Source organism: Polyangiaceae bacterium (genome assembly GCA_015075635.1).
Classification (GTDB): domain Bacteria; phylum Myxococcota_A; class Polyangia; order Polyangiales; family Polyangiaceae; genus JADJKB01.
The window spans coordinates 1,257,389-1,483,269 of record JABTUA010000003.1; the positions used below are offsets into that span (position 1 = coordinate 1,257,389).

At 69.9% G+C, this 225,881-nt stretch carries 205 protein-coding genes and 2 pseudogenes (1 of these 207 cut by a window edge); 112 read left to right on the forward strand and 95 right to left on the reverse strand.

Annotated features, from left to right (window positions below):
* The first annotated feature begins 757 nt into the window (after positions 1–757).
* Positions 758–1,801 (forward strand): metallophosphoesterase, encoded by a 1,044-nt coding sequence (locus tag HS104_36210; protein MBE7485399.1) that lies wholly within the window; start codon positions 758–760, stop codon positions 1,799–1,801.
* A gap of 135 nt (positions 1,802–1,936) precedes the next feature.
* Here the strand turns inward: HS104_36210 and HS104_36215 are convergent, their stop codons facing one another.
* Positions 1,937–2,782: an SUMF1/EgtB/PvdO family nonheme iron enzyme gene (locus HS104_36215; protein MBE7485400.1), complete on the reverse strand. Its 846-nt coding sequence runs from the start codon at positions 2,780–2,782 to the stop codon at positions 1,937–1,939.
* 1 nt (position 2,783) lies between these two features.
* Positions 2,784–4,055 carry a hypothetical protein gene (locus HS104_36220; protein ID MBE7485401.1) on the reverse strand — a complete coding sequence of 424 codons (1,272 nt, stop codon included), beginning with the start codon at positions 4,053–4,055 and terminating at the stop codon, positions 2,784–2,786.
* Positions 4,056–4,179: 124 nt separating this feature from the next.
* On the opposite strand from HS104_36220, the gene HS104_36225 reads away from it, so the two are divergent.
* Positions 4,180–4,494, forward strand: a complete 315-nt coding sequence (locus HS104_36225) for a hypothetical protein (protein ID MBE7485402.1) — start codon at positions 4,180–4,182, stop codon at positions 4,492–4,494.
* Here the strand turns inward: HS104_36225 and HS104_36230 are convergent.
* Positions 4,466–5,317, reverse strand: coding sequence for a hypothetical protein (locus HS104_36230; protein ID MBE7485403.1), 852 nt, complete (start codon positions 5,315–5,317; stop codon positions 4,466–4,468). The genes HS104_36225 and HS104_36230 overlap by 29 nt on opposite strands.
* A 10-nt stretch (positions 5,318–5,327) precedes the next feature.
* Entirely contained in the window at positions 5,328–6,536 is a 1,209-nt protein-coding gene (locus tag HS104_36235; GenBank protein MBE7485404.1) for an acetyl-CoA C-acyltransferase, read from the reverse strand.
* 93 nt (positions 6,537–6,629) lie between these two features.
* On the opposite strand from HS104_36235, the gene HS104_36240 reads away from it, so the two are divergent.
* Positions 6,630–7,991, forward strand: a complete 1,362-nt coding sequence (locus HS104_36240) for a hypothetical protein (GenBank protein MBE7485405.1) — start codon at positions 6,630–6,632, stop codon at positions 7,989–7,991.
* Positions 7,992–7,995: 4 nt separating this feature from the next.
* Here HS104_36240 and HS104_36245 read toward each other — a convergent pair whose 3' ends face one another.
* Entirely contained in the window at positions 7,996–9,042 is a 1,047-nt protein-coding gene (locus HS104_36245; protein MBE7485406.1) for an aldo/keto reductase, read from the reverse strand.
* A 125-nt stretch (positions 9,043–9,167) separates the two neighbouring features.
* On the opposite strand from HS104_36245, the gene HS104_36250 reads away from it, so the two are divergent.
* From HS104_36250 to HS104_36265, 4 genes are all read left to right on the forward strand, one after another.
* Positions 9,168–11,153 (forward strand): PilZ domain-containing protein, encoded by a 1,986-nt coding sequence (locus HS104_36250; GenBank protein ID MBE7485407.1) that lies wholly within the window; start codon positions 9,168–9,170, stop codon positions 11,151–11,153.
* Positions 11,154–11,235: 82 nt separating this feature from the next.
* Positions 11,236–12,813 carry an FAD-dependent oxidoreductase gene (locus tag HS104_36255; protein ID MBE7485408.1) on the forward strand — a complete coding sequence of 526 codons (1,578 nt, stop codon included), beginning with the start codon at positions 11,236–11,238 and terminating at the stop codon, positions 12,811–12,813.
* Between the two features lie 54 nt (positions 12,814–12,867).
* Positions 12,868–14,169, forward strand: a complete 1,302-nt coding sequence (locus tag HS104_36260; protein MBE7485409.1) for a radical SAM protein — start codon at positions 12,868–12,870, stop codon at positions 14,167–14,169.
* Positions 14,166–14,642, forward strand: coding sequence for a hypothetical protein (locus HS104_36265; GenBank protein ID MBE7485410.1), 477 nt, complete (start codon positions 14,166–14,168; stop codon positions 14,640–14,642). The genes HS104_36260 and HS104_36265 overlap by 4 nt, the downstream gene beginning before the upstream one ends.
* Here HS104_36265 and HS104_36270 read toward each other — a convergent pair whose 3' ends face one another.
* Genes HS104_36270 through HS104_36280 form a run of 3 tightly spaced genes read right to left on the reverse strand, consistent with a single transcriptional unit; the run spans position 14,643 to position 16,838 of the window.
* Complete coding sequence (locus HS104_36270; GenBank protein ID MBE7485411.1) at positions 14,643–15,206, reverse strand: hypothetical protein; 564 nt, start codon at positions 15,204–15,206, stop codon at positions 14,643–14,645.
* Between the two features lie 2 nt (positions 15,207–15,208).
* Positions 15,209–16,090, reverse strand: coding sequence for a 3-hydroxyacyl-CoA dehydrogenase family protein (locus tag HS104_36275; GenBank protein ID MBE7485412.1), 882 nt, complete (start codon positions 16,088–16,090; stop codon positions 15,209–15,211).
* Between the two features lie 7 nt (positions 16,091–16,097).
* On the reverse strand, positions 16,098–16,838 hold the full coding sequence (locus HS104_36280; GenBank protein MBE7485413.1) for a hypothetical protein: 741 nt from the start codon (positions 16,836–16,838) through the stop codon (positions 16,098–16,100).
* 277 nt (positions 16,839–17,115) lie between these two features.
* Between HS104_36280 and HS104_36285 the strand changes: the two genes are divergently transcribed.
* The 4 genes from HS104_36285 to HS104_36300 all read left to right on the forward strand — a co-directional run bounded on the left by HS104_36285 (position 17,116) and on the right by HS104_36300 (position 20,892).
* Complete coding sequence (locus HS104_36285; GenBank protein MBE7485414.1) at positions 17,116–18,441, forward strand: hypothetical protein; 1,326 nt, start codon at positions 17,116–17,118, stop codon at positions 18,439–18,441.
* Positions 18,442–18,456: 15 nt separating this feature from the next.
* The gene (locus HS104_36290) at positions 18,457–19,479 is read left to right on the forward strand and encodes a WD40 repeat domain-containing protein (GenBank protein ID MBE7485415.1); all 1,023 of its coding nucleotides are present in this window, start codon (positions 18,457–18,459) and stop codon (positions 19,477–19,479) included.
* A 4-nt stretch (positions 19,480–19,483) separates the two neighbouring features.
* The gene (locus tag HS104_36295; GenBank protein ID MBE7485416.1) at positions 19,484–19,939 is read left to right on the forward strand and encodes a peroxiredoxin; all 456 of its coding nucleotides are present in this window, start codon (positions 19,484–19,486) and stop codon (positions 19,937–19,939) included.
* 95 nt (positions 19,940–20,034) lie between these two features.
* Complete coding sequence (locus HS104_36300) at positions 20,035–20,892, forward strand: hypothetical protein (GenBank protein MBE7485417.1); 858 nt, start codon at positions 20,035–20,037, stop codon at positions 20,890–20,892.
* Positions 20,893–20,903: 11 nt separating this feature from the next.
* On the opposite strand, the gene HS104_36305 is transcribed toward HS104_36300, so the two are convergent.
* A complete protein-coding gene (locus HS104_36305) occupies positions 20,904–21,899 on the reverse strand; it encodes an endo alpha-1,4 polygalactosaminidase (GenBank protein ID MBE7485418.1) in 996 nt (331 codons plus the stop codon).
* A gap of 29 nt (positions 21,900–21,928) precedes the next feature.
* On the opposite strand from HS104_36305, the gene HS104_36310 reads away from it, so the two are divergent.
* Positions 21,929–22,978: a hypothetical protein gene (locus HS104_36310; GenBank protein ID MBE7485419.1), complete on the forward strand. Its 1,050-nt coding sequence runs from the start codon at positions 21,929–21,931 to the stop codon at positions 22,976–22,978.
* Positions 22,979–23,015: 37 nt separating this feature from the next.
* Positions 23,016–23,996, forward strand: a complete 981-nt coding sequence (locus HS104_36315; protein MBE7485420.1) for a hypothetical protein — start codon at positions 23,016–23,018, stop codon at positions 23,994–23,996.
* A 1-nt stretch (position 23,997) separates the two neighbouring features.
* On the opposite strand, the gene HS104_36320 is transcribed toward HS104_36315, so the two are convergent.
* Positions 23,998–25,044, reverse strand: coding sequence for a hypothetical protein (locus tag HS104_36320; protein MBE7485421.1), 1,047 nt, complete (start codon positions 25,042–25,044; stop codon positions 23,998–24,000).
* Positions 25,045–25,088: 44 nt separating this feature from the next.
* Positions 25,089–26,405 carry a M18 family aminopeptidase gene (locus tag HS104_36325; protein ID MBE7485422.1) on the reverse strand — a complete coding sequence of 439 codons (1,317 nt, stop codon included), beginning with the start codon at positions 26,403–26,405 and terminating at the stop codon, positions 25,089–25,091.
* Positions 26,406–26,456: 51 nt separating this feature from the next.
* Here HS104_36325 and HS104_36330 point away from each other — a divergent pair, with 51 nt between their 5' ends.
* From HS104_36330 to HS104_36355, 6 genes are read left to right on the forward strand one after another with little or no spacing between them, the layout of a single operon-like run.
* Positions 26,457–27,536, forward strand: coding sequence for a hypothetical protein (locus HS104_36330; GenBank protein MBE7485423.1), 1,080 nt, complete (start codon positions 26,457–26,459; stop codon positions 27,534–27,536).
* A 1-nt stretch (position 27,537) separates the two neighbouring features.
* Positions 27,538–29,265: a HAMP domain-containing protein gene (locus tag HS104_36335; protein MBE7485424.1), complete on the forward strand. Its 1,728-nt coding sequence runs from the start codon at positions 27,538–27,540 to the stop codon at positions 29,263–29,265.
* Complete coding sequence (locus HS104_36340) at positions 29,246–29,806, forward strand: TlpA family protein disulfide reductase (protein MBE7485425.1); 561 nt, start codon at positions 29,246–29,248, stop codon at positions 29,804–29,806. The genes HS104_36335 and HS104_36340 overlap by 20 nt, the downstream gene beginning before the upstream one ends.
* A gap of 41 nt (positions 29,807–29,847) precedes the next feature.
* Complete coding sequence (locus tag HS104_36345) at positions 29,848–30,240, forward strand: DUF962 domain-containing protein (GenBank protein MBE7485426.1); 393 nt, start codon at positions 29,848–29,850, stop codon at positions 30,238–30,240.
* Positions 30,241–30,295: 55 nt separating this feature from the next.
* The gene (locus tag HS104_36350) at positions 30,296–30,565 is read left to right on the forward strand and encodes an oxidative damage protection protein (protein ID MBE7485427.1); all 270 of its coding nucleotides are present in this window, start codon (positions 30,296–30,298) and stop codon (positions 30,563–30,565) included.
* A 3-nt stretch (positions 30,566–30,568) separates the two neighbouring features.
* Positions 30,569–31,531, forward strand: a complete 963-nt coding sequence (locus HS104_36355; GenBank protein ID MBE7485428.1) for a hypothetical protein — start codon at positions 30,569–30,571, stop codon at positions 31,529–31,531.
* Here HS104_36355 and HS104_36360 read toward each other — a convergent pair whose 3' ends face one another.
* Complete coding sequence (locus HS104_36360; GenBank protein MBE7485429.1) at positions 31,532–31,855, reverse strand: TerB family tellurite resistance protein; 324 nt, start codon at positions 31,853–31,855, stop codon at positions 31,532–31,534.
* Positions 31,856–32,003: 148 nt separating this feature from the next.
* Here HS104_36360 and HS104_36365 point away from each other — a divergent pair, with 148 nt between their 5' ends.
* Positions 32,004–32,543: a transglycosylase SLT domain-containing protein gene (locus tag HS104_36365; GenBank protein ID MBE7485430.1), complete on the forward strand. Its 540-nt coding sequence runs from the start codon at positions 32,004–32,006 to the stop codon at positions 32,541–32,543.
* A gap of 6 nt (positions 32,544–32,549) precedes the next feature.
* Here the strand turns inward: HS104_36365 and HS104_36370 are convergent, their stop codons facing one another.
* A complete protein-coding gene (locus HS104_36370; protein MBE7485431.1) occupies positions 32,550–34,208 on the reverse strand; it encodes a PEGA domain-containing protein in 1,659 nt (552 codons plus the stop codon).
* 241 nt (positions 34,209–34,449) lie between these two features.
* On the opposite strand from HS104_36370, the gene HS104_36375 reads away from it, so the two are divergent.
* A complete protein-coding gene (locus tag HS104_36375) occupies positions 34,450–35,418 on the forward strand; it encodes a hypothetical protein (GenBank protein ID MBE7485432.1) in 969 nt (322 codons plus the stop codon).
* A gap of 4 nt (positions 35,419–35,422) precedes the next feature.
* Here the strand turns inward: HS104_36375 and HS104_36380 are convergent, their stop codons facing one another.
* Positions 35,423–36,511 carry a hypothetical protein gene (locus HS104_36380; GenBank protein MBE7485433.1) on the reverse strand — a complete coding sequence of 363 codons (1,089 nt, stop codon included), beginning with the start codon at positions 36,509–36,511 and terminating at the stop codon, positions 35,423–35,425.
* Between HS104_36380 and HS104_36385 the strand changes: the two genes are divergently transcribed.
* The gene (locus HS104_36385; protein ID MBE7485434.1) at positions 36,510–36,824 is read left to right on the forward strand and encodes a SlyX family protein; all 315 of its coding nucleotides are present in this window, start codon (positions 36,510–36,512) and stop codon (positions 36,822–36,824) included. The genes HS104_36380 and HS104_36385 overlap by 2 nt on opposite strands.
* A 223-nt stretch (positions 36,825–37,047) precedes the next feature.
* Here HS104_36385 and HS104_36390 read toward each other — a convergent pair whose 3' ends face one another.
* The 5 genes from HS104_36390 to HS104_36410 form a co-directional block, all read right to left on the reverse strand.
* Positions 37,048–38,298, reverse strand: coding sequence for a hypothetical protein (locus tag HS104_36390; protein ID MBE7485435.1), 1,251 nt, complete (start codon positions 38,296–38,298; stop codon positions 37,048–37,050).
* Positions 38,295–39,980 (reverse strand): hypothetical protein, encoded by a 1,686-nt coding sequence (locus tag HS104_36395; protein ID MBE7485436.1) that lies wholly within the window; start codon positions 39,978–39,980, stop codon positions 38,295–38,297. The genes HS104_36390 and HS104_36395 overlap by 4 nt, the downstream gene beginning before the upstream one ends.
* Positions 39,981–40,083: 103 nt before the next feature.
* A complete protein-coding gene (locus tag HS104_36400) occupies positions 40,084–41,073 on the reverse strand; it encodes an NAD-dependent epimerase/dehydratase family protein (GenBank protein ID MBE7485437.1) in 990 nt (329 codons plus the stop codon).
* Positions 41,074–41,080: 7 nt separating this feature from the next.
* A complete protein-coding gene (locus HS104_36405) occupies positions 41,081–42,022 on the reverse strand; it encodes a hypothetical protein (protein ID MBE7485438.1) in 942 nt (313 codons plus the stop codon).
* Positions 42,023–42,216: 194 nt separating this feature from the next.
* On the reverse strand, positions 42,217–43,881 hold the full coding sequence (locus HS104_36410) for a serine/threonine protein kinase (GenBank protein MBE7485439.1): 1,665 nt from the start codon (positions 43,879–43,881) through the stop codon (positions 42,217–42,219).
* 50 nt (positions 43,882–43,931) lie between these two features.
* Between HS104_36410 and HS104_36415 the strand changes: the two genes are divergently transcribed.
* On the forward strand, positions 43,932–45,281 hold the full coding sequence (locus HS104_36415) for a M20/M25/M40 family metallo-hydrolase (GenBank protein ID MBE7485440.1): 1,350 nt from the start codon (positions 43,932–43,934) through the stop codon (positions 45,279–45,281).
* A gap of 1 nt (position 45,282) precedes the next feature.
* Entirely contained in the window at positions 45,283–45,945 is a 663-nt protein-coding gene (locus HS104_36420; protein MBE7485441.1) for a class I SAM-dependent methyltransferase, read from the forward strand.
* Between the two features lie 2 nt (positions 45,946–45,947).
* Here HS104_36420 and HS104_36425 read toward each other — a convergent pair whose 3' ends face one another.
* Both HS104_36425 and serB read right to left on the reverse strand, forming a co-directional pair.
* The gene (locus HS104_36425; protein MBE7485442.1) at positions 45,948–46,694 is read right to left on the reverse strand and encodes a hypothetical protein; all 747 of its coding nucleotides are present in this window, start codon (positions 46,692–46,694) and stop codon (positions 45,948–45,950) included.
* A 12-nt stretch (positions 46,695–46,706) separates the two neighbouring features.
* A complete protein-coding gene (gene serB / locus HS104_36430; GenBank protein ID MBE7485443.1) occupies positions 46,707–47,921 on the reverse strand; it encodes a phosphoserine phosphatase SerB in 1,215 nt (404 codons plus the stop codon).
* A 102-nt stretch (positions 47,922–48,023) separates the two neighbouring features.
* Between serB and HS104_36435 the strand changes: the two genes are divergently transcribed.
* Positions 48,024–48,437: a hypothetical protein gene (locus HS104_36435; protein MBE7485444.1), complete on the forward strand. Its 414-nt coding sequence runs from the start codon at positions 48,024–48,026 to the stop codon at positions 48,435–48,437.
* Positions 48,438–48,440: 3 nt separating this feature from the next.
* On the opposite strand, the gene HS104_36440 is transcribed toward HS104_36435, so the two are convergent.
* Entirely contained in the window at positions 48,441–49,637 is a 1,197-nt protein-coding gene (locus HS104_36440; GenBank protein ID MBE7485445.1) for a hypothetical protein, read from the reverse strand.
* Positions 49,638–49,771: 134 nt separating this feature from the next.
* Here HS104_36440 and HS104_36445 point away from each other — a divergent pair, with 134 nt between their 5' ends.
* Both HS104_36445 and HS104_36450 read left to right on the forward strand, forming a co-directional pair.
* A complete protein-coding gene (locus HS104_36445) occupies positions 49,772–50,497 on the forward strand; it encodes a hypothetical protein (protein MBE7485446.1) in 726 nt (241 codons plus the stop codon).
* Entirely contained in the window at positions 50,494–50,838 is a 345-nt protein-coding gene (locus HS104_36450; GenBank protein ID MBE7485447.1) for a hypothetical protein, read from the forward strand. The genes HS104_36445 and HS104_36450 overlap by 4 nt, the downstream gene beginning before the upstream one ends.
* A 20-nt stretch (positions 50,839–50,858) precedes the next feature.
* On the opposite strand, the gene HS104_36455 is transcribed toward HS104_36450, so the two are convergent.
* Entirely contained in the window at positions 50,859–52,739 is a 1,881-nt protein-coding gene (locus HS104_36455) for a 2-hydroxyglutaryl-CoA dehydratase (GenBank protein MBE7485448.1), read from the reverse strand.
* A 28-nt stretch (positions 52,740–52,767) separates the two neighbouring features.
* Positions 52,768–56,397 (reverse strand): CoA activase, encoded by a 3,630-nt coding sequence (locus tag HS104_36460; protein MBE7485449.1) that lies wholly within the window; start codon positions 56,395–56,397, stop codon positions 52,768–52,770.
* Between the two features lie 283 nt (positions 56,398–56,680).
* Between HS104_36460 and HS104_36465 the strand changes: the two genes are divergently transcribed.
* The 3 genes from HS104_36465 to HS104_36475 are packed head-to-tail and all read left to right on the forward strand — an operon-like array spanning position 56,681 to position 58,745.
* Complete coding sequence (locus tag HS104_36465; protein ID MBE7485450.1) at positions 56,681–57,493, forward strand: hypothetical protein; 813 nt, start codon at positions 56,681–56,683, stop codon at positions 57,491–57,493.
* Positions 57,494–57,500: 7 nt separating this feature from the next.
* On the forward strand, positions 57,501–58,190 hold the full coding sequence (locus HS104_36470) for a TetR/AcrR family transcriptional regulator (GenBank protein ID MBE7485451.1): 690 nt from the start codon (positions 57,501–57,503) through the stop codon (positions 58,188–58,190).
* Positions 58,191–58,745, forward strand: a complete 555-nt coding sequence (locus tag HS104_36475; protein MBE7485452.1) for a hypothetical protein — start codon at positions 58,191–58,193, stop codon at positions 58,743–58,745. It begins immediately after the preceding gene.
* Between the two features lies 1 nt (position 58,746).
* On the opposite strand, the gene HS104_36480 is transcribed toward HS104_36475, so the two are convergent.
* The 5 genes from HS104_36480 to HS104_36500 form a co-directional block, all read right to left on the reverse strand.
* Positions 58,747–60,129 (reverse strand): cellulase family glycosylhydrolase, encoded by a 1,383-nt coding sequence (locus HS104_36480; GenBank protein ID MBE7485453.1) that lies wholly within the window; start codon positions 60,127–60,129, stop codon positions 58,747–58,749.
* 406 nt (positions 60,130–60,535) lie between these two features.
* Complete coding sequence (locus HS104_36485; protein MBE7485454.1) at positions 60,536–60,754, reverse strand: hypothetical protein; 219 nt, start codon at positions 60,752–60,754, stop codon at positions 60,536–60,538.
* Positions 60,755–60,884: 130 nt separating this feature from the next.
* Entirely contained in the window at positions 60,885–61,826 is a 942-nt protein-coding gene (locus HS104_36490) for a hypothetical protein (GenBank protein MBE7485455.1), read from the reverse strand.
* Positions 61,827–62,002: 176 nt separating this feature from the next.
* Complete coding sequence (locus HS104_36495; protein MBE7485456.1) at positions 62,003–62,149, reverse strand: hypothetical protein; 147 nt, start codon at positions 62,147–62,149, stop codon at positions 62,003–62,005.
* A gap of 101 nt (positions 62,150–62,250) precedes the next feature.
* The gene (locus HS104_36500; protein ID MBE7485457.1) at positions 62,251–62,751 is read right to left on the reverse strand and encodes an acetyltransferase; all 501 of its coding nucleotides are present in this window, start codon (positions 62,749–62,751) and stop codon (positions 62,251–62,253) included.
* 139 nt (positions 62,752–62,890) lie between these two features.
* On the opposite strand from HS104_36500, the gene HS104_36505 reads away from it, so the two are divergent.
* From HS104_36505 to HS104_36515, 3 genes are all read left to right on the forward strand, one after another.
* A complete protein-coding gene (locus tag HS104_36505; protein MBE7485458.1) occupies positions 62,891–63,382 on the forward strand; it encodes a hypothetical protein in 492 nt (163 codons plus the stop codon).
* 114 nt (positions 63,383–63,496) lie between these two features.
* Positions 63,497–64,486: a magnesium transporter CorA family protein gene (locus HS104_36510; protein ID MBE7485459.1), complete on the forward strand. Its 990-nt coding sequence runs from the start codon at positions 63,497–63,499 to the stop codon at positions 64,484–64,486.
* A gap of 64 nt (positions 64,487–64,550) precedes the next feature.
* Entirely contained in the window at positions 64,551–66,296 is a 1,746-nt protein-coding gene (locus HS104_36515; GenBank protein MBE7485460.1) for a hypothetical protein, read from the forward strand.
* A gap of 9 nt (positions 66,297–66,305) precedes the next feature.
* On the opposite strand, the gene HS104_36520 is transcribed toward HS104_36515, so the two are convergent.
* A complete protein-coding gene (locus HS104_36520) occupies positions 66,306–66,632 on the reverse strand; it encodes a type II toxin-antitoxin system PemK/MazF family toxin (GenBank protein ID MBE7485461.1) in 327 nt (108 codons plus the stop codon).
* On the reverse strand, positions 66,617–66,859 hold the full coding sequence (locus HS104_36525; protein ID MBE7485462.1) for a ribbon-helix-helix protein, CopG family: 243 nt from the start codon (positions 66,857–66,859) through the stop codon (positions 66,617–66,619). Before HS104_36525 ends, HS104_36520 begins: the two co-directional genes overlap by 16 nt.
* Positions 66,860–66,989: 130 nt before the next feature.
* Here HS104_36525 and HS104_36530 point away from each other — a divergent pair, with 130 nt between their 5' ends.
* The 7 genes from HS104_36530 to fadJ all read left to right on the forward strand — a co-directional run bounded on the left by HS104_36530 (position 66,990) and on the right by fadJ (position 77,537).
* Positions 66,990–69,779 (forward strand): 2-oxoglutarate dehydrogenase E1 component, encoded by a 2,790-nt coding sequence (locus HS104_36530; protein ID MBE7485463.1) that lies wholly within the window; start codon positions 66,990–66,992, stop codon positions 69,777–69,779.
* A gap of 20 nt (positions 69,780–69,799) precedes the next feature.
* A complete protein-coding gene (gene odhB / locus HS104_36535) occupies positions 69,800–71,056 on the forward strand; it encodes a 2-oxoglutarate dehydrogenase complex dihydrolipoyllysine-residue succinyltransferase (GenBank protein ID MBE7485464.1) in 1,257 nt (418 codons plus the stop codon).
* A gap of 1 nt (position 71,057) precedes the next feature.
* Positions 71,058–72,449, forward strand: coding sequence for a dihydrolipoyl dehydrogenase (gene lpdA / locus HS104_36540; GenBank protein MBE7485465.1), 1,392 nt, complete (start codon positions 71,058–71,060; stop codon positions 72,447–72,449).
* A gap of 192 nt (positions 72,450–72,641) precedes the next feature.
* On the forward strand, positions 72,642–73,130 hold the full coding sequence (locus HS104_36545) for an LEA type 2 family protein (GenBank protein ID MBE7485466.1): 489 nt from the start codon (positions 72,642–72,644) through the stop codon (positions 73,128–73,130).
* 259 nt (positions 73,131–73,389) lie between these two features.
* Positions 73,390–73,896, forward strand: a complete 507-nt coding sequence (locus HS104_36550; GenBank protein MBE7485467.1) for a hypothetical protein — start codon at positions 73,390–73,392, stop codon at positions 73,894–73,896.
* 81 nt (positions 73,897–73,977) lie between these two features.
* Positions 73,978–75,273 (forward strand): acetyl-CoA C-acyltransferase FadI, encoded by a 1,296-nt coding sequence (gene fadI / locus HS104_36555; GenBank protein MBE7485468.1) that lies wholly within the window; start codon positions 73,978–73,980, stop codon positions 75,271–75,273.
* Positions 75,273–77,537, forward strand: coding sequence for a fatty acid oxidation complex subunit alpha FadJ (fadJ, locus tag HS104_36560; GenBank protein ID MBE7485469.1), 2,265 nt, complete (start codon positions 75,273–75,275; stop codon positions 77,535–77,537). The genes fadI and fadJ overlap by 1 nt, the downstream gene beginning before the upstream one ends.
* Before the next feature lie 224 nt (positions 77,538–77,761).
* On the opposite strand, the gene HS104_36565 is transcribed toward fadJ, so the two are convergent.
* The 5 genes from HS104_36565 to HS104_36585 all read right to left on the reverse strand — a co-directional run bounded on the left by HS104_36565 (position 77,762) and on the right by HS104_36585 (position 86,345).
* Positions 77,762–78,451: a hypothetical protein gene (locus HS104_36565; GenBank protein MBE7485470.1), complete on the reverse strand. Its 690-nt coding sequence runs from the start codon at positions 78,449–78,451 to the stop codon at positions 77,762–77,764.
* A gap of 158 nt (positions 78,452–78,609) precedes the next feature.
* Positions 78,610–83,823: a hypothetical protein gene (locus HS104_36570; protein ID MBE7485471.1), complete on the reverse strand. Its 5,214-nt coding sequence runs from the start codon at positions 83,821–83,823 to the stop codon at positions 78,610–78,612.
* A gap of 476 nt (positions 83,824–84,299) precedes the next feature.
* On the reverse strand, positions 84,300–84,797 hold the full coding sequence (locus tag HS104_36575; protein MBE7485472.1) for a DUF3368 domain-containing protein: 498 nt from the start codon (positions 84,795–84,797) through the stop codon (positions 84,300–84,302).
* On the reverse strand, positions 84,787–85,044 hold the full coding sequence (locus HS104_36580) for a UPF0175 family protein (GenBank protein MBE7485473.1): 258 nt from the start codon (positions 85,042–85,044) through the stop codon (positions 84,787–84,789). The genes HS104_36575 and HS104_36580 overlap by 11 nt, the downstream gene beginning before the upstream one ends.
* 581 nt (positions 85,045–85,625) lie before the next feature.
* Positions 85,626–86,345 carry a hypothetical protein gene (locus HS104_36585; GenBank protein MBE7485474.1) on the reverse strand — a complete coding sequence of 240 codons (720 nt, stop codon included), beginning with the start codon at positions 86,343–86,345 and terminating at the stop codon, positions 85,626–85,628.
* A gap of 270 nt (positions 86,346–86,615) precedes the next feature.
* Here HS104_36585 and HS104_36590 point away from each other — a divergent pair.
* The 6 genes and pseudogenes from HS104_36590 (at position 86,616) to HS104_36615 (ending at position 94,453) form a co-directional block, all read left to right on the forward strand.
* Positions 86,616–87,760 (forward strand): annotated as a pseudogene (locus HS104_36590) (acyl-CoA dehydrogenase family protein).
* Positions 87,761–87,999: 239 nt separating this feature from the next.
* Positions 88,000–88,524 carry a winged helix-turn-helix transcriptional regulator gene (locus tag HS104_36595; protein ID MBE7485475.1) on the forward strand — a complete coding sequence of 175 codons (525 nt, stop codon included), beginning with the start codon at positions 88,000–88,002 and terminating at the stop codon, positions 88,522–88,524.
* Positions 88,521–89,870 (forward strand): serpin family protein, encoded by a 1,350-nt coding sequence (locus HS104_36600; protein ID MBE7485476.1) that lies wholly within the window; start codon positions 88,521–88,523, stop codon positions 89,868–89,870. The genes HS104_36595 and HS104_36600 overlap by 4 nt, the downstream gene beginning before the upstream one ends.
* A gap of 151 nt (positions 89,871–90,021) precedes the next feature.
* On the forward strand, positions 90,022–91,377 hold the full coding sequence (locus tag HS104_36605) for a serpin family protein (GenBank protein ID MBE7485477.1): 1,356 nt from the start codon (positions 90,022–90,024) through the stop codon (positions 91,375–91,377).
* 98 nt (positions 91,378–91,475) lie between these two features.
* Positions 91,476–93,014 (forward strand): trypsin-like serine protease, encoded by a 1,539-nt coding sequence (locus tag HS104_36610; protein ID MBE7485478.1) that lies wholly within the window; start codon positions 91,476–91,478, stop codon positions 93,012–93,014.
* Positions 92,966–94,453, forward strand: a complete 1,488-nt coding sequence (locus HS104_36615; protein ID MBE7485479.1) for an FG-GAP repeat protein — start codon at positions 92,966–92,968, stop codon at positions 94,451–94,453. The genes HS104_36610 and HS104_36615 overlap by 49 nt, the downstream gene beginning before the upstream one ends.
* 8 nt (positions 94,454–94,461) lie before the next feature.
* Here the strand turns inward: HS104_36615 and HS104_36620 are convergent, their stop codons facing one another.
* Positions 94,462–94,815: a hypothetical protein gene (locus HS104_36620; protein ID MBE7485480.1), complete on the reverse strand. Its 354-nt coding sequence runs from the start codon at positions 94,813–94,815 to the stop codon at positions 94,462–94,464.
* 160 nt (positions 94,816–94,975) lie between these two features.
* On the opposite strand from HS104_36620, the gene HS104_36625 reads away from it, so the two are divergent.
* The gene (locus HS104_36625; GenBank protein MBE7485481.1) at positions 94,976–95,560 is read left to right on the forward strand and encodes a hypothetical protein; all 585 of its coding nucleotides are present in this window, start codon (positions 94,976–94,978) and stop codon (positions 95,558–95,560) included.
* Between the two features lies 1 nt (position 95,561).
* On the opposite strand, the gene HS104_36630 is transcribed toward HS104_36625, so the two are convergent.
* Positions 95,562–96,707, reverse strand: coding sequence for a hypothetical protein (locus HS104_36630; protein ID MBE7485482.1), 1,146 nt, complete (start codon positions 96,705–96,707; stop codon positions 95,562–95,564).
* A 58-nt stretch (positions 96,708–96,765) separates the two neighbouring features.
* On the opposite strand from HS104_36630, the gene HS104_36635 reads away from it, so the two are divergent.
* Positions 96,766–97,737: a polysaccharide deacetylase family protein gene (locus tag HS104_36635; GenBank protein ID MBE7485483.1), complete on the forward strand. Its 972-nt coding sequence runs from the start codon at positions 96,766–96,768 to the stop codon at positions 97,735–97,737.
* A 211-nt stretch (positions 97,738–97,948) separates the two neighbouring features.
* Positions 97,949–98,848: a hypothetical protein gene (locus HS104_36640; GenBank protein ID MBE7485484.1), complete on the forward strand. Its 900-nt coding sequence runs from the start codon at positions 97,949–97,951 to the stop codon at positions 98,846–98,848.
* Positions 98,849–98,911: 63 nt separating this feature from the next.
* Here the strand turns inward: HS104_36640 and HS104_36645 are convergent, their stop codons facing one another.
* The 4 genes from HS104_36645 to HS104_36660 form a co-directional block, all read right to left on the reverse strand.
* Positions 98,912–99,634, reverse strand: coding sequence for a DUF1962 domain-containing protein (locus tag HS104_36645; protein ID MBE7485485.1), 723 nt, complete (start codon positions 99,632–99,634; stop codon positions 98,912–98,914).
* Between the two features lie 34 nt (positions 99,635–99,668).
* Positions 99,669–100,010, reverse strand: coding sequence for a hypothetical protein (locus tag HS104_36650; GenBank protein ID MBE7485486.1), 342 nt, complete (start codon positions 100,008–100,010; stop codon positions 99,669–99,671).
* A gap of 145 nt (positions 100,011–100,155) precedes the next feature.
* On the reverse strand, positions 100,156–101,178 hold the full coding sequence (locus tag HS104_36655) for an NAD(P)-dependent alcohol dehydrogenase (GenBank protein ID MBE7485487.1): 1,023 nt from the start codon (positions 101,176–101,178) through the stop codon (positions 100,156–100,158).
* A gap of 334 nt (positions 101,179–101,512) precedes the next feature.
* Positions 101,513–101,686, reverse strand: a complete 174-nt coding sequence (locus HS104_36660) for a hypothetical protein (GenBank protein MBE7485488.1) — start codon at positions 101,684–101,686, stop codon at positions 101,513–101,515.
* Positions 101,687–102,054: 368 nt separating this feature from the next.
* Between HS104_36660 and HS104_36665 the strand changes: the two genes are divergently transcribed.
* The gene (locus tag HS104_36665) at positions 102,055–103,440 is read left to right on the forward strand and encodes a PHP domain-containing protein (protein ID MBE7485489.1); all 1,386 of its coding nucleotides are present in this window, start codon (positions 102,055–102,057) and stop codon (positions 103,438–103,440) included.
* On the opposite strand, the gene HS104_36670 is transcribed toward HS104_36665, so the two are convergent.
* Together HS104_36670 and HS104_36675 are read right to left on the reverse strand one after the other, a co-directional pair.
* Positions 103,410–105,788 carry a hypothetical protein gene (locus tag HS104_36670; protein ID MBE7485490.1) on the reverse strand — a complete coding sequence of 793 codons (2,379 nt, stop codon included), beginning with the start codon at positions 105,786–105,788 and terminating at the stop codon, positions 103,410–103,412. The genes HS104_36665 and HS104_36670 overlap by 31 nt on opposite strands.
* A gap of 392 nt (positions 105,789–106,180) precedes the next feature.
* On the reverse strand, positions 106,181–106,603 hold the full coding sequence (locus tag HS104_36675; GenBank protein ID MBE7485491.1) for a hypothetical protein: 423 nt from the start codon (positions 106,601–106,603) through the stop codon (positions 106,181–106,183).
* A gap of 116 nt (positions 106,604–106,719) precedes the next feature.
* Here HS104_36675 and HS104_36680 point away from each other — a divergent pair, with 116 nt between their 5' ends.
* From HS104_36680 to HS104_36690, 3 genes are all read left to right on the forward strand, one after another.
* Positions 106,720–109,149 carry a trypsin-like peptidase domain-containing protein gene (locus HS104_36680; protein ID MBE7485492.1) on the forward strand — a complete coding sequence of 810 codons (2,430 nt, stop codon included), beginning with the start codon at positions 106,720–106,722 and terminating at the stop codon, positions 109,147–109,149.
* A 174-nt stretch (positions 109,150–109,323) separates the two neighbouring features.
* Positions 109,324–109,509: a hypothetical protein gene (locus HS104_36685; protein ID MBE7485493.1), complete on the forward strand. Its 186-nt coding sequence runs from the start codon at positions 109,324–109,326 to the stop codon at positions 109,507–109,509.
* Between the two features lie 866 nt (positions 109,510–110,375).
* Positions 110,376–110,678 (forward strand): hypothetical protein, encoded by a 303-nt coding sequence (locus tag HS104_36690; protein MBE7485494.1) that lies wholly within the window; start codon positions 110,376–110,378, stop codon positions 110,676–110,678.
* Between the two features lie 136 nt (positions 110,679–110,814).
* Here the strand turns inward: HS104_36690 and HS104_36695 are convergent, their stop codons facing one another.
* Entirely contained in the window at positions 110,815–111,093 is a 279-nt protein-coding gene (locus HS104_36695; protein ID MBE7485495.1) for a hypothetical protein, read from the reverse strand.
* 127 nt (positions 111,094–111,220) lie between these two features.
* Between HS104_36695 and HS104_36700 the strand changes: the two genes are divergently transcribed.
* From HS104_36700 to HS104_36735, 8 genes are all read left to right on the forward strand, one after another.
* Positions 111,221–111,805: a hypothetical protein gene (locus HS104_36700; GenBank protein MBE7485496.1), complete on the forward strand. Its 585-nt coding sequence runs from the start codon at positions 111,221–111,223 to the stop codon at positions 111,803–111,805.
* Positions 111,802–113,379 (forward strand): GMC family oxidoreductase, encoded by a 1,578-nt coding sequence (locus HS104_36705; GenBank protein ID MBE7485497.1) that lies wholly within the window; start codon positions 111,802–111,804, stop codon positions 113,377–113,379. Before HS104_36700 ends, HS104_36705 begins: the two co-directional genes overlap by 4 nt.
* Positions 113,376–113,699: a hypothetical protein gene (locus tag HS104_36710; GenBank protein ID MBE7485498.1), complete on the forward strand. Its 324-nt coding sequence runs from the start codon at positions 113,376–113,378 to the stop codon at positions 113,697–113,699. The genes HS104_36705 and HS104_36710 overlap by 4 nt, the downstream gene beginning before the upstream one ends.
* A 38-nt stretch (positions 113,700–113,737) precedes the next feature.
* On the forward strand, positions 113,738–115,396 hold the full coding sequence (pgi, locus tag HS104_36715) for a glucose-6-phosphate isomerase (GenBank protein ID MBE7485499.1): 1,659 nt from the start codon (positions 113,738–113,740) through the stop codon (positions 115,394–115,396).
* 28 nt (positions 115,397–115,424) lie between these two features.
* Positions 115,425–116,834 carry a serine/threonine protein kinase gene (locus HS104_36720; GenBank protein ID MBE7485500.1) on the forward strand — a complete coding sequence of 470 codons (1,410 nt, stop codon included), beginning with the start codon at positions 115,425–115,427 and terminating at the stop codon, positions 116,832–116,834.
* Between the two features lie 54 nt (positions 116,835–116,888).
* On the forward strand, positions 116,889–118,373 hold the full coding sequence (locus HS104_36725) for a PEGA domain-containing protein (GenBank protein MBE7485501.1): 1,485 nt from the start codon (positions 116,889–116,891) through the stop codon (positions 118,371–118,373).
* 60 nt (positions 118,374–118,433) lie between these two features.
* Positions 118,434–118,808, forward strand: coding sequence for a hypothetical protein (locus HS104_36730; protein ID MBE7485502.1), 375 nt, complete (start codon positions 118,434–118,436; stop codon positions 118,806–118,808).
* Positions 118,809–119,025: 217 nt separating this feature from the next.
* Entirely contained in the window at positions 119,026–119,493 is a 468-nt protein-coding gene (locus HS104_36735; GenBank protein ID MBE7485503.1) for a YbhB/YbcL family Raf kinase inhibitor-like protein, read from the forward strand.
* 1 nt (position 119,494) lies between these two features.
* Here HS104_36735 and HS104_36740 read toward each other — a convergent pair whose 3' ends face one another.
* A complete protein-coding gene (locus tag HS104_36740; GenBank protein MBE7485504.1) occupies positions 119,495–120,880 on the reverse strand; it encodes an aldehyde dehydrogenase family protein in 1,386 nt (461 codons plus the stop codon).
* A gap of 46 nt (positions 120,881–120,926) precedes the next feature.
* Here HS104_36740 and HS104_36745 point away from each other — a divergent pair, with 46 nt between their 5' ends.
* The gene (locus HS104_36745; protein MBE7485505.1) at positions 120,927–121,403 is read left to right on the forward strand and encodes a hypothetical protein; all 477 of its coding nucleotides are present in this window, start codon (positions 120,927–120,929) and stop codon (positions 121,401–121,403) included.
* On the opposite strand, the gene HS104_36750 is transcribed toward HS104_36745, so the two are convergent.
* On the reverse strand, positions 121,400–122,134 hold the full coding sequence (locus HS104_36750) for a creatininase family protein (GenBank protein ID MBE7485506.1): 735 nt from the start codon (positions 122,132–122,134) through the stop codon (positions 121,400–121,402). The two genes, HS104_36745 and HS104_36750, sit on opposite strands and share 4 nt — an antisense overlap.
* On the reverse strand, positions 122,131–122,922 hold the full coding sequence (locus tag HS104_36755; protein ID MBE7485507.1) for an alpha/beta fold hydrolase: 792 nt from the start codon (positions 122,920–122,922) through the stop codon (positions 122,131–122,133). The genes HS104_36750 and HS104_36755 overlap by 4 nt, the downstream gene beginning before the upstream one ends.
* A gap of 77 nt (positions 122,923–122,999) precedes the next feature.
* Between HS104_36755 and HS104_36760 the strand changes: the two genes are divergently transcribed.
* From HS104_36760 to HS104_36780, 5 genes are read left to right on the forward strand one after another with little or no spacing between them, the layout of a single operon-like run.
* Positions 123,000–124,547, forward strand: coding sequence for a benzoate-CoA ligase family protein (locus HS104_36760; GenBank protein MBE7485508.1), 1,548 nt, complete (start codon positions 123,000–123,002; stop codon positions 124,545–124,547).
* Positions 124,548–124,550: 3 nt separating this feature from the next.
* Positions 124,551–124,910, forward strand: a complete 360-nt coding sequence (locus HS104_36765) for a VOC family protein (GenBank protein ID MBE7485509.1) — start codon at positions 124,551–124,553, stop codon at positions 124,908–124,910.
* Positions 124,910–125,314, forward strand: a complete 405-nt coding sequence (locus HS104_36770; protein ID MBE7485510.1) for a hypothetical protein — start codon at positions 124,910–124,912, stop codon at positions 125,312–125,314. Before HS104_36765 ends, HS104_36770 begins: the two co-directional genes overlap by 1 nt.
* A gap of 14 nt (positions 125,315–125,328) precedes the next feature.
* Positions 125,329–127,776, forward strand: coding sequence for a hypothetical protein (locus tag HS104_36775; GenBank protein MBE7485511.1), 2,448 nt, complete (start codon positions 125,329–125,331; stop codon positions 127,774–127,776).
* 3 nt (positions 127,777–127,779) lie between these two features.
* On the forward strand, positions 127,780–128,595 hold the full coding sequence (locus tag HS104_36780; protein MBE7485512.1) for an enoyl-CoA hydratase/isomerase family protein: 816 nt from the start codon (positions 127,780–127,782) through the stop codon (positions 128,593–128,595).
* 5 nt (positions 128,596–128,600) lie between these two features.
* Here HS104_36780 and HS104_36785 read toward each other — a convergent pair whose 3' ends face one another.
* Complete coding sequence (locus HS104_36785; protein ID MBE7485513.1) at positions 128,601–128,966, reverse strand: FHA domain-containing protein; 366 nt, start codon at positions 128,964–128,966, stop codon at positions 128,601–128,603.
* A 144-nt stretch (positions 128,967–129,110) separates the two neighbouring features.
* On the opposite strand from HS104_36785, the gene HS104_36790 reads away from it, so the two are divergent.
* Entirely contained in the window at positions 129,111–129,590 is a 480-nt protein-coding gene (locus tag HS104_36790) for a VOC family protein (GenBank protein ID MBE7485514.1), read from the forward strand.
* 263 nt (positions 129,591–129,853) lie between these two features.
* Here the strand turns inward: HS104_36790 and HS104_36795 are convergent, their stop codons facing one another.
* Positions 129,854–130,807, reverse strand: coding sequence for a sigma-70 family RNA polymerase sigma factor (locus HS104_36795; protein MBE7485515.1), 954 nt, complete (start codon positions 130,805–130,807; stop codon positions 129,854–129,856).
* A gap of 94 nt (positions 130,808–130,901) precedes the next feature.
* On the opposite strand from HS104_36795, the gene HS104_36800 reads away from it, so the two are divergent.
* Together HS104_36800 and HS104_36805 are read left to right on the forward strand one after the other, a co-directional pair.
* On the forward strand, positions 130,902–132,158 hold the full coding sequence (locus HS104_36800) for a class I SAM-dependent RNA methyltransferase (protein ID MBE7485516.1): 1,257 nt from the start codon (positions 130,902–130,904) through the stop codon (positions 132,156–132,158).
* Positions 132,159–132,199: 41 nt separating this feature from the next.
* A complete protein-coding gene (locus HS104_36805; GenBank protein ID MBE7485517.1) occupies positions 132,200–133,867 on the forward strand; it encodes an MFS transporter in 1,668 nt (555 codons plus the stop codon).
* Here the strand turns inward: HS104_36805 and HS104_36810 are convergent.
* From HS104_36810 to HS104_36835, 6 genes are all read right to left on the reverse strand, one after another.
* Positions 133,854–134,453 (reverse strand): MarR family transcriptional regulator, encoded by a 600-nt coding sequence (locus HS104_36810; GenBank protein MBE7485518.1) that lies wholly within the window; start codon positions 134,451–134,453, stop codon positions 133,854–133,856. The two genes, HS104_36805 and HS104_36810, sit on opposite strands and share 14 nt — an antisense overlap.
* The gene (locus tag HS104_36815; GenBank protein MBE7485519.1) at positions 134,450–135,433 is read right to left on the reverse strand and encodes a polyprenyl synthetase family protein; all 984 of its coding nucleotides are present in this window, start codon (positions 135,431–135,433) and stop codon (positions 134,450–134,452) included. The genes HS104_36810 and HS104_36815 overlap by 4 nt, the downstream gene beginning before the upstream one ends.
* Positions 135,434–135,514: 81 nt before the next feature.
* Complete coding sequence (locus HS104_36820; protein ID MBE7485520.1) at positions 135,515–135,985, reverse strand: periplasmic heavy metal sensor; 471 nt, start codon at positions 135,983–135,985, stop codon at positions 135,515–135,517.
* Entirely contained in the window at positions 135,985–136,458 is a 474-nt protein-coding gene (locus HS104_36825; protein ID MBE7485521.1) for a hypothetical protein, read from the reverse strand. The genes HS104_36820 and HS104_36825 overlap by 1 nt, the downstream gene beginning before the upstream one ends.
* Positions 136,455–137,015 carry a sigma-70 family RNA polymerase sigma factor gene (locus HS104_36830; protein ID MBE7485522.1) on the reverse strand — a complete coding sequence of 187 codons (561 nt, stop codon included), beginning with the start codon at positions 137,013–137,015 and terminating at the stop codon, positions 136,455–136,457. The genes HS104_36825 and HS104_36830 overlap by 4 nt, the downstream gene beginning before the upstream one ends.
* 142 nt (positions 137,016–137,157) lie before the next feature.
* A complete protein-coding gene (locus HS104_36835; GenBank protein ID MBE7485523.1) occupies positions 137,158–137,973 on the reverse strand; it encodes a crotonase/enoyl-CoA hydratase family protein in 816 nt (271 codons plus the stop codon).
* A gap of 5 nt (positions 137,974–137,978) precedes the next feature.
* On the opposite strand from HS104_36835, the gene HS104_36840 reads away from it, so the two are divergent.
* Positions 137,979–139,244 carry an NAD(P)-binding protein gene (locus tag HS104_36840; GenBank protein ID MBE7485524.1) on the forward strand — a complete coding sequence of 422 codons (1,266 nt, stop codon included), beginning with the start codon at positions 137,979–137,981 and terminating at the stop codon, positions 139,242–139,244.
* Here HS104_36840 and HS104_36845 read toward each other — a convergent pair.
* Positions 139,225–139,821 (reverse strand): alpha/beta hydrolase, encoded by a 597-nt coding sequence (locus tag HS104_36845; protein MBE7485525.1) that lies wholly within the window; start codon positions 139,819–139,821, stop codon positions 139,225–139,227. The genes HS104_36840 and HS104_36845 overlap by 20 nt on opposite strands.
* A 78-nt stretch (positions 139,822–139,899) precedes the next feature.
* On the opposite strand from HS104_36845, the gene HS104_36850 reads away from it, so the two are divergent.
* From HS104_36850 to HS104_36860, 3 genes are read left to right on the forward strand one after another with little or no spacing between them, the layout of a single operon-like run.
* Positions 139,900–141,309, forward strand: a complete 1,410-nt coding sequence (locus tag HS104_36850; protein ID MBE7485526.1) for an MATE family efflux transporter — start codon at positions 139,900–139,902, stop codon at positions 141,307–141,309.
* An 8-nt stretch (positions 141,310–141,317) separates the two neighbouring features.
* Positions 141,318–141,851 carry a CoA pyrophosphatase gene (locus HS104_36855; protein MBE7485527.1) on the forward strand — a complete coding sequence of 178 codons (534 nt, stop codon included), beginning with the start codon at positions 141,318–141,320 and terminating at the stop codon, positions 141,849–141,851.
* Positions 141,852–141,864: 13 nt separating this feature from the next.
* On the forward strand, positions 141,865–143,325 hold the full coding sequence (locus HS104_36860; protein ID MBE7485528.1) for an amidase: 1,461 nt from the start codon (positions 141,865–141,867) through the stop codon (positions 143,323–143,325).
* A gap of 52 nt (positions 143,326–143,377) precedes the next feature.
* Here the strand turns inward: HS104_36860 and HS104_36865 are convergent, their stop codons facing one another.
* Together HS104_36865 and HS104_36870 are read right to left on the reverse strand one after the other, a co-directional pair.
* The gene (locus HS104_36865) at positions 143,378–144,169 is read right to left on the reverse strand and encodes a methyltransferase domain-containing protein (GenBank protein MBE7485529.1); all 792 of its coding nucleotides are present in this window, start codon (positions 144,167–144,169) and stop codon (positions 143,378–143,380) included.
* A 179-nt stretch (positions 144,170–144,348) separates the two neighbouring features.
* Positions 144,349–145,131, reverse strand: a complete 783-nt coding sequence (locus tag HS104_36870) for an alpha/beta fold hydrolase (protein ID MBE7485530.1) — start codon at positions 145,129–145,131, stop codon at positions 144,349–144,351.
* A gap of 56 nt (positions 145,132–145,187) precedes the next feature.
* Here HS104_36870 and HS104_36875 point away from each other — a divergent pair, with 56 nt between their 5' ends.
* The 3 genes from HS104_36875 to HS104_36885 all read left to right on the forward strand — a co-directional run bounded on the left by HS104_36875 (position 145,188) and on the right by HS104_36885 (position 148,743).
* Positions 145,188–146,396 carry a phosphatidylinositol transfer protein gene (locus tag HS104_36875; GenBank protein ID MBE7485531.1) on the forward strand — a complete coding sequence of 403 codons (1,209 nt, stop codon included), beginning with the start codon at positions 145,188–145,190 and terminating at the stop codon, positions 146,394–146,396.
* A gap of 49 nt (positions 146,397–146,445) precedes the next feature.
* Positions 146,446–147,558 carry a site-2 protease family protein gene (locus HS104_36880; protein MBE7485532.1) on the forward strand — a complete coding sequence of 371 codons (1,113 nt, stop codon included), beginning with the start codon at positions 146,446–146,448 and terminating at the stop codon, positions 147,556–147,558.
* 183 nt (positions 147,559–147,741) lie between these two features.
* Positions 147,742–148,743: a hypothetical protein gene (locus tag HS104_36885; protein MBE7485533.1), complete on the forward strand. Its 1,002-nt coding sequence runs from the start codon at positions 147,742–147,744 to the stop codon at positions 148,741–148,743.
* Here HS104_36885 and HS104_36890 read toward each other — a convergent pair whose 3' ends face one another.
* The gene (locus HS104_36890) at positions 148,744–149,343 is read right to left on the reverse strand and encodes a hypothetical protein (GenBank protein MBE7485534.1); all 600 of its coding nucleotides are present in this window, start codon (positions 149,341–149,343) and stop codon (positions 148,744–148,746) included.
* A 57-nt stretch (positions 149,344–149,400) separates the two neighbouring features.
* On the opposite strand from HS104_36890, the pseudogene HS104_36895 reads away from it, so the two are divergent.
* From HS104_36895 to HS104_36910, 4 genes and pseudogenes are all read left to right on the forward strand, one after another.
* Positions 149,401–149,538, forward strand: a pseudogene (locus HS104_36895) (spore surface glycoprotein BclB).
* A 289-nt stretch (positions 149,539–149,827) separates the two neighbouring features.
* A complete protein-coding gene (locus tag HS104_36900; protein ID MBE7485535.1) occupies positions 149,828–150,295 on the forward strand; it encodes a nuclear transport factor 2 family protein in 468 nt (155 codons plus the stop codon).
* A gap of 65 nt (positions 150,296–150,360) precedes the next feature.
* Positions 150,361–151,917: an MFS transporter gene (locus tag HS104_36905; protein MBE7485536.1), complete on the forward strand. Its 1,557-nt coding sequence runs from the start codon at positions 150,361–150,363 to the stop codon at positions 151,915–151,917.
* Positions 151,890–152,750, forward strand: coding sequence for a metallophosphoesterase (locus tag HS104_36910; protein ID MBE7485537.1), 861 nt, complete (start codon positions 151,890–151,892; stop codon positions 152,748–152,750). The genes HS104_36905 and HS104_36910 overlap by 28 nt, the downstream gene beginning before the upstream one ends.
* A gap of 197 nt (positions 152,751–152,947) precedes the next feature.
* On the opposite strand, the gene HS104_36915 is transcribed toward HS104_36910, so the two are convergent.
* Positions 152,948–153,640, reverse strand: a complete 693-nt coding sequence (locus tag HS104_36915; protein ID MBE7485538.1) for a hypothetical protein — start codon at positions 153,638–153,640, stop codon at positions 152,948–152,950.
* Positions 153,641–153,769: 129 nt separating this feature from the next.
* On the opposite strand from HS104_36915, the gene HS104_36920 reads away from it, so the two are divergent.
* The gene (locus tag HS104_36920) at positions 153,770–154,375 is read left to right on the forward strand and encodes a tRNA-(ms[2]io[6]A)-hydroxylase (protein ID MBE7485539.1); all 606 of its coding nucleotides are present in this window, start codon (positions 153,770–153,772) and stop codon (positions 154,373–154,375) included.
* A gap of 2 nt (positions 154,376–154,377) precedes the next feature.
* On the opposite strand, the gene HS104_36925 is transcribed toward HS104_36920, so the two are convergent.
* The 9 genes from HS104_36925 to HS104_36965 form a co-directional block, all read right to left on the reverse strand.
* Complete coding sequence (locus tag HS104_36925; protein MBE7485540.1) at positions 154,378–155,049, reverse strand: matrixin family metalloprotease; 672 nt, start codon at positions 155,047–155,049, stop codon at positions 154,378–154,380.
* Positions 155,046–156,002, reverse strand: a complete 957-nt coding sequence (gene gluQRS / locus HS104_36930; GenBank protein MBE7485541.1) for a tRNA glutamyl-Q(34) synthetase GluQRS — start codon at positions 156,000–156,002, stop codon at positions 155,046–155,048. Before gluQRS ends, HS104_36925 begins: the two co-directional genes overlap by 4 nt.
* 45 nt (positions 156,003–156,047) lie before the next feature.
* The gene (locus HS104_36935) at positions 156,048–156,305 is read right to left on the reverse strand and encodes a hypothetical protein (protein ID MBE7485542.1); all 258 of its coding nucleotides are present in this window, start codon (positions 156,303–156,305) and stop codon (positions 156,048–156,050) included.
* 36 nt (positions 156,306–156,341) lie between these two features.
* A complete protein-coding gene (locus HS104_36940) occupies positions 156,342–156,899 on the reverse strand; it encodes a hypothetical protein (protein MBE7485543.1) in 558 nt (185 codons plus the stop codon).
* Complete coding sequence (locus HS104_36945; protein ID MBE7485544.1) at positions 156,896–157,462, reverse strand: hypothetical protein; 567 nt, start codon at positions 157,460–157,462, stop codon at positions 156,896–156,898. The genes HS104_36940 and HS104_36945 overlap by 4 nt, the downstream gene beginning before the upstream one ends.
* A gap of 157 nt (positions 157,463–157,619) precedes the next feature.
* The gene (locus tag HS104_36950; GenBank protein ID MBE7485545.1) at positions 157,620–158,819 is read right to left on the reverse strand and encodes a lipid-transfer protein; all 1,200 of its coding nucleotides are present in this window, start codon (positions 158,817–158,819) and stop codon (positions 157,620–157,622) included.
* A 112-nt stretch (positions 158,820–158,931) separates the two neighbouring features.
* Positions 158,932–160,296, reverse strand: a complete 1,365-nt coding sequence (locus tag HS104_36955; GenBank protein ID MBE7485546.1) for a C40 family peptidase — start codon at positions 160,294–160,296, stop codon at positions 158,932–158,934.
* Positions 160,293–161,288, reverse strand: a complete 996-nt coding sequence (locus HS104_36960; protein ID MBE7485547.1) for a hypothetical protein — start codon at positions 161,286–161,288, stop codon at positions 160,293–160,295. Before HS104_36960 ends, HS104_36955 begins: the two co-directional genes overlap by 4 nt.
* Positions 161,289–161,394: 106 nt before the next feature.
* Entirely contained in the window at positions 161,395–162,240 is an 846-nt protein-coding gene (locus HS104_36965) for a class I SAM-dependent methyltransferase (GenBank protein ID MBE7485548.1), read from the reverse strand.
* A gap of 98 nt (positions 162,241–162,338) precedes the next feature.
* Between HS104_36965 and HS104_36970 the strand changes: the two genes are divergently transcribed.
* Positions 162,339–163,694 carry a hypothetical protein gene (locus HS104_36970; protein ID MBE7485549.1) on the forward strand — a complete coding sequence of 452 codons (1,356 nt, stop codon included), beginning with the start codon at positions 162,339–162,341 and terminating at the stop codon, positions 163,692–163,694.
* A gap of 53 nt (positions 163,695–163,747) precedes the next feature.
* Positions 163,748–165,079 (forward strand): hypothetical protein, encoded by a 1,332-nt coding sequence (locus HS104_36975; GenBank protein ID MBE7485550.1) that lies wholly within the window; start codon positions 163,748–163,750, stop codon positions 165,077–165,079.
* Between the two features lie 6 nt (positions 165,080–165,085).
* Here HS104_36975 and HS104_36980 read toward each other — a convergent pair whose 3' ends face one another.
* Both HS104_36980 and HS104_36985 read right to left on the reverse strand, forming a co-directional pair.
* Entirely contained in the window at positions 165,086–167,029 is a 1,944-nt protein-coding gene (locus HS104_36980; GenBank protein ID MBE7485551.1) for a long-chain fatty acid--CoA ligase, read from the reverse strand.
* Positions 167,030–167,068: 39 nt separating this feature from the next.
* Complete coding sequence (locus HS104_36985; GenBank protein ID MBE7485552.1) at positions 167,069–168,277, reverse strand: hypothetical protein; 1,209 nt, start codon at positions 168,275–168,277, stop codon at positions 167,069–167,071.
* Positions 168,278–168,417: 140 nt separating this feature from the next.
* Between HS104_36985 and HS104_36990 the strand changes: the two genes are divergently transcribed.
* From HS104_36990 to HS104_37010, 5 genes are all read left to right on the forward strand, one after another.
* Entirely contained in the window at positions 168,418–169,251 is an 834-nt protein-coding gene (locus HS104_36990; GenBank protein MBE7485553.1) for a hypothetical protein, read from the forward strand.
* Positions 169,252–169,605 carry a hypothetical protein gene (locus HS104_36995; protein ID MBE7485554.1) on the forward strand — a complete coding sequence of 118 codons (354 nt, stop codon included), beginning with the start codon at positions 169,252–169,254 and terminating at the stop codon, positions 169,603–169,605.
* Positions 169,606–169,630: 25 nt separating this feature from the next.
* On the forward strand, positions 169,631–170,224 hold the full coding sequence (locus tag HS104_37000) for a hypothetical protein (protein ID MBE7485555.1): 594 nt from the start codon (positions 169,631–169,633) through the stop codon (positions 170,222–170,224).
* A gap of 14 nt (positions 170,225–170,238) precedes the next feature.
* The gene (locus HS104_37005; GenBank protein MBE7485556.1) at positions 170,239–170,793 is read left to right on the forward strand and encodes an inorganic diphosphatase; all 555 of its coding nucleotides are present in this window, start codon (positions 170,239–170,241) and stop codon (positions 170,791–170,793) included.
* Between the two features lie 224 nt (positions 170,794–171,017).
* The gene (locus HS104_37010) at positions 171,018–171,314 is read left to right on the forward strand and encodes a hypothetical protein (protein MBE7485557.1); all 297 of its coding nucleotides are present in this window, start codon (positions 171,018–171,020) and stop codon (positions 171,312–171,314) included.
* Between the two features lie 35 nt (positions 171,315–171,349).
* Here HS104_37010 and HS104_37015 read toward each other — a convergent pair whose 3' ends face one another.
* The 7 genes from HS104_37015 to HS104_37045 all read right to left on the reverse strand — a co-directional run bounded on the left by HS104_37015 (position 171,350) and on the right by HS104_37045 (position 179,001).
* Positions 171,350–172,855, reverse strand: coding sequence for a xylulose kinase (locus tag HS104_37015; protein ID MBE7485558.1), 1,506 nt, complete (start codon positions 172,853–172,855; stop codon positions 171,350–171,352).
* A gap of 2 nt (positions 172,856–172,857) precedes the next feature.
* Complete coding sequence (locus HS104_37020; GenBank protein MBE7485559.1) at positions 172,858–173,904, reverse strand: glycerol-3-phosphate dehydrogenase; 1,047 nt, start codon at positions 173,902–173,904, stop codon at positions 172,858–172,860.
* A gap of 86 nt (positions 173,905–173,990) precedes the next feature.
* The gene (locus tag HS104_37025; GenBank protein MBE7485560.1) at positions 173,991–175,169 is read right to left on the reverse strand and encodes a hypothetical protein; all 1,179 of its coding nucleotides are present in this window, start codon (positions 175,167–175,169) and stop codon (positions 173,991–173,993) included.
* Positions 175,170–175,300: 131 nt separating this feature from the next.
* Positions 175,301–175,867, reverse strand: coding sequence for a hypothetical protein (locus HS104_37030; GenBank protein ID MBE7485561.1), 567 nt, complete (start codon positions 175,865–175,867; stop codon positions 175,301–175,303).
* A 24-nt stretch (positions 175,868–175,891) separates the two neighbouring features.
* Positions 175,892–176,653 (reverse strand): sel1 repeat family protein, encoded by a 762-nt coding sequence (locus HS104_37035; GenBank protein MBE7485562.1) that lies wholly within the window; start codon positions 176,651–176,653, stop codon positions 175,892–175,894.
* A 40-nt stretch (positions 176,654–176,693) separates the two neighbouring features.
* Entirely contained in the window at positions 176,694–178,451 is a 1,758-nt protein-coding gene (locus tag HS104_37040; GenBank protein ID MBE7485563.1) for a right-handed parallel beta-helix repeat-containing protein, read from the reverse strand.
* 67 nt (positions 178,452–178,518) lie between these two features.
* Positions 178,519–179,001 (reverse strand): tetratricopeptide repeat protein, encoded by a 483-nt coding sequence (locus HS104_37045; protein ID MBE7485564.1) that lies wholly within the window; start codon positions 178,999–179,001, stop codon positions 178,519–178,521.
* A 77-nt stretch (positions 179,002–179,078) separates the two neighbouring features.
* Between HS104_37045 and HS104_37050 the strand changes: the two genes are divergently transcribed.
* Positions 179,079–179,609 carry a hypothetical protein gene (locus HS104_37050; GenBank protein ID MBE7485565.1) on the forward strand — a complete coding sequence of 177 codons (531 nt, stop codon included), beginning with the start codon at positions 179,079–179,081 and terminating at the stop codon, positions 179,607–179,609.
* 12 nt (positions 179,610–179,621) lie between these two features.
* Here HS104_37050 and HS104_37055 read toward each other — a convergent pair whose 3' ends face one another.
* Entirely contained in the window at positions 179,622–181,352 is a 1,731-nt protein-coding gene (locus tag HS104_37055; protein ID MBE7485566.1) for an NAD-dependent malic enzyme, read from the reverse strand.
* Between the two features lie 125 nt (positions 181,353–181,477).
* On the opposite strand from HS104_37055, the gene HS104_37060 reads away from it, so the two are divergent.
* From HS104_37060 to HS104_37070, 3 genes are all read left to right on the forward strand, one after another.
* Positions 181,478–183,580, forward strand: a complete 2,103-nt coding sequence (locus HS104_37060) for a hypothetical protein (GenBank protein MBE7485567.1) — start codon at positions 181,478–181,480, stop codon at positions 183,578–183,580.
* 122 nt (positions 183,581–183,702) lie between these two features.
* Positions 183,703–184,062, forward strand: coding sequence for a DUF333 domain-containing protein (locus HS104_37065; protein ID MBE7485568.1), 360 nt, complete (start codon positions 183,703–183,705; stop codon positions 184,060–184,062).
* Between the two features lie 23 nt (positions 184,063–184,085).
* Positions 184,086–185,219 (forward strand): C1 family peptidase, encoded by a 1,134-nt coding sequence (locus HS104_37070; GenBank protein MBE7485569.1) that lies wholly within the window; start codon positions 184,086–184,088, stop codon positions 185,217–185,219.
* A gap of 3 nt (positions 185,220–185,222) precedes the next feature.
* Here the strand turns inward: HS104_37070 and HS104_37075 are convergent, their stop codons facing one another.
* Positions 185,223–185,783 carry a hypothetical protein gene (locus HS104_37075; protein MBE7485570.1) on the reverse strand — a complete coding sequence of 187 codons (561 nt, stop codon included), beginning with the start codon at positions 185,781–185,783 and terminating at the stop codon, positions 185,223–185,225.
* A complete protein-coding gene (locus HS104_37080) occupies positions 185,783–188,152 on the reverse strand; it encodes a TonB-dependent receptor (protein ID MBE7485571.1) in 2,370 nt (789 codons plus the stop codon). Before HS104_37080 ends, HS104_37075 begins: the two co-directional genes overlap by 1 nt.
* 50 nt (positions 188,153–188,202) lie before the next feature.
* On the opposite strand from HS104_37080, the gene HS104_37085 reads away from it, so the two are divergent.
* A complete protein-coding gene (locus tag HS104_37085) occupies positions 188,203–189,384 on the forward strand; it encodes a PEGA domain-containing protein (protein MBE7485572.1) in 1,182 nt (393 codons plus the stop codon).
* On the opposite strand, the gene HS104_37090 is transcribed toward HS104_37085, so the two are convergent.
* Both HS104_37090 and HS104_37095 read right to left on the reverse strand, forming a co-directional pair.
* On the reverse strand, positions 189,381–191,780 hold the full coding sequence (locus HS104_37090) for a PQQ-binding-like beta-propeller repeat protein (GenBank protein ID MBE7485573.1): 2,400 nt from the start codon (positions 191,778–191,780) through the stop codon (positions 189,381–189,383). The genes HS104_37085 and HS104_37090 overlap by 4 nt on opposite strands.
* Before the next feature lie 42 nt (positions 191,781–191,822).
* The gene (locus HS104_37095; GenBank protein MBE7485574.1) at positions 191,823–193,232 is read right to left on the reverse strand and encodes a hypothetical protein; all 1,410 of its coding nucleotides are present in this window, start codon (positions 193,230–193,232) and stop codon (positions 191,823–191,825) included.
* A gap of 59 nt (positions 193,233–193,291) precedes the next feature.
* Between HS104_37095 and greB the strand changes: the two genes are divergently transcribed.
* Positions 193,292–193,759, forward strand: a complete 468-nt coding sequence (greB, locus tag HS104_37100; protein ID MBE7485575.1) for a transcription elongation factor GreB — start codon at positions 193,292–193,294, stop codon at positions 193,757–193,759.
* A gap of 20 nt (positions 193,760–193,779) precedes the next feature.
* Here greB and HS104_37105 read toward each other — a convergent pair whose 3' ends face one another.
* The gene (locus HS104_37105; protein MBE7485576.1) at positions 193,780–194,328 is read right to left on the reverse strand and encodes a Uma2 family endonuclease; all 549 of its coding nucleotides are present in this window, start codon (positions 194,326–194,328) and stop codon (positions 193,780–193,782) included.
* A 247-nt stretch (positions 194,329–194,575) separates the two neighbouring features.
* Here HS104_37105 and HS104_37110 point away from each other — a divergent pair, with 247 nt between their 5' ends.
* The 3 genes from HS104_37110 (at position 194,576) to HS104_37120 (ending at position 198,702) form a co-directional block, all read left to right on the forward strand.
* On the forward strand, positions 194,576–195,484 hold the full coding sequence (locus HS104_37110; GenBank protein MBE7485577.1) for an SDR family oxidoreductase: 909 nt from the start codon (positions 194,576–194,578) through the stop codon (positions 195,482–195,484).
* Between the two features lie 1,081 nt (positions 195,485–196,565).
* A complete protein-coding gene (locus HS104_37115; protein ID MBE7485578.1) occupies positions 196,566–197,585 on the forward strand; it encodes a hypothetical protein in 1,020 nt (339 codons plus the stop codon).
* Positions 197,586–198,333: 748 nt separating this feature from the next.
* Entirely contained in the window at positions 198,334–198,702 is a 369-nt protein-coding gene (locus HS104_37120) for a type II toxin-antitoxin system VapC family toxin (protein ID MBE7485579.1), read from the forward strand.
* Between the two features lie 83 nt (positions 198,703–198,785).
* Here HS104_37120 and HS104_37125 read toward each other — a convergent pair whose 3' ends face one another.
* The 3 genes from HS104_37125 to HS104_37135 form a co-directional block, all read right to left on the reverse strand.
* The gene (locus HS104_37125) at positions 198,786–199,739 is read right to left on the reverse strand and encodes a hypothetical protein (protein ID MBE7485580.1); all 954 of its coding nucleotides are present in this window, start codon (positions 199,737–199,739) and stop codon (positions 198,786–198,788) included.
* A gap of 20 nt (positions 199,740–199,759) precedes the next feature.
* Positions 199,760–201,529, reverse strand: coding sequence for a DUF2330 domain-containing protein (locus HS104_37130; GenBank protein MBE7485581.1), 1,770 nt, complete (start codon positions 201,527–201,529; stop codon positions 199,760–199,762).
* Positions 201,530–201,604: 75 nt separating this feature from the next.
* Complete coding sequence (locus HS104_37135; GenBank protein ID MBE7485582.1) at positions 201,605–202,426, reverse strand: NAD(P)-dependent oxidoreductase; 822 nt, start codon at positions 202,424–202,426, stop codon at positions 201,605–201,607.
* A 58-nt stretch (positions 202,427–202,484) separates the two neighbouring features.
* Here HS104_37135 and HS104_37140 point away from each other — a divergent pair, with 58 nt between their 5' ends.
* Entirely contained in the window at positions 202,485–204,755 is a 2,271-nt protein-coding gene (locus tag HS104_37140) for a S46 family peptidase (GenBank protein MBE7485583.1), read from the forward strand.
* Between the two features lie 122 nt (positions 204,756–204,877).
* On the opposite strand, the gene HS104_37145 is transcribed toward HS104_37140, so the two are convergent.
* Positions 204,878–205,297 (reverse strand): hypothetical protein, encoded by a 420-nt coding sequence (locus tag HS104_37145; GenBank protein MBE7485584.1) that lies wholly within the window; start codon positions 205,295–205,297, stop codon positions 204,878–204,880.
* A gap of 219 nt (positions 205,298–205,516) precedes the next feature.
* Complete coding sequence (locus tag HS104_37150) at positions 205,517–206,020, reverse strand: hypothetical protein (protein ID MBE7485585.1); 504 nt, start codon at positions 206,018–206,020, stop codon at positions 205,517–205,519.
* Positions 206,021–206,282: 262 nt separating this feature from the next.
* On the opposite strand from HS104_37150, the gene HS104_37155 reads away from it, so the two are divergent.
* From HS104_37155 to HS104_37165, 3 genes are all read left to right on the forward strand, one after another.
* On the forward strand, positions 206,283–206,765 hold the full coding sequence (locus HS104_37155) for a low molecular weight phosphotyrosine protein phosphatase (GenBank protein MBE7485586.1): 483 nt from the start codon (positions 206,283–206,285) through the stop codon (positions 206,763–206,765).
* Entirely contained in the window at positions 206,765–207,610 is an 846-nt protein-coding gene (locus HS104_37160; GenBank protein MBE7485587.1) for a fructosamine kinase family protein, read from the forward strand. Before HS104_37155 ends, HS104_37160 begins: the two co-directional genes overlap by 1 nt.
* A 105-nt stretch (positions 207,611–207,715) precedes the next feature.
* Complete coding sequence (locus HS104_37165; GenBank protein MBE7485588.1) at positions 207,716–208,399, forward strand: hypothetical protein; 684 nt, start codon at positions 207,716–207,718, stop codon at positions 208,397–208,399.
* Positions 208,400–208,409: 10 nt separating this feature from the next.
* Here the strand turns inward: HS104_37165 and HS104_37170 are convergent, their stop codons facing one another.
* The 3 genes from HS104_37170 to HS104_37180 all read right to left on the reverse strand — a co-directional run bounded on the left by HS104_37170 (position 208,410) and on the right by HS104_37180 (position 212,445).
* A complete protein-coding gene (locus HS104_37170; protein ID MBE7485589.1) occupies positions 208,410–209,336 on the reverse strand; it encodes a HEAT repeat domain-containing protein in 927 nt (308 codons plus the stop codon).
* Between the two features lie 5 nt (positions 209,337–209,341).
* Entirely contained in the window at positions 209,342–211,561 is a 2,220-nt protein-coding gene (locus HS104_37175) for a protein-arginine deiminase (protein MBE7485590.1), read from the reverse strand.
* Positions 211,562–211,755: 194 nt separating this feature from the next.
* Entirely contained in the window at positions 211,756–212,445 is a 690-nt protein-coding gene (locus HS104_37180; protein ID MBE7485591.1) for a hypothetical protein, read from the reverse strand.
* A gap of 151 nt (positions 212,446–212,596) precedes the next feature.
* Here HS104_37180 and HS104_37185 point away from each other — a divergent pair, with 151 nt between their 5' ends.
* Genes HS104_37185 through HS104_37200 form a run of 4 tightly spaced genes read left to right on the forward strand, consistent with a single transcriptional unit; the run spans position 212,597 to position 216,368 of the window.
* The gene (locus HS104_37185) at positions 212,597–213,946 is read left to right on the forward strand and encodes an outer membrane protein transport protein (protein MBE7485592.1); all 1,350 of its coding nucleotides are present in this window, start codon (positions 212,597–212,599) and stop codon (positions 213,944–213,946) included.
* 14 nt (positions 213,947–213,960) lie between these two features.
* Positions 213,961–214,686: a hypothetical protein gene (locus HS104_37190; GenBank protein ID MBE7485593.1), complete on the forward strand. Its 726-nt coding sequence runs from the start codon at positions 213,961–213,963 to the stop codon at positions 214,684–214,686.
* Between the two features lie 56 nt (positions 214,687–214,742).
* Positions 214,743–215,711 (forward strand): deoxyhypusine synthase family protein, encoded by a 969-nt coding sequence (locus tag HS104_37195; protein ID MBE7485594.1) that lies wholly within the window; start codon positions 214,743–214,745, stop codon positions 215,709–215,711.
* 21 nt (positions 215,712–215,732) lie between these two features.
* Positions 215,733–216,368, forward strand: a complete 636-nt coding sequence (locus tag HS104_37200; GenBank protein MBE7485595.1) for a hypothetical protein — start codon at positions 215,733–215,735, stop codon at positions 216,366–216,368.
* A 34-nt stretch (positions 216,369–216,402) separates the two neighbouring features.
* Here the strand turns inward: HS104_37200 and HS104_37205 are convergent, their stop codons facing one another.
* Together HS104_37205 and HS104_37210 are read right to left on the reverse strand one after the other, a co-directional pair.
* Positions 216,403–218,031 (reverse strand): right-handed parallel beta-helix repeat-containing protein, encoded by a 1,629-nt coding sequence (locus tag HS104_37205; protein ID MBE7485596.1) that lies wholly within the window; start codon positions 218,029–218,031, stop codon positions 216,403–216,405.
* A 40-nt stretch (positions 218,032–218,071) separates the two neighbouring features.
* On the reverse strand, positions 218,072–219,187 hold the full coding sequence (locus HS104_37210) for an HRDC domain-containing protein (GenBank protein MBE7485597.1): 1,116 nt from the start codon (positions 219,185–219,187) through the stop codon (positions 218,072–218,074).
* Positions 219,188–219,251: 64 nt separating this feature from the next.
* Between HS104_37210 and HS104_37215 the strand changes: the two genes are divergently transcribed.
* From HS104_37215 to HS104_37240, 6 genes are all read left to right on the forward strand, one after another.
* Entirely contained in the window at positions 219,252–219,986 is a 735-nt protein-coding gene (locus HS104_37215) for a hypothetical protein (protein MBE7485598.1), read from the forward strand.
* A gap of 60 nt (positions 219,987–220,046) precedes the next feature.
* Positions 220,047–220,715, forward strand: a complete 669-nt coding sequence (locus HS104_37220; GenBank protein MBE7485599.1) for an HAD family hydrolase — start codon at positions 220,047–220,049, stop codon at positions 220,713–220,715.
* Positions 220,712–222,292 carry a DUF2088 domain-containing protein gene (locus HS104_37225; protein ID MBE7485600.1) on the forward strand — a complete coding sequence of 527 codons (1,581 nt, stop codon included), beginning with the start codon at positions 220,712–220,714 and terminating at the stop codon, positions 222,290–222,292. Before HS104_37220 ends, HS104_37225 begins: the two co-directional genes overlap by 4 nt.
* An 85-nt stretch (positions 222,293–222,377) precedes the next feature.
* Positions 222,378–223,895: a DUF1800 domain-containing protein gene (locus HS104_37230; GenBank protein MBE7485601.1), complete on the forward strand. Its 1,518-nt coding sequence runs from the start codon at positions 222,378–222,380 to the stop codon at positions 223,893–223,895.
* Between the two features lie 8 nt (positions 223,896–223,903).
* A complete protein-coding gene (locus HS104_37235; GenBank protein MBE7485602.1) occupies positions 223,904–225,112 on the forward strand; it encodes a DUF1501 domain-containing protein in 1,209 nt (402 codons plus the stop codon).
* Between the two features lie 164 nt (positions 225,113–225,276).
* On the forward strand, positions 225,277–225,881 hold the 5' portion of the coding sequence (locus HS104_37240; protein MBE7485603.1) for a hypothetical protein. Its footprint extends 463 nt past the window's final position; the window shows 605 of its 1,068 coding nt (coding positions 1–605); it begins with the start codon at positions 225,277–225,279; its stop codon lies off the right edge, out of view.

Here is a 225,881-nt window from a genome sequence, read left to right on the forward strand (position 1 = left end):
CGGCGCTCACGGACCAACGACGTGCAAGGGTTCTGGCGGCGGCGGCTCGGGCGGAAACGGCAGCCTATCCTCGTGCAACTCGGACTCGCAGTGCCCCACCGGCCAAGGCTGCGACACCGAGGGCGGACAGCTTTCGCCGGGGTACTGCACGCCCCTCTGCGACAGCGACGCTCAGTGCCCTTCTGGATTTGCGTGTCCGGGGTTGGTCCCGGGTCAACCCGGAGAGTGCGACGAGGTCGGATCCCACTCCGGCCGTGGCATCTGCGATCAATACGATGGTGTGAATGGTCCGACGACGTGCGCCGGGAGCAGTGGCGGCTCCGGCGGCGGCGGGGGTGGCCTTCCTCCCGGACCGGTCAGCTCGGCCTGCCAGAGCTGTGGCCTCTCCAGCTGTTCGGCCGAGGTCAGTGCCTGCTCCAGCGACTCGACGTGCCAGAGTTGCGTGTTCGTCGATGTCAGCGGTTCTGGGTGTCCGACCAACCCGGCCGTCCAGGCGTTGCTCGCCTGTGCGTGCAGCAAGTGCGCCTCCGCGTGTGCTGCTTACTGCGGAGAGCAGTAGTTACTCGGTGCCTGAGCGCCGGCACTCGACCGCGTCGTGGCGCGTGGCGTGGTCATGCGTGCGCGGCTGGCGCAACGTACAACTGGAGGACGAGGTCCGGCGCGCGGTCCGTCGCCGGGTCGCCGACATTTCGGGCGCTCGGCCGGTGGTGGAGGTCCTGCTGCTCCGGCGGGAGCGTTGAGCTAGGCTGCGCGGACGATGTTTCGCGCCTCCCTGCTCGCGTTCGCGCTGGCCATCTCGGCCTGCAACTCCGATCCGCCCCGGGAGCCCAAGAGCAGCCCGGCGTCCCCCGCGAGCCCCGCGACGCAACGTGACGACAGCTCGTTTCGCCACCCGGCGGCGGAGCGGGTGGTGGCGATCGGGGATCTGCACGGCGATCTCGCGGCGACGAAGAAAGCGCTGGTCCTGGCTGGCGCCATCGACGAGAAGGACGAGTGGGTCGGGGGCAAGCTGGTGGTGGTGCAAACCGGCGATCTGCTCGATCGCGGCGACGACGAGCCGGACATCCTGGATCTGCTCGCCAGGGTGCAGGAGCGCGCGCGCAAGGCAGGCGGCGCGCTTCACGTCTTGAACGGCAACCACGAGGTGATGAACGTCGCCGGGGACTTCCGCTACGTCACCGCCGACGGTTTCCGCGACTACAAGGACGCGCCCCTGGTGGGACAGCGCGGCAAGCAAGCGGTGCTCCTGCCGGAGGAGCAGCGCGGACGCGCCGCGGCGTTCCTGCCGGGCGGAGAGGTCGCGAAGAAGCTGGCGGAGCGCCCGGTGGTAGTCGTGGTCGGCGACACGGTGTTCGCTCACGGCGGCGTCCTGCCCGGGCACGTCCGTTACGGCATCGGCAAGCTCAACGACGAGACGCGACGCTGGATGTCGGGTGAGACCCAGCGACCGCCGGAGATCCTGGTGGGTGACACGGCCCCGATCTGGACCCGGGAGTACTCCGACGGCGAGCCGTCTTCGCGGGCGTGTAGCGCGCTCGAGACGGTGCTCGGGGACCTCGGCGTCCGGCGCATGGTGGTCGGCCACACGGTGCAGAAGAACGGCGTCAGCAGCGCGTGCGGCGACAAGGTGTGGCGCATCGACGTCGGTATGGCCAGGCACTACGGCGGGCGGGCCGCGGTGCTGGAGATCCGCGGGCAGAGCGTGCGCGCGCTGGGTGACGGCGCCGGGCCGGCCACCGCCCCGACTCCGAGCGGGTCGGCCGCGCCGGCGGTCAGCGCGTCGGGCGCCCGAGGGCGATGAGCAAGGCTGACTTCCTTGCGACGAGCGCTTTGCGCTGCACGCGGCCTGGCGAGGCCCTGTCCCACGCCGATGCGTCGGCGACACGAATTGACGGACGTGCTGGTCTCTTCCGGGGCGCCCCCCCTCGCGTGGCGTTCACTCCAGCGCGGTCGCGTCTGCACAGCAACGGAATCCCACGTCGTCGTCGGTGTTGGACCTGCCCATGTGGTCGTCGCTTTGGCAGCGCGTGAACTCCTGCGAGGAGCCGACGCCGCCCCCACGGAGCCGGCAGCTCACACCCGGGCCTTCTGCATCCGTCTTGCAGGAGTCTTCCCACTCCCGGACGTTGCCGCTCATGTCGTGCAGACCGGCGTAGCCGCCCTCGCAGCCGCCCCACCCCGCCATCCAGACCTTCTTGGTGGGCATGGGGTACTCGGCGGTCATGCAAGGCCACTCCTGGAAGGTCTTCCCGTAAGGGTAGGACTGCTGGCCGCCTCTGCTGCACGCGAAGTACCACTCGCTCGAAGCAGCGCTCGCGAACTTGTCATAGGGGGCAGTCCCGCCCCCGATGGCGCCGCACAGCCGCTTGCCCGCCCACTCGCAGTAGGCGCGGGCGTCGCACCAATCGACCCACCGGCGCGGGTACAGCGAGCGCGGGGTCGAGGTGAGCTCCTCGTAAGTCGTGTTCCACGAGCACGTCCCGGTCTGCGGCGGCGGCGACGTGTCGAGGAAGTCGGCGTAGTTGTGCTCCGTGACCTCGGTGGAGTCGATGCAGTACCAGCCCGTGGGGGTCTCGATGGCCACCATCTCCGGACCTGGCCCCGAGGGACAGAAGACCGGCAGCCCCGCGTCCCCGGCGCCGCCCCCCGTGCCGCCGCCGCCGCTGCCCGCCGCGCCGGCCGCGCCGCCGGATCCGCCTGCCACGACGATGATCGTCTCGGTCCGACCCGAGCAGGCCACGCTCGTGGAGAGCCCCAGGACGACCAACAAGAGACGGCGCATCTCAGCCTCCTCCATCCAGGTAGGCGTCGCGATACTGGAGCGCCCACTCCCTCGCCTCGGCGCACTCGGACGCCTTGTCCTGGAGCTCCGGGCTCAGCGAGCCGACCTTCCCGCACATCAGGAAGTCGTCGGCGGCACACGATGCGTCCGAGCGGTGGCCGAGCGAGAGGATGTGCCCGAGCTCATGGGCGAGCACCAGGTGCTTCCGGGTCTTCAGGTTCTCGAGGCCGACGACGACGAAGCCGGCCTCGCTACAGCCCGAGTCCTCCGGATCGCACGCGACATCGACCAGCGGTTCGATGTCGTTGCACACCGCCGGCTGGACCGTCCAGTTGAAGATCACGCGCGGCAGGTCGCTCCGGACGCCAGGCAGGTCCACGGCCTTCTTGTCGAGCTGAAACATGCGGTTCTGGATGCCCGGGAACTTGTCGCAAATCGGCACTTCGGCTCGGCCGTCGGGTCGATAGAGCTCGAAGAGCTCCTTGCTCACGCGGAGCTCGTGGAAGGACACGAGCCGGAACTGGATGCCGCAGACGTCGAAGATGTCGTCGGGCAGGAGGAAGGTGCTGCCGGCCCTGCGCGCGGTTTGCCCCGTTTGCAATGTGCTCCTGTGGGTCCACTGCGCCTGGATCTGGTTGAGTATTCCGCCGGGGCGTGTGAACCGCTGGCGCTCGGCCCGCCATCGATCGTCCCACAAGACGCCCTGCTCTTCGGCACCGAACGTCGCGCGCATGATCGCCTCGTACTCCGGCTTCGGGTACTCCGGCAGGATCAGGATGGCCTGGATGGGCACGATCAAAACGTTGGACGCGACGCGGAACCTGGTGACGTTCGACGCCAGGACGGTGCTCGAGTTGGCGCGCACCTTCGAGACCCTGACCGTAGAGGTGAAGTAACCGAACCTGGCGCCGTGCAGCTCCCAGGGCATCTGCACCGGATCCGGGCCCGGAGTCCATTGCCCGTCCGAGGTCGGCCAGGTGTGCAGGAGCTGTTGCCCCGTGGAGCTCGACGGGCTGAGAGCATCGTTCCCGGCGGCGATGACGTAGAGCAACGGAGCGCCAGTTACGTTCACCTCAGTGTCGAAGGAAGTATACGCCCACTTCGCGCTGTCGACGCGCTTCGCGGATTCGGCGAAGGGTTGTTCGACCAGCAAGACGTCCTCCGTCAGGACCGGGTTGTCATGCTGCACCTCGATGCAGTTGCAGCTCGGGTTCTCGTCGGTCTGGTTGTCAGCCGCGACGGTCTCCGAAGGCTGGCAACCGCACGCGACCATCACAAACGCAAGTGCAACCCCCCCCCTGCAATGTTCGTGCTTGCATGAAGAACTCCTCCCTGCCCCGAGGCTACGCGAGGCTGAGAGGACCATCAACCGGGCCGAAGATGGAACGGCGATTTGGGTGCAGGAGTACTCCGACGGCGAGCCGTCTTCGCGGGCGTGTAGCGCGCTCGAGACGGTGCTCGGGGACCTCGGCGTCCGGCGCATGGTGGTCGGCCACACGGTGCAGAAAAACGGCGTCAGCAGCGCGTGCGGCGACAAGGTGTGGCGCATCGACGTCGGTATGGCCCGGCACTACGGCGGGCGGGCCGCGGTGCTGGAGATCCGCGGGCAGAGCGTGCGCGCGCTGGGTGACGGCGCCGGGCCGGCCACCGCCCCGACTCCGAGCGGGTCGGCCGCGCCGGCGGTCAGCGCGTCGGGCGCGCCAAGGCGATGAGCAAGGCTTCTTGCACGCCGTCGGGCGCGGGCTCCCCGTCGGCGAGCATGCGCAGCATGATCTGACGGCCCTGGCCCGACACGATGGCCACGCGCAGCGCGCGCATCGGCTCGAGCGCGGTCTGCGGGCTCCCGACCGTGGTCGGCGGGCCTTGCCCGCTGGGGATCGAGGGCGCCATCAGCTCCTCCGCGGTCATCACCACGGTGTGCTCCGGCGCCTCCCGGCTCGGCGGAGGCGCGGGGCGGACGTTGGTCAGCGTCCGGTCGAGCCCGTCGCTCATCACGCTGGGCGGGCGCGGGCGGTCGGCGGGCACCTTGAGGACCTCCGGAGTGGGGACGTCGGTGATGGAGTCCGCGGCGGCGCGCTCCGCCGCGAGCTCCGGGGGATCGGTCTGACAGGCTTCGAGCAGCGCCGAGTCCGGCGCAACGTGCGAGGTCAGCTCGTCCGGCGGGATGCGATACGGCGCGGTCTGGAGCATGTTCTTGTTTGGCCGCGAGGCGGCTGCGGCGAGCTGGATCTTCTCCGGCGCGAGCGGCTGCGTCGTCGACGCGGGGCTGGGCACCGCCACCGGAGGGCGGCTCGCGCGGCGGGGCGGCAGCGGGCGGTGCTCGAGCTCCGAGAGCACTCGCCCGAGGGCGTAGGCGCGATCGTGCCGGCCCTCGTTGGTCGCGGTCTGCATCGCGGTGTGCAGCCACTTCAGCGTCTGCTCGCGACTGCCCCGGATCCACATCGCCACGGCGGTCTCGAGCGCCCAGCGCACGTCCGCCGAGTCGTCGGGCTGCGGCTCGACCGTCGCCTCGAAGAAGTCGCGGTCGCTGCTCATCCCGAGATCATTACACCCGTTCGAACAGCGTGGCGATGCCCTGTCCCACGCCGATGCACAGGGAGGCGAGCCCGAGCTTGGCCTTCTCGTCCGCCTTCATGACGCCGAGCAGCGTGGCCACGATGCGCGCCCCGGAGGCGCCGATGGGATGGCCGAGCGCGATGGCTCCGCCCCGGACGTTGACGCGTGCGGGGTCGAGATCGAGCCCCCGGAGGCAGGCCAGGCTCTGGGCCGCGAAGGCCTCGTTCAGCTCGACGACGTCCAGGTTGGGGACGCGCAGGCCGACCCGAGAGAGCAGCTTCTTGGTCGCCGGGATCGGGCCTTCGCCCATGTAGCTCGGATCCACGCCGGCCGTCGCCGAGCCCGCCCAGCGCGCCAGCGGCGTGAGGCCCAGCTCCTTCACCACGGCCTCGGACGCGAGCAGCACCGCCGCCGAGCCGTCGTTGAGCGGAGACGAGTTGCCGGCCGTGACCGAGCCGCCCTCGCGGAACGCCGCCGGCAGCTTGGCGAGCGCCGCGAGCGAGCTGTCGGGGCGCACGCACTCGTCTCGCTCGAACACCACGGACGCGCCCTTCTTCTGCGGGATCTCCAGCGGCGCGAGCTCGCCGGCGAATGCGTTCGCCTCCCATGCGGCCGCGGCCTTCTGGTGCGAGGCGAGGGCGAACTGATCCTGCTCCTCTCGGGTGATGCCGTACTTCTTGGCGACGTTCTCCGCGGTCTCGCCCATGCCGATGAGCTCGAAGCGCTGCTTCATGCGCGGGTTCGGGTAGCGCCAGCCGAGCGTGGTGTCGTAGAGCGCCGGCGGCGTGCGCGGGAACGCCTCCTCGGGTTTGGGCATGGAGTAAGGCGCGCGGGTCATGCTCTCCACGCCGCCGCCGATGGCGACCTCGACCTCGCCCAGCGCGATCATGCGCGCGGCGTCGTTGATGGCCTCGAGGCCCGAGCCGCACAGGCGGTTCACAGTCACCGCCGGGACGTCGTAGGGCAGGTTCGCCAGCAGCGCCGCCATGCGCGCCACGTTGCGGTTGTCCTCTCCGGCCTGGTTGGTCGCGCCGAACACCACCTGATCGAGGCGCTCGCACAGCGCCGGCTGGCGCTTCACCAGCGCGGCCACGACGTGCGCGGCCAGATCGTCGGAGCGAACGGACGCGAGCGCGCCCTTGAACCGGCCGATGGGACTGCGGACCGCGTCGACCACGAACACCGCGGGGGTAGCCATGGCGGGACTCTAGGGCATTTTCCCGGTACAGTCGCCGCCATGCCGACCCCGCCGCCCTGGGACGTGTGGCCGTACCATCGGCCTGGCTCCGCCGTGACCTTTCCGCGCGACGAAGGCTGGCACCGGCTGCTCCCGGGCCGCGTCGCGAACCCCGCGCTCTCCGAGATGGAATGGGTGTACCTGAACGCTCACGTCGAGGAGCAGGGGGGTGCGGGCCGGCGCTTCAGCGTGTTCGTCGCTTATTTCACCCAGGGGCTGCGCTTCATGGTGGTGCGCGCGTTCGACGCGACGGACCGCTTCGTCGCGGACTGGACCGGAACCGCCTGGGGCATCCTGCGTGCCTCGCCGGACGTGTTGGACCTCTCGTTCAAGCACGGCGGAGGGACCGACGCCTGGGCCACGCGGCGCGACGCGAGCGGCGCCTTCGTGCCGTTTTCGTCGGATCTCGACGCGGTGGACGACGCCGGTCACTTCTCGGTGAAGCTAGGAATCGTGAACCGGAAGCGGCCTTACGAGGCGGGCGGCAAGGGGTACCTGCCGTTCGGCCGGCGCGGCGCGTTCTACTACTACTCGCTCACTCGCCTCGACGTCCAAGGCACGCTCGAGCTCGACAAGCCCGGCGGCGGCCGCGAGACCGTCGCGGTCAAGGGCGTCGGCTGGTACGACCACCAGTGGGGACCGTTCTACGTCACGCCCATCCGCAACCGGAACCTGGAGCAGTACGAGTGGATGAGCATCCAGCTCGACTCCGGCGACGAGCTGTTGCTCACCACGGTCTGGGAGTCGAACGGCTCGACGCCGAGCTTGCCCGCCTACGGTGGCGCCGGATTGATTCGCGCCAACGGCACCTTCGACAAGCTGGTCGGCGCCGAGCGCTGGAAGCGCACGAAGTTCTGGCGCTCTCCGGAGCAGCACGCCGTGTACTCGGCGGGCTGGACCTTCGACGCGCCGGAGTGGGGCGCGTCCCTCGAGATCGCCCCGCGTTACCACGATCAGCTCACGCCGCTGGTGGACGCTCCGCCGCCAAACCTGCTCGGCGCCATGAGTCGGCTGTTCGAGGGTTGGGCGAACTGGCTGGGCGAGTTCTGGGAGGGGACGTGTCGCGTCACGGGGACCTTCGCCGGCCAGCCGGCGACTGGCACCGCGTTCGCGGAGCTGGTGAAGCGCTACGAGGATCCCGAGTTCCACATCCGCCTGGCGCGCAACGATCCCGACCTCACGGTGCTCGAGTGGCGGGTGGAGAACCCGGACGAGCAGGTGCCGCTGACCTTCCGCTTCTTCCTGGAGCGCGAGGACGGCACGCCCCTGGTCGATCAGGACGGGCTCGACATCCCCGTGATGATCCTCGACGACCCGACCCTCCCCAAGAACGAGCCGCTGATCGCGCGCGTGGTCGCGAAGAGCCTGGACGGCGCGCTCTCGGGGATGGCCTCGGCGGACGTGCGCCTGCGCTGAGGCTTCAGCCCTTCGCGGCGCGGCCGTCGAGCCGCGTGCGCGTCTCGCCACGCACCAGATCTCGGACGTAGCTCGTGGCCAGGAAGTCGTGAGGGAAGCCCAGCTCGATGCGGCTCACCTCGTCCAGCCGAGCGAGCTCCTCGCCGCTCAGCGAGACCTCGCTCGCGCCGAGCGAGTCGACGAGCTGCTCGACCTTGCGCGCCCCGACGATGGGCAGGAAGCGATAACCCTGGGCGCGCACCCAGGCCAGCGCCACCTGCGTGGAGGTCGTGCCCAGCCGGTCCGCCACCTCGTCTACGGCCCGCGCGATGGCGAGCGGCCGGTCGCCGAGACGTCCGCGCTGCTCGTTGCCTTGCCTGCGGAGCGAGTCGTTCTCCACGCCGGAGCGCGTGTACTTGCCGGTCAGGACCCCCGCACCGAGCGGTCCCCAGGCCAGGACGCTCAGGTCGAAGGCCTCGGCCATCGGCAACAGGTCGCGCTCCGGCGCGCGCTGGAGCAGGCTGTACTCGATCTGCAAGCCGACGAAGGCGGTGAGCCCGCGCAGCTCCGCCAGCACGTTGGACGCGGAGACCACCCAGGCGGGCGCGTCGCTCACCCCCACGTAGAGCACCTTGCCGGAGCGCACCAGATCGTCGAGGGCGCGCATGGTCTCCTGGTAGGGCGTGTAGTCGTCCCAGGCGTGGACCCAGAGCAGATCGACGAAGTCGGTGCCGAGGCGCCGCAGGCTGGCCTCCACCGAGTGCACGAGGTTCTTCCGATGATTGCCTGCGGCGTTGGGATCCGCCGGGTCCATCGAGAGCGTGTACTTCGTGGCGACCACCATGCGGTTGCGCTTGCCGGCCAGCCAGCGCCCGACGATCTCCTCGGTCTGACCGCCGTGGTACTTGTTGGCCGTGTCCAGGAAGTTGCCGCCGACCTCGGCGTAGGCGTCGAGCACGCGGTGACTGGTCGCCTCGTCCGCGCCGAAGCCCCATGCGTCTCCGAAGCTCATGGTGCCCAGGCAGATCTCGGAGACCTTGAGCCCCGACTTTCCGAGCAGGCGATAACGCAGCATGGTGGTCCTCCTCCGTGAGCCCCCTTCGTGGGGGCGGCGACGGCCCGCGTCAACCGTGGAAACAGGCCGAATCACGCGGCGGTTGCGCGGGCGCCGGACCTTCCGCCATCCTGTTCGGGGCAATGGACACGCTGCTGGTCCTGGCGCAGCTCTCGGCTGACGAGGAGCGAGTCCTCGCCGCCATCGCGGCGACCAGCAAGCTGGAGCTGGTGACCTGCTCCAAGGTCGAGTCCGCCATCGGTTGGCTGGACAGCCGGAGGCCCCGGGTCCTGGTGTTCAAGGCCGACCTGGTCGGCGCCGAGCGCTTCTGTCAGACCGTGCGCTCGAAGCCGGAGCTCGCCAGCACGCCGCTCATCGCGCTGGTCTCGGACCTCTCGGATCCGTTCATCGAGAAGCTCTACGCCATGGGGGTGGACGACGCGATCCCGGATCGCTTCGGTCCCGGCTTCGTCACCCGCCTGCGCCGGCTGCCGGATCGCATCGCTCAGCCGCCCAAGCGCGGCGTCGCCGTGGTGGCGGAGCCGGACCGCGACCGCTGCAACGTGGTGGGGCGCGTCCTGGGCAACGCCGGCTACCAGGTCAAGAACGCCCTCGACGCGATGTCGCTCGCCTATTACGTGCAGCAGCACAAGCCGCGGCTGGTGGTGAGCAGCGTCGAGATCGGGCCGCCGCGGGAGCTGATCCGCGAAGCGCGCCGGCGGGGCTACGCCGCGCCGTGGATCGTGACGGCACGCCGGCGCGATCTGCCGCGCTACGCCGAGGCGCTCGGCGGGCTCGAGCGCGTCTCCGTCGTCGCAGCGACCAGCTGGCCCGAGGTGGTGCTCTACGCGGCCAACGAGCTGACCCGCGCCGAGGAAGAGCCCGCGCGCTCGGAGAAGCGCCACCTGTATGCGACGACGGTGCTGTTCCGCTCGGCGGGAGACGAGTCCGACGAGCTGGGCTTCAGCTACAACGTCAGCCCGCGCGGGATCTTCGTGCGGACGCTGGCGCCGCCCGAAGGCGAGCGCGTTTGGCTCGAGCTGCGCCCGCCGAAGAGCCGCCAGCGCGTCCGGCTCGAAGGGCGGGTGACCTGGCGCCGGCCCTACGTGCCCACCGCCGCGGCGACGGGTCCGCCGGGCTTTGGCGTGCAGATCTCGGGGGGGCTCTCCGACGGCGTCGCCCAGTGGAGCGAACAGGTGCGGGCCTTTTCGGCGTCCGCCCAAGCGTCCCGCCTCTCGGTGCGGAGGCTGCACACGGCGCGTCTGAGCGACGCCCGCACCAGCGGCGAGTACATGCTGATCGAGGTGCCTTCGGAGTCGGGGGTGCCGGTCCTGTCCGCGGTCGGGGAGCGGCGCAGCGTGCCGCCGACCGCGGAGGCCATCGACGACGAGTGGGAGCGCCTGACGGACGGCACGGGGAGCGCTCCGCCCGACGCGAACGAGGAGGCCTCGGTCGTCGACGAAGCGTCCGCGCTGGCGGCGCCCCCGCTGCCCGACTTCGGTGACGACGTCGCCGAAGCGCTGCCCGACTTCAGCGACGATACCGACGACGAGCCCGAAGCAGCGGAGCCGCAGCGTGGGGAGGGCTCCACTGCGCCAGCGTCGCTGCCCACCGTGCGTCCGCGCCAGACGGGCCTGCGCTCGGTGCTCGGGCCGATGGCCATTGGCCTGACCGCCGGGGCGCTGGCCGCCGGCGTCTACTTCGCGCTGTCGGGGCCGGCACCCGAGCGTGCGCCTCGGCCGGCGGTCGCTCGGGTGGCTCCGGCGCCGTCGGTGCCGCGTGTCGAAGCGCCTCCGCCTTCCGTGGCGGCGCCCCAGCCACCCGTCGAAGCGCGGAGCGCGTCATCGAGCTCCGCGGTGCCACCCGCGCCGAGCGCCGCCGAGCCCGCGCCACCCGACGTCAGCGGGCTGAACTGGGACCAGGGCTATTTGACGGTGCGCTCCGACGGCGACGAAGACGTGTACGCCACGGGTTTCCGCATCGGACGCACCAACCAGCACAACCTGTCGAAGTGCGGGCTGCGCTGGGTACGGCTCGGTCGCGGCGATCCGCCGCGCTGGGTCTCGCCCGGAAGGACCGTGGACGTGAAGTGTCGCGCCGTCACGCTGATCGACCTGGCCGCCGAGTGACTCGCCCGAGGTTGACCCGCGCGCGTCGAACCGGGAACATCCGCCCGTGGCGCAGCGCAGAGTATTGATACTGGGTGGTGGTTTGTCGGCGCTCTCGGCCGGTGTGCACCTGTTGCAGGAAGGCGGGGCCGCAGCGTTCGACGTGACCGTGCTCTGCATGGAGCATCGCCTGGGGGGCAAGGCCGCCAGCTGGCGCCTGCCCGACAACCGCTACATGGAGGTCGGGTTCCACGGCGTGTTCGGCTACTACCGCGAGCTCCAGACGCTGCTCGCCCGCGCGGGCCATCCGGTGACCGACCCGCGCTGGTTCACCTCGAACGAAGGCGTCCACCTGATGTACGAGGCCGGCGCGCGCGCGGTGAACCGCCTCGACATCCCAGCCGGCCCCCTCGACGTGGGAGCGTTCTTCAACAGCGGGTTCGTCGGCTACCAGGGGATGAGCTTCCCGGAGAAGCTTGCAGCCGCGCGCTGGATGGCGAAGACGGGAGCCAAGCTGTTGCTCGGCACGGTCGCGCCGGAGCTCGACGAGCACTCGTTCACGGCCCACTGCGTCGGGACCGGCCTGGACATCGAGCTGACCCGGAAGAGCTGGTTCAAGTACGTGCTCGATCTGGCCTTCAACTTCCCGGCGGAGGGCTCGGCCTACGTGGGTATGTACGGCTTCCAGCGGCTGATGGGACCGGAGAGCTCGCTCGTCTACTACCTGAACGGCCCGCTCAGCGAGGTCATCGTCGCGCCCATCGCGCGGCTCTTCGTCTCCCTCGGCGGCAAGATCGAGTTCTGCACCAAGGCCACGCGCATCGAGCTCGACCCGAGCAGCCGAGAGGTCACCGAGATCGGGACGAAGCCCATGGCGGCGGTGCAGCCGCTGGCGGGCGCCGTCGATCACGTGCTGCCCATCGCCATGGCCGGCAGCTACTCCCTGGAGGAGAACCCGTATCCGGTCGGCGATCCCGCGCCGGCGTCCACGGGCAGCGAGCGCGTGTGGCGGCGAGGCACCGACTTCGATCAGGTGATCTCGGCGCTGCCGGTGGACAGCCTGCGCACGCTGCTCTCGACCACTTCGGATTTCGACCAGGCGGTCCTGGGAGTGCCCCAGCTCCGGGCGCTCTGGGCGTTGCGCAGCGTCGCGTCGCTCTCGCTCAGGCTCTGGCTGCCGCAGAAGGTGATGCCCTCGGACTACGCGACGGTGGTGATGGGGACGCCGCAACCGTGCGCGACGCTGATCGACTACACGAATCGCGTGAGTGAGCTGGCCAATGGCACCTGGGGCTCGGTGATCGAGCTCGAGGGGCAGGAGGGGCTGCACGCCGGCCTCTCGGACCAGGCCATCGTGCGCGAGTGCCTCGAGAACCTGGCCGGACTACCGTTCGTCGATCGGACCAAGCTCGACGTGGACCAGGTGCTCGCTCAGACGAACGGCAACAAGTGGCTGTTCCGCCGCAACACGGCCCAGCACATGCGCTACCTGCTGATGGATCCCGGACACTGGAAGTACCGGCCGCGTCAGGACGCGCGGCCGTACGCGAACCTCACGCTCACCGGCGACTGGGTGAACGGCACGCAGCCGACGGCCAGCATGGAGGCCGCGGTGCGCACCGGCCGGGTCGCGGCGACGCTGCTCCGGGCGGACGCGGGGCTGCCGGCGCCGGTGGCCTGATTCACGATTTCTCCATCCTCGCAATGACATCCGTCAACTGATACGCTCCACGAGATGATCGGCCGGGGTCCCGACCCGCTCTCGGCGGAGGAGCGAGCCAAGGAGCTGCTCAAGCCACGGCCGCGCAGCCTGCCCATCGCGCCGTACGCGCCGACCGCGCTGCGGCGCCTGCCGCTGGCGGACAGCGCGCGGGACGTCGATCGGGCCTGGCGTCCCATCTACGCGGTCTGGGAGATCACACTGGCCTGCGATCTGGCGTGCCGCCACTGCGGCTCGCGCGCCGGCCACGCGCGACGCGAGGAGCTCAGCACGGCCGAGTGCCTCGACCTGGTGCGCCAGATGGCCCGGCTAGGCGTGAAGGAAGTCACCGTGATCGGCGGCGAGGCGTACCTGCGCGACGACTGGCTGGAGATCATCGCGGAGATCCGCGCCACCGGGATGACCGCGACCATGACCACCGGGGGACGCGGCATCACCCCGGAGCGGGCGCAGGCGGCAGCGAAGGCCGGCCTCCAGAGCGCGAGCGTCTCCATCGACGGCTGCGAGGTCACGCACGACCGGCTGCGCGGCGTCCCGGGCTCCCATCGTGCGGCCCACGAAGCGCTGAAGAACCTGCGCCAGGCGGGCGTGAAAGTGTCGGCCAACACGCAGATCAACCGGCTCAGCATGCCGGACATGCCAGACGTGCTCGAGACCATCGCCAAGGCCGGCGCGCACAGCTGGCAGATCCAGCTCACCGTCCCGATGGGACGGGCCGCCGACGAGCCGGACGTGTTGCTCGAGCCCTACCACCTGCTCGAGCTGTTCCCGATGCTCGCGAGCTTGAAGCAGCGCTGCGACGAGCTCGGCGTGCGGCTCTGGCCCGGCAACAACGTGGGCTACTTCGGGCCGTACGAGACGGTGTTCCGCGGCACCATGCCCCGCGGGCACCTGGCCTCCTGCGGCGCCGGGCGTTCCACGCTCGGCATCGAGGCCGACGGCGCCATCAAGGGCTGTCCGTCGCTGCCCACCGATGCCTGGACCGGCGGCAACATCCGCGACGCCTCGCTCCAGGACATCTGGGAGCGCGCCGAGCCGCTGCGCTACACGCGCGACCGCACGGTGGCGGATCTCTGGGGGTTCTGCCAGAGCTGCTACTACGCCGACGAGTGCCGGGCCGGCTGCACCTGGACCTCGTTCACGTTCTTCCGCAAGGCGGGCAACAACCCCTATTGCCACCACCGGGCGCTGGAGCTCCAGCGCCAGGGAAAGCGCGAGCGATTGGTGCAGCGGGATCCCGCGCCTGGGGAACCGTTCGACTACGGCGGGTTCGAGCTGATCGTCGAGGACGATCCGAATGGAGGAGACCGAGCATGAGCCATCTAATCCCTTGTCCCGAGTGCCAGCGCCACGTGCGCGTGCACGAGAACGCCTGCCCGTTCTGTCGTGCTTCGCTCGACCTCGGGTCCACGCCAGAACCGGCGTTGCCGACGCGCCGGCTCGGGCGCTCGGCGCTGTTCGCCTTCGGCGCGACCTTGGCGGCGAGCTTGGCGGCGACGGCCTGCGGCGGCGAGAGCGACGACGGTGGCAGCGGCGGCTCCGGCGGCAGCACGGGTGGCTCCGGCGGCTCCGCGACGGGCGGCAGCTCCGGCACCGGTGGCTCGGCAGGTGGCAGCGGCGGCAACGCCGGCAGCGGCGGAGCAGCGGGCAGCGCGGGCAGCGGCAGCGGCGGCTTCGCCGGCGCCGCCCCGCTCTACGGCATGCCCGCGGACGCCGGTGACGACGGCGCGAACACCGGCGGGGGCGGTGGCGGACAGCCGCTCTACGGAGCGCCGCCGCCTCCGCCTTGATCAGCGCTTGATCCAGCCCACCCGGAAGCGCCAGCGCGTCGGTCCGACGCGATCCCAGCTCGTACGGTAGGGCGTGCGCCCCAGCATCGCGATGATGGTGTCGCTCCAGCCCGTGATGAGATCCGGGATCCCCGGCGGCAGGTCTGGGTCGTCGAGCTCGCCGATCAGGTGATCGGGGTGCTCCTCGACCACCGTGAACGTGCCCACGGTCGTCTGCCGTGACCACACGCTGGCGGCGCGATTGAAGACCAGCGCCGGCGTCGCGAACTTGAGGAACACCCGGTAGATGACGTGGATCTGGTAGCGCGCGGCCATGCTGCCCAGATCCCTGAGCTCTTCCTCCGAGCTCTTGGTCGCCGCGCAGAACGCCTGCATCAGCTCGTGCAGGTTGCGGCGCGGGTACCACGAGCTGGCGTAGATGTCGCCGCGGTAGAACTCTCGCCCCTCCGGCGTCATGCCGTCCTCCACGCGGCGCCACAGCTCGCTTCGGTCACGCTGGAGCGGGGCGACGTAGGAGAGGAGGGTGTAGCCCTTGACCTCCCCGGGGTGCGCGCTCGTCGGCATCGTCACTCTGCGGGTACGGGTCCGGCGTCCGTCCAGCGGTAGAACCCGAGCCCGACCTTCTTGCCGACGCGCCCAGCGCGCACCATCTGACGCAAGATCGCCGGCGGCCGGAACTGCTCGCCCAGCTCCGAGTGCAGGTGCTCGAGGATCGCCAGGCGCACGTCGAGCCCTACCAGATCGGTGAGCTTCAGCGGTCCCATCGGGTGGCGGTAGCCGAGCTCCATCGCTCGGTCGATGTCCTGGGCGCTGGCGACGCCCGCCTCGAGCATGCGCATCGCCTCTGCTCCCAGGACCACGCCGAGCCGGCTGGTGGCGAAGCCGGGGAAGTCGCGCACCACGATGGGCTCCTTGCCGAGCTGCTGGGCGAGCCCCAGCGCTCGCTCGACCGAGGCCTCGCTGGTGCCGAGCCCGCGCACGATCTCGAGCAGCGGCATCACCGGGGGCGGGTTGAAGAAGTGCAGGCCGATGGTGCGCTCCGGCACTGCGCAGCGCTGGCCCAGCTCGGTGATCGAGAGGCTCGAGGTGTTCGAGCCGAGCAGGGCATGGCCCGGCGCGAGCTCCCGGACCTCGGTGAAGAGCTTCACCTTGAGGTCCATCGACTCCGGCGCCGCCTCGACCACCACGTCGGCGTCGCGACAGGCTCGGCCGAGGTCGATCGAGCTCGAGAGCCGCCCCAGGCAAGCGCTCTGTTCGGCCTCGGTCAGCTTGCCTTTGGCCACCAGCTTGCCGAGTTGGGCCGTCACGTCGGCGACGGCTCGCTCGAGCTGGGTCGAGGACACGTCGTAGAGCCGGGCCTCGAGCCCGCGCTGCACCGCGAGCTGCGCGATGCCGCGGCCCATGGTGCCGGTCCCCAAGACGGCGATGCTCCGGATCGGTTCGGTCATGGCTTCTCTATACGGCGTAGGCGCGTCCAGCGATGTCGTCGTCGCAGGTCACGCACTTCTTCGGCACGTGCTCGCGATGGTAGACCTGCGCGCAGGTCGGGCAGAGCCGGGCGTCGCGCTCGAACGAGATGGGCTTGTCGCTGGCGGCGCAGTGACGTCCGGCGATCTGGAGGTTCTCGACCGCGACGCTCTCGCCGTCGCTCTCCTTGGGCTCGGGGAGCGCCTCGGCGTCGCTGCCCTTGACGTCCATGACGTCGGGGATGCGGAGCACGCCCTCCTTGAGGATCCACGCCGCAGCGTGGGGGTGGCTTCCGAGCGGCACGGCCAGCGTCACGTCGTCGGTCTCGAGCAGGAGCTTTCCGCGTTCGATACGGATGCGCGTGAGATCGCACCAGGCTACGCGCAAGAGCTCCGTGCCACGCTCCAGGGCGACGCCGGCGGCGCCGACGCGGATCGGATCGCCTCCCACGTCGCTGAACCAGAGCGCTGCCCCGAGGGTGAGCGCGCCGCCCGCGACCAGGTACTGCGCCCACGGCAAGGCGGGCTCGCGAATCCACTGCCCGTAGACGCCGGCGCCCAGGGCCAGCGCGCCGGCCATGCCCCCCAGGCCGGAGTAGAGCGAGCTCTGGGTCTGCGAGGGCTGGAAGCGGCGCTCCTTGCGCGGCTCGCGCGCCTTGTCGCGCTTCGGGCCTTTCTTCTTGTCTCTCTTCTTCTCGGCCATCTGCTTGGGGCGCGCAGCGTAATTCATGCGCGGCGGATGCGTAAGATCCGGAGTTGCCAGTTGTCGGGCCGGGGCCAAAACTAGGGGGGTCTTGTCCTCCGCCATCGTCCCGCTGCTGCTTTTCGTCGCGTATTTCGCGATTCAGATCTGGCTCCTGCCCCGGCTGGGCGTGTCCACCTGAATGGTGCCCGACCCGCGTCGGTCGACGCGGAAGCAGAAGACTCGCGACTGTGGGCCCTAATCACGCTCTGCGTGTAGCCTCGACGCGAGGCCTCCGCAGCGGGGTCGTCGCGGAGTCGAAGTAGTGCGTGGAAGTCGGCTGGTCCTGTTTTCGCTGCCGCTGATCACGGTCTTCGTGATCGCCTTCGCGCTGTTCGTGGTCGGTGCACCCCGGCCCTACGTCGGGGCTCGCGTGTACGGCGGACCGACCGAGGGCGCCTCGCGCCTGTCCTTGCGGCTGGCGCTGGTCGAGCGCTTCGTCGAGATCGAAGGGCCCGCACGGACCGGCGAGGTCAGCGTCGAGGCGCTGCTCGCCGATGGACGCAGGGCGAGCGCTCGCGCCACGCCGGACGAGATGGGCGTGGCCAGCGTCACGCTCGACGCGGGAGCGCCGATCCGCGGACCGGTGACCCTGACCGTCACCGGCCGGGACGGCCTGTTGGCCCATGGGAGCGTGTCGCTCTCAGGCGCCGACTGGGCCGCGCGCGCAGTGGAGCGCGGCGGCTTCTTCGCCGGGCAGAAGAGCGGCGCGCTCGGGATCCGCGTCGCGCCGGCGCGTGGAGCGATCGCCGTGCCCTTCCCGGAGGCGCTCGTGATCGAGGTCAGGGGGCCGGCCGGTGCGGAGCGCGGCGCAGAGGTCGTGGTCGAGGCGGACGGCGCCGACGTGACCCAAGCGCCGCGGCCCACCGACGCGAGCGGCCGCACCAGCGTCACGTTGGCGCCACGCACCCACCTGGTCTCCCTCACCGTGAAGGCCTCGAACGCCGCCGGCGCAGCCGGGGACTTCACCGGGTTCGTCCCCGTCACCGCGGGTGCGCTGCGAGCCACGCTCCAAGAGGGGCAGCTCCGGGTGGAGTCGCCGATCGAGCGTGACGTCGCGTACTACTCGCTCATCAGCGAGACCGAGCGACTGAGCGGAGGCGCCGTGGCCCTGAGCCCGGATCAGCGCGGTGCCTCGGTGGGCTTGGTCGCGCTCCCACCGCTGCCGCCGGGGCGGCTCTGGGCCGTGGTCTCCGGCGAGCCGGAGCTGGACACGGCGTCCACGGTGGGCTGGCCCATCGGTGCGCCGAGCCCGCTCGATGCCGAGCCCCCCCGGGCGCGCGCGGTGCCCGACCGCCTGCACCTGGACGGCCTGCGCCTGGGCTTCGCCAAGGACGCCGAGCGCCGGCAGAAGGCGCGCTACCTCGCGCTCGGGTTCACGCTGCTCGCGGGCTTGCTCGCGGCCGCCTTGCTGGTCCGGGAAGGCCGGCGCTCCGCCCGCGAGCTGGACGCGCACCTGCGTGAGGCCGGGGCCGACGCGGAAGAGCGCACCGAGCTCGCGCCATCCCGCTGGCTCGGCGTCGCGGTCGCGATCTTGTGCGTCGGCATGGGGTTCGCGGTGGTCCTGCTCGTCGCCATGTATCGGATTTGATAGCCTGCGCCCACGTTGCGCACCCTGGTTGCCCTGCTCCTGTCCTCCGCGTTGGCAGCCTGCGCCGCGGGCGGTGCCTCGCCGGCCTCGGCCGCCCCCGGCAAGAAGGCCGCGGCGAAGGCCGCTCCGCCGGGCCGCCCCGCGCGCCCAGCGAGCATCGGCGCCGCCAACGCCGACCGCGTGAAGAAGGCCTGGGAGGTCGCCGCCGGCGGCTTCGGCCGCGCCGTCGCGGTCAGCACGCGACTCGGCAAGATAGCCTCTGCCAACAAGGAGGGCGTCGAGCTGTTCGAGCTCGGCACCGGCAGGTCGCTGGGGAAGGTGCAGCGCTGTCGCGACGTGGTGCGCGGTGGGCTCGCGTTCCACGGCGCCGATCTGGTGATCGTGTGCGAGAAGTCCGTCGTGCTGATCGACGCCGCGAAGCGCACGTCGAGACCGGACCCGGCGGTCCACGCCTCGCGCGTCACCGCCGCCGCTCTCGTGGGCTCGCGTCTGGTGCTGGGCCACTACGACGGCGTGATCCGCATCTACGGGCTCGACGGCTCCGCCGGCGCCGAGGTCCGCGTGCCCGGCCCGCCCATCGACGTGAAGAGCCTGGCCCTGACCCGCGACGGCTCGCGGCTCGCGGTGGCCTGGGTGCAGGGCTCCGTGTGGTGGTGGGAGATCACCAAGCCCGACGCGCCCCACGACCTGGTGCGCAACGACGGGGAGTCGGACGCGCTCGCCTTCAGCGACGACGGCGCGCTCCTGGCGGAGGAGGGCGCCCCGAACACCACCACCCTGTGGGAGCTCGGCGCGACCTCGACCGCCAAGGCGAAGCTCAAGAACGGCAACTGGGTGAAGCGCATCTTGTTCACCCGCGACGGGAAGTGGCTGGTGCGGGCCGGCTCCGACGGCCTCGAGCTCGCCGAGATCTCCGGTCCCAAACGCATCGCCCTGGACACCCGAGACCCGGTGGAGGACGCCGCCCTCGACGAGAGCGGCTCGGTGCTCGCCGCCGTCGATCGCCAGGGCCGACTCACGGCCTGGATGGTGCGTTGAGCCCATGACCCTCGCAGCCGGTGAGCCAGCTCCTGACTTCACCCTGGACGATCACCTGGGACGTGCCTGGCGGCTCGCCGACGCGCTGGCTCGGGGCCCGATCGTGCTCTTCTTCTACCCGAAGGACGACACCCCGGTGTGCACCGTCGAGGTCTGCGCCTTTCGCGACCAACACGAGGTGTTCCTCGGTCGCGGCGCCCAGGTGGTCGGCGTGAGCTCCGACGGGGTGGCCTCTCACAAGAGCTTCGCCGGTCGACACGACCTGCCGTACACCCTGCTCGCGGACCCAGGTGGGCGGGTCCGTGCGCTGTATGGGGTCAAGAAGACCCTGGGTTTCTTCGATGGCCGGGTCACTTTCGTCATCAACCGGAACGGCCGGGTCGCCCACGTTCACACCTCGGCCCTGAACGCCAAGAGCCACGTGGTCGCTGCCCTCGCCGCGCTCGAGCGGCTGGGCTGAGGCCTGGCAGATCTTCGGCGCCGCTCGCGCGTCCAAGGGGGAGCGAGGGCGCCATGGACCCAGCGGCCCCGGACCCAGAGCAGGAGAAGAAAGCCATGACTCGCCGACAGTTGCGCATCGTCGTCGCCGCGCTGGCCACCGTCACCTTGCTGCTCGGGGTCGCCGCCGCCGGCGCCCGCAGCCCCCACTGGCGCCGGCCACCGCCGCCCCGAGTCCCCGCGTTTTCGCTCTCGTTGGAGGACGGGGCCGGTCGCTCCCTGAGCACCTTCAACCACCAGGGGGCGACCTGGGTCCTGGGGGAGGAGGGCGAGCGCTACGTAGTCGTGGTCCGCAATCCCACCTCCGAGCGAGTCGAGGCCGTGGTCAGCGTGGACGGGCGTGACGTGCTGAGCGGCCAGAGCGCCGATTTCCGCCGCCACCGCGGCTACATCGTGCCGGCCTTCGGCAGCGTCCGCATCGAAGGCTTCCGCCAGAGCCTCGACGAGGTGGCGACGTTCCGCTTCACCGATCCCGGTAACAGCTACTCGTCGCGCATGGGCACGCCGCAAAACGTGGGCGTGATCGGCGTGGCCTTCTTCCGCGAGCGCGTGCGCGAGCAAGCCTTCGCGGTTCCCGAGGACGAGGGGCGCTTCGAGCGGCGCCGCCCCGCACCACCGCGCAAGAGCGCGGCCCCGAGCGCGGGCTCGGCCGGGCGCTCGCGCGACCGAGCTGCGGAGAGCGACAGCAACATCGGAACCGAATACGGTGAGTCGCGCACGAGCCGCGTCGTCCAGGTGTCTTTCGAGCGCGCGTCTTCGACTCCGGCCCGCGTCCTGACCCTTCGCTACGACGACGCGGACGGCCTCGAGGCCCGCGGCATCGACGTGTTCCGGCGCTTCCGCCCCACGCGTCCGACGCCGCGCCCGTTCCCGCAGCCGTTCGCGCAGGGCGGCTTCGCGCCGCCGCCGCCTTGATCGAGTTGCTCCTACGGACAGGTCAAGCGCCAGGCGTCCAGGTCCCAGGTCTTGATCAGCGTCGAGAAGCCCGTGATGCTGCTCTGCCCGCACACCGCGCTCTTCTTGGCGGCTCCCTGGCTCGACTGATCCACGTACTCGACGTGGAACACGGCCTTCTGGGCCTGGATGAACGGCGCGAGCAGCGCGCACTCCTTGTAGGAGAGGCACTCCTCGTTCAGCGCCCAGTCGAAGTGCGAGAGGAGCTCGGGCACCAGCTCGAGCGCGTTCTTCAGGCCCGCCGACAGGCCCCGGGCGTGGGCTTCGGCGGCCAGGAACTGGTTGTAGTCGAGCTGGTCCGCCTCGGTGAGGGGGAAGCCGGAGTCGTTCGCGTAGCCGTCCACGTTGTCCGGCTCGACGCCGTCGCACTTCTTCTGCACCGCCAGGTCCAGGCGCTTCTTCATCACGCTGCGCACGTTCGCCGAGCGCACGTCGAGCCAGTTCTCCCCGGGCCAGCCGGCGAGCCCTTTGCCGTAGTCGCTGGCAGCGAACGCGCCCGCGTCTGGTCGCCAGTCCTCGCGGCTGCCGGCGCTGAAGTAGCAGATCACGACGCGCCCCTTGGCGCGGAGCGCGTCGATCACGGTTTGGTTGGCCTCGAACAAGTCGATGTCGAACATCGCGGCGTCCACCGAGGTGTCGATGCTGCCCGTGAGCTGCCACTGCCAGGTCGTGCCGGGCTTCGGCTGCCAGACGCTGGTCGCGCCACCGCCGCCGCCGGCGCCGCCGCTCGGGCCGCCACCGCCGCCCGCGCTCCCGCCGCTTCCACCGGCTCCGCCGCCGTTCGTCGTTCCGCCGCTCGAACCGCCGCCGCTCTGAGCGCCGCCGCTGCTCTGCCCGCCGGCGCCGCCCGAGCCGGCACCGCCGCTCTGGGCGCCGCCACCCCCGCTGCTCCCGCCGCCGGCGTCCGACTCGCCGCACGAGAGGGCCGCGAGGCCGAGAAGAACCGCCATCCACGCCGCGTGCCGCATTCGGAGATTCTACCGTATGCTCTCGGGTCATGGGACTCGATGGCGCGCTCGCCCGCTACCTCAGCGTCGCGCGCGCCGAGCCCTTCGACCAGGAGGCCGCGAAGAGCGCGGCTTCGGAGCTGCTCTCGGCGGCCGCGAGCGCTTCGCCCGCCCAGAGCGGAGAGGCGCTGTCGGCCTTGGCCGCCGACGTCGCGCGGGACGCGGAGTCTCTGGTGCTCAGCGCCGTGATGGCCGGCGCGCTGATCGAGCGTGGCGCTCCTGGTGAAGCGCTGGAAAGAGTGCTGTTCCCCCGCCTGCAGACCTGGCTGGCCGAGAGCGTGGTCCTGCTCGACGCGCTCCTGGCCGAGCACCCACTAGCTGCCGGTGAACAGTCGGTCGACGACGAGCTGGACGAGAACGAGTGGGTCGGGACCCGCCTGAGCGAGGAGCGGCCTTGGGCCCTGATCGGCGACACCTACCTGCCGGCCGTCGCGCTGCTCGGCGCGAGCCCAAAGGCCCGCCGCGGCGAGCGCGCCCTGCTGCCGGCGCTGCGTCGCCTCGAGCCTTACCACCCCGGGGCGTCGTGGCTGCGGCAGATGCTCGACGTCCTAGACGACGAGCCGCTCGTCGTCATCGACGTGGCCGCGCGCAGGGGCTCTGAGGGCAGCATGAGCGGCGTGGCCAGCAACTTCGAGCTGTTCGTGCTGATCGCGGACGCAGCAGCCGGCGAGCTCGGCCTGCCGCGACCACCGGAAGCCGCGGTGCGCTGTCTCTCGGGGCAGGGTGCGCAGGACTCCGGCATCGTGGTCGAGGCGGCGTTCAACGCCTACGCCTACTCGGCGCTCGGCGCGGCCTGCAAGCTGCCCGACGCGAGCGACTACGGCGGTTCCGCGCACTGGATCTGGGGCGAGGGGGAGCCCTGGGAGATCCCTGCGCTCGAAGGCACGCGCGTGGTGCTGATCGGGCCGCCCTCCTACGCCCGGCTGGTCCCCGCGCAGCGGACCTTCGCGTCGCTCCGAGCGCGGCTCGACCTGAGGCCCATGGCTCGCGACGAAGTGGACGCATGGATCGCGCGCATCGTGCGGGCAAACGCCAACTAGGGTCCCCACTCGGGCAGCACTGGCGTATTCTCCAGGGATGGCGGGCGGTGAGCGCGGGCAGCTCGTCTTTCTCGACGTGGCCGAGCGGGCGCTGGTCGCCGACGCGCTGAGCCTCCTCGCCTCGATCGATCCAGCGGAGGCCGAGCTCCTGCGCCAGAACCTCGAGCGCCTGGCGCGAGCCGCCGAGCTGGTGGAGCAGAGCCCGTCGATCCCCCGCTCGTGGGAGTCGCGCCGCCTCACCTCACACTCTGGCGAGACGCTGCTCGATCTGCTGTGCGAGGTGCCCGAGTGGGACCTGGACCTTCACTTGCCGGTCCGCGTGATCTTCGGGCGCGCCTACCTGGTGGCGAAGATCAACTTCCTGAAGGGCGTCTGCTACGGCCTGGAGGCCGTGGCGGCGCCGGCGGAGCTGCGTGAGCGCGCGGAGGTCGAGCTGGGGCAGTCGATCTACTCCAAGCTCGGGGAGGAGCTCTTCACCTCCATCGTGACCGACGCCGGAGGCGACCGTCGCGTCAAGGTGGCGGCGGGGCGAGCGTTGTTGCGCGTCTGGGAGGATCGCCTGTCCACCGAGATCGACGACTTCGCGCCGGTCTTGGAGTCGGTCTGGGCGGCGCGGAACAAGATCCGCCCCGTGCTCGGGACGACCCTGGGGACCCACGAGTTCTTCCGCTTGCTCCACGAGTGCCGCGACACGCGCTTCCTGGAGTACTTCGAGGGCGACGTGCCGGAGGAGCAGCTCCAGGCCTTCGAGGAGTTCCTGTTCGGCCTCTCCTTCGAGCAGCTCGGGGAGGTGCGCGAGAGGATGCAGACCGAGAACGCCAGCACCATCTCCCACGAGCAGGCGCGGGCTGGCCTGCCGCCGTCGTGGCTGCCTCGCGCCACGGGACCGCAGGCGCTCTACACCAGCTACAAGAAGCGCAAGGTGAAGGCGCAGTACCGCGTGCTCACTCTGGCGCCGGGTCCCAAGCGGACCGCAGAGGAGTTCGTGATGACCGCGTTCTTGTCGCGGGAGGGCTGAGTCAAGGCTCGCAGCAGACGGTGACGGGCGAGCTCGGCGCGACGCTGCCGGACTTCTGTCCCCCGGTCGCAGAGCACCCTCCCTGGAGGTTCCAGTCCGAGTAGCGCGCGGCCCTGACCCCGGTCGCCGCCGTGCAGCCCGCGCTCGGCGCGGGCGACGCCGTCGGTCCGTCGTTGCAGCTGACGACCTGGTGAACGTCTGCCTTTCCGCCGACGCAACTCACGGACGGGAGCCCGCAGGTGCACGCGGAGCAAGCGCGAGTGTCCGCGAAATTCTCGTGGACCAGCCTCTTGCTCGAGTAGGGGCCGGCAGGGCAGCTCGAGTCTCCGCTGGCATAGACGCACCAGCGCGCGGTGGTGCCGGCCTTGGGCAGGCAAGACTCGGTCGGATCCGTGCAGATGCCCTGGGGCGCTGCCGTACAGCCCACGGTCTTCTCGGCCCACGCGGGCGACTCCGGGGTGATCGACCCGCCGCTCGGCGTGCACGACGTCCCGAGCTTCAGGCTCGGCGCCGAGACGGCGACGTAGTTGTACGCGGCGCCGAAGTCGACGCAGGTGTCGGAGACCTTCTTGGTGTTCGCCGTAGTCTGGCAACCCGCCGATGCGTACATGCTCACGCTCACCTCGCACTTCACCGAGCTCGTGTTGCACTTGCAGCCTTCGCAAGTGTGCCCGGTACCGGTGAGCCCTGAGTAGGCCACGAACGCCTGCGTGCCGAGCGGGCTCGCGCACGACACTGCTCCGGCCGGACCCGAGTGGGCCACGACCGGACCCTTCCAGCCGGCCGGCGCTGCCTTGCACTCGTGGGTGCTGGAGTCACAGAGCTCCGAGCCGGCGTCGCCCGCTTGGCCTCCCGTGCCGCCGAGACCACCCGAACCCGCGTCCCCTCCCGCGCCGCCGGCGCCGCCGGCGCCCGAGCCGCCTCCCGAGCCTGAAGCTGCGCCGCTTCCGGCCTGTCCCCCGGTACCGGGACCGTCGTTGGTCGTCGACGAAGAACAGCCGAGCGCCGCGAGGCACGAGGCCAGGACCAGGAGTGAGCCGACACGCATGACTCCGAGTCTAGATCGGGGTCAGTGGCGCGGCGAGCCGCCCTTCAGGCGCTCGGCTTCGGCAGCACGGCGCGCTGGAAGATCTGAGTCAGCGCGCGGATCATCGGCTCGACGTCGGCGGTCGCCGCCATCTCGCGGCAAGAGTGCATGCTGAGCATCGGGTTGCCCACGTCCACGGTGCGGATGCCCATGGCGGCGGCGGAAATGGGCCCGATGGTGCTGCCGCAAGGCATGTCGTTGCGGGAGACGAAGCGCTGCGGCGTGGTGCCCGCCTCGCGGCAGGCCAGCTCGAACACCGCGGCGCTCGGGCCGTCAGTGGCGTAGGACTGGTTCGCGTTCACCTTGATCACCGGGCCCTTGCCCAGCTTCGGCGCGTGCTGCTTGTCGTGCTTGTCGGCGTAGTTCGGGTGCACGGCGTGGGCCATGTCGGCGCTGACCAAGAGCGAGCGGGCGAAGGCGCGGCTGGTCGCGTCGCGACCCGCGTCGCGGTACGAGCCGGCGATGCGGTCGAGCACGCTCGACAGGAAGCGGCTCTTGGCGCCGGCCGCGCTCTGGCTGCCGACCTCTTCGTGATCGTACAGGGCGATCACGCGCGTGACGGCGCCGGCAGAGCCGGCGGCCAACAGCGCGGTGGTGGCCGCGTGGCACGACGCCAGGTTGTCCAGGCGGGGGGCGAACACGAGCTCCTCGCGCTCGCCGCCGAGCCGCGCGGGCGTCAAATCGTACAAGCACAGGTCGAAGCCGACGATCTCGGCGGCGTCCACGGAGAGCGCCTCGGCGAGCAGCGCGCCGAGACCGCGCTTTTCGTCCTTGTCGCCCAGGCCCAGGAGCGGCACGAGGTGGTTCTGCGCGTTCAGCTGCGGTCCGGCGGAGTTGACGTCCCGGTTCAGGTGAATCGCGACGTTGGGGATGCGGCAGAGCGCGCGGTCGAAGCGCACGAGCCGCGTCTCTCCGCTCTGGAGTGTCAAGCGGCCCGCCAGCGACAGATCGCGATCGAGCCAGGTGTGCCAGATCACGCCGCCGTACACCTCGACCCCGAGCTGCCGGTAGCCGTTCGTCGAGACGTCGGGAACGGGCTTGACCCGCAAGTTGGGCGAGTCGGTGTGAGCGCCGACCAGCGCGAACCCGGCGTGCGAGGGCGGCTCACTGCCTGCGACGAACGCGACCAGCGTGCCGCCGCCGCGCACCACGTAGTGCTTGCCACCCGGGTCGATTTGCCAGGCTTCCCGCTCGTCGAGCTCCGAAAAGCCCCCGTCGCGCAGCCGGCGCGCGACCTCTTCCACGGCGTGGTAGGGCGTGGGACAAGCGTCGATGAACGCCATCAGGTCGCGGGCTCGGTTCTGTTCGGCGGTCTCCGACATGCTGCGACTATACAGCCAATTTCCCAGGGGGCCCGGCTATACTCCCGGGCCGTGCTCGCGCGTGACATCCGCCTCGAAGGCTTCACCACCGACGACTGGGTGCGGCTCGCGGAGGTGTTTCGCTCGGCGCGTCCGAGCGCCGAGCTCGATGATCCGGCGGAGCGCGGCGAGGAGCCGTCCGGGAGCGCCGAGGCCGCCGCGGCGCGGGCCAGCGCGGGCGGCCGCCGTCGCGGCGGCGTCATCGCCGTCAGCGCCGGCGGCAAGCTGAAGAAGCTCGTCGGTACCGAGCTCGGTCGCCTGGACCTCGCCGCGGAGCCGTGGCCGGAACCGCTCGACGCGCTGGCCGAGCGCTACGGCTGTCGCTGGGCCGCGCAGATCGAGCGCGGAGCCCTCGACGACCTGATGGAGCGGTTCGCCGGGCGCCTGCGCCGCGACCACGACGCGCTCGGCCAGATGCTGCTCTTCGTCAACGTGCTGCGCGAGCTCGAGACCGAAGGGCGCCTGGCCGTGTGGCCCTGGAAGATCAATGCCTGGCCGATGCCTCACGAGGGGGTGCTGCTCAGAGCGTTCGACGCCCTGTGCCCGGACGGAAAGTCGATGATGCTCGGCGTGTTCCGTCAGGGGGAGCTCTACACGTGTCTCGTTGCGCGGCGCAAAGGCGCGGGCTTCGACCTGATCCTGGGGCCGGATCGGCTGCGCTCGGAGATGGGCCTCGTGGCAGGGGACTTCCGCCGCGACTACCGCCACCTGTCACGCGCGGCGGAGCAAGCGGCAGGTCCCATCGCGCTCGGCTGCTTCGGTGAGCTCGACACGCTGCGCGCGCTCGTGGACAAGCCCGTTCCCGGGGCCTGGGCGGCCGCCGTCGCCGCTCGCGACGTGATCCTGGCTCCGGCGGTGCCGGCCGTGGCGCTGCCGCTGGGGATCGACGTCGGGCGTGCGGCCATCGTCGCGGTGCGTGGTTTCGCGGAGCGCATGGGGGCCGGGGCCTGGCTCAGCGCGGACGGACCGCTGGGGCCGACGCTGTCGCGAGTTCGCGAGATGGCGCACACTCCGAAGGACGTTCGACAGCTGCTCGGGTTCGACCCCATCGAGCTCTTGCGCAGGCTATTTTCTCGCGGGGGCGCGGAGTAGCGTGGCTCGGAGCGGGCGCATCCGTCGCCGCCTATCGCTGGCCATCGGCCTGACCGCGCTCATCCCCATGCTCGGCGCGATCTGGATGGCGCGCAGCATGGTGCGTCAGACCGCTTCGCGCTTCTACCTGCCGGAGATCGGCACGCGGCTCGACCAGTCCCTGGGGCTCTACCAGGAGCTGGCGCGTTCAGTGAAGGCCTCGATGCGAAACGCCGCCGCCGCCATCGCGGCCGGCGCTGCCCTGCGCAAAGCGACCGCCGCAGGCGAGGCCGACGCCACCAAGGACGAGCTCTCGAAGGAGCTCGGGAAGTACCCAGGGCTGGTCTCGCTGAGCGTGTACTCGGCGGACGGCAAGCTCTTGGCCAGCGTCGATCGCGGGACGCCGCTCGACCCGGTCAAGGAGAACCGGCTCGAGGTCACGCGTTACCTCGGCGAGGAGGCCCCCCCGCCCGACACCGGGAACGAGCAGTACGACCCCGAGGAACCGCCGGAGAACGACGCGGCCGCTCCCGAAGAGCCCGACGCACCCCGCGCGGCGAAGCTCGTGGCGGTGTTCGCGGCGGACAAGGCCCGCTTCGAGGAGCTGGAGGGCATGAGCCAGTTCGTCGACACCTACAAACAAATCGAGCAGCGGCGCGAGATCGACGAAGAGAGCTACGTGTACTCGTTCGCGGCGCTGCTCGGGATCACCATCATCGCGGCGTTCGGCGTCGGAACCCTGCTCGCGCGAGGGGTTTCTTCCCGCATCGGCGGGCTTGCCGCCGCCACCAAGCGGGTCGGTGCGGGCGATCTGGCCATCCGCGTGCCGGAGACCGGGAGCGACGAGATCGCCGATCTGGCCCGGGCCTTCAATCGCATGCTGGGCGAGGTCGAGGCCAGCCGTGCGCGCATCGAGTACCTGCAACGCATCGGCGCCTGGCAAGAGATGGCGCGACGCCTGGCGCACGAGATCAAGAACCCGCTCACGCCGATCCAGCTCGCGGTGCAGGAGGTACACCGTCGCTACGAGGGCGAAGACGACAAATACAGGAAGCTGCTCGACACCACCCGGGAGGTCGTCGAGGACGAAGTCGGGACGTTGCGTCGCCTGGTCGGCGAGTTCTCGAGCTTCGCTCGGCTGCCCCAGGCCCAGCTCGAGAAGGCGGACCTGGCGGAGTTCCTGCGCGAGCAGCGCGAGCGCATCAGCGTGGTGGACGACGAGGGGATGCTGGATTCCGAGGCGCCTCTCGCGCACGGGGCCGTGCTCCCGCGCGGGGTCGAGCTCGAGTTCGAGCTGCCGGAGGGCGTCGCCGAGGCTCACATCGATCGGCAGATGCTCCGGCGCGCGCTGCTCAATCTGATCCGCAACGCCGGCCAGGCCATCGCGGGAGCAGGTCGGGGCGAGGGACGCGTGCTGGTCCGGCTGGAACGGAAGGGCGAGCAGTGGTCGATCGACGTGGACGACGACGGGCCGGGGATCCCGGCGGAAATGCGCCAGAGCGTCTTCGATCCGTATTTCACCACGAAGACCGAGGGCACGGGCCTCGGCCTGGCCATCGTGAAGAAGATCATCATGGAGCACGGCGGCAGCATCGCCGCGGAGTCGAGCTCGTTCGGGGGCGCCCGGATGCGCGTGACCTTGCCGGTTGCGGGTACCTCGGCCGCGCACGCGGCGCTCGAGGCACGACAGTGGCAAGGGCCGCCGTCCTCGGCTAGACCGAAGCCGGACAGTGAGCCCCGAGCGAAATAGCGAGGACGCGAGCCCCCGGCGGGCGTGGCTCACGCTCGCGCTGGTCATCGCGGTCAGCCTCATCTTCGGGCTGGTCGTCTTGCCGCGCCTCCCCGGCGGCAAGGCGAACGCGTTCGAGGGACAGCCGGCGCCGGACTTCGAGCTCGAGGTCATCTCGGGAGGCGACGCCGGGAACCGGCTGCGCCTGACCCATCTGGCCGGCAAGGCCGTCGTCCTCGACTTCTGGGCCAGCTGGTGCGGACCGTGCCGGCAGCAGGCGCCCATCATCGAGGAGCTCGCGCGCACCGCCGGCGCGGACGTGGCGGTCGTCGGCGTGAACACGAGCGACGAGCGTGACAGCGCGCTCGCCTTCGTGAAGTCCGCGTCCCTGAGCTACGCCATGGTGTTCGACGAGGGTACCCGGGTGGCTCAGGCCTACGGTGTGCGAAACCTCCCCACCATGGTCGTGGTCGACAAGAGCGGGAAGATCGTCGCAGTTCGCAACCGGGTCGTGCGGGGCGAGGAGCTTCGGAGGCTGGTGGACGACGCCCTGCGACGCTGACCCTGGCGCGCAGCTTGGTCCTTTGGCACGCTACCGGGGTCATGAGCGAACGCATCGAGTCCTTCGAGGAGTTCTGGCCCTTCTACGTGCGGCAGCACTCCAAGCGGCTGACGCGACAAATGCACTTCGTCGGCACCACGGTCGCCGTCGGCTGCGCCGCACTGGGCCTCTTGAGCCGAAGGCGCTGGCTCTTGTTGGCAGCGCCGGTCGTGGGTTACGGCCCGGCCTGGCTCTCGCACTTCCTGGTCGAGAAGAACCGTCCGGCGACCTTCAGCTACCCGACCTGGAGCCTGGCGGCCGATTTCATCATGTGGGGCAAGATGCTCGCCGGAACGATGGACGACGAGGTGGCGGCGGTGCTCGAGGTGGAGCGTGCCCGGGCGGCGGAGGTGAACGTGCGCACGAACATGGCCACCGACGGCACGCTCAACTGAGTCTGGACGCTCCTTTACCGTTGACGAACCGGCAGCGCCGTCGCACAAAGCCGAGATGGCTCGCATGGTGCAGTGCGTGAAGCTCGGCCGCGAAGCGGAGGGTCTCGAGAAGCCTCCGTTCAAAGGGGAGCTCGGGCAGAAGGTCTTCGATACCGTGTCCAAGGAAGCTTGGCGCATGTGGCTCGAGCACTCGAAGATGATCATCAACGAGTTTCGGCTCGACCTCACCAGCGAGCAGGGGCAACGGGTGTGGATGACGGAGCTCGAGCGCTTCTTCTACGGCGAAGGCTCGGCGCTGCCGCCCGAGTTCAAGCCCCATGGCTGAGCGATGAGCCCGCTGTTCCGGGGCGCGGCCCTCTGCCTCCTGGCAGCGGCGTGCGCGTCGAAGCCGCCGCCGCCGCCCGTCATCGAGACTCAGGAGGCACAGGTCGGGCCCAAGAAGAGCGCGAGCGAGACACCGGACGAGACCAGACCGACGCCCGCGGTGGCGCAGTCACCCGGTGGCCCAGCGCCGGCGCCGACGCCGCTCGCCGGCGCCGAGACCGGTCCGAGCGCCGCGCCACAGGTGAAGCTGCTCGAGCCGGGAGCCGAGCCGCGCCGGGCGCTGCGCCACAGCTTCGGCAAGGGCAAGCAGCTCCTCGGCATGAAGGCCAAGACCCGCGTCAAGGGCGCGAACCTGCCGCTGCCGACCATCTCCTTGAGCGCGCCCATGGAGGCGCAGATCGTCGAAGTGAACAAGGCCGGCGAAGCCCGTTTCAAGTTCCAGGCCGGTCCGTTCAAGAGCGGCACCGGCGCGGGCGGCGGCGTGGCCGGCGCGCTCGGCAGCCTGATGGGCGGCGGCGGCGGTGCGCCCGAGAAGATCGCCGGCTGGGGCTGGCTCACCAACCGCGGCGTGATGAAGGAGTTCCACGTTGAGGAAGGCGCCACGGACGGCGACGCTCCCGTCGAGACCGGCGACCCCTTCCCCGAAGAAGCCGTGGGCGTCGGGGCCAGCTGGGAGGTCACCAGCGTGGTGCAGGAAAAGGATGGCCCGGTGCAGCAGGTCAGCGTCTACGAGCTGACGAAGCTCGACAAGAAGGCGGCCCACACCAAGTTGACCCGGACGCAGACTCCGGTCGGGCAGGGCGACGGCGCAGCGGTCGCGAAGAGCAGCGGCGAGCTGGTGTTCCGCTTCGGCGAGGTGTACCCGACCGGGCGGTTGGAGATGACCCGCAACATGAGCCTGGCGCTGCCGGGGCTGGAGGGCTCGTCGATTCAGCTCGCTTCCGAGGTCGTGATCTCGAAGCGCTGATCACACCAGCAGCTGCTCGAGCAACTCCAGGTTCTCGCGCTCGGCTTCGTCGATCTCGCCGTCCACGGCGATCATCTGCTTGGCGGTGTCCAAGAAGATCTTCTTGTGCGCCCGGGGGATCTTGTTCGGATCGACCTCCTCGGCGCGCGGCGGCTTCTTCAGCCACTGCTCGACCTGCTTCTTCTCGTCGGCGTCGAGCTCGAGCTTGCCGACCAGCTTTCGCACCATCGCCCGCTCGCTGTCCTTCACTTCCAGATCTGCCCAAGCGAAGGCGCAGACGAACTTGAGGAGGAGAAGGCGCTCTTCCTTCTTCAACTTCTGCATGGCGCCGAGGGTAGTAGCCCCCTCGCGGGCCGGCGAGGGGAATTCTCCGACCCGTAACGGCCGGCATTCGCACTCGATTTCGGCGGCCAGCGGCCGCGGGATTTGCCGAGGCTCGGGGGCGTCTGCTACCGAATCGGTCCGCCGCGCCATGCTCCGCCCGCTCGCCATCATCGTTTCGGCCATCTTGCTCTCGCGCCCGGAGCTCGCGCGGGACGAGGCGGAGCGCTTCGCGAAGATCGTGCAAGACGAGGCGAAGACCCGCGGCTTCGACCCGCTCACCATGGTGGCCATCGTCCACAGCGAGAGCGGCTGGCACCCCGACGTCATCGCGCCGAATCGTGAGGACTACGGGCTCGGGCAAATCCGCGCGCGCTTCGTGGGCGCGTGCAAGAACGACGCGGATCCGCGCGACGACCCGAGCCCCGAGTGCCGCGCCGTGAAGCAGTCGCTGCTCGACGCCGAGACGAACCTACGCACCATGGGGCAGCTCATCAGCGACAACAGGAAGCTGTGCCTGGACAAGGCCAAGAGCGCGGCCTTGCCCCGTTGGCTCGCGAGCTACCAGGGTCTGAATTTCCCGAAGCAGAAGCGCTGGTGCGTGCCCGGAGAGAAGACCTGGCGCGTGATCAAGTACCGCGAGCGGCTGCTGCGCGAGGCCGGCAAGCCGAAGCCGCCGGCCAAGCGCTGAAGAGCATCAGAAGCGAACGGCGACCGTCGCGGTCCCGCCGGCCTTGACCGTGGTGCCCGACGCCTTGCGGCCGTGCTCGGGGTGGATGAACACCACCGAGTGCGGTCCGGCGCTGACCTTGAGCCCGACCAGCGGCGTGGAGCCCACCGGGCGGCCGTCGAGCACGACGCTCGCCACCGGGATCGAGTTGATGTTCAGCGTCCCGCCGCCCGTCGCCTCTTCGGCGATGGCCTTCTTGGCGTCCAGCTTCGCCTCGGCCTTGGTCGCCTCGGGCTTCTTCGCGTCCTTCTTCTCGGGCGCGCGCGCGCGGCTCTCGCTGGCGGGAGCGGGCGCCGCCGCCTGCACCGGCGCCAGGTCGTCCAGCGACGTGGCCTTCGCCTCGGCCTTCTGCTCGGGGGCCGGCGCGCTCGCGGCGTTGGCGGGCACCAGGTCGATGTGCAGCGCGGCTTCGGCGCCGCGCTCGACGGCGACGGCGCGCGCCGCGGTCGCCGCGAAGCCGGGGGCGTCGGCGCTCACGAAGTGCGTCCCCGCGCCGAGGTTGGTGAGCCGGCAGGGAGCGCTCTCGCACTTGACCACACCGTCGACGAACACGCGCAAGCCGTCGATCTTCGCCCCTCCGGGACCCGAGGCCGTGACGGCGACGCTGCCGGTGCCGGCCGAGCCGAGGCCCAGCGCGGAGCTGCCCTTGACCGCGGCGAAGCCGAGCGCGCCGAACACGCCGAGCGACGCCACGGCCGCTACGGCCCAGAGGCCCGCGCGGCTCTTCTTCGCTGGTGCGACCGCAGGCGGAGGCACGCTCGCGGCGGTGGGCATCAAGCTGTGCGCGCGGCTCGCGGGGACGGTCTCCTGGGGAGCGACCGGACGTGACGCCGGCGGCGGCGCGCTCGGCGGCACGTACGCGCGGACGGGACCCGAGCCCGCGGCCAGGCTGGCAGCCGCCGATGCACGAGACGCCCTGGAGCTGACGGGCGCATGCACGACGGGCTGCTCTTCTTCATCCGTGTACACGGGAGGGAGCGCGGGCGCGCTCTCCATCTCCATGGGCTTGCTCGGCGGCGCGACGTTGCGCAGCGAGGGCGGAGGGAGCGGCACCGGCGGGAGCTTCGTGGCGCTCGGGGTCGAGGGCTTTGCCGCGACGGGCGCGGAGTGCTTGCCAGAGCTCGGCGCGGAGGGCAGCGGCGGGAGCTTCGCTGCGCTCGGCGGCGGCGCGGCGCGCCGGCTCGGCGGAGGCGTCGGGAGCGCGGGACGCGGCGCCGAGAGCGCCGGGCGCGACGTGACCGGCGCGAGCATCGGCGACTGCATGGCGACGGTCGGTCCCTCGTCCACGTAGTCGTCGTCCACCGGGCGGATGGGCTCGAGCGGTGCCGGCGAGGCCTCCGGCGAAGTCGCGAGTAGCTCCTCGACGTCGAGCTCCTCCGGCGGCGCGACGTGCGCGCCGCGCGCGCTGGGCGGCGGCGGCTTCACGCTCGGCGGTGGCTTTCGCAAGCTGGGCGGAGGGGGAACCACACGCGCCGACGGCGGCGCACCTTTGAGCAGGCTGGCCGCCGCTGTCGCCGGTGCCATGAAGCGCGGCGCCGGCAGTGCCGTGTCGGACTTCTTCAGGTCCGGAAAAAGAACGTCGAGGCTCGGTTTCTCGTTCGAAGGTGACGAATTGAGGTCGGCCATGTGCTCCCTTTCGCCCGACCGGCTGTCCGGAACGGCGGCGAGACAATACACGCTGACCCCGATGGACGCACGAAGGATCCCGCAATGGATGCGCGGTTTTGGCAGGCGGTGTTGCAGCCGGCCGGTAAGGTTCCAGTGACACGCTGTGCGGAGTGCGACCTGGGATTACATCGGTCCACATGCAGCGCCGGCGTTCGAGCTCACGCCGCGGCGCTATCCTGTGCGCAGAGGAACGTCGCCGATGGATCTCCGCGTGATGCTCGAGAAGTGTGAACGTGAACAATGGCGCGTGGGTGATCTCGATTGGAACAAGCAGCCGCGCGAGATGAGTCGCGCGGACGAGATCGCCATCGTGCAGTACTTCACCGACATGGCCGGCATCGAGCGCTTGGCCGGCGCGCTCTTCGCTCAGCAGATGAAGAACGCGGACGACGAGGTGCTCCGGCGCATCTTCGCGACCTTCGTCAAGGACGAGGTGCGGCACGCGCACGCCGCGCAGATGCTCGCCGACTTCTACGACGTGCACCACTACAAGACCTACGAGCCCAACCCCGCGCTGGTCAGGTTCACTCCGCACTTCGTGAACGCGGTCCGTCACCTCTCACCCGAGATCGCGAACGCCTACATCACCGGCGGCGAGCTGGTGCTCGACGTGGCCCTCTTGCGCTCGATCAACGACTACGTCGGCGACGAGATGAGCGCGAGCGCCATGGAGCTCATCAACCGCGACGAGTCGCGACACATCGCGATGGATTTTCGAATGACCGAGTACTACTCGTCGCCGGAGTATCGCGAGAAGCTGAAGAACCGGCCACGGCAGCCGCTCGGCCAGCGCGTCAAGGGCGCCTGGGCGCTCGCCGGCGTCATGTATCACGCGGCTCCGTTCTTCAAGAGCGTGTTCTTCGAGCCCATGAGCCTGACGGATCCCAGCGGACGCCGCATCCGCGAGGCGTTCAAGCGCATGCAGATCCTCGGCACCAAGCCCGGGGTGGCGGAGCACCCCTTCACCCGCTTCATGCAGGCGCTCCAGGACCTGTACAACGATCACCCGGTGGCGCGGCTGGTCTTCGGGCGGCTGATCGAGCGCATCGTCGGCATCGACCGCTCCCTCTTGGCGCGGCTCTACACCGAGAGCGACCGAAAGCGCGCCGCGAGGATGAGCTTCGACGAGCTGGCCGAGGACGCGCTCTCCGCGAAGTACGCGGCTTGAAGGCCTACTGGCAGGCGTTGACCTTGCAGGTCCCGCTGACGCAGCTCTCGCTGTAGCAGACCTGGCTGCCGCCGCAGGGGCCGCCGTTCTTTTGCAGCGCCACGCAGGTGCCGCCGTCGCAGCGGCTGTAAGGAGCGCAGTGGTCGCTGTCGAGCACCTTCACGCAGGGCTGCCCGGGACCGGGCAGCGCCTTGCACGTGCCGTCGAGCGCGGCGCCGTCGCAGTACTCGCCGATCGGGCACATGCTCGGGACGGCCAGGCGCTTGCAAGCCGCACCGGAGCCGACTCGCGCCGCGCACTTGCCGGAGGCGGGGGGCGGGGCGTCGTAGACGCACGACAGATCCGTCGCGCAGAGCGTCCCGTCCTGGAACGCGCAGGTGTCGCCGGCCTTGCCGGCGAACACTTCGGTGAGCGCCTTGCAGGTGCCGGCCTGCTTGGCGGCGTCGTCGTCGCCGACGCAGAACAGCGTGGGCCCGCACTCCGGCTGGACGCCGCCGCCGCAGGGCTCACCCACCGCGCCGGGCTTGACGCAAGCCTGGGTGGCGTCGCCGCACACCAGGCCGTCCTGGCAGTCGTCGTCCTGCTTGCAGGCCCCGCCGGCCGCCAAGCGCTCGGTGCACTTGCCGGGACAGGCGCCGTCGAGCTTGCAGAACGCCGTGCCCTTGCAGTCGAGGTCGTAGCTGCAGTCCTCGCCCACGGCTGCGCTGCCTTCTGCCGCCGCGTCGCAGTTGTCGCTCAGACGATTCGCGAGCTCCGCGCAGCTCCGGGCCGCGATGTCCTCGAGGCACTTGGCCGCCATGGCGCCGTCGTATTTGACCTTGCCGGAGGCGACCGCCGCCGCGAGCTGGCCGATCTCGGCGTTCTTGACCCGCTCCTCGCTGATCTTCAGGCAGTCCTCGCCGTTCGTGAAGAACTGGAACAGGTCGCCGAAGCACTTCTGGTAGAGCGCACACTGCGCCTTGGCCACCTCCGCGGGGAGCTCGTCGATGCTCACCGTCTTGGCACCACCTCCGCCGTCGTCGCTCGAACCGCCACAGGCGGCGAACAGGAAGCCTGGAAGAACGAGCAGAGCCGAGAGCGAAGCTTTGCGCATGACCGAAATCCACCTCCGGGCGGGAGCGAGCCCGCACGAGAACGAGTGTAGCGCCCGAGCCCTCTCGGGTACACTTCGGGGCGTGGCAAACCCTTCGTCAACAGGCCAGGTGGAAGCCCGGGTCGTCGAGCTCGAGGTGCGGTACACCCACCAGGACCGCGCGCTCGCGGAGCTGAGCGACGTCGTGTACCGGCAGCAGCAGGTCATCGACCAGCTCGAGCGCAGGCTGAAGCTCCTGGAGAAGCGCCTGGTCGAGGTGGGTGAAGCGCCGGCGCCGCGGGATCCGAAGGACGAGGTGCCGCCGCATTATTGAGGGCGCGCACCGTCTCGGATCAGACTCGGGTTTCGCTCTTTCGCGCCCCGTGTTTGCCGCCGCGACCTGCCTCCGTCGAGGTTGTTGTCGAGACGCACTCGGGGAGCGTCAGGCCAAAATTCCTACCTGACGGGGAAAGTGCGCCGGCCTCGCCGGTGTTCTCGTGGGTCTTGGTCTCAGTGGCGGATCGCGATCTGCTCGTGCCAAGACAGCGAAAGTCGAGTCAGAGCTCGAGCAGCCAGCCCTGGTCGGTGCCGGGCTCGTCGTACGACTGCGGCTCGGGCACGCCTCCCCAGAGCAGCGCCCGCTTCCCGTCGCCGAACGCCGTGAACGTCGCCTGGCTCCGGGCGGGCGGAGCGCATTCGTCCGTCGGCAGAGGGCCCCAGGTGTCGGTGGCGAGGTCGTAGACGCCTCCCGTGGCGACGGAGGACACCTTCTCCCTCCCGCCCCAGACGACGAGCTTCGTGCCGAGCACCGCGGCGTAGTGTGAGTACCGCGGCGAAGGAGCGTCGGCGGTGGTCATGGACTTCCAGGTGCCGGTGACGGTGGAGTACCGGGCGCCGTCCGCGCGAGCGCCGGTGTCGTCGTAGCCGCCCCAGGCGATGAACTCGCTCGTGGAGGCCGACCAGGTCAGGCTGGCGCCTTCGCGAGCCGAAGGGGCACCTGTGGAAGGCATCTCCCACCAGTCGGCCAAGACCGGATCATAACCGTAGCCCGGAATCGCCCCCGCGCCGAAGCCGAACGCCGCGGGTCCGACATCAGTCCCGCCGCGTGCCAGCGCTCTGGGTTCGGAGAGCGACGTCGGAAGAGGCGCTTTCCCCGCGACTCCGATCCAACTTCCGGTCGCGGGGTCGAACAGCGCAGCGTCTGACAGAGTTCCTCCGAGATCGGGATTCAGTCCGCCCCACACCAACCAGCGGCCACCGGCTGCGCCCGACAGCGCGTAGTACCTGGGTGGAAGCAGTGCACCAGGATTGGGAAGCGCCGACCACACGTCTGTCTCGAGGTTCAGCGACGCCCCGTCATTGACTGGTGGCGCCGCGTACGCACCACCACCAAAGACCAAGAGTCGGTTACCGAGAACATCGACCGCGTGTGCACCACGTGGGGACGGTGCCCCAGCCGCCGGCAACGCGATTGACGTTCCATTCGAGAACACGCGCCAGCCGCCCTCAGGGAATTCGCCTGGCTCGGCGCCTGCACCACCCCAGATGAGGATCTGGTCGGTCCAACGGGCCGCGCCGTGGCCTTGACGGTAGCTTCCACCCGCAGGAACGGCCAAGCGCGTCCAGTGTTTGCCGGCACACTCGATAGCTGGTGTGCCCGAAGTACCGCCCGAGCCGACGCCTCCGGTTGCACCCGACCCGCCGTCTCCGCCGGCAGCGCCACCGCTGCCGCCCGCAGGATCGCGAGCGGTCTGCCCGCAGCCGACGGCCGCCAGGAAGGCCAGCGCCGCTGTCACCTCGAGCTTCACCGTGATCGCCTCGAGCAAAGCGACTTGTCGACCTCGACGGCTTCGGGCGTGTTGTCGCACTTCAGCCGCGACATGAGCTGGCGCTGGGCGTCGATCTCGCAGCACACCTGGTCGCACCAGTCCTCCAGGATCACGTCGGGCTCCGGGCAGCCGCCGAGCGGACGAAACCGCGCATCGGGAGGGGACTGCTGGATCTGACAGCACACGGTGCACTTCTGATCCGGCAGGATGTCTCCGCCGCCCAGCAAGCAGACGCCAGCCTGCTCCCAAGACTTCTCGCTCCCGTTCTGACAGCACGAGTATTCCATGGAGACCGGACCTGGATCTTCCCCGTAGATGTAGGTTGGAGCGTACGGGTTCTGCGCGCTGATCCGGCCGATCGCGCGGTTGAAGGTCCAGAAACGGGCGGCGAAGTCGCGCGCTGCTGCCCTCGCGGTCGAGCACTGAAATGCGTCGAGGCCGTGGTCGTTTGCTGGAGCTGGGCGCATCAGGTTTCCTGGGGCGCTACTGTGCCCCGATCCCAGCAGGACATGCCCGAGCTCGTGGGCGACGAGGTTGCTGGGCGGTGAGGCGTCCGCTCGGTCGATCTCGAAGGTCGCCGAACCCACTACCCAGTTGCCCCAGAAGTTCGAGCAGGCGAGATAGCCGAACTCGGCGAACACGGGGCTGAGGTCGGTGACCAGCAATTTCCTTCCGTGCTGGCCAACGGCACCTTCAATCAGGTTGTTTCGCTCGCTGTCGGCGTCATAGAAATGCCGTGCGCCCGCGTAGCAGTACTGCTCGAACTGCTTCGGCGCGTCGAACATGAACGCCGCCACGACCTGGAACTGGATGCCGCACTGGGTCCAGACGTCGTCCGGGGGATCGTAGTATGCAGTCGGGTCCTCCGACTCGAACTTCGTCCATGGCCACATGGTCGGCTCTGGAAACCAGAAGCTCGATTCGCCCCAGTCGGCGGGCCAGTTCGTGGTCCGCGAACCCTGGAATGGAATGAAGTCGAACAGCGCCGCGGCGCGCGTTCGGAAGTCCTGCCACTGCGGGTCGCCGGCGGCGGGGTAGTTCTTGCGCCACGCGATGACGACGACGGGGACCACCAGAACATCGTCGGCGAGCTTGAACCAAGTGGATGGTCCGCTCGGACCACTGTACGCGAGCGTGGCGGCGTACAGGCCGCCCGGCACCAGGTTGCCGCTGCGCATGGCCCACTTCAGCCAGCCTGCCTCATCGGGGGTCTGGTACCCGCCGTAGCCATGGAGCGAGTCACCGCGGATCGGCGTCTGCCAGTCGTCGATGCTGTTCCACGACGGCTCCGCGAACTCGAACGTTCGGAGGTGGCCGCCGGCGAAAGGGGAGCTCGAGTAGACGTGCGAATACGTTCCAGCCGCGAACATCCAGCGGCCCGGCGGCGCGGAGTACCAGCCTTCGAACCATGGGTTGTCGCGGTTGACGACGATCGGACTGCTGAGAGTCCCACTCCCCCAACTCGAGATGTGCTCGGTCTTCACGCCGACCTGACCATCGTTCCAGCCGCCCAGGCAAAGCGCGGCTGCCAGGATGCCAAGTTTCAAACCAACGTCGCTGCTAACTAGGGTGCTGCGTGCTGCGTGCTGCGTGCTGCGTGCTGCGTGCTGCGTGCTGCGTGCTGCGTGGGCATGAGCCGACCTCCCCGTTGGTGCGATCAACCGTATCGCGCTGGAGCCGCGAGCGTCAAGGCGTCGGCGGACGACTTCGTCGTTGAAGTGCGCGCCTGTGCCACATGACGTTTGGTTACATTCTCTCGGTGCATCAACCGAGCAACCCGCGCTCTCGGAAATACGCGATCGCGTCCGTCAGCGTCTCGCGGAGCGGACGGTAGGTGGCGCCGAGCTCACGCTCCGAGCGCTTGGCCGAGAAGAAGCAGGGGCGCGTGCTGTACTCGAAGAAGCTCCGCGTCAGGAGCGGCTCCTTGCCGGTGCGGCGCGCCGCCACCTCCATCGCCTTCACGACGCCGCGGGCCAGGCCGGAGGGGATCTTCACGTAGCGGCGCGAACGCCCGACCGCGTCGTCCACGGCCTGCATGAACTCCAGCGCGGTGAGGTTGTGCGCGGTGGCGACGTAGCGCTGCCCGGCGCGCCCCTTCTCCGCGGCGAGCACGTGTACCTCCGCGGCGTCGCGCACGTCCACGTAGCTGGCGCCGGCGTCCATGTAGACCGGCGGGCCACCTTGCAGCGTGTTGATGATGAGCTTGCCGCTCGGGGTCGGCGTGATGTCGCCGGGGCCCAGCACCACGCCCGGGCACACGACCCGCACGTCGAGGCCCCAGCGCGCGAAATCTTCGGCGAGCTCCCGGCTGTGGTACTTCGAGCGGCTGTAGGGGAAGTCGAGGTCCCAGGCCTCGTACGTCGTGGTCTCGTCGGCCAGGCCACCGACGGGCGGTCGGCCGAGCGACACGATGCTGGCGGTGTAGATCACGCGGGCGACCCCCGCGCGTCGCGCGGCCTCCAGCATGTTGAAGGTGCCGCTCATGTTGACCCGGTACATGTCGGAGGGGTCCGGCGCCCAGGCTTTGTAGATGGCGGCGGCGTGGAACACCGTGTCCTGTCCCGCCACCGCCCGCTCGCAGGCCTCGCGGTCCAGCACGTTGCCTCGCACCACCTCGACGTCGAGCCCGCGGAGGTTGTCGGTGGGCTCGTTGCCGAGGGCGAGCACGCGCACGCGCACGCCTCGCGCGCTGAGCGCGCGCACGATGGAGCTGCCGAGGAAGCCGCAGCCTCCGGTGACCAAAACCGATTTCATCGGGACCTCAGAAACGCCAGGTGCCGTCCACGCCGCCCGGCCGCACGCCCACCGACCAGGTGGCGCTCTCCTTCGTCGTCTTTTCGCCAGAGAGGATCAAGTAGATCCCGACGCCGCCGGCCACCGCCGCCACACCGAAGGCGACGTTGGCCAGGGTGCGATTCTGGATGGCCCGGTCGCGCGCGTCGGCGTCGGTCTTGCCCGAGTCGTCGAAGTCGCTCTTGGACGAGAGCGTCTGGATGCCGAAATAGGTGCCGGCGCCCGCGGCGACCACGCCGGCCCCGAGCGCGACCCAGCCCCAGGTGCAGGTGGAGCAGCCGGTCGGCTTGGGTGCCGGGGTGTCCTTCGCGGGCGCAGCCGCCGGAGCGGGGGCCTCCCCGACGGGCTTCAGCTCGGCAGCGGCGCTCCCCGCCGCCAGATCCGAGCCCTCGACTTCTACCGTCGTGGTGCTGCCCGCTTTGAGCACCACGGCCTGCTCGGAAGCGGTGCCGTCGCGGCGCTTGATCGCGAGCTTGTGCGAGCCCGGCGCGAGGTGGAAGCGCGTCGGGACCGGCGCGTCCACCACGTGCGCCACGCTGACCGTGGCGCCGATGGGCTTCTCGACGAAGACGTAGCCGAGCATGGGCTTGAGCACGGCCAGGCGCGCGCGGGCCGCTTTCGCTCGGCCGTCGTCCAGGCCCTCCGCGTTCAGCGCGCTCTCGAACGCGTCCGCTGCCCGCGCGGGCTCGTTGGCCTTCTCCCAGGCGAGCGCGGCGTTGTACTTGGTCGCCGGGTGCGGCTTGACCCGATAGGCCTCTTCGAACGCCGCGGCCGCGCCGGCGTAGTCCTTCTTCTCGAACGCGGAGCGAGCCTTCGCGTCCAGGTCGGCAGCCTCGTCGGCCCGCGCCGTCGCGGCCCCGAGCAGAGGTACGAGCGCGAGCACGGCGCACAGGGAGAGGGTGCGGGTCATTCCTCTCCTCAGTTGCCAATCAGCGTGACGCTGTCTCTGTGCGCAAGAGCGCCTGGCGGGCCAGTGCGCGAGCGAAGCGAGCCCGCGACGAGCGAAGCGAATCGCGTCGGGGGTCCGGGGGCTTGCCCCCGGCGGACGACCCTTGGAAGTGCCCGGAGGGGCAGGACTACGGTGGGGGTGGGTGGGCGGGACATCTAATAGGGCGTTGGCGCGAGCCCGGGGAGCTCCGCGGGCTTGTTCGAGTCTCTCACGACTTTGCCCGGGGGTGCAGCCGGGGCCGCTTTCTTGGGTTCCGCGAAGCTCAGGGTGGCGGTGCTCGCGTCCTTTGCGATCTTGGCGCTGGCCTTCCGCTGGTCTTCCGCCAAGGCCTCGAGCTCCAGGCCGTCGCCCCGCTCCGCGCTCCCGAGCACGAGCTTCACTCCGCGCGCTGGTGTGTCGATCGGGATGCTCTTGCCGTTGACCTTCAAGCTCTTGATGGCGGCGTTGGCCTCGATGCTCAGCGGAGTAGCCGTGGCGGCGGCGGGGGCAGGGGCGGGAGCGGGCTCCGCCTGCGGCGTCGCTGCGCTCGCGGGTGCCGTCGCCGCCATGGCGGGAGGTTCGCTCGGGGAAGGCTGCCGCTTTCCGAGCTGCCACGACACCACGCCGATGGCGACAGCCGCGGCGAGGCCGCCGAGCGCGAGCAGCGCTCGAGCGGCGGTGCGAGCCCGGGGTGGCTCCGCCGCCGGTTCGACCTGGCTCGCGCGCAGGCTCGAGGCCGAGATGGCGCTGGTGGTCTCTTCGGCAGCGGCGCGGGCCGTGCCGACGCTGGGCGTGCCCGTGTCCGCTGCCGCCCGAGCCGCAGCGGCGCCCAGCTTGGCCAGGCTGCTCCGGAGCTTGATCACCCGGCTCACCTGCTCGCGCCGCGCCTCGATCTTGGTGCTGGCGGTCGCTTGGACGAACTCGCCGACCTCGTTCGGGTCGGCCAGCCCGCCCACGGTCTTCCACGCCTCGACGACGCGCCTGCGCAGCTCGGCGGCGCTCGGAATGCGCGCCTCGACGTCCATGGTCAAAGCGTCCGCGACCAGCTGATCGAGCTCCTTCGGGAGGTCCGGCCGGACGCTCCCGACGCGCGGCGGCGGCTCGTTCACGATCTTGAGCAGGGTCGCGACCTGATCCTGCTCCCGGTACAGGCGCTGCCCCGCCAGGACCTCCCAGAGCACCACGCCGGCGGCCCAGACGTCGCAGCGCCGATCGACCTTCTTCCCCAGGGCCTGCTCCGGCGCCATGTAGGCCACCTTGCCCTTGATGATGCCGGAGCTCGTGACGTTGACCCGTCCGGCGGCCTTGGCCACGCCGAAGTCGGTCAGGCGGCTGACGCCGTCCGCGCCGACCAGGATGTTCTGCGGGCTGAAGTCGCGGTGCACTAGCTCGAGCAGCTCGCCGTCGTCGTTCCTGAGCTCGTGAGCGGCGTGCAAGCCTGCAAGTGCGTCGACCAGGATGCGCCCCGCGATGGGCAGGGGCAGCATCCCGCCACCCGCGCGCACCGCGCGGTGCAGACCGCTGAGCGTGTCCCCCTCCACGTACTCCATCACCAGGAACACGCCCTGCGGTCCGTCGCCGACCTCGACCACCGGCACCACGTTCGGGTGGCGGATGCGCACGGCGAGCTTCGCCTCCTCCACCATCGACACGGTGGTCTCTCGGCCCTCCGCCTGCATGAACGGATGCATCAGCTTCAGCGCCACCTCGCGGTGGACGTCCCCGACCACCGCGACGCGCGCCAGGTAGACCGTCGCCATGCCCCCGGTGCCGATGGGGAGCAGCAGCTCGTAACGACCCACGCGCTCCGGGAAGGACGGCGCAGAGTCGTCAGCGGTCATGGGACGGTCACAGAGTACCACGATTTAGTCTAGTATCTCGGCCCCCAAACATGTCCGCGATCGATCACGAAAAAGTCGCCGGCGAGGCGCTCGAGCTGTTCAAGGCGCTGCTCCGCATCGACACCACCAACCCGCCCGGCAACGAGCGACCCGCGGCGGACCTGCTCGCGCGCTTGTTCGAGCGCGAGGGCATCGAGTTCTCCGTGCTCGAGAGCGAGCCCACCCGCGCCAGCATCGTCGCGCGCCTGCGCGGCAGCGGCGAAGCCGGGCCGCTGCTCTTGAACGGGCACCTGGACGTGGTCCCTGCGGATCCCGAGCACTGGAGCCACCCGCCGTTCGAGGCGGTCGAGGCCGACGGCTGCGTGTGGGGCCGCGGCGCCATCGACATGAAGAACATGGTCGCCATGAGCGCGATGACGCTGGTGGCGCTCAAGCGCTCCGGCGCTCCGCTCCGCCGCGACGTGATCTTCGCTGGCGTGGCCGACGAAGAGGCCGGCTCCAACAAGGGCGCGCTCTTCTTGGTGCAGCAGCACCCCGAGCTGGTGCGGGCCGAGTTCGTCCTCAACGAGGTCGGCGGCCACACGCTGCACATGGGCTCGTCGCGCTTCTACCCGGTGCAGGTGTCGGAGAAAGGCATCTGCTGGTTCGAGCTGGTGGCGAGCGGCGATCCCGGCCACGGCTCGATGCCGCACCCGAACAACGCCGTGGTCAAGCTCAGCCGGGCCATCGCGGCGCTCGGCACGACCCGCCTGCCGCAGCGCGTGACTCCGGTGGTCGAGACCTTCCTGCGCACCCTCGCCCGCGGCGCGCCCTTCCCGCAGAAGAAGCTCCTGCCGCTGATGCTCGAGCCGCGCCTCGCCGGCTTCCTGCTCGACACCCTGGAGCGGCAGAACCCGGACCAGGCCCGCGGCATCAACGCCATGCTGCGCAACACCGTCTCGCCCACCATCCTGCGGGCGGGGCGCAAGGTGAACGTGATTCCGTCGGAGGCCCGGGCGGAGCTCGACGGGCGCGTCGTGCCCGGCACCAGCGTCGGTGAGTTCTTGGCGGAGGTGCAGGAGGTCATCGGGCGCGACCTTCGCCTGAACGTCCTCGAGCAGCACGACGGCACGGTCTTCGAGACCCACACGCCGCTCTACGACGCCATCGTGAAGGCGGTCGGGCGCCACGACCCGGGCGGCACCGTGGTGCCGTACATGATCCCGGGCTTCACCGACTCGTTCGCCTACGCGCGCCTCGGCGCCACCTGCTACGGGTTTTCCCCGGTGCGCCTGCCGCCGGATCTGAACTTCACGCGCATGTACCACGGTCACGACGAGCGCATCCCGGTGGACGGCTTCACCTGGGGCTTCGGCGTGCTCTCGGAGCTGGTGCGCGACTTCTGTCTCGAGGAGGGCTGACGTGTCGAACAAGACCCTGGCCGTGACCGATCGCATCCACGACTACCTGCTCCGAACCACGGTGCGCGAGCCGGCCGTTCTGGCAGAGCTCCGCGAAGAGACGATGCGCCTGCCCATGGCGCGCATGCAGATCGCGCCGGAGCAAGGCCAGCTCATGGGTCTCTTGGTCGAGCTCTGCTCGGCGAAGCGCGCCATCGAGGTCGGCGTCTTCACCGGCTACAGCGCCATCGCGGTGGCCCTGGCCCTGCCCGACGACGGACGCCTGATCGCCTGCGACGTGAACGAGGAGTGGACCAGCATCGCGCGGCGCTACTTCGGCCGCGCCGGCGTCGAGCACAAGATCGAGCTCCGTCTCCGGCCCGCGCTCGAGACCCTGGACGAGCTGCTCGCGCGCGGGCAGGCCGGCACCTTCGACTTCGCCTTCATCGACGCCGACAAGGAGAACTACGCGGAGTACTACGAGCGCTGCCTGAGCTTGCTCCGGGTAGGCGGTCTCGTCGCGGTGGACAACGCGCTCTGGAGCGGCGACGTCGCAGATCCCGAGAAGGACGACGCCGAGACGCAGGCCATCCGCGCGCTGAACCAGAAGGTGGCGGCCGACCCGCGCGTGACGATGAGCCTCCTGCCCATCGGGGACGGGCTGCTCTTGGCAAGGAAGAGGTAGGCTCAGCTCGCCTTCAGCTCGCTCGGCATCGCCCAGTCGATGAGCTCGAAGTACTGCAAGCGCTGGGCGTCGCTCACGTCTTTCCAGGCCGCGCCCAAGAACTCGTGGAAGAGCTGCACGGCGAGGGCGCCCGCGCCGTGGCCCTCGGGCGCGCCGGGACGCTCGCTCTCCCAGCTGGCCTGATCGCAGGCGCTCTGGCGGAGCTCCGACGCGCGAGCCTGCCCGAGCCCCACGAAGCGGTAGGCCACGGCGCCGGCGGCCTGAGCGGGCACGCGGGCCGCGTCGCGCGGCGCGGCGACGGCGTCGAGGGTGAGCACCGCGCTCGAGGCGGCGTAGTGCGCGCCGAGCGCCGCGAAGCGCACGACCACCGCGTCCGCGTGGGCGTCGATGGGGGTGGCTTGGCGCGGCTCGAATTCGAGCGACTGCCGCACGGCGTCCGCGGTGGCGCGCTCCAGCGGTAAGAGCGCGGAGAACAGCTCGGCGCGGGCTTTCGCCACTGCCGCCGCGTCCGCGCGACCGAGCACGTAGGCGTCGAGCGTCGCGAGCGCGTGCAACACGGGAGCGCGGGCAGAGGGCGGCGCGCACACGCCGATGGCGTGGGCGCTCACGCTGGCACACAGGTGGAGCAGGCCCTTGTGGGCGGCGCTGCCGGGCGGGGCGCGCCCGAGCGCGCGCTCGAAGGCCGGCGGCGCCACGCCGGTGAGCTGATCCGAAGGCAGGACCAGCGGGAGCGCGCGGAGCTTCGCCATGCGTCTGTCGGCTCACTCCACGCCGCGCAGGTCGCGCGCGTGAAAGCCCATCAGGAACAGCAGCGTGTCCAGCCGCTCGTGGTGGTTCAGGCTCATGTCCGCCACCTCTTGCAGCTTGGGCTTGGCGCGGAACGCGATGCCCAGGCCGGCCGCCTTGAGCATCAGCATGTCGTTGGCGCCGTCGCCGATGGCGACCGTCTGCTCGAGCCGACAGCCGTACACCTTGGACATGTCGCGCAGCACCTGGCACTTGCGCTCGCCGTCCACGATGGAGCCCTGCACGCGCCCGGTGAGCACGCCGTTTTGCACTTCGAGCTCGTTGGAGAAGGCGAAATCGAGGCCGAAGCGCTGCTTGAGCGGCTCGACGAAGAAGTCGAAGCCGCCGCTCACCAGCCCCACGCGGAAGCCCAGGCTCTTGAGGATGCGCACGAAGCGCTCGGCGCCGGGCGTGAGCTCGAAGCGCGAGGCCAGCTCCCGGGCGCGGTCCATGCTCAGGCCCTCGAGCAGCTTCACGCGCTCGGCGAGCGCGCTCTTGAAGTCGAGCTCGCCGCGCATGGCGCGGGCGGTGATGGCCGCCACCTGCTCCTTGACCCCGACCAGGCCCGCGAGCTCGTCGATGAACTCGCCCTTCACGAAGGTGGAGTCCACGTCCATGACGACCATCCGCTTGCTTTTCCGGTAGATGTCGTCGCGCTGCACCGCCAGGTCGATGCCCAGCGAGGCGCCGAGCTCCAGGAACGCGCCCCGGAGCTCCGCCAGCTCCTCGTGTTTGAGCTGGGGACCCGGCGGCAGGTCCGCCAGGAGCTCGAGCCCGTCCAGATCGTCGTCGCTGAGCGAGCGGATCTCGAGGATGTTCATGCCGCGCGCGGCCATGCTCCGGGTGATGCTCGCGACCGCCTTGCCGTCCGCCAGCTGGCCCAGCACCGTCACGCACAGGCCGCTCGGGGCCAGCGCCTCGCGGGCGGTCGTGCTGGGCTCGAACTTGGTGACCTCGAGCCGGAGACCGGCCTCGGAGGCGAAGAACAAGATCTCGCGCAGCGCTGCGGAGCCCGGCGGTGTCTCCACGATCGCCGACAGCGTCAGGTAGCCGTGGAGCACGCTCTGCCCGATGTCCACGAGCACGGCGTTCTCCTTGGCGACGATCTCCGCGATGCGGGCCGTCACACCCGGACGGTCGGGGCCTGCGACGTGGAACACGATGCGGTCGTTCGGGTGCTTCTGGGGCATGGTCTGGCGCGGCAGGTGATAGGACTTCCGCTGCCGGTTGGCAAACGCCTGGCTTGACCCTGCGGCGCCGCTGCTCGAAAGTCCTGCGCGAAGGGTTCTCCCATGCGCACGACCTGTCTGGCCTCAGTGGTTCTGTTCTCGGCGCTCCTCGCCTGCAAGAAGGACCCGCCGCCGCCGCCGCAGGCCACGGCGGAAGCGCCGCCGCCGCCGCCCGCGGCGGAGGCTCCGCCGGAGGAGAAGATCGCCGACTTCAAGGGGACCTACGTCTCCAACTGGGGCAAGGCGAAGTGCACACAGGTGAAGCGCAACGTGAACTGCCTGTACGCGGGCAAGAGCGGCTCGATGGACTGCAAGGTCATCGGCGAGAAGGACCTGGAGTGCGAGTGGGAGGAGCCGGGCGCCAGCGGCAAGGCGAAGCTCGCCAAGAAGGACGACGGCAAGATCTCCGGGACCTGGGGCAACGGCTCGAGCGCGACCAACGGCGGGGCGTGGGTGTTCAAGCCGGTGGCGGAATGAGAGTCACGGCTTCGGCACTTTCCTGAGCTCGCCGGTGCTGGTCGCGAACACGACGTCGTAAGGCGCGTCCGCCAGGGCCGACGGGCCCGACTCCTGCGGTGCGATCTGCGTCACCACGCCGCCGCCGGCCGCGACCACGAACACGCCGCCGCCGTCGTAGCCTTGGCTCTCGTCGCCACGGGCGGCCCAGGCGATGTGGGGGCTCGACTTGAAACGGATCAGCGGGCCGATGCTCTTGAACCCGGAGGCGAGCTGCTTCTCCGCGCTGCCTGCGCCGTCGCAGCTCGCGCCCGAGAGCGCGCGCGACCAGACGCTGCCTTCGCCGCGGGTGAAGTAGAAGTTGGCCGCGTCCGCCGCCAGGCCCATCGCGTCGGTGACGGGCGTCAGGAGCGCGCTCGCGCGGGTGCCGCCGCCGGTCGGCATCACCCAGATCGCCCCACCCGTGATCCAGTAGACGCAGGCCCCGCTGGCCACGACGGCGCCGCCGGTCTCGGCGTCCGTGTTGGTACCGTTGAAAAGCGGGGTGCCGGTCTGCACGCCGGAGGCGAGCCCGAAGCGCGCGAGGCCCACGCTGTGGGTGGCGTCCGTGTCGAAGGTCACGTAGGCGAAGCCGTCGGTGGCCGCGTAGAGGCCGCGGGCGCCCAGCAGCGACTGACTCGGGATGGTGATTTCTTCCTTGGCGCCGCCGGCCTTGGTCGTGCGTACCAGGCTGGCCGAGTCTCCGGTGTTGCGACCGCCGACGACGAACAAGAACGAGGAGGTCGACGGCGCGACGATCGCCCGCGGCTTCTCCAGGACCGGTGGCAAGGTCTCCGGCGTGCCGCCGGCGACGCTCACGCGGATCAGCGGCGCGTCCGCCGAGTCGGCGCGAGAGTGGTAGACGTCCGTCTCGTCCACGCCGAGCACCAGCGGCGGTGTCCCCGACCAGAGCTTCTGGACCGGGAACTTCACCGGGTCGTAGGCGACGTAGCCGGCGCTTCCTCCGCTGCCGCCGCTTCCTCCTCCGCCGCCTGCGCCGCCGCTTGCGCCGGTTCCGCCGCCTGCGCCGCCGCTGCCGCCGCCGCCACCGCTGCCCGCGGCCCCGCCGCTGCCGCCCGTCTGATCGATGCGGGACTCGTCCAGCGTCTTCAGGCAGGCCGTTGCCAGCAGGGAGCACGCGGCGAGACAGGCTCCAAGGCGAGCTCGAGCACCGGCCGACATGCTGCCGTCACCATAGCACCCGAGCTCGACGCGGGTCGAGGGGGACCACGAGGCGACAGCGAGCCCGCTGCGGCCGCGGTTGACGAGCGGTCCGTCTTGCACCCGATGAGGCGGAGTGAAACGATCCGAGGACGGTGCCCGGACAGTTTCGCGACCGACTCCTGCGCACGTTGCGTGCCCTTCAGCCCGTCCTGGATCAGCCAGGGGTGCTGGTGATCGGCTCCGAAGTGCCGAACCTGCTGGAGCAGGACGCGGCGTCTACGCTGGTCGTCTCCGAGGACGTGGACATCGGCGTCCCCGTTGCCAGTCACGCCAACGTGAAGGCTGCGCTGGCGAGCGTGCGCGACTTCGAACCGTCCCGGGACGAACCTTCGGTCTGGGTGCCTCGGAGCCAGGATCTGATCGAGATCAATTTCGTGGGGATGAACCCCGAGGGCGACATCGAGCAACCCGCCTTCGTGCTGGAGGACGACACGCTCCCGCTCTTGGTTTTCGGCTACCTGAGCTTCCTGCGTCACGGCCGGACGCTCGAAGTGGACGGCGTTCGGATCCCATTGCCGCGACCGGCGGGGCTGATGCTGGAGAAGCTCGTGACGGAGCGGACGGGAGAGAAGGGCGACCGCGACCTCTTGGTCGTGTTGGGGCTCTTGCTCACTGCGGGCGCCGAGGACCTGGACGAGCTGGCGACGGCCGCCTCGCGCCTGTCCAAGGAGCTGCGACAGGCCGTCCTCTCGAACCTCACGGTCCTCTCCCTGATGTCCCCTCACGCCGACATGCCGGATCCAACCCTCCACCGCCGGCGCGTCGCGGAGATCCTCTCGCGACTCGAAGAACCGTCGAACGGCGGTGCTCCGAGATGAGCGCAGCGCTTCACGAGCGCGCGGCGCGTGTCCGCGCACGGGTGGCGGTCCGGCGCTGGGAGCTGCGCCAGCAGTCCCACGCGAAGGGGGTCTGGTACAGGCTCCGGCGACTGCTGGCCGGCAGCGCCCGAGTGTTCAGCGTCTCGGATGCGGACATGCAGGTGCTCCTGGCCCGACACGCAGAGCCTCACCCCGCGGGTCTGGAGCTTCACCCCGAGCGCATCATCGTCGCGGTCACATTGGAGGAGTCGAGCGCACTGCCCAGCGCTCGGGAACATCGCGTCGCGCTGTCCGCGGAGTTGTTGGCGGCCCGCAACTGGGTGATCGTGCCTTTCGAGTAGCGGAGCCCCGCGAGCCTGACTCAACCCGCGGCGGCCGCGATCGACGAGCCCGAATCGGACTTCAGGCCGAACGCCACCTCGATGAGCCGAGCCTTGGCCTTGGCCATGGTCTCGTCCAGCGCGGCGGGTCCGTTGTCGCGGGCGATCTCGCCGAGCTCGGCGACCGCACGCACGGACAGCGACGCCGCCTTGGGCAGCGCGGACACGCCTCGGCCGAGGCCCTTGGCCACGCCCCGCGCCCCCGCGTCGAGTCTCCGCGCGGCGCGGCGCCAGAGCGGAGTGCTCTTCAAGTAGGCCGCCTCGTGCACCAGATCCGTCGCGGTGCACGCGCCGGCGTGGGGCGAGCGGTGCAGCGCGGCGCTCAGGCGCGGGCGCGCGGCCAAAAAGGCGCGGAGCCCGTCGCCGTCGAGGCCGTTCGCAGCGAGCGCGGCGGCGACCTCCGCCTCCGCCGCCTGGCGCGCCTTGAACAGGTACATCTGCACGCGCGAGTAGAAGTTCACGGCGCCGTCGCCGCTGGTCTCCACGGCGCAGTAAATGGTGCCGGGGTAGCGCTCGGTGATCAGCGACTGCACGCCGTCGCTGACGCTGCCGGAAGGCATGCAGCCGAAGGGCTTCACGCTGAGGGTCATGGTCGCCTTCTGCTTGACCACGTTCAAGATCAGCTTGCCGACCTCCATGTGGCCCTCACCGCCGCGCAGGTCGTTGTTGTAGTGAGGCATGGCCGCGTCCGCGACCTCGTTCATGTTCGGCAGGTGGTAGTCGTGGAGACCGCCGCACCACGCATAGGTGTGGAACACCAGGCGGAGCGCCTTGTCGGCGGCCCAGAGGCTCACCTTGCGCTTCGCGGCGCCGTATTCGCCCAGGCCGCTGAGGCCGAAGCGCCCGCCGTCCTCGGCGCGCAGCTCGGCGCGGTTCTCCGTGTCCCAGGTGACCTCCCAGATGTTGTAGAGCAGCCAGGCGGTGACCAGCTGGATGTCCACCTCGGCGCCTTCGCCCTCCAGGAAGCGCTGGAGCTGGTAGTTGCCGTCGCCCTCGGTCGTCATGGCCCAGAACTCGCCGATGATGGCCACGCGGGGCTTCACCCGGGTGCGGTCCACGGCCACCTGACCGAGGATCTGCCGCGAGCGGTAGAGCGCCCGGAGGATGCTCGTGCCGTTCGACAGCGCGTCGTAGCAGATGCGCTTCGACTGCTCGAGCGCGCGGTCCGTGGCGCCCGCCTCGAGCTCGTAGGGGCGGATGCGGTAGCCGACTGCGTTGAGCACGTCACCGGCGAGCAGCGCCTTGATCAGCGCCAGGAAGAACTTCGGGTTCAGCTCCAGACCGCTCTCCTCGCCGGTGGCCTGCGAGAGCCCGCCCTGCTGCTGGAACAGCATCACGCGGAAGCCCTCGAAGCCCGCGTCGCGGAGCGCCTTCCTGTACTCGGTCACGTACATGCCGAAACGGCAGGGGCCGCAGGCGCCCGCAGTGACGAACACGTAGCGGTCGATGATCTCCCGGGCGCTCATGCCCTTGTCGTCGCGCAGGTGGACCAGGAACTTCACCAGGTTCCCCACCGTGAAATAGGTCGGATTGCACTGGCCGCGGTTGCCGAACTCCTTGCCGTAGCGGAGCGCCTCGTTGTCCGGGGCGTCGAGGGCCAGCACCGAGTAGCCGACGTGCTTCAGCGCGCCTTCCACGAAGAAGTCGTGCGCCATGGTCAGGCCGCCGACCAGGAGCGTGACCTTGCCGCGCTCGCTCTTCTTGAAGCTCAGGTTCGCCATGTCCTCGACCCAGCGCTCGCGGTCTTCGAGGCCGAGCCGGGCGCGCTCTTCGGACTCGAAGCGCGCGAGCTCTGCGTCCAGGTCGAGGTCGGCGAGGGGGAGGCGCTTCTTGGGAGGATCGAAGGATACGGACTGGGTCATGCTGTTCTCCGGCTTCTGGTGCGGTGGCTCATTCGGCGGGGATGGCGGTGGGGGCGTTCTGGACCGGCACCACCCGACCGTCTTGCTTCTTGCCGAGGCGGACGACGTTCTTGGGCAGCTCCACGGGCAAGGGCGGCGCCTCGTACGCGCGGAGCTTCGCCCCTAGCTCCTCGATCTGGTCGTTCAAGGACGGATCCGTGCGCTTCAGGGCGTCGAGCTGGCGGCGCTTGAGCTCGAGCAGCTCCAGGCGCTTCCTGTCGATGGCGACCTCGAGCTCCCGGCGCTTGCTGGACAAGTCTTCCAGCCGCTCCTGCTGCAAGCGCAGCGAGTGGGCGTAGGTCTTGACGCGGATCTTGATGCTGCCGCCGGGCTTGTTGGCGTCCAGGTCGTGCAGCGCTGCCGCCGGGGTCTTGGCGGTCTGCAAGATGGTGTCGATGAGGCCGTAGGTCGGCGCGTCGTGGCCGCACTTGAAGCTCGAGAGATCGAGCACCGCGACGTTCGGGTGGCGCGCGGCGAAGGTCGCCGCCCAGACCTTCTGGGTGCTGTTGGCCGAGTAGTTCTCGGGCCAGACGTGGCCGAGCTCGAGCGGGTGCTTCATGCGGCCGTCGTTCAGATCCTTCTCGAAGAAGCGACCCAGCCACTTCGGGTCCTTGGGGATCGAGCGGATGCTCAGGATCGGGTAGCCGAGCACCTGGAACTCTTCCGGGATGCCGTGGTTCAGGCCGGGGTCGGAGTGATAGGGCCGGTTGATCACCAGGATGGCGATGCGGTCCTCGTGCTCGACGGTCTCGAGGATGGCGAGGCCCTTGTCCTGGAGGTCGTCCTCGAACGCCTGGAGCGCCTTCCAGCCTTCGCGGGCGGCGTGATCGCTCTCGTCCTCCGTCAGGCCCAGGCACGGTCCCCAGGTCTCGAACATCCGCTTGGCGAGCAAGGTCGGCTCGGTGAACGAGAGCGCCGGGTCCAGGTACTCGATGCCGCGCTGCGCGAAGAAATCGACCTCCTTGGTGAAGGCCGCCTTCATCACGTCCGGCGTGCCGGCCACGATGGGGCACGAGGCGTTGTCCATCGTGTCCTTCACGAAGTTCGGCACGTGCGTGAGGATGGGGAAGAAGATGTGCGTCAGCGGCTTGTCCCGCTCCGGCTCGTGCTTGCGGAAGAGCAGGTTGTGGACGTGCGCCTGCACCACCTTGCTGGGGAAGCAGGGATCCACGGAGCCGTATTTCCCGCCCTCGACCCACATCTCCTCGTTGGTCGGCTCGCTGAACACCACGTTCTGCTTGGGCACGCCCAGCGCCTCGAAGTAGGTGCGGAAGAACGGGGCGGTGGAGTACATGTTGAGCACGCGCGGCATGCCGATGCGCGCGCGCTTGCGCGCCTCCCAGGCCTCGCGGCTGGAGCGCTGGAACGGGCGCGTGAAGGTCTCGCGCTTCACGCGCAGGAGGCCGCGCTTGACGCGCACGTCCTCGAGCGGTGAGCCCGCCTCGGGCATCGGCTCCGGCTCGTAGAAGTGCTGGAACGCGCGCCGCGCCTCGTACTCCACCAGGTTGGGGAAGGCGGCGGCGATCTTCTTGCGCTCGGCGACCAGCGAGAGCATCGCCTCCTTGCTCTCGACGGTGCCCTTCTCGCAAGAAAAGCCGGAGATGTAGCGCGCGGTCGAGCCGTCCGGGCGCTTGGCGTCGATGAAGGTGCGCTTGCACTCGTTGGCGCAGAAGTGACACACCGTCTCTTCGTCGTTCTTGGTGGTGTAGTCCAGGGCGAGCAGGCCCTCCACGCCGATGAAGCGCGAGGTGCCGCTGCGCTTGAAGCGGCGCAGGGTCTCCATCGCGGCGCCGATGGCACCGGCCTCACCGGTATGGGGGTGGACGTACACCTCGGCGTCCGGGACGCGCTGCTTGATGTAGTCGACCTGCGCCTTTACGGCCGCCATGTTGTACTGCGTGCCGCCCTGGAGCACGAACTTGCGCCCCAGGGACGCCAGCCGCGGGATCTGCACCACGTATTGCCAGACGTTCTTCGGCAGCACCTGGGCGAGGCCCGCGAGCAGCTCCTCCTTCTGGAAGCCCTCCTTCTGGAAGTTCACCCGATCGGTGTCCAGGAACACCGCGCAGCCGTAGGAGAACTTCGGCGCGAGCTCCGCCTTGAAGGCGTTCTCCGCGTAGGCCGTGACCGGCAGGCCGAACTGATCGGCCATGGCCTGGAGCAGCATGCCGTTGCCGGCGCTGCAGCTGTTCGAGAGCTTGAAGTTCTGGATGTCGCCGTTCTTCATGAACAGGACCTTGATGTCCTGCCCGCCGATGTCGCAGATCACGTCCACGTCACCGAAGTAGTGGACCGCGCTCATCATGTGCGCGACGGTCTCGACGACGTTCACGTCCGCCAACACGCACTCGTCGAGCACGTCGGCGGCGTAACCGGTGGCGCCGAAGCCCAGGCAGTCGAGCTTGGCGCCTTGCCCCTCGATCTGCTCCTTCAGGTTCTGGACCAGCTCCTTGGCGTCCTTGATCGGGTTGCCCTTGGAGAGCTGATAGGCCTTGGCCAGGATGGTCCCGTCCTCGTCCACCAGCACGGCCTTGCTGCTGGTCGAGCCGCCGTCCAGGCCAATCACGGCGCGCACGACCTGCCCCGGCTCGAGGCGTGCGGGCTCGAACTTCGGCACGCGGTAGGTCTCGACGAACTCGCTGGTCTCCTGCTCGCCCGCGGAGAGCGGGGGCCCAGCCTGCTCGCCCAGGCGCGCGCGGCGGCCGTGGGTGATGAAGTCGCGCAGCGCCTCGACGCCGGCGAAGCGGCCCGCGTCGCCCCCTTCGCTCATGCCGTAGGCCGCGGCGCCGAAGGCGGCGTAGAGGTCGCTCTTCTCGGGGACGAAGATCTGCTCCTCGATGGGCACGTCCTTCGGGTAGTCGTAGCCGCGGTCGCGCCAGGTCTCCGGGATGCGCTTCTGCCAGCACTCCTTCAGGAAGGGCAGGTAGGTGTTCGGTCCACCGAGCAAGAGCACGCGACCCTTCAGCGTGTTGCCCCGGGTCAAGACCGACAGGTTCTGGAGCACGATGGCGTCCGCCAGGGAGTTCAGCACCTCGTCCTTGGGGATGCCGGCCTTCACCAGGTTGACGATGTCCGTCTCGGCGAACACGCCGCACTTGGCCGCGACGTGGTGCAGCTTGCTGTCGTCGAAGTGCAGCGAAGTGGCGAAGCCCGGCTCGGCCCCGACTTTGATCATGCACTTGTCGATGGTGGCGCCGGTGCCGCTGGCGCACTTGTCGTTCATGGAGGCGAGAGCGGTCTTCTGCCCGCTGTTCTTGTCCTCCTTGAACATGATGATCTTGGCGTCTTGTCCGCCGAGCTCGATGACGCTGAGCACGTCGGGGTGCTTGCGCTCCACGGCCAGCGTCACCGCGTTGACCTCCTGAACGAACTTCCCGCCGGTGGGCGGAGCCAGGGGTCCCGCGCCGGAGCCGGTCAGGAAGATGCGCCAGCGGTCCGCCGGTTGATCGGGGAACGCCGCCAGGATGGCCTCGAGCAACTCGAGCACCTTCTCGGGCTGCTTGGTGTGGTGGCGTTGATAGTCGTGCCAGAGGATGTCGAGCGTGTCGGGGTGCAGGACCACCGCCTTGACGGTGGTGGAGCCGACGTCCATGCCGATGACCAGTTCGTGCACGTTCATGTTTCGCTTTCCGGAGAAGCCATGCGTCGCGAAATTCCAGCCCCCGGCTGACTGACGCTGGCGTCAGTGTACGGATCGGGACCGGTTGGGCAAGACCCGAAGACCCGGGCTGCGCCGTCTCGGAACGCAACACCGGCCAAAGCCCTGAGAATGCGCTGGACTTCAGCTCAGGCCTCCGGGCCGGCCGGGACCCGACGTCCCCAACCGGAACCTGACGGCGGTGTCACTGCCTGCGCGCGAGGAAGGCGCGGAGGCGGCCCGGGGCCGCGTAGACTCGGCGGGTATGCGACTCGCTCGCGCTGCCCTCCTGGCGCCGCTCCTGCTGCTCGCGGCTTGCGGCGACGACGACCCGACGTCCCAGGAGGAGTTCGCGTCGCGTTACGCCGATCTGATCTGTCCGCGCCTATCACCCTGCTGCCAGGCCACGGGCCAGCAGAACGACGTCAGCGCGTGCAAGCGCTTCATCAAGCTGCTCTCGGGGACGTCCAGTGGCACCAAGTTCAACCAGGAGGCCGCCGACGCCTGCCTCGCCGCGCTGGCCGACTGGAGCTGCGCCGAGCAAGAGCCCGATGTTTGCGACAACGTGCTCTCGGGGACCGTCGCTCCCGGCGGGAGCTGCGACTCCAACACCGACTGCGCGGCGCCGGTGCAGGGCGGCGTCACTTGCCACCTCGACTACGCGAGCGGGAGCCCGAAGGGCACCTGCAAGGTCGAGCCCATCCCCGCCGCGGGTCAGCCGTGCGGTGCGGAGTCGAGCACCGCCACCGAGCACTTCGTGTGCGATCAGGATCCCGCCTTCTTCTGCGACTCGGGCACTTGCAAGGCGAAGGCCGCGGTGGGACAGGCGTGCGAGGGCTATGGCGCCTGCGTCCCGGACGCTTACTGCGACACCAGCGGCACTTGCGTCGGGCTCTCCAAGGTGGGCGAGAGCTGCGGAGTCGGGTGCGTCGAGGGCGCCTACTGCGGCCCCGACGGCTGCACGAAGAAGAAGGCCATGGGGGAGCCCTGCCAGAGCTGGGACGAGTGCCAGGGCAGCTGCGACACCGAGAGCGGCAAGTGCCGGCCCACCTCGACCATCTGCTTCAACGCCGACTGAAACGACCATGGCCCGCGCACGAGAGAAGAAACGCGACTCCGCCGCGGTCCGCGGGCGTGGCAAGCACCGGACGGCGGCCTCCAAGGCCGAGCGCCGCTCGCACATCCTGGCCGCGGCCCGCGACGTGTTCGCGAAGCGCGGCTACCACCAGGCCACCATCGACGACATCGTCGCCGAGACCGGGGTCGCCCGCGGCACCTTCTACCTGTACTTCGAGGACAAGCGCGCGGTGTTCTCGGATCTGATGGACCGCTTCTTCACCGCGCTGACCATGGCCATCAACCGCATCGACGTCGCGCCCTCGGCGGCGCCCGTCGCCGAGCAGGCCCGCGCCAACATCCGCGCCATCATCGGCATGTGCCTGTCCGACCGAGCGATGACCAAGATCCTGCTCTCCGACGCGCACGGCGTCGATCCCGCGTTCGACCGCAAGCTCGCCACCTTCTACGACGCGGTCGTGCAGCTCTTGACCGACAGCCTGCGCGACGGCCAGAAGCTCGGCATCGTGGCCGACGGCGAGCCTCGTGTCATGGCGTACCTGACCATCGGCGCGCTCAAGGAGCTGCTCTACCAGGCGGTCACGCTGGGGCTCGCCGAAGAGAGCGCGGAGGTCCTGACCTCGCAGATCTTCGACTTCGTGAGCCAGGGGTACCTGCGGGTCCATCCAAGGGAGCCCCGCGGGCGGAAGGCGCGCTGAGTGCCCGCCCTCATCTCCGCTCGCCACCTGGTGGATCGGCTGCGCCATCCCGCGGCGCGCGCGGATCAACTGCGCGAGCTCAGGCTGCGGCTCGAGCGCCAGCGGAGCGCGCCCGACGCGAGCCGCGAGGAGCGCGCGCTGGCAGAAGAGCTGCGCGAGCTGCGCGAGCGGCTGACTCGCGCGGTGGGCCGCGTTCGCTCGTGCAGCGGCTGCGCGGTCGGGCACCCCGAGCCCTTCGGTCACTGGGCGGGCGGCCACTGCTGCGGGGGTCGCACCGAAGAGATCTTCAGCGACGCCGAGCTCGCGGCGCTCGCCCTCGCGGGCACCACGCCGGGACGCCTGACACCGCCCCACGCCGAGGTCGCCGGCTGCGTCTTCCGGGGACCGAGCGGCTGCTCACTCACGGTGCGCGACCGGCCGAACGTGTGCGTGAGCCACATCTGCCGCGAGCTCCTGGCCGAGCTCGCCGAGCGCGAGGACCGGCGCGAGATCGCCGCCCTGAAAGCGGAGCTCGTGCGCACGTTCGAGCGCTTCGCCAGGTTGCGCGGGGGCTGACTCACGGCTTGGGCGCGAGCTGCACCAGCGCCGGATCGCCTTTTGGCGGAGCCGTGATGCTGAGCAGGCCCGCGCTCTGTTCCGTCGAACAACCGTCGCAAGTGACCACGACGCCGGCGGGGTAGACGCGGGTCGGAACGCTGACGAGCGTGGGCGCCTTCACGGCAGCGTCGGCGTGCCAGGACAGCGTGAACACGCGGGTCACCGCATCGAAGTCCCAAGACAGCGGATCGCCGGCGACGAAGACCGGCGCGGGGCGGATCAGCACGTCCTCCAAGACCGGCTTCGGGCTCTGGTCGTCGTTCAGCATGCCGTAGCCGCCGCTGTTGGCGTCGTACGCCCAGTAGACGCTCGCGGCGGCGACGGCAGCGAACCCGTCGTAGCTCGCGTCCATGTACTCGGTGATGCCCGGCGAGCTGCTGGTGCCGCCGTATTCGCCGATCCAGAGCGCGGCGTCGAGCGCGCGGGCCTCCTCCGCCAGCGACTCGATGTTCTTGATCAGCGCGGCGCGCGCGGCCGGATCGAAGCCGTTCCCCTGCTCGGCGGCCGCGTTGTACGAGTGTGGCGCGTAGACCACGCCGGCGAACGGGAACGGCGTGAGCCCGGTGGGACTGCCGAGGTTGCGGCTCGCGCCGGGCTCGAGGAAAGCGAGCCAGCCCGGCGCGACCTCGCGCACTGCGGGCACGAGCTTCTCGTAGAAGGGCTGGAGCTTGGTCTCCTCGAAGGCGGCCATGGTCGAGCTGCCCCAGTGCGGCTCGTTCATCGGGTCGAAGCCGACCACGGCGTCGTTGTCGGCGAGCCGCGCGGCCACCCGCCGCCAGGCCTCGATGTAGTGTTCCTGGAGCTCGTCGGAGGCGTAGAAGCCGTCCACGCAGGCCTGTACCGCGGGATCGAGGTAGTTGAAGAACCACTGCGCGGCCGGCGTGAAGGCCTGGTAGTTGGCCTCGTCGCAGGTCCAGCGCGGGGCGCCGTCGCCCCCGCCTTTCGCGAAGCCCTCGCCGTAGACGTCCTGGTGCATGTCGAGCACGACGGAGAGCCCGGCATCCCGCGCCCAGCCGACCCGCAGCGCGAGCTCGTCGAGGTAGGCCTCGTCGTACTGGCCCTTTTCTGGCTCGACCCCGGCCCACAGGACGAGGAAGCGGATGCTGCTCATGCCCCAGTGCTCGCGCAGCGCGACGTAGTCCGCCGGCTGATGGAAGCTGAAGTAGGGCGACGCCTTGTGTCCGCCGGCCAGGTTCGCTCCGCGCAAGATGGCCCGGCGGCCGTCCGGCGCGCGCACGAAGCCGTCCTTCACGCGCCAGCCCCGCGCGGGCTCCTCGGCGGGCGGATCGCTGCCGCAACCGGTGAGCGCGAGTGCCGCCAAGAGGAGCGCGGTGCGAGGCATCGTTCGCGCATTGTGACGCGCTGTGAGCCGAGTCGTCGAGGGCTGATTCACCAGCACCCGGTTGCGGCGGCACTACCGCGAGCGTGGGATAACATCGCGGACCGCCGTCGCCGGTCAGCACCTGCGTCGTCGCGGAAACCGTCGAGGCCACCGAGCCGGAGGCCACCGACGGCGGTCCAGCGTGGCGTCACCTCTACCGCTGGTACACGAACCCAGAGCGCAGCATCTGGATGTTCGCCGGCATCGATTCTCGACGTTGCTCCAGGGTCGGCCTACCCGCATCGATTCACGCCGAGCGGCATGACCTTTCCGACCGATGGCTGCTGGGAGATCCTCGCGAAGGCCGGCGAGCGCGAGCTGCGCTTCGTCCGCGCCTCGCGGCGACGCGGGGTGAGGGCGGGCCCCGCTAGGGGCACAGCCGGCGTCCGAAGATCCCTTCGCCGGGGCTCGGCTCCGTCGGCTTCGGGCAGGGTTTGTTCGCCGGGGGCTCGTTCGGCTGGTGCGGCTTGGGCTTCGCCGGCCGCGGCTCCGCGGGCTTGCCCTTGTCGGCTGCGCGCGCGGCGTTCGGCGCGAAGCTCACGCTACCCAGCGCCATCAGGACCAGAACCAAGAGAACACGCTTCACGATCGACCTCCTGGCTCGCACGGTTGCAGCGCGCGTGCCGGAGGCCCCGAGCGAGAACCAAGCGTGCTTCTCGCTCAGGGCGGCGGGGACCACCCGTCCAGCGGTCGGGTGCAGCCCACCGGCGCGGCGCTCAGCGGCGCGCGCTCCAGTCGAAGGCCCAGATCCCCGCGCACGGGACGTTGACGGGCTTCTCGGCACTGCCGTCGGCTTTGTTGGTGTGGAGCTTGCCGTTGTAGTGGTAGAGCACCGAGGCGCCGTCGGACGAGACGAGGAGCTTCGCCAAGTCGAACTGGACGAGCGAGGCCAGCCAAGCCACCTCGCCGACCTTCGAGCCGTTCGAGGCATCGACGATGACCATCTTGCGGGTCGTGTCGTTGAACTGGACCAGCAGCTGGTTGTCCGCGGTCCAGGGCACGACGCCGCCGATGACCGCCGTGGTGGCGGGTTTCAGGTCGTAGCCCTGAGCGCTCCCCGCGGTCGCGGGGTTGGCGAGGTAGACCTTGTTCTCGGTACCGGTCGCCGGCCCGTAGGTCACCCACGCCACGCGGTCGCTCCTGAGCCAGATCGGGTCGCCGGCTGCGGAGTACGACGGGAAGGTCACCTTCTGCGTCGAGTCGGAGAGCAGCGTCACCGTCTGCTCGCCGGTACCACCGCCGCTACCGGCGCCGCGCAGCACGACCTTCGTCACATTCGGGTTGAGCGCCCAGCGAGTCTTGCCCAGCATGGTGAAGCCGAGGTCGTTGCCGATCTTGGCGCCGTTGATGCCGACGACGGCGGGCTTGTACACGTTCCCCGCCGTGGTCCCGAGCTGCGCGAGCAGGGTGGTCTCGTCGATCCAGGCGATGGGCTTGCCGTCGAAGGTCCCGACGTCTGCTTTGGTGGCGACGTCCACGATGTGAGTCTTCGACGCTCCGGCACCGGTGCCGCTCTCGGTGTGGGCGACGTAGGTCCCCTTGGCGTTGATGGCGACCTCGCCTGCCTGGGTCGCGTTGAGGAGGAAGCTCGTGTCCGCGCCCACGTCCACGATGTGCAGGCCCGGCGTGCTGCCCCCGAAAGGCCCGCACGAAACCACGGCCTTCCCCGGCCCGGAAGCGCCGCCGCCACCGGTACCGCCGGCGCCGCCGGTGCTGCCGTCTGAGCCATCGCCCCGCCGCTGCTGCCCGTCAGCCGCTGGCGCTCTGCGCCGGCGCTCCCGCCTGTTGCGTGCCGCTGTTACGGCGCTGCCGTTCGCCGAGCCACCACTGCCGCTTATGCCGCTGCTACACCCGCCGCCCCCGAGCCGCCGCTGCCTCCGCCCGAGCTGCCGCCGGACCCGCCGCCGTCGTCGCTGCCACAGCCAATCGCGAGACCCGCGAGCACCATCAACGTCCAGCCTGCACCAGTGAATCGAGTCATCGAGCTTCCTCCAGGTCGTTCCCGAAACCCTTCTCGCTATCACAGGCCCGGCCAGAGGATCAACGGGCTCGAGCGCGGCGAATGACACTTCTCAGGCGAGCTCAGGCGAGCCGCGTGCCCCAGTCGGCGCGGTCCAAGCGGTAGACCGCGCAGTCGTCCAGCCCGAAGCGACGCCGCTCGACGAAGCGAAACCCGAGCCGTTCGTAGAACCGGAGCGCTCGGGTGTTGGACGCGAGCGGGTCGATGATCACGGCGTGGACGTCGGGCGGCTCGAAGCAGCGCTCGAGCGCGAGCTGCATCATGCGCGTGCCGAAGCCCAGGCCGAGGTCTGCCTCGTCCCCGATCCAGATGTCGATGGCGCGGAGGCCGGCAGGGCAGTCCCCCCAGTAGTGGCTCTCCTCCCGCGCGGGGTCGACGATCTGGACGAAGCCGATGGGACGACCGTCGAGCTCGGCGATCAGCTGCTCGCGCCAGTCGGGCGCCTTGGCGAGCTCCTGCTCCCAACCCCAGTCGTCGTTGGGATCGGACTCGACCACGTGCGGCTGCTCGTCCCAGTGGCGAAGCAGCGCGAGGTCGTCGAGCGTGGCGGGTCGCAGGCGCATGGCTCGCACGGAGGTGTTGGGCGAGCGCGCCGCGAGCGGAAGGGCCTCGAGCGCCCGGTGCTGCAAGTGTTGCGCGAACGACGCGCCACGAACGGCCTCCGGGCGGGCACGCGATTTGCTGGTTCTTGGGGCAAACGTCATGCGCTTCTCGTTCGGAGCTACCCTCGCTCTCCTGCTCTCGGCCTGCGCCGGTGGCGGCGCAGGCGGCGGCGGCAACGGGACGCGCACCGGGTTCGCGGGACTCTGGCAGTACCAGGAAGGCTCGTTCAGCTTCGTCAATTGCTACACCACCTCGACCACCGTGCCGCTCGCGAAGAACGGCTTCCAGATCGTCGAGGAGGCCGGCAAGCTGGTGCGCGTCAACCCCGACGGCTGCCGCTTCAGCGTCGTCCAGACCACCGCCTTGCACGCCAGCGGCGTGGCCGGCGAGCAGTGTACCGTGAATGGGACCGACCCCTACGGCGACCCCCTGGTCACGCGCTACCAGCTCGGCAGCCTGCTGATGGAGCTCCGACCCGACGACCAGTCGGAGATGATCGAGGTGTTCCAGCTCGGCAGCGTGCAGACCAGCAGCCTGGGCACGTTCAACTGCGAGATCTCGGGCAACAACAGCCTCGATCGCGGACCCTGACCCGCGCACCGGTTGCGGCAAGAGCCGCCCGACCGGCAGTTCGTGCCGCGGTTCTATAAGCGCCAGTTGTTCGCGTGCCCGGCGGTCGCCAACGTACGATCTCGCCGAGCCGTCATGCCCGATGAGCCGAGAGGGAGCTGCGTCGTCCGCGCCGTGGCCTTCGACTTCGAGAAGAAGGCCGAGCGCTCCATCGAGCTCTCGGAGATGAAGGCCGAGATGGCCGCGGGGCGCTTCGTCTGGGTGGACATCGACCTCGCCGACCCCGTGGAGGCCCGCGCGCTCTTGGCCGAGCTGGGGCTCTTCAGCGACGAGATCGTCGAGGACGCGCTGACTCGGGAGCCGGCCAGCCAGACCGCGCGCTACGACGGCTACCTGCACTTCGTCGTGTCGGGGTGTCGCTTGATCGGCCGGCACTTCGACCTCGAGCGCGTGGACTGCGTGATCAGCGAGCGCTTCTTCTTCACCCTCCACCGCGGGTCCGTGGCGTTCCTGGAGGCGCTGAAGAAGGACTACTCCCAGGACTTCGTGTCCTTCGCCCGCAGCCCGAGCTTCTTGATCTACGAGATCTGGGATCACCTGACCGACAACTACCTGTCGGTCCAGAAGCGCTTCGAGGAGCGCGTGGAGGTCCTGCAATCGGAGCTGATGCGGGAGGTGGACGACAAGGTGTTCGCCTCCGTCTCCGAGCTGGGCGCGGACCTCCTGCACTTCCGCAAGGTCGTGCTGCCGGCCCGGGCGGTGCTCACGGATCTGTCCACGCGCCGTTCGCTCTACGTCAGCGAGGCCACTCAGCCCTTCCTGGCCAACATGGTCGGCACGCTCGAGCGCGTGCTGCAAGATCTGCTGGTGGACCGCGACGTGCTCTCGAACTCGCTGAACCTCTACATGTCCATCGTGCAGCACCGCACGAACGAGGTGATGAAGAAGCTGACGGTGGTCAGCGTGATCTTCCTGCCCCTGACCTTCTTGTGCGGCGTCTACGGCATGAACTTCGAGCACCTGCCCGAGCTCAAGTGGACCTACGGCTACGGGCTGTTCTGGGCGGTGGCCCTCGGCATCGTCGGCTTCATCACGTTCATTTCGCACCGCGCAAAGCTGCTCTGAGGGCGCACCTGCTACCACGCTGGGCGGTTGACGAGGCTCGCGGTCTCTGGTGATCCTCGTCGCCATGCGAACGATCCTCGGTAGTGCGCTCATCGTCGTCGTCTCCCTGCTCGGCTTCGCGTGCTCGAGCGAAGCCGGCGATCCCGCGCCCGGCGGCGGCAGCGATCGCCAAAAGCCGGTCGGCTGCTCCGGCAAGTGCGACTCGCCAACCGACGTGTTCGTCAGCCCCTACGTGGCGGACGTCGCCAAGATGAACGCCATCTGGCCGGGCCAGCCGGCGATGACCAAGGTGGAGGACGCCTACACCGTGTTGGTCGATCTGGGGCAAGCGAAGTTCCCGGCGCCCACGCACCTGTTCGGCGCGCCGGTCAACGTGATCCCGTACTCCAACGAGGACGGCGTCACGGACGCTGCCGGCAAGACCGTCGAGCGCGGCGACTCCGGCGTGGCGAAGGCGTTCCCGCGCGGCGTGGTGGGCTACGCCATCAAGCACCATCGCCCCGAGCACCGCACGCTCTCGCCCCAGGACATCGCGGCCAACATGAAGGAGCAGGTGAAGCTCCAGGACACCCACATCGAGATCGTGGTGGGCGTGTCGCGCGACGGGCAGGCGGGGGCGATCACGCTGAACAACCCCCAGACCTACGAGCAGGGGTTCTTCGGCACGCCGCAGTACTCGATGGTGTTCGTGAAGCCGGACTGGCCGAGCTACCTGAGCGCCGGCCAGATCAAGGCGTTCAACGACAACGTCCGCACCATGATCGCGGCCTTCAACACCGTGAGCGACTTCCCGGGCGACTACAACGGCGGCGACCCGCTGGCGGCCCACGACATCCCGCGGCTCCGCGAGCACGTGAAGCAGATGGTCCTGGCCGTGACCGGCGACGCCGCGGCGCAGGACTTCTTCAAGGACAAGGCGAACCTGGTCTACTGCGCCGAGCTCGCGTTCCTGGGCACCAGCGCCGGGCTGCACTTCCCGCTCAACGACGCCACCATGGTGCCGCTGGTCGGACAGGCGCCGTGGGACGCCTTCAAGGCCGAGGTGGAGAAGCACAACGCCGGGCAGACCTCGGCCTTCACCACGCTGAACAAGAACCAGCGGGCGAAATACGTCGATCTGGCGCTGGCGCCGGCGGACCTCGCGGCCATGCCCAGCTACTCGTCGAACGCCGCCGACGCGCAGAAGTTGGCGTTCAAGCCGATGACGATGGCCGACATCCTGCAACACTTCCTGCGCACCCACGTGCCCCGCGAGCAGCTGGGGGAGCAGATGGCGCCGGTGCAAGGGCAGCTGCTCGAGCAGATGAAGCCGGGCGTGCTGGAGGCCATGGCCATGGATCAGCTGCCGGCGACGGATCCGAAGCGGGTGGCGGTGGAGCAGCTGTTCGACGCGCTCGTCGCGGTGGTCAAGAAGAGCTACGCCAGCTACGCGGAGTTCCAGGCGGCCCTCGAGCCGCTGATGGAGCAGGCGCGCAAGGTCACCGGACCGCGCGATGACACCGGCACCGGGTACTTCGTGCCGCCGAGCCTCCTGCACGTGGTAGCTCAGGGCAAGCACCCGGGCGGCCTGATCGGGCTCAAGTACGTCGGCCACGGCATCCACTGGTCCGCGGTCAGCTTGCCCGCCGCGCCGCCCCCGGCGGATCCGAACGACAACGGCTCGCTGAACGTGGTGCCGGGGAACAACCCCTACGCCAAGAGCTGCCGCTCGTCCTGCGGCGGCTCGTCACCGGACGGCTCCTGCTGGTGCGACGCCTCCTGCGCCGAGTACGGCGACTGCTGCGCGGACAAGGCCGAGGTCTGCCAGTAGGTCGAGCGCTCAGTCACAACCGACGGCCACCGCGAGCGCCCGACAGATCTCGCTCATCTTCTCCGGCCGCACGCTCCCGACGAGCCGGGAGAGATCTTGCTGCCTGACGGTCTGGACGTTCGCGAGGTTGGCGCAGCAAGGGCCCTTCAGGCCGTCCTCCACGCCGAGCTCGACCTCGGTCGGCGCGCCGTGAGCCGAGCTGGTGATGGGTACCAGCGTGGCCGTCTGAAGCACGTCGAGCAAGACCTGGCGACTCAGCACCAGGACCGGGCGCCGTTTGTCCGGGGCGCGAAAGGCGTAGAGGCGAACCTCTCCACGTTTCACTTCTCGGGCCACGCCTGTCCTTCCAGCATGCCTTCGACCTCAGCGAGGAGCTCGGGCGCTCGGCCCGAGAACGTCTGGCGGATGCGTTGGTCCACGTCCCGCCGGCGCTTCGCCTCGAGGTAGAGCAAAACCGCGTCGCGAATGAACGCTGAACGACCCTCTTGCTTGGTCTTGGGGTCCCGATCGATGCGCGCGAGGAGCTCCCGGTCCATGGAGATCTGAACCGCCTTGGCGCTCATGTTGGGAGTGTCGTACATGAAACGTGTTGTGCCAACCCAACAGCTGGCTACCCGCTGAAAACACGGAAATCCCCGGCCTCCTCCGGCCCGGCTTGACCGTCGCAGTCGGGGGTAGCAGATGGCAGGGGCCATGGAATTCGGCTCGCGCTGGCCCAACGCGCTCTCCCTCGCGTTCGTTGAGGAGCTCTACGCGGCTTGGGCCGCCGATCCGAGCTCGGTCTCGGAGGACTGGCGGACCTACTTCGCGTCGCTCAGAAACGGCGACGCGAGACCGCGCCTGGGACCGAGCTTCTCCCCGCACAGCGTGTTCAACCCAGGCAATGGTGCGAGCACCGGGCCGAGCGACGTCTCCGAGGCCGTCGTCCGACAGGACCGGCTCGACCAGCTGATCCGCGCGTACCGCGTGCGCGGGCACATGATGGCCAAGCTGGATCCGCTGGGGCTGCCGCGCGCGCGGCAGCCGGAGCTCGAGCCCGAGTTCTACGGCCTCGGCGCCGACGACCTCGATCGCAAGTTCAGCGTACGCACGCTCACGGCCGCGCCGGTGCTCACCCTGCGCGAGATCCTCGATCTGCTCCGCAACACCTACTGCCGCTCGATCGGCGCGCAGTTCATGCACATCGACGACCTGGGGGTGAAGAACTGGCTCCAGGAGCGGATGGAGGGCACGCAGAACCACATCCGACTCGGCCGCGACGAGCAGCTCCGCATCCTGACCAAGCTGACGGACGCGGTGATGTTCGAGGAGTTCGTGCAGAAGAAGTACCTGGGCGCGAAGAGCTTCTCGCTCGAGGGCTCGGAGAGCCTGATCCCGCTGTTGATGTTCGCCATCGAGCGGGCCAGCGAGCACGGCGTGGACGAGATCGTGCTCGGCATGGCGCACCGCGGGCGGCTCAACGTGCTCTGCAACATCATGGGCAAGAGCGCGCGGGCCATCTTCCGCGAGTTCGACGATCGCGACCCGCAGCTCTTCCTGGGCAGCGGCGACGTCAAGTACCACATGGGCTACAGCAGCGACTGGACCACGGCCGCCGGGCGCAAGGTCCACCTGTCGCTGTGCTTCAACCCCAGCCACCTGGAGTACGTGAACCCGGTCGTCTTGGGCCGTGTCCGCGCCAAGCAGGATCGCAGCGGAGACGCGGAGCGCGAGCGCAAGCTGGGCATCCTGATCCACGGGGACGCGGCCTTCGCCGGCGAGGGCGTCGTGCAGGAGACGCTGAACCTGAGCCAGCTCGAGGGTTATCGCACCGGCGGCACCATCCACGTGATCGTGAACAACCAGATCGGCTTCACCACGCCGCCGGCGCAGAGCCGCTCCACGACCTACGCGACGGACGTCGCCAAGATGTTGCAGAGCCCGATCTTCCACGTGAACGGCGAGGATCCCGAGGCGGTGGCGCAGGTGGTGCACCTGGCCATGGACTTCCGCAGCGAGTACCAGCGCGACGTCGTCATCGACATGTACGGCTACCGGCGACTGGGCCACAACGAGGGCGACGAGCCGGCGTTCACGCAGCCCTTGCTCTACGCCGCCATCGCCGAGCGAAAGAGAGTGCGGGACGGCTACCTGGAGCACCTGCTGGCGCTCGGCGGGGTGACGCGCGAGGAGGCCGACCGCGTCGAGGTCGAGCGCCGAGAGCACCTGGAGCGAGAGCTGTCGCAGGCGCGCAAGAGCGACTTCATGCGCCGGGAGGACTGGCTGGGCGGCTACTGGCAGGGCTTCTCCGGCGGCCTGGAAGAAGAGGTGCGCGAGGTCTCCACCTGCTTCGACCGCGAGCGGCTCGCGGAGCTCTTGGCCGCGCAGACGAAGCTGCCCGCGGGCTTCCACCCGCACAAGAAGATCGAGCGCTTGCTCGAGCAGCGGCGCGAGATGGCCGAAGGCAAGCGCGCGCTCGACTGGGGCGCGGCCGAGCTCAGCGCCTTCGCGACGTTGGTCACCAGCGGCCTGCGCGTGCGCTTGACGGGCCAGGACGCCGAGCGCGGCACGTTCAGCCATCGGCACTCGGTGCTGCACGACGTCGAGGACGGCCACACCTTCATGCCGCTCGCGTCCCTGACCCAGGATCAGGCGCCGATCGAGATCGTGAACAGCGCGCTCTCGGAGGTGGGAGTGCTCGGCTTCGAGTACGGCTACAGCCTGGACTGGCCCGACGGCCTCACGCTGTGGGAGGCGCAGTTCGGCGACTTCGCCAACGCGGGGCAGGTGATCATCGATCAGTTCCTGGTCAGCGCCGAGGACAAGTGGAAGCGCCTCTCCGGTCTGGTGCTGCTCCTGCCTCACGGCTTCGAGGGGCAGGGCCCCGAGCACTCGAGCGCGCGCCTGGAGCGATTTCTGGTGCTCGCCGCCGAGGACAACATCCAGGTCGTGCAGCCCAGCACGCCCGCCCAGTACTTCCACGTTCTGCGGCGGCAGGTGCTTCGGCCGTGGCGCAAGCCCCTGATCGTGTTCACTCCGAAGAGCCTGCTCCGGCACCCGCGCTGCGTGAGCTCCCTGGACGACTGCGCGAAGGGCGGATTCTCTCGGGTGATCGGCGATCCCGCCGTCGAGCCGGACGGGGTCTCGCGGGTGCTTCTGTGCAGCGGACGCATCTACTACGATCTCTTGCAGCGCCGCGAGGAGCTCGGGCGAAAGGACGTCGCGATCGTGCGCATCGAGCAGTTCTACCCGCTCTCCGCAGCCTTGGTTCGGGAAGAGCTCGAGCCCTTCCGGGAGGGGACGCCCGTGGTCTGGGTGCAGGACGAGCCGAACAACATGGGCGCCTGGCGTCACCTCCGGGCTCGCTTCGGCGAGCGCATGTTCGAGCGTCACCCGTTCTCCGTCCTGTGCCGGGCGGAGTCCGCGAGCCCGGCTACCGGGTCTCCGAGCGCGCACAAGCTCGAGCAGCAAGAGATCCTAGAGAAGGCCTTCGCCACTACCTGACCGAGAAAGGCAAGAGCAGGATGCCCGTCGAACTGAAGGTGCCCAGCGTGGGCGAGTCGATCACCGACGTGTTGATCGGGGAGTGGTTGAAGTCGGTCGGCGACAACGTGAAGAAGGACGAGATCCTGGTGATGATCGAGACCGACAAGGTCACGGTCGAGCTGCCGGCGCCCGTGGCCGGCGTGCTGAGCGAGATCCGCGTGCAGAACGGCCAGGCGGCCCGGGTCGGCGACGTGATCGGCGCCATCGACGAGGCCACGATGGTGGCCGAAGCGCCCCCGCCCGCTCCGCCCAGAGCCGCGGTGGCCCCGCCGGTAGCCACCCCGGTCCCGGTCACGCCCAGCGTGGAGCCCGCCCCGAAGAGCGTGCGCGCCGAGAGCGTGCCGCCGGAGGGCTTCGCACGGGTGATGCCCGCCGCGCGCCGTGCCCTGGCGGAGAGCGGTGTGGCCGCCTCCGACGTGACGCCGACCGGCCCCGGCGGACGCCTGCTCAAAGAGGACGTGCTCCGCGCCCGGCCGGCGGAGCCCGCGCCCGCTCCCGCGGCCGCTCGCCAGCCGGCGCCCAGCTCGACCCCCGGTCGAGAAGAGGAGGTCGTCGCAATGACGCCGATGCGCAAGCGCATCGCCGAGCGCCTGGTGGAGTCGCTGCAAACGAGCGCGCAGCTCACCACCTTCAACGAGGTGGACATGAGCGCCGTGTTCGCGCTGCGCAAGGAGCTCCAGGAGCGCTTCCAGGCGAAGTACGCCATCAAGCTCGGCATAGTGTCTTTCTTCGTGAAGGCAGCCATCGAAGCGCTGAAGATGGTGCCGGAGGTCAACGCGGAGATCCGCGGCACCGACATCGTCTACAAGAACTACTACGACATCGGCGTGGCCGTGGGCAGCGGCAAGGGGTTGGTCGTGCCGATCATCCGCAACGCCGAGCGCCTCTCGTTCGCCCAGGTCGAGCTCGCCATCGCGGACTATGGCAAGCGCGCGCAGGAGGGCAAGCTCAAGCTGGACGAGCTCCAGGGTGGGACCTTCACCATCTCGAACGGCGGCGTCTACGGCAACCTGCTCTCGACGCCGATCATCAACCCGCCGCAGAGCGCGATCCTCGGCCTGCACGCGATCCAGGAGCGCGCAGTGGTCCGCGACGGGCAGATCGTCGCGCGCCCGATGATGTACGTGGCGATGAGCTACGACCACCGCATCATCGACGGGCGCGAGGCGGTGGGTTTCTTGAAGCGCATCAAGGAGTGCGTGGAGCAGCCCTCCCGCATCCTGCTCGAGGTGTGACGTGGGCGACCGAAGGCATGACCTGATCGTGATCGGCGGGGGGCCCGGCGGCTACGTGGCGGCGATCCGCGCCGCGCAGCTCGGGCTGGACGTCGGCTGTATCGAGAGAGAACCGGCGCTCGGTGGCACCTGCGTGCGCGTGGGCTGCATCCCCAGCAAGGTGCTGCTCGAGGCGAGCGAGCGCTACGCGGAGGCCAGGCGCGGCTTCGACGCGTTCGGGGTGAAGCTCGGCGGTGTCGAGCTCGACCTGCCCCGCATGCACAAGCGCAAAGACGACACCGTGCGGCAGCTCACCTCCGGCGTCGCGGGTCTGTTCAAGAAGAACAAAATCACCCGCTACTCCGGCAGCGGGACGCTGCTGTCGCGGGGCCGCGTTCGAGTCGAGTCGAGCGAAGGCACGAGCGAGCTCAGCGCCGAGCACGTGGTCCTCGCCACGGGCAGCAAGGTCGCGCCGCTCCGCGGCGTGGAGCTCGACGGCGATCGCATCGGTACCAGCACCGAGGCGCTCTCCTACCCGGAGGTGCCCGGCCACCTGGTGGTGATCGGCGCGGGCTTCATCGGGCTCGAGCTCGGCTCGGTGTGGCAGCGGCTGGGCGCGAAGGTCACGGTGCTCGAGTACCTGCCGCGCATCCTGCCCGGCATGGACTCGGAGATCGCGCTCACGGCGCAGAAGATCTTGTCCCGGCAGGGCCTCGAGATCCGCACCGGCACCCGCGTGACGGGCGCGCGCCGCGAGGGCGACGGCGCGCTGGTGGGCATCGACGGCGCCGAGCCCATCGCCTGCGATCGCGTGCTGCTCTCGGTCGGGCGCGTTCCGAACACGGACGGCCTCGGGCTCGAGAACGTCGGCATCGAGCTGGACGAGCGCGGGCGCATCCCGGTGGGCGCTGGCTACGTGACCCGAGTGCCGGGCATCTACGCCATCGGAGACGTGATCGCGGGGCCCATGCTCGCCCACAAGGCCAGCGAAGAGGGCGTGGCCTGCGTCGAGTACATCGTGAAGGGCTGGGGCCACGTCAACTACGACGCCATCCCGGGCGTCTGCTACACGCACCCCGAGATCGCCAGCGTCGGCAAGACCGAAGACGAGCTCATCGAGCAGCGCATCCTGTACCGCAAGGGCAGCTTCCCCTTCATGGCGAACGGGCGCGCCAAGTCCCTGGGCAGCCTCGACGGTCAGGTGAAGATCCTGGCGCATGCGGAGACCGACCGCGTGCTCGGGGTGCACATCATCGGCGCGCGCGCCGGCGAGCTGATCGCCGAGGCCGTGGCCGCCATCGAGTTCGGCGCCAGCGCCGAAGACCTCGCCCGCACCTGCCACGCGCACCCGACCTTGTCCGAGGTGATGAAGGAAGCGGCCCTGGCCGTGGACGGACGGGCGATTCACATTTGAATTCTCGTTTGGGTTCAGGCGCGGCCCCGGGCACGACGCGGTCGCCTGGCGGGTGCTGGACCCGGGGGCCTGGAAGGCCCAGCGCGACGCGCTCCGTTCTCCGCCGGAGTCGTGAGCGCGTTCTCCGAGAGAACTCGGCTCCGTAGCTTCCTACCTCGCGCCGAGCGGGGCGGTCGGCTACCCTTCCCGGCGATGCATCGCCGTTCTTTCCTGCTCGGGGGCGTCTCGGTTCTCGTGCTGCCGAGCTGCGTGTCCAAGCCCAAGATGGAGCTGCACCACGCGGAGGTGCAGACAGCGGGTCCGATGGGCATCGGCATGAACGTGTACTTGCGCGTGAACAACGACAACAGCTTCGACGTGCAAGTGCGAAATGTGCGCGTCCAGACCACGCTCCAGGGTCGCTGGACCCTGCCGCCCGTCGCTTACAGCCCCAATCAGTGGCTCCCGGCGGACGGCACCACCGTCGTGCAGGCGCCGGTGATCATCCCCTGGCCGCTGGTAGGACCTCTCCTTGCCGAGACGGCAATGAGTCCCTCGATCAGCTACCGCGTGCGCGGCGAGGCCGATGTCACCGCGATTCGCTCGATCGGGATCCGCAGCGACAACTATCCGGTGGACGAGACCGGCTCGATCCCGCGCATCGCCGTGGCGCAGGCCGCCCGTGGCACCCTGCCGTTCTGATCTTGCCGCCTGCATGGTCAATCGTTGCGTTTTGCAGCGTGGGTCCGGCTCCCACTCATTTCTCCTTGCCGGGTTGACCTCCGGCGCTAGACCAGAGACCCTGAGGGCTCGCTGGCGCGAACGAGCGCCGCGGGGAGGATGAGATGATGGGGCCGGGGGGCCAGATTTCATTGGGCCGCGAATCTGGAAATGGGTCGGGAATGAACCGGAGGGCCCGGGGTTTCATCGAGAGCGGCGTCGCCCGCTTCGGATCGGGGGTATGACGATGGAACAGAACGATCAGAGGACGGCGTTGGTCGTCATGGAAGCCGGGGCACGCTGGCCGTCGTACACGCGAGAGCTCGCCGGTCGCGCGTCGAGCGCGGTGGTCGAGTCGCAGCCCGCGAGCGAGAGCCTGGACGAGTTCGCGACCCGCGTCGTCGGACGCGTGGCGCGCCTGGCCGAGCGTTCGGTCACGGTACCCGTGGCCATCCTGGCGGCAAGCCAGCGCATCGACCCCGAGGCGCGCAGGGCCCGCTACGAAATCGCCCGCAACGTGGTCGCGCTCATGGCGCAGAATGACGGCGGCGAGCTGCTCATCATGGGGGACGAGCACTTCGGCGACGAGGTCCGCCACGAGCTGGTGGCGTTCGCCGGCGCCCTGTGCGACGGGCTGGCGGGGAGCGCGGTCTCGGTGCGAGTGCGCTTCGGCAGCGGGCAGAGCGGCATGCGCTCGCTCGGCGCGCCGCCGTCTTCACGCAGCTCGGTCGCCGGCGGCTCCGGCTGAGCCGGGCTGGGCCCCGCGCCTTGACACGGCGCGTCATGGTGCGTATGGACCTCGGGTTCCCGCCCAGGAGGTCAGAGGTCCATGGCCAAGAAGAATGGCGCGCGGCGCGTCGCGGTCGTCGCCGGTCTGCGCACCCCGTTCGTGAAGTCGGGCACCGCCTACAAGGATCTGAGCGCGCTCGATCTGGGGAAGCTCGTCGTCGCCGAGCTGCTCCAGCGCGCGAGCCTCGAGCCGAAGCAGGTTCAGCAGGTCGTCTACGGGCAGGTCGTCCCGTCGCTCGTGGCGCCGAACATCGCCCGAGAGATCGTGCTGGGCACCGGGATGCCGCGCGACATCGAGGCCTATAGCGTCTCCCGCGCCTGCGCGACCAGCTATCAGTCCACGGTCAACGTGGCCGAGGCCATCCTGGCCGGCACCATCGACTGCGGCGTGGCCGGGGGCGCCGACAGCGCGAGCGACGTGCCGATCGCGGTCAGCAAGAAGCTCGCGGAGGCGCTCATCGCCGCCAGCCGCGCGCGCAGCCTGGGTGAGCGCATCAAGGCGTTCGCGAAGCTGTCGCCCAAGGATCTGGTGCCGGTGCCGCCGGCGCTGAAGGAGTACTCGACCGGGCTCACCATGGGCGAGAGCGCCGAGAAGATGGCGAAGGAGAACGGCATCAGCCGCAGAGCCCAGGACGAGCTGGCGCACCGCAGCCACACGCTCGCCGCGGCGGCCTGGACCGACGGCCGCTTCGAGAAGGAGGTGATGCACGTCTACGTGCCGCCGAAGTTCGAGGCGGTGACGGAGGACAACCTGGTCCGCAAGGACTCGAGCCTGGAGTCCTACGAGAGGCTCAAGCCCGCATTCGACCGGCGGCTCGGCACCATCACCGCGGGCAACAGCTCGCCGCTCACCGACGGCGCCAGCGCCGTCCTGCTCATGAGCGAGGAGAAGGCCAAGGCCGGCGGCTTCGACGTGCTCGGCTTCATCCGCAGCTACGCCTTCGCGGCCCTCGACCCCGCCGGTCAGATGCTGATGGGGCCGTCGTACGCGACGCCGCTCGCGCTCGACCGCGCGGGGATCAAGCTCAAGGACCTCGATCTCATCGACATGCACGAGGCCTTCGCGGCGCAGGTGCTCTCGAACGTGATGGCGTTCGACAGCGACGAGTTCGCGCGGGACAAGCTCGGCAGGACCAAGAAGCTGGGCGAGGTGGACTGGGACAAGTTCAACGTCTGCGGCGGCTCGATCAGCATCGGTCATCCGTTCGCCGCCACCGGCGCGCGGCAGATCACCCAGACGCTGAACGAGCTTCGGCGGCGCAAGGGCGGCCTGGCCCTGTGCACGGCGTGTGCGGCCGGGGGGCTCGGCGCGGCGATGGTACTGGAGGCGGAGTGATGGCAAAGCGAGAGAACGGCAACGGCTCGGGTGACAAGCGCGTGCTCAGCGTCGAGCAGCGCCCGGACGGAGTGGCGGTCGTGCGCATGGACGTTCCCGGCGAGACGATGAACACGCTCCAGTCGAACTTCGCCGAGGAGTTCGCCAGGACCTTCGACGATCTCGACAAGTCGAGCGAGGTGCGCGCCGTGGTCTTCACCAGCGGCAAGCCCGACAGCTTCATCGCCGGCGCCGACGTGCGCATGATCAAACAGGTCAAGAGCGCTGCGGAGGCCGCGGAGCTGTCGCGCATCGGCCAGCGGGCGATGGCCCGCGTCGAATCGTTCCGGGTGCCCGTGGTGGCCGCCATCCACGGCGCCTGCCTCGGCGGCGGCCTCGAGACGGCGCTGGCCTGCCACGCGCGCGTCGCCAGCGACGACAAGAAGACGAAGCTCGGCCTGCCGGAGGTGCAGCTCGGCCTGTTGCCGGCGGCGGCGGGCACGCAGCGCTTGCCGCGGCTGGTGGGTGTGCAGGCCGCGCTCGACCTGATGCTCACCGGCAAGCAGCTGGACGGGCGGCGCGCCAAGAAGCTCGGGCTGGTGGACGACGTCGTGCCGCAGCCGGTGCTGCTCGAGGTCGCGTGCCAGCACGCGCTCACCCTCGCCGCGAAGGGCAAGCCGAAGCCCAAGGGCCTCTCGCGGCTCGAGTCCTTCTTCAGCAAGAAGGAGCTGACGGAGCTGGCGCTCGCGGACAACCCCCTCGGGCGCAAGGTCCTGTTCGACCAGGCCAAGAAGCAGCTCCTGGCCAAGACTCGCGGCAACTACCCCGCGGCCGAGCGCATCCTGGAGGTGGTCAAGGCGGGGCTCGAGGGCGGCTTCGAAAAGGGCCTCGAGGCCGAGGCGCTGGCCTTCGGCGAGCTCGCCGTGAGCCCGGAGGCGGCGCAGCTCATGAACATCTTCACGGCCACCGTGGAGCTGAAGAAGGACCGCGGGGTGGACGACCCGAGCGTCGAGCCGAAGCCCGTGCACAAGATCGGCATGCTCGGCGCGGGGCTGATGGGCGCGGGCATCGCTTACGTCACCGCTCAGCTGGCGAAGACGCCGGTGCGCCTCAAGGACAAGGACGACCCGGGGCTCGCCGCCGGCATGAAATACGTGGCCGGCATCCTGGACGATCGCGTGAAGAAGAAGCGCCTGACCGCCATGGAGCGGGACGTGCTCCTGGCGCAGATCACGCCGACGCTCGACTACTCCGGCTTCCACGACGCGGAGGTCGTCATCGAGGCGGTGTTCGAGGACCTCTCGCTCAAGCACCGGATGCTGAAGGACATCGAGGCGCACGGGCACCCCAAGGCCATCTTCGCCTCGAACACCTCGAGCCTGCCCATCGCCGAGATCGCCGCCGCGGCCAAGCACCCGGAGCGCGTGATCGGCATGCACTACTTCTCGCCGGTGCACAAGATGCCCCTGCTCGAGATCATCGTGACGCCGAAGACGGCGCCGTGGGTCACCGCCACATGCGTGGAGCTAGGCAAGAAGCAGGGCAAGACGGTGATCGTCGTGAACGACGGCGTCGGCTTCTACACCTCGCGCATCTTGGCGCCGTACATGAACGAAGCGGCGTGGCTGCTCTCCGAGGGCGTGACCGTCGAGGAGCTCGACGGCGCGCTGATGGACTGGGGCTACCCCGTCGGGCCCGTGACCCTGCTCGACGAGGTCGGCATCGACGTCGGCGAGAAGGTCGGCAAGATCATGCTGGGGGCCTTCGGTGATCGCATGCTGCCGCCGCCCGGCATGGACAAGCTGGTCGCCGACAAGCGCTTCGGGCGCAAGAGCGCGCGCGGCTTCTACCTGTACGGCGACAAGAAGAAGACCAAGAAGAAGCTGGTGGACGAGAGCGTGTACGCGGTGCTCGGCGTCACGCCGAAGCCGGGCTCGACCCCGAAGCACGAGATCGCCGAGCGCTGCGCCCTCGCCATGGTCAACGAGGCCGCGCTCTGCTTCGGCGAGGGCATCCTGCGCTCGGCGCGGGACGGCGACATCGGCGCGATCTTCGGCCTGGGCTTCCCGCCCTTCCGAGGCGGGCCGTTCCGCTACGTGGACGGCGTCGGCGCCCTCGACATCGTGCGCCGGCTGGAGCGCTACGAGAAGCAACACGGCAAGCGCTTCACTCCGGCTCCGGTGCTGGTGGAGATGGCCCAGAGCGGCGCCAGCTTCCACGGCGAGCGGGCGCTCCGCCCCGGGACCCAAGGCCCGGCGAAAGAAGCGGCGCGGGTGCGGATCTGAGAGCAGGTCCTCTCGGCGTGAGGCACAGCGGATGGAAGTAGCCCGGGCAGTCGCAGCCGGCGAGCTCGCAGGGGGCGTTCTACACTTCTTCGGGAGAGCCACTCCGGGCGCCCGTTCCTATCGCCCGCGTCAACGTGTTCGAGTGGTGCGCGTTCCACCGACATCACGTAGCGTCACTCTTGACGCGCCCATCCGCGCCCCGCGACGAGGCGGGGGGGCTGGACCTACCGGGTGGCGCTCGGCTCGCTCCTCTTGCAGCTCCAGTCGCCTTCGATGATCGGCAGCCCACCCGAAGTGAACTTCGTGAGGCCGCAATAGACGAAGTGATCCGACTGATACCGGCAGCCGGGTGGCGCATTCGGCTGCACTTTCCCGCACAAACATGGGCATACCCGTTCCGCCGGCATCGGCATGGGGGCGAGGTACATCCGGTTGATGCCGATTCCGGTCCAGTTGAATTTGCCACCGGTCCTCCACGTGGGGGGGAACGGTATGGCGCCGGCGCACGCCGGGTCCAGCCATGGGCTGTCGGTCGATCGGACCCGAGGCGACGACGCGGGAGAGTCCTTCGGGTGGCGCCCAAGGATGACTAGCCCTTCGCCCCACTGGTCCGCGCGCATTCCCCGCAGGTGCTTCTCGTATCCGGACCAGCGCACGGCCGGGTAGTCAACACCCGGCTGCGGGGTCGGCCCCTCCCCGCCGGGCGCGATGATGAAGCCCAGTATGCACAGGCCGCAGCGGCACTCGAGCAGGCGCACCCTCACCACGTTCGGGTCCAGCTCGGTGAGCTGCGCTTTCAGCGTCGTCTCGGTCGGCTTCGCCCAGCCCTCGTCGCTCTCCTCCGCGCGGAATGCCTCGACGTAGCCGTGGAAGATCCCGACGTATGGGAATTCGTCGGTGGGCTCGGGCGGCACGGGTCGCGGGTGGCGTGTCGCGACGGGGGCAGGGACGGGTGCGCTCGGCGCGGGTGGTGCGGAAGGGCTCGGCAGCGACGGAGCGCCACCCGCACACGCCGCCGCGATGCCGCCCGCGAGCAGCAGCGCCCTTGGCCAACGGGTCGCGGCGCGGTGGGTCATTCGAGCGGCGCACCCAGGCATTGGACGATGCAGGAGTCCTCCCGACCGTCGGTGCCCAGCATGCAGGTGAGGAGGTCGTTCGTCGCGGCGCTCGGCTTCGGTCGCGGCTTGCCGCAAGCGCTCGCGCACTCCAGGCGCGCGGCCGCCAGAGGCTGCTCGCTGTAGAAGGCCCGAGCCAGGCAGTCCGTGAGGCAGGCGAGCTCACCTTCGCCCGACGGGCCACCGAGGCTGCACCGATCGGGCGGGAGGCAGGCTCGAAGCTCGTTGCAGCAGCGCGCTCTGATGCACGCCTGGCAGTCGTCGATGATGTTCGGCTCCGCCGTGTCGCAGATCCCCTGACCACCGAGATCCGTCGAGTCCCACTGCGCACCAGCATCACCGCACCCGGAGCCACCGTGGTGCGGGACGCACACCTGCACGTTGCCTCTGCACTCGCGACCTGACGGATCTCGGGCGGTGAAGCCGACGTGATAGACGCGTCCGTCGCCGGTCCCCGAGCGCTCGGCGCGGAGGCGGACGGGGAAGCCCGAGCCGCCGATGACGGCGTCGGGCCCAGTGTTGCCCTGTCCGGGCGAAGCCTGCGGCTCGTCCTGCTGAACGTCAGTGACCTGAAGCTCGAGAGGTCCTGCACCTCCCGAGACTCCGGTGATGTTGACGCCGACCAACGCTCCGCTGGGTGGCCAGACGGTGGCCGGAGATGCCACCGCCGCCGAGCAGTCCGGCCCCGCCGCAAACGCGATCGGAATCGCGACGACCTTCGGGTCGGAGTCACCGCCGTCACCGAGCTGCCCGTTGGAGTCGTCACCCCAGCCCCAGAGGCTCCCGACCGCGTGCGTGTGGTTCGACCCTGCCGCGATGGCCGTCGCATCCCGCAGGAACCCAGTTGGGCTGCACGGTGCGCGGACCTCGGCGGGCACCGCCCGGGCGGCGAACGTCTCGTCTCCCAGCTGGCCCCGGGAGTTCCCCCCCCATGCGAGCACGCTGCCGAGCTCGGTCAGGGCCGTCGAGTGCAGAGCGCCCGCGCGCACCGCCTTGACGTTGACCGCGTTCAGCACGGCCGTGGCGACGTCGCGATTCGTGGTCGTTCCGTCGCCAAGCTGCCCCTCGGAGTTGTCTCCCCACGCGCGGACGGAACCGTCGGCCCGCGCGGCGAGGGAGTGGCGCGCGCCAGCGGCGATCTCGGACGCAGACAGGAACCCGGTCACATCGACGGGATCGATCACACGCACGGGGACGGTGGACGACGCGGACGCGCCGCTCCCTGCGCCCAGCTGTCCGGAGTCGTTCGCTCCCCAAGCCCAGACCCGGCCGTCGGCGCGCAGGGCCAGAGCGTGACGACCGCCCGCCGCGATCCGCACCACGCCGGCCTGACCCGAGACGTCGAAGGCCTGCACGCGGTGCTGCTGGGAGTCCGCGACGAAGATACGGGAGCCCAGCACGGCCGTGCTGATGGGCGCCTGGAATTTCCCGTCTCCGGTGCCTGGTCCTCCGAGCACAGCGAGGAACGAACCACCTGCGGTGAAGATCTGCGCGCGCTTGTTGCCTGCCTCTGTGACGATCACTCGGCCGAGCTCATCGACATCGACGTCCACCGGCGAGTCGAGCTGCCCGGGGCCGCTTCCGAACGAGCCCCATTTGCCCAGGAAGGTCCCCTCCTTCGAGAAGCGCTGGAGCCGATGGTTTCCTGTGTCCGCGACGTAGAGCGCCGAGGTGTCCGGGTCGCAGGCCACGGCCCGCGGCCCCGACAGCTGGCCGTCACCGCTGCCCAGCCCCCCGAAGTACCCCGCCGCACAGGTCCGCTCCGCCCCGACCGCTGACACCTCCGTGGTGCCCGAGGGGCAGGTCGAAGAGAACGCCACGTGGACGAAGCGCTGAACGCGGTGGTTGCCGGCGTCGGCTACGAACACCTCGCCCCCGGTACCGGCCGCGAGCCCGCTCGGGCTGGCCAGCTCTCCGTTGCCGCTGCCGTAGCTGCCCCAGCGGGTCACGAAGCAGACACGCGCCCCCGACGAGAGGACCTCCACCGTCGCCGGGGGGCAACTCTGGGACGCCGCGACGATCGCAAACTTCTGGATCTCCATCGCGGCGGGGTCGAGCACGTACAGTGCAGTGCCGTCGCGCCGGGCCGCAGCGTGCAAGCCGCTGGATCCGAGGAACTGGCCCGGTCCGGTGCCGGTCGCGCCGAAGACCGCAACGAGCGTGCCGTCCGGCAGAAATCGCTGCACCCTGTTGGTCTGGTCGGCGACGAAGACGCTGCCGGCGTCAGTGGCCACGCCGCGGGGTTGGTCGAGCTGGCCGTCGCCAGATCCGAAGCTACCGAAGCCGAGCGCGAACGCGCTGGAGACGCTCTCGAGGCCACGAACCCTGACCGGCGTGAAGCGCGAGGACCGCGTGCCGTCGCCCAGCTGCCCATCGTCGTTGGCACCCCACGCCCACACGCTTCCATCCTGGCCAAGGGCGAGGGAGAAGTCATCTCCTGCGGCGATGGCGCTCACTGGCGGCAGGCCCGCAACCTGGGCAGGGACCTCCGTCGCGGTCACGTCGTCACGCCCGAGCTGACCGGCGGAGTTCAGGCCGGCGGCCTTCACGACGCCGGCGTCGAAGAGCGCGAGCGAGTGACCGGCCCCGATGGCCACCTCCGAGGCCCCGGAATACGCCGGGACCGGCGTGGCCGTCGCGACGTTCGCGCCCGCCGGCAGGGCGAGCTGCCCGTGCGTGTTGTCGCCCGCGCCACGCACGGTTCCGTCACCCGAAACGAACAGCGTGCTCGAGCCGCCGGCTGCGACTCGAGACACCCCGCTCTCGCTCACGACGCACTTCGCGGTTGCCGGTGGCTGGCCGCCGAACCCACAGTCCGACGAGCTCACCGGCAAGGCGCGCAGGACTCGCCCGGTGCGCGACACCCCCCACACGACGGTCTGGAAGACGGAAGCATAGGTTTTCGTGTCGCACTCGACGTCGTGCAGGTGCAGCGCCTTCTGCCACGGCGTGACCGGGACGCTCGAGATCTCGTTCGAGACCAGCATCGATCGGGAGTCGCGGTACCCGACGCCGAAGCCGCGGCGGTTGCAGGCGATCAGCTCGCCCGCGCCGCTCAGGATCAAGGCCGACGGCTCGACGGTCCAGGGCTTCGAGTAGTTTGCCGCACACCGCCGGGAGAGCTTGGTCAGGTATTTGAAGGACCAGGTTCCGGGCGTGCTCTCGCCGAAGTAGTCGATGCGATCGTCACCGCAGGAATAGCCCGGGGAGAAGCAGCTGTTCGTCACGAGCACGCCGAACTCGCCGCTGACGTCGTCCCACGCGACGCCGGTGGCAATCCCGCTCTGGGCGCGCGTGGCCAGGACCGAGGTGGTCGGCGTGCCGGACGACGACAGTCCAATCCGGACCACGTCGTAGTTCCCCTTCGGATCGTTGGGGCTCCTCAGGCCGATCAGATCCTGCTTCGACGCTCGATAGGCCAGCGCACGCCACTCGGACGTTCCCGTCATGCTGAGGGTCTTCCGAACTTGCCCCGTGAGCGGATCGAGCAGCTTGAGCTGGTTCGCCTTCGTCGCTCCCGGGCAATCAATGACCAGCAACGTCGGGTCCGACAGCCCGACGACGCTTCCAGGAATCACGGCGACCCCGCGCGTAGAGGTGTACGCCGTCAGTGACGGGAACGTCGAGTTGTAGTTGCCGGGGACGATGTACGCGATGCCGTTGCCACACTCGGCGGGGATCTCGATGCTCGGCGCAAGCCCTCCGGAGAGCGTGGCGCCCTGCCCAGGGTCCGTGGACGGCGTTCCCATGAGCACGTCGGCATGCGTCCCCGAAGAGCTGAACGCACGAACGTCGTCCAGCCCGTCGGAGTTGAAGTCACCGACCAAGGTCCCGATGTACTGGTCCATCCCGAAGAAGGCCTGCGAGACCGCCAGCGGATTCTTGAGCTTGGTGAGGTTCACCCCCTCGAGGTAGACCGTCGCGTAGCCAGGGAGCTGGACGATGATGTCGTGCGCGCCGTCGCCGTTGAAGTCGCCGATGTATGCTGTGGCGGCGACCTGACCAAGGGGCAAGAAGGCCGGAATCGGCGTCGGGATCGGGCAGCCCTCGCACTTCTGTCCAGACGAGAGCTCGATGTCGAGCGCCCACACCAGGAAGCTGACGACGAAGGTGATCTTGTCCGGCAGGCCATCACCGTCCAGGTCGGCGTACACCGTCGGGGTCGCCGGCAGGCTGGGCACGTTGCCAATTTCAAGGATGTCTGTGGCGGTGGTGAAGCCAGCCCCGGGACAACCCGTCGAGTCGCTGCACGGCGGCTTCGGTGCGACTCGCGCGCAGCCTGCGGGCGTGTCCAGGTAGAAGTCCTCCACCGGGACTGTGCCCAGGATCCCCGTCACCAGACCCGTGGCGACATCGATCACGGGAGCGCCGCTGTCCCCCTGGAGGGCGTCGCTCGAGAACGTGAACGTGTTTGCGGTCGGGTCGATGAACTTGACCGTTCCGGTGGGCGTGATCTTGAGCGGGAAGCCCGCGCCGTGGCCAGCGACCGTCGCCTGTTGGTTGACCGCCAGCGTGTTGGTCCGGCGCACGTCCAGCAAATGGCGACCTCGAACCACGCGATCGGCCTTGAAGAGCGTGAAGTCCGAGTCGTCGCCTTTCGGATTGGACAGGGGCTCCGCGCGCGAGACGACATCCTTGCACTTGTAGACGTCCCACTTGCGGCGCAGCGCAAACGGGAGCGCTACGGTCGGGTGCTCCGTCCCGAAGGAGCGGACTTGGTATCCGAACGCGAACTCCACGTCCTTGCACTCGCGCCCTTTCTCCGACCCGGCGGCGCCCGTTGCCTTGAGGCAGTGGCCTGCGGTGAGGAAGAGCTCTTCGCCGGCGGAGGTCTGAGGTAATCGGAACACGGTGCACGCCTTCTCCGCGCGGAGCACCGTCTCCTGTGCGAACTTCTCGTCCTGACACAGACCGTAGCCTTTCTCGGGTGCCACGGTCGAGAACACGGGGCCCTTCGTGGCGAGGGCCGTGTTCAGGTAGCAGGCGTCGGGAAACGTTGACTTCAGGCACAGCGCGTCCTTCGGGAATTTGCCGGAGGTCACACTGTCAGGGGGACCGGCCATCACGCCGACGGCGTCGGCCCAGGCCCGCGCCGCCGCAGTCACCGTGGGATCGATCGGGTTCTTCCGGTCATCCGTCCCGAAGATGACCGGTTCGCCGGTGCGGCCCATGGAACCGCGACTATTCGAGCAAGCGATCTGCACGACACCGAACGCCATAAGGAACAACCCCACCAGGTGCTGCGTGCTGCGTGCTGCGTGCTGCGTGCTGCGTGCTGTGCTGCGCATGAGCCGACCCTCCCGGTAGGTGTGATCGACGCTACGGTGTCGCCCTCACCCGCGTCAACGTGTTCGAGTGGTGCGCGTTCCACCGACATCACGTGGCGTCACTCTTGACGCGCCCATCCGCGCCCCGCGACGAGGCGGGGGGGCTGCACCTACCGGGTGGCGCTCGGCTCGCTCCTCTTGCAGCTCCAGTGGCCTTCGATGATGGGGAGGCCGCTACCTGCCGTTTCCCCAAGGCGCGGCGGTCGTTCGACGTCGGCGTCGAACAAATGAATTCGCGGACGTGCAGCTGCCGCGAGCGGCGGCCCGAAAGCGCTAACTCCAGCCATGCCTTCTCGGTCCCGTTTCCCGAGCGGCGCAGCTCACGGGTTCCAGGTTTCGCCGACCGTCTCCGCGAGCACGCGTCGAACCAGCTCGTCGTCCAGGTAGAAGCCGGCTTCGCGCAGCGCACGCAGCACCGACGATGCGGATGGGATCCTGCCCGCCAGTCGCGCGAGCACGACCACGCCCAGCGTCCCGATGACCGCGATCCCGAGGACTCGTGCCGCGGCGCGTGCCTCCCCGTCGTCCACGACGGCTCGCGCACTACGTTGCCTTGCGAGCGACAGGACGGCTGATTCGCCTGGCCCAAGCCCCCACTCCAGCACCTCCGTGACCGGGGACACAGCGATGGCCGCCCCGCCGAAGCCGCGTTCGATAGCCATCCGCGCGGCGTCTCCGGCTGGGCCGGCAACTATCTCGGCGACGACAGCTTCGGGGATCGCGACGGCCCGATCCGAGCCTTCGAGAAGCTGAAGCTGACCGACCTTCGCCAGCGTGATCAAAGGCGAGGCGTTGACCGCCCACAGCTCACGGCTCATGTGAACGAACCGACTCGATCAGCTCGTCTTCCGTTTCCTGGAACGGAGAGACGCCATGCCGGCCAAGCGCGTCGATGAACTCGGCCCGCGATACCCCAGCGATCTCGGCCGCCCTCCCTTGGCTCACGCGCCGCATCTCGTACCACTTGATGGCCGCAGCCAGACGCAGCTCGCGGGTGAACGCCTCAGGGTCGCGACGAACGCTGGCCAAGGTTCCTTCGTGAAGCTCGAACGAGATGTGGATCATGAGGCGGTTCCTGACGGGGGTCGCTCTGGATCAGGCGATGACGCCAGCCACGGGGCAAGCTCATCGTCGAGGTCGCTCTCGTCCCAAGATCCCCAAGAGTCGCGCGCACGCAGACGAGCCAGATCCCCCGGCCCCAACGGGGCGTCCTCGGGTGGTGGCGGCTTGGTGGGATTCATCGCGATCAAGGTACCACAGCACGGCGAAGCGCGCTCCCGAGGTGAGCAGGTGGGGCGCGGCAAGAAGACGTGCGGCGTCGTGGACAACGAGGTCGTGCGGCGAGTGAGCGACCACGGGCCACTGGTGCCGTAGCTGGACGTGTGACGCGCTCCCCGAAGACGCTCCGCTCGACGCATTGCTGGTCCAGCGTCGATCGCGTCCCCAACGACCTCGCCACTATCTGGCGCTGGATCGACTCCGGGGCAGAGCTTCAGCAGCTCTGCCTCCACGCCCGCTCGCACTCCGCCGCCGAAGACGTTTGCTCCGTCGACCTGCTCCCAGCCGTTCTGGAGGTACGCGTTGTCGCAGCGCGCGATGACGTCGAAGAACGCGCCGACGCGCGCCGACGCACGCGCCATGGGGCTCTAAGGCGCGGCCTTCTCGCGCTGCATCTCGCTCTTCGCGCCGCTCACGCCCCAGGTCAAAAGCTCCGTCTTGTTCGGCTTGCCGATCTCTTCGGACTTCACCACTCCGCTGATCGGCACCGCGGGGTGGATCCACACCCACTGGTCCGACGAAGCCTGTTTCGTCTCGACCTTCTGCTCGCGTTTGTAGGCGCCGCGGAAGGTGGCGGCGGGCACCGTCACGTCCTCCTGGGGCGCGCCGGCCAGGCTCGGGACGAAGATGTCGGCGAGCGCCCGCTTGTAGCCCTCGGCGCTGACCTTCAGGGTCTCGTCGCGCAGCTCGCGGATCTGGTCGTTCGGCATGCGGATGCGCGCGGCCTGGATGTCCAGGCCGCTCGGATCGCTGCGGCTCTTCAGCTTGACCAGGAGCTGCATCACGGTCCCGGCGTTGGCGGCGCCCCGCACGATCTCCAGCCAGTGCGCACCCTGTTCCTCGCCGACGATCTTGTAGGTGATCTCAGTGGTCGCGCCGTCGTCCATGGTGACCCGGTACTTCGACCACTGCCCGACCGCGAAGGGCGCGAGCTCCGTCGCCGCCGGGCGCGCCACCTCGCCGCCCTGCGCCGGAGGCTCCGCCACGCTGGTGCCGGCGGTGGAGGCCGGCCCCGCGCCGTCGCCGGACGTCTTGCCGCAGGCAGCGAGCGCGAGCACCAAGCCGAGCGAGTACGGGGAGCGGGACATGGCCGCCTTTTTAAGTCAGGACGACGCCTCGCGCCACTCCACGCCTCGGGTTTCGCCCTTTGGCGCCCCGTGGCTGCCGCCGCGCCCTGCCTTCATCGAGGTCGTCGTCGAGACCCACTCGGGAGACGCCAGGCGGAAGTTCCCACCTAGCGCCGGGAGTGCGCCGGCCCCGCCGGTGCTCTCGTGAGTCTCGGCCTCAGTGGCGGATCGCGATCCGCTCGTGCCAAGACAGCGGAAGTCGAGACCGGTACAATCCGCCGCGGAGGCCCCGTGGACCGGAATCTATTCAGCGAGGAGCACGAGCAGTTTCGCCAGTCTTTCAAGAAGTTCGTCGAGCGCGAGATCTTGCCGAACCAGGAGCGCTGGCGCGAGCAGGGCATCGTGGACCGGGAAGCCTGGCGCAAGGCCGGCGCCGGCGGCTTCTTGTGTCCCTGGCTCGAGACCGAGCACGGTGGGCCAGGCGGCGACTTCCTCTGCTCCGTGGTGGTGATCGAGGAGCTGTCGAAGAGCTACGAGTCCGGCTTCGCGATCTCGCTCCACTCCGACATCATCGTGCCCTACATCCACGAGTTCGGCAGCGACGCGCAGAAGAAGCGCTGGCTCCCGGGCTGCGCGTCCGGCGATCTGGTGACGGCGATCGCGATGACGGAGCCCGGCACCGGCAGCGACCTCGCGAACATCGCCACCACGGCCGTGCGCGACGGCGACGACTACGTGCTGAACGGGCAGAAGACCTTCATCTCGAACGGGATCCTCTGCGATCTGTGCATCGTGGCGGCGAAGACGGATCCCGATCCGAAGAGCGCGCACCACGGCATCTCGCTGATCGTGGTGGAGGCGGATCGCCCCGGTCTGTCAAGGGCAAGAAGCTGAAGAAGATGGGCATGGCCTCTCAGGACACCTCGGAGCTGGCCTTCGAGGACTGCCGCGTGCCCGTGGCGAACCGGCTCAACGAGGAGGGCGCCGGCTTCATGATGCTGATGCAGAAGCTGGCTCAGGAGCGCCTCGTGGTCGCGCTGGGCGCGCAGGCCAGCGCCGAGCAGATCCTCGCGGACACGCTCGAGTACGTGAAGGAGCGCCGCGCCTTCGGCAAGCCCATCGCCAGCTTCCAGAACACGAAGTTCAAGCTCGCCGAGGTCGCGACCAAGGTCGAGGTGGGCCGGGCCTTCGCGGACCGATTGGTGCAAGAGCATTTGGCCGGGAAGTTCCTGGTCAAGGAGTGCTCGATGGCGAAGCTGTGGCACACCGACATGGTGGGCGAGGTGGTGGACGAGTGCCTGCAGATGTTCGGCGGCTACGGCTACATGCTCGAGTACCCGATCTCGCGGGCCTACATGGACGCCCGCGTGCAGCGCATCTTCGCCGGCACGAACGAGATCATGAAGGTGATCATCGCGAAGCAGCTGGGGATCTGACGTTGCCTCAGCCATGTGCCTGAGGTCATGGCGCGGAGGCGAGCGATCCAGTAATCTCGTCCGTATGACGGGAAGGGGACGCCCGCAGCAATCCGAGACGCCCGCCGGGCGCCCATCACTGGTGATGGCGATTGGACTCCAGCCGCCCGAGCTGGCAACCGTCGAAGCATGGTGCGGCGCGGGCGATTGCAGACGCACTTGGCGACGTCCCCCCGCCCGAATTGGTCGAGCTAGTCGTCTTGGACGTCCTGGCATCGCCTGGGCTGCTCAGCGAGGAGACTTGCCATCGCACGCGCGTGGTGTGTGTGGGCGGCACCGGGGCCACGCCGTGTGCCGCCCGCGCGCTTCGCGCAGGCGCCCTGGACTACGTCTTGCGCTCTTGTGACTCCGACGAGCTGGCGGCGCGGCTGGACGCGGCGATGTCGCGAGCCAGTCCGCTGCTCGCGACCTGCGGCGCGCGAGTCCAACTGAACGAGGATCGATGCTCCGTCTCGGCGCATGGGGACGAGCTCCTGCTGCGCCCGGCCGAATACGAGATTCTGCGCGCGCTGGTGACCGCCGACCAGAGCGCACAGTCCGCGCACGCTCTCCAGAAGCGGTGCCTCCGTGTCGCGGGCGACGGGGCCAGCGTCCGCAATCACGTCTACGAGATCCGCGAGAGGTTCCGTCGCGCGGGATGGCCGGATCCCATCGATACTCGACGTGGCGTCGGATATCGCATCACCGGCGGCCTGTTCTTCGTGCCCGGTGAGGTCGCGCGATGAGCTCGCTCTCCCGCGCGGTGTCTCTTGTGCTGCTCGCCGGCGCCGTGGCCGCGACGTGCAGCCCTCCGCCGAACGAGCCCGCGCACCCGGCACGTCCCGCGAACGCCGACCCGGAGGCCGGAACGCCGCTGGATTCCAGCGCCGATGTCGGCGCGGCGGGATCGGGCGACGCCTCGGTCGATGCGGCCGAAGGGTCACCCGCGGAACCCGTCGTTCCGGCCTCCCTCGCGGACTCCGTCAACGCCTTCGCCCGCGACCTCCATCGCGAGCTCTCCGCAAAGGAAAAGGGGAACCTCATCTACTCTCCCCTGAGCATCTCCGTGGCGCTCACCATGACCTACGCGGGCGCGCGAGGAGAGACGGCGGAGGAGATGGCGAAGGTGCTGCACCTCGGGCGGGACGCAACGGAGACCCACGCCGAGTACGCCAAGCTGATCCGGAAGCTGGGCTCGGAGCCGCTCCGGGGAGCGCCGGAGGTTCGGCTGGCGAATCGGCTCTGGCCGCAGAAGGGCATGGAGCTCCTGCCGGAGTTCGCGGAGGTCACCCGCCTGCACTACCGCGCGCCGCTGGAGCAGCTCGATTTCCAGAGCCAACCGGAGGCGTCGAGGCAGAGGATCAACTCCTGGGTGGAGCACGAGACCAAGGAACGAATTGCCGAGCTGCTCCCGAAGGGCAGCATCCATGAGGAGGTGCGCCTGGTCCTGACGAACGCCGTCTACTTCCACGGCCGATGGGCGACTCCCTTTGCCGAGGCTGCGACTCGCGACGAGCGCTTCTTCGTCAACGGCGTGACGCCGCGCTCGCTCCCGACCATGCGAGGAACGGTCGAGGCGCGCTACGCGGCGCTCGCGGACGCCCAGGTGGTCGAGCTCCCGTACGCGCGAGGCAACGGACCGGAGTTGGCCATGGTCATCGTCCTGCCCAAGACGCGGAACGGGTTGCCCGACCTGGAGAAGCGCTTCGGCCGCGAGGGGGTCGGCGCGTACGTGCCGGAGCTCAGGCCGACGCGGGTGAGCCTCTGGCTGCCGCGCTTCACGGCGACTCGGCACTACGAGCTCAGTTTGATCCTGAAGAAGCTCGGCATGACATTGGCCTTTTCGGAGGCGGACTTCTCAGGCATCACCGGGCGCCCCGGTCTGCACATCGACCAAGTATTCCACAAGGCCTTCGTCGAGACGACGGAGCGGGGAACTACCGCAGCCGCAGCGACGGCCGTTGTGATGGTCGGTATCAGCGAGTCCCCGACACCAGAGATGCGGGTCGACCACCCCTTCCTCTTCTTTGTCCGAGACCGCCGCTCCGGCGCCGTGCTGTTTGCGGGCCGCATCGTGGCACCAGGTGGTTGAAGGTACGGTCGCGTCGGATCGTTCGGCACAGCGAGATCTGACGTGGATCTGACGGCTACGTGGACTCGCCCGGTACACTCTCGAGGCTCGGAGGACTGCCATGTCGAAAGCCCGCTGTCCGCCTGTTCTTCGTGCCCTGCGAGGTCGCGCGATGAGCTCGCCCTCCCGCGCGGTGTCTCTTCTGCTGTTCGCCGGCGCCGTGGCCGCGACGTGCAGCCCTCCGCCGAACGAGCCCGCGCACCCGGCACGTCCCGCGAACGCCGACCCGGAGGCCGGAACGCCGCTGGATTCCAGCGCCGATGTCGGCGCGGCGGGATCGGGCGACGCCTCGGTCGATGCGGCCGAAGGGTCACCCGCGGAACCCGTCGTTCCGGCCTCCCTCGCGGACTCCGTCAACGCCTTCGCCCGCGACCTCCATCGCGAGCTCTCCGCAAAGGAAAAGGGGAACCTCATCTACTCTCCCCTGAGCATCTCCGTGGCGCTCACCATGACCTACGCGGGCGCGCGAGGAGAGACGGCGGAGGAGATGGCGAAGGTGCTGCACCTCGGGCGGGACGCAACGGAGACCCACGCCGGGTACGCCAAGCTGATCCAGAAGCTGGGCTCGGAGCCGCTCCGGGGAGCGCCGGAGGTTCGGCTGGCGAATCGGCTCTGGCCGCAGAAGGGCATGGAGCTCGTGCCGGAGTTCGCGGAGGTCACTCGCCTGCACTACCGCGCGCCGCTGGAGCAGCTCGATTTCCAGAGCCAACCGGAGGCGTCGAGGCAGAGGATCAACTCCTGCGGAGTTGGACGAGACCATGAACGACCGCGACGCCCGAAGGGCAGCATCCACGAGCTCGTGCAGTTGGTCTTGACCAATGCCATCTACTTCCACGGCCGCTGGGCGACTCCCTTCTCCGAAGCTGCGACTCGCGACGAGCGCTTCTTCGTCAACGGCGTGACGCCGCGCTCGCTCCCGACCATGCGAGGAACGGTCGAGGCGCGCTACGCGGCGCTCGCGGACGCCCAGGTGGTCGAGCTCCCGTACGCGCGAGGCAACGGACCGGAGTTGGCCATGGTCATCGTCCTGCCCAAGACGCGGAACGGGTTGCCCGACCTGGAGAAGCGCTTCGGCCGCGAGGGGGTCGGCGCGTACGTGCCGGAGCTCAGGCCGACGCGGGTGAGCCTCTGGCTGCCGCGCTTCACGGCTACGGTGCGATTCAAGCTCAAGTCGCCACTCGAGAAGCTCGGCATGCTGCTGGCTTTCACGACCAGCGCGGACTTCTCCGGCATCACCAGGCGCCCCCCGACACTGTACATCGAGGACGTGTATCACAAGGCATTCGTCGAGACCTCGGAGAAGGGTACAGAGGCGTCAGCGGGTACTGCAGTTGTCATGAGGACCATCGTGAGCGACTCCCCTCCGCCGCCCGAGGTCAAAGTCGACCACCCGTTCCTGTTCTTCATCCACGACCGCCGCTCCGGCGCCGTGCTGTTCGCGGGCCGCATCGTCGCACCAGGTGGTTGAAGGTACCGCTGCGTCGGATCTTTCAGTACAGCGAGATCTGACATAGATCTGACGGCCACGGCTGCTCGCCCAGTACACCCTCGACTCGGAGGAGTGCCATGTCGAAAGCCGCGCGAGCATCTGCGGGTCTCTGTGTCGTCATCGCCGTGATCGCGTGTGCCTCCGTCGAGGACCGCGCCGAGCCGATCGGCGACCGCGGCGACGCGATCATCAACGGCACCGCGATCACCGATCCCGTGCAAGTCGAGGTCTCGAAGAACGTTCATCTCCGCACGATTCAGGGCGGCGCCCAATGTTCGCAAGGTAGCGGCACGCTGTTGACGAACGAGTGGGTCCTCACCGCGTGGCACGTGGTCAGCAACGCTTGCGGGGGCGCTTGCGCGGCGGTCCAGCCGAACGAGGTCGATGTCACGCTCGGCGACATCACTTTGGGTCACCAGTCCCGAAAGGCGGATCGCTTCGTCTTCCATCCTCGGGTCGGAGCACACAATTGCTTCGGCAATCCCGATACCGACATCGCGCTGGTGCATCTGGCGAGCCCGTTCAACCTCGCCGGGAGCACCACCGGGCACTTCCGGCCCATCTCCGATCTGGACACGCCGAACCTCTTCCTGAAACCGACGACCTGCTTTGGCTACGGGCGCTCCGCGCTCTGCGGCTCGGCGGGGCCGCCGCTGCGATTCGCCGACTTCGTCGTTCGACCCTACCCGGCCCCGTTCCCGTACACCACCCAGCCGCCAGCCTCCGTGGGCTTCACGGTCATGAAGGGTGGCGGCGTCACCCACGACGACCTAGGGACAGGTGTCATGCCGTACAGCGGCGACTCTGGTGGGCCGTGCATCGACCCCAACGACCCTATCAAGGGCAAGGAGGACGTGCTCGGGGTGATTCAGTCCGTCGATGGCGACCGAGGGTTCACCTGCCCCTCGGGTGCCTCGGAGCTCGATCCACGCTTCACGAGGATCGTCGCCGCCTCCGCCTTTCGCGACTTCGCGCGAGCAGTCCTCGCGTCCGCGATGCCGCCGGTCCAGATGGACATCAACTTCGACGGACACCTCGACACCTTCTTCATCAAGGAGCTCGCGGGTCACCTCTTCGTCGAGGTCCAGCTGGGCGGGCCAGGTGGCGTGGTGTTCACTCTCCCTCCAACCGGCATCCCGAAGATCCTGCCTGCTGGCTCCGACCGCGCGATGATCCAGCACGGCGACTTCGACAAGGACGGGATCCAGGATCTCTTCGCCTACATCAACGGAGTCCCGCTGTACCTCCCCGGCGTCATCGGGTTCAACCCCGCAACGCCCGTCCCGACGAACCTGAGCCTCGTCTCGAGCTACCAGTACGTCGCGCCGCGCGACGTGAACAAGGACGGCACCGACGACCTTGTCGCCGTACAGAGCGACGGAACCGAGCACATCTACCTCGGTCAGGCCGGGAAGGGTCTCACCTCGGCCGCTCACCTGTTCCCGCGTGGTTTCAGGTTCTTCGAGCCCGATGACGAGGAGTCGTTCGCCATCTCCGCGCCGAGCTTCAGCAAGAGTCGTTCTCCACGCCCGGCTCGATCAAGGCCACCAAAGGCCTCGTGTACCTGGTGTCGAAGGACGCGGACGGGACCCTCTACAAGGACGAGCTCGACCTGAACCTCGACGGGGAGGCGGGGCTTCCAACTCCGGAGGCCGCTGACGCTTACGGTTTCGCCATGGCATGGGGCAACTTCAGCAAGAGCGCGAGCGGGCTGGCGGAGCTCGTCACCGGCGCGCCCGGCAGGGCCGTGGGAACCGTGAAGAACGCCGGCGTGGTGCAGTGGATGCGGTACAACCCTGCCAAGAGCACCGCGCCCTTCGTTGACTCCAAATCGGTCGATCGCGCGACGTTCGGCGAGAAGCCGTCCCAGTGGGGCTACTTTGGCGGCGCCCTCTCTGCCGGCGACTTCGACGGGGACGGCGCGGATGACCTGGCGATTGGACGCACCGGTGGCGTTCACGTGATGACGGGTGGCGGCACTGGTGCTTTCCCGCTCACGGCGAAGCAGACCCTCACCGCGTCCACGTTCGGCGTCAGCGGGTCCGCCTTCCCTTCTTCCTTGACGTCCGGCGATTTCAACTGCGACGGCTTCGAGGACCTGGCGATCGGAATGGGCGGAGCCGAGGTCCAGGGAATCGAGGCCGGAGCGGTGATCGTCGCGTATGGTGGCTCTTCCGGCTTGGCGCTCCCGGTGGCAGGGCAAGGTGGCGCCTGGCAGCGGATCGACAAGTCAATGGCGCTTGGCGCGGGCTCACCCAAGGCAGCCGATCACTTCGGCTACGTGCTCGCGGCGGGGAACTTCAACGGAGACAGCTACAACGGCAGGCCGTGCATCGACCTCGCGGTAGCCTCGGAGCCCAGGGGCGGGCTCACGTTCGGGAAGGGCGGGAAGATCACGAAGGTCTTGAACGTGGGGGCGGTGACCATCGTCCGCGGCGGACCCGGTGGGTTGACCACTGCCGGGGCCCAACACCTGAAACAGGGCAGCATGGCGGGGGGCACGGCGATCAAGGATCTCTCGGAGGTTCGCGATCAGTTTGGCCAAGGGCTGGCAATCACCGCGGCGGACACCGACGGGTTCGACGACCTCGTCGTGGGTGCGTGGGGAGAGGACGACGCTGCCGGCGCGGCGCATGTTCTTCGTGGAAGCGCGCAAGGGCTCACCGGAGTCGGTCAAGCTCTCTGGCGAGAGAGCGACTTGCAGGGCACGTCCAAGGCGGGCAACGCCTTCGGGCAGACCGTCGGCGGGACCGCCAATGGCGTGCTCATCCTCAGCGCCCCGAACGAGACCTTTCCGGGCCCCGAGATCGGCAAGGCCGACATCCGCGAGGCTGGATGGGTCGCGCTCGTACGGCTCTCGGACTCTTCGCCCATCTCGGCGTCAACCGTCTCGCCGGCGACTCAGGCGACCGTCGGCGGAACACTCACCGAGGGCGGACATTTCGGGCGCGCGGTGACCGCAGCCAGGCCGGCGTTCGTTCCCGCGAGCGCCGCGCAGGTCCGCTTCGACGGGACGGTCATCTCGGCTGGACCCGCACCACGCCTGCTTCGCTGACGCAACGGTCAGATCGTCAAGCCGGCACCCCGGAGCACCAGCCCGAGCCCGAGCGACAGCGCGTTCGCGAGCGCGCTCACGGCGATGGCCTGCCGCCACGGCTGCGTCGGGAACACCAGGCGGTAGAGCAGCGCTTCGGAGCCGAAGGCCCAGAGCTCGGCCACGATCAGCATCGGCGTGTAGGTCAGCCCGAGCTCCGGGAAGACGAACCAAACGGCGGGGTGGCTGAGCACGTTGGCCGCCGCGACCGCCGCGATGCGCCGCCGGCGGGGTTCCGAGCTGTCGAGGAGCCAGGGCGCCAGCGCGAGCTCGCTCCCCAGCGTCAGCAGAAACGCCCGGGCCCACAGGTCGACGTAGGTCAAGCGCGACCTCCTGCCCGGACGTGCAGCATCGCCCGGACGATACTCGCCGTCCTCCTCCCAAGGCCAGCCGGAGTCGGTTGTCTCACCGGGGTGGTGACCCCCGGGCTCGGGCGGAGCGGTCACGGAGGTCTCCCGGATGGCGTCGCGCAAGGACGATTCGATGCTTCACCCGTTGAACGGGCTCTTCGGCGCCGCCGAGGGTCGCGGCGAACGCGAGCTGCGGGAGCACCGGCTGGCGGCCGAGGCAGCCCTCGACCGCGCACAGGCGAAGAAGCGCGCCGAACAAGAGGCCGCGCTGCTCGCCAGTCAGGAGGCCCTGCGCGAGGCCCAGCGCCGCAAGGAAGAGGAGATCCGCCTGGCCGCCGCGTCTCAGGCCGCGCTCGAGACCGCGCGCGCCGAGGCCGCCGCGCAGGCCAGGGTCGAGCTCCTGGAGAAGCAGCACGAGCACGAGCGACGCATGCTCCTCCTCCGCGCCCAGGGACAGCGCGGCAGTCAGCTCGCGGTGGCGGGGCTCCTGGCTCTGCTGGTGTGCCTGGCGGGGTCGCTGGGGATCTACTTCGGCAAGGTGCGCCCGGACAATCAGCGCATGCAGCGCGCGTACGACGAGCTGGTCCGGGTCGAGCGTGCGCGTGCCGAGGAGACCAAGCGCCTGCTGGACAAGAGCGAGAGTCGCCGCGCGACGCTCGGCGCGGAGCTCGAGGAGGCGCGTCGCCGCATCATTGCGCTGGAGAAGGGGACGAAGTGACTCACAGCGACAGCACGAGCTCTTCCCCGAGCTCCGTCGTGCAGCGCTCCACGTGCTCGAGCAGCCGCTCGACGCGGGTGTCCACGGCCCTGAGCTGAGCCTTGCCGAGCACCGGGGCCAGGGGGTCACCGGCCAGGGAGCGCTCGAGCCGCGCGCCCAGGCGCGCCTCGGGGGCCGCGGCGGGACCGAGCGCACGCAGCGCCTCCACGGTGGCGCGCCGGAACCTGCAAATGGGCTCGAGGCGGCTCTGGTTCGTCTCGCCGCGTGAAGCGCGCCAGGACGCGAAGCCCGCGGCGTTGTCCAGGAAGATCAGGCCACCGCCACCCAGCGACAGCACGTTCCCCCCCGACCAGCGATCCGTGTTGTCGATCAGGAAGTCGAAGACGATCAGGTCGCTCCACTCCGGCATTCGTCGTGCGAGCTCCTCGCGGACCGGCTCCTTGGAGCGCAGCCCTTCGGTCCAGCCCTTGGGCGGCTCGGCGCTCACGAGCTTGCCGGCGTGCCAGGCGATCATCGCGCCCGCGATGCGGCCGTCGCGCGCGGGCACCTCGGCGCGGAAGCGCTCGATGAACTCCGGGTCGGCGTTCGACGCCTCGAGGTGCTCGAGCACGTGCGGGTAACCCAGGGATCGCCCCACCACCGCCGCGGTGCGCGAGAAGCCGACGATGCGATCCAGGTGGTAGGCGGCGATCTCGGAGCGGAAGTTCGAGGCCGAGTGCTTCTGCTCCGGCTTCCACACCGCGCGGTTGCCGTCGCCGAAGCGGACCCTGATGGTGATGGTCGCGCCGCCCGGGTTCCGGGTGATCTCGGTGATGGGCGCGCTGGCCAGGCGCTCGAGCCACTGCTTGTCACGGCTCGCGTCCACGGGCCCCGGGAGGCCCGCGTGCTCCGCGCCGCTGGGGCGCGGCAAGGCTTCGAGCAGCGAGGTCGGGAGCGGCGGCGCGCGCTCCGGCGGAGGCTTGACCCGAACCGCGGAACTGGCGGAGGCGGACGGCGCCGGGACCCTCACGCTGGCGACGGGCGCGGCGCTGGCCATGGTCACGCTCGGTTCGGCGCGCACGCTGGTCGCCGCCGGCTCGGCGCTCGGCGGCGGCCGCCGCTCGCACGCGAGCGACGCTGCCGCGATCAGGGCCCAGTACCGGCGCATGGGAGCTGTGATGCTCCGCTGTTGCTGCGCGCTTCGCAACTCTTCTACCCTGAGGCCCGTGCGAAGACTGGCTCGGGTCCTGGCGCTCTCGGCGGTGGCGGTGGCGCTGCCGCAGGCGAGCGCGCGCTCCGCGCCCGGGCCTGTCGCCCTGGCGCCGATCGCAGAGCGCGCCCCCTCGGGCGGCGAGCCCGCGGCCGCCCCCGCTCCCGTACCGCGCGTGGTCGACGTGGCTCCCGCCGGAGAGCGCGTGGCGCTGGAGGCGCCGGTCATCGTGCGCTTCGATGCGGCAGTCACACCGGGAGCGGTCGCCGTCGAGCTCCTCCCCGACGTCGCCGGCGACGCCCGCTGGCTCGACGACCGCACCTTCTCGTTCACGCCGAAGCGCTGGCGCCAGGGACGACCGCAGCGGGTGAAGGTCACGACGGCCGGCGCCGAGCCCGTGGAGTGGACGTTTCGTGCCCGAGTGCCGATGCCGCTGGCGCCCGCGCCCGGCGAAGGCTCACGCCTGATCCTCAGCTTCGACGACGGCCCGAACGACCGGCGCCAGGCCGATCGCCTGCTCGACCGACTGAAGGAGCTGTCGATCCGCGCGCTCTTCTTCCCCTCCGGTCGCTGGGCGAAGACGCGCCCGGACTGGGTGGCGCGCGCGCGCGACGAGGGGCACCGCGTCTGCAACCACACCTACAGTCACGTGAACCTGACGGCGCCGTGGATGACCGAGGCGCGCATCACGGACGAGATCGCGCGGGGCGCGGGGGACGGGGACTGCAAGCTATTCCGCCCGCCGCTGATGGGCGTGGACGCGCGGGTCGAGCGCACGCCAGCCTGCCGCACGGCGCCGAGGTCCGGCGGAGGACCTGCTCGCCACCGTCCTCGGTCGCGCGAAGCCCGAGGCGGTGGTGCTGTTCCACATCCACGCGAGCGCCACCTTCGAGGTGCTGCCCCTGATGGCGGAGAAGCTCCGGGAGGCGGGGTACGTACTTTCCTGGGATCCGGCCGACGCCCCGAACGGACGTGTAGGCCCGAGTAGGAGGCCTGAATGGGGGGCGCTTTCGGACCGTCCTAGTGATGCGGAGGCCCCTTGGGCCGATGCGGACGGGCCCGGGCTTGGCCCACCCTGACGACGGGCTGCTACACTGCGTTGCCCGAGAATCGATGGAAGGTTCTGGGCACTTCCCCGTAGGAGTATGGGGGCGCCCGCCGCCTGCTTCACTGCTTAGGGAACAAGGAGAGACTCGAACATGCACAAACTCATCGCACCCTTCCTGATCGGCGCGGCCGCGTTCGCGGTGCCCATGCTCGTCCCGTCCACCGCCCACGCCGGGCTCGAAGCGTGCGGGGACATCCACGTCGAAGCCAGCGCCAAGTGCGAAGCCGTCGCCAAGGGCGGCTGCGACGTCGAGTGCACGAACCTGAGCTTCGAGGCCGCTTGCCATGCCGAGGGCCAGGTGAGCTGCTCGGGGCAGTGCAACCTCGAGGCGGATGCTTCGTGCACCGGCGCGTGCGACATCAAGGGCTGTGAGACGAAGTGCACTGGCGACGAGGTCAAGTTCGACTGCGCCGCCAACTGCACGGCGGGCTGCGACGCGGATTGCGCGGGCAGCTGCGAGAGCAAGTGTGGCACCGATTCGGAGTGCAAGTCGAGCTGCCAGGGGTCCTGCAAGGCCACCTGTCAGGGCGAGTGCAAGGGCAGCTGCACCGGTGAGTTCCCCGACTGCAAGACCAAGTGCGAGGCCAGCTGCAAGGGTCAGTGCAAGGCGAAGATCAACACGAGCTGCCAGGTGGACTGCCAAAGCAACCTGCAGGCGAGCTGCACCGCCCAGTTGCAGGGCGGCTGCAAGGCGCAGTGCGAGAGCCCCGAAGGCGCCGTGAAGTGCGACGGCGAGTACGTGGATCACGCCGGCAACGCGCAGGAGTGCCTCAACGCCCTGACCGCCTGGACGGCGTCGATCAACGCCAGCGCCAGCGGCAGCGCCACGGCGAGCTGTAAGAACGGCAAGTGCGAGGCCAGCGCCGAAGGCGAAGCCGAAGCCAGCTGCGCCACCGCCCCCGGACCGCGTGCCGGCGGCGCGGCGTTCGCGCTCGGCGCGTTCGGCCTGATCGCCGCCTGGGCGATGGGTCGCCGCCGTCGCGAGAGCTGAGCCGAAGCTCCACGGTCAACGAGCGAGGGCGCCGACAGCCGGCGCCCTCGGCGTTTTGTGCGCCTACTTCTTCCCCGGCTTCTCGCACCGAATGCTGCCCTCGGCGTTGCAGCTGGTGCCGCTCTTGCACTCTTCGTCGATCACGAATTTTCCGCCCTTGCACACCACGATGCTGCTCTTGTCGAGGTTGCAGGCGTGTTTGCCCTCCATCTCGGCGGTGCAGGGGTCCTTGTCGCGGGCGACCGACATGTCGCACGAGAGCTTACCGCCGTCGGACTTGCAGCCGTTCGGGCCCAGGCACTGGAACTCGAGGGTCATCTTCCCGGCCTTGCAGGCCAGGTACTGCTTGCCGTCCACGCTACAGGCCTTGGTCTTGTCGGCCTCCCGGCAGGCGTCGCCCGGCTCGGCGATGGACAGATCGCACAGCGGTCGCCCGTCTTGGGTCTCGCAGCCCTTCGGGCCGCGGCAGCTCGTGGCCACGAACTTCCCGTCCGTGCACACGATCTTGGTCTTCGGATCGAGGCAGGCGGAGGCGCCCTCCTCGTCCGTCGAGCACACGTCGCCCGGCTGATTGCCGGTGATGTCGCAGGACACGCCGCTCGGCGTCAGGCTGCAGCCCCGCGGTCCCTTGCAGGGCGCCTGGATGTAGCTGCCCTTCTGGCAGACGAGCTGGCTCTTCTTGTCGACGCAGCGCGCTTCGCCCTTGTCGCAGGAGCTGCCCGGGCCGGGCTTGCAGCTGTACAGGAAGGCGAGGACGAGGACCGAGACGGAGGTGGGCAGGCGCATGAGGGGCGCACTCTACCCCAGCCGCACGAGTGAGTCAGCGGCGTACCACGCGCACGAACGATGCCCGGGCGGTGGCGCAGCGACGCGCGGCCTGAGCCAGCTCGTGCGCGCGCTCGTGCGCGACGCCGAGCAGGTAGCGATGGCGGCGACCCTGCTGGACGTCGCGTGAGCTCGCGAGCAGTCGCGCTTGCTGTTCCGCCAAACGCAGCTGGGCGTGGACCTCGGAGAGCTTCGCGCTCACACAGCGCGTCCGCGCCGGATCGTTGGCGTCGCGAGCGGCGCGCAGCTCCACGCGCACGCTGGCCGCAGCTTGCTCGACTTCGCGCACCAGCGCCGTGGCACCGGGCTGGTTCGAGGCGGCGGCAGGTGCTGCCACGAGCGCGACCAAGCTCAGCGCGACAGCGGCCCCGCGGCTCCGGCGGCTTCCGTGAGGTTTCAGCATCTTCTGGCGATGAGATGCCGGACCGCCGACCGGCATTCAGCGCGCAGCCTCGACCTTGCCGTGAGGCGGCAAACGCGCCTCAGCGCCGCGCCGCGATGTCGATGCAGATCTTGCCGAAGTGGTTGCCCGAGGCCATGTGCTCGAGAGCCTTGCCCACTTCGTCGAAGCCGAACACTCGATCGACCACGGGGTGAAGCTCGTTCTGCGCCACCGCGCGCACGAGCGCCTCGAACGACTCGCGATGCCCGACGATCACGCCTTGCAGGCGGATGTTCTGCATCAGCACGCCGAGCAAGTTGAGCTCCGTGGAGCCGCCGCCCAGGTTCCCGATGATGCTGATGGTGCCCCCGGGGCGCACGGCCTTGAGCGAGTGGCCGAAGGTGGCGGCGCCGCCGACCTCGAGCACGTGATCGACGCCTCGACCATCGGTCAGGTCGCGCGCCGCTCTTCCCCACTCCGGATCGCGCCGGTAGTTGATCAGCGCGTCTGCGCCGAGCTCTCGGGCCCGCTCCAGCTTGTCGTCGCTGGAGCTCGTGATCAGCACCCGCGCGCCCAGGGTCTTGGCGAGCTGTAGCCCGAAGATCGACACACCGCCGGTCCCGAGCGCGAGCAGCGTGTCGCCGGCAGACAGCGCGCCGTGGGTGACCAGCGCGCTCCACGCCGTCACCCCCGCGCACGGCAAGCAGGCGGCCTCGACGTCGGAGAGGAAAGCCGGGATCTTCACCACGGCCTCCGCGCCCACCTTGAACAGCTCCGCCAGGGTGCCGTCCAGGGGACCGCCCAGCGTGGTTCGGAGCTTGTCGCGGGCAGGCTCGCCGGCGAGCCAGCCGGTGGCGAAGATCGGGCAGACCCGATCGCCGACCTTGACACGCGTCACGCCCGCTCCGGCCGCGACCACGGTCCCGACGCCATCCGAAGCGGGCACGAGCGGCAACGGCTGCCGCGGGTTGTAGCTGCCGCGCACCATCAGCAAATCGCGGTAGTTGAGCGACACCGCGCCCATGCGCAGCACCACCTCGCCGGGCCCCGGCTCGGGATCGGGCCGCTCCTCCACGCGCAGGTTCTCGAGCCCGAAGCCACCGGAGACGACGACCGCTTTCATCGGCGCCGAACTTACCGGATAAGCTCCTCAACGTGTTGCGTTCGTTCACGTCGGCGCTGGCTCGCGCGCCCGCGCTCTCGCTCGGGCTGCTCGGCCTGGCCGCCGTGACGTTCGGCGCGTGCCCTAGGGCGCAGCCGGCCCGCTTCGTCTCCGACGAGCGCGGAGGGGTACGCCTCGAGGTGCTGTCGGCGAAGCTCGCTCCGTCGGGGCCGCGCGCTCAGGGCCGGCCCGGTGACTTCCTCCTGTCGAGCGCCGAGCTTCGGCTGGTGATCGCGCGGACGGGACCCCTCGCGGGGGCGGTGGTGGACGCGACCGCGGGGGAGTGGGTGGACGATCAGCTGACCGGAGTCTTGCCAGTGGTCGAGCTCGACGGGAGAGAGGTCCCGAGCGTCGTGCGCAGCGTGGAGCCGGACCTGTCGGGCCCCACCCCGCGCGTGGCGGTCGTGCGGGAGAGCGCCTCCGTGCGGGTGACCACCGAGATCGCCATCGTTCCAGCGCGAAGTTCCATCGAGCTCGCCTCACGGATCGAAAACCGCGGAACCGTGACCCGACGCCTGCGCCTGGGCGACCGTGTGGCGTGGTTCGGGGAAGACTCCTTTGCGCCGGGCTTCGGCTTCGTGAGCGACGCGCGGGAGCTCGTCGTTCCCTGGTTCTCGCACTCGGGCCGGAGGCAGTCCTACGCGCTCGCGTTTCCGGAGCGGCCCGCGAGCGTGCGCTTCCGACGGCGCGAGATGGGAGCGCACGAGCAGACGGCGTTCGGTGCGGAGCTCAGCCTGCCTGGCGGCGCGGCACGCCTGGCGCGTTTGCTGGTCATATCGGCGGATGATGACGACGCTGACGGCGCCGTCGCCCTGGCCTATGGCGCGATCCGCCTGATTGACCGCCGAGTATCGCGTCAGCGACGAGCACGACGCTCCGATGCCCGCGCGGCTGGTGGTGCGGGGAGTGGCGCCGACGGTGAACCCGGACCTCGGCCCCTACCACCTGGCGGCAGGCGCAGCGAACGTGGCTTGCACGGCGACCGGCACGGGCTCGCTCGAGCTCCCACCCGGGCGCTACTCGGTGCTCGCGACGCGAGGACCCGAGTTCGACTTGGTCGAGTCGGTGATGGACGTCTCGGCCACCGAGGGAGCCACCTTCCGCGCGCGTCTGTCCCGGGTCGTCGACACCCGCGGTTGGATCGCGGCGGATCTGCACCTGCACGCCGACCCGAGCGGCGACTCGGAGGTGCCCCTGCCGGATAGGGTCACGTCGCTCCTCGCGGAGGGCATCGAGCTAGCGGCTGCCACGGACCACAACCACGTCACGGACTACGCGCCGGCGGTGCGAGAGCTCGGCGCCGACAAGCAACTCTCGACGCTCACCGGCATCGAGGTCACGACCCGCGACTGGGGTCACTTCAACGCCTACCCGTATCCGCCGAGCGCTTCGCTCCCACCGGCGAGCGAGGCGGCGCCGCGGGAGCTGCTCGCCTGGCTCCGGGCCACGGCGCCCGGAGCGTTGCTCCAGGTAAACCACCCGCGCATGGGGGACATCGGCTACTTCAACCAGATCGCGCTCGACCCGAGCGGGAATTCCTCGAAGTCGAGCGCCTCCCTCGACTTCGATCTGATCGAGGTCTGGAACGGCTTCGATCTGGCGAACCTCTCGGTGCTGGACGACGTGCTCGGGGAGTGGATGCGGCTGATCGCGAACGGACGGCGCTTCACCGCGGTGGGCAACTCGGACTCGCACCGCATCGTCTACCAGTGGGCGGGCTACCCGCGCACCTACGTGCTCGGTGACGATCAGCGGCCCGGCGGTGTGGACTGGAACGAGGCGGCGGCGTCGCTGCGGGCGGGACGCGCGCTGGTGACGAGCGGACCGTTCATCGAGCTGAAGGTGAACGGCGAGCCCCTCGGCGCGCTGGTGAAGGCCGACCAAGGGAGCGTCGGCATCGAGCTCGAGGTGCGCGCTCCGCCCTGGATCGAGGTCGAGCGAGCGGAGCTCTTGCTCGACGGCCAGCTCGCGTTGCACGTGGACAAGAGCTCACCCGAGCAGGCGGTCAGCACCACCCCACGCGCGCGGCTGCGCTTCGTCGGCAGCTTGCCTGTCAGTCGGGACTCGTTCCTCGTGGTGGTGGTGCGCGGAACCTCGACGCTGGAGCGCGTGCTGCCGGGGACGAACGTCGTGCCCGTCGCCTTCACCAACCCGGTCTTCGTCGACGCCGACGGCGATGGAAGCTTCGCGCCTCAGCCCTCGAGCCGCGACAAGAAGGAGTAGGCCGCGCGCCAGCCGGGATCGCGCGCGCGCACCACGGCGTGGAGCCACTCTCTGAGCGCGTCCCGAGCCGGAGACGCGAGCCTGCCTTTGGCTTCGCACTCGGCGAGCGCTTCGAGCACGGGCTCGAGCTCTTCCGCCGGCCGAGCCGCGACGACGCTCTCGACGTCTCCTGCTCGCGCGTCTAAGAGGAGGCGCTCGCGGGCAGCCGCGGGGTGGCGCTGCTTCACGAAGGCCCTGAGCGCCGGCCGCGCGAGCCAGCGCTCCACCCAGACGTCCGGCAGCTGCTCGGCGAGCGCGGCGAGCAACTCGGGATCCCCGGGCGGCGCCTCCGAGACCAGGCGCCAGGCCTCGTCGCCGAGGAGCGGCACGAGCCGGGCGCGGTCCTCGCTCTTGGAGAGCAGGCGCAGGCGGAGCTCCGCTGGGGCGTGCGCGAAGAAGGTCCGTCCGGCGTTCGCGCTCGGATCCAGCACCGTGCCCTCGGGATCAGGGAAGCCCGCGCGCTCCCAGGCGCGATACAGCGCCGTTGCCAGCGGCGCCATCTCGGCCGAACCCCGCGAGCGCCACAGTGCGCGGAGCACGTCGGGATCCGCCGCCGCGACCGCGCCCTCCCACGCGAGCTCGGCGCTGCCGATCCGATCGAGCAAGAGCCCGGGAGCTTCCAGCGCGTGGTCGACGCTGCCCTGGGAGCGTCGCCGGCGATCGATCAACGCGTGGGCGCCGTCGAACCAGGGCGCCCCCTTGCCGTGCGCGAGCACTTCGGAGATCGCATCGTAGACCCGAACCGCTCCGACGCTTGGCCACGAAGACCCCCGCGCCTCGGCGATGGCCAGCGCCGCCAGGTAGAAGGCGCCGCGCTGGAGGAGCGGACCGAGCTCCGGCGGGTGCTCGACCCGGGGCACAGGTGGCGAGTCGCCGAGCTTCAGCCACAGCTCCGCCGCGGCGTCCCACAAATCGCCGAGCTCTCCTCCGTCGAGCTCCGCGCCGGCGCACAGCGAAAGTCCTGCGCAGCGGAACGCGGTCTCGACGGCGACGGCGTAGGCTGGGCTCTCTCGGGCCTCGAGCTCCACGACGTCCGAGAGGACGCCGGACTCGCCCGCACGGAGCGAGTCGAACAGGCGGGCGGCGATGCGTGGCGCTGCGTGCGGTCTGAGCAGCGCCTCGCCCCACTCGAACGGGGATGCCAGGGAGAGCTGGCGCTCCGCCTCCAGCTCGATGGCGCGGCACAGCCAGCGCGGCCCGGGCCTGAGCCTGTCGTCGGAGGTCGCGTTGAGCAGGCCCGCTCCCGAGAGCGCCCGGACGATGCGGAATGCCCCGGGTGAGAGCTTGCGCGCGGCACGCTCGACGTCTCCGGGGCGGATCGACGAGTCCACACGGCTGAGCGAGACGCGGAGCCACTCCACGTCGAGTCCGGACTTGTGCTCGTCGGGGACCAGCGCGGTCCACTCCTCCAACGTGCGCGGTGAGTCGAAGGGCTCCGTGTCATCGGTCAGTGCGCGGCGCGCCATGGCGACCATGACGTCCACCGCGTTCCGGCGTTGCCACGCCACCTCGCGGGCGTCCGGCCCGAAGGCTTCGTCGAAGCGTCGTCGACAATCCAAGCGCGCGAGCTCGAGCACGCTCTTGCCGCGCGCGCGCCCGAGCCCGACCCGATCGAGCACGCCGGCCAGCCCCAACACCGCTCCGAACCCGTCAGCCTCGCCCTTCGGGATCGGCCCGCTCGAGAGCCACTCGATGAGGGAGCCCTCGTCCAGCGCGCTGTCGCTGGGGAAGCGCCCGAGGAGCCAGCGCACGAGCTCCGGCAGACACGCTTCGATGGCTGGCGACTTCACCACGCGCCACCCGTCGTGAGCAGGCGGCGCGACGGCACCGGCGACGCAGATCCGTCGCACTGGCGGAGCGCGCCCGACCGCGGCGCGACTCGAGGTGAGCTCGACGAACAGCGCTGCGTCCTCGCCGCGCGGCGCGTCGTCGAGTCGCTCCAGACGGTGGAAGTGCGCGAGCCCGCGCGCCGCGAGCCACTGACCCGTCAGGCTGCGTCCGGCGCCGCTCGGGGCCAGCCAGAACGTCCGGTCCCAGCGGGCGGGGTCCGCCACTTCGGCCGGCACCGTCGGCGGCAGGCGCTCCTCGGTCAGGTCGAAGCTCCGGGCGTAGGGCAGGTCGGTCCAGCGCACCTTGCGGGCGGAGCCCTCCGGTTCGGCGCTCGGCGGCCGGGCTAGCTCGCGCACTGAGCATTGGAGCAGCCTGGCCAGGACAGCCTGAACGTCCGGTCGGTCAGCGAGCCAGGTGAGATCTTGGTCGCGGTCGAGCTTGCTGAGCAGCGTGGCGAGCGACCGCTCCCGGATCTTCATGTCGGAGGGCCAAGCCGGGTCCGACAGGACGGCTCGCGACAGCTGGCCAAAGCTCCGGAATCGCCCCGGAGGTCCGAGCATCAAGTCGCGAAGCCAGCCCAATATAGCCCTCGGTTGCAGCAGAGCATAGGATGCATGAGTTTCGCATACTTGATGCAGGATGTAAAATCATGCAAAAGACGCTACGAACACTACGGTGTTTGTTGTCTGAAAATCACCCACCACTGGCAGATTCGCTGGCTTCCACAACATCCAGCAGCGGAGCTTAAGTCTAGTAGGACACTAACTGCACTCATAGTGTCTGAGCAACCGCGAAGTCACCTGCTCATGATCCAAGTACGACACTATCCCAGCGCGCCTCGAGGCCACGCCAGCTTAGTGTAGAATTTGGACTATCTCGGGGCGCGCCAGCCGCCCTCTTCGAGCTCCAGGACGTAGCGGCCTCCGGCAGCCAGGCGGAGATTGGCCACGTGCTGCTCCCGACCGTCTCGATCGACGGCGCGCACGTCGTAGCTCCCGGGCTTCGGGATGGTCACCCGGACTTTGCCGCCCGACTCCAGCCCAGACCTGAGGCGGTCGTCGCCCCACAGCGCGGCCTGCTCCGCCGTCCCGGCTTGGAGCGCCTCCCGACTGGCGCTGCGGACGCGTTCGCTCTCCGTCACGTAGAGGTTGTTCACGATCGCCGCAGTGCGGTTCTCGACCTGGAAATCCACCTCTCCCGTCCCTTTGGGCTTGCCCAGCGTGTGCAGGCGCGAGGGCGCGCCCCCGCCGCAACCGAGCAGAGCCAGGGCCAACAAGACGCTGCGTCGCTGCATGCCCCGCATCGTACCCCAACGGTCCGGCGCCTTGCGCCGTGATACACCTCGCGGAACGTGCCCCCGTGGGCCTCGGCGGGAAGCCGGGCGGTTCGGCGGCGTAGGAAGGTCCCCGCATGTTTCTCGTCGGTTCTCGGCGCTCCTGGCTCCCCCGCACGCGCCTCGCGCTCGTCGCTCTCGTGCTCTCCGCCTGTGGTGGCGGCTCCGCGCCGGCGGGCCCTCGGACGGCCAACGACTCGTCCCAGAAGGCCAAGACCGGCGACGAGAAGCCCGGCGCGGGCGGGCGTCACGTCATTCCGAAGGGCGAGCGCGTGCCGAGCGACAAACTCGTCGATCGGCGCACCAGCCGGGCGGTCGCGGACGACACCATCGGTGTGGTCACCAACAAGCGGGCCAAGCCGCCGAAGACCTCCGCCGAGGTCTACAAGGCGGCCGCCCCCGCAACGGTGATCATCCGCGCCGGCGGGGGTCTCGGCAGCGGCGTCATCATCGATCCCGACGGTTGGGTGCTCACCAACCACCACGTCGTCGCCCAGGGCGAGCAGTCGGAGTTCAAGACCAAGGTCACCGTCGTGCTCGGCAAGCTCAGCGCGACGAGCGGCGGCATGATCCGGCAGAAGAAGGAGTACGAGGCCTTCGTTCACAAGTCGGACAAGCTGCGCGACATCGCGCTGCTCAAGATCGTGGACCCGCCCGGGAAGCTGCCCACGATCAGCCTGGCCAAGGACAACCCGCAGCCCGGACAGCAGGTGATCGCCCTCGGGCACGCCGGCGCCGGCATGCTCTGGGCGCTGAAGGCCGGGGAGATCTCCGCGATGGGCAAGCTGAGCGAGCAGCTCGCCACCCTGGCTCAGTTCAAGGACGACAAGGCCGGGCACGAGGCCGAGGACAAGTTCAAGAAGTACCTGGACGAGCGCAACCTCGGCCTGGTGATCCAGTCCACCTGCAACATCTTGCCGGGTGACAGCGGTGGGCCGTTGCTCACGAAGAGCGGCGAGCTGATCGGCCTGAACGCCTTCAGCAACCAGGACCCGCGCACCGGCGGTCTGCTCAGCTTCCACGTGCACAAGTCCGAGCTCGCTGCGTTCATGAAGGACCGCCCGGCGCGGCCCGCGCGGCTGGTGCCCGACCCCTGGAAGGACGGCGGCGGCGACGCGAGCTACGAGGACGTGGACCTCGACGGGCGCGTGGACGCTTTGGTGCTCGAGGGCCGGCGCGCCTGCAGCTTCTGTCCGCGCCAGAGCGTCGCGGTGTTCTTCGACGTCGATCAGGACACGTACCGCGGGGTCACCAACCTGCCGCCGCTGAGCGAGACCTACCAGAAGCAGAAGTTCGACGCGGAGCTGGTGTACCTACAGGTCGAGCGCGACACCTTCCTCTGGTACGACACGGACAACGACGGGAAGCTCGACCTGCTGATCCACGACCCGGGCTCGACCGGGCGCTCGGCGGGGGCCTACCGCATCAAGAAGGACGGCGACTTCGAGAAGGACGACGCGGCGAGCGCGGGACGCGACGTGCGCAGCGCGCTGCTCAAGGACGGCGCGCTCCAAGCCAGCCTTCAGCGCATCGCCAACGCCGCCTTCCCTCAGCACTACGTCGAGGCCGGCTCCGCTGCCAACGACACGCTCCCGGAGCCCGTCGGCCGTACCGGCAAGGCGTCGCTCAGCGATCTCGACTACGACGGACAGATCGACTCCGTGCGCGTGGACTCCGCGTTCAGCTACCGGCTGCTCTTGGACGTGGACAGAAACAGCGTCGGGGCGCTGCCCAAGGAGTTCAACCTGGCGACCTCGACCTCCAAGATCGACGCCGAGGTCGCCGTCGTGTCCCAGGCGAACCACATGTGGACCTGGTACGACACGGACGACGACGGCCGCTTCGACCTCGTCCTGCACTCTCCGGGCGCGCGGCTCTACGTCGCGACGGACGCCTGGCGGGTGGACGCGAGCGGCGCGAGGACCCCGGCGCCCGAGCAGGTGGGTCGCAAGCTCGTTCGCGCCGATTTGCTCGGCTCACCGTCGCAGGCGTCGGCGCTCCGGGCCCTGGTGAGCAAGGGCTTCCTCACCATCTTGAGCGCGCCGTCCGACGGCGGCATCGGCTCGTTCCCCGAGCCCATCGCCGATCACCGCGGCGCGACCTACGAGCTCCTGGACGTCAAGGGCGCGACGAAATCGGTGGTCATGGTCTACGCCCAGGGCAGCGACGGTTACCTGGTCGATCTCGACGGCAACAGCCTGCGCGACAAGCCCGCGAAGCCCAAGGACCTGCCGAAGCTGGCGGAGAGCGGCAAGCTCGACCTCGAGTTCGCGTACTTCCAGCGCAACGGCCTGGCCTGGTCCTACTACGACGTGGACGACAAGAAGGGCTACGACATCGTGCTCTACTCGTCGGACCCCCGCGGCGGAAAGGCGGATCTGGGCTATCGCATCGACGCTGCCGGCAAGGTCTCGCTCGACTCGCCCGCGCGCTGGCGGTCAGCCACAGCCTGTCTGACCAGAAGCGCCTGGAGGCTTCGCTGGCCTTCGGCAGCGCGCTGGCGATGACCACTGCCGTCTTGACATGAGCAGACGACCGAAGGAAGCACCCTTGGGTGTCGCGATCTGCCACTGAGGTCGAGACCCACGAGAATGCCGGCGAACGCGCTTCGCGATACCCGGAGGGCTCAGGATCATACACATCTCGTTGCCAGGACCGCCGCCGTATGATCTACGGGTGAAATGCGAGCAACGGAGTGGCTGAACCAGCCGATTTCGGTTGAGTTCGAGGGCGCAATACTCGGCGACAGACGGCGCAGCGATCGGCTGAAGTGGCTCGCCGAGAAGGTGATGACGTCGCCGGGGGTGGGTTTTCCTCAGGCCGTCGATACCCCATCCGAGCTGGAGGGCGTCTACCGATTCCTGTGAACGAGCAGGTCGTCGCGGCTGAGGTCCCCGTCCACACCTATTATGACTGCGGAGCGTGCGCCTGAGGGCGTGCATCGTGGCAATAACGAGTACGCCCGCGTCTCCAGCGCGAGGGGCCGGGGCCAGTCTGGCAAAATAAGGCTTCCCGGCGTCGCGCTGGCTGTGCTTCCGTGAGGACTGATCGCCACTTGTGTGCTTGGCCTGCACCAGCACGCTGGTGGACTGCCAGCGGCGGTGGCAGTCGGGGCTGGCGCAGCCGATCGCCGAAGATCCCGCGAGCGCGAGCCGTTGCGCTGGCCAGCGATGCTCGATGCCGTCCATCTGAGATGCCTGATAGCCAACTGTTCACGTGATGACCTGCGAAGCAGACATCTTCGAGTTGCTGCTGGCCTGTGAACCGGCTCTCGTTACGTCATCCGCCCGGTTCGCGACCGAGGAATCAAGAAGTCGGAGTCTGCCTGCGCGGCCCTGTCGATCGCCGAACCGCAGCCATCCCGCGATTCGGTGTCGTCAAGGCCGCGAGCAGCCGCGCGCACGCTACAAAGAGCATCCGCGAACGCGCGCGCGCGGAGGTTTATGTGGCTGGTCGGCGCTTGACGGTGGTGCGCACCGCAAGCACTGACGGCAGCTATCGAGCTGAACGTTGTGCGAGTCTGGGAGCTGGCACTGATCGAAGGCAGAGCCGTGCTGACTGTTGGCCTCGGTTTACCACCGTTTCAATTTGACACCACGCTGAGCTCGCCACCGTTGTCGACTACCACGCGCGCTGCTGGGTGACGGAGGAGTCTCTTCTGCTGCACTCTGCTGGCAAAAATGCTCGAGAAGCGACAACTCGAGTCGTATCAGGCATTGAGCACGCCCTGGCAGTGTTTCTGCCCATCGCCTGGCGCCTCCTGCTCATGCGCTCGCTGGCCCGCGTCGCGCCCGAGCAACCAGCCACAACCATCCTGACCGAGCCGCAGTTGCTGGTCGTCAAGTTCAAGCTCCGACTCCCGGCGGTCCCAAGAACAATCGGGGATGCACTGCTCGCCGTTGCCCGACTCGGCGGCCATTTGCGAAACAACGGCATGCCGGGCTGGCAGACCCTGGGGAAGGGCTACCAAAAGGTCCTCGACTACGAGGTTGGCTTCCTCGCCGCGCTCGCCTGCGCGAGATCCGATCAATCATGAGCCGGAGGGGTGGGCCGGCGCACTCAGTCGTCAGGTGGAGGCATTCGCCGAGCGCTTCCTGAGCGGGTCTCGATGAGTACCGCGAAGCAGGCAGGGCGCGGCCGCAAACGCGGGGCGCGAAAGTGCGAAACCCGATTCAGAGCTTCGTCGCCTGGAGGATCGTCTGGATGGCGATCAGCGCGCCGATCGGGAACAAGATCCACAGGTAGCGCGTCTGCTGCTCGCGCAGGTCGTTCAAGGCGGCGCGCATCTGCGCGAGCTCCTGCAACATGCGCTCCGTGTCCGAGGCCGGCTCCTTGGCCTTGGCGGCTGGCTTGGCTTTCTTCTCCACCGGCTTCGGCTCCGACTCGGGTGCGTCCGAATCCCGCTCCTCGCGCTCGTCGTCCTTGTCCGCCACGTCCGTTCTCCTTCGCATGAACCCGGGTGAGGCCCGAGCCGGGGCGATTGTGTCCGGTTTGATGCAGCACCGGAAGGGCGGTTTTCTCGATTCAGAGTCCCTGCCGGCTTTCCCGGCAAGCTCCGCCGTGCTGAGATCGCGCCCGGTGGCCAAGAGCGAGCCGTCACGCAGGCAGCTAATCCAGCTCGGAATCGGCGGAGCCGCGGTCCTCGCGCTCGGCGGAGGGCTCTTCCGCTGGCTCGGCAGCGGCTACGCGCTCGAGCCCGGAGAGGTCGCCATCGGGCTCAGCGTGAAGCAGCTCTGCGTGGCCCGCGCGCTGGTGGAGGCGCTGGTGCCCGGGGGCGACGGTTTGCCTTCCTGCCTGGAGCTCCGCCTCCCGCAGCGCGTGGACGAGCAGATCTGGGCGGCCGACGAGGGCATGGCTCAGGACCTCCGCGCCGCGCTGGAGCTCATCGAGCACGCTCCGCCGCTGTTCGGCCACTTCGGGCGCTTCACGTCGCTCGGTCTCGAGGCGCGGCAGGACGTGTTCGACCAGATGCTGCGCTCGCGCCGCGATCTGTTCGTGCAGGTGGCGCTGGCGTTCAAGCAGCTGATCCAGATCTGCTATTTCGCGGACGAACGCGTCTGGCCCGCCATCGGCTACGACGGCCCCTGGATCACCGAGGCGAAGCCGCCGGCGAGCGCGCTCGCCTACGCGAAGCTCTTCGCCGACCGAGGGGGGCGCGCGTGATCCGGCAGGGAGCGGAGCTCTTGCGCGAGGGCCGCGACGTGAGCGAGAGCGCCGACGTTTGTGTGATCGGCTCCGGCTGCGGCGGGGCGTCGCTGGCCGCGTGGCTCGCGGAGCAAGGCCGCTCCGTGGTGCTCGTCGAGCAGGGCGGGTACTACACCAAGGAGGACTTCGATCAGCGCGAGGTCAACATGCTCGCGAAGATCGACGGCGGCCGCGGGCTGCACGCCAGCGAGGACGTGTCGGTGTCGCTCACCTACGGCAACAACGTCGGCGGGGCGAGCGTTCACTACTGGGCGGACAGCTACCGGACGCCTCCGGATCGGCTGCTGGAGTGGCGCGACGAGTTCGGCATCCAAGGCCACAGCGCCGAGGCCCTGGCGCCGCACTTCGCGGAGATCGAGCGGGACCTCAACGTGTTTCCCGCCACCGATGCCTACGCGAACAAGATGAACGTGCTGGTCGAGCGCGGCGCGCGCGCCCTGGGCTGGCACGTGGAGCGGGTGCCACAGGCCCGAAAGGCCTGCCGCGCCAGCGGCCACTGCATGCAGGGCTGCTCCTACGACGCCAAGCAGAGCCAGCTCGTCACCTACGTCCCGCGCGCCCTCGCCGCCGGTGCGCTCCTCTACGCCGACCTCCGGGCGGAGCGCTTCGAATTCCGAGGGCGCCGCGCCGACACGCTCGTGGGGCGGGTGCTCGACCGCGCGACCGGGCGACCCGGAGGCCCGGTGGTGCGCATCCAAGCGCGCGCGTTCGTGGTCTCGGCGGGAGGCTACGGGACGCCCGACCTGCTCCTGCGCCAGGGCTTGAAAGACAGCCTGCCGGCCCTCGGCGAGCACCTGTTCGTGAACCCCTGCCCGATGGCGCACGCGCTGTTCGACGAAGACATCATCCAGTGGCGCAACATCCCCGCCGCCTGGGGCATCGAGGAGTTCCGCCTCGCTCGCTACCAGGGTGCCCGGCGCGTGTTCGGCCGGCCCGCGACCAGCGCCTACGTCGAGGGCGGCTACCTGTTCATGCCCAATCAGCTCCAGCCGGCCATGCTCGCGGCGGTGCTCCCGGGGTTCGGACGCAAGCACGGCGAGCTGATGCGCAAGCTGAGCAAGCTCGGCGGCACCATCTGCTGGATCGACGACGTCGAGCCGGGCCGAATGCGCGTCGACTCGGGGCGGCGCCGCATCGAGATCCCGCTCTCGGGTGGCAACGGCGAGCGCCTGCGCGACGCCTGGAAGAAACAGGCCGAGCTCCTGTTCGCCGTCGGCGCCAAGCAGGTCCTGTTCGGCGACGCCGAGGACACCCGCATCGAGAGCCCGAGCCAGATCGAGGCGGCGGTGCGGCAGCTCTCGATACGACCGGGCCGCAACGTGCTCGCCGCGCCGCACCCCGGCGGCGGCGCGCGCATGGGCTCGAGCGCGCGGGACTCGGTGGTCGGCTACGACCACCGCGTGCACGGCACGGACAACCTGTTCGTGTCCGATCCGAGCGTGTTCCCCAGCCCGCCCAGCGTGGATCCGAGCCTGACCATCCTGGCCTTCAGCCGCGTGGCTGCGGGCGCCGTCGCCGCGGCGCTGCCATGAAGAAGAAGCAGAAGTCCGCGCGCGCCGAGCGCCGGGCCCGCGAGCGAGCGCGGGACAAGCTCGCGGACGCCCGCGAGAAGCTCTGGCGCCTCGAGCCCGGAGGCTCCGCGAGCCGCCCTCTCGACATCGCCTCCGCTTCGGTTATCGAGCCGCGGACCCGCGCCGAAGCGTGCTTGCGTTGCGGCGCCGCGGTGCGCTCCGCCGACCACCGCGCAGAGACCATCGACGAGCGGCGGCTGCGCGTGGTGACGACCACCTGCGCGGTCTGCGGTGCCGCGCGCACCTGGTACTTCCGCCTGGTCTCGGAGCTCATGAGCTGACTTCTCGCGCGCTGCTCGGCGTGCGAGGCTCTTCGCCCATGACCACTCTGACCGAAACGCCGGCGTGGCGCGCGCTGGCCGCCCACCAGCCCGAGGTGGCCAACGTCTCGATGCGCCAGCTGTTCGCCGCCGATCCGGAGCGCTTCGAGCGTTGGTCGCTGGAGCTTCCGGGCATGTTGCTGGACTTCTCCAAGCACCGCGCGACGAGCCAGACCCTCGCGCTCCTGCTGAAGCTCGCCGAGCAAGCCGGTCTCCAAGCGCGCATCGAGCAGATGTTCTCTGGAGCCATCGTCAACGACACCGAGCAGCGGCCGGTGCTCCACGTGGCGCTGCGCAATCGCAAGAACACGCCGGTGCTGGTCGCGGGCCGGGACGTGATGCCCGACGTGAACGAGGTGCTCGCGAAGATGCGCCGCCTGGTGGACGCGCTCCACGGCGGCGCCTGGCGCGGCCACACGGGCAAGCAGATCACGGACGTGGTGAACATCGGCATCGGCGGCTCCGATCTGGGGCCGGTGATGGTGACCGAGGCGCTCCGACCGTTCTGGCAGCCCGGAATCGACGTGCACTTCGTCTCGAACATCGACGGCACCCACGTCAGCGAGACGCTGCGACGCCTGGACCCGGAGACCACGCTGTTCTCGGTCGCCTCCAAGACCTTCACCACCCAGGAGACGCTGACCAACGCGCGCTCGGCGCGCGCCTGGCTCTTGGACCGCCTGGTAGACTCCGCGGCCGTCGCCAAGCACTTCGTGGCGCTCTCGACCAACGCCCGTGCCGTGGCCGAGTTCGGCATCGACCCCGCGAACATGTTCGAGTTCTGGGACTGGGTCGGCGGGCGCTACTCGCTGTGGTCGGCCATCGGGCTGCCCATCGCCTGCGTCATCGGCATGGACCGCTTCGAGGAGCTGCTCGCCGGCGCGCACGAGGTGGACGAGCATTTCCGGAGCGCGCCCCTCGAGAAGAACGCGCCGGTGCTGATGGCGCTCTTCGGCGTCTGGTACTCCGGGTTCTTCGGCGCGGCGGCGCACGCCATCCTGCCCTACGACCAGTACCTGCACCGCTTCGCGGCCTACCTCCAGCAGGCCGACATGGAGAGCAACGGCAAGAGCGTGGATCGGAGCGGGCGGCCCATCAGCGGTTACGACACGGGCCCGATCCTGTTCGGAGAGCCCGGCACGAACGGGCAGCACGCCTTCTACCAGCTGATCCACCAAGGGACGCGGCTCGTGCCCGCGGACTTCATCGCGCCGGTGAAGACGCAGAACCCGCTGGGCGAGCACCACCAGATCTTGCTCGCGAACTTCTTCGCGCAGACCGAGGCACTGATGCGCGGCAAGACCCTGGAGGAGGTGGACGCCGAGCTCGCGAGGAGCGGCCAGAGCCCGGAGCGCATCGCGGCGCTCCGCACGCACAAAGCCTTCTCCGGCAATCGACCCACGACCTCGATCTTGCTGGACGAGCTCGATCCGCGGACCCTGGGTCGGCTGATCGCGCTCTACGAGCACAAGATCTTCGTCCAGGGCGTGATCTGGGACGTGAACAGCTTCGACCAGTGGGGCGTCGAGCTGGGCAAGCAGCTGGCGAACGCCATCCTCCCCGAGCTCCCCGGCGACGACCCGGTATCGAGCCACGACGCCTCGACCAACGGGCTCGTCAACCACATGAAGCGGGTCCGCGCGCGGCTTCGCGCCTGATCTCGGGCTGTGCTAACTTCTGTCCGCGATGTCCGCGGAGGGGCCCCTGTCCGGCAGCGTCATCGGCGGGAAGTTCAAGGTCCTCCGGACCCTGGGCGCCGGCGGCATGGGCGCCGTCTACGAGATCGAGCACATCTTCACCCACCACCGCCGGGCGCTGAAGCTCCTGCACCAAGAGGTCGCGTCGCATCCTGCGGTGGTAGAACGCTTCCTGCGAGAAGCCTCCGCGGCGGGACGCATCGGCAACCCGCACATCGTCGAGACCTTCGACGCCGGGACGCTCGAGAGTGGCGAGCCGTACCTGGTGATGGAGCTTTTGAGCGGGCAGGAGCTGACCCGGCAAATCGCGCACCAGGGGCGGCTCGGCGTGGACTACCTGGCGCACCTGGTGCGCCAAGCCTGCAGCGGCGTGCAGGCCGCGCACGACGCCGGTGTGGTCCACCGCGATCTGAAGCCGGACAACCTGTTCGTCACCGAGCGCGACGGGCGCCCGTTCGTGAAGATCCTGGACTTCGGCATCTCGAAGTTCGACACGGCGGTGACCGGCGATCACGCCATGACGCGCGAGGGCTCGATGCTCGGCACGCCGTATTACATGCCGCCGGAGCAGGTCCGCGGCGCCAAGGATCTGGACGCCCGCGCGGACATCTACGCGCTGGGAGTGATCCTGTACGAAGCGGCCAGCGGTCGCCGGCCCTTCGACGCGGACACGCTGCCGCACCTCGCCTTGCTCATTCACGAGGGCAAGCCCACGCCGCTCGCGGAGCTCAGGCCCGAGCTCCCGCTCAGCTTCTGCCGCGTGGTGGAGAAGGCCATGGCTGCTCAGCGCGAAGAGCGCTTCGCCAGCGCGCGGGAGCTTGCGGAGGCGCTCGAGCCGTTCGAGCAACCAGCGGCGCGCGAGGCCTACGCGGCGACGCTCGCCATCGAGGCCAGCGCCCTCGCCCCGCCGGGGGGCGCCGAGCCCGCGCCGCGCAGCATACGGATCCCGGTCGCTCCCGCGGCCACGGCGGATCCGCCGCCGCCGAGTGCCGTGCCGTTGGGGGAGGGCGGGCGTCCGGCGTCGATCGAAGCGGCAGCGCTGGGGCGGACCGTGGCGCAGCCCGCGCGCGCCGCCGGTGGGCGAGCCGCCGTCGTCCTTGGCGCGATCGTCGCCGGCGCGATCGGCGTGTACGCCGTGGGGTTCCGGGGTCGCGGGCCTGCCGAGCCCGGCAGCGCGGCGCCGGAGGCGGCCGGGCCACCAGCGTCAGTCCCTGCGATCGTGCCGGCTTCGGCAGCGCCGGCCCCGAGCGCAGCTCCGGCGGCGTCGGCGCTGCCCGACGCGGGTCGAGCGCCGACGATCGCGACGGCCGTCGGTAAGGCGGCGCCAAGCAAGCCGCCGGCGCCGGCGGGCTCGACCAAGGCGCAGAAGACCGGCCTGGCCGACGAGAACCCGTATTGACGGTGGGCGTCGCGGACCGACGCGCTGTCTGGTAAGAGCCGAGTCGTGGTGGGAATGTCGAGCCGCTGGTCCGTTTCGCTCCTGGCGCTGTCGCTGTTCCTCGCAAACGTCCCGGCACACGCCGAGGAGTCGGCGCCGGACGCCAAGACCGAGGCGCGCGATCGGTTCGGTCGAGGCCTCAGGCTCTTCAACGACGGTGACAACGCCGGCGCGCTCGCGGAGTTCAAGCGCGCTCACGAGCTGGCTCCGCATCCCGTGGTCGCCTACAACATCGGCCTGGTCTACGCGGCGATGGGGCGAGCCATCGAGGCGGTGGACACGCTGGACGAGGTGCTGAAGAGCCCCGGCACGCTCTCGGCGGACAAGCTGGAGAAGGCCAGGAGGACTCGCGCCGAGCAGGCGCTGCGCATCGCCGAGCTGAGCGTGAAGGCGAACGTCGAGGGCGCCGAGGTCGAGATCGACGGCATCAATGTGGAGAAGCTCCCGCTCACCCGGGCGCTGAAGGTCACCAGCGGCTCGCGCGTCGTCGGCGTGACCGCGCCGGGCCACATCCCCGAGCGGCGCGAGGTGACGCTGGCCGGCGGCATCAAGAAGGAGCTGGTCTTCGAGCTCCGCCCCTTCGAGGGTCGCTTGGCGCAGCTCGTGGTCAGGTCGAGCATCCCCGGCGCGGTGGTCTCGGTGGACGGCAAGCGCGTCGGGGTCACGCCGCTGTCGGCGCCCGTGGTGCTCGCGCCCGGCAAGCACAACGTGCAGCTCGAGCGCGCGGGGTACTCGCCCGTGTCCCAGGCCGTGGAGCTAGGCGACGCCGTCAAGGGTGAGGTCACGCTCGAGCCCGCGATCGATCCGACGAAGTCGATCAGCGAGGGAGGCCGCCTCGCCCTCGACCTGAGCGAGCCGGAGTGCAGCTTCAGCGTGAACGGCCGGCCGCAGGGCAAGTACACCGGCGGGCTGCGAGTCCCCGCTGGTCCGCACCTCGTGCGGGTGGAGCGCGACGGCTTCGAGCCCGTGGAGCGGCTGGTGGACGTCGCGAAGGGCGGCACCACCAGCGTGCGCATCGTGCTGGAGCCGACCCCCGAGTACCGGCAGCGCTACGAGAAGAAGGCGAGCCTCTTCAAGACCTGGGGATGGGTCGGAGTCATCGGCGGCGCCGTGGTGACCGGCGTCGGTACCGGTTACCTGATCTGGAACCAGGGGAAGAAGGACGAATACATCGACGAAGGGAACTACTGGAAGGGCCAGATCGACCTTCACAACGCCAACCAGAGCAGCGCGTGCAAAGACAACCAGTTCGAGTACTGCAACCAACGGCTCGAGACTGCGGTCGACTCCTACGACCGCGCCAAGGCTCGCGATCTGTTCGGCTGGCTCGCGGTCGGCGTCGGCGGTGCCGCGCTGGTGACCGGCAGCGTGCTCTTGATCACCGGCGACGATCCCGACCGCTACACCCACGAGCGCCCCGAGCTGGCGAAGCCGCGCTGGGCGCCGATGCTCGCGCTCGGGCCGGACGGCGGCGCGCTGGTCGTGGGCGGCGCTTTCTGACCGCGCCCAGGAATCGTTTGACGGCGAGGCCCACTCTCGGGCAATACCCTCTCAATGGACATGGGCGCGGGGCTGGGCATCATCATCACGGTCGTCAGTCTGCTGTTCACCTTGGTGGTCTTCGCCGGGGTGGGCTTCGTGATGTGGAAGGTGTTCGGCGGCCTGATGAAGCAGTCCCAGGAGCGCCAGGCGCTCTTGGCGACGGGCCTGCCGGCGATGGGGCGAGTGGTGCAGCTGGCAGACACCGGCATGCTGGTGAACAACAACCCGCAGGTCCGCATCGTGGTCGAGGTGCAGATGCCGGGACGCCCGCCCTACCAGGCGGACACCACCATGGTCGTCTCGATGCTGGCCGTGCCGCGGGTTCAGCCCGGTTGCATGGTGAACCTGCGCGTGGATCCGATGAACCCGTCGCGCATCGCGCTGTTGATCTGAGCGCGAAATCCTTGCCGGGCTCCCTGCCTTGGCGGGCGGGCCCGAGAGTGCCAGGCTCGCCCGCGCCATGAGCGGTGCCGGCTGGCGTGCCATTCTCTGGGCGGGGCTGCTCGCGGTCGCCGTCAACGCTTGCGCGAAGCCGAGCGCTCGGACCGAAGCCGCGCCACCCCCGAGCGCCAGCGCGGCAGCGGCGAACTCGGCGCCGAAGGAGGGCAACATGCGCATCGAATCGTCCGCGTTCACGCACCAGGGCGAGATCCCTTCCAAGTACACCTGCGAAGGCGACGACGTCTCTCCGCCTCTCTCGTGGAGCGGCGCCCCCGCCGGCACCAAGAGCTTCGCGCTGATCGTCGACGATCCGGACGCGCCCGACCCTGCCGCTCCGAAGCGCGTCTGGGTGCACTGGGTCGTCTACGATCTGTCGCCGGAGACTGCGTCCCTCCCCGAGGCGACGAAGCAAGCTCCGGCCGGCGCTCGCGACGGGCAGAACGACTGGGGCAAGACCGGCTACGGCGGACCTTGCCCGCCGATCGGGCGCCACCGCTACTTCCACAAGCTCTACGCCCTCGACACCGTGCTCGGCGATCGCGGAGCCCTGAAGAAGGCCGAGCTCGAGGCCGCGATGAAGGGCCACGTGCTCGGCAGCGCGGAGCTCCTCGGCACCTACCAGAAGAAGAAGAGGTAGGTCAGCCTGCCCGCAGGTGGTACGCCTTCGGCTTCAGGAACGCCTCGATGCCATAGGTCGAGAGCGTGCAGCCGATGCCGGAGTGCCCGCGCCCCGACCACGGCAAGCGCGGGCTCACCCGATCGCAGCAGTTCCAATACGCCGTGCCCACGTCCAGCTCGGCGAGGATAGCCTCAGCGCGGGCGCGGTTCTGGGAGTACACCGCTGCGGTGAGCCCGTATTCGGTGTCGGCCATCAGTCGCTGCGCCTCCGCGTCGGAGGCGACCTTCATTACGCCGATCAGGGGGCCGAAGCTCTCGTCCCGCATCAGCTTCATCTCGTGGGTCACGTCCACCAGCACCGTCGGCTCGAAGAAGAAGCCGGCGCGCTCGGCGCGACGGCCCCCGGTGAGCAGCTTGGCGCCGCGGTGCAGCGCGTCCGCGACCTGGTCCTCGAGGGTGGCGAGGGCGAGCTCGCGCCGCGCGAGCGGACCGATGTACGTCTTGTCGTCCGTCGGGTCGCCCAGCACGAAGCCTTGCACGGCGTCGGTCAGCGCGCGGATGAACGGATCCCAGATGCGCTCGTGCACGTAGATGCGCTCGACGGCGCAGCAGCTCTGCCCGGTGTTGTAGAAGGCGCCGTCGGCGGTGGCGAGGGCGGCCTGAGCGGGGTCCACGTCGTCACAGACGTAGGCCGGGTCCTTGCCGCCGAGCTCGAGCTGCACGCGGATCATGCGATGGGCCAGCGCCTGCGCGATGCGGGTGCCGGTCGCGTGGGAGCCCGTGAAGAAGACGCCGTCCAGCTTCTGCTCGACGAGCGCGGCTCCCACGCTGCCGCCGCCCAACACGCTGACGAACACGTCCTGGGGGATGCCGGCGTCGTGCAGCGCCCGTTCGATCCCGAGCCCGGTGAGCGTGGCGTACTCGCTGGGCTTGTAGACGACGCCGTTACCCGTGAGCAGCGCCGGCAAGAACACGTTCGCGCCGACGAAGAACGGGTAGTTCCAGGCGCTCACGTTGGCGACGACGCCCAGCGGCTCGTGGCGGATGCGCTCTTCCGTCCCGCCGGCGTCGGCGCCCAGCACGACTTCGTCCTCGATCTCACGGGCGGCGTGCTCCAGAAAGAAGTCGACGCGCCCGCCCAAGGCGATGAGCTCGTTCCGAGACTGGCTGATCGGCTTGCCGACCTCGCTGGTGAGCACCTGCGCCAGCGCCTCGCGGCGTTCGGCCACGATGTCGCGGAAGCGCCGGATCCGTTCCGCGCGCTCGGCGAAGCTCGAGGCGGCCCAAGCTCGCTGAGCCCGGCGCACCCGGCCGACCTTGTCGGCGATGGATCCGGGTGTGTCTTCGTCCAGCTCCTTCAACGTCTGATTGGTCGCCGGGTTCACGATGCGCATGGCGCCGTCCATACCATGCCGCTTCGGCGAAATCGCGAGCTGGGCTATCCTGCCGTGCGTGCCGACACCCTCACTGCACCAGCTGACGCGAGCGACCCGGGCCGACCTCGAGGAGCTCTACGCGCGCTCGGGCCCGTTGAGCGTGCCCACGGGGGTCTTCCACGGTCACCATTTGATGTGGCTCGACACTCCCGCGGCGCGGCACCCGGTGCTCCGGACGCTGGAGGAGCTGGTGTTCGCGCGCCTGCCGTGGACCCTCGATTTCGACCGGCGTCGCTGGTTCTGGTTCGACGTTCCGCTCGGTCTGGCGCACTTCAGCCCCAGCATCGGGCAGTCGCGCTGGCGCGACGCGCAGACCATCCGCATGCTCTACGACGACCGCGCGCTGCCCGGCTTCGTCAACCAGTTCCTGTACGACGAGGTCAAGCCGCTCTCGGACGACGTGTGCCTGGGCATGGGTGGCATCTCCGCCGGGCGTGGCAAGGGCGAGCAGTTCTTCTTCGCGCTCTCCAGGGCTGGTTCTGCCCAGCTTTAGACCCGAGCGAGCACCGCCTCCACCAAGATCTGACCCAGGACCTGGACGGTGGCGCGACCCTCTTCCGCGCTCGCGCCGCCGGGCGAGCCGAAATACGCGCGCGGGCCGCCGGCCTCCTCGAAGCTCGTCTTCCCCTCGCGGATCGCGCGGGACAGGCTCGCGGGGTTGTCGGGGAGCAGGGCTCGGATCGCCTCGCGCACGAGCTCGGGGCGCTCCGCCATCACGATGGAGCCCTCGTATTGCCCGGCGTGGCAGGCGCCGCTCTTGAACTCGTCGGTGAGGCGCAACGCCCAGGGCTTGCGCGTCACGTCGGGGAAGACCACGTTTGCGACTCCCTCGAGCGCACCGACCGCGGCGTGCAGCGAGCCGAGGTGGCCGGGCTCGAGGTGTGCGTTCGCGATGGCCAAGCGGCGGAGCCCGTGGCGCGCGAGGGCCTGCCCGACGTCCACGATCAGCGCCGTGACGGTCTCAGGGCGCACCGAGATGGTCCCGGCGAAACCCGCCGCGTAGCCTGCGGAGGTGTAGGCCAGAGGCGGCGCAATCAGCGCGCGCACGCCGCGCGCGTCGAGCTGCATCACCGCCTCGCGGGCCATCGCTTCGGCGATGATCACGTCGGTCGAGAGCGGGAGGTGGGGCCCGTGGGCCTCCGTGGCGCCAACCGGCAGGATGACCCAGGGGTCCTGCTCCGCCAGATCCCGGATCTCCTCCCAGGTGAAGTCGGCGAGCCTCACGAGAGCGTCCCGACGCGCTCGGCGAACCCGGCGATCTCGTCCACCAGGAGGTCGAAGTCGTGATCGAGCGTCGCCAGGTGATACGAGCGGGGGAGCACCAGCTCGGTCACGTCGCGCCCCTCGAGCATCTTCAAGAGCGCGCGGGAGTTCTCCGCCGGCACGCTGTGGTCCTGGGGTGAGTAGGCGACCAGCACCGGCACCTTCAGCGTCTCGAGGCCCAGGCGGATGCGCGGCAGCTGCTTCAGGAACGAGTTGCCCGCCTTCGCCGGCACCATCTCGTAGGCGTGCTCGTCGCCACCTTTGGCGATGTCGTTCTTGACCAGGCCCGCGGCGGCCGCCGGCACCACCGGCAACACGTGCTCCAGCACCGGCGCGGCCTTGGCCAGGAAGCCCGCGCGATTCAAGAGCGTGCAGTTGATCGGCACGACGCCCGCCACCAGCTCGGGCCGCGCGCAGGCGACGTCGAGCGCGATGGTCCCGCCCATGCTCAGGCCGACCAGAACCACTCGCTTGCCGCGACCTGCCAGGTCGCTCAGCGCTCGGTCCATCTCCCAGCGCCAGTCGCCGTAGCGGGTCGCGAGCATGTCCCGCCAGTGGGTGCCGTGCCCCGGCAGGCGGATCACCTCCACCGCGAAGCCGCGGGCTGCCAGCGCTTCGCCGAGCGGTCGCGTCGCCGTCGGGTTGCCGGTGAAGCCGTGGCAGAGGACGACGCCGATGCCGGAGCGTGAGCCGGAGCCCGGGGACGACCAGGGCTCCGCGCCGGGCTGAACGGGAAAGCGGTCGGACATGGCGCGGAGCATAAGGAGAAGTCGCGGGCAGGTCCACGCACTTGACCTCCGGTTGCGCCGGTCGTTTCGTGGCTCCCATGTCCGTCCCGCTGCCGGAGAGACTCAACATCGCGGACCGCTTCCTCACCGAACGCTTGCGGGAGGGCAGGGGCGAAAAGATCGCGCTCATCGCCGGCGAGCGCCGCTTGAGCTACGCCGAGGTGAAGGCGTCGGCGAACCGCTTCGCCAACGTGCTCGCCGAGCTCGGGGTCGATCCCGAGCAGCGCGTGCTGATCGGCCTGCCGGACATCCCCGAGTTCCCCATCTCTCTGTTCGGCACCCTCGCCAACGGCTCGGCCGTGGTGATGGTCAACTCGCTGCTCAAGGAGGACGAAATCGCCTACTTCTACGCGTACACGCGGGCGAAGGTGGCGGTCGTCCACGCCGATCACGCCGAGGCCTTCGTGCGGGCGGCCGCGGGAGCGCGCGACCTGCGTCATCTGTTGATCGTGGGCGGCGCCGCGTCCGGCTCCGCCAAGGCGCGCTCGTTCGAGGAGCTGATGGCCCGCGCGAGCGACGTGCACGAGAGCTACCCGACCCACCGTGACGACGCGGCCATCTGGCTGTTCTCCGGCGGCACCACCGGGCGTCCCAAGGCCGTGGTCCAGACTCACGCCTCCTTCGCCAACACCACGGAGCTCTACGCCAAGCAAGTGCTCGGCTACTCCGACGGCGACGTCACGCTCAGCGTGCCGAAGCTCTACTTCGGCTACGCCACCGGCTCGAACCTGCTCTTCCCGTTCTCCGTGGGTGGGACCAGCATCCTGTTCCCCGAGCGCTGCACCGCCGACGTGCTGTTCGAGCAGATCCGCCGGCACCGCCCCACGATCCTGATCAACGTGCCCACCATGGTGAACCACATGGTGAGCCACCCGGCGGCGCGCGAGCAGGATCTCTCGTGCCTGCGCTTCGCGACCTCGGCGGGCGAGGCGCTGCCGGTCGAGCTCTACCAGCGCTGGAAAGACAGCTTCGGGGTCGAGCTCCTCGACGGCCTCGGGACCGCGGAGATGTGGCACGTTTTCTTGACCAATCGCCTGGGCGACGTGGCGCCCGGCACGCTGGGCAAGGCGGTGCCAGGCTTCGACGTCCGCGTGCGCGACGACGAGGGGCGAGACCTGCCGGACGGCGAGGTCGGCTGGCTCTGGGTGCGCGGCGGCTCGCGCGCCATCGCCTATTGGCAGAACATGGAGAAGACCGAGTCCGCGTTCCAGGGCGAGTGGTACGTGTCCGGCGACATGGTCCGCCGAGACGCGCAGGGCAACTTCGTCTACTGCGGGCGCGGCGACGACATGTTGAAGGTGGGCGGAAAGTGGCTCGCCCCCGGCGAAGTGGAGAACTGCCTGCTCACTCACCCTTCGGTGAAGGAGGTCGCGGTCGTCGGGGTCCCCGACGAAAACGGGCTGGTGAAGCCCCACGCCTTCGTCAGCGTCCACTCGCCGAAGGAAGGATTGGGGGAGGAGCTCGCCGCCTGGGTGCGCGACAAGCTCGAGCCCTACAAGGCCCCCCGCGAGGTCGTGTTCGTGGACGCGATGCCCCGCACGCACCTGGGCAAGATCGACCGCGGGCGCCTCCGGCGCGGCGCCTGAGCCATGTCGCGGGCCATTCACCACGTCGCCCTCGGCGCGCGAGACGTGGAGCGCGTCGCGCGCTTCTACCGCGACGCGCTCGGGCTCGTGGAGGTCGCCCGACACTCCGCCGAAGGCGGCGCGCTGCGCTCGATCTGGCTCCGGGCCGGCGGGACCGTGCTCATGATCGAGCGCACCGAGGCCGAGCCGAGAGCGGTCGAGGGCATCGGTGCCGGGCCCTTCCTCCTGGCCTTCGCCGTGACGCCGGCCGAACGCGCGGAGCTCGAGGCCCGGCTCGCCGTCGAGAGCCGCAGCGAGCACAGCTCGTATTTCAGGGATCCGGAGGGGAATCGCGTGGCCGTCAGCCACTATCCGCTGCCGTGATGGACAAGGACCAGAACGAGCTCGGCATCCTGGGGGTCCTCCACTTCGTGATGGCGGGTCTCGCGGCCCTCGCCGGCTCGATTCCGATCGTGCACCTGTTGATCGGGCTGAAGATGGTCTCCGATCCCAGCTTCCTCTCGGGCGGCGCGGGCCCGCCGCCGCCCTTCAACCCCGGCTGGGTCTTCGTGGGCGTGGGGGCGTTCGCCATCCTGCTCGGCTGGTCCTGGGCCTTCGTGTTGGTCTTCGCCGGGCTCTCGCTGCGGAGCTACCGGCGCTACTGGTTCTGTTTCGTCGTCGCCTGCCTGACCTGCCTGAACGTCCCCCTCGGCACCGCGTTGGGGATCTTCACGATCCTGGTGCTGAACCGCCGCTCGGTGAAGGAGCTGTTCGGCGTGCCGGCGTGAGCTAGCATGGCTCGATGCAGGGTCGGGCGCCCCTATTCGCGATCTCGCTCTCGCTCATCGGCTGCGGCAGCGACGCGGAAGCACCGCGCCAGAAGACGGCGTGTGACGACTTCGGCTTCAGCGATCGCGGCGAGGTGCGCAGCTTCGTCGTCGGCCACAGACAGACGCTCGCCGACGCCGAGAGCTACGCCTCGTTCGAGGCCTCGTACCGGCGGCACCTCGACGCCATCGAGCCCTGTCTCTCCGACAAGCGTCCCAACCTGATCGTCTTCCCGGAGAACGCCGCCCTGGGGGCGTTCGTGCTCGGTTCCCGCGCGAAGGCGGCGCGCGCGAAGCAGACCAGCCTCGAGGCCTTCGTCACGGTGCTGGACGCGTACTCCGACCAGTACGTCCACTACAAGACCGAGCACCCGACCCTCACGCTGCGCCGTCATTTGCTCCTGGCCCTCACCGACGTCACCTGGCGCGCGTTCTCCGAGACGTTCGGGGGCATCGCCAGGGACCACGGCGTCTGGGTCATGGCCAACGCCGACGTGGCTCCGGCGAAGAGCACGACCGATCCGGCGCTGGTGAAGGCGCTCGGCGATCCGGAGGCAGCCGATCCGAGCGTGGCCTTCGTGCCCTCGGTGCCGAACGCCTACAACTCGGCCTACCTGTTCGACCCGAACGGCGAGGTCGCCGGCCGCGTGGACAAGGTGTTCCTGGTGGACTCCGAGGAGGCGGACCTCGAGCTGGTGAACGGCGCCTTCGCCGAGATGCCGGTGCTGGAGACGCCCTTCGGGCGCATCGGCGTCGCCACCAGCCGCGACGCCTTCTACCCGCCGTTCATGCAGCGCCTCGAAGACCTCGAGGCGGATCTGGTGGTCCAACCCGAGGCCTTCAGCGGCTGGACGGTGGAGCAGGAGCCCGGCGACTGGCTGCCGGACGTGTTCCTGTCGAGCGGCTGGCTGCACACCCAGAAGCACGCTGGCTTCCGCCACAGCCTGAACCCGGTCTTCACCGGGAACTTCTTCGATCTCCTGTTCGACGGTCAGGCGCACATCACCGAGCGCGCGCGTCCGAAGGCCGGGCTCGGCGCCTACGTCGGACAAGATCCGCTGCCGGGGTTCCTCCGAGTGGGGCCGTGGGTGGAGCCGGATCCAGGGCTCGCCGCCCCGGAGCGCTCACTCGCCGAGCGACGCGAGAAGCTCCGCGCCACCGGCGTCGCTCTCCTGCCCGGCTCGGGCGCGCCGAACGAGAACGGCTACGTGGACAGCCTGATCGCGGCGGATCTCGAGCTCGTGGCGAAGCCCGTGAAGGTCGAGCGTGACCCGAGCCTCTCGGAGAGCCGCGCCGTCGCGCCCTTCGAGGCCGGCCAGCAGCGCGCGGCCGACGTCGGCGCGGACGGCAAGGGTGCGGCGGTGGTGGTCTGGCAGGACTCGCGGAGCGGCACGCCGCGTGTGTTCGCGGCGCGCAGCGGCGACGGCGGGCAGAGCTTCGGCGAGCCCTTCGAGCTCGAGGCCGGCGGCACCGAGCCCCAGCGACGCCCTCGGATCTGCAGCGATGGCACGCGGGTCGGCGTGGTGTGGCAAGAAGGCGCAGCGGGCAAGGAGCAAGTCCGCGCCGCCCTCGCGGCGAGCGCGGGCGCCGACTTCGAAAAGCCCGTCGCCGTCGCGCCGGGCGCCGGCGCAAAGTGGTGGCCCGACTGCGGCTTCGTCGGGTCCGGCGATCTGGTGGTGGTGTGGAGCGACTTCGAGAGCGGTGTGGCGAAGCTCCGCCTGGCGCGCCGCGCGGCGGGGCAGGGCGCGTTCGAGGCCGCCGTCCCCGTGGATCCGAGCAGCGACGCCGAGCCTCGCGTGGAGGGCTCGCAGGTCCAGGCATCCATCAGCCAGACCGGAGGTCACCTCGCCTGGCTCGACTATCGCGAGCGCGCCTGGGACGTGTACGTCGCGCGCTTCGACGGGACGAGCTTCACGCCGTCGAAGCGCATCGATCCGCCGGGCGCTGCCCCCGAGACCGAGCGACTGAACGGCGAGCCGGAGATCGCGGCCGATGGTGCTCGCGTGCTCGTCACCTGGTCGGATCTGCGCGGCCGGCGCGGGCACTCGGACGTGTCGTTCGCCTGGAGCACCGACGGCGGCCAGAGCTTCGGCGCCAAGAAGGACGTGCCCGGCGGCGTCGCGTCGGAGCTCAGCAGGAGCTCGGGGGGAACCGCCATGCCGCGCTATCGTCCCGCCGTCGCGATCGGCGCCTCGGGCGCCGATCTGGTGTTCCAGGATCTCTCGCCGGACAAGAGCGCGATCTTCCGGAGCGCGCTCTCGACGACCGGCGAGGCCAGCCCGCCCGTGCGACTGGACGACACCGCGGCAGCTCCCATCAGTCTGACTCAACCCCGCGTGGCCCGCGCCGGCGCCGCGCTGCTCGTCGTGTGGTCCGACGAGCGCACCGGCGCGAGCCGCATCTACGCATCCCGGATGGAGTGAGCCATGTCGATCCTGCGCACCTCAGTCGAAGACCGCGTCGCGACCCTCACCCTGAACCGTCCTGACCGGCTCAACGCCTACACGGTGGAGATGGGCATCGAGCTGTTCAGCGCGCTGCATCGCCTGGATCAGGACGACGCCGTGCGCGCCATCGTCGTCACCGGCGAGGGGCGCGCGTTCTGCGCTGGCGCCGATCTGGAGTCCGGCGGCGCGACCTTCGCGCGCGAGCGTGCCTGGCAGGCGGCGCGCGAGCTCGAGGAGAAGACGCGGCCCTGGGTGCTCAGGACCCCGGTGATCGCGGCCATCAACGGCCCGGCCGTCGGCATCGGCGCCACGCTGCCGCTCCAATGGGACATCCGCATCGCCTCCGAGCGCGCGAAGATCGGCTTCGTGTTCGTGCGCCGGGGGATCTGTCCGGAGGCCGGGAGCACCTGGATCTTGCCGCGACTGGTCGGCGCCGCGCGGGCCGCGGAGCTGCTCCTGACCGGCCGCATCCTGAGCGCGGACGAGGCGCTCGGCTTCGGCATCGTGAGCCGGGTCGTGCCCCACGAGCAGCTGATGGAAGTCGCGCTCGGCATCGCGCGGGACATCGCCGAGAACACGGCGCCGGTCTCGGTGGCGGTCACCAAGCGGCTGCTCTGGCACCAGCTCGGCGAGACCGATCCGGCCGCGGGCAAGGACTACGAAGACCTCTGCTTCGACTGGATCGGCAAGCAGCCCGACGCCGCCGAGGGCGTGCTCTCGTTCCTGGAGAAGCGCAAACCCGACTGGAAGATGCCGAAGAACGCCGAGCTGCCGGCGGAGCTCCGCCGGCGCTGAGCGCCTCACCCGCGCGATACCGGCGGCGCAGGCGGCAGGCCGTCGGTCTCGAAGCGGAGCCGCGCGTCACCGAAGCCGAGCAGGTCGCCGTCCTCGAGCGCACGATCGCGGAGGGGGTCCATGCGCTCGCCGTTGACGGTCACGGTGTTGATGCTGCCGCCGTCGTTCACCCACCAGCGGCCGTCCTTGAAGTCGATGCCGCCGTGGTGCTTGCTGACGCCCGGCCTGGACAGGCACACGTCCGCGCGCCGGGTGCGGTTGATGCGGTAGCGCCAGGTCGGAGCGCCGTACAGCTCCCCGGCGTCGTTCTCCGGCGTCGCGGCGAGCGCCCAGATCTGCCCCGTGTCCAGGTCGATCACCCGCGCGGCCATGACTCTGACGAGGATAGCATCGCGACGAAAGCGCGCCGGCGGCGGGAGGAGTCGCGTGGACGCACTTCGACGGAGACCGGAAGGCGAGGTTCGACGATACTCTCGCGACTCCCGCCCACCGGGGTCCCGAGCAAGGAGAATTCAATGGGTACGTTCGTTCATCACGAGCTCAACACCAGCGATCCGACGGCAGCGAAGAAGTTCTACAACGGGCTCTTCGGATGGACCTTCCAGGACATGAAGATGCCGGACGGCAGCGTCTACAGCATGTTCACCACCGGAGATAACGAGGGCGGCGGCATCCAGAAGCACCCGATGCCGGGCGCCCCGAACGCCTGGCTCCAGTACGTGGGGGTCGCGTCCGTCGAGCAGGCGATGGCCAAGGCAGCGAAGCTGGGCGCGAAGGTCATCGTCGACTTCATGCCGGTGCCTGGTCACGGCGCGTTCGGGGTCTTCGCGGATCCCACCGGCGCGACGTGCGCGGTCTGGGAGCCGTCGGCACGGCCCGCCACGAAGAAGGCGGTCAAGAAGAAGGTGGCAAAGAAGACCGCAAAGAAGCCGGCGGCAAGGAAGACCGCGAAGAAGCGTCCGGCGAAGAGGGCCGTGAAGAAGAAGACGCGCTAGCGGAGGCGGCGGCGAGGGCGGCGGTCCCAGAGCACGATCGCCGTCGAGGTCTTCACACACGTCCGACGAGCGACGCGGGCAAGAGCCCATCGTCGCGGGCGGCGGTCCGCTGAGGGTGATTCGGGTGCAGGGCGACGAACTCTGGGATGTCTCGGGTGCGCGCCGGTAGCTTGGGGGCGCTGCCGCGACGGTAGCCAGAGAAGCGAAAGCCGAGGGCGTACGAGCGCGCCCGCGCCGAGCGCTGTTTCCGGGGAAGAACCTGCTCACTTCGAACCGAATTCGAAGTCCTTCGTCGCCTTCTTCGGCGCGGCCTTCTGGGGCGCGGGCTCGAGGCTCGAGCCCTTCTCCGGCGCCATCTTCTTCACGTCGGGCGGTGCGGGCTTCGGTAGTGGCGGCGTCGTGGCGGAAGGCTGCGGCGCCGGGACCGGCGCCGGATCAGGGCTGGGCGCGGGCGCGAGACCGCGAGCGGCCGCGGCGCGCGCCTCTTGGATGGCCGACGCCTCGTCGCCGACGGGATCGATGGCCTTCGCGCGATCGAGACCCTCGAGGCACGGGGTGAAGTCGCCGGCCTGGCAGCGCTCCAGGGCGACGCGGCGGAGCTCGCGGGCCTGCTCGTCCGGCGCGACCTCCCGCGCGATCTCCTGGGGCGCCGGCTGCACCCGGCTCTTGAGCCACGCCCAGAGCAGCACGCCGAGCACGAGCAGCGTCGCGGCAGCCGCGAGCTGCTGCGCCCAGCGCGACCGGAAGTACTTGCGCATGCGCGACACCCGCTGCCGCACGCGCGGCGCGGGGAGCTGGGCCTCCTCCGCGATGTGCTCGAGCTTCTCGCCGTCGCCTTCGCGCAGCATCCACTCCAGCGTGCTCTTGGCGCCCTCGGCTTCGGGCAGCTCCCCTTCCGCCCAGCGCAACAGCTCGCGCGCGCTGAGCGGCGCGCTCTCCGCTGAGGCCTCGTCCGCGACGCCTTCCTTCGGCAGCTCGCGTCCACCGCGACGGTGCACGTCCACGATCTTGTTCTTGGCGATACCGAACACCCAGCGGCGGAGCTCCTCGGCTTCGCTCGGAGCCTCCCGGGCCGCGAACGCGTCGGCCAGCGTCGCTTGCACCACGTCTTCCACGTCGGGCTCGGGCACCCGCCCGCGGACGAAGCGAACCAGGCCGGAGCGGAGCTCCGGGGCCGCGAGCAGGGTTCCGCGGTCGGTGAGCGAGGGCATGGCCATGTCGATGATCCTGGGCCGTCATCGGCGCCGGAAGCATTTCTGTGACCCCGCACCCCAGGACTCACCGTAAGCTCCGGAGCTCGCAAGGAATTTCATGGGCGACGAGTGGCGCGTGGAGCAGCTGGTGCCCGGCGGCGACGGCATGGCGCGGCTCGCGGACGGGCGCGTGGGGTTCGCAACGGGCGCGTTCCCGGGTGACCGCATCTGCGTTGGGCGTCACACAGAGCACGCGAGCTGGGTGCGGGCCGAGGAGTGGACGTTGCTCGAGCCTTCGGCGGATCGAGTCTCGCCGCCGTGTCCGGTCGCGGACGCCTGCGGGGGCTGCGAGTGGATGCCGCTCGGGCGGCCCGCGCAGGTGATCGCCAAGTCGTCGCTGGTCCGCCAAGCGCTCCGGCGCACCGGCGGCCTCCACGACTTGCCCGAAGAGCTACCGGTGCGGACCGCTGGTCCGGATCTCGGTTATCGCAACCGCCTGCGCCTGCACGTCCAGCGCGGCAAGGTCGGCTTGTTCGCGCGCCGCTCGCACGACCTCGTGGAGATCCCGGGCTGCGTGGTCAGCGATCCGGCCATCGACGTTGCGCTCGGGAGGCTCCGTGAGCTCGCCGCCCGCACGCCGGGCGCGCTCGCGCGTTGGAGCGAGCTGGAGCTCCGCGTCGCGCCGCTCGGCGCTCCGGTGTCGGTCTGGCTCCTGCCGAGGGAGGAGCGCGCGCCGAGCGCGGCGGAGCGCGAGCTCCTCGAGGCCTTCGGCCGCGAGTGGCTCGTGGTCGAAGCCGGTGGCTCCGCCGCCGATCAGCGCTGGCCCTTGCCGGGCGGGGTGGAGCTCCACGCCCCACCCGGCGGCTTCGTGCAGGTCAACTGGGCGGTCAACCTCGAGCTCGTGTCGGCCCTGGTGGAGGGTGCGCGAGAGCGCGGGATAGCGAGCTTCGTCGAGCTCTACGCGGGCGCCGGCAATTTCACGCTGCCGCTGCTCCGCGCCGGCCTCACGGGCGTCGCGATCGAGCACGCCGGCGCGAGCATTCGAGCTGCGCGGCGGGCGGCCCGCGCGCAGGGCATGAGCGACGACGCCTTCGTCGCGGGTGATGCCCCGCGGGAGCTCGAGCGCCGAGCGAAGCAGAAGCCCGACCTGGTGCTGCTCGACCCGCCGCGCACCGGCGCCCGAGAAGCCGTGAAGCCGCTGCTCGCGCTCGGGCCGCGGTTCATCGCCTTCTGCGCCTGCGATCCGGTGACCTTGGCCCGAGACGTGAAGATGCTCGCGGCCGCCTACGCCCTCGACTCCGTCACGGCGTTCGACATGTTTCCGCACACTCACCACGTCGAGACCCTGCTCTGGCTGCGGAGGCGGGGCGCCTAGGCTCGACTCGGGCCCACCGACTCGGGCAAGATGCGCGCCCCATGTCGAAATGGCGCACGCACCCGGACCACGACACCAAGGGCTGGCCGCCTGGCGTCCCGTACATCATCGGCAACGAAGGCTGCGAGCGCTTCAGCTTCTACGGGATGCGCTCGATCCTGACTTTGTACATGGCGGACGTTCTGTACAAAACCCATCCGCTGTTCGAGTCGGCGCCGAAGGACTTCGCGAAGGAGCACTACCACCTGTTCGTGGCAGCCGTTTACGCCTTCCCCATGATCGGCGCGATCCTGGCGGATCGGCTGATCGGCAAGTACCGCACGATCTTCTGGCTCTCGCTGGTGTACACCGCCGGGCACGGGGTGCTCGCCGTCGGCGAGGGCTCGGTCTGGGGCCTGTGGCTGGGGCTCGGGCTCATCGCCGTCGGTTCCGGCGGCATCAAGCCGTGCGTCTCCGCCAACGTCGGCGACCAGTTCGGCCGCTCGAACTGGCACCGCGTGCGCACCATCTACCAAGCGTTCTACTTCATCATCAACTTCGGCAGCTTCTTCGCCACGCTGATGATTCCGTGGATCTGGAAGCGCTGGGGCATCAGCCTGGCGTTCGGCATCCCGGGCATCCTGATGGGCATCGCCACCTTCGTGTTCTGGCTCGGCCGCGCGAAGTTCGTGCACGTGCCGGCCAAGCCCGGCGGCACGCTCGGTCTGCTCGATGCGCTGAGCTCCACGGCGCTGTTCATGGCCGTGGGGCACTTCTTCTTCACGGCCGCGCAGCCGCTCTGGGTACAGATCGCGTCCAGCGTCGGCGCGCTCGCGGTGGGCCTGGTACTGTTCGAGATCCGGCAGAAGAAGGCGCCGGACGACGGCTTTCTGGCGGTGCTCTGGTTCGCCGCCAAGCGCTACTTCGGCCGGGCTGGCAAGAGCGCCGAGGAAGCCCCCGCGGTGGAGGCCGACGCCGCTGACGCGGCGCTCAGCGAGGAGATCCGCGAGCGCCGGAGGAAGCTCTCCGCGAGCCGGTTCTTCGGTCCCGCCGTCAAGCACTTCGGCGTGGGGACCGTGGAAGGACCGGTGGCCGTGCTCGGCATCATGACCGTGTTCTTCCTGGTCAGCATCTTCTGGGCGCTGTTCGATCAACACGGGTCTTCCTGGGTGATCCAGGCCAAGGCGATGGAGCGCGTGGTGCCGCTGTTCGGCTCCGAGCCCATCGACCCGCAGCAGGTGGCCGCGCTGAACCCGCTGATGGTGATGATGCTCATCCCCTTCGTGAACTACGCGCTCTACCCCGGGGTGGAGAAGCTGGGGTTCAAGGCGACGCCGCTCCGGCGCATGACCGCCGGCATGCTGGTGGCCGCCGCCTCGTTCGTCGCGGTGGCCATGATCCAGCAGCGCATCGACGTCGAGGGAGTCGGCAAGGTCCCCATCGAGTGGCAGCTCGTCCCCTATCTGATCATCACGCTGGCGGAGGTGCTCGTCTCGGTCACCGGTCTCGAGTTCGCCTACACCCAGGCGCCCAAGCGCATGAAGAGCACCATCATGGGCTTCTGGCTCTTGACGGTGACTGCCGGCAACGTGCTGGTCTCCATCATCGCCAAGATCAAGCTGCCGGAGGCGCAGTTCTTCTGGGTGTTCGCCGGGCTGATGGCCGGCGCAGGCCTGCTCTTCGGCCTGCGTGCCTACTTCTACAAGCAGCAGGACTTCATCCAGGACTGACGCGGGAGCGCGCGGGCTCCGGCGCGCGGCGCTGTCGCCGCGCCGGCGAGGCCCCGGAGAGCACGCTGACGGCGCCGCCCACGTCCAGCCGCGCCGTGTGCAAAAAGCCGCGCACGGCGCGATCGATCAGCGTGGCCAGCGTCTTCATCCGGTGCAGGCGCGTGAGCACGTCCGGCGGCACGTCGCCGGACGCGCGGGCCAGGCGCTCCGCCCGCTCCAGATCGGCCTTCACGCCGTGGACGAGCTTCGACTCGCGCTCCTCGATCACGCGGCCGACCATCCGCATCAGATCGGTCTCCGCCCGGAAGTGCCAGGAGGCGTCCTCTCGCGAGCGCACCCGAGACACGACGCCCCACTGCTCGAGCTCGCGGGTGACCATCGACACCGCGCCCTTGGACAGCTCGAGCGCCTCCTGAAGCTCCAGGGCCGTCATCTCGCGACCGCGCAGGTAGAGCAACGCCCAGACCCGGCCCTGATTGCGCTTGAAGCGCCAGAACTCGATCACCGTGCCGACGGATTCGACGACCAGCGCCTCCCACTCGGAGATGGGAGCCGAGCCGTTCGACGCGGCGCGTGGGCCTTTCACGGCGTCCTCACCCGTCGCGGATCCGAGAGCAGCGACTCGGCGAAGGCCCAGATCAGGTCCACCGCCGGATGCCCTGCGTCTGGAGCCAGGGCGGTGCGGGCGTCCGCCACGTCGCGCAAGACGGCGTCCAACGTGCGATCGACGGCGCGGGTGTCGAGCACGGCCTCGCCGAGCTGCCGCGCCGTCTCTGCCGACACCGGCAGGGCGCTCCACGCCTCGCCGAAGCGGCCGGCGAGCGCCGGGTGCTCCTCACACGCGAGCAAGACGGGGAGCGAAGGGTTCCGCTCCTTGATGTCGCCGTAGCGGTCCTGGTTCTGATCGACCAGATCGCCGAGGTCGTCCTGCATCTGGAAGGCCATGCCCAGGCTGCGAGAGGCCGCCTCGAAGCGGCGCGCTCGAGCCAGATCCCCCGACAGGATGCCGGCGGCGAAGCCACACAGGCCGAACAGCGCGGCCGTCTTGCCCATCGCGACCTCGCGCCAGCCGGCGGCGGAGAGCGAGGCGTCGCCCCGCACCTCCACCTCGCGCACGGCGGCGCGGGCCATCTCCGCCACGACCTCGGCGGCGCGCGTGCTGAGCGCCTGCGGGTAGCGCGCGAGGCGCACCAGCGCGCGCGACAGCAGGTGATCTCCCGCCAGCACCGCCACCACGTTGCCGTGGCGCGCGTTGACCGTGGGGACTCCGCGCCTGAGCTCGCCCTCGTCGACCACGTCGTCGTGGAGCAGGCTGGCGGAGTGGATCAGCTCCACCGCGACGGCGGCGTCCACGAGGGCGTCCTGCGGCGCACCGGCGACCTGGCCGAGCAGCAGCGTGAGCTGCGGCCGCGCGCGCTTCGCGCCGTGGGTGATGCAGAGGTGCCGCTCCGCGGCCTTCAAGAGGCCCGTGGACGGTCCGTCGAGCTCCCGCTCGAGCGCCCGCTCGATCTCCCCCAAGTCCACCCGGTCGCGAGCGGCGGCCTGTGCCGTTTCGACGGCGCTCATGCTCATTGGAGGGCATGTAGTTCAAGACCGCTTGAACTGCAAGACGCGCAGACCGCGGCCGATTGGGCCGGATTTTCCCCGTCAGTCGCCGTCGCGCCCGCGCCGCGCGACCTTCTTGCGCAGTCGCTCGAGGGCCGCGTAGAGCTTCGCCTGCTGCTTCGGGGTGATCGACTTGGCTACCTCGTCCATCTCCTTGTCGCGCAGGGCGTTCAGCTTCTTCTGCGTCGAGCGGAAGCCGTCGATGCTCTTCTTGTACGCGGCGTCGTCGTTGCTGTCGCTCTGGAGCAGAGCTCGCAGCTCGCGCCGGTGCTCCTGGTGTTGGCGTTGCAGCTTGCGTCGCTCGGGCTCGTACTTCAGCAGGATCTTCTGCACCTCTTCGGCCTTCTTCTCGTCGAGGCCGACTTCCTGGCGCAGGATCCTGGTGCGCAGCTGCTTCAGCCGCTGCTCGACCTTGGCGCGCTTGTCCTCTCCGCCTTTGCCCTGCGCGCTCGCGGGCAGCGCCGCCAAGATCAGCGAGAGCGCTAGCAGAGACTGAATCAACACCCGAGTCATCAGCCGTCCTCCAGGAACGAGCCCGTCGCCACAAGCCAGCCGTCCAGCTCTGCCTCGTCGGCGTCTTCGAGGGGCCCGGACAGCTCGTCGATCCCGAAACCCTCGTCGGAGTAGCCGAAGTCCGCCACCGTCCCGTCGTCGTCCGTGGGCTCGGACGGGCTCTCGGCGATGGGAGCGGCCGGCGCCGTGGCCAGTGCGCTCGCCACGAGCGTGGGAGCCGGTGCCCGCGTCGTGGCGCTGCCGGCGACCGGGGCCTCTTCCACCCTGCCGCGCAGCACGAACACCGCGAGGGCGCCCGCCGCCACGGCGAAGACCGGAGCCCAGGCGAGCCAGCGCGGCCGCCGCCCGCGTGCCGGGACGTCGGCGGCGCGCGCGCGGAGCTTCGTGAGCTGAGCCCCGCTCGGCTCGTCGGCGGTGGCGTCGAACAGCGCCTTGAGCTCGCGCTCGTCCCGTTCGTGGTCCTGGTGGGTCATGGCTCTCTCGAGGTCTCCTCTTCCGTGACGAGGTCCAGAAGCTGCTCGCGTAGCTCCTTCAGCGCCATGTGTACCAGCACCCGAGCCGAGCCTTCGGTGGTGCCCACGGCCTCCGCGATCTCCTTGTACGAGAGCTCCGCGTCGAGTCGGAGCATGGCCACCGCGCGGCGCTTCTCCGGCAACTTGGCGAGCGCTTCGCGGACGCGCACGGCGGCCTGGCTCGCGCGCACCAGCTCCGCGGGACCGGGCATGCCCTGCGGCGCTTCCGAGCCCTCCTCGCGAGCGTGCCGGCGGCGCTCGCCGCGGAGCAGCGTCTGCGCGCGACGCACGGCATAGGCCGCGAGGAACGCGCGGAACGAGGTGCCCGGTTGGTAGGTCGAGAGGCGCTCGAAGGCCAAGGTCAGCGCGTCCTGCACCGCGTCCTCCGCCAGCGCGCGGTCGCCGCAGGCGCGGGCGGCGATGCGGTAGACCACCGGTAGGTGAGGCTCGACCAGACTGGCGAACGCCCGGCCGTCGCCGTCCAGCGCGCGCGCGATGAGCTCGTGCTCGAGCGACACGCCCGGGAGCTTTTCATCGGAGCGGGCTGTCTCGGTCACGAAAACGCCAGGGCAGATGCTTTGCGACACTTCGGAGGCTAGATGCCGCCGGCCCCCACCGGCGTTAGTCGCCTCGAGGCAAGCCCCGGCAACTCTTTGGAAATCAGCGACCCTGGAAGGACGGCGGGCGCTTCTCCAGGAAGGCGGCCAGGGCCTCGCCCAGATCCTCGGAGGCCAGGAAGGCCGAGTTCCACGCGGCCACGAACTCGAGCCCCTCGGCGACGCTGCGACCCTCGCCGAAGTCCATCACCCGTTTCACTCCGCGCACGGTGAGCGGAGCGTTCGCGGCGATCTCGTGGGCCAGGGCCTCCGCGCCGCTCCGCAGGGCGGCCGGATCCGCGAACACCTGGTTGACCAGACCAATGCGCTCCGCGCGTTCGGCGTCGATGTCCTTGCCGGTGAAGGCGAGCTCGCGGGCCTGTCCCTTGCCCACGACCAGCGGCAGGCGCTGGAGCGTGCCGATGTCCGCGACGATGGCGATCTTGGTCTCGCGAACCGAGAAGCGGGCGTCGCTCGTGCAGAGACGCATGTCGCAAGCGGTGATCAGATCGACGCCGCCGCCGATGCACCAGCCGTGGACGGCTGCGATCACGGGGACCGGACAGCTCGCCACCTTGGTGATCTGCGCCTGGAGACGCAAGATCGTACGGTTCAGCTCCAGACGCACCGCGGCCGTGCCGCCTTGCAGGCTCGGGCCCAGCTCCGCAAAGGCCGCGGGCAGGTCGAGCCCGTAGGTGAAGTGCTTGCAGTCCGAGCGCACGATCACCGCGCGCACGTCGGCGCGGGCGGAGATTTCGTCGAACGCGGCGCCTAGCTCGTCGAAGAAGAGCGGAGGCATGGTCGGCTTCTGCAGCACGACGCTCACCACGTGTTCGTTTCCTTCGATGCGCAGCGTCTCGGGCATGGCAGACTGCCGCATACCCCATGCGAGCGGATCTGGCCATCGTCGGTGCTGGTACGGCGGGAGCCGCCTTGGCTTCCATGGCGGCGAAGCGCGGCCTGCGCGTGCTGTGCCTCGAGCGACGCGCCGCCAAGGAGGCAGGCGCTCGCTGGGTGAACGGCGTGCCCGGCTGGGCGTTCGACGCCGCCGGCGTCGCGCGGCCGCGCGGCGAGGAGCTTTTCGGCAGCGGTCACGAGCTGCACCTGCTCGCCGGCTTCGGCCCGCGCCGCCTGGCCATCCGTGGCCACGACGTGCTCGAGGTGGACATGCGTCACCTGGTCGAGCGGCTCCAGAACGACGCGCGGGAGCACGGCGCCACGATCTTGGAGGGCGTGCGCGTCACCGGCTTCGATGGTCGCGCGCTCGACACCAGCGCTGGCCGGGTGAGCGCCCGCTGGTTCGTGGACGCCTCGGGGCTCGCCGGTGCCCGACTGCTCGAGCAGCCGCGCGTCGGCAAGCTCGACCTGTGCTCCGCAGCGCAGGAGGTCCGCGCCGTGACGGATCTGGCGGCGGCGCGCGCGTTCTTCGACAGACACGAGGTCGGCGCGGGCAACACCGCCTGCTTCACGGCGGTGGCCGGCGGCTTCTCGGTGATCAACGTGCGCCTCTCCGGCGATCGCGTGGGCGTGCTCACCGGCAGCATCCCGGGCGCAGGTCAACCATCCGGCCGCGAGCTCCTCGACCGCTTCGTCGCGGAGCAGCCTTGGATCGGCGCGCCGCTGTTCGGCGGCGCTCGCGCCATTCCGCTCGTCCGTCCCCTCGACGTGCTCGCGCGGGGTAACGTCGCGCTGCTCGGCGACGCCGCCGGTCAAGTGTTCTCCGCTCACGGCTCTGGCATCGGCGCAGGCATGGTCGCGGCGCGGCTGCTCGCGGACGTGCTCGGCGAGGGGCGCGACCTGCACCAATACGCGGTGGCGTGGCACCGCGAGCTCGGCGGGCTCTTCGCCACCTTCGAAGCGTTCCGGCGCTTCTCGCAGCGGCTGTCGGAGCGCGATCTGGACCGAATGATGCAGAGCGGGCTGCTCAGCGAGCAGGGCGCGCGCGCCGGGCTCGAACAGCGCCTGCCCCGACCGAGCCCGGGCGTCCTGGCGAGCGCGCTCCGGGGTGTGGTCACGGAGCGGCGGCTGGCGCTCCGACTGGCGCCGGCGCTGGCCAAGGGGGCGGCCGCGGCCGCGCTCTACCGGCGCTACCCCGAGGACCCTCGGGCGCTGCCCGAGTGGTCGGCGCGGCTCAGCCGCCTGCTCGACTGAGGAAGCGCTCGATGGCCTGGAGGATGGCCGCGTCCTCGTCGGCCTGCGTGCGTCCCTGCTGCCTGAGCAGGGTCTTCGTCACCAGGAGCGAGTGATCGCCGCCCTCCACGACGTGGAGCTCCGAGCGCGCCGTCATCTTGGCTCGGGTCTCCTCGAGGCGCTCGAGCGGGCAGAGCTTGTCGCGGGTTCCCTGCACGAACAACACGGGCGTCCGGAGCGCGAGCAGGACCTCGTCGCGGATCTTGCCGTTCTGGCCGACGAGCGGATAGCCGAAGCAGACCAGCGCCGAGACGGCGACGTCGCCGCCCGCCGCGACGTGGCAGCCGACTCGCGACCCCATGCTCTTGCCGGCCAGCACCAGGGGGAGCTCGCGTCCCGCGAGCGCGCCTTGAATCGCCTCGCGATGCGCTGCGATCAGCACCGGCAGGCGATCCGGCCGCTTGAGACCCCGAGCCATGTAGGGAAAATCGAAGCTCGCGACCTCCCCGAGGGTCTCGAGCCGCGTGCGCCAGCCGCGCATCCACTCCGACGACGACGGCGCGCCGGCGCCGTGGGCCAGCACGAAGAGCGGGCGCATCGCCGGGGAGGCTCGCAGAATGGTGCGGGCGCGTCGAGCGTTTGCCCCTGAAGAAGCCGACGACGAGGCGCGGGCGAGGTGTCAGGTCCATCGAAATCCGAGCTCCAGCTGCTGCTCCGCGCGGGCACGCCGCTGGCTCTGGCGAGCCTGGTCCAGACGCTGGTCGGCACCATCGCGGTCGCCGTGGCGGGACGCCTCGGGGAGGGAACGCTGGGCGCCGTCGGGTTGGGCTCCGCCGTCTACTTCACCGTTGCCGTGCTCGGAGTGGGCGTGCTGCTCGGCATCGATCCGATCGTGACGCAGGCCGTCGGGCGCGGCGACACCGAGCACGCGCGGCGGGCGCTCGCACAAGGACTCGTCCTCGCGCTGCTGCTCTGCCTTCCGCTGGGCGTGCTGGCGACCCGAGTCGTCGCCGGTCTGCACGGGATCGATCTCGCGCCGGAGACCTTGGGTTCCGTACACGCCTACGTCTGGGGACGCCTGCCAGGCCTCGCCCCGTTCCTGGGCTTCGTGGTCTTGCGCAGCAGCCTCGCCGCGGAGGGCCGAACCGGCCATGTGCTGACCGCGGCCGTGGCCGCGAACCTGTGCGTGCTCGCTAGCGCGCCCGGGTTGGCGGAAGCACACGGCCCGCTCGGGATCGGCTGGGCGGAGAGCCTCGGCGCTTGGGTCCAGGCCGTGGTGCTCCTCGGGTGCGTGCGCCCGCGCGGTCTGCTCCGCCTGGTCGGACGCCTCGAGCTGATCGTGCCGATGCTGCGCGTCGGAGTGCCGGTGGGGCTCGCGCTGGTCCTCGAGTACGCGGTGTTCGCCGGTGTGAACCTGCAAGTCGCGCTGCTCGAGCCCGCCGCGCTCGGCGCTCATCAGGTGGCGATCACCTGGGTCGGCACGCTGTTCATGTTGCCGGTGGGTTTCGGCGGCGCTGCGGCGGCGCGGGTCGGGCAAGCGCTGGGCCGAGGGGATGTGGCGTCCGCGCGGCGTGCTGGTGTGGCCGCGCTGGCGATCGCTGTGGGATTCGGCGCGGTCGCGGCGCTGCCTTTCCTGACCATCCCGCGCCTGCTCGCGTCCTGGGTGACCTCCGACCCTCATGCCATCTCGCTCGCGCTGCCGCTGATGGGCGTCGCTGCGCTGGCGCTGGTCGCGGACTCGGCGCAGGCCGTGCTCGCCGGCGCGGTCCGTGGCGCGGGTGACACGCGCTTCGCGCTCCTCGCCAGCTTGCTCGGGCACTACGGCCTGGGCCTGCCGGTCGGCTTCGTCCTGGCGACGCGAGGCGGGCTCGGAACCACCGGATTGTGGCTCGGGCTCAGCGTGGGCCTCGGCAGCGTTGCGCTCCTGCTCGCCCTGCGCTTCATTGTCGTGATCGCGCCGCTTGGCCGGCGCGCCGAACGATGCGAGCCCCGCTCTCGAGAGAGCTCCTTGCCCGCGCCTTGGCCGGGCCCGGAGTGTTCCCCGCACCCGAGCCTTGGTCCGGAGACTTCGCGGCTGCATCCGTAGTGGTCCCGGTGCGGCTCGGCGAGAGCCCCAGCGTGGTCGTGGTGGTGCGCGCGGCGACGCTCTCGGAGCACGCCGGCGAGCTGGGCTTTCCCGGTGGCAAGCCCCATCCCGGCGAGCCGCTGGCGGAGGCCGCATGTCGCGAGCTCGAGGAGGAGCTGGCCGTATCGGCCGAGAATGTGGAGCTCCTGGGCTCCCTGACGCCCATCCCGGTCGTCACCGGAAAGTACCTGATCACACCCTTCGTCGGGGTGATCGCCCCCCGCGCCTCACCGCGCTTGGCGTCGCCGGAGCTGGTCGAGCTCATCGACGTGCCCATCGAGCCGTTCTTCAGCGGCGAGCGGCCGATCTTCGGGTTCTTCACCCACTTTCGCGGTGATCCGTTCCTGCTCCCGCACTTCCGCTTCGGCGAGCGCGTGCTCTTCGGCGCCAGCGCCGTGATCCTGTTCGAGCTCTTCGCGCGCTTGGCCCGCGAGATCGGCGTGTCCTTGCCAGAGCTGCAGATCGAAAAGGATCGCCCCTGGGGTACGCGCTACCCTCCCTGACCCGATGGACCCCATCGTCCGCATGTCCGCCACCGAGCTCGCCGGTCGCATCCGCACGAAGGAGCTCGGGCCGGTCGAGGTCGCAGAGGCGCACATCCGTCGCGTCGAGCAGGTGAATCCCGCCCTGAACGCGGTCGTCGCGGAGCGCTTCGACAAAGCCCTGGACGAGAGCCGCGCGGCCGAGGCGCGCTTGATGCGCACGCCGGCCGCGGAGCTACCGCCGCTCTTTGGCGTGCCCTGCACCATAAAGGACTTCTACGCCGTCGAGGGGCTGCCCCAGACCGGCGGGCTCTGGCTGCGCAAGGACGCCATCGCCACGGAGGACGCCGTGGTGGTGCGGCGCGTGCGCGACGCCGGCGCCATCGTGCTCGGGGTGACCAACGTCCCGGAGGGTGGCCTCTGGCTCGAGAGCCACAACCGCGTCTACGGCCGGAGCAACAACCCGTGGGACCTCCGGCGCACGCCAGGAGGCAGCAGCGGAGGAGAGGGCGCCATCGTCGCCGCCGGAGGCTCCGCGTTCGGCATGGGCTCCGACATCGGCGGCTCGATTCGCCTGCCCGCGGCGTTCTGCGGCGTCGCGGGTCACAAGCCCACCGGGCGCATGGTGCCGAGCACTGGGCACTGGCCGCCGCTCGAGGGAGCCCTCCGCGGCTATCTCGCCTGCGGCCCCATCGCACGTCGGGTGGACGACCTGATCGCGGTGTGGAAGCTCGTCGCTGGACCGGACGCGGCGGGCTTCACGCAGGCCTGGGAGCTCGGCGATCCGGCGGCGGTGGACCTCACGGGTGTCAGCGTCTTCCCGCTGCACGAAGGCGGCGTGAAGGTGGAGCCCGCGCTCGGCGCGGCCCTCGATCGCTCTGCGCACCTGCTCGAACGACGCGGCGCGCGCATCGAGCGGCTGCGACCCGACCTGTTGCGCGAGGCCATCTGGGTCTGGGGCGCGATGATGTCGGCCGAAGAGGGCCCGAGCTACGCGGAGCTGGTCAGCGGCGATCGCGACATGTCCGTGCTGCGCGAGCTCATGAAGCTGCCCCTCGGCCGTTCCCGCCACACCGGGCCAGTCCTGGCGTTGATCCTGGGCGAGCGGTTGATGAAGCGCTTCCCCAGCAAGCAGAACCAACGCCTGCTCGAGCTCGGTAGGAGCCTGGGCCGTGAGATCGAGGACACGCTGGGCGACCGCGGCGTGATCCTGCACCCGCCGTATTCGCGCTCTGCGCCGCGGCACGGCGCGCCCCTGCTCCGGCCCCTGGATCCGGGGTTCACCGCCATCTTCAACGTGCTCGAGCTGCCCGCGACGCAGGTGCCGACGGGGCTCGACTCGCGCGGGCTCCCGGTGGGCGTGCAGGTGGTCGGCGCGCGGGGCCGCGATCACCTGTGCCTGGCGGTAGCGAAGGCGCTGGAGGAAGAGCTGGGCGTCTTGACTCCCATCGACCCGCGCCCGGCCCACCACGCCGCGGCGGCGAGGAGAGGATAGGAGCGCAGCAGCGGGCTGCGAAGGCCGCTCGACCCACTCGCGCGGCTCGCCCTCACCGGTTCTTCTTGTGCCTCGCGATCACCAGGAAGCTCAGTGCCTCGCTCTCGTCCGGCAATACGTAGTCCAGAGCTCGGGACGAGCCGCTCACCAGCGCCATGGCCGGCACCACCCACGGCACCGCCCAGAACCGCATCGAGTCCGTCGTCTGGCGCTCGTGGCCGAGCTTGCCCAGAGCCTGCCCGACCCCTTGCAGCCGCGCCACCCGGAACGCCAGAAACGAGTTGAGCTTGTGCCCGAGCACGCTCCACAGGCTGCCTTGGGCCGTGATCTCGGAGATCTCCAGCCCGGCCTGGTCCAGCATGTCGCGGAGGCCGTGGGGGGTGAAGCGGAAGTAGTCGTGTGGCTCCTCGTGGAGCCGGAACGAAAACGGCGCGCTCACGATCAGGATCCCGTCTGGGCGCAGGACGCGCGCCATCTCGTGGACCAGTGCCTGCGGCTTGGGCGTGTGCTCGAGCACCTGGATGTTCAGTAGCGTGTCGAAGCTCGCGTCGTCGAACGGGATCGTCACCCCGTCGTAGTAGACGTCGGGTCGCGACTCGTGGGACGCCGAGCTGGTCTCGGCAAAGGTCGCCTCGTGCTCGAGGCCGATGTATTCGTTCACGAACGGGCTGAAGATCTTCTGGTACGGCTTCTGTCCGCAGCCCACGTCCAAGAGCCGCCCCCGCGCGCGCGGAGCGACCTCCGCGAGCTGCCGGACCATGATGGCCCACTGCAGATCGACGAACGAGGAGAGCTGGCGGAGAGCCCAATTCACCCCGGGCAGGGTCAAGAGGCGTTTGGACATTCGCTGATTGGTCGTTTCATCATCGGCGACAAGCGACGACCGGCGCCAGGGGATTTTATGGCGGGGAAGGAGCTCGGTGAGTGTGACCGGGCTGCGCTGACCCGGATTGTCGACCGTCGCGGCAGCCGTCGCTCGGACCGAGGCCGAGAGCGTCGTCGGCCGTGCTCGCGCGTCCGCAGTCAGGGCCGTTCGAGCTCTTCCCGCAAGAGCTCGAAGTAGCGGGTCCGGAGCGGCGCCGGGATTCGGTGCCCCACTGCCGGGAAGGTCTCGAGCCGGGCGTCGAAGCCGCGCGCGTGGAGCGCGTCCACGCCGGCGCGGGTGGGCGCGAGCGGGACCAGGTCGTCGGTCTCGCCGTGCAGCGCGATGATGCGCACAGCCGGTCGCCCGGCGTCGAGCCCTGGCCAGAGCGGCGGCGGAAGGACGCCACCGATGGGGAGCGCCGCGCGCACGCGCCCCGGGTGCCGCGCGGCGATGGCGAAGCTCAGCATGCCGCCCTGGGAGAACCCCGTGACGATGGGCTTGCCCTTGGAGGGATGCCGTGCCTCGAGCACGCCCAGCATCGTCACCACGCGTTCGGCCGCCGTCGCGATGCCCCGCGAGCGCAGCTCGTCGCCGTCGTTGGCCCGAAACGGAAACCACGAAAAGCCATCGCCCCAGGGATCCGGCGCGCGCAAGAGCACGATGCGAGCTTTGCCTGCGAACCCAGCGTACAGCTCGCCGAAGGCCTCCGGTCGATCGCCGAGGCCGTGCATCGCGACGAGCAGCGGCAACGGCTCGTTCGCCCTCGCCCCGCCGCTGCTGCGCTCGAGGTATTCGAGCGGCGCGGGCTGCGCTGCGGGCTTTGCAGCGCTCGCGGCTGGGGCCGGGCTGGGCGCAGGCGCGCTCGAGTTGCACGCGCAGGCGATCCCCGAAAGCAGGAAGAGGAAGACCGGGGGGATTTGCGCGAGCCGGGGGAGCCGCATGGTGCCGCCGGCTATTTTGGGCTAATCTCGCGTTTCTTGCTCGGGAGATGATGCTGGTGCGCTCTGTGCTTGGGATGCTGGTACTGGCGCCGCTGCTGCTCGGCATGGCGTGCGGCGGCGCGGACTCCGAAGAGCCCGGCTACAGCGGCGGCGGGAGCGGCGTGGGCGCCACCGGCCAGACCGGCGGAGCGGGCAGCGGAGGTCTGCCGTCCGGCGGCGCGGGCGGCGGCACCGGAGCGATGCCCTCCGGGGGCACCAGCGGGGGCGGGGGCAGCGCGGGCGCAGCGGGTGGTGCGGCCGGAAGCGGTGGCGCGTCGATGGCGGACTGCGTTCCGATGCCAGCGTGCGACGCGGCGCTGCCCGCGTTCAGCAAGCGGCCGTGGAAGCACTCGACGGTGAGCCCGATCATCGTAGCCACCGGGTTCGCCAACCACCGCGGTCGCGACTTGATCCTCCAGCCGGGCATGCCCCAGTGGGTGCTCGGCAAGATCGCCTACGGCGTCACGGACAAGGACCTCAAGGACGAGGAGGTCGACATCTGGCTGAACCGCGACTGTGGCTCGGGCTGGGAGAAGCTCGGAACCGCGGTCACGACCCAAGATGGCCAGCACCCGACGGTGGAGGGCGCCGACGACACCGGCGGCCGCATCTACTTCCAGATCCCGGCGTCGAAGGCCCTCGGTATCGGACGCCACCGCATCCACATGGTGGTCGCCGGTGATCTGTCCGGCGCCGAGCAGTACATCGAGGTCGTCCCGCCGGGCACCGTGTATTTCGTCACCGACGTGGACGGCACGCTCACCAGCAAGGAGACCGAGGAGTACTCGGCCATCCTCACCGGCGCCGTGTCGGACGCGAATCCCGACGCCGGCAAGGCGCTGACTCTCTTGGCGCAGAAGGGCTACCGGCCGTTCTACCTGACCGCACGCCCGGAGTTCCTGGTGGGGCGCACCCGCGAGTTCCTCGACGTCAAGGGGTTCCCCCTCGGGGTCGTGCACACCACCTTCGCGCTCGGTGCCACGGGTGGCGCTGCCGTCAGCTTCAAGAAGGCGGAGCTCGACGAGCTCAAAGGGCGCGGCTTCGTCGCGGCCTACGCCTTCGGCAACACCGACTCGGACGCCGACGCCTTCTTCCTGGCGAACATCGAGCCGGCCACCCACCGCATCTTCTTCCAGTACACGGACGCCGCCCACGGCGGCCGGCGCATCGAGGCCTACACGGAGCTCTTGGGCGAGTTCGGCGCGCTCGGCAAGCCCTGCAAGTAGTGCGCGGCTCGCCAAGCCGGGAGCCCGGCATTACGTTGCCCCTCGGTTCATGAAGCTCTCCTGGCGCATCGCGACCGTGCGCGGCATCGCCATCCGGGTGCACGTCACGTTCTTGTTCATCGTGGCGCTCGGGGCTCTGGAGTGGGGGCTCTCCCACGGCGCGGTCGGCTTCGCGTTCGGAGCGCTGCTCGTGTGCCTGCTGTTCGCCTGCGTCGCGCTGCACGAGCTCGGGCACAGCCTGGTGGCGCAGCGCCTTGGCGTCAGCGTCCGCGAGATCCTGCTGCTCCCGATCGGCGGCGTCGCGCGCCTGGGTCGCGAGCCCAAGACGGCGCTGCACGAGCTGCTCATCGCCGTGGCAGGTCCGCTGGTCAACGTGGTGTTGGCTGGGCTCTTGATCGGAGCCAGCCTGCTCTTCGCCGGAACCAGCTGGTTCTCGGGCGGCGGCTTCATGAAGGCGCTGATGGCGCCGCCCGCGCCAGCGACCCTCCTGGCCGCGCTGATCGCCGCCAACGTCGCGCTCGCGGTGTTCAACATGATCCCGGCGCTGCCCATGGACGGCGGGCGCGTCTTTCGCGCCATCCTCAGCTTCTTCTTCGGCAAGCTGCGCGCTACCAGCATCGCGGCGACCGTGGGGCAGCTCCTGGCGGCGACCCTGGCCGCGATCGGCCTGATGAGCGCGAACCTGATCCTGGTGTTCATCGGCATCTTCGTCTTCCTGGGGGCGGCGCAGGAGCGCGTGACGGCGAAGACCATGGCGTCGCTCACGGGCCTGTCCGCCGGGGACGCGGTCGATCCCCGCGCGCTCACGCTCGAGCCCGGTGACATGCTCGCGGGCGCCATGCAGTACGCGCTGCGTTCATCACAGCCGCACTACGCCGTCGTGCTGGGCGATCGCGTCGTGGGAACCCTCGGTCGCGAGGAGATCCTGGACGCCGTGCGGCGCCAAGGCCCGTTGACCTTCGTCGCGGGGGTCATGAACCGAGACGTCGAAGAGGTGGCCTCGGCCGAACCGCTCTCGGAGGTCCGATCGCGGCTGATCGAGCGCGGCGGCCGGCCGCTGTGCGTGCGCGCGCCGGAGGGATTGATTGGCCTGATTGGCCTGGAAGACGTGGCCCGGGCGGCGACGATGGCCGACCTCTTGCACCACTTTCCCGCGCGCTAGGGGGGTGTCCCTGATTCCCGCTCCGCTGACCGCAGCGAACGCCACGCGACGTTTCCGGTCCGTCGAAACAGCCGCCGCCGGCCCCGGCCGGCCTTCGCACTCGCGTCCCAGTGGCGGAACGTGATCTGATCATGGCAAGACTGCTCGGGTGATCCCGGGCGCCCCTCTGCTAGACTGTTCGTCGTGCGACGTTCGATCTCGGGGCTGGCGGTGTTCCTCGCGGTGGCCACGGCGTGCGCGTCCGATGACGGCGTCGCCGCGGATCCGGCGCCGAGTTGCACGCCCGGCAAGCAGGAGGACTGCCCCTGCCCGGGAGGTGGCAAAGGCGTGCAGGTGTGCGGCGCCGACGGCACGTCCTGGGGCGCGTGTACCGGCTGTGCCTCGGGCAGCGGCGGCGCTTCCGGCAGCGGCGGCTCCCCGTCCGGGGGCAGCGCGGGAGCAACTGGCGGCGCGGGCGGTGCGGGCGGCGCGAGCGGGAGCGGAGGCGGCGGCGCGACTGGCCCGTTCTCGCTGACCGACTCGCTGAAGGACGGCAGCCCCAAGGGCACCGCGGTGGGCGGCACCTACGGCTCGAACGGCTGGACGGTCACCGCCAAGACGGATCGCATCTGGTACGCGCTGCCGCGTCTGGTGCAGGGCTCCATCGAGTTCACGGTGGCGGGCATCACCACCGCGAACCTCACCCTCGCCGATCACGAGATCTTCAGCCTCTACGACGCCGGGTACGGCATCACCGAGCCCATCAACTACAACCCCGAGTTCCGGGACAACCACTACAAGCAGCTGATCCGCATCTACGGACAGCAGGTGCCGGATCGCCTGGGCGAGCAGAAGTTCATCATGCTCATGTGCCCCGACGGTGCGCCGGGATACGGCACATGCAAGTGTGCCAAGAGCTTCTACGACGGTGACGGCTGGTGGGGCGGCAACCCGACCTGGGACGGCTCGCCGAGCAAGATCAAGGTGACCTGGGGCAACGGCAAGGCCACCTACGCTCGCGACGGAGTGGACGTCTGGACCAACGACTACTCGCAGACCGGCCTGGTCTTCGGCCCGTCGGAGCTGCACTTCACCATCGGCTGCGCTCGGCACGACGCCATCGGCGACGCCGGCATGCCCATCGGCGCCACCTTCAGCGACGTGGTGGTGCAGGGCACGATGGGCCCCGCATCCACCTGCAATTGATCAGCCCGTGGGCGGGACGACCTTGTCGTAGATCTTGAAGTCGTCGAAGTCGCCCATGGCGTGATCGGTGGAGTTACAGCCGAGGTTGCCGATGTACATGTTCAGCGGCGACGGGGGCGCCGAGGTCGGGAAGGTCTTGGTGGCCTGCGCTTTCTGTTGTCCGTCCAGGTAGATGGTAACGGTGATCTGGCCGCTGTTCTCCTGCCAGGTGACGGTGATCCGCGTCCACTGGTCCTTCACGAAGGTCAGGCTGGCGTTGTCCACCGTCGCGATGGGCGTACCGGGCATGCCGAAGGTGAGGCCTTGCTCCGGGCTCGCGGTCTTCAAGAGCTGCATGTACGTATTGGTCAACGAGAAAAGCTTGTGAGCGAGGCCGTCGTTCTTCTCGAACCTGGGTCGGAAGAAGAAGTCCAGCGTGCCCGACTTGGGATCGATGTTCCCGCTGGCGGCGTACTTCACGCAGTCGCTGCTGTGGTCCACGACGAACACGCCCGCGCAGGGCCCGGGCGAGGTGAAGGTCCCCACGACGTAGCCCGCCTGCGGAGCCTTCATGAACGCGGGGGTCTGCGCGGCGCCCTGATTGTCCAGAGTCGTGTGCAAGAGCAGCGCGCCCTGGTTCGCCGAGGGGACGCCGCAGCTCGCGACGTTCCCGCCAGAGCCGCCGGAGCCGCCGCTGGCGCCACCGGAGCCGCCACTGGCGCCACCGGAGCCACCGCTCGCGCCACCGGAGCCACCGCTGCCCGAGGAGCCGCCGCTGGCGCCACCGGAGCCGCCACTGGCGCCACCGGAGCCACCGCTCGCGCCACCGGAGCCGCCGCTGCCCGAGGAGCCGCCGCTCGCGCCACCGGAGCCGCCGCTGCCCGAGGAGCCGCCCGCGCCCGAGCTGGCGCCTGACCCCGCGCTGCCACCCGCCGACGATCCGCCGCTCGCGGTCGCGCCCGCGCCGCCGGTTCCGTTGCTCGCGAACTCTTCGCCCCCGCACGCGATCACCGAGCCGAAGATCGCAGCGCCCCAGGCCAGCCGATATCCTCCCATGCAAGCAAGGCTAGCACGGCGCGCGCCATCGGCAGTACCGTCGCCGTCGATGCACGAGAACGAAGCGTTGATTCGCAGGTTCTATGCGGCCTTCGCGCGCTCGGACGGCGAGGGGATGGTGGCCTGCTACGCGAGCGACGTCGCCTTCTCCGATCCCGTGTTTCCGGACCTGAAAGGTGCACGCGCGGCGGGCATGTGGCGCATGCTCACCCAGCAAGCCACCGACCTCGAGATCGAGGCCTCCGGGATCACCGCCGACGACCATAGCGGCCGCGCGCACTGGGAAGCGCGTTACACGTTCTCGGCCACCGGTCGCCGCGTGCACAACGTGATCGATGCGCGCTTCGTGCTGCGCGACGGCTTGATCGTACGTCATGACGACGAGTTCGACTTCTGGCGTTGGTCCCGCCAAGCGCTCGGTGTGCCAGGCCTGCTCCTGGGCTGGACGCCGCTGGTCAGGAACAAAGTGCGAGCCCAGGCCGGGAAGGCCCTGGATCGCTTCCTGGCGAAGGCGTGAGCAGGTTGAACTGGACGAGGCGCTCGTTCTAAGGTCCCGCCCGGCCAGGGAGGGCCGGGCGGCGCATGAGCGAGAAGACCGAAACAGGCAAGAGCGCAGGAAGTCCGGGCGCCGACACCGCCGCCCTCGACGACGTGAAGCAGCTGGGGCTCGGCGCGGCGATCGTCTCGCTCGGCTACGTGTTCTGGGTCGTCGGGGCCATGGAGATGGTCGAACGCTTCGCCTACTACGGGGTGAAGGCGGTCGCGACGCTCTACGCGAAGGCCCCGGTGCGCGACGGCGGGCTCGGCGTTCCGATGTCGCAGTTCGGCATCATCCTGGGAACCTGGGCCTGGGTGCAGTCCGTGGTCCCGGTCTTCACCGGCGGGCTCTCGGATCGGTATGGCTACAAGCAGACCATCTTCGCCTCGACCGTGATCAAGATCTCGGGCTACCTGGTGATGGCCTCGTTCCCGACCTTCTACGGCTTTTTCGCGGGAGCGATGCTGCTCGCAGCCGGTACTGCGGTGTTCAAGCCGGGCATCCAGGGGACGCTGGTCAAGGCGACGAAGCGCGAGAACAGCTCCATGGCCTGGGGCATCTTCTACCAGACCGTGAACATCGGCGGCTTTTTGGGCCCGCTGCTCGCCGGCTACATGCGCAAGATGCAGTGGCGCTACGTGTTCCTGTCCTGCGCAGCGCTCATCGCCCTGAACTTCCTGTTGCTGCTCACCTACAAGGAGCCGGGCAAGGAGGAGCGCCTGGAGCGCGCACGGCTGGAGAAGGCCGGCGGGATCAGGCGAGAGGCGCTCTGGAAGGAGTCGCTGCGCGAGCTCAAGAAGAAGCACGTCTGGCTGTACCTGCTGATCTTCTCGGGGTTTTGGTACATGTTCAACGCGTTGTTCGACGTGCTCCCCGCGCACATCGAGGACTGGGTGGACACGCGCGACATCGTGAAGAGCCTGTTCGGCACGGGCGGGACCGAGTCCGCGTTCGTGAAGTTCTTCGTGGTGATGAACAAGGAGGGGACGGAGATCCTCCCCGAGGGCATGCTCAACCTGAACGCGGGGTTGATCATGACCACCTGCTTCCTGTTCGCGTGGATGAGCGGGCGGCTGCGCGCCACCACCAGCATGGTCATCGGCACGCTGTTGGCGACGGTGGCGATGTTCCTCTCGGGGTACTCGACCCATGGCTGGATCTCGGTCGGCGCCATCCTGATCTTCAGCGTGGGCGAGATGCTCTCCAGCCCGAAGTTCAGCGAATTCATCGGAAACTTCGCGCCGGCCGACAAGAAGGCGATGTACCTGGGCTTCTCCCAGATCCCGTTGGCCATCGGCTGGGGCCTCGAGGGCTTCACGGCGCCCGCGCTGTACGACCACTTCGCGTCCAAGGATCGCTTCGCCCGGGAGCTCCTGGCCGAGCGGGGCATGGATGCCGCCCAGCTCGCGGCAGTCAAGCAGGGGGAGGCCTTCGGGGAGCTGGTCAAGTTCACCGGAGAGTCCCGCGAGCACCTGACCCAGCTGATGTATTCGACCCACAATGTCGGCGTGGTCTGGATCATCATGGGCGCGATAGGTGTCGTCACGGCCATGGGGATCTACGCTTACGGCAAGTGGATCCGGACGATCATCAGGAGCTAGCTCGGAGCTCACGCTTCGGGCGGCGCCGCCTCTTGCTCGGGGCGGGCGCCGTGGCGGGCGCGGGGGCGCTCGACGCCTTCGCGCTCGAGCCGGCCTGGCTCGCTGTGACCCGGCACGAGGTCTCGGTGCCTGGGCTGCCGCGCGCCTTGGAAGGCCTTCAGATCGCGCAAATCACCGACGCCCATCTGAAGGCGATGGGTCGGGTCGAGCGCGCGATCGTGGACACGGTCCGGCGCGGCCAGATCCAGCTCGTGGTGCTCACCGGGGACATCGTCGATCGTCCCGCGGGCCTCGCGGTGCTCGCGGAGCTCTGTACGGGTCTCCGGGAGGCGGGCGCTGCCATCGTCGCGAGCTTGGGCAATTGGGAGCACTGGGGAGGCTTCACCGCGCTGGGGCTCGCCCGGGAGTACGAGCGGCTGGGGGCACGTCTCCTGGTGGACGAGGCCGCCGTGGTGGCGGGCTTGATCGTGACCGCGACGGACGACGGCTACGCCGGGGCGCCGCGCTGGGACCGCACGCTCGCTTCGCTCGGCGCGGTCGCGGGCTCGGGCGCCCCGAGGCTCCTGCTCACGCACAGCCCCGCGATGTTCGATCGCGTCCCCTCCGAGGCGCCGCGCTTCGACCTCGCCCTCGCCGGGCACACGCATGGCGGGCAGGTGCGCCTGGGGCCCTGGGCGCCGCTCGTGCCTCCGGGCAGCGGGCGCTACGTGCAAGGCTTCTACGACACGCCCGCCGGCAGGGGCTACGTGAGCCGAGGAACCGGGACCAGCATCGTGCCCGCGCGCTTCCTCTGCCGGCCGGAGCTGCCCGTGTTCAGACTGGCGCGGGCCTGAGTCAAACCCGACCCTCGCTGTCTTGGCACGCCGGATCGCGCCCGCCACTGAGGTCGAGACTCACGAGAACACCGGCGGGGCCGGCGCACTCCCGCAGTCAAGTGGGCGTCGTCGCCAAACGTTTCCTGCTCGCGTCTCGACGAGAATCCAACCGCGCGGCGCGGCGGCGAACGCGGGCGCGAAAGGGCAAAGCCCAATCAGAACGCGTCGGTGAACGAGAACACGTAGGCCGCGCTCAGGCCGACGCTGTAGACGGGATCACTCGAGTCTTCGACTCCCGCGAACAGCACGTCGCTCTTGCCGTGACCGACCCAGACCGCGACCGGCAGCTCGCGGCGCGCCCCGGCGGTCAGCTCCAGGTGCCCGTCCACGCGGCGCGAGATCCGACCCACGCGCACGCGCAGCCCTGCGTCGAGGCCCACGCCGACCAGCTCGAGGTGCGCGGAGCCGAGGGGCGACGCTGCGGTCAGCCGCTTCCAGTCCACGGCGGATCCAGCCAGCAGGCGCAAGCCCGGGGTCAGGACCGGTGCGTAGCGCGCGCTCGCGCCCGCGCCGACAGTCAGCGACGAGCCGACCTGCTCCGGGCCCCCGCCGAAGTAGCGCCGCTCGATGTCGGCGAGGGCGAGCCCCCCGACGCCGAGCCATGCGCTGACGCGTAGCTCCAGCGGGCTCGCGAAGACCAGGCCAGCTCCGACCTCGACCGAGAGCGAGCCCGGGCTCTGGTCGCCGCCCGAGCCGAAGTCGTCGGACCCTCCGATGGCGGCCAGATCGACGTCCGTGACGTGGCGGTAGCCGGCTCCCGCCGCGAGCAGGGCGTCGTTGGTGGGCTCGGCGCCGGCCGTCACGGGTGCGAGCCCGAGGCCCGCGACGAGCGCTGCACTCCGAATCATGGCTTCGCGGGCTGGAGCACGGCGCGTGCCAGCTCGGTTCGCGCACAATGCTCGTTGAGCCGCCGCCTGGGTCTCCACCGCGGTTCACACGCCAATGACATGGAGATCAGACTCGGCTAGACACCCGTCATGGCCGCCGACCCGCGCCCCGCGGAGCGCTTGCTCCAGAGCGACACGCCAGCCGCATGGGCGAGCGTGGCGGCGGACGACCTCGGGGCGACCCTGGCGGACCACGCGCACTGCGAGAAGAAGGCGAGCGCCAGCGCCATCGCGCTGATCAACGACTACCCCGAGGACGCCGAGCTGGTTACGGCCATGGCGCGCCTCGCCGAGGAGGAGCTCGGGCACTTTCGGGAGGTCCACGCGCTGCTGCTCGCTCGCGGCGTCGAGCTGACGCGCGACCGTGGGGACCCCTACGCGCGCGCTCTGATGGGCCTCTTGCGCCAGCCGCAGGAGCTCCGAAAGCTCGACCGCTTGCTGGTCGGGGCGCTGATCGAGGCGCGCTCTTGCGAGCGCTTCCGCTTGTTGCGCGCCGAGCTCGAGCGCCGGGGCGAGACGGAGCTCGGGGCGGTGTTCCGGCGCCTGGAGGGGAGCGAGGCCGGTCACGCCGCGCTGTTCGTCCACCTGGCGGAGCAGCGCTTCGGTGTCGAGCCGACGCGAGCGCGGCTCGGCGAGCTGGCCACGGCAGAGGCTGGCATCGTCGCCGAGCTGCCGCTCGTCGCGCGGATTCACTAGGCTCACTTGCTCTTCGGCTTCGGCCACGGGATTTCGCCGTCGGCGAGCTCCACTCCATGCTCGCTGAGCGCGCGACGGCTCTCGAAGCAGAGGTCGTACTCGCGATCGGTGGTCAGCACGCTGCCGCCGCCGTCCTCCATCAGACAGCCGCGGTTCGGGCAGTGGTCGAGCCCGAAGGTGTGGCCGATCTCGTGGACCGCGACCTTGCCCAGCCGAATCCGCGCGTGCTCGGCGTTCTTCGCCTGGCGCTTGCAGCGGAACGAGGAGAGCACGCAGGCCGCGCCGTCGATGGTCGCGAGGCCCAGGATGCCCCAGTCGTCGATCTTGCCCTTGGTCGTGCTGATGTCCACGCCGGTCAGACCGAGGATGCGGCTGCCCCCCGCCGGCAAGCGTGGCTTCAGGAAGTCGAGCAGCTTCTCGGCGCGGTAGCGGCCGCGCTTCGGGTAATACGCGGACTTCGGCAGGTCCACGCGGCCCAGCGTCTTGACCTCCACGGCGTAGAACGCCGCGAGGGCGCGCACGACCATGGCGACGTCGGCGTCCGGCAGCGCCTTGCCCAAGGCCTGCACGTAGATCAAGCGTTCGTTCGCGGCCGCGTACCCTACGGGAGCCCAGAGGCCTCCCGTCATGAGACCGGACAGAGCCAGGAAGCGGCGTCGAGTGTGACGAGTCATCGCGCGCTCTTCAGCTTAGCAAGCGTTTCGGGGTCGAGCCGCACCGGCTCGTGCGGCAGCTTGGCCAGCGAGAACTCGGCGAGGGCTTCCCGCGGCGATATTCGCTCGGGCACGTCGAGCCCACTGGCTCGCGCCGCCCAACCGACCAGCGCCCGCGGATCGACGCCGCGCGCGCGGAGCTCCGCCAGGCTCAGGTCGTCTGCGCGCTTGGCGAAGCGGCGACCGGAGGCGTCCACCACCAGCGGCACGTGAACCCAGCTCGGGTGGGCGAGCCCGAGCGCGCGTTGCAGGTGCGCCTGCCGGGCGGCGCTCGGGAGCAGGTCGTCCCCGCGCAGCACCTCGGTCACTTCCTGGAAAGCGTCGTCCACGACGACCGCCAGCTGATAGGCGGGCGTGCCATCGCGGCGTGCCACCATGAAGTCGCCGACCTCGGTCTGGACGTCGAACGCCGCGGGGGCGGCGAACGCGTCGGCGATCGCGAGCGCGCCCTCCGGCACACGGAAGCGCAGGCTCACCTCGCGCCCCGTGCGTGCGCTCGCGGTCTCGATCGAGTCGAAGCGACCGCGGCAGGTGCCGGGGTAGCGTTGCTCCACGTCCCCTTGCTGCGGCGCGCCGAGCGCGGCGCGTACGTCGGCGCGCGAGCACACGCAGGGGTAGGTGAGGCCCGCGTTCGAGAGCTGGCTCACCGCCGCCCGCAAGCGCTCCATCCCGGCCGATTGCAGGAGCATCGGCCCGTCCCAGTCGAGGCCGAGCCACTCCAGATCTCGAACCGCGGCCTCGACCATCCCAGGCCGCACGCGGGGCGCGTCCAGGTCCTCCATGCGCAGCACGACGCGGCCAGCGCGCGAGCGCACGCTCCACCACGCGAGCAGGAACGAGCGGGCGTGACCGAGGTGCAGCTGGCCCGTTGGGCTCGGCGCCAGGCGGCCGACGGGAGCAGGGCGTTCGGGCATCGCGGGCGAGCGCCATGTTGCTCGACGCGGCGCGCGGGCGAAAGGTCACATCTTCTCGACGGACTTGAACATCTCTCGGACGAACGAGGTGCGAGGGCGGATCAGCAACACGCGCCCCGCGAGCGGGCGGACGGTGATGCGCGCCCCGGCCGGGAACCCCACGTCGGAGTTGAGGAGATCGTCGCGAAACACGTAGCGGTCCCCGTCCGAGGTGCGCTCGGTGCTCTCCACCTCCGCCCGTGCCGTGCCAGCCATTGCCACTACGCCCAGCGCCAGAGCGGCGGAAATCCCGAACCGAACCATGTTGTCGTACCTCCGGCAGTTGGAAACCGGAGAGTCCTAGTCCTTGGGCGCCTCGCACTTGCAGACCGCCACCCGCGCCTCGCTGTCCTTCACGATCTTCTTGGCGCGGTCGCAGCGCTCGTGGGGGTCGCCCGCCAGCCGGCAGACCGAGGCAGCCGCTCGCCGCAGCGACTCCATGGCCTTGCAGGCCTCCGGGCAGCGGGTGTCGCCCGCGGCGAGGGGAGTGGCGCTGCCCTTCGCGGCCTTGGTGCCGGCCAGCAGGTTCAGATCCGCCAGCGCTTGATCGAGCGCCTTCTCCGCGTCGCCCAGCGTGGCGGGCTCTCGAGCGAGCGAGCGCTTCGACTTCTCGCGCTGCTCGTCCGCCTTCACGTCGTCCAGATCCTTCGTGGAGCCGAGCGTCGGCGCGGGCTCGGGTGCGGCGGCAGCTTGGCCGGGCGCCGACGGCGCTGGAGCGCCGGCGTGCTCGGACTCTTCAGGCGGGGGCGGTGCCTGGCTCGTCGGCGCCTCGCTCGCCGGTGCCTCGTCCTTCTTGCAGCTGCCCAGCGCGAGCGCTGGCAAGAGCAGAGCCGCGCACCCGAGCCGAATCCAGCTCACTCCCCGTTCTTCTCGCATTTGCACACCGCGATCCGCGCTTGGTTTTCCTGCACGATACCCTGAGCGCGCTTGCAGCGCGCGTTCGACTCCCCGGCCAGGCGGCACACTGCGCCGGCGGCGCGCTTGAGCGAGGCGAACGCCTTGCAGGCGTTCCCGCAGCGGTCGGCGCCCGCGGCGAGACCACCGGCCGGGGCGGCGCTGGGTGCAGGCGCCTTCTTGGCCTCGGCCTTCGCCGGGGCCTCCGTGTCGGCGGGTCGGGCCGGCGGCGGGGCAGGATTCAGCTCCGCGCGCGCCTTCTCCAGCGCGGCCTCGGCCTCGGCGACGCTCGCGAAGTCACCCTCCGTGCGCGCTCCATTCTCGTCTTCTGCAGGAACGGCGGCGCTCGAGGGCGCTGCCGTCGTCGGCGCCGGGGGCGCCGTGCCGTAGCCCGGCTGCTGTGCCTGGGTCATCTGCGACTCTTGCGCCGCGCCCGCGGGGCTCGCCGGCTCTTGTGCCCGGCGCGGGGCGCACGCCATCGCGACGAAGCCGAAGAGGAGCGAGAGGACGACGTGACGGGGGCGCATGCGCAGGGCTCGGCGGGAGAAGGGTACAACCAGTGAGACGGGTCAGGCAGGGAATCGATGGCGGCGGCCTTCTCTCGAAAAGCAGAAGGCCCGCGCGGGTCTTCGACCGTGGGAAAACGGTCGAGCCCGGGCGGGCCTTACAGCCCCGAGCAGCCGCTCAGTTGATTGCGTCCGGCTTCCTGTAGAGGGTCACCACCGCCGCGCCGCCGAGACCCAGGTTGTGCTGGAGCGCGATCTTGGCGCCCGGCACCTGGCGCTTGTCCGCCAGGCCGCGCAGCTGCCAGTTCAGCTCCGAGCACTGCGCGAGGCCGGTGGCCCCGAGCGGGTGGCCCTTGGAGATCAGGCCGCCGGAGGGGTTCACCACCCACTTGCCGCCGTAGGTCACGGCGCCGGAGTCGATCAGCTCGCCGCCCTTGCCGGCGGGACACAACCCGAGCGCCTCGTAGGTGATGAGCTCGTTGGTGCTGAAGCAGTCGTGCAGCTCGATCACGTCGACGTTCTCCGGACCGACGCCCGCCTGCTCGTACGCGGTCTGGGCGGCCTTGCGGCTCATGTCCGCGCCGATGATCTTGATGCAGCTCCGCTCCTCGAACGTGCTGGCGAGGTCGGTCACCATCGACATGCCCGCGATCTCGATGGCCTTGCCTTCCAGCTTGTGCTGCTTGACGAAGTCAGCGCTGGCCAGGATGGCGGCGCCCGCGCCGTCCGAGGTCGGGCAGCACTGGAGCTTGGTCAGAGGCGCGTAGACCTCCTTGGCGTTCAGGATGTCCTCCAGCGAGTACTCGTCCTGGAACTGCGAGTACGGGTTGTTCACCGAGTGCTTGTGGTTCTTCCAGCCGACCTTGGCGAACTGCTCGGCCTTGGTGCCGTACTTCTCCATGTGCTCGCGGCCGGCGTTGCCGAACAGCTGCGGTGCGGGCGGAGCCGGCGCGAACTCCCGGAGCTCCATCATCAGCATCATGTGCTTGTCCATGGGGTTCACGCGGTCCATGAACTTCGCGCCGAGGGAGCCCTTCTCCATCTTCTCGAAGCCGACGGCCATGACGCAGTCGGCGAGCCCGCCTTCGACCAGCTGCTTGGCCAGGAAGAGCGCGGTCGAGCCGGTGGAGCAGTTGTTGTTGACGTTGTAGATGGGGATGCCGGTCAGGCCGAGCCCGTAGAGCGCGCGCTCACCGCTGGTGCTCTCGCCGTAGACGTAGCCGGCAGCGGCCTGCTGGATCTTCGTGTAAGGGATGCCCGCGTCGGCGAGCGCCTTGTCGCCCGCCTCCTTCACCATGTCCGGGTAGTCCCACTCCTTGGCGCCCGGCTTCTCGAACTTCGTCATTCCGACGCCCACGACGTAGACTTTCCTGCCCATCGGTCTCTCCCTGGTTCACGGCCGGTGGCGCCCCAGAGGGGTGCGCTCCGACGCTCGGTCTTGGCAGACCGGATACGCCAGGATCCGGGGGCAGGCAAGCCCGGTCAGGTCGTCATGGTGTGCCGCAGCTGCACCAAGGATCTTCCTTCGCTTCCTTGGCACAGATCCAGTCCCACTTGCCGGCGCTGCAGCAGAATGGATCGCGCTTGCAGACGTGCGCCGCGCACTCCGAGCAGGTGGCGCTGAGCGCGCTTCCGGCCTCGCACTCGCTGTGCGCGCAGCTCGATGGCCCGCCGGCGCACACACCGCGGCACGCCCCGATGGTCTCACCCGCGAGATCCACGCAGGACACGTCCCACTTGCCGTTGACCGCGTCGCAACACGACGGCTTCAGGATGCACACCTGAGCCGCGCACGGGCTGCAGTCCTTGGTGAGGGCGGTGCCGGTCTCGCACTCGCCGTGGCTGCACGAATGCGGCACAGCGTCGGCCTTGGTCGCCGGCGGAGGCCCGCAGGTGATGCTGCGCGGCGCGCCGACCAGGAGCTTCTTCTCCTTGCCTTTGTCATCCACGGCGTAGGCGTAGATCGTGTGCTTCTTGCCGTCTTTGAGCGTCGCCGGCAGCGCCGCCGAGAAGCCGTGGTTGGCCGAGCCGAGCTTCTTGGCGAGATCCGCGCGGTTCTGGTCGGCCTTCAGCGTCAACTGCTTGGTGTTCTTGCCGCCGAGGGGCCCGTCGAAGCTGAGCACGACGTCGACGGCCGCCTTGGGGGCGTCCGGGTCCTGAGCCCAGCCCTTCACGCCGTCGTCGCAGCTGGCTTTCTCGAGCTGGCCCTTGGGCGGATCGTTCTTGGGCTCGTCCTCGACGCCCTTGCGCCGGATGGCGATGTAGGCGCTGCCGAAGCCACGGGGCTTGTGGATGCAGCCGACCTTGCAGCCGGAGCACTCGTAGGCCATCGCCTTGCCACCGCCCGTCCACTTCTCGAACAGGACGATGTGCCCCTTCGAGCCGGTGTTGTAGACCAGCGCGTCTCCCGCCTTGAGCTCGCTCTTCTTGATCGGGTACCAGTGGGTCTTCTGGTAGCGGAAGTTGTAGGTCGAGTACGGGTGGCGATCGACCTTGGGCGAGCCCTCGTTCGGCACCTGCCAGGCCTGGGCGACGAAGCCCGAGCAGTCCGCGCCGTACTCCGGGCCACCCTTCGGGGACGCCCAGTGGCTGCACTTGCCGCAGCTGCCGCTGCACTTGCCGGGGTAGGCCTTGCTGGTCGGGTCCCAGCGCCCGTGACCCCACCAGTAGGAGTAGCCGACTCCACTCTGGGCGAGCGCCAGGATCTCCTCCCGGCTCATGGCGGCGGTGAGCGCCTCCTCCGTCGAAGCGAGCTCCTCTTCGTCTCCCGGCTCGCCGACCTGCACGGCGCAGGCTGGCGCGACGGCCAGGCACGCCCAGAGCGCGAGCAGCAGCGACAGGATCCGCGCCTTCATGGCGTCACCTTCACGATCGAGACACCGCTCGCGGCGACCTTCATCACGTACACGTTGCCGTCGTCGCCGCGCTTCACGTTTCGGAACACGTCCTCCACGCTCTCCGAGTGCGGCAGCGGGACGCGGTGCTTCTCGTGTCCGCCGGAGTCGAGCACCACCAGGCTCGCGCTCTCGAGCGGCGGGGTCTCCGGATCGGGCTGCTCGGACTCGGTGACCACGCCGAGCAGCGTGCCGCCGCCCTTCTTCGCCGCGAGCAGCGTGCGCCGCGCGACACGCTCGCCGAAGGCGACGTCGGCGAGGGCGCTGGGATCGCCCTCCGGGAGCGCGACGCGGTAGAGCGCGACGTGTTTGGGATCCGCGAGGTCGGCCTTCAGCGCCGTGCTGCCGTCGAGGGCCTGCCCGGGCACCACGCTCTTCTCCACCGGCGCGCCGGCGGAGCTCGCGACGTGGACCAGGTAGTCGTCGGAGAGCTCGACGTAGTAGCCGTCGCCATGCTTGACGAGCGCGGTGATCAGCGACGGCTCGGGGATCTCGTCGCTCTCCAGAGCGAGCTCGCTCTTCAGCTGGCCGGCCCCGTCCACGAACACGATGGCGGCGGGCGCGTGCACGTCGAGCAAAGCGTAGCCGCCGCTCTCGAACAGCTCGACGTCGTCGAACGCGCGCGCGGGGATGGGCACGCTCTTCTCGAACGCGCCGCCGCTGAACTTCTGGATCCTGGCGTTCTCCTGATCGAGGACGTGGACTCCGCCGCTCGCGTCCGCCACGAAGCTCTTCGGTCCCTCGGGCAGACCCTCTTCGGGGATGTTCTGTCCGAGCTGGCCGTCGCTCTTGCCTCGGCCGGCTTCTAGTACTGGTGTAATCGACGGTGGGTCGTCGGGTGGCTCGCTCGAAGCAGGTTGCTTCTTCGAGCAAGCAACGATGGCAACCAAGGCGAGCGCTGCGCTCGCGTGTCGTGTCCCCCAGGCCTGGAATCGTCGGTGGAACGGCAACATGGCACCTCTCTTCGGGACCGTTGAGACAACGATCCCCACATGAGCGTACCACTGCCCAGGTTCACATACCTACGCCTACAAAATTCTGGTGGTGGCGGATCAGAGCTCAGCGCCGCGCGACCAGATAGGCGAGCCAGCCGGGTTGGTTCTTCGCGCGCAGGCGGGGCCGGAAGATCTCCTCGTCGGAGTCCGGATCCGAGCAGTCCCAGTACACCTGCACGCTGCGGAACCCCGCTTCTTCGAGCAGCTCTTGCAGCTCCGGCAGCGTCCAGAAGCGCCAGTGGTAGCTGAAGGCCTGTTTCAGCTTCGACCCATTTTTGAACTCGAAGTGGATGTAGTTCACCACCTCGTGGGTGATGGGGTCGAACTGGTTCTGGTCCCAGACGTAGGTGAAGCCGCCCTTGATGCGGCGGCGCTCCTGCATCGGTTGCTGCGCCTCCCAGCCCCCGTAGGCGTCGAGCACGAACATGGAGTCCTTGCCGAGGAGCGTGCGCACGTGAGCGAAGTAGCTGCGGAGCTGCTCTCGCGTCCGGAAGACCCAGTAGCTGAAGTTGAAGGCGCACACGACGTCGAACTTCGCTCCCAACGGATCGCGGACGTCCTGCCGCAGCAGGCGCACCCGCTCCCGAGCGTCTCCCAGCCCGGCCAAGTTGTGCTGCGTGCCCCAGCGCAGCACCTTCGGGTCGATGTCCACGCCGGTCGCGGTGCGAGTCTCCGCGCGCTGCACCCACTCCGAGCAGATCAGCGCAGAGCCGCAGAAGTCCTCCAGCAGCGAGTGAGGCCGCCGCCGGTACAGGGCGCGGTAGACGTGGTCGATGAAGTCGACCTCCACCTTCGCGTCCTGCACGCTGAGCTGGTAGAGCACGTGCTTGTCGGCGTTCTTGGCCGTCAGCGCGGGGGTCTTCTTCTTGCCGGCGGACCGGCGGGCCTTTTTGCGTTTTGACTGTGCCACTTGAAAACGGCGGCCCTCGTACAGCCGGTAGTGGGTGAACGCAAACTTCTTCGGCGGCGTTGTTCACGGCTGCTTCGAAAACCCGTAGCCTGGTCGGCATGCGGTGCGTATGGGGTGTGACGCTGGTTGGGCTGCCGCTCGTGTTCTGGGCATGTGGCGGCGAGGACTCGGACGCAGGCGCCGGCGGCAGCGGTGCGAACGGAGGCAAGACGAGCGGCGGAGCGGGTGGCGCGAGCGGCGGAGCCGCGGGCGCGAGCGGCGGAAGCTCTGGCAGCGGCGCGACCGGTAGCGGAGCGACCGGCAGTGGCGCCAGCGGTGGCGCCGGAGGCAGCGGCGGTGGGGCGGACGCCGGCTGTGATCCGAAGCCGCCGGCGGGCGACGGCGGGCTCGACTGCAACGCGACGACGGGCGCCGGCGCACCGCTGCCGACCTGCAGCGCGACGAACCCCTGCACGAAGTACCTCGCCACGTACACGGGCCCGATCACCACGCCCACCGACGTTCCGGTGTGCAAGACGACCAACGCCAAGCACCCGGCCTTCGACGACGGCGCGCCGGAGAGCCGGCAGGGTATCGACGGCACGCCGCGCTACGCCTGCGCGCACTCGCCGAGCCCGAGCGCCGCGTTGCCGCTCCTGGTCTACTTCCACGGCAGCGGCGGCGGCGCGGAGAACGTCTACGACACCTCGCTCCTGCGCCAGAAGGCCGCGAGCTACGACCTCAGCGGGGACCCGCAGAAGAAGGGCTTCGCGCTGCTGAGCATCCAGGCGAGGAACCTGCACTGGCCCACCGCGACCAACCAGGACGGCTCCAAGCACGACACCTTCTACCGGGACCTCGGCGGCTGCTCCACGAACCCTGACTTCGCGAACGCGGACGCCTTCATCGACGCCTGGGTAGGGAGCGGCAAGGTCGATCCGAAGCGCATCTACGTCACCGGCTGGTCCAACGGCGGGCGCTTCGCGCAGGCCTACGCCATCGCGCGCCACGAGCAGCCGAGCCCCGGCGGCAACCGCGTGGCGGCGGCGGCGGTCTACTCGGGCGCCGATCCGTTCCATAACACCCAGGTCGGGCAGACGCCCTCCTGCCAGCTCGCGCCCTACCCAAAGAGCAGCGTGCCGATCTTCATCGTCAGCGGGTGGTGCGATCTGATGCCTTGCGACGACGCGCAGGCCGCCGAGATCGCCAAGGGCAGCGAGCTCGCTCCTGGCTCGACTATGTCCACCTGGGTCTCGGATCTGACGGCGAAGGTCGGCACGCCGACGGTCCAGTGGCTCAAGATCAAGGGCACCGGCGAGGTCGTCACGAGCTGCATGCCCGCCGCGACCTGCGGCGCGCTGGTGGCGACGTTGATCCACACGGACTGGCCGGACGGCATCGCCGGCACGGCCGGCGGGGTCGTGGACCACGAGCCCGCCATGCTCGACTTCCTGCGCCAGCACCCGCTACCGTGACGGCACACTCTGGCACGAACTCGCGGCACGCGCCTTGCTCCCAAGGCACGCCCATGAAGCAGATTGCAGCGCTCGGAGTCGTCCTGCTGGCGACCGCCTGCGGCGGCGAGGCGGACAACTCCGGTGGGACGGGCGGTGCCGGTGTAGGTGGTTCGGCGGGCACTCCCGGCACGGGCGCGCAGCCCGGGACCGGTGGCGCCCCGGCGACCGGGAGCTTCGCGTGGCCAGCGGAGAAGCCGTCCTTCACGCTCACCACCACCAAGAAAGAGCAGACGCTGACCGGACCCGGTTTCGCTACGACTCGGCTCGACCTCCGCCAGAGCGCGGGCGCGTTCGAGGCAGCGCTCGGCTCCGAGGTCGCGTGCAGCGTGACCGTTGGCGCGGCAGCGGTCAGCTTGAGTGGGTGCGGCAAGGCCAACTCGGTGACCATCGAGGAGCTGGTCTTGCCGCGGGCTGCCGACGGCGCGCTCACCGGAAGCTTCCAGGCGCGCTCCCGCTACAGCGGGTTGTTCCAGGGCGACATGCTGGTCAACGAGGTCACGGAGTTCTCCGGCACGATCGCGTTCGACGCCCAGCCACCGGGCCTCGACATGTACGCCCAAGGCGTCCTGCCTTGGCACAAGGTGAACGTGCTGGTCAGCGAGGGAGTAGATCCAACGCAGCTCGCCGCCGCGGTGTCGCTCAGCGTGGCGTCCGGCGCACCGCCATCGCTCGCCTGGAAGGCCGAGCCCGGAGCGCCGGCGTGGACCGGAGCCCGAGCCCTGGTCGGTACGTTCACGGACTGGGCGTCCCTCGCGGGTGGTTCCTCCTTCGACTTGGCCATGGGCCCAGTGAACGACCTGAACGGCAACGCGAGCCTCGCGATGAAGGCCAACGTGAAGGTGGTCGCCCTCGGCAAGCTGCTGGTCGTCCACGACCTCGAGGCCGGCTCGAGCCTCGCAACGAGCGGGCCCGCCGCGCATCAGGACGGCACTACTGCCGGGATCTGCGAGGCGGGCGCTTGTGTGAGCCTGGGTCCCGGCGACAAGTGCCAGGCCCCCGTCGGCGACGTGCGAGGGCTGCTCGAGGTAAACGGCAAGACGAAGGTGCGCCTGCGCACTCGGGTCATCGCCGACTCTGCGACTGCAGTGCCCGAGTTCGAGCTTCGCCTCTACGCACCGAGCGGCGAGACCTCGACCACCGCGGTGGGGCACTTCGACGGCAGCGCCACGGCAGCTGCGCTCACCCTGGGCTACGGAGCGACGTTCGGCGACGACGTCGTCCCGCTGCCCGCGGCAGGCTCGGTCGTCGGCTTTCAGCTCGCCTTGAAGAGCGGCCCGGGAAACTACTTCTGCAATCCGGGCCCGACAGTCGCGCTGGTGCTGGAGAAGATCGGCGCCGAGTGAACGCGTCTACTTGTCGATCACGACGATGCCGAAGCTCGGATCCTCGTAGAGCCTGTCGAACGTCGCCGCGAACTTCTTCTCGACGTTCTTGCGCTTCACCTTCAGGGTCGGCGTGATCTCGTCCTGGTCGAGGGAGAACTCGCGCTCCAGCAGGAACACGCGCTTGACCTGCTCGACGCGGGAGAGCTTCTGATTGCCGCGGTGGACCGCCTCCGCGATGCGCTGCCGGAGCTCCGGGTGAGCGGTGACCTTGCCCATCAGCTCGTCGAGCCCCTCGGGCCGCGCCAGTGGGTTCTCCATCAACGCCTTCTTCATGCGGGCTACGGTGGAGTCGTCGGGGCCGATGCCCTTCTGCACGGCCCAGTCGATGGATTCGATGGGGCTCACGGACACGATGGCGGTCACGTAGGCGCGCGTGTCGCCGTGGGCGTGCACGTGGCTGATCAGCGGATCCTGGTGCTTGATCTCGTTCTCGATGTTCGCGGGGGTCAGGTTCTTCCCGCCGGCGGTGATGATGATGTGCTTCTTGCGATCCACGATGAAGAGGAAGCCGGCGTCGTCGCGCTTGCCGATGTCGCCCGTGTGCAGCCAGCCGTCGGCGTCGATGGTCTCGGCGGTGGCCTCGGGCGCCTTGTAGTAGCCCTGGAACACGGTCTTGCCGCGGATCAGGATCTCGCCGTCCTCGGCCAGCTTGTCTTCGACGAACGCGAGCGGCTTGCCCACCGAGCCCAGTCGCACCGCGCCCGGGCGATTCACGTGGGTAACGACCGTCGCCTCCGTCATGCCGTAGACCTCGAAGATGGGGAAGCCGGCGGCCCAAAAGAACTCGATGATCTTGCGAGGGATGGGCGCCGCGCCGGTGACGAAGTAGCGGACCTTGCCGCCGAACACGGCGCGCAGCTTCGAGAACACCAGCTTGTCGGCGACGGCGTGCTTGAGCTTGAGGCCGAGCGGGATGGGCTTGCCGGCCTGCCACAGCGCCACCACCTCGTGGCCCACGCCTTCGGCCCAGCGAAACGCCTTCTGCTTGCCCGGTGGCGCCTTCTGGACCTCGCCCTGGATGCGCGCGTAGGCCTTCTCGAAGATGCGCGGCACGCTGCCGAAGATGGTGGGCTGCACCTCCTTCACCTCTTCGAGCACGGCGGGCACGCTGCTGGCGTAGGCGGTGGCGGTGCCGTAGTTGATGCGGCCGTAGAACGCGAGCACCCGTTCGGCGACGTGGGCCATGGGCAAGAAGCTCAGGCCGCAGTCGTTCTCGTCGAACTCCATGATGGTCGAGCTGCCGAGCAGCGTGACGATGTTCTCGTGGGAGATCATCGCACCCTTGGGCGGCCCGGTCGTGCCGCTCGTGTAGACGATGATGGCGGTGGTCTTCGGATCCACCTTGCTCGCTCGCTCGTCGATGCGACCGCGCTCCGGCTGCTGCTTCAGGGCGTGGGAAAATGGCTCGATCCAGCCCTCGCGCTTCAGCGTGTCCTCCAGGCCGCGGGGCTCCCAGACCAGCGCCCGTTCGAGCTTGGGCAGGCTGGCCTTGGCGGAGATGACCTTCTCGAGCTGCTCCGCGTCCTCGACGATGACGAAGCGCGAGTCGGAGTGCTCCAGGATGTAGGCGAGCTGCTCGGGGGTGAGCGTGGGGTAGGCGCCGACGGTGATCGCGCCGGCGAGGAGGCCGCCCATGTCGGCGATGCACCACTCTGGGCGCGTGCTGCCGACGATGGTGATCTTGTCGCCGGGGTTCAGTCCGGCGTCCATCAGCCAGCCCGCCAGCGACGCGGAGGCCTCGTAGAAGTCACGCCAGGTCGAGGCCACCCACTGTCCGTCGAGCTTGCGCTTCCAGGCCGTGGCGTGCGGCGAGCGATCGACCCGACCGAGGAACAGCTCCGGCAGCGTCTTGCAGCTGGGAGTCACGGGGCGAACGGGGTGCTTGGGGGGACGGATCTGGTCGAGCATGGGGAGCGCGAGCTTATCCTGGGTCGCCTGGATCCGCGCTCACTTCTTCTTGGGCGCGCAGCGCACGCGCACGCCCCAGGTGCGGTGGTCCGCGGTGTAAGCCACCAAGATCGCGTCGCCCGCGGCAGCCACGGACACGTTGACGAACGCCCTCGACCTCGAGAGCACGCGCGAAGGCCCGAGGCCATTGGCGCCCAGCGCGGAGAGGTGGAGCTCCTGCGGCGCGCCAGGCTTCGACTCCGCCGGACGCGCGTGGGCGAGCCAGGTCTCGCCGCAGGCGCGTCCGGTGGCGACCGGGGCGGGATCCAGCCCGTTCGGATACATGCGCCAGGTGACTGGGGCGCCCATCTTCGGCCGCTCGCCGAGGTCGATCTCGGCCAGCCCGAAGCCGGTCACGTCGCGCTCGATGGCGACGAATCCCCAAACGCCTCCGTTCGGGCTGACGCCCCCCACCACCTCGGTGAGCGACTGCGCGGATCCGCCGACCCACGCCACGACGTCGTCTTCCAGCACGACCTTTCCGCCCCGCTCGCCGAGGCGCCTCGCGTGCAGTGGGGTCATGCCGGTGCGGCCTTCCAGGGTGAGCGCCAGAGCTCCGTGCGCGGTCTCGACGAGCGCCACGCTGCTGGCGGCGGCACCCTCCGGGGACAGCCGCAGCGTCTCGCCACCTGAGACCCAAAGCCGCGCGGTGGCATCGCCGCCGGGAGTGGACGGGCGGGCGACGTAAGCGACGACTGCGCTCTCCCCCACCGAGGCAGCGGCGACCCGGGTGCCGTCGCGGGCGTCCTCCGCCAGCACCTCGAGGCCGCCACCAGAGAGCCTCTTGCCGACCAAGCGCCCCTTCGAGATCCAGTAGGCGAAGTCCCCGGTGATCGCCGGCCCTCGTGCGTATTGTGCGAAGGCGCCGCCGTCGAGATCGATCGCCTCGAGCAGCGACTTCGGATCCTTGGAGAGCGCCGCGAGCAGGAGCTGATCGTCGCGCGTGATCAGCACCACGCCGCGCGGGGTCGCGCTGGCCGGACCCGCGGGGCCGACGTCGGCGAGCTCCGGCGCTTCGGCGGGCGTCGCGTCCGCGAGGCCGCCGGCGTCGAGGGCTTCTTCGCGCTCGACGCTCGTCGCGGTCGGCGCTGCGGAGTTCGCAGCCGGCGGCGTCGGGGTGCTCGGCGTGGGGGCGGGGCTCGGGCGCTCGCGCTGGCAGGCGAGCGCGAAGAGAGCGAGCGCCGAGAGCGCGGCGGCCCCGGAGTGCATGGCCTGGTGTGCCACAGGTCTGGGTCCGCTGGGGCCAAAAGCCCTGGATTCTGCGGCCTCGGGGCCGCTGATGAATTCGATATTGACAATCATTTTCAATAACGGCATCCTCCAACCCGTTCCCCGGAGAGATGAACACCGTGTCCCTTCGAACCAACTGCCTCGCATCACTGCTCGTTCTGCCGCTGACCTTGGCGCTTGCGCCGGAAGTTGCGGCCTCCGAGCGCCACTTCACCTACACCTACGAGTCCAACGTGCTGAACCCGGGCGACGTCGAGATCGAGCCCTGGACGACCTGGCGCGCCGGGCGCAAGGACTACTACAGCCGCTTCGACCAGCGCCTCGAGTTCGAGTTCGGCGTGGTGCCGAACCTCCAGATGGCTTGGTACTGGAACATGACGGCGCTCGCCGCCGACCAGACCGACGCGACGACGGGGCAGACCACGCGCGCCACTGGCTTCGAGTTCGGCGGCGTGTCCAACGAGTGGAAGTACAAGCTCAGCGACTCGTTCGCGGATCCGCTGGGCTCCGCGCTGTACTTCGAGTGGACGGCGGCGCCCGCCGAGGCGGAGCTCGAGGCCAAGGTGATCCTCGACAAGCGCATGGGTGACGCGCTGGTGGCGTTCAACGCCGTGGCCGAGCACGAGTGGGAGTTCGAGTCGAAGGACGAGACCGTGCGGGAGGTGGTGCTGGAGGCCGACCTGGCCTTCGGCTACTTCCTGACCCCGAGCTTGGTGCTGGGTGTCGAGGCCCGGAGCCATACCGAGCTGGTGGACGGCGATCACGCGGCGACGGCGTTCTTCGCCGGTCCCTCATTCGCCTACGCCCAGAAGGCGTGGTGGATGGCGCTGACCGTAATGCCCCAGCTCTTCGCCATCCAAGGCGACGACGAGAGCAAGGCGAGTCACGACACCTTCGACCTCGCGCACCACGAGCGGCTCAATGCCCGCATCTTGTTCGGGATGGATCTCTAGATGAACCGCTGGCTCGCCCTGGTCTGCTTGGCCGCTGCATTCATGGGATGTGCAGCGGGCCTGCCTGCGCCGACCTCCGCAGACGTGGCCAGGGCGAGCCAGCGTTTTCCTGGAGCCACGGGCGAGCGCCTGGCCCACGGGCGCTCGCTCTACGTGCGGAGCTGCGCAGGCTGCCACTCGCTGAAGTCGCCGGACGAGGTGCCGCCGGCGCAGTGGGCCGAGGAAATCGCCGAGATGCGTCGGGAGCACGGCGTCCAGCTGACGGACGACGAAGCCTCCGCCATGGCGGAGTACCTTTGGGCGGTCGGCACGCGCCTGCGCGAGGAGCGCGGCCAGTCGAGCGCTTCCCGCTGACGCGGCTTTGCGCTATCTCGGGCGCATGCTCGACGCGCGTTTCGGAGCTCTCGGTCTCGTGCTGGCCGGCGTTCAGCTCGGCTGTGCTTCGTGCCCGCCCTGCGAGGCCAGGTCGGCCAAGGCCGAGACCTGTCCCGTGGAGGCCGAAGGGGCGAGCTCGCCCGTGGCCAGCGCGGCGGCTCCGGAGGTCGCGCCCAGCACGCCTGCCGCTGCCCCGCCGCCGGCTGCGAGCGCATCGGCCGCGGTGCCGGAGGCGCCGCCGCCGGCCGTCGGCTCCTTGCCCGAAGTGAAGGTCGAGAACGTGGGCCTGCACATCGGCGGCGGGCCCAACGACGACGCCGCCAAGGCGCCCTTCCTGCGTGCCATCGAGAAGCAGTTCGACGCCTTCCGATCCTGCTACGCCAAGGTCGAAGATCCGGTCAAAGGCGGCACCTTCGGCGTGGACCTGCACATCGGTCGGGACGGCGGTCACGCGCAGGTGAAGCAGCCGCGCACCGGGATGAAGGGCACCGGCTTCCGCGACTGCGTGGTCCAGGTGTTCGAGCTGGTGGAGTTCGAAAAGCCCAAGAAGGGGCCGACGGTCATCAGCTACTCGATCAAGTACACGCTCGGAAAGTGAGTAGACTGTCGGGCATGGTCCACGCCTGGCACGAGCTCCCGAGCCGACCCCCCTCCCCGAGCGACGCGGTCAACGCCCTGATCGAGATCCCCCGCGGGTCCAAGGTCAAATACGAGCTCGACAAGCCGACGGGCCTCTTGCGCGTGGACCGCGTGCTCCACAGCTCGGTGCAGTACCCGGCGAACTACGGCTTCATCCCGCGTACCTACTGCGGCGACGGCGATCCGCTCGACATCCTGGTCTTGTGCAGCGAGTCCGTCGAGGCGATGTGCATCATGGTGGCGCGGCCCATCGGCATGGTGCGCATGGTCGACGACGGGAAGGCCGACGACAAGATCATCGCCGTGCACCTGCACGACCCGGCCTTCAACGAATACGAGCAGATCGAGCAGCTGCCTCGGCACCTGGCCCGGGAGATCCAGCGCTTCTTCCTGGACTACAAGTCGCTCGAGGCGCGGAAGGACATCGTCGCCGAGGATCCGGTGGGGCGCGTGGAGGCGGAGCGCGTCGTCGAAGAGGCTATCGAGCTCTATCGCAGAGAAGAGAGCAGGCTTCGAGGCTGGGGCTGATCTGACTCGACTTTCGGTGTCTTGGCACGAGCAGATCGCGATCCGCCACTGAGACCAAGACCCACGAGAACAGCGGCGAGGCCGGCGCGAGCCCTCGTCAGGTGGGAACTTTCGCCTGGCGCTCCCCGAGTGCGTCTCGACAACAACCTCGACGAAGGCAGGGCGTGGCGCCAAACACGGGGCGCGAAAGAGCGAAACCCGAGTCTGGTGTAAGCTGGGCCTCGATGAGCGACGACGACCGGCAGCGGATCCTGGCACGACGGGCGAAATTCCTGGCGGCCGCGGTGGCTGCGCTGAGCGTGGAGTCGTGCAAGGCGTCGCCGCCGCCGGAGGTGTGCCTCTCGGCGCAGCCATGCCTCTCGGTTCAGCCGGATCCGGAGCCGCAGCCGTGTCTGTCGCAGCCGATGCACGAAGACGCGGGCCCCGAGCCGGAGCCCCAGGTCTGCTTGTCGCAGCCGATGCCGCTCGAGCCCGAGAAGAAGCCGGGCGAGTTCGCCGAGCCGCCGCCCGGCAAGAGCTGAGGCACCTCGACTCGAGGGCGCGAAGGCGCGCAAGACTACTGCCGCGTGAGCCGGCCCAGCTCGGCGAGCGTCGCGCGCAGAGTCGGGAAGAGCCTCTCGTACAGCGGGTAGAGCGCCGCGTAGCGCGCCGAGTCCACGCCGCCCTCGAAGCTCTCTCCGGTCCCGGTCATTTGCCGAGTTGCGGTCGAGAGGTCGGCGTGGAGGCCCGCGCCGACGGCGGCCAAGATCCCCGCTCCGAGGGCCGTCGCTTCGGTCGCACGCGCGCGGGTGATGCGCTTCTGGAGCACGTCTGCCAAGAGCTGGCAGAAGAGCGCGCTCTTCGAGCCGCCGCCCATCACCACCATCTCGTCGATGGCGCTGCCCGTCGCCGCCTCGACGCCGCTCGTGTGCAGGCGTTGCTCGAAGGCGATGCCCTCGAGCACGGCGCGGTACACGTGTGCCGGCCCGTGGCGTCCGGTGAGCCCCACCAGCATGCCGGTGGCGTCGTCGTCCCAGTACGGGTTCATCACGCCATTCCAGTAGGGGACGAGCAGGAGCCCCTCGGAGCCGGCGGGCAGCGCTCCGGCCTCGCGCTCGAGCTCCCCGAGCTTCTTCGTCGCGTCGCTCGAACCGAGCAGCTTCTCCGCGAGCCAGCTCAGCGTGAACGTCCCGCCTTTCAGATCCGTCTCCAGGAAGAAGGTCCCCGCTTGGGCCGCATACAGCGTGCGGAAGGCGTCGCTGACGCGGTACTCCTCCGAGAGCACCCCCGACACGATTGCGGTGCCGAGGTTCAAGTAGGAGCGGCCCGGACCGGAGATCCCGGCTCCGAGCCCCGCGGCTTGGCCGTCGCCGGCGCCTGCGATCACCGGCAAACCTGGCGGCAGCCCGATGGTCGAAGCGACCTGCGCTTCGAGCTTGCCGAGCTCGCTGCCCGGTTCGACCAGCTCGGGCAGCTGGTTCTCTGCGAGCCCCGCCAGCCCGCGCAGCTCCGGCGACCAGGCGCGCCGCCGCATGTCCACCAAGCCGAGGGGATCCGCCGAGGCGAGGGACGTGGCAAAGCGCCCGGTGAGGCGCCAGGCCAGGAAGCAGTGCACGTCGAGCACGCGCGCAGAGGCTCGCGCCAGATCCGGCCGGCGCTGGAACAGCGCCATCAGCTTGTAGATCGACGGTGTGATGCAGGCAGGCTTGCCGGACAGCTCGCGCAGCCGCTCGGCGCCGAGGCGCGCGCGCGCGCCCTCGACCTCTCCGGTGCCTCGCGAGTCCATCCAGACCAGCGCCGGGCAGAGCGGCTTGCCGTCGGCGTCGGTGAGCACGAAGGTCTCGCGCTGGTGCGTGATGCACAGGGCCTGGAGCTCGGAGGCCCGCGGGCCGAGCGCGCGCACGCACTCGGCGATGGCGAAACGCGTCGCCGACCACCACGCCTCCGCGTCTTGCTCCCAGGCGCCGGGCGCCGGGTTTTCCAAGGAATAACCGGCGCGTCCCTCGGCCACGCTGGTGCCCGCGGTGTCCCAGGCGATGGCCTTCACGGCCGTGGTGCTGGCGTCGATGCCGAGGACGAGCATGGTCACCCGAAGAAGCGCGCGAACGGAACGGCGACGGGCTTGCCGTCGAGGGCCACCTCGGCCAGGTGCTCGAGGAGCGGGACACTGTTCTGCCCGATCGCGCCGAGTGCCCTCAGGCTGGGCAGCGCGGCGCGCATCACCCGCAGGATGTCCAGGCACTCGAGCGTGGCGCCCTGCATGCGCTCCACGGCTTCGGCGACGGAGAGGCCGAGGCCCAGGAGCTTGCCGAAGCGTCCGGTGCGGCCGCCGTTGGTGGTCACGTCGAGATCGCCGACGCCCGCCAGTCCCGAGGCGCTCTCGGGATCGCCGCCCGCGGCGCGGACCAAGAGGCGCATCTCGCGCACGCTCTGGGCGAAGACCGCGGCCTCGTAGTTGTGCTGCGCGATGCTGCCGGGCACGCCGCCGCTCTTCTCGTGCAGGCCAAGCGCGAAGGCGATGCCCATGGCGTAGGCGTTCTTCAGCGCCGCGCAGACCTCGACGCCGACGACGTCGCTGCTGGTGAAGGGGTGGTAGTAGGGCGTGCGCAGCGCGCGCTCCAAACGCCCGAGCTTGTCGCCGTCGCGGCCGGTGACGACGACGCAGGTCTCGACTCGCCGCGCCAGCTCACCGGCGATACAGGGGCCGGCCACGGCCGCGGGGTGGATCTTGCCCCGGAGCTCCGGAGCAAGGCAGCTCTCCAGCACGTCCGGAAGCACCGCGAGCTCCTGTCCCGACCACTCGAGGCCCTTGGTGATCATCACCACCGGGATCTCCGGCCGCACGAAGGGCCGGAGCTGCTCGCCGGCCCAGTGCACGCCCGCCGAGCTCACGCCGACGCCGATGATCTCCACACCGCGCATCGCGGCGCCGAGCTCCTCCAGGAAGTACGGGCGAATCTCCGTCGGGACGTCGAGGGCGAGCTTCGGGTGGTGGCTTCGACTCTTCAGGCACTCGACGATCTCTCGGTCGAGGTGCGTGCCGACCAGGCGCACCTCGTGCCCGGCGTCGCAGAGCGGGTAGCACAGCGCGGTGCCCATCATGCCTGCGCCGACGACGGTGACGACTGCCATCGGCGGCAGCATGCCGCGGGGACGGCGGGTGGGGAAGGGGGCAGTCGGCCCGGCCGCGGAGCTCTCGCTTCAACTCGGCCGCAACGCTAGCGGCACTCTTGGATCTTCGGCGCGGCCGCCGTTCGTTTGCAGCCGAGCGTCATCGAACAGCTCGTGTAGTTGGCCGATGTGCCGCAGGCCGGTACCGCACCCGTGTAGCCGGCGGTGCCTGCGCAATAGCAGATGCCGCTCGAGCCACACTGCAGGGTGCAGCTCGCGCTCGTCGAGACGTAGCCGGTGTTGAAGCGCTTCTCTTCGACTCCGTCGCAGTTGTAGTCGAAGTCCACGGCGGTGGTGGCCCCGGGGATCGCCTTGCTGCTCCAGGCGGTGTTGTTCTCGGTGGCCGTCATGGGGTGGACGGCCGCGTTGGTGTCGAAGCAGTCGGTGGTGCCCGAACCGGGCGCCTTGGCCGTCCAGCCGCCGCCCGGACACGTCGCGGGCGCCGTCGTCGGCGCGGCGCAGCTCTGCGTCCCGGTCGCGTTGACGGGAGGAAAGCTGTCCTTGTCGCAGTCGGGATACCAACTGGGAGCGATCTCGTCGGTCTTGCTGTCGCAATTGTTGTCCTTGCCGTCGCAGAGCTCCGCGGCCCCTGTGTAGACGGTGGCGTCGCTGTCGTTGCAGTCGTCCCCGCAGGCGCCCAAGCTGGTGGCGGCGTGGTTGTCGCCGTCCGCGTCGATCAGGGGATGGAAGCAACCCGTCGTCGGATCACACTTGTTCTCCGTGCAGTCGCTCTTGTCGTCGCAGACCAGCGGTGTGCCCTTCTGGCAGGTCTTGGTCGTCGGGCTGCACGTCTCGGTCCCGGTGCAGACGTCGTTGTCGTCGCAGTCTGCGTCGTTCACACACACGGCCAAGCAGGCGCCTGCCACGCAGCTGTAGGTCACACCCCCGTCGCCGACACCTCCGTCGACCGGCGGCACGCACGGCGTCCCATCCGTCGCGTTCGTCCCAGCCTTGCAGAACGTGCCCTCGCAGGTCTCCGTACCGTTGCAGAGCAGGCCGTCGTCGCAGTCCGAGGCATTGGAGCAGGTCTTTCCCGCGTCTCCCGTGCCAGCGCTGCCGCCCGTGCCGCCGGCGCCCGTGCCGCCGGCGCCCGTGCCGCCCGTGCCCGCGCCGCCCGTGCCCGAGCTGGCGCCGCTCCCGGCAGTGCCGGCGGCGCCGCCCGTGGTCGAGCCGAACGTGCGCTCCTCACCGCCGCAGCTGAGCGGGATGGCCGCAATGATTCCCAACGCAATCGCAGTACTAGGCAGAAGACGAGACATGGCCCCTCACTCTTTCGCAATAAGCAGCGCTTAGATTGCACCGTTTCGCGCGAAAACGCTACCCGCGCGGCCGCCCAGGCCGCGCGAACGCCGCCATCTCAGCAGGTTGGACACTCGCAGGACACCTTGGTGGCACCCCCCCCCGGAGTGGTACAGGCATCGAACGGCGACGCGCAGAAGTAGTCTGCGAGGCAAGAGCATGCTAGCGCCGCGCACTGGATCGACGGCGACACGCAACGGTACTCGGTGCCGAACGAGACGTAGGCCGCGCACCAGCCGTTCGTACAGGTCGAGCAGTCCTTCTCCGGCTTGCAGGTCAAGACGGGCACGCAGGGGCCCCAGCAACCGTTCTCGACCGCGGGCACCTGTCCCTTGGGGCAGATGGGCTGCATCGCCTTGCACGACACGGTGCTCGGGTTGCAGTCCACTCCGCCGCTGCCCGCCGCACCGCCCGCGCCTGCGCTGCCGCCCGCGCCGCCGCCGCCCCCGCTGCCGCCCACGCTTCCGCCGCTGCCACCGGCGCCGCCCGGCGCGCCTCCGGCACCGCCCACGCTGCCACCGGCGCCGCCGCTGCCGGACGTCCCGCCCGAGCCGTCGCTCTCGGACTCACCTCCGCAGGCCACCGCAAGGAAGAGCACGCCCGTTGCCCAGACCATCGCGTTCATCGGGAAGATGATACCGCATCCAGGCTAACGGCGAAGGTAGGCGCACGCCGCCTGGTCGCCGCCGCTGCAGGCTGTCTTTGCCAGTGCGACCGCCCGCGCCTGGAGCTCGGCGGCTTTCGCCGCGTCGCGCGGCACGCCGTCGCCGATCCCAATCTGCGAAGCGGCGGCGCGGCACGCTGCCCATGCGCCCCGGCCACAGGCCGCCCGGCGCAGCTCGTCCGCTCGGCGGTACAGCCGTTGCTGCTCGTCCCAGCTGCGCGCCACGCCCGCGCCCAGGATGTACTGCGTGCCCAGCGCGTGACAGGCGTCTCCGTCACCGGCGTCGCAGCGCTTGCGGAATCCCCGATTCGCCAGCCGGGCCAACGTCTCGGCCCGCGCAGGGTCGCGCTTCACGCCTTGCCCCGTCTCCAACGCGTCCGCCAGCGCGGCGCAGGCGGCGAAGTCCCCTCGACGGCAGGTCGCAGACCAGAGCGCCGCGGCGCGCGTTCGACGGGCCTTGGCACGAGCCGCGCTCTTCGGCACACCGCGGCCATCCTCATACGCGCTGCCGAGCAGGCTGCACGCGAACCCCTCCCCGCGCCGGCAAGCGAGCGCGTTGTCGGCGGCCTCTCTGCGCGCGGCGGCCTCGGCGCGAGCGCGCTCTCTCTGCCATTCCTTGGCGGGGATGTAACGGTGCTCGCCGTTCTCATGGGTCACCCATGCGCCGCCTTCTTCGGCGCGGGCGTCAGCCGCCGCTCCGAGCGCGAGCGCTGCCGAGCACAGGGCGAGGGCGAAGCGGAGCGTCACGCTGAGAGTCTACCCAGCGACGGGCCGTGTCGCCCGCCGGTCAATTACAGGTCGCCTGCGGGATGCAGGCGTTCTCCGCCAGGCGGACCACGATGCTGGCGGCAGCGGAGCCCTTGATCGCGTAGTTCTGGCCGATCTGCGCCCCGGTCACGTCCAGCTTGTTCTGCCCGGTCGGGACCGCGTACGTGCCCGAAGCGCTGGCGGCCTGCACGCTCGGATTCCAGGTGTTGCCCGCCGCGTAGGCGACGATGGCCGCCGCCGTCTCCACGGTCAGGCCGCCGACGCCGGACGTCCCGTTGCCGGTGATGGTGTTCTGCCCGAGCGAGTTGCCGCGGCCGAGATCGATGCTCGAGCCTGCGGCGCCCAGGAACTGGATGCCCGCGGTGCAGTTGTTCTTGACCTGCGTCGAGCGCAGCTCGAGCGAGCTCACCGCCGAGGCCTTACCGAGGTAGATGCCGGGCCCGCACGGCGTCTTGTTGTCGTTGATGGTGCTCGCCTTGATGACCAGCACGCCGCCCGACTGAAGCGAGATCCCCGTGCCGTTGTTCGCGATCGCCACGCCGTCGAGGCTGACGGTCGGGAGCGCTCCAGAGGTCGAGAGAGACAGGATGCCGTGGGTGCTGCCCGTGATGGAGCTGTTCGAGAGATTCACGGTCTGTTTGGCCGATCCGGTCGCGGACACGTCGTCGATGAGAATGGCGGGGGCCGGCGCTGCCTCGATCTTCGAGTCGGTTACTTCGAGCAAGGCGGTGTCCTGCAGGCGGATGGACGACTGCCCACAGCACGCCACCGACGCCGTGTTCTTGATGGTGCTCGAGCTCGTGACCCGGACCTTGGCCGTGTTGCGTGCCGCGATGCCGCTCAGCTTGTTGTCGGCGAGCGTCACCCCGGTCAGCACCAGCTCGGACGCATCGCGAACGGCGAACAGGGAGTCGCCGGAGATCCCGGAGTCCAGCGCGCCGCTGACTGCTCCCCCGGTGACGGTCAGCTTGGCGCTGCCTTGGAGCAGCGCGATACCGTGCTGATTGGTCCCGATGTAGTTGGTCAGCGCTCCGGGCGTCAGCGTGGCGACGACGCTGCCGCTGAGCTCCAGCGGTCGGCCCTGGTAGACGTCGTCGAAGGAAGTCTCGTGCACGCCGAGCGTTCCGGACGAAGCGGAGATGGCTCGACCGAAGCGCACGAAGGACAGTCCCGTGACGCTGCCCGAGCCCACGAACTTGAAGCCGGCGGAACGGAAGGGCGTGCCTCCTTGCAGCGTCACCTTGCCGGCATTCTGCGCCTTGACGCCGACTCCATCCGGGAAGTCGACGGTGCCGTTGGCCTGGTTGAATTTGGGCTCCGTGGTCTCGTCGCACTTGCCGTCGAGAATGGTGACGACGTCACCCTTCGCCGCGACACCGGCGGCCTTCTCGATGGTCTTGAATGGCGTGCTCAACGTGCCATTGCCGGTGGTGTCGCTGCCGTTCACGCAATCGACGTAGACGCCCATCCCGCCCGCGTCGCCCGCGTCACTGGCATCGGTCGTGCCGCCATCGCTGCCTGCGCTGCCGCCGCTGGCGCCGCCCGCACCCGCGCTGCCGCCGCTGGCGCCCGCGCTGCCGCCCGTTGCGCCGGAGCCGCCGCTGGCACCGCCGCCACCGGCGCCGGCACCGCCGCCCCCGCTGACCGACCCCCCAGCGCCGCCGGCGCCGCCACTGCCCTTGCTCGAGGCATCGTCGTCTCCACAGGCAACGCCCAGGGCGAGCGGCAGCGCAGCACAAGTCAGGAGCAGTCGGATCTTGGGTGAAGCCTGGATCATCTGCGGCAAGTACCACGGCCAAGTCCCGTGGAACTACCGAATTGGCGCGCGCCGCCTCGGGGCATGGTCAGTTGAGGCGCCGGAGCTTCCCCAACATCGCCAGCGCGGTCGGGTCGCTCGGGTGGAGCTCGAGGGCGCGCTCGAGCTCGTGCAGGGCTCGCGTGACCTGGCGCTGCGCGGCGTACACGCGCGCCAGGTTGAGGTGGGGGAAGTGCCGCGGCTCGTAGCGTTTGGCTCGGGTCGCGCGCTCGAGCCACGGAATGGCCTCGTCGAGACGCCCGAGCTCGATCAGGTACGCGCCGATGTCGTTGTACGGGTTGCCGAAGTCCGGATCGACGGCGATGGCGCGCTCGCACTCCTCGATGGCCGCGTCCACGCGCCCTTGCCAGCTGAGCGCCCAGCCCAGGAAGGTGTGAGCCTCCGCGGTCGGACACAGCTCGATGGAGCGCCGATAGCACTCGATGGCCTCGTCGAGGCGTCGTCGCGCCTGGAGCTCGCAGCCCTCTTCCCAGAGTCCCAGGGCGCGAGCACGGTCAGTTCCGTTCGGCATCTCCCCTACTCATGGTGAGCCGCAGCCGGTTTGGCGAGGGGAGGCATGCGGGGTCGGGGAGCGCTACACTCGTCGAGATGCAGGGAAGAGGCTACGAATGGGCCTGGCTCGTGCTCGCAGCCGCGGTCGCTCCTTTGGCGTGCGGCGGTGACACCAGCGATGGCGGAACCGCGACCGGCGGCAGCGCCGGCAGCAGCACGGGTGGTGGCGCTGGCAGCGCCGGCTCGGCAACCGGAGGCACGGGTGGCGGCGGCGACGTCTGCCAGCTGCCTCAGGACTCCGGTCCCTGCGACGCCGCGATGCGCCGCTGGTGGTTCAACGCGGCGACGGGCAAGTGCGAGCCGTTCGTCTACGGAGGCTGTCAGGGGAACGCGAACAACTTCCAGACCGCGATGGACTGCGTCGGCGCTTGCGCGCCTGCGGTCGCGAACGCCTGCGAGGTCATCGCGTGTCCGCCCAGCTCAGTGTGCGCCTTCACCGCGCCGGACAGCGCCACCTGCGCCACGCCTTGCGGTGCGGGCGAGACCTGCCCCGCCGGCCAGGCTTGCGGTTGCGGCGCGAGCTGCGCCGGCTGCAAGGACTGCATCCAGATCTGCACGGGGGACTGACCCAGCGTTGGACTACACCCAGCGGCTCGGCGGCGCCTCTTCCGAGTGCCGCACCGGCACGTAGCGCGGCTCCCAGACCACGCGGCGCACCGTGTCCTCGACCTCGTCGGGGTGGATGCGTCGGCCCAGGTTGCTCTCGCTGGCGTAGCGCACTACCGCGCAGGCGATCTCGAAGCTGGCGCGGCGCAGATCGCTCTGGTGAGGGTACACGGCGCCTTGGTCGAGGCGCTCCTGAGACACGAAGCGGGCCAGGGTGGCGGAGGCGATGTGGAACATCTCCGTCGTGACCTCCCGAGCCTCCGCGATGGCGGTGCCGAGGCCGACGCCCGGGAAGATGAAGACGTTGTTGGCCTGCCCGATCACGTGGCGGCGGCCGCCGTGCTCGACGTCGGCGAAGGGGCTGCCGGTCGCCACGATGGCGCGACCACCGGTCCAGGCCAGGGCCTGTGCGGGCGTGCACTCCGCCTTGCTGGTGGGGTTGCTGAGCGGCAGTACCAGCGGGCGCTCGACGTGAGCCGCCATGGCCTCGAGCATCTCTTGGGTGAACGTGTCGGCGCGGGCGGTGGCTCCGACCAGGATGGTCGGCTTCACGGCGCGGATCACGTCTACGGGCGAGAGCTTCGCGTCTGGATCGAGGCCGTAGGCGCGGAGCGCCTCGCGCGGGACGGCGAGCTCCTTCTTGTGGGGCTCGTCCATCTCGCGGCCGTCGTGGAGCAGGCCGTGGCTGTCGAAGGCCAGCAGAGCGCGGCGGATGCCGGCCTCGTCGGCGCCGTCGTCGCGCATGGCCAGGGCGCACAGCCGGGCGATGCCGGTGCAGGCTGCGCCGGCGCCCAGGAACACGACGCGCTGGTCGGCCATGCGCTGCCGCGTGATGCGCAGCGAGGCCAGCATCCCGGCCACGGCCACGCTTGCCGTGCCCTGGATGTCGTCGTTGAAGGACACGATGCGCCGCCGGTAGCGCTCCAGCAGGGTGAAGGCGCGATCCTTGTGGAAGTCTTCCCACTGCAGGATGGCGCGCGGGAACACCTCGCGGACGCCGCGCACGAACGCCTCGACGAACTCGTCGTAGTCCGCGCCGCGCAGGCGCTTCTTCGGGTAGCCCAGGTAGAGCGGATCGGCGAGCAACTCCGCGTTGTCGGTGCCGACGTCCAGGCTGATGGGCAGGCACTTCGAAGGGTGGATGCCGGCGCCGGCCACGTAGAGCGCCAGCTTGCCGATGGGGATGCCCATGCCTCCGCAGCCCTGATCGCCGAGGCCCAGGATGCGCTCGTTGTCCGTCGCCACGATCAGTCGGATGTCGCGGTATGGGGAGTTCCGGAGCACGCGCGGGATGTCGCCCACGTCGTCCGGCGTGATCCAGAGGCCGCGGGCGCTGCGGTAGATGTGGCTGAACTTCTGGCAGGCCTCGCCGACCGTCGGCGTGTACACGATGGGCATCAGCTCCGCGACGTGGTCCACCAGCACGCGGTAGAAGAGCACCTCGTTGCGGTCGTGCAAGCTGGCCAGGCCGATGTACTGCTCGAGGGGTGTGGTCTTGGCGCGAATTTGCGCGATGGCTGCGGTGGCCTGCTCCTCCAGCGTGGTCACTCGGTAGGGCACGATGCCGCGAACGCGGAGCTCGTCGCGCTGGGCGCGGTCGAAGGCCGTGCCTTGGTTGGTGGACGGGTTGTGCAAGAGCCAGACGCCGGCCTTGCGGGTCTCGATCGCTTTGGCGCCGGCGAGGTCATCCAGGGAGTCGGTCATGGCGGCGCTGACCCTAGCGCCGCGCGCCGGCGGTGCGAAGGACCGAGGGAACCCTGGTCGCGACCGAGTGTCTGGGGCTTCATTCGGAGCGTCCGGCTCCGACAACCGTGCTTCGGAGGCGACGGATGGCGAAGCTTCGCTCGACCCTGATTTCCTCGGCTTTTGTCCTGACCCTGGGCCCTGCCGCCCTGGCCGACGGCACGTTGCCACTCAAGCGCGTCCGCCTGTACGAGACCGGCGTCGGTTACTTCGAGCGCACCGGCGGCGTGAACGGCAAGCCCACGGCCCTGCCCGTGCCGGCCGGGCACCTCGACGACGCGCTCAAGACCCTGGTCGTGCTGACGGACGATCCCAAGAACGGCAGCGTGGCGGGGGTCGAGTTCGGGAGCAGCGTGAGCCGAAGCATGGCCCGCTCGCTGGCTGGCCTCTCGGCGGACGACGCGCCGCTGAACCTGCACGCGCTGCTCAAGAGCTTGAAGGGAGCTGCGGTCGAGCTGAAGGCCGGTGCCCAGAGGTTGAACGGCAAGCTGGTGGAGCTCTCGGACGCGGCGTCGAGCGACCTGGAAGAGTGCGTGTCGGTTCCTGCCAAAGCCGGCGAGTGCACGCTGAAGAAGCAGCCGGTGGTCGTGCTCTTCACCAAGGGTGGAGAGCTCCGGCGCATCAAGGTCGCCGACATCGCCTCGGTGCGGCCCACCGATCCGGCGTACGCGTCACGGCTCGGCTCCGCGCTCGACGCGCTGAGCGACCGCAGCGCGCGTGTGATGAAGGATCTGCGCGTGATGGCCAAGGGTGGAAAGAGCGTGTCCCTGGGCTACGTGGCGGAGACGCCGGTATGGCGCGTGACCTACCGGCTCGTGCTCGGGGACAAGGCGGACCAAAAGAGCCAGATTCAAGCCTGGGCGCTGCTCCACAACGACACCGAGGAGGAGTGGAAGGGCGTGATGGTCGATCTGGTCAACGGGCGCCCCGACAGCTTCTTGTTCCCGCTGGCGGCGCCTCGCTACGCGCGCCGCGAGCTGGTGACGCCGGAGCAAGAGATGTCCACGGTGCCGCAGCTGATGGACCAGACCCCGGACTCGATGTGGACCGGCGACTCCTACGGTGCTGGTGGGCTCGGCCTGTCCGGAATCGGCGAGGGCGGCGGCGGACGCGGCGAGGGCGTCGGCCTCGGCAGCATCGGCACCCTCGGGCACGGCGCCGGCACCGGCAGCATCGGCGCTCCTGGCGCGAGCTCGATCTTGTCGGTGGGGAACCTCGCCAGCGTGGCGCCGGCGGAGGGCGTCGAGGCCGGCGCGATGTTCCGCTACAGCCTGAAGCAGCCGGTGGATCTGCGCGCGCACGGCTCGGCCCTCGTTCCGTTCCTGGGCGACGGCATCCAGGCACGGCGCATCGCCTTCTTCTCGGCGGCTGGGCAGAGCGCTCGCAGCGCGGTGCACGTGACGCACCAGGGAACGCAGACCTTGCCGCCCGGGACCATCGCGGTCTTCGCCGATGGGGGATTCGCCGGCGAGGCAGCCCTCGCGCGGATGAAGCCCCGGGAGACTCAGGTGATCGAGTTCGGCGTCGATCTCGACGTGGAGCTCAGCGAGAAGGCGTCGTCGTCGAGCGATTCGACCAAGCTCTTGGGCTTCGAGCGTGGCCAGCTGGTGGAGCACTTCGTGAGGCGCCACCGCGTCGAGCTGGCGCTGGAGAATCGCAGCGGTTCCGGGCGCGACGTGTTCCTGAAGCTCGGCTACGTGAACAACGCCAAGGTCGAGGGCGCCGACGAGCTGGCCTGGGACTCGAACGCAGACAAAGCCTCCGCCGTCTTCGCGATAGGCCCACGACAGAAGCTCGAGAAGAAGCTCACGGTGGACGAGGGACTGACCCGTAGGCACGACCCGACGAAGCTCGGCTCGGCTCGACTCCGGGAGCTCGCCCGCGTCCTGCCGGAGAGCCAGAAGAGCGTGGTGCTCCGGTCCGCGGAGCTCGCGCTCGAAGCGGAGGTTCGCCGCGGCGCCCTCGGCAAGCGCCGCGCGGAGTACCGCGAGGTGTCCAGTGAGATCCTCCGCCTGCGCGAGCACGCCCGGGCGCTGTCCAAGGGCAGGGGCTCCGAGGCGGTGGCGAAGCGGCTGCTCGCCGCGGAGGACTCCGCCAAGGCGCTCCGGAAGCGCATCGCCGAGCTCGATGCGGAGGCCGCGGAGCGCTCGCGCAAGGCGGTGACGGTTCTGTCGGCGCTCGGGCGCTGATTCTCTGCAAAGCTTGCCGCGCTCTCGTGCGCTCCCGGCGATTTCTTCGTCAGAGCGCCTGCGCCATTCGCGACAAGCGCGGTCATTCGCACTGGAATGCGCCTTGCACCCGACGCGCGCGCATGTTGGCGTCGAAGGCGCGCGCGCTTCTGCCGTTGTTCCTTTTGGGAGCGCCGTCGTGCACGCCGAGCCCGGTCGCGCGCGACGCACCCGCGTCGCCGTCGTCGGTGAGCCCGCCTGCCGCCGCGCCTTCCGACAGCAGCGTGGCGCAGCCGCTCGAGGCTTCGACCTCGGGGCTCGCCAATCCGGCGTCCGTTCACTGCCAGAAGCACGGCGGCACGCTGGAGATCGTCACGGAGCCAGCCGGAGAGGTCGGCGTCTGCGTGTTCGCCGACGGGTCGCGCTGCGGCGAGTGGGATTTCTACCGCGGCCGTTGTTCGGCCGGAAGTTGTCGGGACAAGACCGGTAAGTGCTCGCCGTGAGCGAGCCGTCACGGAGGTAGATCATGATTCATCGTCGCTCGGTGCTGTTCGGTGCGCTGTCGGTAGCGGTGGGTGTGGCGCTGACGCTCGGGGGTGCAGCGGACGCGGATCCGCCGAAGGCCGTGGCGAAGGCGAAGCCCGTCGCGGTGAAGGAGAAGCCGATCGCGGCGGGCGCGAAGCTCAAGCAGGCCATCGCCGGTAAGCCCGCGTACGTGGAAGCCAAGGTCCAGGCGGCGCTGAGCTACACGGCGAAGGGCTTCCCGCAGCTGACGTTGGCCAAGAGCAAGCGCAAGGTGACCATGGAGCGCGTAGACGTTCCGGAGCCGACGCCGGACAAGGCGCTGCTCACAGCGGCAACGGCCCTCGACCCGAAGCTGAAGGCGTACCAAGCCTACGTCGCGAAGCCGTACTTCAAGTTCGAGCGGCCGATCAAGATCACCGTGATCCCCGAGACCACCAGCCACGCGGGCCGCCAGACGACGATCAAGAACCAGGGCGGTCGCGGAACCTGCGTAGCGCACGCGGCGATGGCTGGCATCGAGTCCTGGTACAAGTGGAAGAGCGACGCGACCCGGGATCTCTCGGAGCAACACGCCCACGAGATCTTCATGGCCAAGGAGAGCAAGAAGTCCTGCTGGGACGTGGGGATCCAGACCTGGCAGGCCGCCGGCTACCTGACCACCGATCGGGCCTGCGCCAACTGGGCCTACACCCAGGCGCTCCCGGCGTGCGACGTCACGGTGCCCGCAACCTGCACCAGCACCGCGACCCATGGGCACACGGCCACGCAGCTGCTCTTCGCCACCGCGCAGGGTGGCAGCGGGACTCAGGTCGCCGAGAACACGAACTACCTGGAGAGCATCCTGGCCGCCGGCAACGACATCGTGTTCGGCGTGTACGTCGCGGGCGCAGACTGGTCCGACACCACCCTCGACACCGGCGTCATCGACGTGCAGCTGGTCGGAGGCAACCCCGCCGCGGCATACGCGGGACACGCCATGCTGATGGTCGGCTACAACCGCCCGGGTAACTACTTCGAGATGAAGAACAGCTGGGGCGCGGACTCGGGCCACGCCGGCTACGTGCGGCTGAGCTACGAGTACGTGCAGACCTACGCGAAGTACGGGTACTACATCACGGGCGCGACGACGCCTTGAGCGTCATAGATCCAGCCCGACCTCCCGCCCGCAAATCGTCCCCGACAAGTTGTTCCCGCTCTGTCCGAGCTCGACGGCGCAGCTCTCCGCAAGGTAGTCCAGGGGCGGGTCGTAGACGTTACCGCTCAGCGTGACCGACGCGCTCTGCATCACGAGCGCGGTGGTCGCGCTGGGCTGGACCGCCAGCGTGCCGGTCTGGGTCACGGTGGCGGTCACCGTCATGTCGTAGTTCTCGCTGGGCTGCTCGTCGCGGGAAAGGTAGTGGCAGGCCGCGAGCTCGTAGGTCAGCTCGACCTCCGTGGCGCCGAACTTCGCGTTCGAGGTGGCAGTGCCGAAAACGTGGGCGCTGCCGCCGAGCGGGCAGGGGGTGGACTCGTCCTGAGGACCCACCGGGTTGCCCTGGAGCGTGATGTTGTAGACGAGCTTCATCGTCTCGCGCAGCGCGCGAACGGCGGTTCGGTCCCGGCACTCCTCGTCGCAGGGCGGCGACGGCTCGGCCTTGTCGTCGGCGCAGCCGACCGCCAGAAGGGCGGCCGTGAAGCAGAGCGCTCGCAAGCGGGACATCAGAATCCTCCTTCTACACCAATGCTGGGGATGGTCACGGGCCCGATCTCCTCGGCCTCGCAGCCCGCGAGCGTGCACTCGCTCTGCACGGCTTCCTTGTTGAGAGTGGCGTTCATGGCCTCGGCGACGGCGCTGATCCACACCGTGGGGGTGAGCTGCCAGCGCTTCTCGAGGCGCAGGTCGATGCGGAAGAACGGTGGCAGTCGGGTCGAGCCGTCGAACGGATCCGGGGGCTTGGGCAGGCCCGTGTAGAACACGACCCGCGAGCCGGCGCGCCAGCGCCGCCCCAGATCGTAGGCCAGCGCCGCGTTGGCCACGTGGGTGCGATCGAAGGTCGCTACGTACTTGCGCTCGCCGTAGCTGCGGGTCGAACGAGAGAGCGTGTAGGAGAGAAAGCCGCCGAGCTTCTTGGTCATCTTGCGCTTCAAGAACAGCTCGAGGCCGTAGGAAGCGCCGAGGGTCCGCACCTCGAACACCTCGGCGAAGCGCCGGCCGCCGCGGCTGTCGGCGCCCTGCCCGCCGCCACCGCTGCGGTCGGGGCCGAGCGTGCCGGGGTCGAAGCGGTTGGCGCAGTCCGGCGGGTTGTCGGGGGCGGCGCCGAAGTCGCCGCCGATGGTGTCGTCCGGGTACGAGCCCGGCGGGCAGCCGTCGAGCTCCGGCTCGGTCACTCCCAGGGGATCGCTCATGTTGAAGAAGGCGTTCTGGAACACCGTCGCGGTGAAGGTGGTGGAGTCACCCAGATCGAGATCGACGCCCATGCTCTCCTGGATCGCGCGCTGCAGGCCGCCCCGCAGGCCCCCCGGTTGAAAGCCCGGGACCGGAACCACGAACGCCGGCGGCTGGTGGGCGATGCCCAGGGCAGTCAGGAAGCTGACGCGCTCGCTCACCTGGGTGCGGGTGGCCAGACGCGGGTCGATGCCGACCGCGCTCTGGCCCTCGGAGGCGTAGAGGTCGATGCGCAGGCCCGGCGTCACGGCGAAGGCGGAGTGGGGCGAGATGATGGCGTCGGCGCGCATGCCCACCGAGAGATCGGTGCGCGAGGGAAAGAACGCCGCCGCACGGGCCGCCGCCGGCGAGAGCACCTGGCTGCCGAGCTCGATGCCGTAGGTCTCGAGCATCACGTCGCTGCCAGCGCGCACGCGCACGTGCTCGTCGATGCGCTGCTCCACCTCGTTGCGGCCGCCGTAGAGCCGGCTGACCACCGAGCGATCCTGCTGCACCAGCGAGCGATCGACTCCGAACGTGAAAGCCGTGCGCATCCTGCCCCGGGGGAGCTGGCGGTCGTAGCGCAGATCCACGCGGTGAAACTCGGTGGCGAACAGCGTGAGGGGCTCGCCCTGGGTCTTCTGGCCCAAGAAATCGTAGGAGCCGAACGCGAACACGCCGACCCGATCGTCGTGGGTGAGATCGTAGGTGGCGCGGGCCTGGTAGTCCCAGTACTCGAGCAGCGTCTCCGGGGAGAGCACCGAGAGGATGAACGCCGTGTAGGAGTAGCGACCGCCGACCAGGGCCGTGCCGCGGCCGGCGGCGAACGGCGCTTCCACCGCCGCGCCGGCGTCGAACAGCCGGAGGTTGTACTCGCCGTGCAGCTCCGGGTTCGGCTCGGTGGTCTCGCCCGCCACGATGCCGCCGGCGAAGCGGCCGAAGCGCGCGGGGTAACCGCCTGGATACAGATCGACGCGGTCGATCAGCACCGGGTGCACCACCGACGGGCCGATGCCGACGTGGAACAAGAGCGGCACGCGGACGCCGTCGAGGAAGTAGCCGACGTTGCCCGGCGGCGCGCCGCGGATGAAGAAGAACGGCAGGCCGGAGACGATGGGAGTGACGCCGGGCAGGGCTTCGATGGCGCGGAAAGGATCGCCGAAAGTGCCGGGGATCTGCCGCACCTCCGCCCGCGAGAGCGAGGCAGTGCGCGACGGCTCCGGGTGCTCGCCCAAGACCATCACCTCGATCTGTTCTGGTTTCGCCTTCGCCGCCGGCGCGGGCTCCGGCTCCGCCTGCGGGACCGGCTCTGGCTCCGGCTCGGGCTCACGGAACACCACCTCGACGCGGATCTTGGCGACGATGGGCGTGCCGTCCCGCGTGGCGGGCTCGAACCTCCAGCTCTTCGCCCGTTCCGCGGCCAGCGACGAGAACGGCTCGTTCGGCGCGTTCGGCACCGCGGAGGTGACCGCGCCAGTCCTGTCCACGACCAGGGTGAGCACCACCGTGGCGTCGCCCTTCGCGCCCTGCGGGTAGTCGACGACGGTGTCGGAGATGACCTTCGGGGCGACGATGTTCGGCCGCGGCGGCGCCTCGGGCGCCGGCTGGGCCTGCGCTGCTGCGGTGGTCAGGGCGAGAGCCCAGATCGCCAGGGATCGCCGCATGGCTCCTCGCCTGTATAACGCGGGGTCGCGCCGGGGCTACCCTGGACGACATGCCGCCGGACCGCGAAGCCATCCTGGCGCGCCGCGCGCTGTTCGTGGCGTCGGCCCTGGCCGGGATCGCCACGCCCAGTCGAGCGGACGGGCCCGAGACGTGTCCAACCCGCGAGCCGCCCAGCGCGGAGGACAAGGCGGCCGCCAGGGCGCTCTACGAGGAAGGCATGCGGGCTCTCCAGAGCGACGATCCGGCCCGCGCCGCCGAGCTCTGGCGCAAGGCCTACGAGCGGACGCGGCTGCCCAAGCTCTTGCTCTACCTGGCCGACGCGGAACAGAAGGCGGGCGACGTCGCCAGCGCGCACGCACACCTCACGGAGCTCGTGCGTTGTGCCGATTCACCCGCGACGCTGCAGCTCGCTCAGACCGAGCTGGCGAAGCTCGAGGAAGTCACCGCGGCGCTGACGCTGGAAGGCGGTGTGCCCGGCGCGCGCGTCGAGATCGACGGCAAGCCGGTCGGCGCGCTCCCGCTCTCCGCGACGCTCAGGCTCGCACCGGGAAGACACGAGGTTCGGCTGGTCGTCGAGCTCTGCGAGCTCGCGCGGAGCATCGAGCTTTCCCCGGGCACCACGCAGGTGATCCACTTCGAGCCGGACTGCGAGCCGCGCGTGTGCCTGCAGCCCTGCCTGTCGCCGCCGCCACCGCCGCCGCCGGAGGCGTTGCCTCGGCTCGGCATCGGAGCCGGCACCCTGGGCTACATCGCTGCGCGCCGGCCGCCGGGCTCGGAGCCCGGCATCGCCATCGGTGCGCGAATCGAGGCGTTCTACGCCGCGCCGGTCGGCGACGCCTTCGTGCTGCAGCTGGGCCTCGCGAGCTTGCCGGCGGGGAGCAGCGAAGGCGCGCTGGTCCCAGTGGGCGCCGACGTCGCGTTCGCGGTGGCGCCGGGAGCCCTGCGCCTGGGGTTGGGCGTGACGAGCGGCTGGATGTTCGCGGCTGCGAAGCGCTCGCAGGACGACACCTGGCGCCCGCGCTCGTCGTTCTTCCTGCACCCGTACCTTCAACCCGTGGGCTTCCGCGCCAGCGATCACGTCGAAGGCGGACTGCAGGTGGGGCTCCTGCTGGGCACCTGGGCCAACGCGCGCGACGAGGCGTTTCGGGCGGGCTTCGTCACCACCAGCTTGTTCGTGCGGATCTACCTCGGCGAGCGCGAGCGCGAGTGGGAAGACGTGGCGAAGCGCTAGGGGGCGCCCAGGAGCGCGTCCAGCACCAGGTGATCCCGGTAGGCCACGTCCTCGCACAGCTCGAACGGGAAAGCGCGCTTGCCGGCGCGGCAGAACGGGCGATCGCTCTCCGACCCCTGGCCGAAGCGTTCGAGCTCGCCGCTGTCGGCGCGAGCGATCACGCCGCCGGGCAGCGCCGACAGCTCGAGAGTGACCCGGGGCTTGAGGTCCTGGCCGGCGATGCGCACGCGTCCGTCGCGCTCCGTCACGACGACGCGCCCGTCGGGCGACAGCGCCAGGTGGCCCGCCTCGGCCTGTCGGGTCACCCTGCCGGACGCCGCGAAGAGCGCGAGCTCCTTGTAGGAGCAGCGCGCGACCACCACCGTGCCGTCCGCGGACACGGCGGCAGGGCCGTCGGTGCAGCGGCTCGACAGCAGCTCTCGTGGCGCGCCGCGGGGCAGAGCCATGCGCTCGGTCCCGCGCGCCGAGACCAGGATCAGGACCTTGCCGTCGTGCGAGAGGGCGAGCGCCCGGGTGTCCTTCTCGGGGCTCAGCCTGAGCGGCGCGCTCTTGCCGACGTCGAGCACCAGGAGCGCGTCTTCGGTCATGGTGGCCGCGCGGGAGTCCGACAACCCGAGGACGCGACGCCCGCGCCGGAGCTTGTGCTCGGTGCGCCAGGCCGCGTCGCCGAAGCCGAGGGAGAAGAGCTGGAGCTCGAACGGACCGCCGGCGCCCCGCAGCGTGTCGGTTCCGGCGAAGTGCAGCGCGTCCACCCACTCTGGCGCGTCCGGCAGCTCGAGGGGCTTGCCGCTCGCGACGTCCCAGGCGCGGACGCTCTTGCCGCCGAAGTTGCCGGCGAGGCGCTGCCCGAAGCGGGAGAGCGCCAGCGTGGCCTTGTAGCCGGGCACGCTGAAGAAGCGCGCAGGCTCCGCGCGCGGGCCGACCACGAAGACCTCGACGTGGTCGTTGCCGCTCTCGCGCACGACGCGCGCCAGGGCCAGGTGACCGTCCGCAGCGGCGAGGGCCTCGACGCGCTGGGGCGCGCGGCTGCGTTCCAGCGTGACCTTGCCGGACGACGCATCGACGATCGCGAGACCGCCGCTTCGTGTGCTCACCGCGACCACGGCGGCGTCCGGTGACAACACCTGCTCGCCGCTCGGCAGCGTCTTGGACGAGAGGGGCTGACCCGTGGCCGCGTCGAAGTCCGCCAGCGCCTCGCCCCAGGTGCCGCCGGTGGTGCGGATCCGCTTGCCGTCGCCGGAAAATCCCAGGACCGTCGCGCGCCACGGGCGATCGAGGGTCGCGTGGCTCAGCGCCTTGCCGGTGGCGACGTCCCAGACGTCGAGCGCCGTCGCGGCGGACACCGACGCCAGGCGATCCCCCGTCGGCGAAAACGCGAGCACCGTCGCGGAGACGCCCTGGGGCGCCTTGCCCAGCACCTTCAGCTTCGTCAGCTTCTTGGCGTCGAACGTCGTCAAGACGTCGCGGTCCGAAGCCACCGCCAGCGTCCCGCCGTCCGGCGACACGGCGAGCGCGCTGATCGAACCCACCTTCGGCAACACCACTTCGCCCGCCGAGTCGCCAGTCCGGACGTCGAAGCGCCGGAGCACCGCGTCGAAGCCGGAGCGGGCGCCGGTGAACACGCTGGCGCCGTCCACCGAAAACGCAAAGGCCTGGATGGGCTGTTCGGCCCACTCGAGCCTCTTGCCCTGGGCGCCGCTCGCCGTGTCGTAGAGCACGACGCTGCCGCGTTCGAGCAGCGCCACCGTGCGCCCGTCGGGCGAGAACTGCGCTGCCTCCACCGAGGCCGAGAGCTCACCCAGGAAGACCCGCGGCTCCAGGCGCTTGGTGTCCAGAATCAGGAGCTCGCCGCCCTCACCTCTGCCGAGCAAGCTCGAGCCGTCCCGCGACAGCGCCATGGCCGACACGCTCGCGACGCCGGTCCAGGTCGAGACTCTTGCGCCTTCCTGCTCGAAGCGCGCCGCAGCGAGGGAGGCCAGGCGGCGCGCTTTGGGCAGATCCCCGGCCGCGCTCGCCGATCGAGAGGCCGCCCAGAGCGCGTCCGCAGTCGCCGCGATGCCCTTGCCCGCCGCCACGAGCGCGGCGGCGTCGCGCTCCAGGAGCGCGCGCGCGGCCCGCTGCTTGTCTGGACACAGCGCCGCGGCTTGCTCCGAAAGGCGCCTGGCCCGCGCGGCGTATCCCTGCGAGCCCAGCGCGTCGGCGAGCGCGAGCTTCGAGCTTGCCCGCTCGCAGCGCGTCGGGAGCGGCGCCTCGCCGGGCTTGGCCGCGGGTGGCTCGGGCGAGAGCGGCTTGTCGCGTGCCGTGGCCGGCGCGGGCGGCGGCCTCGGAGCCGGGCCCGGTGTCGCGGCACAGCTCAGAGCGGCTGCGGCGCAGATCACGACCAGCCGGCGCAGCATGGTGTCAGACCTCCTACGCGCGAGGGGAGCCGACCTTCCCGGTCACTTCGGCTCCTTCGGAGCTTCGCTCTTCGGCGGCGGGTCGACCTTGAAGTCGATCTTCGGCAGCGGAGGCAGCCCGCTGGGCATCGGCGGCAGTCCGCTGGGCATCGGCGGCAGCTTGCCTTCGAGGATCTGGCCCACGTCGAAGCCGCCGATCTCCAGCGGCTTGAGCCCGCAGCCGATGCCGACCTTCTTCGTGACCTTGGCGTTCTCGAGATCGTCGGAGCGCGCCGAGATCCCGACCGTGATGCCGACGCTACCCTTCACGAGCTGACGGGCCAGCTGGCCAGCGAGGCCTCCCAGGGCCTTGCCGAGGTGACTGTCCACCGCGGCGCCGGCGAGCGCGGAGCAGGGCAGGTTCCCGGTCAGATCCAGGCGCACGGCCCCGTGGTCGTCCTCCCGGAACACGCTGCCCGTGCCGCCCAGCTTGAACGCGCCGGCGGTGACCTTCACCTCGGAAAGATCGGCGCGCTCTCGGGCTTCGTCCACCCGAAGCTTCGCCGACAACGTCGTGGTGTCGCCGAACACGAAGCCGTCGATCTCGCGCGGGTGAGGCGGGATGTAGCCCTTCAGGGCCGAGTCCAGCGTGCCGGTGATGGCGCCGCCCTCGAGCCCCTTGGGCATCACCAGGTGCACCGTTGCGCTGGCGGTCACGTTCTTCACCGGGAGCTTCACCCCGAACGGCCCCGCCAGCCGCTCCAGGGCCACGGGCGTCAGCGTGATGTCCGCCGTCGGCTCCGGCAGCGCGTGCTGGATCTTCAGCCGGACCGGCGCGCGACCCACGTCCTCGACCCCGAAGCCGATGGCCACCTCCGCCTCGTCGGCGGTCCAGGCGGCGCCGAGCTTGCCGAGATCCGGGCAGACCGGCGCGCCCTCGTCGCGCTCGCTGCACACACCGAGCACGCTCTTTTCGGCGCTGAAGTGGGTCTCTGCGCCGGCGCGGGACACGCTGCCCCCGGAGAGCGTGAGCCAGGGCTCCGCCTTCGCGGCCTTGCGCCAGGTCAGCGTCACCTCCCGGGCCTCGGTCGGCAGGCGGAGCGTCTCCGGGTAGCGCTTCGCCCACTCCGTCACGCCCAGCCCGAGCGCCGGCGCGGAGCCGACCGCCTCGACGTCCACGCCGCTCAGGCGGATGCCCACCGGGCGCGTCCAGCGCAGCGACACGTCGAGCTCGCGGATCGTGCCGTGGATGGCGCCGAGGCCCGTGAGCTCGAAGCTCGATTCCCGCACGGTCACGCTGCCGAAGCCGATCGACACGTCCTTCGGCCGGAGCTCCACGCCGTGCTCGCGGGCGCGCTTCACCGCCAGGTCGAACGCCATCGGCTTGGCGAAGAACAGCGCGAACACGCCGCCCCCGGCGATCAACACGCCGAGCAGCGCGAGCACGACCAGGAGCAGGCGCCTCTTGTTCACGTCCGTTCGACGGTTGTAGCTCGATTCTTCTGCAATCGCGCTATTCTTCGCCGACCCCGATGGCGACCTACCTCACGCCCGAAGGTGCGAAGAAGTACCAGGAAGAGCTCAAGAACCTGCTGCACGTCGAGAGGCCGCGGGTGGTGCAAGAAGTGTCGGACGCCGCGGCGCAGGGCGACCGCTCCGAGAACGCGGAGTACATCTACGGCAAGAAGCGCCTGCGCGAGATCGACCGCCGCATCCGCTTCTTGACCAAGAAGCTCGACTCGGCGGTGGTGGTCAAACGCGACGAGGCCGCGCACCAGTCGGTGTACTTCGGGGCCACCGTCGAGGTCGAGGACGAAGACGGCCAGCGCAAGCGCTACCGCATCGTCGGCCCCGACGAGGTCAACCCCGCCGCGGGGACCATCAGCTTCAAGAGCCCCCTCGGCACCGCGCTGATGAAGCGGAAGGTCGGCGACGTGGTGACGGTGCGGCGCCCGGCCGGCGAGGTCGAGCTTCAGATCTGCTCGATCAGCTACGAGTGAGGGAGGATTCTCAACTCGAATCAGCCGAAGAGCTTCTCGACCTCGACGACCAGATCGGGGAACGCGTGTGGAGTGGCCGTGCCGCCTGCCACCACGCGTCGGACGCGGGTGAATCGACCGCCCTCAGCGTCGGTGTAGAGCTCGATCGCCCGCGCGGCCACGTCAATCACCCAGTACTCGTCCACGTTGGAGGCGGCGTAGAGCGGACCTTTGGTGTCGCGGTCGTAGTCGAGCGACGTCTCGGCCACCTCGATGACCAGGTAGGCCGAATCGGGGTGTCGCTCGAAGTAGCTGCCCTCTCGCACGACCGCCACATCCGGCTCCGGCTCGGACTCGTCGAACGCGAGCAGCGGCTGTTGGATGCGCACCAGCGCTCGTTCGCCGAGCGCACGCACCAGCACGCGGGTCAGCCTATCGACGATGCTGGCGTGGGGCGGCCCGATGGGCGACATCTTCACGACCATACCGCGGATCAACTCCACCCGTTCGTCGCGAAAGAAGCCGAGCTGAGCCATGCGGTCGTACTCGGCGCGCGAGAGCCGACGGGGAGTGACGTGCGCCTGGGCCATGCGGCGAGCATAGCACCGGCGCGCCAGACGAGAGGGCGAGCGCAGCGGGCAACGGGCGGAGAGAGCGGTCGTGCGAAGCGGGGAGGGCGGGAGCGTGGGCGGCGCCCACCGGACCTTGCGGCGACGAAGCTAGGGTTCCATCTGGCGCAAATCTGACCTAGCTTCCCCCCGCCTTTGGGACTTCCGTCCCGAAGCCCCCGAGCGCCGTCACTGGCAGAACGGGAACAGCGGTCCTCAAGGAGGCAACATGTCCGAGCTTCGTTTCGACAATCGAGTCGCAATCGTCACGGGTGCCGGTGGTGGTCTGGGGCGCGCGCACGCGCTTCTGCTCGCCAAGCGCGGAGCCAAGGTCGTGGTCAACGATCTCGGCGGTACCATGGACGGCACGGGCGGCGGCGGCAGCTCCGCGGCCGACAAGGTGGTCGAGGAGATCAAGGCGGCGGGCGGCCAGGCCGTGGCCAGCTACGACGGCGTGGACACCTGGGAGGGCGCCCAAAAGATCGTGGCCAAGGCCAAGGAAGCCTTCGGCAAGCTCGACATCGTGATCAACAACGCCGGCATCTTGCGCGACGTCTCGTTCCTGAAGATGACCGACGAGGACTGGGACAAGGTGCTGCGCGTGCACCTGACCGGCACCATGTACGTGAGCAAGGCCGCCTGGCCGCTGCTCCGCGAGAACAACTACGGCCGCGTGGTGAACACCACCAGCGCTGCGGGCCTGTACGGCAACTTCGGCCAGGCCAACTACAGCTCGGCGAAGCTCGGCATCGTCGGCCTGAGCAAGACGCTGGCCCACGAGGGCGCCAAGTACAACATCAAGGTCAACGTCATCGCGCCCATCGCCAAGAGCCGCATGACCGAGACCGTGATGCCGCCGAACGTGCTGGAGAAGCTCGCGCCGGAGTACGTGTCCGCGCTGGTCGCCTACCTGGTCTCCGACAAGTGCGAGGACAGCGCGCAGGTCTACGCGGTCGGCGGCGGCTACTTCTCGCGGGTGGCCGTGATGGAAGCCGAAGGCATCGGCCTGCCGGTGGAGAAGGTCAGCCCCGAGGCGGTCGCCGAACAGTGGGCGAAGATCAACGACATGACCGGCGCCAAGGCCTACGGGAACGCGATGGAGGCCGCCGGAGCGGCGATGAAGTTCGCGATGATGTGAGACGCTTCCGTTCCGCGAAACCGAGGGCGGCGGGCTTCGGCTCGTCGCCCTTCGTCGTCTCAGGGTGGCGGCGCGTTCAGTCGTCGGAGATCGCGCCTCGCCGCATGGCAGGTCGACCCACGTCTCGCCGTTGGCGGCGGTGTCGTCAAGACGACCGAAGGAGCGGAGATCCCCCTCACGAAACAGGACGCGAACAGACCCGCATCGTTCGCTCACGGCTCAACGCGTCGGCGAGCGACCTCGTCGATCTGTCCGTCGGAGTGCGCGCTTGTGCCACATGACGGTTGGTCACATTTCTCCCCGTTGGGGAGAACTCGCTTCGCTCGCGGGCGCGCCTGCGTGAATAACCGCAGCGGCCCCGCCAGCATGTCGCGCAGCGGGCGGTTGGCTCGCGTCGAGCCCTCGCTCAGAGCGCACTTGGCGGAGCACAAGCGCGGGCGCCTGCTGTGTTCGAAGCAGCTCCGCTTCAGGAGCGGCCGCACCCCTGCGGATCTCGACCGATGCTGACAATGCTCCTGCCGTCTGCGCACGCGCTGCCAGGCTCGGAAGGACGCGCCCCCTCCATCGGCGCGCAGCGCCGGCCCGAAGCAGCTCTCTCCTCAGCGGTAGCTTTCCGAATCGAGCAGTGCCTTTCTTCTCGAAACGCCGGCGCGAGCACCGATTTGGAGGGGGCAGGCGGCGCGCAGCCGCGCGCAAGCGCGGCGAGCAACGACCGGGGGAGGCAGGAAAATGACCGGCGCCAAGGCCTACGGCAACGCGATGGAGGCCGCCGGCGCCGCGATGAAGTTCGCGATGATGTGAGACGCTTCCGTTCCGCGAAACCGAGGGCGGCGGGCGAGAGCTCGTCGCCCTTCGTGTTTGCGGCGGGGGCGGGGCGCCGGGAGAAACGAGGCAGGCATAGTTGCGATCGCGCGGGCGGGCGGAGCGCGCACGAACAGTCGGCGGGGAAAGGAGCTGGCGCGTGCCACAGCGCGACGCAGATCTCAGCAGGCCGTAATCGGCAGCAAGATTCGCGTTCAGCTCTGCGCAGGTGCTCGCGGGAGTTGCTCGGCGTCGGGTCAGGCGGGAGAATTCGCCTTGCGTGAAACCACTCTTCATCGCGCCGATCGCCCTGCTCGGACTCTGGTTGCCGGCCTGCGGCGAGCAGCCGAGCACCGCGACCTCGGGAGGCGATGCTCGTCCCGACGTGGTCTACGCGGCGACTGACGAACTCGTCATCGGCCATCTCCGAGTCAACTCCTCGAGCGTCTTCGTGACGACCGTGGACCTTGCGGGCGGTGTCCGGCGCCTCGTGCGAGTCGACAGGGAAACGCGCGCGCGAAAAGTCCTGACCGAGCGCCCCCTAGAGCTGTCGTTGGGAGACGTCTTCGTCACAGACTCCGAGGTCTTCTTCACCGAGCGCGAGAAGAGCTGCTCCGGCTGCTTCGCCAACGCAGGATGGATCCGCCGCGTTTCCGTGGACGGCGGGGAGGTCTCCACGCTGACCGTGCTGGATTCGAGCGCCCCTCATCGGCTCGTCGCTGCCGGCGGCTACATATGGTTCACCGACGTGAACCGCCTGCGGCGCATCTCCATGGGTGGGGGGCCGCCGGAGACCCTCCTTTCGTCCGCCCACGACCATGAGCTCGTGGCTTCCCACACGACCGTGTACTTCCAAGGCCCCGGCCGCATCGACGGCGTTCCGTTCGCCGAGACGGCAGCTAGCGAGCTGGTGCCCACGGACGCGTCGCTGGTGGCTCTCGTGGCGCACGGGGGATTCGTGTATTGGGCGTCGGGGTATGGGGAGCAGTCGGCTATCCGCCGAATTAGTGAATCGGGCGGATTGACGAGGGTGCTCGCGACGGAGGTCGGCGTGGGAGTGCTGTTGAACTTCGCCGTCGGGCCGGCGCTGTTCTTCACGGACTGGGGCAAGGGCGTGTGCGCCGGCCAACTCGTGCGCGTGGACCTGGAAACGTCGGAGCGGGCTGTTTGGGCGTCCGAACTATGCCAACCGCTCGAAGTCGCCGTCGATGTGGATGACGTCTTCTTCCTGGCGAAGCCCGGGGTGGATTCTCAAACGGGCGCGATTCTGCGGGTGTCGGCCTCGGCAACCCCGGAGTAGTCCTGGCGAACGCGCGCGGAGCGGAACCGCGTCGCGGTGCTGGGCAGGACCGAGCGGGCATCGAAACCACGCCCGCCGTCGGCCCCTCATCGTTGGATGATGCGCCGGTGAGCGGGAGGTTCTTGCGGCGGAGGCTCCTGCCGTTCGGGTCTTTGCACGCGCTGCCAAGCTCGGAAGGACGCGCCCCCTCCATCGGCGCGCAGCGCCGGCCCCAAGCAGCGCTCTCCTCACACGCAGCATCCCGAGCCGAGCCACACCTTCTTTCTCGAAACGCCGGCGCGAGCACCGATTTGGAGGGGGCAGGCGGCGCGCAGCCGCGCGCCAGCGCGGCGAGCAACGACCGGGGGAGGCAGGAAAATGACCGGCGCCAAGGCCTACGGCAACGCCATGGAGGCCGCCGGCGCCGCGATGAAGTTCGCGATGATGTGAGCGGCGTCTCCCCACGGAGAAACCACGAGGGCGGCGGGCGAGAGCTCGTCGCCCTTCGGCTTTCTGCTTCAGGGGCGCTCGGCTGCGTGCGGATCAGGTGATGCAGCACCTGCCGGAGCCCATCGTCGGGATAGGTGCGCGCCCGCGACCTCATCCCCACCCCGATCCCGACGAACGCCGAACGAGCCGCCAGAGAGCGAAGCGCGAGCCCGGCCTCACGCGGGCTGTCCTTGGACCACATGGACGCTGCGGTCCGGCGCGCAGTGACGAAGAGGCGCGCCAGCGGGAGCCGATGATTGGGGTCGACACGAATGTGCTGGTGAGGTTCCTCGTTGAGGACGACGCCCATCAGTCGAAGCGCGCCGGGCAGCTGTTCCGCCGGGCGCTCGCCAAGGGTGAACGGCTCTTCATCTCCGACGTGGTCTTGTGTGAGGTCGTCTGGGTGCTCGAGGGGGCCTATCGCGTGCCCCGCGGGGAGATCGCGGCGCTCCGGCTCGATCTTGCCCGCGCCAAGCAGGTCCAGCTGGGTGATGCCGACATCGTTCATCGTGCGCTCACCGCATTCCAGGCCGGCAAGGGCGACTTCGCCGCCTACGTCATTCGAGAACGTGCCCTCGAAGCGGGGTGCTCCGCGCTCGCCACCTTCGAGAAGAAGCTCTGGGCAGAGGCCGGGTTCGAGAAGGTATGAGCACGGTTCCGCCCCACCATCGCAGCGAGGCAGGCGCCGATCGCGACCAGTGCGACGGGACAGGGCTCGTCGCCCTTCTCGTCTCAGGGGGGCGGCAGGTTGAGGTTGTCGAACGTCGCGTCGGGCTGGGTACCGTTGCTGGAGAACGTGCCGGCCCCGAGCTCGACGAAAGCCTTGTTCATGCCAGTCGGGCGATTCGCGACCCGCTGCTCGACCCAGGTCTTGCCGTCGGCGCTGGTGTCGAAGCCGACCTTTCCGGCGGGGAAGCGCATGCGCCACCAGCGGTGCAGCGCCGGGTCGTAAGGGATCGCCTGGTTGTTCTCGGAGCCGCCTTGCTCCACGCCGAACACGAGCTTCAGACCCGACGGTGACGCGGCGTCGGGAGTCGCCGTGATCTCGGCGTCCATCGAGCCATCGACCATCGCCATCAGGTACGTCTCGCCGTTCCAGCCCTTCGAGAGCACCTGAGGCACCTCGATCCAGAGCGCGCAGCCGTCGAGGCTGTACGACGCGTTCGATGTGATGCCGACGTGGTGGCCAGCGTCCATGCCCGGCTTCGCGTGAAGGACCCCCGAGCTCGTGCCGATGGTGCCCTTGCTCAGGTAGTACGGGCTCCACGCCGAGCTGTTCAGCGGAGTGGAGAAAGCGTCCTGGAAGCTCTGGATGCCGCCGGCAGGGCAGCTCGAGGCGACGCCCCCGCTACCGCCGGAGCCGCCCCCCGTGCCGCCCTTGCCGCCGCTCCCCGTGCCGCCGCCGCTCGGCGCGCCGCCGCTCCCCGTGCCGCCGCCGCTCGGCGCGCCCCCGACGCCGCCCGTACCACCTGCCGGAGCGCCGGAGGATCCACCGCTCCCCGCGCTCGATCCGCCGCTGGCAGAGCCGGCTGCGCCGCCGCTCGGGGAGCCAGCCGCGCCGCCGCTCGAGGCACCGCCGGAAGCTGCACCGCCGCTCGCGCCGCCGCCCGCGGGCGTGAACTCTTCACCCGCGCACGCGGCGAGGCTCACGGTCAGGAGCGCAGGGTGAGCGAGGCGTCGCAGCAAACAATCGAGCGTACCACGTTTCAGGTCTTGGTTGCGCGCCGAACGCGCGTTCGCGTCGCTCTCCTCAGTAGGCCGAGCGCGCCCAGGAGAGCGAGCAGGATGCCGTGGCTCGCGCGCTTCGCGGGCAGCGTGCAGCCGCAGGACGCATTGGTCTCGTCACCCAGGCCGCTCGCGCTGGTCGCGCTCTCGGGCGCGACCCTCTGGTTGTAACCGGCGAGCGCCGAGTCGATCTCGTCGTCGTTGTCCACGAGCAGCAGGTACTCGCCCCCTTGGGTGAACTCCTCCACGCTCGACGCCCAAGGCAGATCGGTGGGCAGGTCGCCCGGGGCCGAGGTGCCCGCGACCCTGCGCCCGGTGCTCGTGGTGGTGACGAGGTTGCCGTCGCAGCGGGTGGTGCGCACGGCCGAGAGCTGATTGGAGACGTCCGGCAGCGGCTTCGGCCACTCGAGGAACATCGGATCTTCGGTCATCTCCTCGGGCGAGATGCGCGTCAGCATGCGCGTCAGGTAGACGTTGCCCAGCAAGACCTCGGTGGCGTGCTGCGCGGGGGTGGCGACCAGCTCGTCGAAGTCGTCGCCGAAGGCGTCGGCGTTCCAGGCGCTCAGATCCGCGCCGGGGTAACAGCTCAAACACGAGTAGTACTCCTCCGGCGACACGCCGGCGGGCGGTGGCAGGTAGCGGTCCAGGAGCGGGAACACCAGCGGGTGCGGCGAGGTGCAGCTCGCGGCGGAGAAGCAGTCGAGCAGGTTCCAGGCTTGCAGCCGCGCCACCACCGCCTCCGGCTCGAGCGTCTTCAGGATGACGCCGTCCCAGTTCGACTGGGAAATGCCCGACGAGCTGACCACGTTGGTCGGACCGGCGTATTCGGTGATGAAGGCGCGGCCGTTGGCGGCGGGGCTGTCCACAGCGCGCGACACGGCCAGGTCGTAGTTCTGGCCCAGGTTGGTCCAGTCGAGGCGGGCGTCGTTCAGGGTGACGTGCTTGTAGCCGCCGGTCGGCACCACGCGCTGATCGCCGAGGAAGAACGTGCGCACCGTCATGTCTTCGACGGCGGCGATGCGCGTGAGCTTCAGCGGCACGCAGGGCTCGGTGCCCTGGTAGCGCACGACGATGGGGTGGATCTCGTCGACGCCGGTGTTCGGCTGGAGCTTCAACGCCACGAACACGTACTTCTTGTCGATGTACTCCTTCAGGATGGGCTCGGCGTCGGCCTGGTCGGCGTCGTAGTTGTTCTGCACCAGCCAGTCGAGCATGCCCTTGGCGTCCGTCGGCTTCAGGGTCAACGTCTCGAAGTTGCCGACGGCCTGGCGCCCGACGATGGTGGGCGCCTTGGTGTTTGGCCCGGCGCCGCCCGCGCCGCTGCTGGGCACGAAGGAGCCGCCGGCGCTGTCGGCGCTGGACATGGCGCAGCCGGCGCTGGAGCTCCCGGAGCTCGTGTCGCTGCCGCAGCTCTGGAAGCTGTTCGTGGTGGTGAAGGTGGGGACCGTGCCGTTCATCAGGTTCGTGAACAGCAGCTGCGAGCCGACGCTCAGCTCGGGCTCGACCGGGATGGGGATGATCCAGGCGAAGCGCGCGGGGTCACCCTGGTACTGGATCTGGATGTGCGCCTCGACGAAGCCGTTCTGCATCACGAACAGCACGTTCTCGCCAGTCTGATCGACGGGCATCGGCGGCTGGCCAGGCGGAGCCTGATCGCAGAAGGTGCCGCCGCAAGCCTCCGCCCGTGACGGCGCGCTGCCCGCCGCTGCCAGCACCGACAACCCCAAACACACCCGAGCCCAAGCGCGCATCCGTGCCTCCCGACCAGTGGCTCCGCCCAGAGCCAGAAGCCCACAGGATACGCCGGGCGCGCCGGTTGCGCACGCCTACACGAAGAAGTCGGGCAGGAGCTCGGTCCCCGGCGCGTTGGCGTACTGATCGAAGTCAGTCACGCCTGCGGCGCGGAGCACGTCCTCGTCGATGGCGAAGCGGCCGGTGTACGCGCGGCTGGGCTGCGTCAGGATCCAGTAGGCCGCGTCGGCCATGATCTCGGGCTTGCGGCAGCGACTCACGGCGTCGTCGCCGCCCAGGAGGTTCTGCACCGCGGCGGTGGCGATGGCCGTCCGGGGCCAGAGCGCGTTGACGGCGATGCCGTCGCTCGCGAACTCGTCCGCCATGCCCAGCACGCACATGCTCATGCCGAACTTGGCCATGGTGTAGGCCACGTGCGGCCCGAACCAGCGTGCCTCCATGTTCAGCGGCGGCGACAGGTTCAGGATGTGAGGGTTCTTGGCCTTCTTCAGCTGCGGGATGCAGGCCTGCGAGCACAGGAAGGTGCCGCGCGTGTTGATCTGGTGCATCAGGTCGTAGCGCTTCATCGGGGTCGCGAGCGTGCCCGTCAGGCTGATGGCGCTGGCGTTGTTGACCAGGATGTCGATGCCGCCGAAGGTGTCCACCGTGCGCTTGACCGCCTCGAGCACCTGCTCTTCGAAGCGGATGTCGGTGATGCAGGCCAGGCCCTTGCCGCCGGCCGCCTCGATCTCCTCCACCGCGCTGAACACCGTGCCCGGGAGCTTGGGGTGCGCCTCAGCCGTCTTGGCCGCGACGGCGACGTTCGCGCCATCCCGGGCCGCCCGGAGGGCGATGGCCTTGCCGATGCCCCGGCTGGCGCCGGTGATGAAGAGCGTCTTGCCTTTCAGATCTGCCATGGTGGGCGGAAGCTAGCACCGTTCGCCCGGCGCCGGGCCCGTGCTATGCGCCGGTCCCATGGGGTGTCGATCGACTCTCGCGCCGTGTTTCGCTCTGATCGTCCTGGCTGGCTGCAGCGACAGGCCGGCCGCGTCCCCGGCTGCCGCGCCGCTACCGGCGGCGAGCGCCTCCACGCCCGCGCCCGGGCCCAAGGCGGCGCGACCCGAGTTCGAGAACCCGGGCGGCATGTGGCTGCCGAAGCAGCTCGAGGCCCACGTCGAGACGCTCCAGAAGCTCGGCCTCGAGCTCGATCCGAAGAAGCTCGCGGACCCCATGGCCTATCCGCTCGGCGCGGTGGTCAGCCTGGGTGGTTGCTCCGCCAGCTTCGTCTCCCCGGAGGGGCTCATCGTCACCAACCACCACTGCGTGACCGGTGCCCTCGGCTACAACTCCACGCCGGAACAAAACCTGCTCAAGAACGGCTACCTGGCAAAGTCGCGCGCCGAAGAGAAGTGGAACGGTCCCACGGCTCGCGTCTACGTGACGCAAGCCCTGAGCGACGTCACCGACTTCGTGCGCTCGGGCCTCGAGCAGATCAAGGACGACAAGAAGCGGCACGAGACCATCGAGAGCCGCGAGAAGGAGCTGATCGCCAAGTGCGAGAAGCAGCCGAACGTGCGCTGCGATCTGGCCAGCTATTTCGGCGGCGGCCAGTACCTCTTGATCGAGAAGCTCGAGATCAAGGACGTGCGCCTGGTGTACGCGCCGCACGAAGGCGTCGGCAACTTCGGCGGCGAGATCGACAACTGGCGCTGGCCGCGCCACGGCGGTGATTTCGCGTTCTTGCGGGCCTACGTCGGCAAAGACGGCAAGCCCGCCGACCATTCGCCGGACAACGTGCCGTACCAGCCGCGCATGCACCTGCGGCTGGCCGAGCGGGGGCTCGGCCCCGGCGACCTGGTGTTCGTCGCGGGCTACCCCGGGCGGACCATGCGCCTGTCCACCGCGGAGGAGACTGCGGAGGCCGTCGAGTGGTACTACCCGAAGCGCATCCGCCTGTTCGAGGACTACCTCGCCCTGATCGAGAAGCTCGGGAAGGAAGACCCGGACGTGGCCATCAAGGCGCGGCCCACGGAGCGAGGGCTCGCCAACGCGCTCACCTACACCAAGGGGTCGCTCGAGGGCCTGACGAAAGGCGGCGCCGCGGAGCTGCGCAAGAAGCGTGAGGTGGCCCTCTCGACCTGGATAGGCGCGGACGCCGAGCGGCAGAAGCGCTTCGGCGAGGTGCTGCCTCGGCTGGAGAAGCACTTCGCAGAGCGGAAGAAGCACCGCGAGCTCGGCTACGCGTTGAGCGAGGTCGAGCGCATGTCGAGCCTGGTCGGCGCCGCGCACACCATCGTGCGTATGGCCGAGGAGCGTCCCAAGGCGGACGCGCAGCGCAAGCCGGAGTTCCAGCAGCGCAACTGGCAGCGCATCGAGCAGGAGCAGCAGGCGCTCGAGAAGCGCTACTCGCGGAAGCTCGACAGCGCCATGCTGCGGCTGGCGCTCGGGCGGATCGCCAAGCACGCGGACGAGAACGCCAAGAAGCGCGTCCTGCCCGTCTTCCTGGGCAAGGCCGAGCCGAGCGAGAAGAACATCGAGGCAGCGGTCGAGCGTCTGTACAAGGAGACCAAGCTCGAAGACACCAAGACCCGGCTCGAGCTCGTCAAGAAGGCCAAGACGGCCGAGCTCGGCGCGAGCAAGGACCCGTTCATCCGGCTCGGGCTGGCGCTCCGGCCGTTGTTCAAGGAGCGCGACGACCGCTCCGACGCCGAGAGCGGCGCGCTCGCCCTGATCCGCCCGCTCTACGTGGCGGCGCTCCGGGAGCACGCGCCGACCCCCGTCGCCCCGGACGCGAACGGGACGCTGCGAGTGACCTACGGCACGGTGCGCGGCTACCGCCCCACGCCTGAGGCGCCCGTCTTCACGCCGTTCACCACGGCCAAGGAGCTGGTCGCGAAGGCGACCGGCAAGGAGCCGTTCGATGCGCCGCCGCGCCTGGTCGAGCTGGCGAAGTCGGGGAAGAATGGCCCCTACGCGGACCCGACTCTGGGCGGGCTGCCCGTGGACTTCCTGGCCGACCTCGACATCACCGGCGGCAACAGCGGCTCACCCACGCTGAACGCGCGCGGCGAGCTGGTGGGTCTGGCTTTCGACGGCAACTACGAGGCCATGGCCAGCGACTGGGTGTTCATGCCGGACATCACCCGCAGCATCCACGTGGATCTGCGCTTCATGACCTGGGTGATGGATGCCGTGGACGGCGCGGATCACCTGCTGAGAGAGATGGGGAAGAAGCCGGCGCTCTGAGCCCGATTCACTTCGGTGCGAGTCGGAGAATTCGCGCCACGAACGCCACGACGCGGCGACGCCACTGAAGAAGAAGAGGAAGAACAGACCTGGGAGAGCGTCGCTTGGCGCCCTTCCCGAGGCTACGGCCCGAAGCCGTACTGCCCGCAGCCCGCGAAGTCGAAGTTGGCGCGGACGACATGGCCGCTGCCCGTGCAGTCGGCCTCGACGTGGCCGCTGACGCCGCCGCTCTTCACGCTGCCGACGAAGCTCATCTTGCCGCAGCCCGAGCCGATGGTGTCGAAATTGCCGCCGGCGAAGTAGCTCACGCGCATGCCGCCGGAGTCGCTGAACGAGAGCCGACGCTTCGCGGCATCGACCAAGGTGACGGTGTGCGTGGTCACGCTCCCGCCGCCCAAGCTGGAGGTACTCTCCGAGACCTGGCAGTCCGTGGTCTCGAAGGCGGCGCCGTTGAACGACACGCTGCCGGTCACGTTCGACTTGGACTTGCAGGCGAGGAGGGCCCCGAGGACCAGCAGCGCCGCGACGAGGGGGGCGTCCACATTCGCGCTCCGCTGGCGCCCGCCAACGCCACGCGACTCTTCCGTGCGGTCGAAACGGCCGGCGCCGGTCGCGGCCGGCATTCGCACTCGCCTCTCAGTGCCGGAACGTGATCTGATCATGGCAAGACTGCTCGAGTGATCCCGGGGCTCGGCTGACCGCCGAGCGGCTCGTATCGAGCCGCTTTGTCGCCCACCGAACTAGGGACACCCCCCCTGGCCTCACGACTTCTTGGCGCTCGCGGTGAGGTTGATCAACGTGGTGCCGTCGTCCGAGCTCTTCGTGGCGGAGACGCTCACCGTGAGCTCTGCGTTCGACATGTTGAGGATGGTGGTGTCGCCGCCCGCGAGCTCGCCGTCCACCTTGAAGCCGGACAGGTTCTTTTTGTAGTACTCGAGCACCTGCTGCGTGCTGTCGGAGCTGTTCAGCATGACCATGTGCCCTTCGCCCTGCGAGATGGTCACGGCGCTGATCACCTTGGCCCCGGGGTAGATGGGGACCGCCTTGGGGAAGTCGGCCGGCACGCTGCTCCCGGTGCCGAGCTGGACCTCGGTCTCCTTGCCGTCGGGGCCCTTCTGCTTGAGCTTCACCTGGCCGGTCTTCGAGTCGATGTTCACTTCGCCGCCGGTGGCCTTCTCGGCGGCCTTCTCGGCCATCTTCTCTTCGATCTTCCGGCAGCCGCCCGTGACCAGGGCGAGCGCGACGAGCACGAGTACGGTTCGCATGGCGGGCGGAGCCTAGCACCATCTCTGGTGCGGAAAAGCCCGGCCCGTCGACGTCGGTCGCGCCCCGGAAGTCCCATCTCCTGACCGGGAAGCGGGCGCCGCGCGACCATGGCCACGGACATCGGGGCGTGCGCCGGCCTCGCCGGATGTTCCCGTGGGTCGTCGCTACCGTGGCCGGCCGAGATCTGCCGATGCCAGACCTTCGGCGCGCTGGGGGCTGGCCGCGCCAGGCGCTCGGCTCCGCTATACTCCGCGCCGATCCATGCCCGCCGTTCGCGTCTGTTTCGTCTGCCTCGGGAACATCTGTCGCTCACCGACCGCGGAAGGGGTGATGCGCCACCTGCTCGAGCGCGAAGGGCTCGGGGCGCAGGTCGAGGTGGACAGTGCCGGGACCGCCGCCTACCACAGCGGCGAGCCGCCGGATCGGCGGGCGGCGGCAGCCGCGCGAGCTCGCGGCATCGCAGTCGGTGGGGCCGCCCGGCAGTTCCGCAAACCGGACTGGGAGCGCTTCGACTACGTGCTGGCGATGGACCGCGACAACTTCGACGACCTCCGCCGCAGCGCTCCGGCACACCACCACGAGAAGCTGTTCCTGCTCCGGCAGTTCGACCCGAGCGCTCCCAAGCATGCCAGCGTGCCGGACCCTTACTACGGCGGCGACGAAGGCTTCGAGGAGGTGCTGGATCTGTGCGAAGCCGCCTGTCGCGGGTTGATCGGACACCTGCGCGAGCGCCACGGTCTGTGATGCGCGAAGCACTCCGGAGCGAGCTCGGTCGGGCGCTCGGCAGTCCGGTGGCGCGAGCTTCCGCGATCTCGGGCGGGGACATCAACGAAGCGCACGCGGTCGAGCTCGCGGACGGGCGCTGCGTGTTCGTCAAACACAACGCCGCCTGTCCAATCGGCATGTTCGAGGCGGAGGCGGAGGGGCTCGGCTGGCTCGGCGAGTCGCACACCCTCCCCGTGCCCGGGGTGCTCGCCGTGGGCGCCGACTACCTGGTGCTCGAGCTGATCGAGCCCGGCCGGCGCGGCGCGGGCTTCGACGAGGAGCTCGGCCGGGGGCTGGCGGCCCTCCACGCCTCTGGCGCCCCGGCGTTCGGCCACGCCCGGCACAACTTCATCGGCCGATTGCCGCAGGACAACTCGAGCGAGCCCGACTGGCCCAGCTTCTACCGCGAGCGCCGCCTCCGCCCGATGGTGGACCAAGCGCGGGATGTCCTCGGCCGCGAGCTCTGCTCCGCGTTCGAGCGGCTCTTCGCCAACCTGGCGGACCGGGTCGGCCCGGCCGAGCCCCCCGCGCGGCTCCACGGCGACCTCTGGGGGGGCAACCTGCACGCCACGGCGTCCGGCGCGCCGTGCTTGATCGACCCGGCCGTCTACGCCGGGCACCGCGAGATGGACCTCGCCATGATGAAGCTCTTCGGCGGCTTCGGGCCCCGGGTCTTCGCCGCATACGACGAGGCCTTTCCGCTAGAACCCGGGTTTGCCGAGCGGGTGGCGCTCTACCAGCTCTACCCGCTCCTGGTACACGTGAACCTGTTCGGGCGAGGCTACGTCGGTAGTGTGCGGGAAGCGCTGTCGGGCTACCTCTGACCCGGCCTCCAGTGTCTCGGCACGAGCAGATCGCGAGCTGGGCGAAGCGCGGGTACGATCGTCTTCTTGACGCCGGCGGGCCTCGGGGCAAGAAGGCCGCTCCCCATGGCGTCTCCCCGCATCGTGTCCATCGGTCGCGGAGAAGATCTGGTGAGCGTCATCGGAGAGGCGTGCCGCGGGCTCGACGGCTGGGTCCACGCCACGGGAGCCGTCGAACAGGTCGAGCTTCGACTGATGGGCGAGGGCGCGAACCCGGTGCGCGCGCCGCGCGGGCGCTTCGCGCTCGTGCAGCTCTCGGGTCCGACGGGCGGTCCCTACGGCGTCACGCTCTCGCGGGCCTCCGACGCGGGTGCGGAGGTCTGGGCCGGAGAGCTGGTGCGGGCGCGCTCCGATGGAGTGACGGCGTTCGTTCAGCCGAGCGCGCTGGTCGACAAACCTGCTGCGCCTCCTCAGCCGGCGCCTCAGCGCGCGCCGGCGCCGCCGTCGTCGCCCGTGAACGAGCCGGTCACTCCGGTGCCGAACGAGTGGGCCAAAGCGGCGCTCGCCAGCGCGCTGGTGCGCCGGGCGGCCGAGGCCGAGCACGAGCCGCTCATCCCGGAGCCCGGCGATCTGGTGCAGCACTTCGCCTTCGGCCTGTGCGAGGTGCTGATGGGCGACGACGAGCGGCTCAAGATCCGCGACGTCGGCGGCCCGGGGCGGATCCGCGAGATCCGCCTGGACATGCTGCGCGTGACCGGCCCGGGCGAGAAAGACGGCAAACGCCTGTATCGCCTGGAGCGGAAGAGCTAGCTCGAACGGGTCACTTCGCGGGGTTCTGGGCCAGCTTGGTCGAGAGGGCGTCGAGCGCCCGCGACTGATCGGCGTTGGCGCTCTGCTTGGCCGCCGCGACCAGCTTGGGCGTGGACGGGTCGTTCACGACCAGAAGCGCGCGCTCCGCCTTGCTGCGCACGTAGCCGGTGTTCTCGAGGAACACCCGCATCAGCGCGCGGGCAGCGATGGCCCGGACCTGGGCGCCTTCGCCGGTCTTGGACACGTCCGGCGTCTGCCACGCCCAGGCGTTGCCCACCGCGCCGAGGCTCTTCGCCACGACCAGGAGCTGCGCCTCGTCCTTGGTGTTGGTGAGCTTCGCCAGCGCGCTGGCCGCCACCGTGCGCCGGCACTCGCCGAGCGCGGACACGACCGCCGCTTGCTTCGGGTTGTTGGTGGTCGCCAGACGCGCCAGCTTCTTGGCCGAGGCGTCGTCGCCGATGCGCCCGAGGGCCTCGGCGGCGGCGCGCACGACCTCGAAGTCGGTCTCGCGATCGAGGATGGCGTTCAAGACCGGGTTCGCGCGCGTGTCGCGGATCAGGCCGACCGCCTCGATCAGACCGACGCGCAGCGTGGTCCAGCTCGAGTTCGTCATCTTGCCGCGGGTGGGACCGTCCAGGGCGAGCATCTCCAGCATCGGGAAGAGCGCGTCCTTACCCAGCGCCTGGAGCGGCAGCATGATGCTGGCTGCCCGGCCGCGCTTCATCTGATCCGCTTCGACGGCGAGCTTGGGGGCCTCCGCGACCTTGGCGAACACGGCGGCGTTCTGCGCGCGCGCCTTGGTCACCTCCGCCTTGAGGGCCGTGCGGTCCTTCGCCTTGAGGTGACGGGCTTGAACGCCGATGCCGTCGGCGAGCGCGGTTCCGGTGAGCGCCGCCATCACGAGCCCCGCCGCGGCGAGGCTGACCAAGAGCTTCATGGTCCTCATTTGCCGGTCTCCCACCACTTCGTGGTTACTGCACGATCCGCGTTGCTACCGCAGTGAACCTCTCCGAGCAGGCGATGATAGAGGTCCCAGTTTTCGACGAACTTCACGCTGATGCCGTAGGGCTGGAGCGCCTTGATCATCTGGTCTTCGAAGATGTCCACGTTGTTGATCTTGGGGCCGTGGGGCTTGGGCACGGCCACCGTCGTCGGTCCCACGTAGGTCAGGTTCACCGTGCCGGGCTGGTACGCGATCGAGTAGCCGCCGCTCTTGGAGTGCAGGAACGGGATCTTGACGATCTCGGCGTCGGTGATGCCGGTCTGGGCCTTCATCGTCGCGACCTGCGCGTTGACCTCGGTGATGGCCTCGTTCGACGCGGCCATCACGTTCGTGTCGGCGAGCACCGCGTTGATGGTGGTCTGCGCCGAGGCGCCGCCGGACCAGGTCTTGCCGACGAACATCGGCGTGCTGCCGTAGCCTTGCGTCTGGGCGTTCTGGAGCATGGTCTTGGCCAGCGCCGCGTCGTTCGCCAGCATCACCCAGCCGCGCGGGCTCGAAGCCTTCACGAACGACAGCGTCTCGTCCACGTGCGCGACGGCGAGCCAGGAGGTGTCGAGGAAGATCTGCGGCTGCATGCCCTGCGCCGTGAGCATCCCCTCGAAGGCCTGGTCGGGATAGAAGTTCGAGACGCTGCCGCGCAGGATGCGCCCGAGCGGGGCGCCGGTGAACGGCGGGACCGTCTCCGTGTTGCCGAACGAGTTGAGCGTGTCCGCGCCGTTCGGGTGGTTCGGGTCGTAGTGAGTGACGCCGGCTTTGTCCGGGCCCTGGAAGTACGTGTAGACGACCTTGCCGGCCGCCCGAAGCCCGTTCGTCGTGTAGTTCGCGGAGCGGAAGTAGACCCGGATGAGCTTCTGCGCGCCGCCCGTGGCGGGCATGCTCATGTAGCCGGTCTCGAAGAAGTCCTGCGTCCACTGGTCGTTCAGACCGTTGAGATCGGTGTAGGTCGAGCCACCCGCGGAGCAGGCCGCCGCGAGGTCCGCGCGGAACGCCGTCGAGGCGGCCGAGCTGAACGCGGTCGCGTAGATCTGGGTCGCGTTCTGCACGTGGTGGTGCAGCATCACCGGCGACATGCGCATCCGCACGACGTCGCTGCCGCTGCCGCCGGCCGTCATGGTGACGGTGACGTTCAGGTAGCCGTCCCAGGAGTTGTCGCGCCGGATGTCGAGGCCCTCGATGCCGAATTCGACGCCGGCCTTGAGCTCCGCGCTGGTCAGCGAGGCGCCGTTCGGGATGGCGGTGAACGTGCCGCCCGTGTTCTTGAACAGCCGGACCTTGCTGGGCTGGGTAGTGCTGATGGTCGCCGCGGCGTTGGCCGGTGCGCTGGGCCAAGGCACGGTGCGCAGGCGCGCCAGATCCGCCAGGTCGTTGGCGCCGTCGATGACCGAGTTGGTCGCGTCGTTGCAGGCCGCGAGCTGGGCGTCGGTGCCGCTCTTCGGGCAGTCGCCGTTGTCGTCGTCGATGTTGGCCAGGAAGATCGCGCCGCGCGTGGCGTTCCAGGTGTCCTCGCCGGTCTCGTCGCTGGTTCCCACCGTGTCCACGCTGCCGTCGCGGTTCACGTCGGCGCGCAGGTCGAGGACCGTGGAGGTGCCGCCGCCGCCGCCAGTGCCGCCGACGCCACCCGTGCCACCGGTCGCGCCGGTGCCACCCGTACCGCCGGTGCCACCCGTGCCACCGGTGCCACCCGTGCCGCCGCCGCCGCACGCTGTTGCGTAGTCGCCGCAACAGTCGTTGTAGCCGACGCAGTCCGCGTCGCAGTAGCAGGCCGGGTTGCTGCCCGGCACCGCCTGCGTGCTGCCGCAGTGCCCCACGCAGCTCGGTCCGGTGCTGCCACCGGTGCCCCCGCCGCTCGGTGCGCCGCCGCCGCTCGGTGCGCCACCGCCGCTCGGTGCGCCACCGCCGCTCGGTGCGCCGCCGCCACCCGGAACGCCGGCGACGCCGCCGCCGCCCGGCGAGCCGGCGAGCCCGCCCGTGTTGCCCGTGTTGCCGACGCCGCCTGCGCCGCCGGCCTGCGCGCCGCCGACGTTGCCGCCTGCGCCGCCCGCGTTCGTGCCTCCGGCAGCTGCGCCCGCCGCGCCGCCGAAGCCCACGTTGCCACTGCCTGCCGAGCTGCAACCTGTCGCGGCGAGCATCGCCGCGAGCGTCCACCAAGATGACCGCATGTGTGACCGTCCTGCCTCAACGCGGGGCGAGCGCCTCTTCTCGTCCCACGGCCCGAAGGGGTGCGAAACAATGACTCAAGGACGGGCGACGCACACGCGAAATCTGTAAGGCGATGTGCCGAATTCCGCGGCCGCGAGCGGAAAATTTTCGCGTCACTGCATCGCGCAGCGCGTCGATGCGCGGCGCACGTGCGTCAAGGCGGCGGCGGGGGCGGATCCGCCGGGTCCTTCTTGCAGTTGATCGGCACGGGATCGGGGTAGTCCGCGGTCCCGGTGACCTTCGTGAGCGTCCAGGTCGAGCCGGCGAGCTCGATTGGGATGGGCTTGGTCACGTTGCCGACGACCCCGCCGCAGTAGAAGCCGTCGGTGTTGCAGAAGTTGCCACCGGTGAGGTTCTGGACCTCCGCCGTGATGTTGGAGCCCGAGATCGGATTCGCGTCCCCCGTCACCGCGATCGGCGTGTTCACGAGTGAGTTGGCGTCGATCTTCCCGTTCGCGTCGATGACGATGCCGGACAGGATGATCGGGTCCCCGACGGGCGTCTCGCGATCGAAGCGGTTGAGCGGCTGGAGCGACCAGTCCATGGAGGTGCTGCCGCTCGCGTCCTTGCTGGTGACCTTGACCAGGAAGATCAGCGGCGCCGCGGGCTTGAGCTTGGCGGACAGCGCGAAGATGTAGTCGCCGTCGAGCTCGCCGGCCGCTGGCACCACACAGGCGCCTGCGTCGCCGCCGCCCGCGCCTGCGGCGCCCGCCGCGCCGCCCGACGAAGGGTTGATGGTGTTGTAGCGGTCCTTGAACTCGTCGTAGTTTCCCTCGGGATCGGGGCACCCCGCGAGGAAGAACGCCGGCAGCGCCAGGGCTAGGATCGAGCTGATTCTCGGCATTTTCGGACCTCGGAGGTGAGTCGAGTGTGGCAGCGAATGCGCTGCGCCGCAATGGCTCCGAAGGCCGTTCTACGAGCGGCCCAGGAGGCCCGTCAAGCCGTGACTGAGAACTGTCGCCGGGCGAGGCGAAGCTGGTGTAGAACCCCGGGCCATGAGGCCCGCACGGCTTGGTTTGATTGGAGGGGCGGCCCTGGCCGCCGCGCTCGCGCTCGCGCCCCGCGCGGACGCGTCCGGTATCTCGGTCGCGCGTTTCGGCGGGGAGCACGGCCACCCCACGACCAACAACGCCACCGCCATCTACTACAACCCTGCGGGCATCGCCATGAGCGAGGGGACGCACGTCTTCCTGGACGTGAGCTTGGCGTGGCGCAAGGTGACCTACGACCGCGACACGGCCCCGAGCGACTGCGTTGGAGCGTCGTGCCCGAACGTGCCTGGGGCCAACGACGGCAAAGGCAGTCTGTTCAACATCCTAGCCTCGCCCATGGTGGGCGTGACCACGAAGCTCGGGGACGTCGGCCTGGGCGCCGCCTTCTACACACCGTTCGGCGGCCAGAGCATCTGGGACAAGAACGACGACTTCAAGGACGACCCGACCTACGCCGGGCCCTACGACGGCGTGCAGCGCTGGTACGTGATGGAGGGCACCATCCGTTCGAGCTTCATCTCGCTCGCTGGCGCCTACCACCTGAAGCCCGCTCGCCTCGCGTTCGGGCTCTCCGGAAACCTCATCCTCTCGACCGTGGACACCGTCCGCGCAAAGACGAGCGGGGGCGACGCCGACTTGAGGGCGGAGGGCCGGGCGTACCTGCACACCACCGGCGTGGACTGGAGCCTCGGCGCGGGCGTGATGTACGAGGCCATCGAGAAGCAGCTGTGGGTCGGCGCCTCCTATCAGTCGCGCCCGAACCTGACCGGCATGAAGCCGCTGGAGGGCGAGCAGACGACGTTCTTGCCCGGCGGCGGCGAGAGCACGGTGGACGCGGAGATCGAGCACGAAATCCCGGACGTGTACCGGCTCGGCTTCCGCTACAAGCCAGCGGAGGATCTCGAGCTGCGCCTGTTCGGCGACTACCAGCGCTGGAGCGTGCTCGAGAAGCACATCGTGACCAACACCGAGAACGGTGACCTGCTCCTCGATCAGCGCCGCGAGTGGAAGGACACGTTCGGCGTTCGCGTCGGTGGCAGCAAATGGCTGAACAAGAGCGTCGAGGCGTTCGCCGGCGCCGGTTACAGCTCGAACGCCGTTCCGAAGGAGACGCTGGAGCCGGCGCTGCCCGACTGGGACGGATTCTCGTTCACCGCGGGCGGGCGCTTCGAGCTCGTCGAAAAGCTGTTCCTGGCCGCGTCCTACACGCAGCTCGTCTACCTGCCGCGGAAGGTCAGCGCCGACGAGAGCGAGCTCGACGATGGGACGGGGCTCGCCCACCTGCCGGATGGGAACGGGAACTACAAGCAAATGGTCGGCGTCTTGAACGTCAACGTCGACTTCCAGTTCTGACCGCAGCCCGTCGAATGGCGCGCGCCCGTCGCGCCACCAAAGCCACGATGGGGTACCTCGGAGGGTCGCTCTCGTTCTGCGTGTTGCTGGGGCTCGCAGCCTGTGGTTCCGACGGCGCGAGCGGTGGAGCTTCAGGGGGCACGAGCGGAAGCTCGGCGGGCGGAAGCTCGGCGGGCGGAAGCTCGGCGGGCGGAAGCTCGGCGGGCGGAAGCTCGGCGGGCGGAAGCTCGAGCGGCGGCGCTGCTGCGGGCGGCGGTCTGGCCGGAGGGTCGAGCGGCGGTGCTTCCGGGGGCAGCGGCGGGGCTTCGGGAGGCGCCGGCGGTACCGGCTCCTGCGCCCCCACGCCTTCGGCCGTGAAGTGCGGTGCGGCGGGCTGCGACACCAAGACCGAGGAGTGCTGTGGCGGACCGGTGGACGGCAAGTGCTTCGGTCTGACCGCGTTTTGCGGGCTCGGCGGCGGCATTCGCATGCAGTGCGACGATCCGAGCGATTGCGCCGACGGCGAGGTGTGCTGCGTCGCGGAGGTGCCGAACGCCGGCAACGACGCGCCCTACCAGACCCACTGCGTGAAGCCGAAGACCTTCCAGGAAGGTGGCGACGTCTTCGGCTGCGGCACCACCGGTGGCGGCTTCCCCTGGCCGCGTCTGTGTGCGTGCGCCGCCGACTGCAACGTCGGCAGCTGCAAGCTCGGGACGATCCTGGTGCCGACCACCAGCGCTTCTTACATGCGCTGCGAGTGAGATTCTCCTACCTGGGGTTGACAGACCGCGCGAGCTTTGGTGTCTCTTCGAGCGCCATGGGAGCCGTCCGCGATTTCATCACCTACCACTACCGCCACTTCAACGCGGCCGTCGTCATCGACGCCGCCAAGGCCTGGGAGGAGCACCTGGCGAAGGGCGGCAAGATGCTGCTCACCATCGCTGGTGCCATGAGCACCGCTGAGATGGGCCTGACGATTGCCGAGCTCATCCGCAAGGGCAGGGTGCACGGCATCTGCTGCACCGGGGCGAACCTGGAGGAGGACGTCTTCAACCTGGTCGCGCACAACAGCTACAAGCGCATCCCGGGCTATCGCAACCTGAGCGCCGAGGAGGAGAAGGCGCTCGAGCACCAGGGCTTGAACCGGGTCACCGACACCTGCATCCCCGAGGGCGAAGCGATGCGCAAGATCGAGCATCACATGCTCGCGCTCTGGCAGGAGGCCGACCAGAAGGGCGAGCGCTTCTTCCCGCACGAGCTCTTCTACAAGCTCCTCCGCAGCAAGAAGCTGGAGAAGGACTACGAGATCGATCCCAAGGACAGCTGGCTCCTGGCGGCGTGTGAGAAGAACCTGCCCATGTGGGTGCCTGGCTGCGAGGACTCGACGCTGGGCAACATGTTGGTGGCTGCGGTGGTGCGCGGCGACGTGAAGAGCCCGCTGGTGATCAAGAGCGGGCTCGAGCAAATGCGCACGCTGGTGGACTGGTACCGGGAAGAGAGCGCGCGCTCGAGCATCGGGTTCTTCCAGATCGGCGGCGGCATCGCCGGGGACTTCCCCATCTGCGTGGTGCCGCTGATCCACCAGGACCTTCAGGAGCAGTGCCCGTATTGGGGCTACTTCTGCCAGATCAGCGACTCGACCACCTCGTATGGCAGCTACAGCGGCGCCGTGCCGAACGAGAAAATCACCTGGGGCAAGCTCGACATCGACACGCCGCGCTTCATCATCGAGAGCGACGCGACCATCGTCTTCCCGCTGGTGGCAGCGTACCTCTTGAACATGTGACGGCTTGCCGCCGTCCGGCTCTTGGTTCACGATCGCGACGTGGATCTGGCGCGGATCTTCGCTCTCTCCGTGCTCGTCGCGGCTTGCAGCTCGACGACCAACAACAACCCGCACGGAACCGGCGGTGCCGCGGGCGACTCGAGCGGGGGCGCGGCCGGCGACGCGAGCGGGGGGATGGGTGGCGGCGGCGCGAGCGGCGGAGGCGGAGCACCATCGGGCGGAGGCGGAGCACCATCGGGCGGAGGCGGAGCGACGGGCGGAGGCGGAGCACCTTCGGGCGGAGGCGGAGCACCTTCGGGCGGAGGCGGAGCACCTTCGGGCGGAGGCGGAGCGACGGGCGGAGGCGGAGCACCTTCGGGCGGCGGCGGCGGGACCTCGAGCGGTGGTACTGGCGGCAACTGCGACGGCAACCACTTCGTGTATGCCGGCTCGTCCGTCAAATACTGTGTCGCTGGGCCCTACGACTGCGTCACGTTCGCGTTCAACTGCGGCGCCCTGCTGAATGTGCCGGGCCAGAAGTCGACGGAGTCCTGCGGCAACGACGGCGGCCTCTGGTTCTCGGCCAGCGTGGGCTGCAAACCCGCGACGTTCACCGTCAAGCTCGGCAACGGTCAGAGCTGTACCCCGCAGTCCACGCTGACCTGCACCGTGCCCTAGCCGAGCGGCTGTCAGCGCGGAGCGCCGCAGCGCTCTAGGGGCTCGCGGCGGTGGCGCAGCGAGATCCGCGGCGCCAGCGCGCGGCAAGCGCCGCCAGCCCGGCTGCGAGCAGCCAGGTGGGGTTTGCCCGCGCTGGGGACGTCCGACAGCCGCAGCCGCCGTCGTCGTCGGAGTCGCCGCCGCCGCTCGCGCCGCCCGAGCTGCTCCCACCCGAGCTCGCACCGCCCGAGCTGGTGCCGCCCGAGCTCGCGCCGCCGGTGGTCGCACCCGCGTTGCCGCCGGCCGCTGTGCCCGCGCTGCCGCCCGCGGCGCTGCCTGCGGCGCCGCCCGTCGCCGCCCCACCGCTGCCGCTCGTGCCGCCGCTGCCACCGCTGCCACCGGCACCGGTCGCGTCCTTGAAGCCTGCGCCCACGGTCCAGCCGGGATTGCTCGCGGCGTACTTGTAGGCGCCGACGTCGGCGACGCCACCCCGCGCGGTGCCGTTGAAGTCGTCGCTCGTGACGTAGGTGGCGCTGCCGGCGGCGATCAGCTTGCTCCCGGCCTTCGGGAACACGTTGAGCTTCGCTCCGCCGAAGGCGGCGTCCACGAAGTCGGCGCTCAGGCTGCCGCCGCCGGTGAAGCCGCTCGTGACGCCTTGGGTCGAGCCCATGCCGACGTTGCCCGCGACGGTCAGCGCCGTCAGCGTGCCCGAGGCGCGCAGCGCGTTGCCATTCTGGCTGTAGAGCGCGTTGTTGGCGATGATGACGTTGCTCTTGATGGCGTCCGAGCGCAGGGCGTCGCCCTGGTTCAGCACCGTGTTGTGCACGATGGTCAGATCCTCGACGCTCTGCTGCTGGTGGAGCTGGTTCCTGATGCCGTCCGCCTGGGCGCCGAGCACCAGGTTGTTGCGGATGATGGCGTCGGCTTCGGCCTGGATGCCATGGTCGCCGCAGTTCCACATCGCGTTGCGCTCCAGCAGGTTCACCGCCTTGCCCGCGGTGCCGTAGACCAGGATGCAGGGGTAGTTCGTGTCGTGGATGACGTTGTCCCGCACGATGTTGTTGTAGCTGCCCTGCTTGATCTCGATACCGTCGCCCTGGCTCACCGTGGACTGGTTGGTGTGGTGGACGTAGTTGCCCTCGATCAGGCTGTCGAACATCTGGCAGCCGTCGTTGTTGCAGCCCAGGTACATGCCCTCGCCGGTGCCGTTGGTGTGGTGGATGTGGTTGCGGCGGATGATCAGGCCCTGGTACTTCGAGCCGCCGACGTTGGCCGAGAGCGCGACGTCGGCGGTGTCGTGGATGTGGCAGTCCTCGACGGTGATGAAGCTCGAGGCGAGCATCCGGATGCCATGGGATCCCTTCGAGACCTCGAGCCTCCTGAGCACGACGTACTGGGCGTTCTCGACGTTGATCACGTTCTGGCTGGCGTCGCGGGTAATGTGCGCCGTCTCGCCGTCCTTGCTGCGGATCACGATGGGCAGAGCGGCGGTGCCGCTGACGCCGATGGTGAGCTTGCTGGTCAGCGTGTAGGTCCCGCCTTGCAGCACCAACTCGTCGCCGGCTTTCAGCTTGGCGATCTCCTGGCCCAGGTTCGCGCTCGGGCCGACCTCGTAGCTGGCGGCGAGCGCGGGACAGGACCAGAACAGCGCCGCCACGGGCGAGAGCATCGCGAGCTTCTTCATCGGGCCACCTCCGAGGAGGCCATGTTACACGCTCCTTCGGTCACTCGACATACCGCGCCGCGAAGGCGCCGAACGCCGGCCCGAGCAGCTCGCGCCGCCAGCCCTGGAGCACCTCGGCGCCGCGGGCGCGCTCGCCGGTCGCGGCGATGTGCGCGGTGAGCTTCTTCATCAGACGGCCGGGGAACGCGAGCTCCGGAGCGACGTCGAGGTCGGCCGAGATCTCCGCGCGCGCCAGCGACAGCCAGCCGTCGAGGCGCACGTCGTCGGGCGTCGCATACGGCGGCGGGTCGATGGGGACGAAGGCGCTCGTGTCTGCGCCTGCCGCGGCCCGCCGCAGCCCCCGCACGAAGGCCTCGCCGTGCTCGGCGGCGAAGCGTCGGTTCACGCCCTTGATACGGGAGAGGTCCGCGGCGTTCTCCGGCAGGCGGCTCGCGATGGAGAGCAGTGTCTTCGAGTCCGGGCCGTGCGCGCGCTCCCGCGGACCGAGCCCGTTGTACCAGGCGATCAGGTGGCGCAGCGCGGCTTGGCTGTGCACGTCGAGCTGCCAGGCGTTGCGGAAGTCGTCCACCGCCAGCGGCTCCGGGTCCTCCCGCACCGGCCACGTCGCCTCGCGGCTGGCCGCGAACACCAGCTCTTGCCGGCCTCGCGCGCTGAGGCGCGCGTCGAGCGCGCGGTGGAGCGCCGGCAGCTCCTCGATGTCGGCGGCGGCGTAGGCGAGCTGCGAGGCTGGCAGCGGGCGCCGCTTCCAGTCGTCGGCTTGGTGGGACTTGCCGCTCCGCACACCGAGCAGCTGAAACTTCAGGTACGAGAGCGAGACGCTGTGCTCCACGCTGGTCAGCGCCCAGGCGATCTGTGTGTCGAAGACGCGGGGGGGCGCCGGCAGATCGAAGCGGATGGCGAGCAGCTCCACGTCCTGCGAGCCGGCGTGGAGCACCCACACCCGGCTGGGATCGGCCAGGATGGGGCGCAGCGGCTCGAGCGCGCCCAGCCGCAGCGTGTCCACGAGAAACACGCGTTCGCCTTGGGAGATTTGCAGCAGGCACAGCGTCTTGCCCTCGCGCGTCGAGTCGAACTCGGTGTCGAGGTAGAGCGGGGGCGGGCCGGTCAGCTGGGTCGCGACCTCCGCCAGCTCGCGCTCGGTGTCGATGAGGTGCACGGGGTGAGCCTAGCCGACCTGCCGGGATCTTGGCCCGCTCGCTGGAGCTTTGCTTGAACGAAGCGTGGCTCGCCTCCGGGTACTCGCATTTGCCGCTCTCCTGCCCGGCTGTGGTGGCGATGCAGCGGAGCCTGCCCCGACCGAGCAACGGGAGGCGGTGGCGGCGGCGCCGGCCGAGGCCGACCCGCGGCTCGCCGACACCCTGAGCGCCTGGATCGCGAAGGACTGGTCCGCGCTCCGCAGCGCCAAGGAGGAGAAGTGCGACGACGCGCGCTTCGGATCGCTCCCCGCCGAAGAGCGGACGCTGGTCCTCGCGGTGCGCGACGCGCGCTTCGAGAAGAAGCAGCTTCTGCCTTTGGCCCTGAGCGGCCCCTTGACCCAGCCCAAGCTCCACGCGCTGCGCGACGAGCTCGGCCTCTTGCCGCCCGCACGCGCGCCGAGCGAAGCGCTCGTCGCCGAGGTCGAGGGCCTCGGCAAGCGGCGCTTTGCGGGGGTGTTCCACGTCACCGAGCACTACGGCGCAGAGCGCGTGTTCCGGGTAGACCGCGGGCGCTGGGAGTGGCTGCCGGGGACGCTGGTGGCGTGGCTCGCCATCCACGACGCGCGGACCGGCGGGTCGTTGTGCCAGACGCTCTTGGTGGTGAAGAACGACGTGCGCTCGGCGCCGCTGGCGGCGCGCCTCAAGTCGGACACACGCGAGCGCCTGGTGCGCGAGCTGGGGCGCGACGTCCGCGCCGAAGCCGCGCGTGCGCTGCGGCGGATCAGCGAGCGGCTCGAGTTGCCTGACGCGCCGCAGTAATCGGGCCTGGGTCGGCCCCAGCTTGACAGGCGCCATGGGTCGCGGAAGCGTTCGCGCCCCTTGGCAGCGAGCTACTTCGACGTCGACGGAACGCTGGTCAGCACGAACCTCGTGCACCCGACCTTGTTCTACCTCCTGAACCAAGGCACGCCGGTGCAGACCGCGATGCGCTTCGGCCGTGCCCTGTTCAAGGCGCCCGCCATGGGCTTCGCGGAAATGGCGGATCGGCGCACCTTCAACGAGCTGCTCTACAGCTCCTACGAAGGCATGAGCGAGGACCGCCTCGTGCTGCTCGCGGACGAGGTCTTCGAGAAGGTGCTGCGCCCGTCGATCTACCCGGCCGCCCGAGACCTCGTGAAGAAGAACGTGGATCGCGGCAACGTGGTGGTGCTGATCTCGGGAGCCCTCGACTTCATCGCCAAGCGGCTGGCCAATCACCTCGGCGCTCAGGAGGTGATCGCCAACCGGCTGGAGATGAAGGACGGCCACGCCACGGGCAAGCTGGAGAAGCCGGTGGTGGCGGGACCCGAGAAGGCGCGGCTGATCCGCGACCATGCCCGCGTCCACGGGCACGACCTCGACGACTGCTACGCCTTCAGCGACAGCTACTCCGACTTGCCCATGCTGAGCGTGGTCGGTCATCCCGCCGCGGTGAACCCCGACCCGCGGCTCAAGCTCCTGGCCAAAGCCTACAGCTGGCCGAGCTTCGACCTGAGAGCTTCGTCATGAACCACCCCTGCCTGGTGACCCTCGATCGCGACAGCGCGCCGCGCGTGCTGTTTGCCGGAGACAAGTTGGTGGAGGCGGACCTTCCCGCCGGCACCCGCTGCATCTACCCCAAGCCTCCCATCCAGCCGCTGCGCGACGTGGACGCGGCCATCCGTTACGCGATCAACCACCCGCTGGGCTCCGAGCCGCTGTACGCGAAGCTCCGCCCGGGCATGAAGCTGACCATCGCGGTGGACGACATCTCGCTGCCGTTGCCGCCCATGCGCGCGCCGGACGTGCGCGGGCGCGTGCTCGAGATCGTGCTGGCGCTCTTGGCCGACCACGGCGTGGACGACATCGAGATCATCGTCGCCACCGGGATCCACCGAAAAATGAAGGCGGCCGAGGTCCGCCACATGGTGGGCGATCGCGTCTTCTCCGCGTACTGGCCGGACCGGCTCTACAACCACGACGCCGAGGATCACGACAACCTGGTCGAGCTCGGGACCACCGATCACGGCGAGGTGATCGAGATGAACAGGCGCGCGGTCGAGAGCGACCTGATCGTGTACGTGAACCTGAACTTCGTGCCCATGGACGGCGGGCACAAGTCGCTGATCTGCGGGCTGACCAGCTACCGGAGCCTGTCGGCGCACCACAACCCGGAGACCATCCGCGGTTGTGACAGCTACATGGATCCGAAGAAGAGCGAGCTCGCGACGCGGGTCTGCCGCATGGGGCGGCTCGCCAACTCGAAGCTGAACGTCTTCACCATCGAGACGACGGTCAACAACCGGATGTTCGATCGCCCCTTGGAGTTCCTGGCCAAGAACGAGGACGACCTGAACGGCCGCGAGCGCGCGCTCTTGAAGGGCCTGTGCGCGACCACCGGGCGCCTGCCCCAGGCCGCGCGGCAGGCGTTGTTCGATCGCTTCCCCGCGCCGTACGGCGTGACCGGGGTGTGGGCCGGCGAGACCGAGGCCGTTCACGAGAAGACCCTCGAGCGCTGCTACGAACAGTACATGGTGCCGGTGCAGGGGCAGGCCGACGTGCTGGTCACCGGCATCCCGTACATCGGTCCCTACAACGTGCACGCCTTCCTGAACCCGCTGCTCGTCAGCGTGCAGGCGCAGGGGTACCTGTTCAACATGTACCGGGGCGCGCCCCTGCTCCGAAAGGGCGGCACGCTGATCGTCACGCACCCGTGCACCGACAAGTTCGACCACGAGCAGCACGCGCCCTACATCGACTTCGTGCACCGCCTGTTGCCGGAGACGCGGGACGCTGTGGAGCTCCACAAGCGCTACGAGAAGAAGTTCGCGGAGGACCCGGCCTTCATCCAGATGTACCGGACCGGGCACGCCTACCACCCGGCGCACGCGTTCTTCATGTGGTACTGGGGCGAGAACGGCCGCCAGCACATCGGCCGGGTGATCGTGGTCGGCGCGGACAACGAGTACATCCCCAAGCTGCTCGGCTACGAGACCGCCGCGACCATGGACGAGGCCCTGTACCGGGCCCGCGGCAGCGAGAACAAGAGCTTGGACATCGCCTGCCTGCACGTGCCGCCCATCGTGATGGCCGACGTCACGGTCTGATACACCCCTCCGGTTTAACGCGCGCCCCGACGCCCGGCATGGGCCCGACGTGGGACGGCCATTCACCTGGGTTTCGACGTGTCTCGTGGCGTGGGGCCTCGCGGCGTGCGCGCACGCGCCAGCTGCGGCGAGATCGGAGCCGGTTGCCGCGGAGCGACCGGCGCCGAGGGCCCTGAGCGCCGCCGACGGGCAGCACCTGCTCGCTCGGCTGGCCTTCGGCCCAGCGCCGGGTCAGGCGGAGGCGGTCGCCAAGGACGGCGCGGCCCGCTGGCTCGACACCCAGCTCGGACCCCCGCGGCCTCAGCCCGCCCTCGACCAGGCCCTCGGGCCCTACCGGCGCTCTCTCGAGACCCCCGGAGAGCTCTTCGAGCGCTGGCTGGGCGACGACGGGGACGAGGGCGGAAAGCGCGTGCAGAAGGCGCTGCGAGAGAGGGCCAAGGACCACCTGGCGGAGCTGGCTCTGGCGGAGCTCACGCGGCACATCCTGAGCGAGCGCCAGCTCGAAGAGGTGATGGTCGACTTCTGGACCAACCACTTCAACGTGTTCGCCAGGAAGGGGTTCGTGCGCCTGTTCGCCGGCGATTTCGTCGAGCGCGCCGTGCGGCCCAACGCGCTCGGCCGATTCGAGGATCTCCTGGTCGCGACGGCGCGACACCCGGCGATGCTGCTCTACCTGGACAACGCCCGCAGTCGGGTGATGCGCGAGAGCGCCGGCGGTGACAAGCGCGGTGGGCTCAACGAGAACTACGCCCGGGAGCTGCTCGAGCTGCACACGCTCGGCGTGGACGGCGGCTACGTCCAGGCGGACGTGGAGGGCGCGGCCCGGGTCCTGACCGGCTGGAGCGTGCGACGCCCGCGCGAGGGCGGCTTCGGCTTCGTGTTCCGGGCAGGGGCGCACGACCGTTCCGAGAAGAGCGTTCTGGGTCGGAAGTTCGCAGCGGGCGGCGGCGAGGAAGAGGGGCGCGTGTTGCTCGCTCTGTTGGCCGAGCACCCCTCCACGGCGCGTCATCTCGGCAAGAAGCTGTGCGCGCGCTTCGTCGCTGACGAGCCGCCGGCGGCGTGCGTCGATGCGGCCGCCAAGGCCTATGCCGAGTCGAGCGGCGACATCGCCAAGGTCGTGCGCAGCATCGCCGAGCACGACAGCTTCTGGAGCGAGAGCGTGCGCGGCAAGAAGCTCAAGTCACCGCTCGAGCTCGTGGTGAGCTCCGCGCGCGCGCTCGGGGCTCGTCCCGACGGCAGCGTGAAGCTGGCGCGGGTGCTGGGGCAGCTGGGCGAGCCGCTCCTGCTCGAGAGCGTCCCCACCGGGCATCCCGAGGCGGAGAGCGAGTGGGCGAGCACCAGCGGGCTGCTCTCGCGCATGAGCTACGCCTCCATGTTCGGAGCCGGGAAGTTGCCGGGCATCGAGCTCGACCTCGAGCGGGCGCTGCCGGACGGCGGCGCGGAGCTCCTGCCGAAGGCGAGCAGGCTCTTGCTCGGCGGTCGAGCGCGCCCCGAGACGCTGGCGGTGGTGGAGCGCGCGCTCGCCGGGCTCGATGACGCCTCCGAGCGTCGCAGCGTGGTGGTCGCCCTCCTGGTCGGCAGCCCGGAGTACCAGCGTCAATGAGGTCCCCCATGTCGAAGATGTCACGTCGCTCGCTCCTGCTCTCCTCCGCCGGCGGCGCGCTGGCCGCCGCTTTTCCGCGCTGGGCTGGCGCAGAGAGCGCCGCGACCACCGCGGACGGCCGCGTGCTGGTAGTGGTCTTCCTGCGCGGTGGCGTGGACGGGTTGAGCCTCGTCGTGCCTCACGCCGACCCGGCTTATCATGCCGCGCGTCGCAGCATCGCCATCGCGCGCCCGGGCAAACCCGGTGGCGCGATCGACCTGGACGGGCAATTCGGCCTGCACCCGCGGCTCGCGCCCCTCGAGGCAGCGTACAAGGCGAAGGAGCTGGCGCTGGTGCACGCGGTCGGATCGCCGCACGCCACGCGCTCGCACTTCGAGGCGCAGGACTACGCCGAGACGGCCACGCCCGGCGTGCACTCGACGCGTACCGGTTGGCTCGCGCGGAGCCTCGCGGGCAAGCCGCGGACGCCGCTCGGCGTGGTGGCGCTGGCGGCCAAGCGCCCGCTCGCGCTGCGCGGCGAGGTGGACGTCGTCACGGCGAAGCGGCTGGACCAGTTCGCGCTCCGAGCACCGAGGCGTGTCGCGACGCGGCTCGAGACGGCGTTCGACGCGCTCTACGCCTCGGGGGACGACGCCGTCGTGCGAGCGGGACGCGACGCGCTCGGAGCCGCCAAGCAGCTCGCCAGAATCGAGCGCACCACGAACGCAGCGGACTATCCCGAAGGCGCGCGCCCGCTCGCCGAGGTCGCGGCGCTGGTGCGCGCGGACGTCGGGCTCAGGGCGGCCTGGATCGACGTCGGGGGTTGGGACACTCACCAGGGTCAAGGCGGCGCGGACAGCGGTCGGCTGCCGCGCCTGCTCGACGGCATGGGCAAGGGTCTGGCTGCGTTCCGCAAGGATCTGGGAGCGCGCTTCGGGGAGGTCGTGGTCCTGGTGATGAGCGAGTTCGGCCGTACCGTCGCGGAGAACGGCACGGGCGGCACCGACCACGGCCACGGCTCGGCGATGTTGCTCCTGGGCGGCCGGGTGCGCGGCGGCAAGGTGTATGGCAAGTGGCCGGGCCTGGGCAGCGAGGCGCGCTACGAAGGACGCGACCTGGCGGTGACCACCGACTACCGGGAGGTCTTGGCGGAGCTCGCCGTGAAACACGTCGGCGCGCGCGATGCGTCGCGGGTGGCGCCGGGGTTCGCGCCTAGGGGAATCGACATCCTGGCCTGAGTCGCCAATGTCGGGGCACGGCGCACATCGGCGGAGCAGCGTCCCGGTGCTATGAGTCCGGACCTGGGCCGGGCGCGTGCTTGGGCGGTGCTGGTCGGGCTGCTGGTTCTCGGTTGCGCGGAGGCCGAAGGCGTGAGGCGCGTATGAGGTGGATGGTTGGTCTCGTGTTGGTGTCACTCGCCGCGGCGAGCTGCTCGTCCGACGAGAGCAGCGGCGGAACCGGGGGCAGCTCGAGCGGCGGCACGTCCAGCGGTGGCGCGACGAGCGGCGGCGCGCCCAGCGGCGGCGCGCCGAGCGGTGGTGGCACGCCGAGCGGTGGCGGCAGCACCGGCAGCGGGGGCAGCAGCTCGGGCTACGACTGCAAGAACCCGCACCCGGCGTGGCTCTTGTGCGAGGACTTCGAGGGCATGGCTGCCGGCTTCGACGCCTGGCTGGCCGGCTCCAAGTGGACCGAGAACATCGGTGCCGACGACCCCGGGCGTCTGACCTCGAGCACGGAGGCGCACAGCGGCGGCTTCGCGCTCTACATGCCTGCCGCCGCCAGCGCGGGGTACCAAGGCGCCGACCTCATGTTCCGCACTTGTCAGGGGCAGAACAAGCCCGGTTGCGCGCTGACCGGCTACGATCAGCTCTACTTCCGTGCCTACTTCCGCCTCGCTCCTGACCACCAGAAGGTGCACCACTTCCTCAGCATCCACGGCAGCGAGCAGTACTGGGACGCCTACGGGAACGCGGGCTGCCGGCCCGATGGCACGCGCCACATGGGTAC

Excerpts from the sequence above, each read along its gene's own strand:
- HS104_36210 (MBE7485399.1), top strand. The coding sequence starts at position 758 with ATGTTTCGCGCCTCCCTGCTCGCGTTCGCGCTGGCCATCTCGGCCTGC.
- HS104_36215 (MBE7485400.1), bottom strand. The coding sequence starts at position 2,782 with ATGCGCCGTCTCTTGTTGGTCGTCCTGGGGCTCTCCACGAGCGTGGCC.
- HS104_36220 (MBE7485401.1), bottom strand. The coding sequence starts at position 4,055 with ATGGTCGCGTGCGGTTGCCAGCCTTCGGAGACCGTCGCGGCTGACAAC.
- HS104_36230 (MBE7485403.1), bottom strand. The coding sequence starts at position 5,317 with ATGAGCAGCGACCGCGACTTCTTCGAGGCGACGGTCGAGCCGCAGCCC.
- HS104_36235 (MBE7485404.1), bottom strand. The coding sequence starts at position 6,536 with ATGGCTACCCCCGCGGTGTTCGTGGTCGACGCGGTCCGCAGTCCCATC.
- HS104_36250 (MBE7485407.1), top strand. The coding sequence starts at position 9,168 with ATGGACACGCTGCTGGTCCTGGCGCAGCTCTCGGCTGACGAGGAGCGA.
- HS104_36260 (MBE7485409.1), top strand. The coding sequence starts at position 12,868 with ATGATCGGCCGGGGTCCCGACCCGCTCTCGGCGGAGGAGCGAGCCAAG.
- HS104_36265 (MBE7485410.1), top strand. The coding sequence starts at position 14,166 with ATGAGCCATCTAATCCCTTGTCCCGAGTGCCAGCGCCACGTGCGCGTG.
- HS104_36270 (MBE7485411.1), bottom strand. The coding sequence starts at position 15,206 with ATGCCGACGAGCGCGCACCCCGGGGAGGTCAAGGGCTACACCCTCCTC.
- HS104_36275 (MBE7485412.1), bottom strand. The coding sequence starts at position 16,090 with ATGACCGAACCGATCCGGAGCATCGCCGTCTTGGGGACCGGCACCATG.
- HS104_36280 (MBE7485413.1), bottom strand. The coding sequence starts at position 16,838 with ATGAATTACGCTGCGCGCCCCAAGCAGATGGCCGAGAAGAAGAGAGAC.
- HS104_36295 (MBE7485416.1), top strand. The coding sequence starts at position 19,484 with ATGACCCTCGCAGCCGGTGAGCCAGCTCCTGACTTCACCCTGGACGAT.
- HS104_36300 (MBE7485417.1), top strand. The coding sequence starts at position 20,035 with ATGACTCGCCGACAGTTGCGCATCGTCGTCGCCGCGCTGGCCACCGTC.
- HS104_36305 (MBE7485418.1), bottom strand. The coding sequence starts at position 21,899 with ATGCGGCACGCGGCGTGGATGGCGGTTCTTCTCGGCCTCGCGGCCCTC.
- HS104_36310 (MBE7485419.1), top strand. The coding sequence starts at position 21,929 with ATGGGACTCGATGGCGCGCTCGCCCGCTACCTCAGCGTCGCGCGCGCC.
- HS104_36315 (MBE7485420.1), top strand. The coding sequence starts at position 23,016 with ATGGCGGGCGGTGAGCGCGGGCAGCTCGTCTTTCTCGACGTGGCCGAG.
- HS104_36320 (MBE7485421.1), bottom strand. The coding sequence starts at position 25,044 with ATGCGTGTCGGCTCACTCCTGGTCCTGGCCTCGTGCCTCGCGGCGCTC.
- HS104_36325 (MBE7485422.1), bottom strand. The coding sequence starts at position 26,405 with ATGTCGGAGACCGCCGAACAGAACCGAGCCCGCGACCTGATGGCGTTC.
- HS104_36345 (MBE7485426.1), top strand. The coding sequence starts at position 29,848 with ATGAGCGAACGCATCGAGTCCTTCGAGGAGTTCTGGCCCTTCTACGTG.
- HS104_36350 (MBE7485427.1), top strand. The coding sequence starts at position 30,296 with ATGGCTCGCATGGTGCAGTGCGTGAAGCTCGGCCGCGAAGCGGAGGGT.
- HS104_36355 (MBE7485428.1), top strand. The coding sequence starts at position 30,569 with ATGAGCCCGCTGTTCCGGGGCGCGGCCCTCTGCCTCCTGGCAGCGGCG.
- HS104_36360 (MBE7485429.1), bottom strand. The coding sequence starts at position 31,855 with ATGCAGAAGTTGAAGAAGGAAGAGCGCCTTCTCCTCCTCAAGTTCGTC.
- HS104_36365 (MBE7485430.1), top strand. The coding sequence starts at position 32,004 with ATGCTCCGCCCGCTCGCCATCATCGTTTCGGCCATCTTGCTCTCGCGC.
- HS104_36370 (MBE7485431.1), bottom strand. The coding sequence starts at position 34,208 with ATGGCCGACCTCAATTCGTCACCTTCGAACGAGAAACCGAGCCTCGAC.
- HS104_36375 (MBE7485432.1), top strand. The coding sequence starts at position 34,450 with ATGGATCTCCGCGTGATGCTCGAGAAGTGTGAACGTGAACAATGGCGC.
- HS104_36385 (MBE7485434.1), top strand. The coding sequence starts at position 36,510 with ATGACCGAAATCCACCTCCGGGCGGGAGCGAGCCCGCACGAGAACGAG.
- HS104_36380 (MBE7485433.1), bottom strand. The coding sequence starts at position 36,511 with ATGCGCAAAGCTTCGCTCTCGGCTCTGCTCGTTCTTCCAGGCTTCCTG.
- HS104_36400 (MBE7485437.1), bottom strand. The coding sequence starts at position 41,073 with ATGAAATCGGTTTTGGTCACCGGAGGCTGCGGCTTCCTCGGCAGCTCC.
- HS104_36405 (MBE7485438.1), bottom strand. The coding sequence starts at position 42,022 with ATGACCCGCACCCTCTCCCTGTGCGCCGTGCTCGCGCTCGTACCTCTG.
- HS104_36410 (MBE7485439.1), bottom strand. The coding sequence starts at position 43,881 with ATGACCGCTGACGACTCTGCGCCGTCCTTCCCGGAGCGCGTGGGTCGT.
- HS104_36415 (MBE7485440.1), top strand. The coding sequence starts at position 43,932 with ATGTCCGCGATCGATCACGAAAAAGTCGCCGGCGAGGCGCTCGAGCTG.
- HS104_36425 (MBE7485442.1), bottom strand. The coding sequence starts at position 46,694 with ATGGCGAAGCTCCGCGCGCTCCCGCTGGTCCTGCCTTCGGATCAGCTC.
- serB (MBE7485443.1), bottom strand. The coding sequence starts at position 47,921 with ATGCCCCAGAAGCACCCGAACGACCGCATCGTGTTCCACGTCGCAGGC.
- HS104_36435 (MBE7485444.1), top strand. The coding sequence starts at position 48,024 with ATGCGCACGACCTGTCTGGCCTCAGTGGTTCTGTTCTCGGCGCTCCTC.
- HS104_36440 (MBE7485445.1), bottom strand. The coding sequence starts at position 49,637 with ATGTCGGCCGGTGCTCGAGCTCGCCTTGGAGCCTGTCTCGCCGCGTGC.
- HS104_36450 (MBE7485447.1), top strand. The coding sequence starts at position 50,494 with ATGAGCGCAGCGCTTCACGAGCGCGCGGCGCGTGTCCGCGCACGGGTG.
- HS104_36455 (MBE7485448.1), bottom strand. The coding sequence starts at position 52,739 with ATGACCCAGTCCGTATCCTTCGATCCTCCCAAGAAGCGCCTCCCCCTC.
- HS104_36460 (MBE7485449.1), bottom strand. The coding sequence starts at position 56,397 with ATGAACGTGCACGAACTGGTCATCGGCATGGACGTCGGCTCCACCACC.
- HS104_36465 (MBE7485450.1), top strand. The coding sequence starts at position 56,681 with ATGCGACTCGCTCGCGCTGCCCTCCTGGCGCCGCTCCTGCTGCTCGCG.
- HS104_36470 (MBE7485451.1), top strand. The coding sequence starts at position 57,501 with ATGGCCCGCGCACGAGAGAAGAAACGCGACTCCGCCGCGGTCCGCGGG.
- HS104_36480 (MBE7485453.1), bottom strand. The coding sequence starts at position 60,129 with ATGCCTCGCACCGCGCTCCTCTTGGCGGCACTCGCGCTCACCGGTTGC.
- HS104_36495 (MBE7485456.1), bottom strand. The coding sequence starts at position 62,149 with ATGACTCGATTCACTGGTGCAGGCTGGACGTTGATGGTGCTCGCGGGT.
- HS104_36500 (MBE7485457.1), bottom strand. The coding sequence starts at position 62,751 with ATGCGCCTGCGACCCGCCACGCTCGACGACCTCGCGCTGCTTCGCCAC.
- HS104_36505 (MBE7485458.1), top strand. The coding sequence starts at position 62,891 with ATGCGCTTCTCGTTCGGAGCTACCCTCGCTCTCCTGCTCTCGGCCTGC.
- HS104_36510 (MBE7485459.1), top strand. The coding sequence starts at position 63,497 with ATGCCCGATGAGCCGAGAGGGAGCTGCGTCGTCCGCGCCGTGGCCTTC.
- HS104_36515 (MBE7485460.1), top strand. The coding sequence starts at position 64,551 with ATGCGAACGATCCTCGGTAGTGCGCTCATCGTCGTCGTCTCCCTGCTC.
- HS104_36525 (MBE7485462.1), bottom strand. The coding sequence starts at position 66,859 with ATGAGCGCCAAGGCGGTTCAGATCTCCATGGACCGGGAGCTCCTCGCG.
- HS104_36530 (MBE7485463.1), top strand. The coding sequence starts at position 66,990 with ATGGAATTCGGCTCGCGCTGGCCCAACGCGCTCTCCCTCGCGTTCGTT.
- odhB (MBE7485464.1), top strand. The coding sequence starts at position 69,800 with ATGCCCGTCGAACTGAAGGTGCCCAGCGTGGGCGAGTCGATCACCGAC.
- HS104_36545 (MBE7485466.1), top strand. The coding sequence starts at position 72,642 with ATGCATCGCCGTTCTTTCCTGCTCGGGGGCGTCTCGGTTCTCGTGCTG.
- HS104_36550 (MBE7485467.1), top strand. The coding sequence starts at position 73,390 with ATGACGATGGAACAGAACGATCAGAGGACGGCGTTGGTCGTCATGGAA.
- fadI (MBE7485468.1), top strand. The coding sequence starts at position 73,978 with ATGGCCAAGAAGAATGGCGCGCGGCGCGTCGCGGTCGTCGCCGGTCTG.
- fadJ (MBE7485469.1), top strand. The coding sequence starts at position 75,273 with ATGGCAAAGCGAGAGAACGGCAACGGCTCGGGTGACAAGCGCGTGCTC.
- HS104_36570 (MBE7485471.1), bottom strand. The coding sequence starts at position 83,823 with ATGGGCCGCACCGGCGAACCGGTCATCTTCGGGACGGATGACCGGAAG.
- HS104_36575 (MBE7485472.1), bottom strand. The coding sequence starts at position 84,797 with ATGAGCCGTGAGCTGTGGGCGGTCAACGCCTCGCCTTTGATCACGCTG.
- HS104_36580 (MBE7485473.1), bottom strand. The coding sequence starts at position 85,044 with ATGATCCACATCTCGTTCGAGCTTCACGAAGGAACCTTGGCCAGCGTT.
- HS104_36585 (MBE7485474.1), bottom strand. The coding sequence starts at position 86,345 with ATGTCCCGCTCCCCGTACTCGCTCGGCTTGGTGCTCGCGCTCGCTGCC.
- HS104_36600 (MBE7485476.1), top strand. The coding sequence starts at position 88,521 with ATGAGCTCGCTCTCCCGCGCGGTGTCTCTTGTGCTGCTCGCCGGCGCC.
- HS104_36605 (MBE7485477.1), top strand. The coding sequence starts at position 90,022 with ATGAGCTCGCCCTCCCGCGCGGTGTCTCTTCTGCTGTTCGCCGGCGCC.
- HS104_36610 (MBE7485478.1), top strand. The coding sequence starts at position 91,476 with ATGTCGAAAGCCGCGCGAGCATCTGCGGGTCTCTGTGTCGTCATCGCC.
- HS104_36625 (MBE7485481.1), top strand. The coding sequence starts at position 94,976 with ATGCTTCACCCGTTGAACGGGCTCTTCGGCGCCGCCGAGGGTCGCGGC.
- HS104_36630 (MBE7485482.1), bottom strand. The coding sequence starts at position 96,707 with ATGCGCCGGTACTGGGCCCTGATCGCGGCAGCGTCGCTCGCGTGCGAG.
- HS104_36640 (MBE7485484.1), top strand. The coding sequence starts at position 97,949 with ATGCACAAACTCATCGCACCCTTCCTGATCGGCGCGGCCGCGTTCGCG.
- HS104_36645 (MBE7485485.1), bottom strand. The coding sequence starts at position 99,634 with ATGCGCCTGCCCACCTCCGTCTCGGTCCTCGTCCTCGCCTTCCTGTAC.
- HS104_36655 (MBE7485487.1), bottom strand. The coding sequence starts at position 101,178 with ATGAAAGCGGTCGTCGTCTCCGGTGGCTTCGGGCTCGAGAACCTGCGC.
- HS104_36660 (MBE7485488.1), bottom strand. The coding sequence starts at position 101,686 with ATGGAACTTCGCGCTGGAACGATGGCGATCTCGGTGGTCACCCGCACG.
- HS104_36670 (MBE7485490.1), bottom strand. The coding sequence starts at position 105,788 with ATGAAGATCCGGGAGCGGTCGCTCGCCACGCTGCTCAGCAAGCTCGAC.
- HS104_36675 (MBE7485491.1), bottom strand. The coding sequence starts at position 106,603 with ATGCAGCGACGCAGCGTCTTGTTGGCCCTGGCTCTGCTCGGTTGCGGC.
- HS104_36680 (MBE7485492.1), top strand. The coding sequence starts at position 106,720 with ATGTTTCTCGTCGGTTCTCGGCGCTCCTGGCTCCCCCGCACGCGCCTC.
- HS104_36685 (MBE7485493.1), top strand. The coding sequence starts at position 109,324 with ATGCGAGCAACGGAGTGGCTGAACCAGCCGATTTCGGTTGAGTTCGAG.
- HS104_36695 (MBE7485495.1), bottom strand. The coding sequence starts at position 111,093 with ATGCGAAGGAGAACGGACGTGGCGGACAAGGACGACGAGCGCGAGGAG.
- HS104_36710 (MBE7485498.1), top strand. The coding sequence starts at position 113,376 with ATGAAGAAGAAGCAGAAGTCCGCGCGCGCCGAGCGCCGGGCCCGCGAG.
- pgi (MBE7485499.1), top strand. The coding sequence starts at position 113,738 with ATGACCACTCTGACCGAAACGCCGGCGTGGCGCGCGCTGGCCGCCCAC.
- HS104_36720 (MBE7485500.1), top strand. The coding sequence starts at position 115,425 with ATGTCCGCGGAGGGGCCCCTGTCCGGCAGCGTCATCGGCGGGAAGTTC.
- HS104_36725 (MBE7485501.1), top strand. The coding sequence starts at position 116,889 with ATGTCGAGCCGCTGGTCCGTTTCGCTCCTGGCGCTGTCGCTGTTCCTC.
- HS104_36730 (MBE7485502.1), top strand. The coding sequence starts at position 118,434 with ATGGGCGCGGGGCTGGGCATCATCATCACGGTCGTCAGTCTGCTGTTC.
- HS104_36735 (MBE7485503.1), top strand. The coding sequence starts at position 119,026 with ATGCGCATCGAATCGTCCGCGTTCACGCACCAGGGCGAGATCCCTTCC.
- HS104_36740 (MBE7485504.1), bottom strand. The coding sequence starts at position 120,880 with ATGGACGGCGCCATGCGCATCGTGAACCCGGCGACCAATCAGACGTTG.
- HS104_36755 (MBE7485507.1), bottom strand. The coding sequence starts at position 122,922 with ATGTCCGACCGCTTTCCCGTTCAGCCCGGCGCGGAGCCCTGGTCGTCC.
- HS104_36760 (MBE7485508.1), top strand. The coding sequence starts at position 123,000 with ATGTCCGTCCCGCTGCCGGAGAGACTCAACATCGCGGACCGCTTCCTC.
- HS104_36765 (MBE7485509.1), top strand. The coding sequence starts at position 124,551 with ATGTCGCGGGCCATTCACCACGTCGCCCTCGGCGCGCGAGACGTGGAG.
- HS104_36770 (MBE7485510.1), top strand. The coding sequence starts at position 124,910 with ATGGACAAGGACCAGAACGAGCTCGGCATCCTGGGGGTCCTCCACTTC.
- HS104_36775 (MBE7485511.1), top strand. The coding sequence starts at position 125,329 with ATGCAGGGTCGGGCGCCCCTATTCGCGATCTCGCTCTCGCTCATCGGC.
- HS104_36780 (MBE7485512.1), top strand. The coding sequence starts at position 127,780 with ATGTCGATCCTGCGCACCTCAGTCGAAGACCGCGTCGCGACCCTCACC.
- HS104_36785 (MBE7485513.1), bottom strand. The coding sequence starts at position 128,966 with ATGGCCGCGCGGGTGATCGACCTGGACACGGGGCAGATCTGGGCGCTC.
- HS104_36790 (MBE7485514.1), top strand. The coding sequence starts at position 129,111 with ATGGGTACGTTCGTTCATCACGAGCTCAACACCAGCGATCCGACGGCA.
- HS104_36795 (MBE7485515.1), bottom strand. The coding sequence starts at position 130,807 with ATGGCCATGCCCTCGCTCACCGACCGCGGAACCCTGCTCGCGGCCCCG.
- HS104_36800 (MBE7485516.1), top strand. The coding sequence starts at position 130,902 with ATGGGCGACGAGTGGCGCGTGGAGCAGCTGGTGCCCGGCGGCGACGGC.
- HS104_36805 (MBE7485517.1), top strand. The coding sequence starts at position 132,200 with ATGTCGAAATGGCGCACGCACCCGGACCACGACACCAAGGGCTGGCCG.
- HS104_36815 (MBE7485519.1), bottom strand. The coding sequence starts at position 135,433 with ATGAGCGCCGTCGAAACGGCACAGGCCGCCGCTCGCGACCGGGTGGAC.
- HS104_36820 (MBE7485520.1), bottom strand. The coding sequence starts at position 135,985 with ATGACTCGGGTGTTGATTCAGTCTCTGCTAGCGCTCTCGCTGATCTTG.
- HS104_36825 (MBE7485521.1), bottom strand. The coding sequence starts at position 136,458 with ATGACCCACCAGGACCACGAACGGGACGAGCGCGAGCTCAAGGCGCTG.
- HS104_36835 (MBE7485523.1), bottom strand. The coding sequence starts at position 137,973 with ATGCGGCAGTCTGCCATGCCCGAGACGCTGCGCATCGAAGGAAACGAA.
- HS104_36840 (MBE7485524.1), top strand. The coding sequence starts at position 137,979 with ATGCGAGCGGATCTGGCCATCGTCGGTGCTGGTACGGCGGGAGCCGCC.
- HS104_36845 (MBE7485525.1), bottom strand. The coding sequence starts at position 139,821 with ATGCGCCCGCTCTTCGTGCTGGCCCACGGCGCCGGCGCGCCGTCGTCG.
- HS104_36865 (MBE7485529.1), bottom strand. The coding sequence starts at position 144,169 with ATGTCCAAACGCCTCTTGACCCTGCCCGGGGTGAATTGGGCTCTCCGC.
- HS104_36870 (MBE7485530.1), bottom strand. The coding sequence starts at position 145,131 with ATGCGGCTCCCCCGGCTCGCGCAAATCCCCCCGGTCTTCCTCTTCCTG.
- HS104_36880 (MBE7485532.1), top strand. The coding sequence starts at position 146,446 with ATGAAGCTCTCCTGGCGCATCGCGACCGTGCGCGGCATCGCCATCCGG.
- HS104_36900 (MBE7485535.1), top strand. The coding sequence starts at position 149,828 with ATGCACGAGAACGAAGCGTTGATTCGCAGGTTCTATGCGGCCTTCGCG.
- HS104_36905 (MBE7485536.1), top strand. The coding sequence starts at position 150,361 with ATGAGCGAGAAGACCGAAACAGGCAAGAGCGCAGGAAGTCCGGGCGCC.
- HS104_36915 (MBE7485538.1), bottom strand. The coding sequence starts at position 153,640 with ATGATTCGGAGTGCAGCGCTCGTCGCGGGCCTCGGGCTCGCACCCGTG.
- HS104_36920 (MBE7485539.1), top strand. The coding sequence starts at position 153,770 with ATGGCCGCCGACCCGCGCCCCGCGGAGCGCTTGCTCCAGAGCGACACG.
- HS104_36925 (MBE7485540.1), bottom strand. The coding sequence starts at position 155,049 with ATGACTCGTCACACTCGACGCCGCTTCCTGGCTCTGTCCGGTCTCATG.
- gluQRS (MBE7485541.1), bottom strand. The coding sequence starts at position 156,002 with ATGCCCGAACGCCCTGCTCCCGTCGGCCGCCTGGCGCCGAGCCCAACG.
- HS104_36935 (MBE7485542.1), bottom strand. The coding sequence starts at position 156,305 with ATGGTTCGGTTCGGGATTTCCGCCGCTCTGGCGCTGGGCGTAGTGGCA.
- HS104_36945 (MBE7485544.1), bottom strand. The coding sequence starts at position 157,462 with ATGCGCCCCCGTCACGTCGTCCTCTCGCTCCTCTTCGGCTTCGTCGCG.
- HS104_36950 (MBE7485545.1), bottom strand. The coding sequence starts at position 158,819 with ATGGGCAGGAAAGTCTACGTCGTGGGCGTCGGAATGACGAAGTTCGAG.
- HS104_36955 (MBE7485546.1), bottom strand. The coding sequence starts at position 160,296 with ATGAAGGCGCGGATCCTGTCGCTGCTGCTCGCGCTCTGGGCGTGCCTG.
- HS104_36960 (MBE7485547.1), bottom strand. The coding sequence starts at position 161,288 with ATGTTGCCGTTCCACCGACGATTCCAGGCCTGGGGGACACGACACGCG.
- HS104_36970 (MBE7485549.1), top strand. The coding sequence starts at position 162,339 with ATGCGGTGCGTATGGGGTGTGACGCTGGTTGGGCTGCCGCTCGTGTTC.
- HS104_36975 (MBE7485550.1), top strand. The coding sequence starts at position 163,748 with ATGAAGCAGATTGCAGCGCTCGGAGTCGTCCTGCTGGCGACCGCCTGC.
- HS104_36980 (MBE7485551.1), bottom strand. The coding sequence starts at position 167,029 with ATGCTCGACCAGATCCGTCCCCCCAAGCACCCCGTTCGCCCCGTGACT.
- HS104_36985 (MBE7485552.1), bottom strand. The coding sequence starts at position 168,277 with ATGCACTCCGGGGCCGCCGCGCTCTCGGCGCTCGCTCTCTTCGCGCTC.
- HS104_36995 (MBE7485554.1), top strand. The coding sequence starts at position 169,252 with ATGAACCGCTGGCTCGCCCTGGTCTGCTTGGCCGCTGCATTCATGGGA.
- HS104_37000 (MBE7485555.1), top strand. The coding sequence starts at position 169,631 with ATGCTCGACGCGCGTTTCGGAGCTCTCGGTCTCGTGCTGGCCGGCGTT.
- HS104_37005 (MBE7485556.1), top strand. The coding sequence starts at position 170,239 with ATGGTCCACGCCTGGCACGAGCTCCCGAGCCGACCCCCCTCCCCGAGC.
- HS104_37010 (MBE7485557.1), top strand. The coding sequence starts at position 171,018 with ATGAGCGACGACGACCGGCAGCGGATCCTGGCACGACGGGCGAAATTC.
- HS104_37015 (MBE7485558.1), bottom strand. The coding sequence starts at position 172,855 with ATGCTCGTCCTCGGCATCGACGCCAGCACCACGGCCGTGAAGGCCATC.
- HS104_37020 (MBE7485559.1), bottom strand. The coding sequence starts at position 173,904 with ATGGCAGTCGTCACCGTCGTCGGCGCAGGCATGATGGGCACCGCGCTG.
- HS104_37030 (MBE7485561.1), bottom strand. The coding sequence starts at position 175,867 with ATGAACGCGATGGTCTGGGCAACGGGCGTGCTCTTCCTTGCGGTGGCC.
- HS104_37040 (MBE7485563.1), bottom strand. The coding sequence starts at position 178,451 with ATGATCCAGGCTTCACCCAAGATCCGACTGCTCCTGACTTGTGCTGCG.
- HS104_37045 (MBE7485564.1), bottom strand. The coding sequence starts at position 179,001 with ATGCCGAACGGAACTGACCGTGCTCGCGCCCTGGGACTCTGGGAAGAG.
- HS104_37050 (MBE7485565.1), top strand. The coding sequence starts at position 179,079 with ATGCAGGGAAGAGGCTACGAATGGGCCTGGCTCGTGCTCGCAGCCGCG.
- HS104_37055 (MBE7485566.1), bottom strand. The coding sequence starts at position 181,352 with ATGACCGACTCCCTGGATGACCTCGCCGGCGCCAAAGCGATCGAGACC.
- HS104_37060 (MBE7485567.1), top strand. The coding sequence starts at position 181,478 with ATGGCGAAGCTTCGCTCGACCCTGATTTCCTCGGCTTTTGTCCTGACC.
- HS104_37065 (MBE7485568.1), top strand. The coding sequence starts at position 183,703 with ATGTTGGCGTCGAAGGCGCGCGCGCTTCTGCCGTTGTTCCTTTTGGGA.
- HS104_37070 (MBE7485569.1), top strand. The coding sequence starts at position 184,086 with ATGATTCATCGTCGCTCGGTGCTGTTCGGTGCGCTGTCGGTAGCGGTG.
- HS104_37075 (MBE7485570.1), bottom strand. The coding sequence starts at position 185,783 with ATGTCCCGCTTGCGAGCGCTCTGCTTCACGGCCGCCCTTCTGGCGGTC.
- HS104_37080 (MBE7485571.1), bottom strand. The coding sequence starts at position 188,152 with ATGCGGCGATCCCTGGCGATCTGGGCTCTCGCCCTGACCACCGCAGCA.
- HS104_37085 (MBE7485572.1), top strand. The coding sequence starts at position 188,203 with ATGCCGCCGGACCGCGAAGCCATCCTGGCGCGCCGCGCGCTGTTCGTG.
- HS104_37090 (MBE7485573.1), bottom strand. The coding sequence starts at position 191,780 with ATGCTGCGCCGGCTGGTCGTGATCTGCGCCGCAGCCGCTCTGAGCTGT.
- greB (MBE7485575.1), top strand. The coding sequence starts at position 193,292 with ATGGCGACCTACCTCACGCCCGAAGGTGCGAAGAAGTACCAGGAAGAG.
- HS104_37105 (MBE7485576.1), bottom strand. The coding sequence starts at position 194,328 with ATGGCCCAGGCGCACGTCACTCCCCGTCGGCTCTCGCGCGCCGAGTAC.
- HS104_37110 (MBE7485577.1), top strand. The coding sequence starts at position 194,576 with ATGTCCGAGCTTCGTTTCGACAATCGAGTCGCAATCGTCACGGGTGCC.
- HS104_37130 (MBE7485581.1), bottom strand. The coding sequence starts at position 201,529 with ATGCGCGCTTGGGCTCGGGTGTGTTTGGGGTTGTCGGTGCTGGCAGCG.
- HS104_37135 (MBE7485582.1), bottom strand. The coding sequence starts at position 202,426 with ATGGCAGATCTGAAAGGCAAGACGCTCTTCATCACCGGCGCCAGCCGG.
- HS104_37140 (MBE7485583.1), top strand. The coding sequence starts at position 202,485 with ATGGGGTGTCGATCGACTCTCGCGCCGTGTTTCGCTCTGATCGTCCTG.
- HS104_37150 (MBE7485585.1), bottom strand. The coding sequence starts at position 206,020 with ATGCGAACCGTACTCGTGCTCGTCGCGCTCGCCCTGGTCACGGGCGGC.
- HS104_37155 (MBE7485586.1), top strand. The coding sequence starts at position 206,283 with ATGCCCGCCGTTCGCGTCTGTTTCGTCTGCCTCGGGAACATCTGTCGC.
- HS104_37160 (MBE7485587.1), top strand. The coding sequence starts at position 206,765 with ATGCGCGAAGCACTCCGGAGCGAGCTCGGTCGGGCGCTCGGCAGTCCG.
- HS104_37165 (MBE7485588.1), top strand. The coding sequence starts at position 207,716 with ATGGCGTCTCCCCGCATCGTGTCCATCGGTCGCGGAGAAGATCTGGTG.
- HS104_37170 (MBE7485589.1), bottom strand. The coding sequence starts at position 209,336 with ATGAAGCTCTTGGTCAGCCTCGCCGCGGCGGGGCTCGTGATGGCGGCG.
- HS104_37175 (MBE7485590.1), bottom strand. The coding sequence starts at position 211,561 with ATGCGGTCATCTTGGTGGACGCTCGCGGCGATGCTCGCCGCGACAGGT.
- HS104_37180 (MBE7485591.1), bottom strand. The coding sequence starts at position 212,445 with ATGCCGAGAATCAGCTCGATCCTAGCCCTGGCGCTGCCGGCGTTCTTC.
- HS104_37185 (MBE7485592.1), top strand. The coding sequence starts at position 212,597 with ATGAGGCCCGCACGGCTTGGTTTGATTGGAGGGGCGGCCCTGGCCGCC.
- HS104_37190 (MBE7485593.1), top strand. The coding sequence starts at position 213,961 with ATGGCGCGCGCCCGTCGCGCCACCAAAGCCACGATGGGGTACCTCGGA.
- HS104_37195 (MBE7485594.1), top strand. The coding sequence starts at position 214,743 with ATGGGAGCCGTCCGCGATTTCATCACCTACCACTACCGCCACTTCAAC.
- HS104_37205 (MBE7485596.1), bottom strand. The coding sequence starts at position 218,031 with ATGAAGAAGCTCGCGATGCTCTCGCCCGTGGCGGCGCTGTTCTGGTCC.
- HS104_37225 (MBE7485600.1), top strand. The coding sequence starts at position 220,712 with ATGAACCACCCCTGCCTGGTGACCCTCGATCGCGACAGCGCGCCGCGC.
- HS104_37235 (MBE7485602.1), top strand. The coding sequence starts at position 223,904 with ATGTCGAAGATGTCACGTCGCTCGCTCCTGCTCTCCTCCGCCGGCGGC.